General features: G+C 67.0%; 181 protein-coding genes, 2 tRNA genes, 1 rRNA gene, 2 pseudogenes and 1 riboswitch (1 of these 187 cut by a window edge). Of the genes and pseudogenes, 108 read left to right on the forward strand and 78 right to left on the reverse strand.

All coding sequences use genetic code 11. The features are described 5' to 3' along the window. The first annotated feature begins 250 nt into the window (after positions 1-250). Positions 251-367: ribosomal RNA gene (gene rrf, locus RCH15_RS02540) — 5S ribosomal RNA — on the forward strand. A 75-nt stretch (positions 368-442) separates the two neighbouring features. Here rrf and RCH15_RS02545 read toward each other — a convergent pair. After that, positions 443-724 (reverse strand): annotated as a pseudogene (locus RCH15_RS02545) (hypothetical protein); the annotation flags it as partial. Positions 725-832: 108 nt separating this feature from the next. Between RCH15_RS02545 and RCH15_RS02550 the strand changes: the two are divergent. Then, positions 833-1,681, forward strand: coding sequence for an SDR family NAD(P)-dependent oxidoreductase (locus tag RCH15_RS02550; RefSeq protein ID WP_326957738.1), 849 nt, complete (start codon positions 833-835; stop codon positions 1,679-1,681). Between the two features lie 121 nt (positions 1,682-1,802). Next, entirely contained in the window at positions 1,803-2,102 is a 300-nt protein-coding gene (locus tag RCH15_RS02555) for an excalibur calcium-binding domain-containing protein (RefSeq protein WP_326957740.1), read from the forward strand. A gap of 84 nt (positions 2,103-2,186) precedes the next feature. Here RCH15_RS02555 and RCH15_RS02560 read toward each other — a convergent pair whose 3' ends face one another. From RCH15_RS02560 to RCH15_RS02590, 7 genes are all read right to left on the reverse strand, one after another. Continuing rightward, complete coding sequence (locus tag RCH15_RS02560) at positions 2,187-4,070, reverse strand: sensor domain-containing protein (RefSeq protein WP_326957742.1); 1,884 nt, start codon at positions 4,068-4,070, stop codon at positions 2,187-2,189. Between the two features lie 149 nt (positions 4,071-4,219). Then, the gene (locus RCH15_RS02565; protein WP_326957743.1) at positions 4,220-6,322 is read right to left on the reverse strand and encodes a putative bifunctional diguanylate cyclase/phosphodiesterase; all 2,103 of its coding nucleotides are present in this window, start codon (positions 6,320-6,322) and stop codon (positions 4,220-4,222) included. A 157-nt stretch (positions 6,323-6,479) separates the two neighbouring features. After that, positions 6,480-8,723 carry a sensor domain-containing protein gene (locus tag RCH15_RS02570; RefSeq protein ID WP_326957745.1) on the reverse strand — a complete coding sequence of 748 codons (2,244 nt, stop codon included), beginning with the start codon at positions 8,721-8,723 and terminating at the stop codon, positions 6,480-6,482. 8 nt (positions 8,724-8,731) lie between these two features. Next, positions 8,732-10,147, reverse strand: a complete 1,416-nt coding sequence (locus RCH15_RS02575; RefSeq protein WP_326957747.1) for a UDP-glucose dehydrogenase family protein — start codon at positions 10,145-10,147, stop codon at positions 8,732-8,734. Continuing rightward, the gene (locus tag RCH15_RS02580) at positions 10,144-11,319 is read right to left on the reverse strand and encodes a glycosyltransferase family 4 protein (protein ID WP_326957749.1); all 1,176 of its coding nucleotides are present in this window, start codon (positions 11,317-11,319) and stop codon (positions 10,144-10,146) included. Before RCH15_RS02580 ends, RCH15_RS02575 begins: the two co-directional genes overlap by 4 nt. 88 nt (positions 11,320-11,407) lie before the next feature. Then, complete coding sequence (locus RCH15_RS02585; RefSeq protein WP_326957751.1) at positions 11,408-12,304, reverse strand: HNH endonuclease; 897 nt, start codon at positions 12,302-12,304, stop codon at positions 11,408-11,410. A 421-nt stretch (positions 12,305-12,725) separates the two neighbouring features. Further along, complete coding sequence (locus RCH15_RS02590; RefSeq protein WP_326957753.1) at positions 12,726-13,196, reverse strand: DUF4383 domain-containing protein; 471 nt, start codon at positions 13,194-13,196, stop codon at positions 12,726-12,728. Positions 13,197-13,382: 186 nt separating this feature from the next. On the opposite strand from RCH15_RS02590, the gene RCH15_RS02595 reads away from it, so the two are divergent. Beyond that, positions 13,383-14,699: a cell division protein PerM gene (locus RCH15_RS02595; RefSeq protein WP_326957755.1), complete on the forward strand. Its 1,317-nt coding sequence runs from the start codon at positions 13,383-13,385 to the stop codon at positions 14,697-14,699. A gap of 54 nt (positions 14,700-14,753) precedes the next feature. Here the strand turns inward: RCH15_RS02595 and RCH15_RS02600 are convergent, their stop codons facing one another. Continuing rightward, complete coding sequence (locus RCH15_RS02600) at positions 14,754-15,182, reverse strand: hypothetical protein (RefSeq protein ID WP_326957757.1); 429 nt, start codon at positions 15,180-15,182, stop codon at positions 14,754-14,756. 39 nt (positions 15,183-15,221) lie between these two features. Between RCH15_RS02600 and purN the strand changes: the two genes are divergently transcribed. After that, positions 15,222-15,797 (forward strand): phosphoribosylglycinamide formyltransferase, encoded by a 576-nt coding sequence (gene purN / locus RCH15_RS02605; RefSeq protein ID WP_326957759.1) that lies wholly within the window; start codon positions 15,222-15,224, stop codon positions 15,795-15,797. An 85-nt stretch (positions 15,798-15,882) separates the two neighbouring features. On the opposite strand, the gene RCH15_RS02610 is transcribed toward purN, so the two are convergent. Continuing rightward, entirely contained in the window at positions 15,883-17,235 is a 1,353-nt protein-coding gene (locus RCH15_RS02610; protein WP_326957761.1) for an MFS transporter, read from the reverse strand. Between the two features lie 164 nt (positions 17,236-17,399). Here RCH15_RS02610 and purH point away from each other — a divergent pair, with 164 nt between their 5' ends. Both purH and RCH15_RS02620 read left to right on the forward strand, forming a co-directional pair. Next, positions 17,400-19,100 (forward strand): bifunctional phosphoribosylaminoimidazolecarboxamide formyltransferase/IMP cyclohydrolase, encoded by a 1,701-nt coding sequence (gene purH, locus RCH15_RS02615; protein WP_326957763.1) that lies wholly within the window; start codon positions 17,400-17,402, stop codon positions 19,098-19,100. Positions 19,101-19,396: 296 nt separating this feature from the next. Beyond that, the gene (locus RCH15_RS02620; RefSeq protein WP_326957765.1) at positions 19,397-20,284 is read left to right on the forward strand and encodes an NmrA family NAD(P)-binding protein; all 888 of its coding nucleotides are present in this window, start codon (positions 19,397-19,399) and stop codon (positions 20,282-20,284) included. Positions 20,285-20,443: 159 nt separating this feature from the next. Here RCH15_RS02620 and RCH15_RS02625 read toward each other — a convergent pair whose 3' ends face one another. Then, positions 20,444-21,445 (reverse strand): trypsin-like serine peptidase, encoded by a 1,002-nt coding sequence (locus RCH15_RS02625; RefSeq protein WP_326957767.1) that lies wholly within the window; start codon positions 21,443-21,445, stop codon positions 20,444-20,446. 244 nt (positions 21,446-21,689) lie between these two features. Between RCH15_RS02625 and RCH15_RS02630 the strand changes: the two genes are divergently transcribed. Then, positions 21,690-23,909 (forward strand): NADP-dependent isocitrate dehydrogenase, encoded by a 2,220-nt coding sequence (locus RCH15_RS02630; protein ID WP_326957769.1) that lies wholly within the window; start codon positions 21,690-21,692, stop codon positions 23,907-23,909. Positions 23,910-24,125: 216 nt separating this feature from the next. Beyond that, entirely contained in the window at positions 24,126-26,336 is a 2,211-nt protein-coding gene (locus RCH15_RS02635; RefSeq protein ID WP_326957773.1) for a catalase, read from the forward strand. A gap of 144 nt (positions 26,337-26,480) precedes the next feature. Here RCH15_RS02635 and RCH15_RS02640 read toward each other — a convergent pair whose 3' ends face one another. From RCH15_RS02640 to RCH15_RS02675, 8 genes are all read right to left on the reverse strand, one after another. Then, positions 26,481-27,044, reverse strand: a complete 564-nt coding sequence (locus RCH15_RS02640; RefSeq protein WP_326957775.1) for a mucin-associated surface protein — start codon at positions 27,042-27,044, stop codon at positions 26,481-26,483. Then, positions 27,041-28,213, reverse strand: coding sequence for a serine/threonine-protein kinase (locus RCH15_RS02645; protein ID WP_326957777.1), 1,173 nt, complete (start codon positions 28,211-28,213; stop codon positions 27,041-27,043). Before RCH15_RS02645 ends, RCH15_RS02640 begins: the two co-directional genes overlap by 4 nt. A gap of 563 nt (positions 28,214-28,776) precedes the next feature. After that, positions 28,777-29,556 carry a hypothetical protein gene (locus tag RCH15_RS02650; protein WP_326957779.1) on the reverse strand — a complete coding sequence of 260 codons (780 nt, stop codon included), beginning with the start codon at positions 29,554-29,556 and terminating at the stop codon, positions 28,777-28,779. Positions 29,557-30,292: 736 nt separating this feature from the next. Further along, positions 30,293-31,363, reverse strand: a complete 1,071-nt coding sequence (locus RCH15_RS02655) for a Gfo/Idh/MocA family protein (protein WP_326957781.1) — start codon at positions 31,361-31,363, stop codon at positions 30,293-30,295. A gap of 124 nt (positions 31,364-31,487) precedes the next feature. Next, a complete protein-coding gene (locus RCH15_RS02660) occupies positions 31,488-32,588 on the reverse strand; it encodes a sugar-binding protein (protein WP_326957782.1) in 1,101 nt (366 codons plus the stop codon). A 62-nt stretch (positions 32,589-32,650) separates the two neighbouring features. Beyond that, positions 32,651-33,919 carry a multiple monosaccharide ABC transporter permease gene (gene mmsB / locus RCH15_RS02665; protein ID WP_326957784.1) on the reverse strand — a complete coding sequence of 423 codons (1,269 nt, stop codon included), beginning with the start codon at positions 33,917-33,919 and terminating at the stop codon, positions 32,651-32,653. Positions 33,920-33,994: 75 nt separating this feature from the next. Continuing rightward, positions 33,995-35,551 (reverse strand): multiple monosaccharide ABC transporter ATP-binding protein, encoded by a 1,557-nt coding sequence (gene mmsA / locus RCH15_RS02670; protein WP_326957786.1) that lies wholly within the window; start codon positions 35,549-35,551, stop codon positions 33,995-33,997. A gap of 131 nt (positions 35,552-35,682) precedes the next feature. Continuing rightward, positions 35,683-36,873 carry an ROK family transcriptional regulator gene (locus tag RCH15_RS02675; RefSeq protein ID WP_326957788.1) on the reverse strand — a complete coding sequence of 397 codons (1,191 nt, stop codon included), beginning with the start codon at positions 36,871-36,873 and terminating at the stop codon, positions 35,683-35,685. 254 nt (positions 36,874-37,127) lie between these two features. On the opposite strand from RCH15_RS02675, the gene RCH15_RS02680 reads away from it, so the two are divergent. Further along, positions 37,128-37,916, forward strand: coding sequence for a nitrilase-related carbon-nitrogen hydrolase (locus tag RCH15_RS02680; protein WP_326957791.1), 789 nt, complete (start codon positions 37,128-37,130; stop codon positions 37,914-37,916). On the opposite strand, the gene RCH15_RS02685 is transcribed toward RCH15_RS02680, so the two are convergent. After that, positions 37,895-39,559: a PucR family transcriptional regulator gene (locus RCH15_RS02685; protein ID WP_326957793.1), complete on the reverse strand. Its 1,665-nt coding sequence runs from the start codon at positions 39,557-39,559 to the stop codon at positions 37,895-37,897. The two genes, RCH15_RS02680 and RCH15_RS02685, sit on opposite strands and share 22 nt — an antisense overlap. Positions 39,560-39,709: 150 nt before the next feature. On the opposite strand from RCH15_RS02685, the gene RCH15_RS02690 reads away from it, so the two are divergent. Together RCH15_RS02690 and RCH15_RS02695 are read left to right on the forward strand one after the other, a co-directional pair. After that, positions 39,710-41,251, forward strand: a complete 1,542-nt coding sequence (locus tag RCH15_RS02690; RefSeq protein ID WP_326957795.1) for an amino acid permease — start codon at positions 39,710-39,712, stop codon at positions 41,249-41,251. Then, complete coding sequence (locus tag RCH15_RS02695; protein WP_326957797.1) at positions 41,248-42,942, forward strand: flavin monoamine oxidase family protein; 1,695 nt, start codon at positions 41,248-41,250, stop codon at positions 42,940-42,942. Before RCH15_RS02690 ends, RCH15_RS02695 begins: the two co-directional genes overlap by 4 nt. A 14-nt stretch (positions 42,943-42,956) precedes the next feature. Here the strand turns inward: RCH15_RS02695 and RCH15_RS02700 are convergent, their stop codons facing one another. The 3 genes from RCH15_RS02700 to purU all read right to left on the reverse strand — a co-directional run bounded on the left by RCH15_RS02700 (position 42,957) and on the right by purU (position 44,871). Then, entirely contained in the window at positions 42,957-43,475 is a 519-nt protein-coding gene (locus RCH15_RS02700; protein ID WP_326957799.1) for a gamma carbonic anhydrase family protein, read from the reverse strand. A 121-nt stretch (positions 43,476-43,596) separates the two neighbouring features. Continuing rightward, complete coding sequence (locus RCH15_RS02705; RefSeq protein ID WP_326957801.1) at positions 43,597-43,989, reverse strand: class I SAM-dependent methyltransferase; 393 nt, start codon at positions 43,987-43,989, stop codon at positions 43,597-43,599. A gap of 21 nt (positions 43,990-44,010) precedes the next feature. Beyond that, positions 44,011-44,871 carry a formyltetrahydrofolate deformylase gene (gene purU, locus RCH15_RS02710; RefSeq protein WP_326957803.1) on the reverse strand — a complete coding sequence of 287 codons (861 nt, stop codon included), beginning with the start codon at positions 44,869-44,871 and terminating at the stop codon, positions 44,011-44,013. Between the two features lie 61 nt (positions 44,872-44,932). Further along, positions 44,933-45,018, forward strand: a riboswitch (ZMP/ZTP riboswitch). 167 nt (positions 45,019-45,185) lie between these two features. Here purU and glyA point away from each other — a divergent pair. The 10 genes from glyA (at position 45,186) to RCH15_RS02760 (ending at position 54,583) form a co-directional block, all read left to right on the forward strand. Next, a complete protein-coding gene (glyA, locus tag RCH15_RS02715) occupies positions 45,186-46,487 on the forward strand; it encodes a serine hydroxymethyltransferase (RefSeq protein WP_326957805.1) in 1,302 nt (433 codons plus the stop codon). A gap of 2 nt (positions 46,488-46,489) precedes the next feature. Beyond that, positions 46,490-47,422 carry a bifunctional methylenetetrahydrofolate dehydrogenase/methenyltetrahydrofolate cyclohydrolase gene (locus RCH15_RS02720; protein WP_326957807.1) on the forward strand — a complete coding sequence of 311 codons (933 nt, stop codon included), beginning with the start codon at positions 46,490-46,492 and terminating at the stop codon, positions 47,420-47,422. Positions 47,423-47,610: 188 nt separating this feature from the next. Beyond that, the gene (locus tag RCH15_RS02725) at positions 47,611-48,561 is read left to right on the forward strand and encodes an ABC transporter ATP-binding protein (RefSeq protein ID WP_326958458.1); all 951 of its coding nucleotides are present in this window, start codon (positions 47,611-47,613) and stop codon (positions 48,559-48,561) included. After that, a complete protein-coding gene (locus RCH15_RS02730; RefSeq protein WP_326957809.1) occupies positions 48,554-49,402 on the forward strand; it encodes an ABC transporter permease in 849 nt (282 codons plus the stop codon). The genes RCH15_RS02725 and RCH15_RS02730 overlap by 8 nt, the downstream gene beginning before the upstream one ends. Beyond that, positions 49,399-50,232: an ABC transporter permease gene (locus RCH15_RS02735; RefSeq protein WP_326957813.1), complete on the forward strand. Its 834-nt coding sequence runs from the start codon at positions 49,399-49,401 to the stop codon at positions 50,230-50,232. The genes RCH15_RS02730 and RCH15_RS02735 overlap by 4 nt, the downstream gene beginning before the upstream one ends. A gap of 92 nt (positions 50,233-50,324) precedes the next feature. Then, entirely contained in the window at positions 50,325-50,894 is a 570-nt protein-coding gene (locus RCH15_RS02740) for a hypothetical protein (RefSeq protein ID WP_326957815.1), read from the forward strand. 10 nt (positions 50,895-50,904) lie between these two features. Next, a complete protein-coding gene (locus RCH15_RS02745) occupies positions 50,905-51,738 on the forward strand; it encodes an exodeoxyribonuclease III (RefSeq protein ID WP_326957816.1) in 834 nt (277 codons plus the stop codon). A gap of 20 nt (positions 51,739-51,758) precedes the next feature. Beyond that, positions 51,759-52,802: a tryptophan--tRNA ligase gene (gene trpS / locus RCH15_RS02750; protein WP_326957818.1), complete on the forward strand. Its 1,044-nt coding sequence runs from the start codon at positions 51,759-51,761 to the stop codon at positions 52,800-52,802. A 4-nt stretch (positions 52,803-52,806) separates the two neighbouring features. Then, positions 52,807-53,472, forward strand: coding sequence for a 2'-5' RNA ligase family protein (locus RCH15_RS02755; RefSeq protein ID WP_326957820.1), 666 nt, complete (start codon positions 52,807-52,809; stop codon positions 53,470-53,472). Beyond that, positions 53,417-54,583 (forward strand): YihY/virulence factor BrkB family protein, encoded by a 1,167-nt coding sequence (locus tag RCH15_RS02760; protein WP_409017107.1) that lies wholly within the window; start codon positions 53,417-53,419, stop codon positions 54,581-54,583. The genes RCH15_RS02755 and RCH15_RS02760 overlap by 56 nt, the downstream gene beginning before the upstream one ends. Here RCH15_RS02760 and RCH15_RS02765 read toward each other — a convergent pair. The 5 genes from RCH15_RS02765 to sdhC form a co-directional block, all read right to left on the reverse strand. Then, positions 54,540-55,310 carry an alpha/beta hydrolase family protein gene (locus tag RCH15_RS02765; protein WP_326957823.1) on the reverse strand — a complete coding sequence of 257 codons (771 nt, stop codon included), beginning with the start codon at positions 55,308-55,310 and terminating at the stop codon, positions 54,540-54,542. The two genes, RCH15_RS02760 and RCH15_RS02765, sit on opposite strands and share 44 nt — an antisense overlap. Before the next feature lie 84 nt (positions 55,311-55,394). Then, positions 55,395-56,177, reverse strand: coding sequence for a succinate dehydrogenase iron-sulfur subunit (locus RCH15_RS02770; protein ID WP_326957825.1), 783 nt, complete (start codon positions 56,175-56,177; stop codon positions 55,395-55,397). Position 56,178: 1 nt separating this feature from the next. Continuing rightward, positions 56,179-57,978: a succinate dehydrogenase flavoprotein subunit gene (sdhA, locus tag RCH15_RS02775; RefSeq protein ID WP_326957827.1), complete on the reverse strand. Its 1,800-nt coding sequence runs from the start codon at positions 57,976-57,978 to the stop codon at positions 56,179-56,181. A gap of 126 nt (positions 57,979-58,104) precedes the next feature. Next, complete coding sequence (locus tag RCH15_RS02780; RefSeq protein ID WP_326957829.1) at positions 58,105-58,587, reverse strand: succinate dehydrogenase hydrophobic membrane anchor subunit; 483 nt, start codon at positions 58,585-58,587, stop codon at positions 58,105-58,107. Between the two features lie 2 nt (positions 58,588-58,589). After that, the gene (gene sdhC / locus RCH15_RS02785; RefSeq protein WP_082576094.1) at positions 58,590-58,970 is read right to left on the reverse strand and encodes a succinate dehydrogenase, cytochrome b556 subunit; all 381 of its coding nucleotides are present in this window, start codon (positions 58,968-58,970) and stop codon (positions 58,590-58,592) included. Between the two features lie 287 nt (positions 58,971-59,257). Here sdhC and RCH15_RS02790 point away from each other — a divergent pair, with 287 nt between their 5' ends. From RCH15_RS02790 to RCH15_RS02905, 24 genes are all read left to right on the forward strand, one after another. Beyond that, positions 59,258-60,415: a mannose-1-phosphate guanylyltransferase gene (locus tag RCH15_RS02790; RefSeq protein WP_326957833.1), complete on the forward strand. Its 1,158-nt coding sequence runs from the start codon at positions 59,258-59,260 to the stop codon at positions 60,413-60,415. Positions 60,416-60,514: 99 nt separating this feature from the next. Continuing rightward, positions 60,515-61,714, forward strand: coding sequence for an amidohydrolase (locus RCH15_RS02795; RefSeq protein ID WP_326957835.1), 1,200 nt, complete (start codon positions 60,515-60,517; stop codon positions 61,712-61,714). Positions 61,715-61,932: 218 nt separating this feature from the next. Further along, entirely contained in the window at positions 61,933-62,397 is a 465-nt protein-coding gene (locus tag RCH15_RS02800; protein ID WP_326957837.1) for a MarR family winged helix-turn-helix transcriptional regulator, read from the forward strand. Positions 62,398-62,443: 46 nt separating this feature from the next. Continuing rightward, positions 62,444-62,875 (forward strand): organic hydroperoxide resistance protein, encoded by a 432-nt coding sequence (locus RCH15_RS02805; protein WP_326957839.1) that lies wholly within the window; start codon positions 62,444-62,446, stop codon positions 62,873-62,875. Next, positions 62,872-63,903 (forward strand): NADP-dependent oxidoreductase, encoded by a 1,032-nt coding sequence (locus RCH15_RS02810; RefSeq protein WP_326957841.1) that lies wholly within the window; start codon positions 62,872-62,874, stop codon positions 63,901-63,903. The genes RCH15_RS02805 and RCH15_RS02810 overlap by 4 nt, the downstream gene beginning before the upstream one ends. Before the next feature lie 280 nt (positions 63,904-64,183). Further along, positions 64,184-65,293, forward strand: a complete 1,110-nt coding sequence (locus RCH15_RS02815) for a BMP family lipoprotein (RefSeq protein WP_326957843.1) — start codon at positions 64,184-64,186, stop codon at positions 65,291-65,293. A gap of 166 nt (positions 65,294-65,459) precedes the next feature. Beyond that, the gene (locus RCH15_RS02820; RefSeq protein WP_326957845.1) at positions 65,460-67,103 is read left to right on the forward strand and encodes an ABC transporter ATP-binding protein; all 1,644 of its coding nucleotides are present in this window, start codon (positions 65,460-65,462) and stop codon (positions 67,101-67,103) included. Further along, positions 67,096-68,538, forward strand: coding sequence for an ABC transporter permease (locus tag RCH15_RS02825; RefSeq protein ID WP_326957847.1), 1,443 nt, complete (start codon positions 67,096-67,098; stop codon positions 68,536-68,538). The genes RCH15_RS02820 and RCH15_RS02825 overlap by 8 nt, the downstream gene beginning before the upstream one ends. Beyond that, positions 68,535-69,872: an ABC transporter permease gene (locus RCH15_RS02830; protein WP_326957849.1), complete on the forward strand. Its 1,338-nt coding sequence runs from the start codon at positions 68,535-68,537 to the stop codon at positions 69,870-69,872. Before RCH15_RS02825 ends, RCH15_RS02830 begins: the two co-directional genes overlap by 4 nt. 2 nt (positions 69,873-69,874) lie before the next feature. Next, a complete protein-coding gene (locus RCH15_RS02835) occupies positions 69,875-70,279 on the forward strand; it encodes a cytidine deaminase (RefSeq protein WP_326957851.1) in 405 nt (134 codons plus the stop codon). Further along, complete coding sequence (locus RCH15_RS02840; RefSeq protein WP_326957853.1) at positions 70,276-71,607, forward strand: thymidine phosphorylase; 1,332 nt, start codon at positions 70,276-70,278, stop codon at positions 71,605-71,607. The genes RCH15_RS02835 and RCH15_RS02840 overlap by 4 nt, the downstream gene beginning before the upstream one ends. A gap of 128 nt (positions 71,608-71,735) precedes the next feature. Beyond that, positions 71,736-72,374, forward strand: coding sequence for a DedA family protein (locus RCH15_RS02845; protein ID WP_326957855.1), 639 nt, complete (start codon positions 71,736-71,738; stop codon positions 72,372-72,374). 110 nt (positions 72,375-72,484) lie between these two features. Then, positions 72,485-73,240, forward strand: coding sequence for a DedA family protein (locus RCH15_RS02850; RefSeq protein ID WP_326957857.1), 756 nt, complete (start codon positions 72,485-72,487; stop codon positions 73,238-73,240). Between the two features lie 85 nt (positions 73,241-73,325). Beyond that, positions 73,326-74,495, forward strand: coding sequence for an adenosine deaminase (locus RCH15_RS02855; RefSeq protein ID WP_326957859.1), 1,170 nt, complete (start codon positions 73,326-73,328; stop codon positions 74,493-74,495). 77 nt (positions 74,496-74,572) lie between these two features. Next, positions 74,573-75,175: a MazG nucleotide pyrophosphohydrolase domain-containing protein gene (locus RCH15_RS02860; RefSeq protein ID WP_326958462.1), complete on the forward strand. Its 603-nt coding sequence runs from the start codon at positions 74,573-74,575 to the stop codon at positions 75,173-75,175. A gap of 143 nt (positions 75,176-75,318) precedes the next feature. After that, the gene (gene eno, locus RCH15_RS02865) at positions 75,319-76,602 is read left to right on the forward strand and encodes a phosphopyruvate hydratase (protein ID WP_326957861.1); all 1,284 of its coding nucleotides are present in this window, start codon (positions 75,319-75,321) and stop codon (positions 76,600-76,602) included. 174 nt (positions 76,603-76,776) lie between these two features. Continuing rightward, positions 76,777-77,574 (forward strand): septum formation initiator family protein, encoded by a 798-nt coding sequence (locus tag RCH15_RS02870; protein ID WP_326957862.1) that lies wholly within the window; start codon positions 76,777-76,779, stop codon positions 77,572-77,574. A 62-nt stretch (positions 77,575-77,636) separates the two neighbouring features. After that, positions 77,637-78,443: a DUF501 domain-containing protein gene (locus RCH15_RS02875; RefSeq protein ID WP_326957864.1), complete on the forward strand. Its 807-nt coding sequence runs from the start codon at positions 77,637-77,639 to the stop codon at positions 78,441-78,443. Continuing rightward, positions 78,440-79,393 (forward strand): Ppx/GppA phosphatase family protein, encoded by a 954-nt coding sequence (locus RCH15_RS02880; RefSeq protein WP_326957865.1) that lies wholly within the window; start codon positions 78,440-78,442, stop codon positions 79,391-79,393. Before RCH15_RS02875 ends, RCH15_RS02880 begins: the two co-directional genes overlap by 4 nt. Next, positions 79,390-80,760 (forward strand): S8 family serine peptidase, encoded by a 1,371-nt coding sequence (locus RCH15_RS02885; RefSeq protein ID WP_326957867.1) that lies wholly within the window; start codon positions 79,390-79,392, stop codon positions 80,758-80,760. The genes RCH15_RS02880 and RCH15_RS02885 overlap by 4 nt, the downstream gene beginning before the upstream one ends. A 38-nt stretch (positions 80,761-80,798) precedes the next feature. After that, the gene (locus RCH15_RS02890; protein ID WP_326957870.1) at positions 80,799-82,259 is read left to right on the forward strand and encodes an NAD(P)/FAD-dependent oxidoreductase; all 1,461 of its coding nucleotides are present in this window, start codon (positions 80,799-80,801) and stop codon (positions 82,257-82,259) included. A 156-nt stretch (positions 82,260-82,415) separates the two neighbouring features. After that, complete coding sequence (locus tag RCH15_RS02895) at positions 82,416-83,402, forward strand: N-acetyltransferase (RefSeq protein WP_326957872.1); 987 nt, start codon at positions 82,416-82,418, stop codon at positions 83,400-83,402. Then, a tRNA-Leu gene (locus RCH15_RS02900) sits at positions 83,393-83,466 on the forward strand. The genes RCH15_RS02895 and RCH15_RS02900 overlap by 10 nt, the downstream gene beginning before the upstream one ends. Positions 83,467-83,643: 177 nt before the next feature. Next, complete coding sequence (locus tag RCH15_RS02905) at positions 83,644-84,999, forward strand: ABC transporter substrate-binding protein (RefSeq protein WP_326957874.1); 1,356 nt, start codon at positions 83,644-83,646, stop codon at positions 84,997-84,999. Positions 85,000-85,391: 392 nt separating this feature from the next. On the opposite strand, the gene RCH15_RS02910 is transcribed toward RCH15_RS02905, so the two are convergent. The 4 genes from RCH15_RS02910 to RCH15_RS02925 are packed head-to-tail and all read right to left on the reverse strand — an operon-like array spanning position 85,392 to position 89,514. Beyond that, positions 85,392-86,165, reverse strand: a complete 774-nt coding sequence (locus RCH15_RS02910) for an ABC transporter ATP-binding protein (RefSeq protein WP_326957876.1) — start codon at positions 86,163-86,165, stop codon at positions 85,392-85,394. Next, positions 86,162-87,256: an ABC transporter ATP-binding protein gene (locus RCH15_RS02915; protein WP_326957878.1), complete on the reverse strand. Its 1,095-nt coding sequence runs from the start codon at positions 87,254-87,256 to the stop codon at positions 86,162-86,164. The genes RCH15_RS02910 and RCH15_RS02915 overlap by 4 nt, the downstream gene beginning before the upstream one ends. After that, positions 87,253-88,221: a branched-chain amino acid ABC transporter permease gene (locus RCH15_RS02920; RefSeq protein WP_326957879.1), complete on the reverse strand. Its 969-nt coding sequence runs from the start codon at positions 88,219-88,221 to the stop codon at positions 87,253-87,255. The genes RCH15_RS02915 and RCH15_RS02920 overlap by 4 nt, the downstream gene beginning before the upstream one ends. Positions 88,222-88,230: 9 nt before the next feature. After that, the gene (locus RCH15_RS02925) at positions 88,231-89,514 is read right to left on the reverse strand and encodes a branched-chain amino acid ABC transporter permease (protein WP_326957881.1); all 1,284 of its coding nucleotides are present in this window, start codon (positions 89,512-89,514) and stop codon (positions 88,231-88,233) included. 547 nt (positions 89,515-90,061) lie between these two features. Here RCH15_RS02925 and RCH15_RS02930 point away from each other — a divergent pair. From RCH15_RS02930 to RCH15_RS02950, 5 genes are all read left to right on the forward strand, one after another. Continuing rightward, a complete protein-coding gene (locus tag RCH15_RS02930; protein WP_326957883.1) occupies positions 90,062-90,982 on the forward strand; it encodes a Bax inhibitor-1/YccA family protein in 921 nt (306 codons plus the stop codon). A 223-nt stretch (positions 90,983-91,205) separates the two neighbouring features. Then, positions 91,206-92,210 (forward strand): aldose 1-epimerase family protein, encoded by a 1,005-nt coding sequence (locus tag RCH15_RS02935; protein ID WP_326957884.1) that lies wholly within the window; start codon positions 91,206-91,208, stop codon positions 92,208-92,210. Between the two features lie 57 nt (positions 92,211-92,267). Next, positions 92,268-93,485 carry an AI-2E family transporter gene (locus tag RCH15_RS02940; protein ID WP_326957886.1) on the forward strand — a complete coding sequence of 406 codons (1,218 nt, stop codon included), beginning with the start codon at positions 92,268-92,270 and terminating at the stop codon, positions 93,483-93,485. A gap of 37 nt (positions 93,486-93,522) precedes the next feature. Then, entirely contained in the window at positions 93,523-94,761 is a 1,239-nt protein-coding gene (ilvA, locus tag RCH15_RS02945; RefSeq protein ID WP_326957888.1) for a threonine ammonia-lyase, read from the forward strand. Positions 94,762-94,771: 10 nt separating this feature from the next. Next, positions 94,772-95,395, forward strand: coding sequence for a rhomboid family intramembrane serine protease (locus tag RCH15_RS02950; RefSeq protein ID WP_326957890.1), 624 nt, complete (start codon positions 94,772-94,774; stop codon positions 95,393-95,395). 98 nt (positions 95,396-95,493) lie between these two features. On the opposite strand, the gene greA is transcribed toward RCH15_RS02950, so the two are convergent. Together greA and RCH15_RS02960 are read right to left on the reverse strand one after the other, a co-directional pair. Next, on the reverse strand, positions 95,494-95,988 hold the full coding sequence (greA, locus tag RCH15_RS02955; protein WP_326957892.1) for a transcription elongation factor GreA: 495 nt from the start codon (positions 95,986-95,988) through the stop codon (positions 95,494-95,496). 185 nt (positions 95,989-96,173) lie between these two features. Continuing rightward, positions 96,174-96,632 (reverse strand): DUF4307 domain-containing protein, encoded by a 459-nt coding sequence (locus RCH15_RS02960; RefSeq protein ID WP_326957894.1) that lies wholly within the window; start codon positions 96,630-96,632, stop codon positions 96,174-96,176. 128 nt (positions 96,633-96,760) lie between these two features. Between RCH15_RS02960 and mca the strand changes: the two genes are divergently transcribed. The 3 genes from mca to RCH15_RS02975 all read left to right on the forward strand — a co-directional run bounded on the left by mca (position 96,761) and on the right by RCH15_RS02975 (position 98,521). Next, a complete protein-coding gene (gene mca / locus RCH15_RS02965) occupies positions 96,761-97,666 on the forward strand; it encodes a mycothiol conjugate amidase Mca (protein ID WP_326957896.1) in 906 nt (301 codons plus the stop codon). A 108-nt stretch (positions 97,667-97,774) separates the two neighbouring features. After that, positions 97,775-98,134 carry a hypothetical protein gene (locus RCH15_RS02970; RefSeq protein WP_326957898.1) on the forward strand — a complete coding sequence of 120 codons (360 nt, stop codon included), beginning with the start codon at positions 97,775-97,777 and terminating at the stop codon, positions 98,132-98,134. Between the two features lie 60 nt (positions 98,135-98,194). Continuing rightward, complete coding sequence (locus RCH15_RS02975; RefSeq protein ID WP_326957900.1) at positions 98,195-98,521, forward strand: hypothetical protein; 327 nt, start codon at positions 98,195-98,197, stop codon at positions 98,519-98,521. A gap of 222 nt (positions 98,522-98,743) precedes the next feature. Here RCH15_RS02975 and trhA read toward each other — a convergent pair whose 3' ends face one another. Next, positions 98,744-99,466: a PAQR family membrane homeostasis protein TrhA gene (gene trhA, locus RCH15_RS02980; protein WP_326957902.1), complete on the reverse strand. Its 723-nt coding sequence runs from the start codon at positions 99,464-99,466 to the stop codon at positions 98,744-98,746. 154 nt (positions 99,467-99,620) lie between these two features. On the opposite strand from trhA, the gene RCH15_RS02985 reads away from it, so the two are divergent. After that, on the forward strand, positions 99,621-100,382 hold the full coding sequence (locus RCH15_RS02985) for an isoprenyl transferase (protein WP_326958464.1): 762 nt from the start codon (positions 99,621-99,623) through the stop codon (positions 100,380-100,382). A 252-nt stretch (positions 100,383-100,634) separates the two neighbouring features. After that, positions 100,635-102,083, forward strand: a complete 1,449-nt coding sequence (locus RCH15_RS02990; protein WP_326957904.1) for a PhoH family protein — start codon at positions 100,635-100,637, stop codon at positions 102,081-102,083. 232 nt (positions 102,084-102,315) lie between these two features. On the opposite strand, the gene RCH15_RS02995 is transcribed toward RCH15_RS02990, so the two are convergent. Continuing rightward, positions 102,316-102,975 (reverse strand): GNAT family N-acetyltransferase, encoded by a 660-nt coding sequence (locus RCH15_RS02995; protein ID WP_326957906.1) that lies wholly within the window; start codon positions 102,973-102,975, stop codon positions 102,316-102,318. A gap of 48 nt (positions 102,976-103,023) precedes the next feature. Next, a complete protein-coding gene (locus RCH15_RS03000) occupies positions 103,024-103,845 on the reverse strand; it encodes a hypothetical protein (protein ID WP_326957908.1) in 822 nt (273 codons plus the stop codon). 57 nt (positions 103,846-103,902) lie between these two features. Here RCH15_RS03000 and RCH15_RS03005 point away from each other — a divergent pair, with 57 nt between their 5' ends. Beyond that, the gene (locus RCH15_RS03005) at positions 103,903-104,466 is read left to right on the forward strand and encodes an A24 family peptidase (RefSeq protein WP_326957910.1); all 564 of its coding nucleotides are present in this window, start codon (positions 103,903-103,905) and stop codon (positions 104,464-104,466) included. A 38-nt stretch (positions 104,467-104,504) separates the two neighbouring features. Continuing rightward, a complete protein-coding gene (locus RCH15_RS03010; protein ID WP_326957912.1) occupies positions 104,505-104,975 on the forward strand; it encodes an NUDIX hydrolase in 471 nt (156 codons plus the stop codon). Between the two features lie 5 nt (positions 104,976-104,980). Here the strand turns inward: RCH15_RS03010 and RCH15_RS03015 are convergent, their stop codons facing one another. From RCH15_RS03015 to RCH15_RS03035, 5 genes are all read right to left on the reverse strand, one after another. Further along, positions 104,981-106,615 (reverse strand): MDR family MFS transporter, encoded by a 1,635-nt coding sequence (locus RCH15_RS03015; RefSeq protein WP_326957914.1) that lies wholly within the window; start codon positions 106,613-106,615, stop codon positions 104,981-104,983. Further along, entirely contained in the window at positions 106,612-107,292 is a 681-nt protein-coding gene (locus RCH15_RS03020; RefSeq protein ID WP_409017108.1) for a TetR/AcrR family transcriptional regulator, read from the reverse strand. Before RCH15_RS03020 ends, RCH15_RS03015 begins: the two co-directional genes overlap by 4 nt. Before the next feature lie 145 nt (positions 107,293-107,437). Next, positions 107,438-108,874 (reverse strand): class II fumarate hydratase, encoded by a 1,437-nt coding sequence (locus RCH15_RS03025; RefSeq protein WP_326957918.1) that lies wholly within the window; start codon positions 108,872-108,874, stop codon positions 107,438-107,440. A gap of 72 nt (positions 108,875-108,946) precedes the next feature. After that, positions 108,947-109,561: a carbonic anhydrase gene (locus RCH15_RS03030; RefSeq protein ID WP_326957920.1), complete on the reverse strand. Its 615-nt coding sequence runs from the start codon at positions 109,559-109,561 to the stop codon at positions 108,947-108,949. 9 nt (positions 109,562-109,570) lie between these two features. Then, on the reverse strand, positions 109,571-110,311 hold the full coding sequence (locus tag RCH15_RS03035; RefSeq protein WP_326957922.1) for a DUF4245 domain-containing protein: 741 nt from the start codon (positions 110,309-110,311) through the stop codon (positions 109,571-109,573). 206 nt (positions 110,312-110,517) lie between these two features. Between RCH15_RS03035 and glpX the strand changes: the two genes are divergently transcribed. After that, complete coding sequence (gene glpX, locus RCH15_RS03040) at positions 110,518-111,540, forward strand: class II fructose-bisphosphatase (RefSeq protein ID WP_326958466.1); 1,023 nt, start codon at positions 110,518-110,520, stop codon at positions 111,538-111,540. Between the two features lie 145 nt (positions 111,541-111,685). Beyond that, the gene (gene galE, locus RCH15_RS03045; RefSeq protein ID WP_326957923.1) at positions 111,686-112,660 is read left to right on the forward strand and encodes a UDP-glucose 4-epimerase GalE; all 975 of its coding nucleotides are present in this window, start codon (positions 111,686-111,688) and stop codon (positions 112,658-112,660) included. Positions 112,661-113,045: 385 nt separating this feature from the next. Here galE and RCH15_RS03050 read toward each other — a convergent pair whose 3' ends face one another. The 5 genes from RCH15_RS03050 to RCH15_RS03070 form a co-directional block, all read right to left on the reverse strand. Next, entirely contained in the window at positions 113,046-114,038 is a 993-nt protein-coding gene (locus RCH15_RS03050; protein WP_326957926.1) for a lipid II:glycine glycyltransferase FemX, read from the reverse strand. Between the two features lie 4 nt (positions 114,039-114,042). Continuing rightward, the gene (gene manA / locus RCH15_RS03055; RefSeq protein ID WP_326957928.1) at positions 114,043-115,329 is read right to left on the reverse strand and encodes a mannose-6-phosphate isomerase, class I; all 1,287 of its coding nucleotides are present in this window, start codon (positions 115,327-115,329) and stop codon (positions 114,043-114,045) included. 74 nt (positions 115,330-115,403) lie between these two features. Beyond that, the gene (locus RCH15_RS03060; protein WP_326957930.1) at positions 115,404-117,047 is read right to left on the reverse strand and encodes an LCP family protein; all 1,644 of its coding nucleotides are present in this window, start codon (positions 117,045-117,047) and stop codon (positions 115,404-115,406) included. 10 nt (positions 117,048-117,057) lie between these two features. Next, positions 117,058-117,672 (reverse strand): 5-(carboxyamino)imidazole ribonucleotide mutase, encoded by a 615-nt coding sequence (gene purE / locus RCH15_RS03065; protein ID WP_409017109.1) that lies wholly within the window; start codon positions 117,670-117,672, stop codon positions 117,058-117,060. Beyond that, positions 117,669-118,865, reverse strand: a complete 1,197-nt coding sequence (locus RCH15_RS03070) for a 5-(carboxyamino)imidazole ribonucleotide synthase (protein WP_326957932.1) — start codon at positions 118,863-118,865, stop codon at positions 117,669-117,671. The genes purE and RCH15_RS03070 overlap by 4 nt, the downstream gene beginning before the upstream one ends. A gap of 151 nt (positions 118,866-119,016) precedes the next feature. Here RCH15_RS03070 and RCH15_RS03075 point away from each other — a divergent pair, with 151 nt between their 5' ends. After that, positions 119,017-119,580, forward strand: a complete 564-nt coding sequence (locus RCH15_RS03075) for a GtrA family protein (RefSeq protein ID WP_326957934.1) — start codon at positions 119,017-119,019, stop codon at positions 119,578-119,580. A 9-nt stretch (positions 119,581-119,589) separates the two neighbouring features. Here RCH15_RS03075 and RCH15_RS03080 read toward each other — a convergent pair whose 3' ends face one another. Next, complete coding sequence (locus RCH15_RS03080; protein ID WP_326957936.1) at positions 119,590-120,297, reverse strand: TIGR03089 family protein; 708 nt, start codon at positions 120,295-120,297, stop codon at positions 119,590-119,592. 347 nt (positions 120,298-120,644) lie between these two features. Here RCH15_RS03080 and RCH15_RS03085 point away from each other — a divergent pair, with 347 nt between their 5' ends. Genes RCH15_RS03085 through RCH15_RS03095 form a run of 3 tightly spaced genes read left to right on the forward strand, consistent with a single transcriptional unit; the run spans position 120,645 to position 126,374 of the window. After that, on the forward strand, positions 120,645-121,187 hold the full coding sequence (locus tag RCH15_RS03085) for a WhiB family transcriptional regulator (protein ID WP_326957938.1): 543 nt from the start codon (positions 120,645-120,647) through the stop codon (positions 121,185-121,187). Positions 121,188-121,216: 29 nt separating this feature from the next. Continuing rightward, on the forward strand, positions 121,217-124,666 hold the full coding sequence (locus RCH15_RS03090; RefSeq protein ID WP_326957940.1) for a glycosyltransferase family 2 protein: 3,450 nt from the start codon (positions 121,217-121,219) through the stop codon (positions 124,664-124,666). Then, positions 124,659-126,374 carry a DUF5719 family protein gene (locus RCH15_RS03095; protein WP_326957942.1) on the forward strand — a complete coding sequence of 572 codons (1,716 nt, stop codon included), beginning with the start codon at positions 124,659-124,661 and terminating at the stop codon, positions 126,372-126,374. The genes RCH15_RS03090 and RCH15_RS03095 overlap by 8 nt, the downstream gene beginning before the upstream one ends. Before the next feature lie 15 nt (positions 126,375-126,389). On the opposite strand, the gene RCH15_RS03100 is transcribed toward RCH15_RS03095, so the two are convergent. Next, positions 126,390-126,923 carry a metallopeptidase family protein gene (locus RCH15_RS03100; RefSeq protein WP_326957943.1) on the reverse strand — a complete coding sequence of 178 codons (534 nt, stop codon included), beginning with the start codon at positions 126,921-126,923 and terminating at the stop codon, positions 126,390-126,392. A 106-nt stretch (positions 126,924-127,029) separates the two neighbouring features. Between RCH15_RS03100 and RCH15_RS03105 the strand changes: the two genes are divergently transcribed. The 6 genes from RCH15_RS03105 to RCH15_RS03130 all read left to right on the forward strand — a co-directional run bounded on the left by RCH15_RS03105 (position 127,030) and on the right by RCH15_RS03130 (position 133,581). Next, the gene (locus RCH15_RS03105; protein ID WP_326957946.1) at positions 127,030-127,419 is read left to right on the forward strand and encodes a DUF3499 domain-containing protein; all 390 of its coding nucleotides are present in this window, start codon (positions 127,030-127,032) and stop codon (positions 127,417-127,419) included. A 79-nt stretch (positions 127,420-127,498) separates the two neighbouring features. Then, positions 127,499-127,744, forward strand: coding sequence for a Trm112 family protein (locus tag RCH15_RS03110; RefSeq protein ID WP_326957947.1), 246 nt, complete (start codon positions 127,499-127,501; stop codon positions 127,742-127,744). Positions 127,745-127,864: 120 nt separating this feature from the next. Further along, positions 127,865-129,343 carry an adenosylhomocysteinase gene (gene ahcY, locus RCH15_RS03115; RefSeq protein WP_326957949.1) on the forward strand — a complete coding sequence of 493 codons (1,479 nt, stop codon included), beginning with the start codon at positions 127,865-127,867 and terminating at the stop codon, positions 129,341-129,343. Between the two features lie 131 nt (positions 129,344-129,474). Continuing rightward, entirely contained in the window at positions 129,475-130,701 is a 1,227-nt protein-coding gene (locus tag RCH15_RS03120; RefSeq protein WP_326957951.1) for a L,D-transpeptidase, read from the forward strand. A gap of 67 nt (positions 130,702-130,768) precedes the next feature. Then, a complete protein-coding gene (locus RCH15_RS03125) occupies positions 130,769-132,040 on the forward strand; it encodes a L,D-transpeptidase (protein WP_326958470.1) in 1,272 nt (423 codons plus the stop codon). Positions 132,041-132,183: 143 nt separating this feature from the next. Beyond that, on the forward strand, positions 132,184-133,581 hold the full coding sequence (locus RCH15_RS03130) for a TIGR01906 family membrane protein (protein ID WP_326957953.1): 1,398 nt from the start codon (positions 132,184-132,186) through the stop codon (positions 133,579-133,581). A gap of 118 nt (positions 133,582-133,699) precedes the next feature. Here RCH15_RS03130 and RCH15_RS03135 read toward each other — a convergent pair whose 3' ends face one another. Together RCH15_RS03135 and RCH15_RS03140 are read right to left on the reverse strand one after the other, a co-directional pair. Next, positions 133,700-135,529, reverse strand: coding sequence for an AMP-dependent synthetase/ligase (locus tag RCH15_RS03135; RefSeq protein ID WP_326957955.1), 1,830 nt, complete (start codon positions 135,527-135,529; stop codon positions 133,700-133,702). A gap of 59 nt (positions 135,530-135,588) precedes the next feature. Beyond that, positions 135,589-137,301, reverse strand: coding sequence for a dolichyl-phosphate-mannose--protein mannosyltransferase (locus tag RCH15_RS03140; RefSeq protein WP_326957957.1), 1,713 nt, complete (start codon positions 137,299-137,301; stop codon positions 135,589-135,591). A gap of 235 nt (positions 137,302-137,536) precedes the next feature. On the opposite strand from RCH15_RS03140, the gene rsmI reads away from it, so the two are divergent. Beyond that, positions 137,537-138,358 (forward strand): 16S rRNA (cytidine(1402)-2'-O)-methyltransferase, encoded by an 822-nt coding sequence (gene rsmI, locus RCH15_RS03145; RefSeq protein ID WP_326958472.1) that lies wholly within the window; start codon positions 137,537-137,539, stop codon positions 138,356-138,358. Between the two features lie 188 nt (positions 138,359-138,546). Then, the gene (locus RCH15_RS03150) at positions 138,547-140,043 is read left to right on the forward strand and encodes an NAD-dependent succinate-semialdehyde dehydrogenase (protein ID WP_326957959.1); all 1,497 of its coding nucleotides are present in this window, start codon (positions 138,547-138,549) and stop codon (positions 140,041-140,043) included. A 27-nt stretch (positions 140,044-140,070) separates the two neighbouring features. On the opposite strand, the gene RCH15_RS03155 is transcribed toward RCH15_RS03150, so the two are convergent. The 3 genes from RCH15_RS03155 to RCH15_RS03165 are packed head-to-tail and all read right to left on the reverse strand — an operon-like array spanning position 140,071 to position 145,124. Then, complete coding sequence (locus RCH15_RS03155; protein ID WP_326957960.1) at positions 140,071-142,602, reverse strand: transglutaminase family protein; 2,532 nt, start codon at positions 142,600-142,602, stop codon at positions 140,071-140,073. Continuing rightward, a complete protein-coding gene (locus RCH15_RS03160; protein WP_326957963.1) occupies positions 142,599-144,023 on the reverse strand; it encodes a DUF58 domain-containing protein in 1,425 nt (474 codons plus the stop codon). The genes RCH15_RS03155 and RCH15_RS03160 overlap by 4 nt, the downstream gene beginning before the upstream one ends. A gap of 12 nt (positions 144,024-144,035) precedes the next feature. Next, the gene (locus RCH15_RS03165; protein ID WP_326957965.1) at positions 144,036-145,124 is read right to left on the reverse strand and encodes an AAA family ATPase; all 1,089 of its coding nucleotides are present in this window, start codon (positions 145,122-145,124) and stop codon (positions 144,036-144,038) included. 221 nt (positions 145,125-145,345) lie between these two features. Here RCH15_RS03165 and RCH15_RS03170 point away from each other — a divergent pair, with 221 nt between their 5' ends. The 20 genes from RCH15_RS03170 to RCH15_RS03265 all read left to right on the forward strand — a co-directional run bounded on the left by RCH15_RS03170 (position 145,346) and on the right by RCH15_RS03265 (position 175,404). After that, complete coding sequence (locus RCH15_RS03170) at positions 145,346-146,233, forward strand: TatD family hydrolase (RefSeq protein WP_326957967.1); 888 nt, start codon at positions 145,346-145,348, stop codon at positions 146,231-146,233. A 281-nt stretch (positions 146,234-146,514) separates the two neighbouring features. After that, positions 146,515-147,771: a ubiquitin-like domain-containing protein gene (locus RCH15_RS03175; protein ID WP_326957969.1), complete on the forward strand. Its 1,257-nt coding sequence runs from the start codon at positions 146,515-146,517 to the stop codon at positions 147,769-147,771. Between the two features lie 159 nt (positions 147,772-147,930). Beyond that, entirely contained in the window at positions 147,931-148,830 is a 900-nt protein-coding gene (gene rsmA, locus RCH15_RS03180) for a 16S rRNA (adenine(1518)-N(6)/adenine(1519)-N(6))-dimethyltransferase RsmA (RefSeq protein ID WP_409017111.1), read from the forward strand. A 79-nt stretch (positions 148,831-148,909) separates the two neighbouring features. Beyond that, positions 148,910-149,872, forward strand: coding sequence for a 4-(cytidine 5'-diphospho)-2-C-methyl-D-erythritol kinase (locus tag RCH15_RS03185; protein WP_326957971.1), 963 nt, complete (start codon positions 148,910-148,912; stop codon positions 149,870-149,872). Between the two features lie 102 nt (positions 149,873-149,974). Next, positions 149,975-151,804, forward strand: coding sequence for an ABC-F family ATP-binding cassette domain-containing protein (locus tag RCH15_RS03190; RefSeq protein ID WP_326957973.1), 1,830 nt, complete (start codon positions 149,975-149,977; stop codon positions 151,802-151,804). 647 nt (positions 151,805-152,451) lie between these two features. After that, positions 152,452-152,523, forward strand: a tRNA-Gln gene (locus tag RCH15_RS03195). Between the two features lie 208 nt (positions 152,524-152,731). After that, positions 152,732-154,222 (forward strand): bifunctional UDP-N-acetylglucosamine diphosphorylase/glucosamine-1-phosphate N-acetyltransferase GlmU, encoded by a 1,491-nt coding sequence (glmU, locus tag RCH15_RS03200; RefSeq protein WP_326957975.1) that lies wholly within the window; start codon positions 152,732-152,734, stop codon positions 154,220-154,222. A 5-nt stretch (positions 154,223-154,227) separates the two neighbouring features. Then, complete coding sequence (locus RCH15_RS03205) at positions 154,228-155,208, forward strand: ribose-phosphate diphosphokinase (protein WP_326957977.1); 981 nt, start codon at positions 154,228-154,230, stop codon at positions 155,206-155,208. A 247-nt stretch (positions 155,209-155,455) separates the two neighbouring features. Then, positions 155,456-156,058: a 50S ribosomal protein L25/general stress protein Ctc gene (locus RCH15_RS03210; RefSeq protein ID WP_326957978.1), complete on the forward strand. Its 603-nt coding sequence runs from the start codon at positions 155,456-155,458 to the stop codon at positions 156,056-156,058. A gap of 102 nt (positions 156,059-156,160) precedes the next feature. Beyond that, positions 156,161-156,748 (forward strand): aminoacyl-tRNA hydrolase, encoded by a 588-nt coding sequence (gene pth / locus RCH15_RS03215; RefSeq protein WP_326957980.1) that lies wholly within the window; start codon positions 156,161-156,163, stop codon positions 156,746-156,748. A 186-nt stretch (positions 156,749-156,934) separates the two neighbouring features. Next, positions 156,935-159,676 (forward strand): helix-turn-helix transcriptional regulator, encoded by a 2,742-nt coding sequence (locus RCH15_RS03220; RefSeq protein ID WP_326957982.1) that lies wholly within the window; start codon positions 156,935-156,937, stop codon positions 159,674-159,676. Then, positions 159,663-162,368 carry a LuxR C-terminal-related transcriptional regulator gene (locus RCH15_RS03225; protein WP_326957984.1) on the forward strand — a complete coding sequence of 902 codons (2,706 nt, stop codon included), beginning with the start codon at positions 159,663-159,665 and terminating at the stop codon, positions 162,366-162,368. The genes RCH15_RS03220 and RCH15_RS03225 overlap by 14 nt, the downstream gene beginning before the upstream one ends. A gap of 717 nt (positions 162,369-163,085) precedes the next feature. Further along, positions 163,086-164,624 carry a sugar transferase gene (locus RCH15_RS03230; RefSeq protein WP_326957986.1) on the forward strand — a complete coding sequence of 513 codons (1,539 nt, stop codon included), beginning with the start codon at positions 163,086-163,088 and terminating at the stop codon, positions 164,622-164,624. 57 nt (positions 164,625-164,681) lie between these two features. Beyond that, complete coding sequence (locus tag RCH15_RS03235) at positions 164,682-165,137, forward strand: adenylyltransferase/cytidyltransferase family protein (protein WP_326957988.1); 456 nt, start codon at positions 164,682-164,684, stop codon at positions 165,135-165,137. Positions 165,138-165,174: 37 nt separating this feature from the next. Further along, a complete protein-coding gene (locus tag RCH15_RS03240; protein WP_326957989.1) occupies positions 165,175-165,978 on the forward strand; it encodes a WecB/TagA/CpsF family glycosyltransferase in 804 nt (267 codons plus the stop codon). Between the two features lie 5 nt (positions 165,979-165,983). Continuing rightward, on the forward strand, positions 165,984-167,336 hold the full coding sequence (locus tag RCH15_RS03245) for a hypothetical protein (RefSeq protein ID WP_326957990.1): 1,353 nt from the start codon (positions 165,984-165,986) through the stop codon (positions 167,334-167,336). A 44-nt stretch (positions 167,337-167,380) separates the two neighbouring features. After that, complete coding sequence (locus RCH15_RS03250) at positions 167,381-168,922, forward strand: hypothetical protein (protein WP_326957992.1); 1,542 nt, start codon at positions 167,381-167,383, stop codon at positions 168,920-168,922. A 116-nt stretch (positions 168,923-169,038) separates the two neighbouring features. Next, positions 169,039-170,301 carry an O-antigen ligase family protein gene (locus tag RCH15_RS03255; RefSeq protein ID WP_326957994.1) on the forward strand — a complete coding sequence of 421 codons (1,263 nt, stop codon included), beginning with the start codon at positions 169,039-169,041 and terminating at the stop codon, positions 170,299-170,301. Between the two features lie 12 nt (positions 170,302-170,313). Next, entirely contained in the window at positions 170,314-173,658 is a 3,345-nt protein-coding gene (locus tag RCH15_RS03260; protein WP_326957995.1) for a PKD domain-containing protein, read from the forward strand. A gap of 408 nt (positions 173,659-174,066) precedes the next feature. Then, complete coding sequence (locus RCH15_RS03265) at positions 174,067-175,404, forward strand: glycerophosphodiester phosphodiesterase (protein ID WP_326957997.1); 1,338 nt, start codon at positions 174,067-174,069, stop codon at positions 175,402-175,404. 24 nt (positions 175,405-175,428) lie between these two features. Here the strand turns inward: RCH15_RS03265 and RCH15_RS03270 are convergent, their stop codons facing one another. Further along, entirely contained in the window at positions 175,429-176,559 is a 1,131-nt protein-coding gene (locus tag RCH15_RS03270) for a glycosyltransferase family 4 protein (protein ID WP_326957999.1), read from the reverse strand. Positions 176,560-176,675: 116 nt separating this feature from the next. Between RCH15_RS03270 and RCH15_RS03275 the strand changes: the two genes are divergently transcribed. The 4 genes from RCH15_RS03275 (at position 176,676) to RCH15_RS03290 (ending at position 182,211) form a co-directional block, all read left to right on the forward strand. Further along, a complete protein-coding gene (locus RCH15_RS03275) occupies positions 176,676-178,238 on the forward strand; it encodes a right-handed parallel beta-helix repeat-containing protein (RefSeq protein ID WP_326958000.1) in 1,563 nt (520 codons plus the stop codon). 337 nt (positions 178,239-178,575) lie between these two features. Beyond that, positions 178,576-179,997 (forward strand): right-handed parallel beta-helix repeat-containing protein, encoded by a 1,422-nt coding sequence (locus RCH15_RS03280; protein WP_326958002.1) that lies wholly within the window; start codon positions 178,576-178,578, stop codon positions 179,995-179,997. 215 nt (positions 179,998-180,212) lie between these two features. Continuing rightward, complete coding sequence (gene gmd, locus RCH15_RS03285) at positions 180,213-181,247, forward strand: GDP-mannose 4,6-dehydratase (RefSeq protein WP_326958004.1); 1,035 nt, start codon at positions 180,213-180,215, stop codon at positions 181,245-181,247. Then, positions 181,240-182,211 (forward strand): GDP-L-fucose synthase family protein, encoded by a 972-nt coding sequence (locus tag RCH15_RS03290; protein WP_326958006.1) that lies wholly within the window; start codon positions 181,240-181,242, stop codon positions 182,209-182,211. Before gmd ends, RCH15_RS03290 begins: the two co-directional genes overlap by 8 nt. A 93-nt stretch (positions 182,212-182,304) precedes the next feature. Here RCH15_RS03290 and RCH15_RS03295 read toward each other — a convergent pair whose 3' ends face one another. Next, positions 182,305-183,078 (reverse strand): CDP-alcohol phosphatidyltransferase family protein, encoded by a 774-nt coding sequence (locus RCH15_RS03295; protein ID WP_326958008.1) that lies wholly within the window; start codon positions 183,076-183,078, stop codon positions 182,305-182,307. 1,068 nt (positions 183,079-184,146) lie between these two features. On the opposite strand from RCH15_RS03295, the gene RCH15_RS03300 reads away from it, so the two are divergent. From RCH15_RS03300 to sufU, 4 genes are all read left to right on the forward strand, one after another. Further along, on the forward strand, positions 184,147-186,870 hold the full coding sequence (locus RCH15_RS03300; protein WP_326958010.1) for a LuxR C-terminal-related transcriptional regulator: 2,724 nt from the start codon (positions 184,147-184,149) through the stop codon (positions 186,868-186,870). A gap of 132 nt (positions 186,871-187,002) precedes the next feature. Beyond that, positions 187,003-189,576 carry a helix-turn-helix transcriptional regulator gene (locus RCH15_RS03305; protein ID WP_326958011.1) on the forward strand — a complete coding sequence of 858 codons (2,574 nt, stop codon included), beginning with the start codon at positions 187,003-187,005 and terminating at the stop codon, positions 189,574-189,576. Between the two features lie 102 nt (positions 189,577-189,678). Beyond that, positions 189,679-190,983, forward strand: a complete 1,305-nt coding sequence (locus RCH15_RS03310; protein WP_442784500.1) for a SufS family cysteine desulfurase — start codon at positions 189,679-189,681, stop codon at positions 190,981-190,983. A gap of 12 nt (positions 190,984-190,995) precedes the next feature. Further along, a complete protein-coding gene (sufU, locus tag RCH15_RS03315; protein WP_326958015.1) occupies positions 190,996-191,451 on the forward strand; it encodes a Fe-S cluster assembly sulfur transfer protein SufU in 456 nt (151 codons plus the stop codon). Here the strand turns inward: sufU and RCH15_RS03320 are convergent. Genes RCH15_RS03320 through RCH15_RS03330 form a run of 3 tightly spaced genes read right to left on the reverse strand, consistent with a single transcriptional unit; the run spans position 191,448 to position 193,750 of the window. Beyond that, a complete protein-coding gene (locus RCH15_RS03320) occupies positions 191,448-191,669 on the reverse strand; it encodes an SCO4848 family membrane protein (protein WP_326958017.1) in 222 nt (73 codons plus the stop codon). The genes sufU and RCH15_RS03320 overlap by 4 nt on opposite strands. 2 nt (positions 191,670-191,671) lie before the next feature. Next, the gene (locus RCH15_RS03325) at positions 191,672-192,169 is read right to left on the reverse strand and encodes a DUF2505 domain-containing protein (protein ID WP_326958018.1); all 498 of its coding nucleotides are present in this window, start codon (positions 192,167-192,169) and stop codon (positions 191,672-191,674) included. Positions 192,170-192,214: 45 nt separating this feature from the next. Further along, positions 192,215-193,750, reverse strand: a complete 1,536-nt coding sequence (locus tag RCH15_RS03330; RefSeq protein WP_326958021.1) for an SDR family oxidoreductase — start codon at positions 193,748-193,750, stop codon at positions 192,215-192,217. A 169-nt stretch (positions 193,751-193,919) separates the two neighbouring features. Between RCH15_RS03330 and mfd the strand changes: the two genes are divergently transcribed. Both mfd and RCH15_RS03340 read left to right on the forward strand, forming a co-directional pair. Further along, positions 193,920-197,639 (forward strand): transcription-repair coupling factor, encoded by a 3,720-nt coding sequence (mfd, locus tag RCH15_RS03335; RefSeq protein WP_326958023.1) that lies wholly within the window; start codon positions 193,920-193,922, stop codon positions 197,637-197,639. A gap of 3 nt (positions 197,640-197,642) precedes the next feature. After that, entirely contained in the window at positions 197,643-198,476 is an 834-nt protein-coding gene (locus RCH15_RS03340) for a metal-dependent hydrolase (RefSeq protein ID WP_326958024.1), read from the forward strand. A 105-nt stretch (positions 198,477-198,581) separates the two neighbouring features. Here RCH15_RS03340 and RCH15_RS03345 read toward each other — a convergent pair whose 3' ends face one another. The 6 genes and pseudogenes from RCH15_RS03345 to nirB all read right to left on the reverse strand — a co-directional run bounded on the left by RCH15_RS03345 (position 198,582) and on the right by nirB (position 205,560). After that, positions 198,582-198,815: a hypothetical protein gene (locus tag RCH15_RS03345; RefSeq protein ID WP_326958025.1), complete on the reverse strand. Its 234-nt coding sequence runs from the start codon at positions 198,813-198,815 to the stop codon at positions 198,582-198,584. Positions 198,816-198,868: 53 nt separating this feature from the next. Next, positions 198,869-199,603 (reverse strand): deoxyribose-phosphate aldolase, encoded by a 735-nt coding sequence (gene deoC / locus RCH15_RS03350; protein ID WP_326958027.1) that lies wholly within the window; start codon positions 199,601-199,603, stop codon positions 198,869-198,871. A 122-nt stretch (positions 199,604-199,725) separates the two neighbouring features. Continuing rightward, on the reverse strand, positions 199,726-200,586 hold the full coding sequence (locus tag RCH15_RS03355) for an FAD-dependent oxidoreductase (protein WP_326958029.1): 861 nt from the start codon (positions 200,584-200,586) through the stop codon (positions 199,726-199,728). Positions 200,587-200,734: 148 nt separating this feature from the next. Further along, on the reverse strand, positions 200,735-201,862 hold the full coding sequence (locus RCH15_RS03360; protein WP_409017116.1) for a uroporphyrinogen-III synthase: 1,128 nt from the start codon (positions 201,860-201,862) through the stop codon (positions 200,735-200,737). After that, positions 201,859-202,893, reverse strand: coding sequence for a uroporphyrinogen-III C-methyltransferase (gene cobA, locus RCH15_RS03365; protein WP_326958033.1), 1,035 nt, complete (start codon positions 202,891-202,893; stop codon positions 201,859-201,861). Before cobA ends, RCH15_RS03360 begins: the two co-directional genes overlap by 4 nt. A 2-nt stretch (positions 202,894-202,895) precedes the next feature. Continuing rightward, a pseudogene (gene nirB / locus RCH15_RS03370) lies at positions 202,896-205,560 on the reverse strand (nitrite reductase large subunit NirB). A 263-nt stretch (positions 205,561-205,823) separates the two neighbouring features. Here nirB and nirD point away from each other — a divergent pair. After that, positions 205,824-206,201, forward strand: a complete 378-nt coding sequence (gene nirD, locus RCH15_RS03375; RefSeq protein WP_326958035.1) for a nitrite reductase small subunit NirD — start codon at positions 205,824-205,826, stop codon at positions 206,199-206,201. A 2-nt stretch (positions 206,202-206,203) separates the two neighbouring features. Here nirD and RCH15_RS03380 read toward each other — a convergent pair whose 3' ends face one another. Further along, on the reverse strand, positions 206,204-207,946 hold the full coding sequence (locus RCH15_RS03380) for a phospho-sugar mutase (RefSeq protein WP_326958037.1): 1,743 nt from the start codon (positions 207,944-207,946) through the stop codon (positions 206,204-206,206). 130 nt (positions 207,947-208,076) lie between these two features. On the opposite strand from RCH15_RS03380, the gene RCH15_RS03385 reads away from it, so the two are divergent. After that, a complete protein-coding gene (locus RCH15_RS03385) occupies positions 208,077-208,559 on the forward strand; it encodes an RrF2 family transcriptional regulator (protein WP_326958039.1) in 483 nt (160 codons plus the stop codon). Positions 208,560-208,586: 27 nt separating this feature from the next. Here RCH15_RS03385 and RCH15_RS03390 read toward each other — a convergent pair whose 3' ends face one another. Continuing rightward, positions 208,587-209,405: a purine-nucleoside phosphorylase gene (locus RCH15_RS03390; protein WP_326958041.1), complete on the reverse strand. Its 819-nt coding sequence runs from the start codon at positions 209,403-209,405 to the stop codon at positions 208,587-208,589. A 117-nt stretch (positions 209,406-209,522) separates the two neighbouring features. Between RCH15_RS03390 and RCH15_RS03395 the strand changes: the two genes are divergently transcribed. Next, the gene (locus tag RCH15_RS03395; protein WP_326958043.1) at positions 209,523-210,938 is read left to right on the forward strand and encodes an NAD(P)H-quinone dehydrogenase; all 1,416 of its coding nucleotides are present in this window, start codon (positions 209,523-209,525) and stop codon (positions 210,936-210,938) included. A 95-nt stretch (positions 210,939-211,033) separates the two neighbouring features. On the opposite strand, the gene RCH15_RS03400 is transcribed toward RCH15_RS03395, so the two are convergent. Next, positions 211,034-212,491 (reverse strand): benzaldehyde dehydrogenase, encoded by a 1,458-nt coding sequence (locus RCH15_RS03400; protein ID WP_326958476.1) that lies wholly within the window; start codon positions 212,489-212,491, stop codon positions 211,034-211,036. Positions 212,492-212,534: 43 nt separating this feature from the next. Next, on the reverse strand, positions 212,535-213,650 hold the full coding sequence (locus RCH15_RS03405) for an NAD(P)-dependent alcohol dehydrogenase (protein ID WP_326958045.1): 1,116 nt from the start codon (positions 213,648-213,650) through the stop codon (positions 212,535-212,537). 165 nt (positions 213,651-213,815) lie between these two features. Between RCH15_RS03405 and RCH15_RS03410 the strand changes: the two genes are divergently transcribed. After that, positions 213,816-214,355 carry a flavodoxin domain-containing protein gene (locus tag RCH15_RS03410; RefSeq protein WP_326958047.1) on the forward strand — a complete coding sequence of 180 codons (540 nt, stop codon included), beginning with the start codon at positions 213,816-213,818 and terminating at the stop codon, positions 214,353-214,355. Between the two features lie 27 nt (positions 214,356-214,382). On the opposite strand, the gene RCH15_RS03415 is transcribed toward RCH15_RS03410, so the two are convergent. The 4 genes from RCH15_RS03415 to RCH15_RS03430 all read right to left on the reverse strand — a co-directional run bounded on the left by RCH15_RS03415 (position 214,383) and on the right by RCH15_RS03430 (position 220,289). Further along, positions 214,383-215,075: a hypothetical protein gene (locus RCH15_RS03415; RefSeq protein WP_326958049.1), complete on the reverse strand. Its 693-nt coding sequence runs from the start codon at positions 215,073-215,075 to the stop codon at positions 214,383-214,385. Between the two features lie 72 nt (positions 215,076-215,147). After that, positions 215,148-216,725: an FAD-dependent oxidoreductase gene (locus RCH15_RS03420; RefSeq protein ID WP_326958051.1), complete on the reverse strand. Its 1,578-nt coding sequence runs from the start codon at positions 216,723-216,725 to the stop codon at positions 215,148-215,150. Continuing rightward, a complete protein-coding gene (locus tag RCH15_RS03425) occupies positions 216,722-218,893 on the reverse strand; it encodes a molybdopterin oxidoreductase family protein (protein WP_326958053.1) in 2,172 nt (723 codons plus the stop codon). Before RCH15_RS03425 ends, RCH15_RS03420 begins: the two co-directional genes overlap by 4 nt. A 1-nt stretch (position 218,894) precedes the next feature. After that, entirely contained in the window at positions 218,895-220,289 is a 1,395-nt protein-coding gene (locus RCH15_RS03430) for an MFS transporter (protein ID WP_326958478.1), read from the reverse strand. Between the two features lie 334 nt (positions 220,290-220,623). On the opposite strand from RCH15_RS03430, the gene RCH15_RS03435 reads away from it, so the two are divergent. After that, positions 220,624-222,036, forward strand: coding sequence for an MFS transporter (locus tag RCH15_RS03435; RefSeq protein WP_326958055.1), 1,413 nt, complete (start codon positions 220,624-220,626; stop codon positions 222,034-222,036). 204 nt (positions 222,037-222,240) lie between these two features. Here the strand turns inward: RCH15_RS03435 and RCH15_RS03440 are convergent, their stop codons facing one another. The 3 genes from RCH15_RS03440 to RCH15_RS03450 all read right to left on the reverse strand — a co-directional run bounded on the left by RCH15_RS03440 (position 222,241) and on the right by RCH15_RS03450 (position 225,694). Beyond that, on the reverse strand, positions 222,241-222,972 hold the full coding sequence (locus RCH15_RS03440) for a glutamine amidotransferase (protein ID WP_326958057.1): 732 nt from the start codon (positions 222,970-222,972) through the stop codon (positions 222,241-222,243). 66 nt (positions 222,973-223,038) lie between these two features. Continuing rightward, positions 223,039-224,859: an acetyl/propionyl/methylcrotonyl-CoA carboxylase subunit alpha gene (locus RCH15_RS03445; RefSeq protein WP_326958480.1), complete on the reverse strand. Its 1,821-nt coding sequence runs from the start codon at positions 224,857-224,859 to the stop codon at positions 223,039-223,041. A gap of 157 nt (positions 224,860-225,016) precedes the next feature. Further along, entirely contained in the window at positions 225,017-225,694 is a 678-nt protein-coding gene (locus RCH15_RS03450; protein ID WP_326958059.1) for a Maf family protein, read from the reverse strand. 288 nt (positions 225,695-225,982) lie between these two features. Between RCH15_RS03450 and RCH15_RS03455 the strand changes: the two genes are divergently transcribed. After that, positions 225,983-227,443: an HNH endonuclease gene (locus RCH15_RS03455; RefSeq protein ID WP_326958482.1), complete on the forward strand. Its 1,461-nt coding sequence runs from the start codon at positions 225,983-225,985 to the stop codon at positions 227,441-227,443. Positions 227,444-227,575: 132 nt separating this feature from the next. Here the strand turns inward: RCH15_RS03455 and RCH15_RS03460 are convergent, their stop codons facing one another. Beyond that, entirely contained in the window at positions 227,576-230,116 is a 2,541-nt protein-coding gene (locus RCH15_RS03460; RefSeq protein ID WP_326958061.1) for an MMPL family transporter, read from the reverse strand. Between the two features lies 1 nt (position 230,117). Then, a protein-coding gene (locus RCH15_RS03465) for a TetR/AcrR family transcriptional regulator (RefSeq protein ID WP_326958063.1) crosses the window boundary here: on the reverse strand, positions 230,118-230,686 show its 3' portion. Its footprint extends 169 nt past the window's final position; 569 of the gene's 738 nt are visible here — the last part of the coding sequence; its start codon lies beyond the right edge, outside the window; it ends in the stop codon at positions 230,118-230,120.

A 230,686-nucleotide genomic window follows, 5' to 3' on the forward strand; every position in this document is an offset into this window, starting at 1 on the left:
CTAACGACTCGTGAAGCTGACCGGTACTAATAGGCCGATAACTTACACCACACACCACCCGGGCAAACGATTCAAAAGCGTTTGCACCCACCGGGGGTACAAAGATAACAAGACTGCACGCGTCCACTATGTGGTTCCCAACCAACAAACCCGTTGCTTGCGAACACAACAAAATAACAACACCACAGTTGTAACCAAAAATTTCCCACCACCACCCCCCACGGGCCCTGGCATGGTGCGGAGAAAAAGTTACGGCGGTCATAGCGTGGGGGAAACGCCCGGTCCCATTCCGAACCCGGAAGCTAAGACCCACAGCGCCGATGGTACTGCACCCGGGAGGGTGTGGGAGAGTAGGTCACCGCCGGAACACCATTAAACGGTCGAGAGCCCCTAACCACCAGGTCAGGGGCTCTCCCGCATTTAACCCCCCTTCACGGATCGGTCAACGATCGGTCAACGATCGGTCAACGGCGCACCGATAGCGCAGGTGAAGCACCCGGTTGCCCTGAAGCACCACGTCGGGATCCTCCAACAGGTGCTGTGCGTGGACCGACCCGAAGAAGCGCTTGCCGGACCCGAGGACGTGGTGGCCGGCGATTGTCGCCCCGATCTGATACCAGAACGGCCGGGTGTAGTCGTAGGTCGTTTGCGAAACCTTCACCTCGCCGCTCTCGTCCAACGGCACGTCGTCGGCGCGTCTGTGGCCGGGTAAGGGTCGAGGTCTCCCGGCGCCCTGCCGGAGCTGCGGGAACGTTGGCCATCGGCGGGGCGTTGGGGTTCGGTAGGCTCGATTCCGACAGCCCGACTTCCGCCCCCGCTCGAAGGACTTCCCATGACCGCACGGACCATTGTCATTACCGGAGCAAGCGACGGCATCGGCGCCTCCGCCGCACGGACCCTGAGCAAGCAAGGGCAGCGGATCGTCGTCGTCGGGCGTTCCGCGGAGAAGACGGAGCGGGTCGCAAAGGAGATCGGTGCGGACTTCTTCGTCAGCGACTTCGCAGAACTCGACCAAGTACGCCAGCTCGCCGCGCAGCTGAAGGAACAGTACCCGCGCATCGACGTGCTGGCGAACAACGCCGGCGGCATCATGGGCCGGCGCGAACTCACCGTGGACGGCCACGAAAAGACGTTCCAGATTAACCATCTCTCGCCGTTCCTCCTCACGACCGAGTTGATGGACGTCCTCACCGCCAGCAACGCCACCGTTATCAATACCTCCAGCGCGGCGAATTCGCTGTTCGGCAAGCTGGACATCGACGATCTGGACGCTGCCACAAGCTACTCCACCAACCGGGCCTATGGGAACGCCAAGCTCGCGAATATTCTCTTCACCTCGGAGCTGCACAACCGATACGGCCAGCAGGGCATCTCCACGGCAGCGTTCCATCCGGGCGGCGTGGCCACCAACTTCGCGGCCGACTCCACAAGCCCCATGCGGTTTGCGTACAAGTCGTTCCTCAAGCGCTTCATGCTGACCCCGGACCAGGGCGCGGACACCCTGGTGTGGCTGGCTACAGCCGTTCCGGGACAGGACTGGGTTCCGGGCGCCTACTATGCCAAACGGGCGCTGGCGAAGGCCAACAAGCAGGCGTACAGCCCCGAGCTTGCGCGGGAGCTGTGGGACCGCAGCGCGGCCATGGTGGGCGCTAACCGCGACAAACTCGATTCCCCGGCCTAAAGTCACCTCACCCCTGCCGTAACGCTGGCCGGATCTCCTAAAAAGCGCGGAATCCGGGGTAGCATTCGGAGAGCCTTGCCGATCCGCGGCATGAGCTTTGCTATTGGGGGAATTCCACTACATGCGCATTAAACATGCCTTTGTTGCGTCACTGGCCGCAACCGCCGTCCTTTTGACCCTGTCGGCTGTGCCGGCGAATGCGGCACCGGCACCGCGGTCGTACAAGAACTGCACCGAACTGAACAAGGTATACCCGCACGGCGTCGGGCGGAGCGGCGCACGGGACAAAACCTCCGGTAAGCCCGTTACAACCTTCCGCATGGACAGCAAGTTGTACAGCTACAACGACGGCGCCAACCGCCGGGCCGGTGAATACGATTTGGACCGCGACAACGACGGCATCGCCTGCGAAAAGCGCTGACCGGGCCAAGCTTCGGCACCCCCGGTATCAGGGCTCTTCCATGACGGGGCGGGCCTGGGACCGGGAGGTGCCGGGCCGGCCGGGCTACCGGGCGGCGTCGACCTTGTCGATGGCCGTCAGGGCGCTTTCCATGGTCCCGGCCAGTTCACTGGCCGGGGCCGGCTTGGCGAACAAGTAGCCCTGCAGGGAGTTGCAGCCACGCTCCATCAGGTAGCGGGCCTGCGCCGGAGTCTCAATGCCCTCCGCCGTGACCTTCAGGCCCAAGGCGTGGGCGGCGTCAATCATGGTGGCGAAGAACGGCAGATGTTCCTGCCCGGTCCTGATCATGGCCACGAACGAGCGGTCAATCTTGACTTCATCGAGCGGGAGTTCCTTGAGCCGGCCCAGAGACGCGTAGCCTGTGCCAAAGTCGTCCATGGCAATCCGTACGCCGGCCTCGCGCAGCTGGCGCAACTGCCGGAGCACGTCCGAGTCCGCGTCGAAGAACACGCTTTCGGTAAGTTCCAGCATGAGCTGGCGGGGGTCGACGCCGGTGGCCGCCACGATTCCCAGGATATCCGTGGCGAAGTCCCGGTTTTGGAACTGCAGCCCGGAGACGTTCACCGCGACACTGTACGCGGCGTCGCCGGCCAGCCAGGGCCGGATCTCGGCGCAAGCCCGCCGCATCACCTCATCGCCGATCTCACGAATCAGGCCGCTCTGTTCGGCCACGGGCAGGAACTGGTTGGGCGGGACCAGCCGGCCGTGCCGTTCCCAGCGCGCAAACGCCTCGAACTGAACCACTGAACCGAGACCCGGGGACACCACGGGCTGGTAGTGGACCGAGATCTGCCCCAGCTCCACCGCCTGCCGGAGCCCGGACTGGCCATCTCCGGCGCCCGCCCCGGCGGTCAACATCTCCGGCCGGAACCGCAGCCAGGCGTTCTTGCCCGCCGTCTTCGCCGCGGTCATGGCCGCGTCGGCCTGCCGCAGCAGCTCAGCGCCGTCGAACGTCCCCGCAGATCGTGACGCAAGGCCCATGCTCACCCCGGGCCGGACCAGCGAACCGCCCACGCGCAGCGGCTCGTACAGGGCCTCAGCGATCCGCCTGGCCACCGCCTCCGCATTAAGGCATTCGGTCAGCAGCACCACGAATTCATCGCCGCCGAGCCGGGCCACGGTGTCGTGCGGCCGGACACAGTTGCGCAGCCGGCTCGCGACCTCCACCAGCAGTTCGTCTCCGGCGGACCGGCCCAGCATGTCGTTAAGGTGCTTGAAATCATCAAGGTTCAGCAGCAACACATCCACAGGATCGGGCCGGCGCAGCGCGGCACCGAGCCGATCATTGAAGAGCGTGCCATTGGGCAGCGACGTGAGCGGATCCCGCAGCACCCCGGCCCGCAACTCATCGTCATGGGCAGCAAACGCGGCCGGCACGGCCATGGACGCGGCACGGACACTGCGGCCCGGCGCTCCGGCGCCCCCGGCGGCACCAGCAAAACCGGGCCGGCCTCCGCCAGCGCTGGCCCCGGCAGCCCCGTGACCGGCAGCCCCGTGACCGGTGGCTCCATGGCCGATGCGTAAGTTCCCCGCTGCGCTGCCCGCGCCGGGCGCAGCCGGGCGGTGGCCGGCGCCGCGGACCGAGAGAGCAACAAACCCCGCGGGCGAGCCGGTACCGGCGTCGGACGGCAGCAGCGAACAGGTGATCTCGACCGGGATTTCGGTGCCGTCAGCGCGGCGTCCGGAGCCGGCGAAGGGCTGACCGGAGCGGGGCGTTGAGGCGTGCAGACCGGACAGGACGCCGTGGAAGGGCTCACGCGAACCCTCACCGAGGAGCAGCGACGATTCGGCGCCCAGCAACTGGGCGCGGGTGTAGCCAAAGAGTTCCCCGGCGGCGGCGTTGAGGAAGGTGATGGACCCGTCGGGGGCAATCAGCAGCAACGGGTCCGGGCTGTGCTCCAGCAGTAGTTGTGCGAGTCCTGAATCCATAAATATGTGCTTGCCCCCAGGCGTCGGTTGCGAAGTGGCGCCCGGCCCTGCGGAGGAGAAGACGGGCTGCGCTCACTGAATCATATGCGGTGGGCACCCTCGGAGTGATGCGCGTTCTGTCCTCCCGATCAGTGTGTCTCCCGGAAGGGCTACGCGGGCAGCCGGGCACCACCCAGCGCCGCTATTGCGGCGTCAGCGCTGCGGACGCCGAGCTGCCGGCGGGAAGCGGGCTGCGGGCGGGAGAACAGGAAGCCCTGCAGGCCGTCGCAGCCTTGCCCCAGCAAGTACCGGGCCTGCTCCGGAGTCTCAATGCCCTCCGCTGTGACCTTCAGGCCCAGGCTGCGGGCCATATGGATCATCGAGGTCAGAATCGGCAGCTTTTCCGCGCCGGTGCGCAGCATGGAGACGAAAGACTTGTCGATCTTGACGATGTCCACGGGCAGCTCCTGCAAACGGCCCAGCGAGGAGTATCCGGTGCCGAAATCGTCCAGGGCCACCCGGACTCCGGCGGCGCGCAGGCTTACGAGCTGAGTGATGACCTGGCACTGGGCGTCGAAAAACACGCTCTCTGTCACCTCCAGCACCAGCTGGTGCGGGTCCACGCCGGAGCCTCCCGTGATATCGAGGACGCGCTCGGCGAAGTCCGGGTGCTGCAGCTGTACTCCGGAGACGTTGACCGCAAGCGACCGGGCCGGGTGCTCCGCAAGCCACGGCTGCAGGTCGGTGCAGCTGCGCCGCAGCACCTCGGCCCCGATGTCCCGGATCAGGCCACTGCGCTCCGCGGCCAGGATGAAATCGTCCGGCGGAACGAGCTGCTCTTCCCACTGCCAGCGGGCCAGCGCCTCGAACTGCACCACTTCGCGTCGACTCGCGGAGATCACCGGCTGGTAGTGCACCACGATCTGCTCCAGCTCCACCGCCCGCCGCAGACCTGCCGTCAGCTTGGTGCGCTCGAGCAATGCGGCCAGCATCTCGGGCCGAAAGTGCATGTAACAGTTTTTGCCGGCCTCCTTGGCGGCGTACATGGCCAGATCGGCCCGCCGCAGCAGCTCGGACGAGGTGGTTGCCCCGGAGTCGCGGGAGGCGACCCCCAGGCTCAGGCCCGGCCGCAGGAGCGTGCCCTCGATGTTGACCGGGGCGTTCAAGGCCGCGACGATCCGCTGCGCCACGGCGTCGGAATCGTGGCAGTCCACCAGCAGGACCACGAATTCGTCGCCACCGAGGCGGGCCACCGTGCCGTGCGGCCCGACGCACTTCTGCAGCCGCAGCGAGATCTCCACCAGCATCGCATCCCCGGCGTGGTGGCCCAGGACGTCATTGACTTCCTTGAAATCGTCCAGGTCCAGCAGCAGCACGTGCACCGGTCCGGGGCGGAGCAGCGCCTCGGCAGCCCGTTCGTTGAACAGCATCCGGTTGGCCAGCCCGGTCAAGGAGTCCCGGAAGGCCAGTGCCTTGAGGGTTTCGGCCTGTTCGGCGAGCTCATCCATCGCCTTGCGGGCCTGGTCCTGGGCCCGTTGCCGGGTGGTGATGTCGCGGAAGTTCCAGATCCGGCCCACGATGGAGTCGGCAACTTTCTGGGGGCGGGAATACAGCTCCACTGAGCGTCCGTCCGCGAATTCCAGTACGTCGTGACTGTGCTGGACCCGGTCCTTGTACAGTTCCGCGACCCGTTGGAGGAAGTAGCCCGGATCGACCAGCTGCTGGGAGATGAACCTGACCATCGCCGTCGGGTCCTCCGCCGCGATGACTTCCGGCGGCATGCACAGCAACTTCAGGTATTGGTCGTTTACGCCGGTGATCAGGCCTTCGCTGGAGATCACCAGGATCCCGTCGGCGGTGGTTTCCAGGGTGGCATCCAGCAGCGACACCGCGAGGCGGCGTCCCGAATCCGTGTCCTCCCGGTAGCTGCCGTCCCGGACAGCCACGGCCATGGCCGTGCCGTCGTGGCGTGTCACCAGCGAACAGGTGATCTCCAGCCGGAGTCCGCTGCCGTCCCGACGTCGGCCCGTCCCCGCGAACGGCCGCCGCCCCGCTGTGCTGCCGCGGCCCAACCGGGCGAAGACCCGCAGGAAGCCCCCGCGTTCGTCCTCGGAGAGCAGGACGTTGTGCCCGACGCCGAGCAGCTCCTCGCGCTGATAGCCGAAGAGCTGCTCGGCGGCCGCATTGACGTACACGATCGTTCCGGCGGCGTTCAGCAGCAGGAAGGCATCGGGTCCTTGTTCGAGCAGGCTCTCTTCAGTTCCAGTTTTCACGGCGATACCGGCCCCCCAGGCGACGGATGATGTGTTGATGGCTGTTCTGGGTATCACCCGGACAAAGCGCTTCCTCATCATAGGGTCAGTTGTTGCTGTGTCCAGTACCTCGGGTACCGTACTTCGCCGCGCCACCGCAGTTCCGCGCGCCGCAGGATTACCGGTGCCCGGCGACCCGGCCGTCCTGCAAGGCTGCGTGGGCCCCGGCGGAGCGGGCGATGGCTGCAGGAAGGCCCGACTTGGCTTCGGGGCCGGAGAACAGGAAGCCTTGGAGCGAATCGCACTCCAGGCTCATCAGGTACCTGGCCTGCGCTGCTGTCTCCACGCCTTCGGCTGTGACGGTCAGGCCCAGGCCGTGGGCCATGGCGATCATGGCAGTGAGGATCGGCAAATTCTCGTCCCCGGTGTGAATCATGGACGTGAACGACTGGTCGATTTTCAGGGTGTCCACCGGCAGCTCCTGCAGCCGGCCCAGGGACGAATAGCCGGTGCCAAAATCGTCCAGGGCAACCCGTACGCCGGCGCCGCGCAGAGCCTTGAGTTGCTGAATGACGTGGCAGTCGTCATCGAAGAACACGCTTTCGGTGACCTCGACCACCAACTGGCGCGGATCCACGCCGCTGGACCGGGCAACGGCCAGCAGCAGTTCGGCGAAGTCGCCGTGCTGCAACTGCATCCCGGAGACGTTGACGGCGAGGGCACGTGAGGGGTCCTCGTTGAGCCAGGGGCCCAGTTCCGTGCAGCCCTTGACCAGCACTTCGGTGCCGATCTCAATGATCAGGCCGCTGCGTTCCGCGGCCGGGATGAACTGCTGGGGCGGGATGGTCACGCCGTCGTGCACCCAGCGGGCCAGCGCCTCGACTTTGACCACGACGCCGAGCCGGGACGAGACGATGGGCTGGTAGTGCACCACGATCTCGCCGGTGTCCACGGCTTCGCGCAGGCCGGCCTCCAATTCGGTGCGCTCCACGAGCGACCGCATCATCTCGGGCCGGAACCGCAGGTACCGGTTCTTCCCGGCAGCTTTCGCTGCGTACATCGCGATGTCTGCCCGGCGCAACAGCTCGGAGGCGTCCACGGCCTCTTCGTTCAGGGACGCCAGTCCGAGACTCAGGCTGGGGCGCAGCAGGGTCCCCTCCAACAAGAGCTGCACGCGGAGCGAGTCGACGATCCGCCCGGCGGCGGCCTCCGGGTCCAGCGAGCCGATCATCAATACGACGAACTCATCCCCGCCCAGCCGTGCCACCACGTCGTCCGGGCGCACGCAAGCCCGGAGCCGCCGTCCGATCTCCATCAGCATCTGGTCACCTGCATGGTGGCCGAGGATGTCATTGACTTCTTTAAAGTCATCCAAGTCCAGGAGCAGGACGTCGACGGCGGTTCCGCACGGACCGCTCAGGGCCGCTGCGAGCTGGTCGTTGAAGAACTGGCGGTTGGACAAGCCGGTCAACGGGTCCTGGAACGCGAGGGCCTTGAGCTGCGCGGCCTGCCCGGCAAGTCCGGCCATGGCCTCGGCGATCCGGTTCTGCGCAAGCCGGGCCGGCGTCACATCCCGGAAGCTCCAGACGCGGCCCACCACCCGGTCGGCAACCTTTTGCGGGCGGGAGTAGCGTTCAAACGTCCGGCCGTCGCGGAAGTCCAGCACGTCGTGGCATTCCGCGGTGGGATCGGCGTAAAGCGTCGAAACCTTGTGCAGGAACTGGACCGGCTCCAGGAGCTGTTCCACTACGTAGGCCAGCACCGCGGCGTCGTCCTGGGTGGCCAGGAGTTCCCGCGGGATGCCCCACATGGAGACGAACTGATTGTTGACGCTGGCCACCCGGCCGTCGGCGGCGACCACGAGAATCCCGTCCGCTGTGGATTCCAGTGTGGCGGTCAGGAGGGACATGGCCTCGCGGAGTCCAGCGTCCGCCGCCACGCGGTGGGAGGTGTCGCGGACGGCGGCGACCATGCTGACCGGCGCATCGGCGGTGTCGCCGGCCAGCAGTGCGCAGGCCACCTCACCTTGGAACTCGGTGCCGTCGCGGCGTACACCGAAGGCCTCGACCGGTGCCAGGGTGGTGGCACTGGGATCAGCTTTGCCTGCGGACGCTGTGCCCGGGACGGATCCGGCGTCGGCGTCCTTGCGGAGGGCGAGGAAGATCCGCTGCAGGCCGCTGCGGAAGCCTTCGGCGAGGAGCGTCCGGTGGTCCCGGCCCAGAAGCTCATCGCGGGAGTAGCCGAACATACGTTCCGTGGCGGCGTTGACGAAGCGGATGGTGCCGTCCCCGGTAATCATCAGGACGGCATCGGGGCTGGATTCGAGCACCGCCTCGAAGGAGGGCGCGGGCTGCCCGAAGGTTGTCACGCGGCCCGGAGCGGGCGAATGTGAGACCACTGATCTGCCATTGAAGTCCTCCATTCAGGAAATCATAGGCGCCCCAGCGCCGCTCCGCGTCCATGCAGGCCCCTTGCTTGCTGGCTTGCCGCGGCGGTGCGCCCCAGTCCGCGGACTGTCCAGCCCTCCGATTCCCAGCTTGGCGCGTCCAGTACGTTGCGGGCATCCAGGATCCTGCGGTGCCGGACCAGCGCCCCGGTGTCGACCGGTGAGAGGGCGGCGTAGTCGTCCCACTCCGTGAGCAGCAGCACGAGGTCCGCCCCTTTCAGCGCCAAGGACGTGGACTGTTCGAAGCGCAGCTGCGGGTAGCGGAGCGACGCGTTGTTGATCGCGGCAGGGTCCGTGACCGTGACCTGGGCGCCGGCTGACGCCAGCTGCAGGGCGACGTCCAGGGCAGGGGAATCGCGGATGTCGTCCGTGTCCGGTTTGAAGGCCGCGCCGAGCACCGTGAGGCGACGGCCGCTGAGCCCGCCGCCGCACAGGTCCCGGGCCAGTCCGACCGTGCGGGAGCGCTGGTCGCGGTTGATCGAGTCCACCACGTCCATCCACCGGTCCACGGATGCCACGCCCAGGCCCGCAGCCTGGACCCGGAGGGAGCGGATGTCCTTGGGCAGGCAGCCGCCGCCGAACCCCAGGCCGGAGTGGAGATACCGGCCGCCAATGCGCGGGTCGAGACCCATGGCAACACCCAACTGGTGAACGTCGGCGCCTGTGGCGTCGCAGAGTTCGGCCATGGCATTGATGAAACTCAGCTTCGTGGCGAGGTAGGCGTTCGACGCTGATTTGATCAGTTCCGCCGTGGCAAAGTTGCAGACCAGCCGCGGCACGCCGGCGGCCATCAGGGGAGCGTAGGCGGCGTCGAGGACGGCGGTAATCGCAGCACCTGGACCGGCGGCCAGCACGCCGTCGTCGGGCACGCCGTCGTAGGGAACGCCGTCGCCGGGAACGCCGTAGATGAGGCGGTCCGGAACCAGGGAATCCTTGACCGCGGTGCCCTGGCGCAGGAATTCGGGGTTCCAGCCCAGGAGCACATCCGGGCGCAGGGACAGCACCCCGCTGAGCATGTCCACTGTTCCGACCGGGACGGTGGACTTGCCCACGACGGCGGACCCTGCGGCCAGGTGCGGACGCAGCGCCTCCATGGCAGCGAGGAGGTGGCTGAGGTCGGCGTCGTCGGAGGTCTTGGACTGCGGTGTGCCCACGCAGAGGAAATGCAGTTCGGCGCGGGCGGCGTCGACGAAGTCCGTGGAGAAGCCGAGCCGGCCGGTGCGGACGCCGGCGCGCAGGAGCTCATCCAGCCCCGGCTCGAAAAACGGCGCGGTGCCGCGGCCCAGCTGGTCCACCTTGGCGGCGTCCACGTCGATTCCTATGACGCTGTGGCCCATCGAGGCGAGGGTGGCCGCGTGCACGGCCCCCAGGTAACCGCAGCCAATCACGGAAATTCTCACAGGGCAGCTCCTTCCCAAGTGGTGCTGGTGGTCCGGGCCGTATCGACCGAACCGGGGGTGCCGCCGGCCAGGACCGCCTGGTAGTGCTGGACGAGCTCGGCGCCAAGGGCGGACCACGTCCGTCCCTGCACCGACGCGTGGGCGGCCGCTGCGAACGCACGCCGCTTGGCGTCGTCGCCCATCAGGTCCGCCACGCAGGACCGCAGCCCGGCAAGGTCGCCCGGCTTGTACAGCCAGCCGGTGCGGGAGTTCTCCACGAGGTCCAGCGGCCCGCCGCGGCCCGTGGCGACCACCGGCACGCCCGAGGCCATCGCCTCCTGGATGGTCTGGCAGAAGGTTTCGAACTCGCCCGGATGCACGAAGAGGTCGAAGGACGCCACCGCGCGGGCCAGTTCCTCGCCGCCGAGGAAACCGGTGAAGACCGCATCCGGCAGCGCCTCCTCAAGGGCCGGCCGCTGGGGGCCGTCGCCCACAATCACCAGCCGGGTGCCGGGAACGTCGGCCAGCACAGCAAGGTCCTGCACCTGCTTCTCGACTGCTAGCCGGCCGACGTAACCGATGACGCGCTCGCCGGCCGGGGCGACGGCGGCCCGCCATCCGGCGTCGCGCTTCTCCGGGGAGAACCGCTGGGTATCCACGCCGCGCCGCCACATCTGAACCCGCGGAATGCCGCGGCCGCGGAGCTGGTTGAGCGCGAAGCTGGACGGCGCAAGGGTCCGGGAGGCCAGCAGGTGGATGTTCTCCACCCGGGTCCACGCCCAGTTCTCCAGGAAGGGGACGCCGTACCGGCCGGCGTAGGACGGGACCTCGGTCTGGTAGATGGCGATGGTGGGGATCCCCAGTTGGTGGGCGGCCTGGGCAGCGCGCCAGCCGAGCACGAACGGTGAGGCCAGATGGACGACGTCCGGCGCGTACCCGGCAAGGATTCGCTTGACCCGGGAGACACCGCCCATCGCCACCCGGACATTCGCGTAGCCGGCCAACGGAACAGAGGGCAGCCGGTGGACATGCGCCCCGTAGACCTCGGCGGGGGCCTCGGTGTCCTGCGTGGACGGCGCGATGACCAGCACCTCGTCTCCGCGCTCCTGCAGATATTCAAGGACCCGCAGGATCGAGTGGGTTACCCCATTCATCAGCGGCAGGAATGACTCGGCAACAATTGCGATCCTCACCCCTCCACAGTGCGGGGGCAGTCTTGCGGTGCGGGGTTGGGTGTGTGGCGGGGGAGGGAAGAATGGGTTAACGCCGCTGTGGTGGGAGCTACTGCGGGCCGAGGAGTTCCCGGGCCCGCCGTTGCGCCTCGAGCTGCTCCGGCGTCACGATGGAGCCGCGGAGGTACCCGGCGTCCTCGATGATCCGGCGCAGCTCGGCCACGGTCCGCGGGGTGCCGACCCCCTGATGGGCCATGGCGTGGCAGTTGGCGCAGAGCGGCACCAGATCGGTGAGGGGATCGAGTTCGTAGCTGCTGCCCAGCAGTGCCACGGGGACGACGTGATGCACCGGGACGAAATCCGCGCCGAGCCCACCGTACTTTTGCTCGAACGAGAAACCGCAAGCCGCGCAGCTGGTGCCGTGGTGGGCGATGCAGGCCCGCCGCGCGTCGGGGTCGCTTTCGTACCGGTTCACCGCGGCCCGGGTGAGGGCCATCTGAGGGTAGGTGCCGGGAGCGGGCAGGGTGGGGTCCGGGCCCGCCGGAGGCCCAAAGTCGCGCCACAGTATCCGGATGGTGGCTTCGTCGGCCGGGTCAACGCCGAACTCAAAGTCTTCGGTCCCGTTCCATGGGATTGCTGGCACCGCGTTCTGGAGCACGTCGACGGCGATCGGCTCGCCGGCCGGCAGGAGGGCGTCGAATGCCACCAGCACCACCCTCCGGGTCTGCTCCGGAGCGGCCTCCCCAGGAACGGAGGGGAACGGACTGGATTGGGGTTGCTGCAGAGCATCGTGCTGCGCCACGTCCGAGACCACCACCCCGTGGCCAATGAGGCCCCGGCTGTGGCCGCCCTCCAGGAGCAGCCAGGCGTCCGTGCCCGCTGGAACGGGGTGGCTCACGCGCCAGGGCTGGAGGTACAGTCCGGTCGCAGCGACGCGTCCGCGGACGTCCGAGTAGATCCAGTCATTCCAATGGTCCGGGTTCCAGCCCAGGATGATGGCGGTCATGGGGCCATTCTCGCAGGCGCCGCCGCCCGACCTGGTGCGGGTCGGCAATCAACCGCGAACAGTCCGGCCGCTGATGAGTCATCGGCGTTTCGTGCTCGGACGATACCCGGATCAGCCGGCATGGGTGAAGGGTCCAGCCCCGTCCGGGACTCCGTGCTCGGCGAATCGTCACAAATGGCCGCCCTGCAGGGATTGGTAGCGGCCATTTGTGGCGAGTGGGCGGGGTTTTGCTCCCGCCCGGGGGTGGGTAGCGGCCGTAGGACGCCCGGAATCCGGCCAGCGCCGCCAAGACAAGGGGGCCCGGACAAAAGACTGGTGCAGCCGCTGCGTTTCCGCGAGGCGACTGCACCAGCAGGTAGTACGAATTTTCGGATTGCTATGAAACGGTACTCATTCGCGGCTCCCTCTTCCCGGTTGATTGTTACCGGGTCTTTGCGCCGTCGGCCAGATCCCTCGACATCAGCCAGCCGGCACCAAGCATTACTATGCCCATGATCATGAAGGCCCAGGCATCGATGGTGTTGAGTGACAGGAAATTGGCCGCCGACCCCACTCCGACGATGAGTCCATACACGCTCAAGACGATGTACAGCAGGCCGAAGCCCATGAGGAAGTTCCGGGCACCCATTGGGTTGTTCCGGGACATGGCCAGGCCGGTGGCGCCAATCACCAGCTGAACGATGTTCAGCAGCATCGAAACTTGGAACAGGCCCAGGAACAGAGCCGTGGACCCAGGTCCGAAGAACGCCAGGGAGCCGTACTGCGTGGTGACGCCGGGGATGAACCCCAGAAGCCCCACGACGATGAGGACAATACCCACACCCATGCCCATGTTCTGGACGTCCGTGCGCCCAAAGTGAACGCCGTGTGCATGTGGAGATGCGGTAGTCATTTTCTGCCTCCAACCACTGATTGCGGACATTCCAATTTTACGGCGGCGTACGGGAAAAAGCGCCCGCCGAATGCGCAGCCAAGTTCAGGAAACACGCAGACGAAACGGGACGTTGCACGGGTTAAGTCGGGTCTGTGAGCCTGTCGCACCGGGTGGCCGCCCGCAGACGTGGCACCATTGAACACGATGAAACTGCGCGCTGATCAGACCGGGGAACGTGGACTTCCGATGCCGTTGTGGCTGCAGGGAGCCCTGGAATCTGCGCAGGCAGCCATTATCTCGGCCCTGGTGGTGGCCGCTCCGATTGTTGCCGTATGGGCTACGGCGGGGTTCCAGAACGGAGCCAGCGACGCCCTCGCCCGCCTCGCCGGGCAGGCCTGGCTGCTGATTCACGGCGTTCCGCTGCTGCTGGACACCGTAGGCGTGGGGGCCGCGGCCCAGCCGCAGACCGGCATTTTGTCGCTCGTACCCCTCGGGCTAACGCTGATACCGTTCCTGCTCGCCTGGCGCGCCGGCCGCAGGCTGGCTCGTGCGTCTTACGCGGACCAGCTCTGGCAGGCGCTGCTCGGATTCTGGCTGATGTATGCCGGCTTCGGCCTGGGCACCGGTTTCATCTGCCGCACCGGCGACGTCGGCGTGGGGCTCTGGTCCGCGGCGCTTATCCCGCTGGTCCCGGTGGGGCTGGGGATGGCAATCGGTGTCCGCCGCGAGGCCGGCTCCTGGAGCCGCCTGATCGGCGTCGACGCCGTAGCCTGGCTGTCCCGCACCAGCCAGCATTCGCGCTGGGCCGGGTCCTACCTCGGCTCCGCCATCAAAGCAGGCTATGTGGCGCTGATGGCCAGCCTCGCGATGTCAAGCGTGCTCCTGGCAGCGACCTTGTTTATCCACTGGAACCTCGTCATTGCCGTCTATGAAGCGCTCGACGCCGGGCCGCTGGGCGGCGCGGTGCTCACCGTCGCTCAGCTCGGCTTTCTTCCCAACCTGGCCGTGTTCGCGCTCGCCTGGACCTCCGGCGCCGGCGTCGCGCTCGGTGTCGGCTCCCACGCCGGGGCGCTCGGCACCGCCGTCGGGCCGCTGCCCTCGATCCCGGTGTTCGCGGCGCTGCCGGCCGGATCGCTGGACTACGGGGTGGCCGCCCTGGTGGTGCCGGTCCTCGCCGGAACGCTTGCGGGCTGGTGGTTCCTGCGCGAAGGCGAAAACCACTTCGACGAGTGGCTCTCCATCAAGGTCGATGTCCGCTGGTTCACCGCCGTGGCCTCCACTTTGGTCCTCGGCCTCCTGGTGGGCAGTGTCGCCGGACTCCTCGCGGCGGTCCTGGCCTGGCTGGCCGGGGGATCGGCCGGGATCGGCCGGCTCACCGAGATTGGACCCGACCCGCTGATGACGGCACTGTTTGTGGCCGCTGAAGTGGCCGTCGGCGTCGTGATCGGGTACGCGGCGGGGCCGTGGCTCGAACGCCGGCAGGAGTTGCGCGAAGCGGACCTGGAATCGGCTGTCCACTGACGGACCCGGCTCCGGGCCTTTCGGCTCCAGGCTGTCCAGTTCCGCGCGGAACCCCTAGCGGAACTGCGGCAGCGTCTTCTGCAGCTCGGTCTGGCACATGGAGGCGGCCTGCTGGGTGAGGGCCTGGCGGCTGCACTGCTGATAGTCCCGGACCTGGCTGAAGAACAGCGCCGAGGTCAGCAGCAGGAGCACCTGGACGGCCAGGACCACCATCCCGGAGACTGTCCCGTACAGCACCAGCTTGGATTCCTTGAGTTTGGCGTACCGGACCAGCACCATGATGCCGAGCACGATTGCGATCGCCGTCAGGAGTCCGCTCAGCCAGAGGTAGTTGATGTCCAACTGGTAGACGAAGAACGATCCCAGCACGGCCACGATGAAGCTGCGGAACAGAATGTGGGTCTTCGCCTGCGAGGCTTTGGCGGCGTCGCTGAGCGGGTTCTGGCGGCCCGGGCTGCCGGCGGAGTCGTTCGGGGGATTCATGGTTTCCAGCCTACGCGAGCGGCCCCATAAGCTAGGACCATGCGTATCGTAGTCCTCGTCTCCGGCACCGGCTCCAATCTCCAGGCGGTCATTGACGCCGTCCAGACCGGCGGACTCGACGTCGAGATCGCCGCAGTGGGCGCGGACCGGCCCGGGACTTATGGCGTGGAGCGGTCGGCCGCTGCCGGTATCCCGACGTTCGTGGTGGACTTTAAGGCCTATCCGGACCGGGGCGCCTGGAACGAAGCGCTCACCGGGGCCGTGGCGGCGTACTCGCCTGACGTCGTCGTCTCCTCAGGGTTCATGCGGATTGTCAGCGCGGACTTCATTGACGCGTTCGGCGGCAAATATCTCAACACGCACCCGGCTTTGCTGCCGTCGTTCCCCGGCGCCCACGGGGTCCGGGACGCGCTGGCCTACGGGGTCAAAGTCACCGGCTGTACGGTGCACTGGGCCGACGCCGGCGTGGACACGGGCCCGGTCATCGCGCAGGAAGCCATGGCGGTGGAGGCCGGGGACACGGAAGAGACCCTGCACGAACGGATCAAGGTGGTGGAGCGCCGCCTGCTGGTCTCGACGCTGGCGGCCCTCGCCGCGGCCGCCACACCTGCCTGAACACCCGGATGCGCTATCACTCCTGGTGCTCATCCGGGGCGTAGAAGCACCAAAAGTGATAGCGCATCCAAGGGGGGCGGGCAGCTTAGCTAAGCTGCCGCTGCTTGGTTTCAGGGGCGAAGAACGCCATCCACAACACACTGAGCAGCACCAGCCCGCCGGCGAGGGCGAAGGAGGTGGCCAGGCCCAGCTCGGGCCACAGGAACGCCGCGAACACGAGGGGGCCGAAGCCCGCGCCGAGCCGGGAAAACGTCGACGCCCAGCCGAAGCCGGAGCCGCGCAGCTCCGTCGGGTACAGCTCGGAGACGTAGGCGTAGAGCACCGGGATGGCCACCTGCACCACAAAGCCGAACACCAGCAGCCAGAACACGGCCGCCGTCGGGATGTCCACCACGATCGCCACGATCACCAGGGTCAGCGCGGACAACGGGCCGGTGATCGCCAGGATCCACTTCCGGCCCACCCGCTCCACCAGCAGCGCAGCCACCACCACGCCGAGGAGCCCGACGGCGGCCATGGACGCCGTGGTGAGGAACGCCTTGTATTCCTCGAAGCCGGCGCCGATCAGGATCCGCGGCATCCAGGTCAGCGACAGGTAGTACACCAGCAGGATGCTGAAGAACAGGGACCAGGCCGCGGTGGTGATTTTCCAGTCGTACTGCCAGAGCGCGCGGAGCTGGGTCCAGGCGCTGCCGGCGGAGAGCCGCGGTGCGTCCTGGGGCTCCGGGAGGCTGTAAACGCGGGGCTCGGCGCCGGTGGCGGCGACCAGGTCATCGATCACCCGGGCGGCCTCCTCGCGGCGGCCCTTGCGGATCAGGAACAGCGGGGATTCCGGGACGCTGCGCCGGATCCAGAACACCAGCAGCGCCGGAAGCACCATGACCAGCATGGTCAGCCGCCAGTCCGCGTAGAGGGCCACGAGTCCGGCGGAGACGAAGCCGCACAGCGCCGCCCCGATCGGCCACCAGCCATCCATTGCGGTGAGGACCCGGCCGCGCTGCTTGCGCGGGGTGAACTCACCCACGAGGGCGTAGTCCACCGGGATGCAGCCGCCCAGGCCGAAGCCGGCCAGGAAGCGGAACGCGACAAACCAGAGGAAGTCGGGAGAGAACGCGCCGAGCACAGTGAACACCGAGAAGATCAGCAAGGTGGCGGTGAACGCCTTCTTGCGCCCGATCGTGTCCGCGATGGTGCCCCAGACAAACGCGCCCAACGCCATGCCGATCAGGTTCGAGGCGCCGATCCAGGCAGCCTCGCCCGGGGTGAGGGACCAGTGCCTGGACAGCAGCGGAATGAGGATGCCGTTCAGCGTGACGTCCCAGGCGTCAAACATGAAGCCCAGGCCGCCAATCAGGAAGATCCGGCCCTGCACTTTCCAACGCCACGGCAGTTCCTGGACCACCTGTTCGCCGCTGGGCACAGTGGTGTATGTATTCATCTCTCAGCCTCCAGAGAAAACTTTACGTTGCCGCGGAGCCAGGTGCGCAGCGCTTCACACTCCGGCGCGCGGGCAGGCCCGGGGGGCCAGCGCAGCCGCGACGCGATAAACTGGCCCCATCCCCACCACCCGCGGCGTCGCCGCGATATAAGACGGAGACTTTTGTGAGCTTTACGCCGCTTGACCGGATATCCATCGACCGTGTTCCCATCCGCCGGGCCCTGATTTCGGTCTACGACAAGACCGGTCTGGAGGAACTCGCCAGAGGCCTGCACGACGCCGGCGTCAAGCTTGTCTCCACCGGGTCCACCGCCAAGAGGATCGCCGCCGCCGGCATTCCGGTCCAGGAAGTCGAGGAAGTCACCGGCTCCCCGGAGATGCTGGATGGCCGCGTCAAGACCCTCCACCCGCGCGTCCACGGCGGCATCCTCGCCGACCGCCGCGTCCCGGCCCACATGGACACACTCACGTCCATGGACATCGAACCGTTCGACCTCGTGGTGGTAAACCTCTACCCGTTCGTGGACACGGTGAACTCCGGCGCTGCGCAGGACGACGTCGTCGAGCAGATCGACATTGGTGGCCCCGCGATGGTGCGCTCCGCGGCGAAGAACCACGCCGCCGTCGCCATCGTGGTGGACCCCTCGTCCTATTCCGACGTCGTAGCTGCCGCCGCGTCCGGCGGCTTTGACCTGAAGACCCGCCGCCGGCTGGCCGCCAAGGCCTTCGCGCACACTGCCAGCTATGACAACGCCGTGGCCACCTGGACCGCGAGCCAGTTCCTGGACGAGGACGGCGACGGCGTCATCGACTGGCCCGCGTACGCCGGCCTGGCCCTGGAGCGCTCCGAGGTGCTGCGCTACGGCGAAAACCCGCACCAGCAGGCCGCCCTCTACGTGGACAAGGCCGCCCCGGCCGGCATCGCGCAGGCGGACCAGCTGCACGGCAAGGCCATGAGTTACAACAACTTCGTCGACGCCGACGCTGCCCTGCGCGCCGCGTTCGACTTCGCCGAGCCCGCCGTCGCGGTCATCAAGCACGCCAACCCCTGCGGCGTGGCCGTGGGCTCCGCGTCCGCGGACGACCCGATCGCCGAGGCGCACGCCAAAGCCCACGCCTGCGACCCGGTCTCCGCGTTCGGCGGCGTGATCGCGGCCAACCGCACGGTCACCGCCGGCATGGCCCGGACCGTGGCCGGCATCTTCACCGAGGTTGTCATTGCCCCGGGCTTCGAGGACGAGGCCGTGGAGATCCTGTCCAAGAAGAAGAACATCCGCCTTCTCGCCCTGCCCGAGGGCTACGGCCGTTACCCGACTGAGTTCCGCCAGGTCTCCGGCGGCATGCTGGTCCAGGCCACGGACAAGGTCGACGCCGACGGCGACAACCCGGCCAACTGGACGCTCGCCGCCGGTGACGCCGCCGACGCCGCTACCCTCGCGGACCTGGCCTTCGCCTGGACCGCGTGCCGGGCCGCCAAGTCCAACGCCATCCTGCTGGCAGACGCCGGGGCCGCCGTGGGCATCGGCATGGGCCAGGTCAACCGGCTCGACTCCTGCAAGCTCGCCGTCGAACGCGCCAATACCCTCGGCGTGAGCGTGGACTCCGCGGTCGAGGGCGCCGGCGGCGCCTCGAACGCCGTTCCGGCAGAACCAGGCGGGAGCGGAGCCCCGGAGCGGGCCCGCGGCGCCGTGGCGGCGTCGGACGCGTTCTTCCCGTTCGCCGACGGCCTGCAGATCCTGATCGACGCCGGCGTCCGCGCCGTCGTCCAGCCCGGCGGGTCTGTCCGGGACGAGGACGTCATTGCCGCCGCCAACGCCGCGGGAATCACGATGTACTTCACCGGCGCCCGGCACTTCTTCCACTAGGCCGGACCAACAGGGGGGTGGGATCCGGATGACCAGGCTGACAGGGTTGCGGATCCACCGCGTCCGGGTGCCGCTGGTGGGGCACTTCAGTTGACCGTGGTGGACTGCCTCTTCGTCAGTGTCGCCCGGCTGAGTTACGGATCCACGCTGGAGGCGCTGGAGATCACCCGCGAGGCCGTCCTGGGACGACCCGGGCCGAGGAGGTAAGCGCGTCTTTGCGGCGGGCCGCCGTCGGCGCCGGGATGAACCGACGTTCGTGCCGGTTTCTGTGCAGTTTCACGAAAGGAAATGGCCTGATGGCGGATGAGGTGATCCTGGTGACCGGGGCCACGGGTAATGTCGGGCGGGTCGTGGTGGAACAATTGCTCACCGCCGGCCGGAGCGTCCGTGCGGCCGGCCGCAGTGCCGAGTCGGTGCGCCGGATGTTCGGGCAGCGGGTGGACGCCGTTGCCTTCGATTTCGCGGACGGGAGCACCTGGCCTGGCACGTTCGACGGGGTCCACGGAATGTTTCTGTTGCGTCCGCCGCAGCTGGGCAAGCCAAAGACGCAGATCATTCCTGCCCTGGAGTACGCCCGTGTCTGCGGGGTCGAGCAGATGGTGTTCCTCTCCATCCAGGGTGCGGAGAAGAACAAGGCCGTCCCGCACGCCGCCATCGAAGCATGGCTCCGCGGCTCCGGTGTTGCCTGGACCTTCGTGCGGGCCTCCTTCTTCCATCAAAACCTTGCCACCACCCACGTGAGTGATATCCGCGACCGTGACGAACTCGTGGTTCCCGCGGGCCGGGGCGGCACCGCGTTCGTTGACTGCGAGGACGTCGGCGCCGTCAGCGCCGCAGCACTGCTGAATCCCGCCGCGCACCGCAACGCCGCGTGGACCGTGACCGGGAACGAGGCGCTGACCTACGGGCAGGTTGCCCAAATCCTGGCAGATGAACTTGGCCGGCCCATCCGGTATGCCCGGCCCGGTGTCCTCCGCTACCTCGGGCATGCCCGGCGAACCCTGGGAATGACCTGGGGGATGGCCTTCATCACCGCGGCCATCTACACCTCAGCCCGGCTCGGACTGGCCGACGGCTTGTCCGATTCGGTGCGCCAGGTCCTGGGCCGGGACCCGATCAGTTTCGCCGAATTCGCCCACCGGGAACGGAACGTCTGGCAACCGACTCCGCCTCCGGTGCCCTGATCCCGCCGGGTCCACCCGCCCATCCCGCCCATGCCGGCCCCAGGCCGGCCGGCTCCACCCGGCCCATGCCAGCGCGGGGCCACCCGGACCCATCCCCGCTGCTGGAGATGGACCGCAGGTGACCCCGCGCAAGTGTTCGTGCTGCCGGGTGACTGAAGGCTAGGAAGCGGCCGCCGTGCCGTAGGTCTGCTGGATGACAGAGCCCCAGTACGGGCCGTACATCGTGGTGGAGTTTGTGCCGTAGCCGTAGCTGTTGACCGAGTTCTGGTAGCCGGTGGAGCTGGAACCGATGAACCACGGGCCGCCGGAGGATCCGCCGGTCATGTTGCAGGGGATGCCCTGGGTTTTGAACTGCGGGTTGTAGGAGTCGTCGGTGGCGGTGCCGCTGCAGCTTTTGAGCGACTCACCGTTGAAGGGTGCAGCTGCCGGGTAGCCGTAGGACTTGTAGCTCAGGCCGCGGGCGGCGTTGAACTGCACGCCCGACGCGCCAACCACGTCTGCCAGTTTCTGGCCGTTAAGGGTGTTCAGGACCGCGAAGCCGGTGTCGTAGGTCATGTCGCCGCCGGAGCTCCACTGGGTCGGGGCGTAGAGGGCCCTGGCTGTCCACTTGCCGTAAGGAGCGGCGCCATTGAGGTAGGCCGGGACAAAGGTGAACTTGGTAGCAAAAGCGCCGGGGCCTTCGTTCACGCAGTGGCCCGCCGTGGAGACGGTGCTCTTGTTCGCGGACGAGACGGAGTTCCCTGAGCACACGTAGTTGGCGCCGCCGAGAGTGAAGAAGATCTTGCCGATGTGCTTGACCGGGGTTTCGCTCGCGTTGGCCTTGGTTTGGATTTCCCTGGACTGGACGCTTGGCGCCAGGGCCTCAACGGTGCTCGGCGCACCCACCTCGGCCGGGCGGTTCAGTGCGGCTTTGGCCCTGGCTCCCCGCTGCACTGCCTTGTCGGCCAGCACGTCTCCGGGGATCGCGGTGCGCATCCGCTCTTCGGTCCAGTAGTCGGCAGCGCCGGTCTCGACGACGGCGTGGCTAGTGACGCCCGACGTCTCGGTTGGCGCCGTGCCCGGCACCGGAGCGGCGCTCGCAGCACCCGCCGCGCTCAAGGCCAGCAGCGCCGCCGCGGAGAGGCTGAGGAGGCTGGTGGCCAGAGTCTTTGGAGTTCTCATGGGTGTCCTAACCGGTGGAATGCGGTGCGGCCGCCCGCAGCGGCCGCTGTGATGGAACGAAACTACGGCACTATGACCAGCTTGTAAAGGGCTTGTCAATTTCTGTCATACCGGATTGGTCTCGTCACGGAGGCCGGGCTCCTCGACGCCGGTAGGCGGCAAGCCTGCTCCCTCGGGTAAGTTAGGAACGTTGAAATGGCACAAAATTCCGGAATACCCAGACCTTCAGGGAGACGCCCGAGCAATGGCAAAGATTATCTATACCCACACCGACGAAGCGCCGATGCTGGCAACCTATTCGTTCTTGCCGATTGTTGAAGCCTTCGCTTCGACGGCCGGTGTGGAGGTGGAGACCCGCGACATTTCGCTGGCCGGCCGCATCATCGCCACCTTTGGCGACTACCTCACCGAAGAGCAGCGAGTCAGCGACGCCTTGGCGGAACTTGGCGGCCTCGTCAAGAAGCCCGAAGCCAACATCATCAAGCTGCCCAACATCAGCGCCTCGACGCCGCAGCTGAAGTCCGCCATCGCGGAACTCCAGGGCCAAGGCTACGCCCTGCCGGATTACCCGGACAATCCCTCCTCGGACGAGGAGACGGACATCCGCTCCCGCTACGACAAGATCAAGGGTTCCGCCGTCAACCCCGTGCTGCGCGAAGGTAACTCCGACCGCCGCGCTCCGCTCTCGGTCAAGGCCTACGCCCGGCAGAACCCGCACAGCATGGGCGCCTGGACCGCCGGGTCCAAGACCAACGTCGCCACGATGGCTGCCGATGATTTCCGGTCCAACGAAAAGTCCGTAGTCATCGAGGCAGCCGGAACCATTAAGATCCAGCTGCTCAAGGAGGACGGCACCGTCAAGGTCCTCAAGCGGGCGTTCCCCGTCCTCGCCGGCGAGGTTATCGACGGCACCGTGATGCGTGCAGCCGCCCTGGATACGTTCCTCGCGGCCCAGGTGGCCCGCGCCAAGAATGAGGGCGTGCTGTTCTCCGCACACCTGAAGGCGACCATGATGAAGGTCTCGGACCCGATCATCTTCGGCCACGTCGTCAAGGCTTACTTCGCCGAGCTCTTCGACACCTACGGCGCCCAGATCGCTGCCGCCGGCCTGAGCCCGAACAACGGCCTGGCCTCCATCCTCAACGGCCTCGAGGACCTTCCCGAAGAGATCCGCGCCGACGTCGGGGCGGCCATCCAGAAGGGCCTCAACGAGGGCCCCGAGCTGGCCATGGTCGATTCGGACAAGGGCATCACCAACTTGCATGTCCCGTCGGACGTCATCGTGGACGCCTCCATGCCGGCCATGATCCGCAGCTCCGGCCACATGTGGGGCCGCGACGGCCAGGAGGCCGACACGCTCGCCGTCCTCCCGGACAGCAGCTACGCCGGGATCTACCGGGTGGTTGTCGACGATTGCCGCGCCCACGGCGCCTTCGATCCCACCACCATGGGAACTGTGCCGAACGTGGGCCTGATGGCCCAGGCAGCTGAGGAGTACGGCAGCCACGACAAGACCTTTGAAATCCAGTCTGCCGGCACCGTCCAGGTCGTTGACGACGCCGGTTCCGTGCTGATCGAGCACCAGGTAGCCCCGGGCGATATCTGGCGCGCCTGCCAGACCAAGGATGTGCCGATCCGCGACTGGGTCAAGCTGGCCGTGACCCGCGCCCGCGCTTCCGCCATGCCGGCCGTGTTCTGGCTGGACAAGTCCCGGGCCCACGACGCCCGGATGATCGCCAAGGTCGAGGAATACCTCAAGGGCTACGACACCGATGGCCTGCAGATCGCCATCATGTCCCCGGAGGAGGCCACGGCCTACACCCTCGAACGCATCCGCAAGGGCGAGGACACCATCTCGGTGACGGGCAACGTGCTGCGCGACTACCTGACGGACCTGTTCCCGATCCTGGAACTGGGCACGAGTGCCAAAATGCTCTCCGTGGTTCCGCTGATCAACGGCGGCGGCCTGTTCGAAACCGGCGCCGGCGGCTCTGCGCCGAAGCACGTCCAGCAGTTGCTCAAGGAAAACCACCTCCGCTGGGACAGCCTGGGTGAGTTCCTGGCCCTCGCGGTCAGCTTCGAGCACCTGGCCACCTCCACGGGTAACGCCCGTGCCCAGATCCTGGCTGACACCCTGGACCGTGCCACCGCCACCTTCCTGCTGGAGGACAAGTCCCCGAAGCGCAAGGCCGGCGAACTCGACAACCGCGGGAGCCACTTCTACCTCGCCAAGTTCTGGGCCCAGGAACTGTCACGCCAGAATGACGACGCCGAGCTGGCGGCAGCCTTCGCGAATGTTTCCGGCGCACTGGATTCCGGCGAGGAGACGATCATCAGCGAACTCCTTGCCGTCCAGGGCTCCCCGGTGGATCTCGGCGGCTACTACCACCCGGACGTGGCGAAGATCGAGGCTGCAATGCGGCCCTCGGCGAAGTTCAGCGACGTGCTGTCCATGCTTGGCTAGCAGACCGGGCGGCGTCCCTGCGGACGACAAAGCTTGCCAGACGGTGCACCGGATTTTCCCGGTGCGCCGTTTGGCGTTTCCATGGCCCCGGGCTCCGGACGGCTGTTGCCTGCGCGGGCCCGGTCGCCTAGGGTACTAAGCAAGCTTAGTTTCGGTTGCGGGGCCGCAGGAGTTCCGTCGCCGGGGCGAAGGTCGCCAACCCCGAGGAGACGTCCCATGCCAGCAGAGCCCACCATCCATATCCCCGGCGCGCCGTCCGTGGAACCGCCTGCGGTGGAGGAACCCACCACGCCGCGGGAACCGCTTCCGCCCAAGCCTGACCAGCAGGGACCAGAGGCCGTCTCGCCGACCGGCAGCCCCACCGGCGCGCCGGTGAACTCCCGGGCCCAGTCCGGTGCGTACCTCACCACCGCCCAGGGGCTCCGGCTGTCCGACACGGACCATTCGCTGAAGGCCGGCCGGCGCGGCCCGGTACTGCTCCAGGACCACCACCTGCGCGAGAAGATCACGCATTTCGACCACGAGCGCATTCCCGAGCGTGTGGTCCACGCCCGCGGCGCCGGAGCGCACGGTGTGTTCCGCTCCTACGGGACCGCGACGTATGTCACCCGGGCCGGTTTCCTGGCCAAGGATGTTGAGACTCCGGTGTTCGTCCGTTTCTCCACGGTGCTGGGTTCCCGCGGCTCGGCGGACACGGTTCGTGACACCCGCGGTTTCGCCACCAAGTTCTATACCGACGAAGGCACGTTCGACCTCGTCGGTAACAACATCCCGGTGTTCTTCATCCAGGACGGCATCAAGTTCCCGGATATCGTCCATGCCGCCAAACCCCACCCGGACCGCGAAATCCCGCAGGCCCAGAGCGCCCATGACACGTTCTGGGACTTCGTTTCGCTGCACACCGAGGCGCAGGCCCACACTCTGTGGAACATGTCCGACCGGGCCCTGCCGCGCTCCTACCGCACCATGGAGGGCTTCGGTGTCCACACCTTCCGACTGGTCAATGCCGAGGGCAAGACCAGCCTGGTGAAATTCCACTGGAAACCGAAGCAGGGTGTCCATTCGCTGCTCTGGGAGGAAGCCCAGCTCATCAACGGCATGGACCCGGATTTCCACCGGCGGGACCTGGCGGACGCCATCGAAGCCGGCGCGTTCCCGGAATGGGAACTGGGTCTGCAGGTCTTCCCCGACACGGAAGAAGAGTTTTTCGAGGGCATCGACCTGTTGGACCCGACGAAGTTCATTCCGGAGGAGCTGGCACCCGTGCAGCCGATCGGCGTGATGACCCTGAACGCGAACCCGGTGAACTACTTTGCCGAGACCGAACAGGTCGCCTTCCACCCCGGCCACCTGGTGCCCGGCATTGACGTGACCAACGACCCGCTGCTGCAGGTCCGGTTGTTCTCCTACATCGACACCCAGATCAGCCGGCTGGGCGGTCCCAACTTCAGCCAGCTCCCCATCAACCGTCCGCACGCCCCCGTCAACGACATGCTGCGTGACGGCATGCACCAGACAGCCGTACACGGGGGAGTGGCGCCGTACCACCCGAATTCGCTCGACGGCGGTTGCCCGTTCCTCGCCGGCGCCGACCTCGGCGCTTTGATCGAAGTTCCGGAGCACATCGCCGAAGCGGTCAAGGAACGGAAGTCACCGGCATCCTTCGAGGACCACTACAGCCAGGCGCGGTTGTTCTTCCGCAGCCTGACACCCGTGGAACAGGACCATGTCATCCAGGCTTACACGTTCGAACTGGGCAAGTGCTACGAGGAAACCGTCCGCCAGCGCCAATTGCTGGCCCTGGCGAACATCGACCCGGCATTGTGCGCCGCCGTCGCCGCCGGGCTCGGCATGGCGGCACCGGAAGCCACCGAACAGGTGGAGGACGCAGCCCCAAGTCCGGCCGTCTCGCAGATCGGCGGTTCGTGGCCGGTGAGCGGCCGCGTGGTGGGCATCATCGCCGACGAGGACAGCGACCTGGACTCCGTCCGGGCCGCCCGGACTGCCTTGGACGCTGCCGGTATTGTCCCGCTGGTCATTGCGCCGTCCGGCGGTTTCCTGGGCGGCCCCGGCGGCATCCCGGTCCAGCGGACCTACCTGACGGCCCGTTCCATTGAGTTCGACGCCGTCCTGGTGGCCGCCTCGGGGGCGCCGGCCAAGGACGCCGCGCAGGGCCGGGATGCGAAGGCCGGTGAGCCGGGCGCGTCCCTGGATCCGCGGATCGTGCTGATGCTTTCGGAGGCGTTCCGGCACGCCAAGGCAATTGGCGGCTGGGGGCAGGCCGCTGCCTGTCTTGATGGGGCAGCCATCCCGCGGGGCGCTGCCGGCATTGTTCTGGGCGATGGGGCTGACGATGTCGTGGCCCAGCTCACCGGCCTGCTCGCCGAGCACCGGGCCTGGGATCGGTTCCCGGCTGCCGGGGCCTAGCAAGACGGGGGCCCTTAGGAAGTAGGGCCCCGACGGCAGAGGGACACGGATAGAGACACAAAAGGGAGGAGCCCGCCGGGCTTCTCCCTTTTGTGTCCTCTGGAATTCCGCGGAGCGCCGTGGCTCCGGCGCTGGCCGTTGTTCTCAGCCGTTGCCCTTGCTTTTCCCCTTGGCCTTGCTGTTCTTGCCGCCGTTGTCTTGGCCGCCGCCGCCGGCGTCGTTGCGGGCGGGGGGCGCAGGGGTGGTGGCCGGCGGGGGAGGAGCCGGCGCTGCAGCGGCCACGGCGGCTGCCTGGGCGGCTGCGGCGGCGGCATCGGCCTGCGCCGCCGCCTCCTGTTCGGCAGCAATCCGGGCAGCCTCAGCGGCCGCGACGCGGGCAGCTTCGGCTGCCTGCTGGGCGGTGAGGTCTGCCCGGACGGCGTCGACGGACGCCCTGATGCTCTGGTGGCGTTGAAAGGACACCTCGCCGCGGGCGGCAGCTCCGTCGAGTTGCACCGCCAGGTCATCGAGCTCTTGCAAGGATGCTCCGGCATCGTTGGCGGCGGCGGCCTCGGTCACGGCAAGCACCTGGGATTGCAGCTGCCGTGCGGCGTCGCGGTCCAGTTCCGGAGTTGCGGTGCAGCCCGCGAGCGTACCGGCGGTCATGACGGCGCCGAGGAGGAGGCGGCCGAGGTGGTGCAGGGCGGGGCGCGTGCGGCCAGGGTTCATGGTTCCACGCTCTTTTGCAGCTCTTGGAGGTGTTGGCCCAGGTCCCCGGTCACGTCCGGATAGGAAACCTCCTCGGCCGGTGCAGGCGTTGCAAGGGCCACGGCGGCAGTTCCAGTACCCGCAACGACAGCCAACAGCGCGAGGGTCAGCAGGACCCGGGTGCGACTGCGGACGGCCCGAAATCGCGACGAGGTCCGCGCTCCCAACGACCCGCGGCCTTTCCGCGGAACGGTGAGGGCGTCCGGGTCCAGCCCGTGCGCGCCCGGCTGAGCGGGCAGAACGCGCGTGCGGTCCTCTGGGAGGAGCCCCGGAAGGAGGCCCGGCGAGACCAGGGCACGCCGGAGCGCGACGTCGACGTCCGAGGCGGACGGCCGGTGCTGCGGGTCCAGTGCCGTCATGGCACGGATTAACCCGGCCCATTCGGCGGGCAGGAAATCAGGGATGGCTGGGGCGCGGTGGAGCCTCGCGACGGCGGATTCCACGGCGCTGCCGGGATACTCCACCTCGCCCTTGATGCATTCGAGGAGGACCAGCCCCAGCGAATAGATGTCAGTTGCCGGTCCGAGGTCGGCGCCCCGGGATTGCTCGGGGCTTAAATACGCAGCCGTTCCCACCATGGTGCCGGTGGCAGTCAGTCGGGTTCCGTCCACGATGCGGGCGATCCCGAAGTCGGTGACCTTCGGCCGTAAGGGCTCGCCGGGACGGACCGGGACGAGCAGGATGTTGGCCGGCTTAATGTCCCGGTGAAGGATGCCGAGGGAATGAACATAGGCCAGGGCGGCGGCGGCGCCGGCGCCAATGACGGCGGTCTCGTTCAATGGCAGCGGGCTGTGCCGGATCCGTGCCCGGAGGTCCTGTCCTTTGACCAGTTCCATGGTCAGGAACGGCCGGGGCTCCTCGGGAATCCGGCTGTCCGTGCCCGCGTCGAGAAGCGTCACCAGACCCGGATGGTTCAGGGTGGCGAGGAGTGCAATTTCCGCTTCTTGCCGCCGAAGCTCGTCTGCATCAGCAGATTGCGGGGCAAAAAGCTTTAGTGCCACCTCACGGCCAAGCTTCGCGTCCGTGGCTGCATACACGGACGCCATGCCGCCCCGGCCGATCACTTCCCGCAACCGGTAGCGGCCGCCCAGGAGCTCTTCCGCCGCGTCGCCAGTGGATGAACTGTCCATGTGCGTCCCCATCCCTTTCCTACGGGCGCCGCGGCGGCGCCCTCAAGAATGTTACCGGGACGGTAGCTGCTCCGGTACGGCGGACGTGGACCGACGGCTGCCGTACAGGTGGATGCGGCCGGATTCCGGTGGCCGTTGGGTCCCCCAGCGGACCCAACGACCGTTTGCTGTGCCGGACTCCGGTGGCCGTTGGATCCCCCAGCGGACCCAACGACCGTTTGCTGTGCCGGACACCGGTGGCCGTTGGGTCCCCCAGCGGACCCAACGACATCGCTCCGGCGCTACAAGACCATGCGCGGCCGCCGCGCTCTAGGGCGGGCGGGCCGAGGGGCGCAGCCTGGGCTTACGGCACACGGGCTGCCCTGCAGGCCGGTCCGGGGCCGGGCACTGTGCCGTGGGGACTACGGGCACAGAGACCCATGCAGCGTCGGCGACAGGTGAAAAAGGGGTGCCGGAATACCGGCAGCGGACGGTGGCGTCCATTGGGGATCTCCTGAATGACTGTTGGCGGGCGCGCAAGGCAGCCCGATTGGCCGTGCTCTGTGGAGGGCAGTGACGGCTAACTAGTCAGGAGAGGAGCCGGGGTCCGCGGCGACGGCCGAGTGAACGTGCTGCAGCGGCCCGCTGATCGGGTCTGTGCCGGCGGTGGGAATTACCAAGTAGGGGCTGGGAAGCCAGGCAGCGCCGCTGGCCGGGCCACCGGAGGAAAGGGTGTTTCCGGATCCTGAGCCGGGGGCCGCCGGAAGGGCATCGGGCGCGGGCAGACCTGTCCCGTTGGGCCAGGGGCTGTGGTGGTCTTTGCCGGGGGACGGCACGGAGCCGCCGGGGAGGGAACCCGCCGGGGGAGGATCGGTGGCCGGTGCCGCAGCGTTATCAACGACGGCCCTGTCCAGGGCAGGAAGATATAGGGCACTGCCAAGAAGCCCGATGGCGGGCGCCGCCGTCGCATTCCGTGGAGCCGCAACAGCCGGGTCGATAACAGGGCAGTCCGGTGGAACATTGGAGACGCTTTCAACGCCAGGGACTGCCGGAGCGGGGTCCTGCGAAGGTGGCGCCGCACCAGGCAACGCCGCACCGGGCAGTGTACCGCCGGGCAGTGCAGCGTCGGCGAGCGACAAGTCAGGGGCAGCCGGCTTAACCGGCAGCACAGCATCCTTCACCGGCGGTGTCGTTGGAAGCGGATCGGCAGGGTCAGTGACGGCGGGGTCGGTGACTGCGGGGTCGGTGACTGCCGGGTCGGTGACTGGGGGGTCGGTGACTGGGGGGTCGGTGACTGCGGGGTCGGTGACTGCGGGGTCGGTGACCGCAGGGTCCGTTACAGGCGGGTGGGCGGGTGCTGGCACTGGGCGCACCGGATCGGTGCTTGGCTTCGGGGAATGCTTAACTGGTCCGGTCGCGGGCCGCGTTGGTCTCGGAGTAGCGACCGGCGGGGTGGGAGCGGGGGCCGGGGAGCTCACGTGCGGATCCGGTGAAGGCGGGGTGGACGGCCCACGAACGGGTTCCGGGATGGGCGGGGGAGCGGGCGTGGAAGGGGGAACGGGAGCGGAAGTAGGTGCTTGGCTGGGCGGCGGCGCGGACGGCGCAAGAACGGGTTGCGGTACCGGCAGGGGAGCCGTGACGGATGTGGGTTCCGGGGTGGGGGCAGGCGCCGGAACGGAGGTGGGTGCCGGGGTGGTGGCAGGCGGCGGGACGAGCGAGGGCGCGGGGACGGGTGCGGGAACTACGGGCTGGGCTGGCGGGACCGCGGGCACCGGCAATGAGGGCGGAGGAGTGCTGTCAGAGGGGACCACGATGACCACCACAGCGGTGGCAGTGGGGGTCGGCACGGGAGCGCCGGCGTCGTCCGCGCTGGCGGCGGCGGCAGAGAACGCCAGCCAGGCCAGTCCTGCGGCGCCGCCCAGAATGACTTGCCGGAGACGGCGCGCGCGCCAAGGGAGTGATGCTGGGTCCACGTGCACACCCCACTTCCCCGGAAGCTCGCTGGTTGCCTACAGGGTACGGCCGCGCGCGGGGATGCGTCCAGAGCACATTGGAAAGATGGCAGGAACGGCGGCCCGGTTCCGCGGCCTGGTTCCGCGGTCACCGGACGTCGTTCGGGTATCCCACCCCGAGCTGGGCGCGCACTCCGTCAAACAGCCTCATGGTGTTGAGCGAGTCCTCCAACGGCATCACCGGGCTCTCGGTGAGTCCCTGCTGGATGCAGCGGGTCACCTCCCGCAGTTCATAGCAGTAGCCGCGCCCGGCGACGTCGAAGGATTCAGTGCGGGGTTCATCGGAGCCTACCTGGATGAGGAGTTCTTTGGGATTGTTGATCGACCCGCTGGTCTGCAGGAACCCCAGGCTGCCGGCGACTGTGGCAGTCCGGGGGCCATGCGCCAGCAGCGACGAAGTTAGTTGCGCCTGCGCGCCGTGGTGGTAGCCGAGAGTCAGCGCGTTCTGGGCGTCCACGCCGTCGTCGTTAAGCCAGCCCGTGGCGCTCACCGTCTGCGGGAAGCCCAGGGTGCCGAGGGCCCAGAGCAGCGGGTAGACGGTGAGATCCAGCAGGGCGCCGCCGCCGTCCTTTGGTGCCCAGAGGCGTGACGTGGGCGAATAGGGCGCCGGGAAGCCCAGGTCCGCCGAGACCCACTTGACTTCACCGATTTCACCGGATGCAGCGATCTCGAAGGCCCGCTGCATGCTGGGCAGGAAGCGGCTCCAAACCGCTTCCATCAGGAACAGACCGTTGGACCGTGCCAGGGACACCAGTTCGGCGGCCTCGCGGGCGTTGACGGTCAGTGCCTTTTCGCACAGGACGTGCTTGCCGGCGGTCAGGGCCGCCAGCGCGATGTCGTGGTGCTGGGCGTGCGGGGTAGCAACATAGACGACGTCGACGCCATCGTCCTCAAGCAGGCGCTCGAATCCGGCCCTGCCATCCCCGTTGCCGTAGGCACGGGCGAAGCCGAAGTCGGCCGCGAAGGCGTCGGCTGCAGCCTGGGTGCGGGAACTGACGGCGTAAAGCTCCGCGTCGGCCAGGAGCCCCAGGTCGCGGGTTACTGTTGCCGCGATGCCTCCCGTGGCGATCACTCCCCAGCGCAGTTTGGCGCCGGTGGCGGTGCGGGGATCGGGATCGGGCTGGCCGGCCAGCCAGGGCGCAGCAATGTGGGTGGTCATGGAGCCATCCTCTCACCGGGGCGGGGACCGGCGGGGACTTACGCGGGAGATGTTGCTGCGCAGCAAAAAGCCCCGGTTCCGCCGTGAGGCGGAGCCGGGGCTCTCTGGTGTCAGGAGGAATGAACTACTTCGTGAGCGGTCCGAGTACCGGATCGTTGACGTAGGCAGTCTTGACGTTTTCCTTGGTCACAATGACCGGCTCCAGCAGGTACGCCGGAACAACCTTGACCTTGTTGTTGTAGGACTTGTCGTCGTTGACCTCAGGCTTCTTGCCCGCCTGAAGGTCCTTGACCATGGTGATGGCATGCTCGACGAGCTTGCTGGTGTCTTTGTTGATGGTGGAGTACTGCTCGCCAGCCAGAATCGACTTGACGGACTCAACCTCGGAGTCCTGGCCGGTGATGATGGGGAGCGGCTTGCCGGCGGCCTTGACCGACGTCAGGACTGCGCGGGCCAGGGTGTCGTTCGGGGACAGCACGCCGTCGAGCGTGGCACTGCCGTAGCTGCCGGTCAGCAGGGTGTCGGCGCGACGCTGGGCGTTCTCCGCCTTCCAGCCCTGGGTGACTGCCTGCTCGAAGGACGTCTGGCCGGACAGGACCTTGAGGGTGCCGTCGTCGATCTTCGGCTTCAGGATGCTCATGGCGCCGTCGAAGAAGACCTTCGCGTTGGCGTCATCGGGCGAACCGGCGAACAGTTCGATGTTGTACGGGCCTTCGGGCTTCTTGGCTTTCATGCCGTCCAGCAGGGCCTGGCCCTGGAGTTCGCCGACCTTGAAGTTGTCGTAAGCCACGTAGTAGTCAACGTTGGCGGTGTTCAGGAGCAGACGGTCATAGGCGATGATCGTGGCGCCGGAATCCTTGGCCTGCTGCAGCTGGGTACCCAGCTGCGCACCGTCGATGGCACCGACGATGATGACCTTGGCACCCTTGGTGATCATGGCGCTGATCTGGTTCTGCTGTTCCGAAACGCCGCCGTTGGCGAACTGGACGTCTGACTTGAAGCCGGACGTCTTGAGCCCTTCGTTGAACAGCTTTTCGGCCAGGACCCAGTTTTCGGAGGTCTTCTGCGGAAGTGCGACGCCGATCAGGGAGTCTTTCGGGAACGCCTCGCCGCCGGCGGAGGAACCGCCGGTGGCCGCGGTGTCGCTGCGGCCGCAGGCTGTCAGCGCCAGTGCCGCAATAGCAGCGATTGCTGCTGCCTTTCCTGCTTTACCAATCATTCGCATTGCTTGGTTCACTTTCTTTTGGGGGGTGCGGGGAATCGTGATGGAACGGATCGGGGAGGGCTTCAGGCGCCCTTGGAAATGACTTCTTTGGTGGAGGTGGTCTCGTCGGGCTTCAGCTCGTTGCTGCGGCTGAAGTTCTTGAGCATCAGGCCGATGATCGACTTCTTGCCCTGCGACTTGTTGTAAACGTCGAACGCAACGGCGATCAGAAGCACCAGGCCCTTGATGATCTGGGTGAGGTCGGCACCAACGCCGAGCAGCTGCAGGCCGTTGTTCAGGACAGCCATCACCAGGCCGCCGACAATCGAGCCGATCACAGTACCCACGCCGCCGGTCACCGCGGCGCCGCCGATGAAGACAGCAGCGATGGCATCCAGTTCCCAGCCAACGCCGTCGAACGGGCCTGAAGCCGTGGACCGGCCGACGAAGATCATTCCGGCGAGGCCGGCGAGGACGGACATGTTCATCATGACCAGGAAGTTGACCTTCTTGGACTGGACACCGGAGAGTTCGGCAGCATGGCGGTTTCCGCCGACTGCGTAGATGTGGCGGCCGATGACCGTCCGGGAGGAAACGAAGCCGTAGATGAGCACCAGGGCGGCGAGGATCAGGCCGGGGATGGGGAAGGAGGTTCCCGGCCGGCCGGTGGCGAACAGGTACGTGGCGTAGAGGATGGCGCCGCAGATCAGGATCAGTTTGGTGATGCTGACCCAGGCTTCAGGCACCTCGGCGCCGAGGGCCTTGGCGTTCCGGCGGGAGCGGACCTCACTGAAGACCACGAAGGCGACGCCCAGCAGGCCCAGCAACACGGTGAGGTTGTTATAGCCGGTGCTCGGGCCGACCTCCGGCAGGTAGCCGGAGCCGATCTTCTGGAAGTCGGCGGGTACCGGGATGGTGTTGGACTTGCCCACGTACTGGTTGGCGCCGCGGAAAATCAGCATGCCGGCCAGCGTGACGATGAATGCCGGGATGCCGACGTACGCGACCCAGAACCCTTGCCAGGCGCCGATCAGGACGCCCAGCAGCAGGCCCAGCAGGACACCCAGGTACCAGGGGATGCCCCAGTCCCGGATCATCAGGGCCACGCAGACGCCCACGAAGGCCGCGACCGAACCGACGGAGAGGTCGATGTGTCCGGCAATGATGACCAGAACCATGCCGATGGCGAGGATCAGGATGTAGGAGTTGCCGTTGAAGAGGTTGATGACGTTGCCGGGGGTCAGCGTGTTTCCGCCGGTGGCCACCTGGAAGAAGACGATCAGTGCCACCAGGGCGAAGATCATGCCGAATTGGCGGGTGTTGCCGCCAAAGAGCTTCTTGAGCGCGTTCATTGTTTCAGTCCTTGTTTCCGGAGTGTTCGGAGTGTTCGGATCGTTCGGATCGTTCGGAGCCGGGGCCCCGGCGGGTCAGGCCGACTTGCGGGCGGAGGTCATGAGCTTCATCAGGCTCTCCTGGCTCGCTTCGTCCTTGTTCAGCACGCCGGTAATGGCGCCTTCGAAGATGGTGTAGATGCGGTCCGAGAGGCCCAGCAGCTCGGGCAGCTCCGAGGAGATCACGATGACGCCCTTTCCCTGGTTGGCCAGCTGCTGGATGATGCCGTAAATCTCGTACTTGGCGCCGACGTCGATCCCACGGGTGGGTTCGTCCAGGATCAGCAGCTCGGGGTCGGTGAACATCCACTTCGCCAAAACCACTTTTTGCTGGTTGCCGCCGGAGAGTTTGGCGACACCTTCCTCCACCGAGGGGGCTTTGGTCCGCAGCGATTTGCGGTACTGCTCGGCGACGGTAAAGACCTTGTTGGTGTCAATGACGTTGTGCCTGCTGACTTCGCGCAGGTTAGCCGAGACCGTGGTGGCCTTGATGTCATCGAGCAGGTTCAGTCCCAGGGACTTGCGGTCCTCGGTGACGTATCCCAGGCCGGCGTCGATAGCCTGCTTGACGTTCTTAAGCTCGATCTCCTTGCCGTTCAGGTAAACCCCGCCGGAGAGGAACCGGCCGTAGGAGCGGCCAAAGACCGAGCGGGCCAGCTCGGTCCGTCCCGCGCCCATCAGCCCGGCGAAACCGACGATTTCCCCGCGCCGGACGAAGAAATTGGAGTTCTTGCAGACCAGGCGGTCCTGGATCTGGGGGTGCCCCACGTTCCAGTTCTTGACCTCGAAGAAGACCTCGCCGATCTTCGGTTCATGGTCGGGGAAGCGGGATTCCAGGGTGCGGCCCACCATGCCCTTGATGATGCGGTCCTCGTCGACGCCGTCGGCCTTGACGTCCAGCGTCTCAATCGATTTGCCGTCGCGGATGATGGTGATGGAGTCCGCGATCTGTTCGATCTCATTGAGCTTGTGCGAAATGATGATGGAGGTGATGCCGCGGCCCTTCAGGCCGAGCATCAGGTCCAGCAGGTGCTGGGAATCGGATTCGTTCAGGGCGGCCGTGGGCTCGTCGAGAATGAGCAGCTTCACCGACTTGTTCAGGGCCTTGGCGATTTCAACAAGTTGCTGCTTGCCGACGCCGATTTCCTTGATCGGGGTTTCGGGTTCTTCCCGCAGCCCCACCCGGGCCAGCAGTTCGGTGGTCCGGGTCCGGGCCTCGGCCCAATTGATCACACCGCGCTTGGTGGGCTCATTGCCCAGGAAGATGTTCTCCATGATGGACAGTTCGGGGATTAGCGCGAGTTCCTGGTGGATGATCACGATGCCGGCGTGCTCGCTGGCCCGGATGTCCTTGAACTGCTGGACTTCGCTCTGATAGACGATGTCGCCGGTGTAGGTGCCGAACGGGTAGACCCCGGAGAGCACTTTCATGAGCGTTGATTTGCCGGCGCCGTTTTCGCCGCAGATCGCGTGGATCTCGCCGGCTTTCACCCGCAGATTCACCTCGGCCAATGCTTTAACGCCGGGGAACTCTTTGGTGATGGAGCGCATCTCGAGAATTACCGGATCGCTGTGCGTGTTGAGGGACGTCATCTGCCCTTACGCCTCCAATGCATGACTTCGTTGTCCGCCCCTGCAAACCGCAGGGCCGTCTGATGGAAAAGTAAACTGGATCACAGGCCTTGTCGTCAAGTCTTTAACGCAACGGCCCGATAACAAAAAGCTCAGTTCCGCCGGATTCCGGCGTGCTGGAAGACCAGGGAGGTGGCCCCGAGGGCCTCTGCGCGGTCGCCCAGCGACGACATGGTCAACGTTGTGGTCTCGCCGATCACGGGCACTGCGTGCCGGACCAGGCCCCGCCGGATCGGATCCAGCAGCAGCTCCCCGAGGCCCGCCAGCGGTCCGCCCACCACGATCACCTCGGGGTTGATCAGGTTCGCCACATTGCCCAGCGCCCGGCCGGCGGCGAGGCCGGCGTCATCCACCACCCGCAGGGTGGCGGAGTCCCGGGCGAGAGCCTTGCGGACAATGTCCTCCGGGGTGACCGGCTTGTCCTCGCCGCGGCCCAGGAGTTCGATCATGGTGGTGGTGGAGGCGATGGTTTCCAGGCATCCGCGGTTACCGCAGCGGCAGACCAGCCCGTGCTCGTGGATGGTCGCATGGCCGATCTCGCCGGTGATCCCCACGTTGCCGTAATAGGGCATGCCGTTCAGGATCAGGCCGGCGCCAATGCCGGAGCCGATCTTGAGGAACATCAGGTTGCTGGTGCCGGTGTGGGGCCCCCAGGTGACCTCCGACAGCGCGCCGAGGTTGGCGTCGTTGTCCACGAAGACCGGGAGGTCCAGGGCTTCCTCGAGCCGGTGCAGGATGTTGATCCCCACCCATTCGGGCAGGATGGCCCCCTGTGCCACCGTCCCCGTGCGGCGGTCGATGGGCCCCGGAATGCCGACCCCGGCGCCCACCACCGCACTGCGTTCCACGCCGCTGCCGGCCAGGAGCCGGTCCAACACTCCGACGGCGGCTTCGATGCCCTCCTCGGCGTGGTGGCCCAGGGGGAGGAGGACCGATTCCTCGGCGATCACGTGGTAGCTCAGGGAGGCCAGAACCACGCGGAGGTGCCGGCGGCCAAAATCGATGCCAACGGCGACGGCCCCGTTGCTGTTGAGCCGGACGTTCAGGGCGCGCCGGCCGGAGCTGGTGATCGGTTCGGTGGAGGCCAGTCCGGCATCCTGCATGATCTTGACAATGTTCGAGACCGTCGCCGTGGAGAGGCCGGTCTGCCGTGCGAGTTCCGCCTGCGTCGAGGGACCGGCGAGAAGGCACTCAATGATCCGCTGCTGGTTCAAATGCCGGAGTGCGGATTGCGATCCGGGGTTTTTGGTGCGGCTCCTCGTTGAGCGCGTTGATGAGGGCATGCAAAGAAGAGTGCCCCATTCCCGTCTTGTAGTCAAGAAGTTAACGCATGGACCGGCGCGGTACGCCGGGATAGCAGTGCGGCCCGATCCGGCGCCGGCGGGTCCGGACCTCCGCCCGGCCGGGCCGGGCATTCCACCCTGCTGCCACTCCGGCCGGGCGGAAATGCACCGCGACTTTCACGACGCCACGCGGCTACGCTGGAAAGACGAGAGTCCGCCGACGAGGGCGGACCCCGGATGCTGAGGTGGTAACGGTGCTCCTGGCCCTGATGCAGGCGAATGCCGCCGTGCTGGATATCGAAGCCAACTGCGGCGCTATCGACGCGGCCGCTGCCACGGCGGCCGCCGCAGGCGCCCGCCTGCTGCTCACCCCCGAGCTTTTTCCGGTGGGGTATGCCCCCTTGCGGCTTCGGGCCGACCTTGATCCGGCGGTACTGGCCCCCCTCCGGCGGACCCTGGCGGAAATCGCCCGCAGGAACGGCGTCGCGCTGGTGTACTCCCTCCCCGCCGTCGGCGCGGCAGGGCAGTGGCAGATCACGGCCACGCTGGTCGACGAGGACGGCACCGAACTCCTCAATTACGCCAAGGTCCATCTTTTCGGCCCGGACGAACGCGAGGCGTTCGTCCCTTCCGAGGCAGGCCCCCGCGTCGTGGACTTCCACGGGGTGAAAACCGCACTGGTCATCTGCTACGACGTGGAGTTTCCGGAATCCGTCCGCGCCGCCGCGGTGGGCGGCGCCGAACTGGTGCTGGTGCCGACGGCTCTCGGCGAGGGCTTCGAGGCAGTGCCGCAGCTGCTGGTCCGGGCCCGGGCGCTGGAGAACCACGTGACGGTGGCCTACGCCAACCACTCCGGCACCGAAGACGGTTGCGCCTTCCTCGGCGGCAGCGTCATCGCGGGCCCCGACGGCGGCCTCCTGGCCGCGGCCGGCACCGGGACGCAGCTGCTGTTCGCCGATGTGCCGGTGCCAGCGCCGTCCGCCCAGGACGTGGCGTACCTGGCTGATCTCCGGCCGGGGACCTACCGGTCGTGGAACGGCTGACCGGGAAGCCCGTCCACGTACTGCAGTGCAATCCAGAGCTCCGCCCGGGCCTGCGCCTGGTTGAGGTCCATCTCCAGCAGCTCCCCGAGGATGCCGATTTGCCGGCGGATGCTGTTGCGGTGAAGGCCCGTGGACTTCGCTGTCGCATCCCAGCTGCCGTTCGCCCCGAGCCATGCGCTGAGGACGCCCAGCAGGGCATCCCGCTTCTGAGGTTCCAGTAGCAGCGCAGGGCCAAGCAGGCGGGTGGCCAGCAGGGCGCCGGCTTCCTTGCCCAGCAGCCCGGTGACGGACCAGGTAACCTCATCGACGCGAACGCTGCGTCCTGACGACGCCACGCGGCCGCGCAGGGACCAGGCATGCTGGTAGGACGCCGGCAGGCCGGAAAGTTCCGCGGTGCTGCCGATGACGAGGCGCCACCCCAGGCGTTCGACGCCGGCCAGCACGGCGTCGTCCACCTTCAGCCGGGTGATTGCGGCAAAGCCGTCCTCGGTGATCTCCACCAGCTTGGTGTCAAACATCCGCCGCCACTCCAGCAGCTCCCGGACCGGACTGTCGCCGGAGCGGCCGGGGCGGCCGGGGGCCGTGCCGCCTGCCGGTCCCTCCATGCCGCGGGCAGCCTCGGGGCGGAGCCCCAGGACAACGCGCAGCGGCCCGGACCGCGTGGAGGAGACGCTTTGCGCCAGCAGATCCTTGAGTCCGTTGACATGGCGCGTCCCGCCGGAGTCCACGCTGTCCGGATGCAGCAACAGTGCGGTGGCGAGCTGGCTCGGGGCCAGCGAACCGCTGGTGCGTTGCCGGACCAACAGTTCCAGCAGCCCGACGGCGGTGGAGACCACGCTGTTTTGTGCCGGGGTCAGCGGGGCGTCGGTGCCGAGAATCAGTGCGCCCAGGGTGGCGTCCCGGGTGCTGCGCAGGGGATATCCGAAGACCAGTGCGGAGCCTGCCGTGGCGAACGAGTCCATCTCCACGCGGGGGCCGCTGCCGGACAGCAGCCTCGCCAGCAGGGGCTGGAGTGTCGGCAGGTCCACGCCCGGGGCGGGACGCCCGCCGGGCGTGCCGGCGGCCCCGCGGGCACGCGGCCGTCCGTCGGCGCCCACGAGCACCGCCCAGACCGGAACCCGCTGGGCGAGGGCGGCCAGGAGCTCATGTTCTGGGCGGGCCGACAGGACGGCGCGCATGAGCTGCCGGTTGGTGTCGGCGAGCTGCCGGAACGTCGTGGCGGTGTCCGATTCCAGCAGCTGGGAAAATTCCAGGCCGACGGCGGCGAAGGGAACGGTTTTCGGGACGGCGACGAGGGTCAGGTTGTGCCGCTGGCAGGCGAGGACCACGGAGCCCGGCACGGTATCGAAGTAGGGTTCCAGGCCGAAGCCCAGCGCAGAGACGCGGGCCTCGACCAGCCGCTGCACATAGGCATCCACGAAGTCCTCCCGGCCGCCCGCGCCCAGGAAAGGCAGGCCGGCGGTGAGCAGGAACTCACCGTCGAGCAGGTAGGGGGTGGGATCCTCCAGTTCGCTTGGCTCCACCCAGCGCAGCCGCTCGTCCCCGTTCCCGCCGTCGTGCAGGAGGGACAGTTCCGGCGGCAACTGGCGCAGAAACTGCGCAAGGGTGACGAATCCCAGCCGCTCGGGATCCTCAGCAGCCACGGCCGCCACTACCGGGCCAAGCGACGGGCTTCAGGGCGATAAGTCTCATGACTGAAGACTACAGGGCGTTTTGCACAACCATGAGAGCTGGCTCACAAGCTTAGGGTGGACCCCGGGGAAAGACCACTACTGCAGATAAGGGCGTCAACGATGACTGTGCCAACTCTCGCCGGGGAACGGCCGCCGGCCACTCCGCAACGTCCCGGCCTGGCGGCGCAACTGCTCCGTCGCAAACCGATCGGACAGCTGGTCCGCGAAGCTGAAACAGGCCACGGCGGCACCGGGCTGGTCCGCAGCTTCGGTGTGCTGCACCTGACGATGATCAGCGTAGGTGCCACCCTCGGCACCGGCATTCTGGTGATCCTCGGCGAATCCGTCCCGCTTGCCGGACCGGCCATCTGGATCTCCTTCGCGATCGCCGGCCTCGCAGCGCTGCTCTCCGCCGTGTCCTACGCCGAAATGGCCGGTCTTGTTCCGGCGGCCGGGTCAAGTTACTCCTACACCTACGCGACCATGGGCGAAGGCATGGCCTGGATCTGCGGCTGGTGCCTCGTGCTCGAATACGCCGTGTCCGTGGCCGCCGTCGCCGTGGGCGCCGGCCAGTACGTCAATGAGGCCCTCAACGTCTTCGGACTGGCACTGCCGGACGCCATCTCGCAGCCCCCCGGAGACGGCGGCGTGCTCAACGCCCCGGCCATGGTCATCGTGGCCCTTGCCATGGCGCTGCTGGTCCGCGGCGCCAAGGAAAGCGCCGGGATCAACACCGCCATTGTGCTGATCAAGGTCGGCATCCTGGTGTTCTTCTGCGCCGTGGCCTTCACCGCCTTCAACGCCGCACACTTTGAGCCGCTGCTGCCAATGGGTGCAGCCGGCGTCTCGGCGGCCGCCTCCCGGGTGTTCTTCTCCTACATCGGATTCGACGCCGCCTCGACAGCCGGTGAGGAAGCCCGCAACCCGAAGCGTGACCTGCCGCGGGCCATCCTGCTCTCGATGCTGATCGTCACCACCATCTACGTGCTCGTCGCGGTCGCGGCTATCGGTGCGCGGCCGTGGGGCTGGTTCGACGGCACGGAAGCGGCGCTCGTGAAAATTCTGGAGGAAACCACAGGGCAGCCCTGGATCGGGCTGGTGTTCGCCGTCGGCGCCGTCCTGGCCATTGCCAGCATCGTGCTCACGGTCCTCTACGGACAAACCCGCATCCTGCTCGCCATGGCCCGGGACGGGATGGTCCCCAAAGTCTTCGGCCGCGTCTCGCCCCGCACCGGCACCCCGGTTGCCGGGACCCTGATCGTGGGGCTCGTCGTCGCCCTCACCGCAGGCCTGGTCCCGCTCGGAGCGCTGGCGGACGCCACCAGCATCGGCACGCTCTTCGCCTTCGCCCTGGTCAACATCGCCGTGATCCACCTCCGGCGCCGCCGGCCGGAACTTCCGCGCAGCTTCCGCGTTCCGCTGTTCCCACTGACCCCGATCCTTGGAGCCGCCATGTGCGGGTATCTCATGCTCAACCTCGGCGCCGAGACCTGGGTGGTCTTTGGCCTGTGGATGCTGGCAGGGCTCGCCGTGTACTTCGGCTACAGCCGCCGGCACTCCCGGGTGGCGGCGCTCAGCGACGAGGAATACGGTGAACTATCCGGCCCAGCCCCTTCCGGCACTCTCTCCAGCACCGAACCGACGAAAGCGCACCGCTCATGACAACCGCCACAGAACTTCCAGCTCCCCGGCCGACGCCGGACGCCGGCGCGCCCATCACCATGCTGAATCCGGATTTCCCGTTCAGCTACGACCACTACCTGGCCCACCCCGACGGACTCGGCTCCATCCCCGAGGAGTTGTACGGCACGGAAGTTGCTGTGGTGGGCGCCGGGCTCTCAGGGCTGGTTGCCGCGTACGAACTGATGAAGCTGGGCCTGCGGCCGGTTCTTTACGAAGCCGACCAGATCGGCGGCCGGCTGCGGACCGCGAGTTTCCCTTCCGCCGCCGGCGTCGTGGCCGACCTCGGCGGGATGCGCTTCCCCGTTTCCGGCAAGGCGTTCTACCACTACGTCGAGCTGCTCGGGCTGCAGACCGCGGAGTTCCCCAACCCGCTGGCTGCCGTGACCTCCAGCACCGTGATCGAACTGGCCGGACAGAAGCACTATGCCCGCACCCCGGCGGACCTCCCGCCGTTCTTCCGGGAAGTCGCCGCGGCCTGGAAAGCCGCCGTCAACGACGGCGCCCAGTTTGTGCAGATGCAGGATGCCATCCGGGCCCGGGACACGGCCCGGATCAAGGAACTGTGGAACGCGCTCCTTCCCCTGCTGGACGAACAGACCTTCTACGGGTTCATCGCCGGCAGCGACTCGTTCAAGCAGGCCGGGTTCGCCCACCGGGAGGCTTTCGGCCAGGTGGGCTTCGGCACCGGCGGCTGGGACACGGACTTCCCCAACTCCATTCTCGAGATCCTGCGCGTGGTGTACACCGACGCCGATGACGCCCACCGCTCGATCGACGGCGGGGCGCAACGGCTCCCGGAAGCGCTCTGGGAGCACGCGCCCTCGGGCATGGCCCACTGGCCCGAGGGGACGTCGCTGGCGTCGCTGCACGCGGGGGCGCCGCGGGGCGCCGTCGACAGGATTGCCCGGGACGGCAGCGGCGACTTCCGCATCCGGGAACGGTGGGGCCGCGAGGCCCCCTATCCGGCCGTCATCACCACGTGCCAGTCGTGGTTGCTCTCAACCCGGATCCACACCGAGGAGACCTTGTTCCCGGCCCAGCTGTGGACGGCGATCGAACGCTCGCACTACATGCAGTCGTCCAAGACGTTCGTGATGGTCGACCGGCCGTTCTGGAAAGACGTTGACCCGGTGACGGGCCGGGAGGTGATGTCCATGACCCTGACGGACCGGCTGAACCGGGCCACCTACCTGCTGGATAACGGGCCGGACCAGCCTGCCGTGATCCTGCTGTCCTACACCTGGAACGATGACGCGCTGAAATGGCTGTCCCTCGACGCGGACCAGCGGGTGGAGCTCATGCTGCACTCCCTCGCGCAGATCTACCCGGACGTGGACATTGCCAGCCACATCGTCGGCCAGCCCATCACCGTCTCCTGGGAAGCGGATCCGAACTTCATGGGGGCTTTCAAAGCCAACCTGCCGGGGCACTACCGCTACCAGCAGCGGCTTTTCAGCCACTTCAAGCAGGACCAGCTGCCGGAGCGGCAGCGCGGCATCTTCCTGGCCGGCGACGACGTCTCCTTCACCGCGGGCTGGGCCGAAGGCGCCGTCACCACCGGGCTGAACGCGGTCTGGGGCGTGGTCAACCACCTGGGCGGGCGCTCTGCGGCCGGGAACCCCGGACCGGGCGATGTGCTGGATGAGCTGGGACCGATCTCCCTGGACTAGGGCCCGGCGCGGGCTCAGCCGTGCAGTTCCTTGTGTGCGCGGGCCAGCTCCTGATAGTGCGCGGCGTTCTGCTGGACGCCGGCGAACTCCGCGTCGCTGAGCTCGCGGCGGACCTTGGCCGGCACGCCGGCGACCAGCGAGCGCGGCGGGATGTGCGTGCCCTCCAGCACCACGGCGCCGGCGGCGATCAGGGAGCCGGCGCCGATGACCGCCCCGTTCAGGATGGTGGCGCTCATGCCGATCAGGCAGTCGTCCTCGACCGTGCAGCCGTGCACGACAGCGCTGTGGCCCACGCTGACCCGGGCCCCCACCGTGCAGGGGAATCCCGGGTCCGCGTGCAGCACCACGTTGTCCTGCAGGTTGGTCCCTGCGCCCACGGTGATCGCGGCGGTGTCTGCCCGGACGGAGACGCCGTAGAAGGCGCTGGAGTTCTCGGCGAGGGCCGCCTTGCCGATTACCGATGCGCTCGGGGCGATGAAGGCGGATTCGTGGACGGCCGGGGTATCGCCGGCGAAAGCATAAAGAGGAGCCATGCGTCCAGCCTAGGTCACAGGCTCCGGCCCCCGGCCCGGCGCCCCCGCATCCGTTGCGCTATCACTTGTGGTCGTTCTCAGCGCTGGGAGCCACCACAAGTGATAGCGCAACGGATGGGGGTCAGGCGGGGGAGCGGAGAACTGTCACGCCCTGGCCGGGAAGAACGACGGCGATCGGCGCGCCGGGCGCGGCGACGCGTTCCAGCTCACGCACGACGCCGTCCCAGTCCTCCGGCGGCAGTCCGGCAAGGGCGTCGACCGCCCAAACCGACGGGAACGCCGAGTCAGCGAACGGCAGGGGCGCCGGACCCGCCACCGAGGCTTCGAGCCCGTGCGCCCGTGCCGCATGGATATTCTCTTCGGACGGGTCCACGCCGGTGAAGTGGATGCCGGACTGGACAAAGCGCAGCCCGTCCGTGCCCCGCCCGCAGGCCAGGCCCAGCACAGCCTTGCGGCCTTCGGCTTTGAGCAGGGCCACGAACTCAGTGAGCGGGTCTTTCGGGGAAAGTGCCATACCCCTATTCAATGACCGGGATCAGTTGAAAACAACCGTCCGGTTCCCGTCCAGCAGGACCCGGTGCTCGGCATGCCACTGCACGGCCTGGGCCAGGGTGCGGCCCTCCACGTCCCGGCCCATTTGGACAAACTGTTCGGCAGTGCGCCGGTGATCCACCCGGATGACTTCCTGCTCGATGATGGGCCCCTCGTCCAGGGCGGCGGTGACGTAGTGGGCGGTGGCTCCGATGAGCTTCACGCCGCGGGCGTGGGCCTGGTGGTAGGGCTTGGCTCCCTTGAAGGAGGGCAGGAAGGAGTGGTGGATGTTGATGGCCTTGCCGGTCAGCTGCTGGCAGAGTTCGTCCGAGATGATCTGCATGTAGCGGGCGAGGACCGTGAGTTCAATATCGTGCTCGGCCATCAGTGCCCGGAGCTGGTCCTCGGCCTGGTCCTTGGCGGACGCCGTGACCGGAATGTGGTGGAACGGGATGCCGTAGAACTCCGCCAGGCCCGCCAGGTCCCGGTGGTTGGACACGATGGCCGGGATCTCGATCGGCAGGGTGCCGGAACGCTGCAGGAACAAGAGGTCATTGAGGCAGTGCGCGGACGTGCTGGCCATCAACAGGGTCCGGATTTTCCGGCCGGCCGGGTTGAGGTTCCATTGCATTCCGAACGCCAGGCCCACGGGTTCCAGCGCCGCCCGCAGTTCCGGCTCCGGGACCGCCGTCGTGGCTTCCACGCGCATAAAGAACGTGCCGGTGCCCTGGCTGCCGTACTGCTGCGAGTCCGTAATATTGCAGCCCGCCACGAGCAGCGCCCCCGCGACGGCGTGCACGATCCCGGGGCGGTCCGGGCAGGAAAGGGTCAGGATATAGGAAGCGGTCAGCTGGGTCTCAGTCACGCAAGACAGCCTACCCGCGCCCGCACGGGGGCCGCGTCCGGGCCGCCGGGCTGGGGTATTCTGGATGGGTCGCAACTGGCGTTGGGTGGTTAACCACCAGGGAGCGGCACACACGAAGACCACGGATCGTACGCCTGGGCCGAGGGTCATGTTTTCCGGTTGGCAGCCCGCCGCTGCCCGCCCGCCGCCGGCATCCCACCAGGATCCGGCCCCTTGCACGGCCCCGTGTCCGGGGCCGTAACCTAGGGGCGCCGCTGCGGGCCAGCCGGTAACCTGACCTTAAGCAGTGCCCGTTGCCTAGCCAGGAGTACCCCGTGACCACGTCTCTTCGCCTTTCGTCCGCCGCCGTGAGCAACCAGCCACTGGCCGACCTTGACCCCGAAATCGCCGCCGTCCTGGCCCAGGAGCTGGGCCGCCAGCGCGGCACCCTGGAAATGATCGCCTCCGAAAACTTCGCTCCGCGCGCGGTCATGGAAGCCCAGGGCTCGGTCCTGACCAACAAGTACGCCGAGGGTTACCCGGGCCGCCGCTACTATGGCGGCTGTGAATACGTCGACATCGCCGAGCAGTTGGCAATCGACCGGGTGAAGGAGCTCTTCGGGGCCGAATTCGCCAACGTCCAGCCGCACTCGGGCGCCCAGGCCAACGCCGCTGCGCTGTCCGCGATGATCACCCCGGGGGACAAGATCCTCGGGCTGTCCCTGGCCCACGGCGGCCATTTGACGCACGGCATGAAGTTGAACTTTTCCGGCAAGCTCTACGAGGTCGCCGCCTACCAGGTCGAGCAAGACACCTTCCGCATCGATATGGACAAGCTCCGCGAACAGGCCATCGCCGAGAAGCCCCAGGTCATCATCGCCGGCTGGTCCGCCTACCCGCGCCAGCTGGACTTCGCGGCCTTCCGTTCGATCGCCGACGAGGTGGGCGCACTGCTCTGGACCGACATGGCGCACTTCGCCGGGCTCGTGGCCGCCGGCCTGCACCCGAGCCCGGTGCCGCACTCCGACGTCGTCACCTCCACCGTGCACAAGACCCTCGCCGGGCCGCGCTCCGGTGTGATCCTGGCCAAGAAGGAGTGGGCCAAGAAGATCAACTCCAACGTCTTCCCGGGCCAGCAGGGCGGGCCGCTCATGCACGTGATCGCGGCCAAGGCAGTGGCCTTCAAGATCGCCGGAACGGAGGAATTCAAAGAACGCCAGGAACGCGTCCTGGAAGGCGCCCGGATCATCGCCGACCGCCTGAACCAGGCCGACGTGTCCATCGCCGGCGTGTCCGTCCTGACCGGCGGCACCGACGTGCACCTCGTCCTGGTGGACCTGCGCAACTCCCGGCTGGACGGCCAGCAGGCCGAAGACCTCCTGCACTCGGTCGGCATCACGGTCAACCGCAACGCCGTGCCGTTCGATCCGCGCCCGCCCATGGTCACATCCGGGCTCCGCATCGGCACCCCGGCCCTGGCCACCCGCGGCTTCGGCGCCGCGGAGTTCACGGAGGTCGCCGAGATCATCGCCACCGCCTTGAAGGCCGGCTCCGCCACCGACGTCGAGGCGCTCCAGTCCCGGGTGGACAAGCTCGCCGCAGACTTCCCGCTGTACCCGCAGCACGAGCAGTGGTAGCCATGACTTCCGCAGAGACCGCAGCGACGGCCAACACCGCGCAGATCCTCGACGGCAAAGCCACCGCCGCCACGATCAAGGCCGAACTGACCGAACGCGTCGCCGTGCTCAAAACCCACGGCATCGTCCCGGGCCTGGGCACCATCCTCGTGGGCTCCGACCCGGGCAGCACCTGGTATGTCGGCGGCAAGCACAAGGACTGCGCCGAGGTGGGCATCACGTCCATCCGGCGTGACCTGCCGGTGGAAACCAGCCAGGACGAGCTCCTGGCGGTGGTCCGGGAGCTGAACGAGACCCCCGAGTGCACGGGTTACATCATCCAGCTCCCGCTGCCCGCGCACATCGACCAGGACGTCATCCTGGAGGCCATGGATCCGGACAAGGACGCCGACGGCCTGCACCCGATGAACCTGGGCCGGCTCGTAGCCAACGTCAGCGGCCCTCTGAAGTCGCCGCTGCCGTGCACCCCCAAGGGCTGCGTGGAGCTCCTGACCCGGCACGGCATTGATCTGAACGGCAAACGGGTGCTGGTGGTGGGCCGGGGCGTCACCATCGGCCGCCCCGTGGGACTGCTGCTGACCCGCAAGGACGTCAACGCCACCGTCATCCTCGCCCACACCGGCACCCGGGACCTGCCCGCCGAACTCCGGCAGGCCGACGTCGTGATCGCTGCCGCCGGGCAGCCGCACATGATCAAGGCGGCGGACCTCAAACCCGGCGCGATCGTGCTCGACGTCGGTGTCAGCCGCGTCGATGACGGCTCCGGCAAGGCCGTGGTGACCGGAGACGTGGAACCCGCGGCTGCCGGCGTGGCTGCCTGGCTGTCCCCGAACCCCGGGGGCGTGGGCCCGATGACCCGCGCCATGCTGCTGGCCAACGTGGTGGAAACCGCGGAACGCCACCTGGCAGAGACGGCCGCCCCGGCCGGCGCCTAAGCTCTCCCCGTCCGGGACGCCCCTCCTTCGGGAGGCGGCGTCCCGACCGCGTTAAGCCGCGGAGGCAGCGGAACCGCCAAACGTCTGGATTTTCTTCCGGGGAGGCCTGTTCCCGCGGGGCCCGATCCATTAGCGTGACTCGGGTGCCTGAACTCGATGCGAAAGAATCCGCCCGCAAGGAAAGCCCCGTGAGCCGCTCCGCCGACGCCGCACCGCCACAGTATGTGATCACGGCCGAGAACCTGACAAAGCGCTATGGCGACGTCGCCGCCGTCGACGGGATCTCCTTCTCCGTACCCGCCGGTGAGGCGTTTGGCCTGCTCGGCCCCAACGGCGCCGGCAAGTCCACCACCATGAAGATGATCGGCGCGGTGTCCCAGCGGACGTCCGGAACCCTGAGCATCATGGGCCTGGACCCGGACCGGAACGGACCGGAAGTGCGGGCGCACCTGGGCGTGGTCCCGCAACAGGACAACCTTGATGAAGAACTCAAGGTCCGGGACAACCTCCTGGTCTATGGCCGCTACTTCGGGCTGCCCATGAGCTACCTCAGGCCCAAAGCCGATGAACTGCTCGAATTCGCACAGCTCACCGACAAAGCCGGCGCCAGGGTCGATGCGCTCTCCGGCGGCATGAAGCGGCGACTTACGATCGCCCGGTCCCTGATCAACGAACCCCGGATCCTGCTCCTGGACGAACCCACCACCGGGCTGGACCCGCAGGCCCGGCACATCCTTTGGGACCGGCTGTTCCGGCTCAAGGAACAGGGCGTCACCCTGATCCTCACCACCCACTACATGGACGAGGCCGAGCAGCTCTGCGACCGCCTGATCGTGGTGGACAAGGGCAGGATCATGGCCGAGGGGTCGCCCGCCAGCCTGATCCGGGACTACTCCACCCGCGAAGTCCTGGAGTTGCGGTTCGGCTCCGAACGCAACCCCACCGTGGGCGCCGAACTTGAGGGAATCGGCGAACGGCTCGAGACACTGCCGGACCGCGTCCTGATCTACGCCCACGACGGCGAGGACGCGCTGGAGCAGGTCACCGCCCGGGGTCTGCGGCCGGTGACCTCGCTGGTGCGCCGTTCCTCGCTGGAGGACGTCTTCCTGCGCCTGACCGGCAGGAGCCTCGTTGAGTAGGCCGGAAGCTGGGCCGCCTGCCCTGCGCGCCCACCCCCCGGAGGTATCGGCCGCCCGTGCCCGGCGCTGGGGTGCCGTCTACTATGCCGAGCACGTCCTCCGGGTAATGAAAACCTACAGCTGGACGATCATCCTGTACGGCGTCGGGCAGCCGGTCGCCTACCTCTTCGCGATGGGCGTGGGTCTGGCGACGCTGGTGGACACCACCTCCGCCGCCGGCTTCGGCGACGTCAGCTACCTCACCTTCATCGCGCCGGCGCTGTTGATCTCGGCCGCGGTAATGACGGCGGCGAACGAGTTCACCTATCCCGTGATGGACGGTTTCAAATGGCGCCGGGTCTACTACGGGCCACACGCCTCCCCGCTGACCCCCGGGCAAATCGCGATGGGTCAGGTTCTCGCCGTCACGGTGCGCCTGGTGCTGCAGTCCGCCATCTACTTCGTGGTGGTGGCGCTGTTCGGCGCCGCACCGGGCGGCTGGGGCTGGGTCTCGATCCCGGCCGCCACCCTCGCCGGGCTGTCCTTCGGACTGCCGCTGATGGCCTACGCCGCTTCGATCACGCAGGACAAAGGCCAGTTCGCCATGGTGATGCGCTTTGTGGTGATGCCCTTGTTCCTGTTCTCCGGAACCTTCTTCCCCCTGGACACCCTGCCGCTCACCGTCCGCTGGATCGGCTGGATTTCCCCGATCTGGCACGGCACCGAACTGGGCCGGGTGGTCAGCTACGGCTACCAGGAGGCTCCGTTGCTGACCCTCACGCACCTGGTCTTCCTGCTGGCTCTCGCGGTGGCCGGCTGGGTCCTGACCAAGCGCCAGTTCGTCAAGAGGATGGCCGGATGAGCGCCGCCACCACCAGCCACGGCGCCGCGGAGGGCGTACGCAACCGGAAGTTCGGGCCGCTGTACTCCCGGAACGTCCGTGCCGTCGTCGCCCGCGGATTGATGGCCACAAAGAGCAGCAACTGGATGCTCATGGTCTCCGGGTTCTTCGAACCTGTGCTGTACCTGATCTCCATGGGGGTGGGCCTGGGCGCGGTCGTCGGGAACGTGGCAGGCCCGGGCGGGGAGCCGATTTCCTACGCCGCGTACATCGCGCCGGCGCTGCTGGCCGTCTCGGCAATGAACGGCGCCGTTTACGATTCCACCTGGAACGTGTTCTTCAAGATGAACTTTGCCAGGCTCTACCAAAGCATGCTCTACACCTCGCTGGGGCCGATCGACGTCGCACTCGGGGAGATCTTCCTGGCGCTGCTGCGCGGCCTTTTGTACGCCACCGGGTTCACCGCGGTGATGGGGGTGATGGGCCTGATCACCACGCCGTGGGCTGTCCTGCTGATACCGGCTGCGGTGCTGATCGCTTTCGGATTCGCAAGCTTCGGCATGGGCATCACGAGCTTCATGAAGACGTTCCAGCAGATGGACTGGATCAATTTCGTGATGCTGCCGATGTTCCTTTTCAGCGCCACCTTCTATCCGCTCAGCGTCTACCCGCAGGCCGTCCAGTGGTTCATCCAGGCGATGCCGCTGTGGCACGGGGTGGAGCTGCTGCGCCAGATCAGCGTGGGCGCCTTCACCCCCGCCACAGCGCTGCATGTGGGCTACTACCTCGCCATGATTGTCCTGGGCCTGACCCTCACCACCGGCCGGCTCCGGGCATTGTTCCTGAAGTAGCCTCGTTCCGGCGCACAACGGATCCGGGCTGTGCCCGTTCGCCCCGGGTGGAAGTGCAGCACCGGGTCCGGACAGTTTGCGATAATTGGCTCATGCAATCTCTGGGCAACCCCGCGTCCTCCAAACCGTCCGCGAACGGCACCGCCAAGTTCTCCATGTTCCGCATCAGCGGACCGGGGATGATGGTGTTCATCATCGCCTTCGTCGTCGCGGTCCTCTTCGCCGCGAACCAGAACGAGGTAGTCGGGTGGATCGTGGCGATCATCGCCGGTTTCTGGCTCGCCCTGGCCGCCTTTGTGGTCTTCAGCATCCAGAAGGCAGCCAAGAAAGCCGGAGCCAAGCTAACGGAAGCACATAACGCCTTCAACGCAGCAGCCGGCCGGTCGCCGTCCTCGGGCAGCGTTGACTCCGGCGGCACCCGGCTGGTGGAGGTCCGCCGCGAGGCGGACGACGTGCGGGACCTCAAGCTCGACCACTCGTTCAAAATCGTGCAGGTGCAGATCCGCGTCGTGGAACAGGAACGGGCAAAAGGCGCCGCCGCGGACCAGGAGACCATCCGCCGGGCGCTCGAGACGATCGAGATCACCGCCACCAATGCCCGGGACATGATCAAGTCCCCGGGCGGCACCGACGAACCCGTATCCGGAACCATTGTCGACTAGAGTGGATCGGGTGATCCCGGCATTGAAGAAGGACGACCTTCGCATCGCGACAGTGAACGTCAATGGCCTCCGGGCCGCCTATCGAAACGGCATGGCAGAGTGGCTGGAGCCTCGCGAAGTAGACATCCTCTGCCTGCAGGAGGTCCGCGCACCTGACGCGATCGTCCACCAGCTGCTCGGCGAGGGCTGGTACATCCTGCACGCGGAAGCCGAGGCCAAAGGCCGCGCCGGCGTCGCCATCGCGTCCCGGCTCGAACCCCTGCAGACGCGCAACGGCATCGGCGATGACTACTTCGCCACCGCGGGCCGCTGGGTCGAAGCCGACTACATTGTCCGCAACGCAGCCGGTGAAGCATCGCAACTCACAGTCGTCAGCGCCTACGTACACTCCGGCGAGGCCGGCACCCCGAAGCAGGACGACAAGTTCCGCTTCCTCGACGCCATGGAAATCCGGCTCCCTGAGCTGACCAAGCACAGCGACCACGCCCTCGTGGTGGGCGATCTCAACGTCGGCCACACCGAACGGGATATCCGCAACTGGAAGGGCAACGTCAAACGTGCTGGCTTTCTCCCGCAGGAGCGGGCATACTTCGACCGGTTCCTCGGCGAGGAGATCGGCTGGAAAGACGTGCACCGGGGCCTGGCGGGCAGCGTCGATGGCCCCTACACCTGGTGGTCGCAACGGGGACAGGCGTTCGACAACGACACGGGCTGGCGCATTGATTACCATCTGGCCACACCCGGTTTCGCTGCTTCGGCTGTGACAGCCGTCGTCGACAGGGCGCCATCCTGGGACACCCGCTTCTCCGACCATGCCCCGCTGGTAGTGGACTACCGGCTCTAAGTCCGAAGGTTTTAATCACCATGACTAGCTCAACCGCTGCCGCACCCAAGAAACGCATCCTTTCCGGAGCCAAGCCCACGGCGGATTCCCTGCACCTGGGGAACTACATCGGTGCCGTGCGCAACTGGGTGGACATGCAGTCCGAATACGACGCAGTGTTCTTCATCCCGGACCTGCACGCCATCACCGTCGATTTCGAACCTGCAGAGCTGGCCAAGCGGACCCGGGTGGTGGCTGCCCAGTACATCGCGGCCGGCATCGATCCGGACAAGTCCATCTTCTTCGTGCAGTCGCACGTTCCCGAACATGCACAGCTGGCCTGGGCGCTGAACTGCATCACCGGGTTTGGCGAAGCATCCCGCATGACGCAGTTCAAGGACAAGACCCAGAAGTCCGGAGCGGAAGCGGCCACGCTGGGCCTGTTCGCGTACCCCACCCTGATGGCCGCCGACATCCTGCTGTACCAGACGGACCTGGTGCCGGTGGGCGAAGACCAGCGCCAGCACCTGGAGCTCACGCGCAACCTGGCGCAGCGCTTCAACACCCGCTTCGGAGAGACGTTCACCGTGCCCGAAGCGACCATCCTGAAGGCCAGCGCCAAGATCTACGACCTCCAGAACCCGGCAGCCAAAATGTCCAAAACGGGCGAGTCGCCCAACGGATCCATCCAGTTGCTCGAAGACCCCAAGGTCGCGGCCAAACGCATCAAATCCGCGGTGACGGATGCAGGAACGGAGATCCGCTTCGACGCGGAGGAGAAGCCTGGCGTGTCAAACCTGCTCACCATCTACTCGACGCTGACCGGCAAAACCGTCCCCGACCTGGAAGCCGAGTACCAGGGCAAGATGTACGGTCACCTGAAAACGGACCTGGCCGGCGTGATGGTGGACTTCATCACCCCGTTGCGGAACCGGACCAACGAACTGATGGCCGATCCCGCAGAGCTGGACAGGCTGCTCGCCCAGGGCGCAGAGCGTGCCCGGGAGATTGCCTCGGTCACGCTGGCCCGCGTCTACGAGAACATGGGTTTCCTGCCGTCGCTCAGCCTGGCCGGGGTCCGCTAGCGCAATGTCCTCCGTCAGCAAAGTCGCCGCCCACACGCCGGAACGCGCCACCGCGCGCACGGGCAGCAGCACCGCACCGGAACGGCGGGACGCCCGGGGCACCGGACAGCGCAGCGACGGCATCAGCATCGGCGTGATCCTGGGGTTCCCCACGGACGTCGCCGAGGAGCTCCAGCGCTGGCGCGCGTCCTTCGGCGACCCCATGGCCGCCATTATCCCCGCCCACATCACCCTGGTGACAACCACCATGACGCAGGACTGGGACGCGACCCGGGACCACGTGCGGACCGTCGCGAGCCGGCAGGCGCCGTTCACGGTGACCATCGCCGGCACCGGCTCCTTCCGCCCGGTCTCCCCGGTGGTGTTCCTGAACGTTGAGGACGGCTTCGATGACTGTGTCAGCCTGCACCGCGAACTCCAGAGCGGGCCCCTGGAACGTGAGCTGCCGTTCGCGTACCACCCGCACGTCACCGTCGCCCACGACGTCGCACCGGAAAGCCTGGATGAAGCCGAAACGGCACTCAAGGATTACAGTGCCACGTTTCCGGTGGCTAGCATGGGACTTTACGAACACGACGACAATGGCATCTGGCAGCTACGGGAAGAACTAGACTTTGGGACCGAACCCGACCACCACCGAGGCGAGGATGGCGCCGCAGGCGCCCGCTAAGCCGCCCCTTCCCACCGATCTGGCCGGGCTCAAGCTGGAAGTCATCCGCAAGAGGCTTGACTGGGGCAAGTCCCGACGCTCCGGCGCCGGGGGAATAGCCGCACTGCTGGCGATGGTGCCGTGGCTCCTTGCCCGGCTCAACACCCTGCGCCCCCTGCGGGCCTTCCAGCACTACAACCTCCAGCGCGGCCCGCTGATGAGCGCCGGGATCGGTTTCCGGATGTTCTTCTCGATCACCGGTCTGCTGGCCACCGGCTTCTCGCTGGCAGGCCTGTTCCTGAGTGGACAGCCGGCGCTGCTGGACCAGATCATCAAAAGCGTGGACACGGCGGCGCCGGGCCTGCTGAAGGTCGACGGCGGTGAGGGCCTGGTCGATCCCTATCAGCTGCTTAACCCCTCCGGCCTGGGCTGGACCGCCGTGATCGCCGCCGCGGTGACGATTTTCACCGCGCTGGGCTGGATCAGCGGCATCCGCGACGGCGTCCGGGGCATGATGCAGCTCGGTCCGCGCGGCATTAATCCGCTGTTGCAGATACTGCGCGACGTCGGCACGCTCCTCCTGCTCGGAGTGGCCCTTGTCATCAGCTCAGGGGCTTCGCTGGTGTTCGGTACCGCCGCCGACTGGGTAGCCGGGCAACTGAACCTCGATCCGCTGATCGCCTGGCCCCTGACGACGTCCGTCACAGTTCTGGTGCCGCTGTTCCTCGGCTGGGGGACCGCCTTGATCATGTTCCGGCTGGCAGCGGGCCTCAAGCTGGCCCGGCGCTCCCTCCTGGAGGGGACCATCCTCGCCGCGGTGGGTACCACCGTGCTGCAGATTTTCAGCACCCAGCTGCTGGCCAGTGCGGGCAGAAATCCCATTCTGGCGCCCTTCGCCATCATCATCGGCCTGTTGATCTGGTTCAACCTGGTCAGCCAGGTCTACCTGGTTTCCGCCTCGTGGGTTGCTATCCGCGAGCGGGACCTCGGCCAGCAGGGCGGCGCACGGAAGACCGGGTGGGGTGCCCGCCGGGTCCAGCCGGGCAAGACGCCCGTGGAGAACGGCGAAAGCCCGCGCCCGGCCGCAGCTACCCGGTGGCGTCGAGGTACTGGTCGGCCCAGGCCGAGATAATCTTTGCAGCGCGAGCCGCCTGGCCCTTGCCGGTCAGGAGGTGGTCGCTGCCCTCCAGTGAGACGAAACTGCGCGGATGGCGGGCGGTCTGGAAGATCGTGCTGGCGTTCTCGATGCCCACCGTGTTGTCCGTGGGGGAGTGCAGCACCAGCAGGGGTTTGTGCAGCTGCCGGATGCAGTCTGTCAGGTCGGCATGTTCCAGATCCTCCACGAAATGCCGGCGGATCTCCACACGCTTGCCGCCCAGGTCCACCTCGGCGCTGCCCTCGCTCAGGATACGGTCCAGGGCGGCGTCAAAGACGTGGGCCACGTGCTTGGGCGAGAACGGGGCGCCCACGGTGGCCACGGCGTCGAGCTCCGGGATATTCCGCGCGGCCGCGAGCACCGCGGCTCCGCCGAAGGAATGCCCCACCAGCAGCGAGACCGGCCGGCCCGAGTCGCGCATGAATTCTGCGGCCTTCACGGTGTCCGCCACCTTGTGGCTGAAGGATCCCTCGGACCACAAACCGGCCGATTCGCCCAGGCCCAGGTTGTCGAAACGGAGCATGCCAACCCCGTTGTCTGCCAGCGCCTTGCATATTCTCGATGCCGAGGGGCTGTCCTTGCCCAGGGTGAAGCCATGCGAGAACACACCCCAGCCTTTGACCTTCCCCTCGGGGAGATCGATCACGCCGGAAAGGATTTCCCCGGTGGAACCCGGGAACGAGACTTTTTCGGAGCGGGACACATGGGCCTTTCAAGAGGGGGATACGACGACGGCGCCCCCACCGTCGGAGGTGGGAGGCGCCGTCGTCGGAGTGCGGACCGCGAGCTAGACTGCGCGGGACAGGATGGCCTGCTTGACCTCTGCGATCGCCTGCGTGACCTGGATGCCGCGCGGGCATGCCTCGGTGCAGTTGAAGGTGGTGCGGCAGCGCCACACGCCTTCCTTGTCGTTGAGGATCTCCAGGCGCATGTCGCCGGCATCATCGCGGGAATCGAAGATGAAGCGGTGCGCGTTGACGATTGCCGCCGGGCCGAAGTACTGCCCGTCGGTCCAGAACACCGGGCACGATGAGGTGCACGCGGCGCACAGGATGCACTTGGTGGTGTCGTCGAACCGCTCGCGGTCCTCGGCGGACTGCAGGCGTTCCTTGGTGGGCTCGTGGCCGCGGTTGATCAGGAACGGCATGACCTCCCGGAATGACTGGAAGAACGGCTCCATGTCCACGATCAGGTCCTTCTCCACGGGGAGGCCCTTGATCGGTTCAACGGTGATGGGCTTGGACGTGTCCAGGTCCTTCAGGAGGGTCTTGCACGCGAGGCGGTTGCGGCCGTTGATGCGCATGGCATCGGAACCACAGACGCCGTGCGCACAGGAACGGCGGAAGGAGACGCTGCCGTCGATCTCCCACTTGATCTTGTGCAGGGCATCCAGCACACGGTCCGTCCCGTACATGGTGACGTTGAAATCATCCCAGGTGGACTCGTCGGAGACCTCCGGGTTGTAACGGCGCACGCGCAGGTGCACATCGAAGGAGGGAATGTCCCCCCCGCCCCCGACGTGGGCGGGCAGTTCGATCTTGGAGGCTGGCTCAGCAAGTTCAGCGGTCATCTTAGTACTTCCTCACCATCGGCTCGTAACGCGTAAAGACCACCGGTTTGGTGGCTAGCCGGATGCCCGCAATCGCCTCAGCGGAACCGTCCGCCGGAGCATGGTCATCCTTGTACGCCATGGAGTGCTTCATGAATTTGTCGTCGTCACGCTCGGGGAAGTCCTCCCGGAAGTGGCCGCCGCGGGATTCCTCCCGGTGCAGGGCCGCCACCGTCATGACCTTGGCCAGCTCCAGCAGGAAGCCCAGCTCCACGGCCTCGAGCAGGTCCAGGTTGAAGCGCTTGCCCTTGTCCTGGACGCTGATGCGCTGGTACCGCTCCTCGAAGGAGGCAATGTCCGTGAGCACCTGGTTCAGGGTGTCCGCGGTGCGGAACACCTGCATGTTGGCGTCCATCGTGTCCTGGAGTTCCTTGCGGATCACAGCGACCTTCTCGGTCCCGTCAGCAGTGCGGACGTGCTCCAGCAGGTCCAGCGTGTAGGCCTCCGGGTCAGCGGGAAGCTCCACGAAGTCCGCGGTCTTGGCGTATTCTGCAGCGGCGATGCCCGCGCGCTTGCCGAAGACGTTGATGTCCAGCAGCGAGTTGGTACCCAGCCGGTTGGAACCGTGCACGGAAACACAGGCGACCTCACCGGCGGCGTACAGGCCCGGGACGACGGTGTCGTTGTCCTGGAGGACCTCGGCGGTGATGTTGGTGGGGATCCCGCCCATGGCGTAGTGCGCCGTCGGGAAGACCGGAACCGGCTCGGTGTACGGCTCGACACCGAGGTAGGTGCGGGCGAACTCGGTGATGTCCGGGAGCTTGGCGTCGATGTGCGCCGGCTCCAGGTGCGTCAGGTCCAGGAGGACATAGTCCTTGTTCGGGCCGCAGCCGCGTCCCTCACGGACTTCGTTGGCCATGGAGCGGGCCACGATGTCGCGGGGGGCGAGGTCCTTGATGGTCGGGGCGTAGCGCTCCATGAAGCGCTCACCCTCGGAGTTGCGCAGGATCGCGCCTTCGCCGCGGGCAGCCTCGGAAAGGAGGATGCCCAGGCCGGCCAGGCCTGTCGGATGGAACTGGTAGAACTCCATGTCTTCCAGGGGGATGCCGCGGCGGAAGGCAATGCCCATGCCGTCACCGGTGAGGGTGTGGGCGTTGGACGTGGTCTTGAAGACCTTGCCGGCGCCGCCAGTGGCGAACACCACGGACTTGGCCTGGAAGATGTGCAGTTCCCCGGAAGCGAGGTCGTAGGACACGACGCCGGCCACGCGCTTTTGCTTGTAGGGGGTGCCGTCCTCGCGGACAGCGTCTTCCTCGACCGTGAGCAGGTCAAGGACGTAGTACTCGTTGTAGAACTCCACGTTGTGCTTGACGCAGTTTTGGTACAGCGTCTGCAGAATCATGTGGCCGGTGCGGTCGGCGGCGTAGCACGCACGGCGGACCGGGGCCTTGCCGTGATCGCGGGTGTGGCCGCCGAAGCGGCGCTGGTCAATCCGGCCCTCGGGCGTGCGGTTGAACGGCAGGCCCATCTTTTCCAGGTCCAGGACGGCGTCGATCGCTTCCTTCGCCATGACCTCGGCCGCGTCCTGGTCAACCAGGTAGTCGCCGCCCTTGATCGTGTCGAACGTGTGCCACTCCCAGTTGTCTTCCTCGACGTTGGCCAGGGCCGCACACATGCCGCCCTGGGCCGCACCGGTGTGGGAGCGGGTGGGGTACAGCTTGGTCAGGACCGCTGTTCGGGCGCGCTGACCTGATTCGATCGCCGCGCGCATCCCGGCGCCACCGGCACCGACGATGACGACGTCGTACTTATGGACCTGCATACCAGACGCTCTTTCTCTCAAAATTCTCTAAACAACACCGGCCGGCGGAGCCGGGCCAGTGACATCTCGTGGAGATCCGTGCCTGCACCGGGCAGGCACGGATCGGTTGCCGCTGGGGCTGCGCCGCTACGGTGCGGGGCAGAAGCCGCCCGGCAGCTGGACGCCGTTGACCACGGGGCACGGGTCAAACGTGAAGATGACCAGGGTGCCCAGGATGACGATGGCGGAGGCTGCGGCGAACAGCACAATCTTCAGCCACAGGCGCGTGGCGTCCTTTTCGGCGTAGTCGTTGATGATGGTGCGCACACCGTTCGTGCCGTGGAGCATGGCAAGCCAGAGCATGGCCAGGTCCCAGATCTGCCAGAACGGGTCGGCCCACTTGCCGGCGACAAAGCCGAAGTCGATGGCGTGGATGCCCTCGCCCACCATGAGGTTCACGAACAGGTGGCCGAAGATGAGAACCACCAGGACCACGCCGGAGAGCCGCATGAAGAGCCATGCCAGCATCTCGAAGTTGCCCTTGGAGGAACCGCTGCGGTTGTACTGCGGGGCGATGCGGCCTGCGCCGACCTTCGCCGCACGCGGGGTCTGGATCTGCGTTGCTTCCATGGCTAGTGACCTCCGAGAGCGAGGGAAAGGTGGCGGATGGAGAAGCCGACCATGACGACGACCCAGAGGGCCAGGACCGTCCACAACATCTGGCGCTGGTACTTCGCGCCCTTCTTCCAGAAGTCGACGGCGATGATCCGCAGGCCGTTGAAGGCGTGGAACACGATCGCTGCGACAAGGCCCGTTTCACCCAGGGCCATCAAGGGGTTCTTGTAGGCACCGATCACGGCGGTGTAAGCCTCCGGGGAGACACGCACCAATGAGGTGTCCAGCACATGGACCAACAAGAAGAAAAAGATCACTACACCGGTAATGCGGTGTCCAACCCAGGACCACATGCCTTCACGGCCGCGGTACAAGGTGCCAGCTGGTTTTGTCGGCACTGAATAAACCTCCCTGCAACACAGCGGCGCTGGCATGGGATCCACGCGGGGGGAACGCCTGCTGCGAGAGCACTCGTAAGCTCAAGCCTAAATCTAGGCTTCGCTACCAGCTTATTCAATTCAACCACCCATTGGTGACGGCGCTTGGCGGGTTTTTGCTGGCTTTTGAGACGAACGCCACATCCGCAGCCCCCGCCGCCGGTCCGGAAGCCGCCCGGGGGACGTGCCGTGTCAGCTTTGGCGGCGAATCCGGGGCCCGCTGGGCACGGTCAGCTAAAGTAGCCGTGATGACTACTAACAAGGCGACAAGCCAGGACGCGCAGCAGGGACCGGCGCAGGGTTCAGCCCTGGACCGGTTCATTGCCGTGATTCCCGCAGGCGGGGTGGGGACCCGCCTTTGGCCCCTGTCGCGAGCAGCAGCCCCCAAGTTCCTTCATGACCTCACGGGCTCGGGCAGCACGCTGCTCAGATCTACCTACGACAGGCTCGAGCCTCTCGCCGGCAAGCACATGCTCGTGGTGACCGGCATGGCCCACCGCGATGCTGTCTGCCGCCAGCTCCCCGAAATCGAGGACGCAGACCTGGTGCTGGAGAGCGAGCCGAAAGACTCCGGCGCCGCTATTGGCCTTGCCGCCGCCATCCTGCACGAGCGCGATCCGGACACCATCATGGGCTCCTTCGCCGCCGACCAGGTCATCAGCCCCGACGGGCTCTTCCATGAGGCAGTCCGGGAAGCCATCCATGCCGCCGCGGCCGGCAAGATCGTCACCATCGGCATCAAGCCCACCCACCCCTCCACCGGCTTCGGCTACATCCGGGCCGGGAAGAACCTCGGGGTCGAGGGCGCGCCCAGCGCCCAGGCCGTCGTCGAGTTCGTGGAGAAGCCAAGCGAAGAGGTCGCCCAGGAGTACCTGGACAGCGGCGAGTACGTGTGGAATGCCGGCATGTTCGTAGCTCCCGTCGCGCTGATGCTCAAGCACCTCGAGGCCAACCAGCCGGTGCTGTTCGCCGGGGTCCAGGAAATTGCCCGGGCCTGGGACACTCCGCTGCGTGACGAGGTCAAGGCCCGCATATGGCCCACCCTGCCCAAGATCGCCATCGACTACGCGGTGGCGGAGCCGGCGGCAGCCGCCGGCGACGTCGCGGTCGTACCCGGCACCTTCCGCTGGGACGACGTCGGTGATTTCGCCTCGGTGGGCCGTCTGAACAGCGCCAAGGAGGTCAAGGACGTCACCGTCATTGGCGAGGGCGCCCGCGTCTTCACCGAGGACGCCAGCGGCGTGGTGGTCTCCGATACCAAGCGCGTGATCGCGCTGATCGGGATCAAGGACGTGGTGGTGGTGGATACCCCGGATGCCTTGCTCGTGATGCACAAGGAGCATTCGCAGCGTGTGAAGCAGGCGGTTGACGCCCTCAAAGCCAGCGGCGACACCGACGTCCTCTAAGGCCCGAAGCCACTCCACAGAGTGGCTTCGGCGGCACCCCGATTCGTAATGCGCCGTACGCGATGCCGCTATCTGATGTGCGCTCGCTAGAGTTGTTGCGTGCGTAATTACTCTACTGAAGCTGAGCCCACCACGCTGGTGGGGCCGTGGCTCGAGCCCCTCCTGCCGGAGTTGATCGCGTTCCGGCGGGATCTGCATGCGCACCCGGAGCTCTCCTTCAAGGAGTACCGCACCACGGACAAGATTGCCCAGCGCCTCGAGGACGCGGGTCTCAAGCCCCGTCGGCTCGAGGGAACAGGCCTGACGGTGGACGTCGGGGACGGCCCCATCGCAACCGCCCTCCGCGGCGACATCGACGCCCTGCCCATCATCGAAGAGACCGGGCTTGCGTTCGCGTCGAAAAACCACGGCGTGACCCACGCCTGCGGCCACGACGTCCACACCGCCACGATGCTCGGCGCGGCCTTGGTGCTGCAGCGGATGCACGAGAAGTCACCCCTGCGCGGGTCCGTGCGGATCATCTTCCAGCCGGCCGAAGAGACCATGCCCGGCGGCGCCCAAAGCTGCATCGAACAGGGCGTCCTGGAGGGCGTTCCCCGGATCTTTGCCCTGCACTGCGATCCTCGGATCGAGGTGGGCAAGATCGGCACCCGGATCGGCGCCATCACCTCCGCCTCGGACACCATTAAGATCGAGCTGACCGGTCGTGGAGGCCACACCTCACGCCCGCACCTGACCGAGGAGCTGGTGTTCGCCCTCGCGCAGATCGCCATCAACGTACCGGCCGTGCTGTCCCGCCGGGTGGATGTCCGCAGCGGCGTGTCCGTGGTGTGGGGCCAGATCTCCGCCGGTGCTGCGCCCAACGCGATCCCGGCCAGCGGTTACATGGCTGGCACCATGCGGTGCCTGGACCGCGATGCCTGGCACAGCGCCGGCGAAATCCTCGACGACGTCGTCCAGCAGATCGCGGCCCCCTACGGCGTCGACGTACACCTGGAACACACCCGCGGCGTGCCTCCCGTGGTGAACTCCGAACACGAAACCGCCCTGATCGAAGCCGCGGCCCGCGCCGAGATCGGCGAAGGCGCCGTGGTCCTGACCCCCCAGTCCATGGGCGGGGAGGACTTCGCCTGGTTCCTGGCAGATCTCCCCGGCGCCATGATGCGCCTCGGCACCAAAACGCCGGGCGGTGAGGAGTACGACCTCCACCGCGGCGACTACATCCTGGACGAACGCGCCCTGGGCCTGGGCGTGAAGGTCCTCACTGCCGCAGCCCTGCGCACCCTCCGCGACCTCTAACCAGCCGGCCGGGCCGCTCCGGCCTCCCGACCTGGACGTCCAGCTAGTGCGACTCCGGCGTCCGGCTCGTGCGACTCCGACCTCTACGTCCCGCCGGGTATCCCCGCCTGTGCCGGACGGTCGGCGGAAGTCGCGCCGGAAATTGCGGCGGAGGTTGCCGCAAAAAGGTTGTGCACAACTAAGTTGTGCACAATGGGATTGTGGCGTACGGTGGATTCATGACCACGCCAGAGGGAACCCGCACTGCCGGTTCGGAAGCTCTCCGCCTGAACAGGCAGCTGTGCTTCGCCATGTATTCGGCGTCCCGGGCCGCCACCGCGGCGTACCGGCCGATGCTCCAGGAGCTGGGCCTGACCTACCCGCAGTACCTCGTCATGCTGGTGCTGTGGGAAGAAGACCCCCGCAGTGTCCGTGGACTGGGGGAGGAGCTGGGCCTGGACTCCGGGACGCTCTCCCCGCTGCTGAAACGGCTCGAGTCCCTGGGCTTCGTGGAGCGGCGCCGCTCCGCCGCGGACGAGCGCCGGGTTGAGGTTTTCCTGACCGACGCCGGCTCCGCCCTCAGCGCCCGGGCCGCCGGCATTCCGCAGCAGCTCGCCGACGCCGCCGGCCTTGCCCCCGCCGAGCTGGACCAGCTCCGCGGGACGCTGGGCAAGCTGGCTGCCGCCCTGCACGGCCCGCACTGACTCCCGCCAACTGACTTCCACCCGCCCGCTACAGATTGGATCATCCATGAAGACTCTCTACACAGCCGAGGCCCTGGCCTCGGGCGAAGGCCGTGACGGCACCGCCGTCACCAAGGACGGCAAACTCAGCGTCACCCTGGCCAGCCCGGTGGAACTCGGCGGCAACGGCGAGGGCACCAACCCCGAGCAGCTCTTCGCCGCCGGGTACGCGGCCTGCTTCCACTCCGCGCTGTGCCTCGTCGGACGCCAGCACAAGGCCGACCTGACGGATTCCGCCGTCGCCGCCAAAATCCACCTGGGCGCCCTGGCCGGCGGAGCCGGCTACGGCATCGCCGCTGAACTCGAAATCGCCCTGCCGGCCGTGGACCGCGCAACCGCCGAGACCCTCGTGGCCAAAGCCCACGAGGTATGCCCCTATTCCAATGCCACCCGTGGCAACATCACTGTTGACATCACCCTCCTGGAGGTCGCCGCATGAGCACCCACACCGAAACCACCGCCCTGCCCGCCACCACGCGGGAGATCCAGCTGGCGTCCCGTCCGCACGGCACGCCGGTCCCGGAGAACTTCCGCCTCGCCGAGTCAGCACTTCCCGAACTCCAGGACGGCCAGGTCCTGGTCCGCAACCTCTTCATGTCCGTGGACCCCTACATGCGCGGCCGGATGAACGACGTCAAGTCCTACTCCGCTCCGTTCGCCCTCGACACCGCGCTCGACGGCGGCGCGGTGGGCGAGGTCATCGCGTCCCGTTCCGCTGACCGCCCGGTGGGCGACACCGTCGTCCACTCCCTCGGATGGCGCGAATACGCCGTGCTCGACGCCGGTGCCACCACGCCGGCCCGCACCGATCTGGCCCCCGCTCCGGCGTTCCTCGGCGCCCTGGGCATGACCGGCCTGACGGCCTACGCCGGCCTGCTCAAGGTCGCCGAATTCAAGGCCGGCGAGGTTGTCTTCGTCTCCGGCGCTGCAGGTGCCGTCGGCTCCCTCGTCGGGCAGATTGCCAAGGCCATGGGTGCTTCCCGCGTGATCGGCAGCGCCGGTTCCGCGGACAAGGTGGCGAGGCTGCTGGAGCTCGGCTTCGACGCGGCCTTCAACTACCACGACGGTCCGGTGGCCGAACAGCTGGCCGCCGCCGCGGGCGACCGTGGAATCGACGTGTACTTCGACAACGTCGGCGGAGAACACCTTGAAGCCGCACTGTCGGCGCTGACCGTCGGAGGCCGGGTGGCCATGTGCGGGGCCATCTCGCAGTACAACTCCACCGAACCCACCCCGGCACCCCGGAACCTCATGCTGGCCATCGGCAAGCAGCTGACACTCAAGGGCTTCCTGGTGGGCGGCTACTGGCAGCACATGGCCGAGTTCGTCGAGACCATGTCCGGCTGGCTGGCAGACGGCACCGTCAGCTACGACGAAACGATTGTGGAGGGACTGGAAAACGCCCCGCAGGCCTTCATGGACCTCCTAAACGGCGCTAACACCGGCAAGATGCTGGTCCGGCTCTAACCGCCCCCCGCCTGCCCGCAGGCCGCCAGCCCCGTACCGGGAAGGTCCCGGTACGGGGCTTCCTGCGTCTACCGCTTGGTAACAAGTTCTCAACAATCTGTGGAATCGCTGGGAACTCAGCAACCCGGACGTGTTCCAGGACACTAAAGTTGCTTCCATCAGTGCGCCTCGGCGCAGTGCTGCGAATCCCATCAGTGAAAACAGCGTTTCAGCGGCAACCCCGCCAACAGACACTCATTGAGCTCCGTCGCAGCGCCTACTCTTTCTTCCTGGAGGAAAATTGAAGAACTCTCTGCGTGCAACCTTCAAGCGCGGTTCCGTGGCAGGAGTCGCCACCGCCGGCGCGGCTGCACTATTGCTGTCCGGTTGCGGGGCCGCCCCGACGGCCAGCAGCACCGCCAGCGCCTCGGCCAGCAACTACACCGGCTGCATCGTCTCCGACTCGGGCGGATTCGACGACCAGTCCTTCAACCAGTCCTCCTACGAGGGACTGAAGAAGGCCGAAAAGGACCTCGGCATCAAGGTCAACCAGGCCGAATCCAAAACCAACAACGACTTCGAGCCGAACCTGCGCGCCATGGTCACCGCCGGCTGCGACCTGACCGTCACGGTGGGCTTCCTGCTCGGCGACGCCACCAAGGCCCAGGCCACGGCGAACCCGGACAAGCACTTCGCCATCATCGACTTCGGCTACGAAACCCCGATCAGCAACGTCAAGCCGATCATCTACGACACCGCCCAGGCCGCCTTCCTTGCCGGCTACCTCGCAGCCGGCACCACCAAGACCGGAACGGTCGCCACCTTCGGCGGCATCAAGATCCCCACGGTCACCATCTTCATGGACGGCTACGCCGACGGCGTCAAGTACTACAACGAGAAGAACGGCAAGGACGTCAAGGTCCTCGGCTGGGACAAGGCCAAGCAGGACGGTTCCTTCACCGGCGACTTCGAAAAGCAGGACAAGGGCAAGCAGTTCACCCAGAACTTCCTGGACCAGGGCGCGGACATCGTCATGCCCGTCGCCGGTCCGGTCGGCAAGGGCGCAGGCGCAGCCCTCAAGGAAGCCAAGGCGGCAGGCAAGGACGTCAAGCTCATCTGGGTTGACTCCGACGGCTTCCTCACGGCACCGGATTACAAGGACATCATGCTCTCCTCCGTCATGAAGCAGATGGGCGAGGCCGTCGAGACCGTTGTCTCCGAGGACAAGGACGGCAAGTTCACCAACACGCCGTACGTTGGCACCCTCAAGAACGACGGCGTGCAGCTGGCCCCGTTCCACGACCTGGACTCCGCAGTTCCGGCCGAGCTGAAAACCCAGCTGGAGCAGATCAAGAAGGACATCGCCGACGGCAAGCTGAAGGTTGAATCCGCAGCCAGCCCGAAGGTCTAACTTCCGCCGCCAAGCGCCACGGCCCGTCCGGTCAACCACCGCACGGGCTGTGGCGCTTTTCGTTGAGCGGACAGATTTAGCTTCCGGCTGCAGGCACTAGGCTGTTCCTGCAGCCCCATCATCCGTCCGGCCGAGACTTCCGGACACCTCGAGATTGGTCAGAGTTTTGAAACTTGAACTCAAGGGGATCACCAAACGCTTCGGCTCCCTGGTAGCCAACGACCACATAGATGTGGTGGTTGAACCCGGGCAGATTCATTGTCTGCTCGGCGAAAACGGCGCGGGCAAGTCCACGCTGATGAACGTCCTGTACGGGCTGTACGAACCCACCGAGGGCCAGATCCTGGTCGATGACAAGCCCGTCACCTTCCGCGGCCCGGGCGACGCCATGGCCGCGGGCATCGGCATGGTCCACCAGCACTTCATGCTCGTCCCCGTCTTCACGGTCGCCGAGAACGTCGCTTTGGGAGCGGAAACCACCAAGGCCGGCGGATTCCTGAACCTGGATGATACCCGGCGGAAGATCCAGGAGATCTCCGACCGCTACGGATTCGACGTCGATCCCGATGCGCTGATTGAGGACCTCCCGGTGGGGGTACAGCAGCGCGTCGAAATCATCAAAGCCCTGGTCCGCGACGCCAAGGTGCTCATCCTCGACGAACCCACGGCCGTGCTGACCCCGCAGGACACCGACGAGCTGCTGGACATCATGCGCCAGCTCAAGAGCCACGGCACCTCGATCGTCTTCATTTCGCACAAGCTCCGCGAAGTCAAAGCGGTCTCGGACACCATCACCGTGATCCGGCGGGGCAAGGTGGTCGGTACCGCCGATCCCGGCGCCTCGACGACTGAACTGGCCTCCATGATGGTGGGCCGGGCCGTGAACCTGACCCTGGACAAGGCCCCGGCCAAGCCCCAGGAAACGACGTTCCAGGTCAAGGACCTCACGGTGATCGCGCCCAGCGGCCAGCACGTCGTGGACGGCATCAGCTTCGGCATCGCGCGCGGTGAGATCCTCGCCGTCGCCGGCGTCCAGGGCAACGGGCAAACGGAACTGACCGAAGCCATCCTGGGCCTTCAGGACCGCGTGCACGGATCCATCCTGCTCGACGGCGACGAACTCGTCGGCCGCAGCGTCAAGGACGTCCTCAACGCCGGCGTCGGGTTCGTCCCGGAAGACCGCTCCGTTGACGGCCTGATCGGCTCCTTCTCGATCGCCGAGAACCTGATTCTTGACCGCTACGACCAGGCCCCGTTCGCCAAGGGCATCAGCATGAGCCCGGCCAAGGTCCTGGAGAACGCCAAGACCCGGATCGATGAATTCGACGTGCGCACCCCCTCGGGCTCGCTCGCGGCCGGCACCCTCTCCGGCGGCAACCAGCAAAAGGTTGTCATGGCCCGGGAACTGTCCAGGCCGCTGCGGCTCTTCATCGCCTCCCAGCCCACCCGCGGAGTGGACGTCGGCTCCATCGAGTTCCTGCATAAGCGCATTGTGGCTGAGCGGGACCACGGCACCCCCGTGATGATCGTCTCCACCGAGCTGGACGAAGTGATTGAACTCGCCGACCGGATCGCCGTCCTGTACAAGGGCAAACTGGTCGGGATTGTCCCGGCCGGCACCGGACGCGACGTGCTCGGCCTGATGATGGCCGGGCTGTCCCCGCAGGACGCCCACGCCGATAGCGCGAGCAAACACGCAGTCCTCAGCCCGGCGGACCACCCCGCCGCGCCCCCCGCAACGAACCAGGCGACCGCCGCCCAGCCCGTGCAGGAGTCCCGCTCCGGCGCCGTAGGAGAAGACCATGAGTGAGAACAACGAGCCGGGACGCCCGGCTGGACCGGACCCGCACCGGAGTCCGGACGCGCTGCCTGCGGCTGCCCCGGCCGCCCCCACAACACAGGCAACGCAGGCGCCCGCACCCGAGGCCGGTGCGCCGGTCAAGGACGCCGGCCTTGCCGTGTCGCTGGACACCGCCGGCGGGGCCATGCGGCCATCGGCGGTTCCCCTGTCCGCCCAGAGCGGCTCCCTTCCCGGGGACGAGGACGCTGACTCGGTGCTGCGCCAGATCTTCACCGGCAACGGCATTGTGACCATCCTGGCCGTGCTGCTCGCCCTGATCCTTGGCGGGCTGCTCATTGCCAGCACGGACAAGCAGGTCGCGGCGACGGCGGGCTACTTCTTCGCCCGGCCCGCCGACTTCCTCGCCGCCGTCTGGTCAGCAGCGACCAGCTCCTACGTCGCGCTGTTCCAGGGCTCCGTCTTCAACCCCCGGGGGACCGGCGTGGGCGGACAGCTCGCCCCGCTCATGGAAACCCTCACCATCGCCACCCCGCTGATCACCGCGGGCCTCGGCGTGGCACTGGCGTTCCGCGCCGGCCTGTTCAACATTGGCGCCCAGGGCCAGATCATCATGGCCGGCATCCTGGCGGCCTGGGTGGGGTTCGCGCTGGAGCTCCCCATGGGGCTGCACCTGCTGCTCGTCCTGATCGCCGGCATCATCGGCGGAGCCGTCTGGGGCGGCCTGGTAGGCGTCCTCAAGGCCAGAACCGGAGCCCATGAGGTCATCGTGACCATCATGTTCAACTACATCGCCCTCTATCTGGTGCGGTACCTCCTGGACACTCCGGCATTCCAGCGGCCGGGGGAGACCACCCCGATCTCACCGATCCTGGACGCGTCCGCCGTGTATCCGCAGATCTTCGGCAGCCAGTACAGGCTGCACATCGGCTTCCTGCTGGCCATCGCGGCCACGGTCCTCGTCTCCTGGCTGCTGAACCGCTCCACCATCGGCTTCGAATTCCGCGCAGTGGGAGCCAACCCCAAGGCGGCCCTCACCGCCGGCATCAACGTTCCCCGCGCCACCATCCTCGTGATGGCCATCGCGGGTGCCCTGGCCGGCATGTCCGGCGTCGCCCAGGTGGCCGGAACCGAAAAGGTGCTCACCGACGGCGTCGCGGCAACGTACGGCTTTGACGCCATCACCGTCGCGCTGCTGGGACGCTCGACGCCGTGGGGCACCTTCGCCGCCGGCCTCCTGTTTGGTGCCTTCCGCGCCGGCGCCGTCCAGATGCAAATCCAGACCGGAACGCCCATCGACATCGTGTTGGTGGTCCAGTCGCTCATCGTGCTGTTCATCGCGGCACCCCCGCTGGTCCGGGCCGTCTTCGGGCTCAATCCGCGCAAGAAAAAAGCCGCAACCGCCGGCAAGTCCCAGAAGGCAGCAGCCACCGGAGGTGCAGCATGAGCACAACAGTAACCTCGCCCGTCCCCGGAGGGTCCGGAAAGCCACAACAGGGGCCGGCGAAATCGGACAGGAACCGCAAACCGACGGTATCCGCCAAGCCCGTGACCTGGAAGCTGCCGGTCACACTGCTGGTGCTGGCCGTCGTCGCGTTCGTCTTCTTCGGCCTGCTGGGCCCGCACGCGACCGCCAAGTTCGGCATTTCCTCCGGCGGTGACTTCTTCCAGCTCCCCGCGATCGAGGTGCCGGCCTTCCTGGCCGGGATCGTGCTCTCGGTGATCATGCTCGGCCTCGCCGGCTATGCCATGTTCCTGAAAACCAAGAACGCCCGGCCCCCGCGCTGGTTGCCCGCGCTGTTCACGGTGCTGTTCGTGGTGGCGTTCCTGATCTGGGTGGTCGGTGGCGCACGGACCCCCAGCATCTCGCTTGCTGGCCTCATCGCCGGGTCCGTGACCCTCGCCGTGCCGATCGTCTTTGGCTCCCTCTCCGGTGTCCTCTGCGAACGCTCCGGCGTGGTGAACATCGCCATCGAAGGCCAGCTCCTGGGTGGCGCCTTCACGGCCGCCATCATCGCCAGCATCACCAACAACCCCTACCTGGGCCTGTTGGCGGCAGCCGTCGCCGGCGCCCTCGTCTCGATGGTGCTGGCCGTCTTCAGCATCAAATACGTGGTCAACCAGATCATTGTCGGCGTGGTCCTCAACGTCCTGATCTCAGGCCTCACGGGCTTCCTCTTCAGCACTGTCATGCAGGCGGACAAGGAAATGTTCAACTCCCCGGGCCGGCTGCCCATCATCGACATCCCGGTGTTGTCCAGCATCCCGGTTCTCGGGCCCATCCTGTTCAAGCAGTCCGTCGTGGGCTACCTGATGTACGTGGCCGTGATCGTGGTGTGGATCGGGCTGTTCAAAACGAAGTGGGGCCTGCGGGTCCGCTCTGTCGGCGAACACCCGCAGGCAGCCGACACCCTCGGCATCAAGGTCAACGCGACCCGTTTCTGGAATGTCACTCTCGGCGGCGCTGTCGCCGGCATTGGTGGATCCTTCTTCACCCTCGTCGCGATCGACAGCTTCACCAAGGAAATCTCCGGCGGCCGCGGCTTCATCGCCCTGGCCGCGATGATCCTGGGACGCTGGAACCCGATCGGGGCGTTCTTCGCCGCGCTGCTGTTCGGTTTCGCTGACAACCTGCAAAGCATCGTGACCATCATTGGCACCCCGGTGCCGAGCCAGTTTATGGCCATGCTGCCCTACCTCGTGACCGTGTTCGCCGTAGCCGGCCTCGTCGGCCGTTCCCGGCCCCCGGCCGCCAGCGGCATACCGTACGTGAAGGGTTGACCGTGGACAGCAACGACGTCGACTGGGCCGCCCTCGAAGCCGCCGCGGTGGAGGCCATGGGGAACGCCTATGCGCCATATTCGAAGTTCGCGGTGGGGGCGGCAGCCCTCACCGCGGACGGCCGGATAGTGAGCGGCTGCAATGTCGAGAACGCCAGCTACGGGCTGACTCTTTGCGCCGAGTGCGCCCTCGTCGGCAATCTGCACATGACCGGCGGCGGCCTGCTCCGGGCGTTCTACTGCGTGGACGCCGCCGGTACCATCCTCATGCCGTGCGGGCGCTGCCGGCAACTGCTGTACGAATTCCGGGCTCCGGACATGGAGCTCATGACCACCCAGGGAATCAAGACCATGGACCAGGTCCTTCCCGACGCCTTTGGCCCCCAACACCTGGAGCAAACCCGATGACCTTTGCGAGCCGATCCACCACCACGACCGAATCGTTCGACGCAGTCGACATCATCCGCATCAAACGCGACAAGGGCGTGCTGAGCCCCGCCCAGATCGACTGGACCATCGATGCGTACACCCGCGGGGCGATCGCCGACGAGCAAATGGCAGCCCTGAACATGGCGATTCTGCTCAACGGCATGGACCGGGGCGAGATCTCGCGCTGGACAGCGGCGATGATCGCCTCCGGGGAACGGATGAACTTCTCCAGCCTTCGCCGCCCCGACGGCAGCGTCAAGCCCACGTCCGACAAGCACTCCACCGGCGGCGTCGGGGACAAGATCACTCTGCCGCTGGCACCCCTGGTGGCGGTCTTCGGCGTAGCCGTGCCGCAGCTCTCCGGCCGCGGCCTGGGCCACACCGGCGGCACCCTGGACAAGCTCGAAGCGATCCCCGGCTGGCGCGCCGCGCTGAGCAACGAGGAGATGCTGGCCCAGCTCCAGGACGTCGGAGCCGTCATCTGCGCAGCCGGCGCCGGGCTGGCCCCCGCCGACAAGAAGCTCTACGCCCTGCGCGATGTCACGGGCACCGTTGAGGCCATCCCGCTGATCGCGTCCTCGATCATGAGCAAGAAGATCGCCGAAGGCACGGGCTCGCTGGTGCTGGACGTCAAGGTGGGCAGCGGGGCGTTCATGAAAGACGAGGCCCGCGCCCGCGAACTCGCCGAAACCATGGTGGCCCTGGGTAAGGACGCCGGGGTCAATACGGTTGCCCTGCTGACCAACATGAACACCCCCCTGGGCCTCACCGCCGGAAACGCGATTGAGGTCCAGGAGTCGGTGGAGGTGCTGGCCGGCGGCGGTCCGGAGGACGTCGTCGAACTGACCGTGCGGCTGGCCGAGGAGATGCTCTCCTGCGCAGGTGTCCACGACGCCGATCCCCTGGCCGCGCTGCGCGACGGCCGGGCGATGGACGTCTGGAACCGCATGATCGAGGCGCAGGGCGGTGACCCGCGGGCCACCCTCCCGGTGGCCAGGGAGTCCGAGGTGATCTACGCCCCGGCCGACGGTGTGCTGGTGGAACTCGACGCGATGGCCGTCGGCGTCGCAGCCTGGCGTCTCGGCGCGGGACGGGCGCGCAAGGAAGACCAGGTCCAGGCCGGCGCCGGGGTGCGGATGCACGCCAAGCCCGGCGCCACGGTCAAAGCCGGCGAACCGCTCATGACGCTCCTGACGGACACCCCGGAGAAGTTCGACCGGGCTAAAGAGGCCCTGGCGCACGCTGTCGTCATTGCCCCCGAAGGCTCCCGGCCGGCGCAGCAGCTCATCATCGACCGCATCGCCTGAGTACCCCGCTTGCCCTATCACCTGGAGTCCGCAAACCCCTGGTTTAACCACTGCAAGTGGTAGGGCAACGAAGAGGGGCCGGAAGTACACTGGCACCACAACTGCGCCCCGTTGATTGGTAGGAAACCGTGCAGGCAATCAACGACTTCATCCTGGCCGCCGCAGGGCAACCGTGGGTACTTATCCTCGTGTTCGCTTGTTGCGTGATTGACGGCTTCTTCCCGCCGATTCCCAGCGAGTCCGTGGTGGTGGGACTCGCCGCAGTGGCCGCCGGCGCCGGAGTTCCCAATGTGGCGCTGCTGGCGGCGGCGGCCGCCGCGGGCGCGTTCCTCGGCGACAACATCGCCTACCTGCTCGGCCGCAACACCGGAACCCGGCGCTGGGCATGGATGCGCGGGAACCGCATGCAGCGGGCGTTCCGCTGGGCCGGCGCCGAGCTGCGGAAACGGCCCGCCTCCCTGATCCTCGTTGCACGGTTCGTGCCGATCGGCCGGGTGGCGGTCAACCTGACCGCCGGGGCCACCGGATTTCCGCGGCCCCGCTTCGTCGCGCTGACGGTGCTTTCCGCGGTGCTGTGGGCCGCCTATTCGGTCGCCATTGGATTGTTCTTTGGCCAATGGTTCGCGGAGAACCACCTGCTCGCGGTCGTCGCCGCCGTCATCTGCGCCATTGGACTGGGCGTCCTGCTGGACGTCGTCATCGGCAAGCTCCGCGGAACACGGCCCGAGGACGCCGAACAGCCGTCCCCGCCCGCCGAAACCTCCTGAGAGGGAACCCTCAGTTACCCGAGATTAGTCGCAGGCGAACGTAGCGCATCCCGGTCCGTCATGGGACACTGAAGAGCGCTTTCCATCACTTTCCTAGGAGCAACGCCCGCGTGGAATTCATCAATGAGGCTATTCTTCACGCCGCGGGACAATGGTGGATTTATCCGATTCTCACGATCTTCTGCTTCATCGACGGCTTCATTCCGATTTTGCCCAGTGAAACTCTGATTGTCGCCTTGGGTGCCCTGTCCGTGACGTCGGGCGAACCCAACATGTGGTTCGTCATGGCGGCGGCAGCCCTGGGAGCCATTGCCGGGGACAACATGGCCTACCTGCTGGGCCGGCACGTCGGGGTCGAGCGCTTCCGCTGGATGCGCAAACCCAAAGTCCAACGCGCACTGAACTGGGCTCGTTATGAACTGGACAAGCGCGGCGCCATGCTGATCTTCACGGCCCGCTACATCCCGGTCGGCCGGGTCGCCGTCAACTGGATCGCCGGCACCACCGCCTACCCGCGCCGCCGCTTCGTCATCCTGGACATCATCGCCTCCATCACCTGGGTGGCTTACTCCGCCGGAGTCGGCATCATCGCCGGCAACTGGGTCCATGACCACCCGCTGCTCGGCGTGGGGATCGCCATCGCCTTCGCCATAGTGCTCGGCATCGTGATCGATCATCTGCTGACCTGGCTGCACCGCTGGCGCGACACCCGGGGCGCAACGTCCTCCGCCGGCCGGGCCGCGTCCCGGCCGGCCGAAGCCAAGAGTTCCCACCCCGGAACCGGCGGACCGCCGGCAAGCACCCGGGACTCCGGACCCGCGCCGGGGTCACCGCAGCTCGCAGCACCGGCCGACGTCGAGGCCTGATCCCGTCGCCCCGCCGCACCGGCCAGCGCGGCCGCGGGCGGCTGACCGGCTGGTACTTCAGCGCTCCCAACCCTAAGGTGGGAACGTGACTGAGATAATTCTTGACGCTGCCCCTGACCTCGACTTCGACCTGAAGGGCCTTCCCAAGGTTTCCCTTCACGACCACCTGGACGGCGGACTCCGCCCGGCCACCATCATTGAACTTGCCGAAGCCGTGGGACACACCCTGCCCTCCACTGATCCGGTCGCCCTGGGGGAGTGGTTCCGCGAATCCGCCAACTCGGGCTCGCTGGTCCGCTACCTCGAGACCTTCGATCACACCATCGCCGTGATGCAGACCAAGGACGGCCTTTTCCGCGTCGCCAAAGAGTTCGTTGAAGACCTTGCCGAGGACGGCGTCGTCTACGGCGAGGTGCGCTGGGCCCCCGAGCAGCACCTCCAGCAGGGCCTGAGCCTGGACGACGTCGTCGACGCCGTGCAGGCGGGCCTGGACGCCGGCGTCGACGCCGTGGCCGAAACCGGCCGAGACATCCAGGTGGGCCAGCTCATCACGGCCATGCGCCATGCCGACCGCGGCCAGGAGATCGCGGAGCTGGCCGTCCGGCACCGCAACAACGGCGCCGTGGGCTTCGACATCGCCGGTGCCGAGGACGGCTTCCTGCCGTCCCGGTTCAAGGACGCCTTCACCTACCTCGCCCAGCACAACTTCCCGGCCACGGTCCACGCCGGAGAAGCTGCCGGACTTGAGAGCATCCAGTCCGCCCTGGTGGACGGCCGGGCCCTGCGCCTGGGCCACGGCGTACGGATCGCCGAAGACGTCACCGTGGAGTTCGACGACGCGGAAGACGGCGCCGGCGAATTCAATGACAGCAGTGACGAGGCCGACGACAACATCGGCATGGTCACGCTGGGCGAGCTCGCCAGCTGGGTCCGCGACCGCGGCATCGCCCTGGAAATCTGCCCCTCCTCCAACCTGCAGACCGGCGCTGTGGCAGGCTTCGGCGAGGGCATCGAAAGCCACCCGCTGGACATGCTCTACCAGCTCGGCTTCAACGTCACCATCAACACGGACAACCGGCTCATGAGCGGCGTGACCCTCACGGACGAATTCGAGCTGCTGGTCGAGACGTTCGACTACGACCTCGATGACCTGCTGGAGCTGACGCTGAACGCTGCGGAGGCTGCCTTCCTGCCGCTTGAGGAAAAGGAAGCCCTCGTCGAATACATCAACGAGGCCTACGCCGACCTTGGCTAAGAACCTTGGCTAAGAAGGACAACGCCGTGGGCGCGCTGGTCGGTATCCTCGCCGAACTGCGCGCCCACTGCCCCTGGATGGCAGCCCTCACGCATGAATCCCTCGTGGAGTACCTCCTCGAGGAGGCATTCGAGGTCGCCGAAACCATTGAAACGACAGGCGGCGACGCCGACCTGCAGGCCGAACTGGGCGACGTCCTGCTTCAGGTGGTCCTTCATGCCCGGCTTGCGCAGGAACGCGGCGCCTTCGACCTCGACGACGTCGCCCGCGGCCTGTCCGCCAAAATGATCCGGCGCAACCCGCACGTGTTCCGCCCGGACGGTTCACTGCAGGAGACCTTCCCGGCGACGGTGGAGGAGATCGTCCGGACCTGGGACGCGGTAAAACGCTCCGAACAGGTCCTGCACTCCAGCAGCTCCGATCCGGGCGCCAAGGGTCCCCTCGATGGTGTTCCCGCCGCCCTGCCGGCGCTAGCCCGGGCGCAGAAACTCCAGGACCGCGCCGAGCGGGCGGGCGTCCCGGCCCCCACGGTCCCGGTGGAGATCCCGGCGTCCGAAGAGGACCTCGGAGACCTGCTCTTTGCCATCGCCGCGGCCGCCCGGGACCAGGGCCACGATGCCGAGCGTGCCCTGCGCGGCGCCAACCGTCGTTTCCAGGCCGGCCGGCCGCCGTCCGCGTGACTGCCCGTAAGGCGTCCGGGTGTTGGATGGGTTTTACGTAACCTATCCCACTCTCGACTAGGCTAGGTACCGACGAGGACGTCCGTTTTTGAGCTTGATTCCCATCAGTTTCCAGCAGATCGCTTCACCAAAGGAGCCTATCCATGGCGCTTATCGATGCCATCCACGCCCGCGAGATCCTCGATTCCCGCGGCAACCCCACCGTAGAAGTTGAAGTCCTGCTCTCGGACGGCCAGATCGGCCGCGCAGCAGTTCCCTCCGGAGCCTCCACCGGCGAGCACGAAGCCGTTGAACTCCGTGACGGCGACAAGGGCCGCTACCTCGGCAAGGGCGTCCAGAAAGCCGTTGACGCGGTCATCGACCAGATCGCCCCGGCCCTGATCGGGTTTGACGCCACGGACCAGCGCAGCATCGACCAGTCGATGATCGACCTCGACGGCACCGCCAACAAGAGCAAGCTCGGCGCCAACGCCATTCTCGGCGTCTCCCTGGCTGTGGCCAACGCCGCCGCGGCGTCCGCTGACCTGCCGCTCTACAAGTACCTCGGCGGACCGAACGCCCACATCCTGCCCGTGCCGCTGATGAACATCCTCAACGGCGGCTCGCACGCGGACTCCGACGTCGACATCCAGGAATTCATGGTTGTTCCGCTCGGCGCCGAAACCTTCTCCGAAGGCCTCCGCTGGGGCGTAGAGGTCTACCACGCACTCAAGGCCGTCCTGCAGGCCAAGGGCCTGTCCACCGGCCTCGGCGACGAAGGCGGCTTCGCGCCGAACCTGCCGTCCAACCGCGCAGCCCTGGACCTCATCCAGGAAGCCATCCGCAACGCCGGTTACACCCCGGGACAGGACATTGCCCTGGCCTTGGACGTCGCTTCCTCCGAGTTCTTCAAGGACGGCGCCTACCAGTTCGAAGGCAAGTCGCTGAGCTCCGCGGAGATGAGCGCCTACTACGCCGAGCTCGTCGCCGACTACCCGCTGGTGTCCATCGAGGACCCGCTGGATGAGAACGACTGGGACGGCTGGAAGACCCTCACCGACGCCATCGGTGACAAGGTCCAGATCGTCGGTGACGACCTCTTCGTCACGAACCCGGAGCGCCTGCAGACCGGCATCGACTCCCGGACCGCCAACTCGCTGCTGGTGAAGGTCAACCAGATCGGGTCCCTGACCGAGACCCTTGATGCCGTGTCCCTAGCCCAGCGCGCCGGGTACACCACCATCACCTCGCACCGCTCCGGCGAGACCGAGGACACCACGATCGCCGACATCGCCGTTGCCACCAACGCGGGCCAGATTAAGACCGGCGCCCCGGCCCGTTCCGAGCGTGTCGCCAAGTACAACCAGCTCCTGCGCATCGAAGAGGAACTCGACGACGCCGCACGTTACGCCGGCCGCAGCGCCTTCCCGCGTTTCAAGAGCCAGTAGCAGCAGGAACCACGAACCGGTGGCTATGGTTGAAAGACCATGGCCACCGGTTCCTTTGTGCGTTCCTTAGGGCTCCGTACCGCCGGATCCACGCCGGTGCCGGGCCCCGGCCACGGGGATCAGTACTGAACGCAGCAAGCCAGCCGGGGGAGAACCTGGCATTACAGGAGTGACATGGTTACCCGCCGACCCAAGGTTCCCCGGGCCACGCCTGCGGCCCCCAAGTCTCCGGACACGGTCGACGGCGGGGACGTCATCCAGGCTGATTTTGGCAGTTCCCGTGCAGCCCACGCCCACCAAGGCACCACCGCACCAGCCAGGTCCGCCGTGCCGCGGCCCGGCGCGGACCCGCGGGAGCCTGCCCGGCAGGACCACTCGCCGATCAACGCCGCCCCGGCCCGCACGGTGCCAAAAAACACCACCGCCAAGAACACATCCGCCAAGAACACCGGTGCCGCCGGTCCCGCACCCGAGGGCCCAGGCACCCAGCGAGCCGCCAGGCCCGGCACCCAGCGGGCCGCCAGGCCCGGCACGGCCAAACCATCCAAGGACGGCGCCGTAACGGGGGAGCACCTCAACCCCGTGCCCGCGAAGGCATTCTCCGGCCGCATGCTGGCGCTGTTCGTCGTCATGATTGCCATCACCATCATGCTGGCTCCCACCGTCAAAATCTACTTCGAAAAGCGCGCCGAAATCGCGGCCCTCGAGGCCGACATCTCCGCCAAACAGTCCCAGCAGGCCGAGCTCAAGCGCCAAGTCTCCCGGTGGCAGGATCCGAACTACGTGAAGCAGCAGGCCCGCGACCGCATTAACATGGTTATGCCCGGCGAGACGGGCTACTGGGTTTTCGGCAGTGATCTTCCTGCCGGAACCCCCAGTGGCGCGGCCGCAACAGGGTCCCAACCGGACCCGGCCGACCTGCCCTGGGTGGACTCCCTGTGGGATTCCATCCGGCGCTCGGCAACAGACTAAGAAGCGGCGCCCGCCGCAGGATTGTCCGCCGGACAAACCAGACAGGGCAGGAAGGCCCGCCCATGGAGGAGAACCGAGTGGACGAGAACCCGACAGCAGGAAATCCGGAGACCCCGGAGGCCGCCCGTTCCGCGGCGGAATTCCGCAGGCCCTCGCCCCGCGACCTCGACGTCCTGAGCCGGCAACTGGGACGGCCGGTGCGCGACGTCGTGGAAATTCCGGCCCGCTGCATCTGCGGCAATCCGCTGGTGGCGGCGACGTCCCCGCGGCTGAGCAACGGCACGCCGTTCCCCACGACCTTCTACCTCACCCACCCGGTCATCACGGCCGCGGTGTCGCGGCTGGAAGCGGCGGGCCTGATGAACGACATGAACACCAGGCTCGGCGGCGATGAATCACTGGCAGCCCGCTACCGCGCCGCCCACGAGGCCTACCTGGCGTCCCGCACCGACATCGGCGAGAGGTCCGGGATCGGCGCTGTGCCTGAGATTGACGGCATCTCCGCCGGCGGCATGCCCACCCGGGTGAAATGCCTGCATGTCCTGGCCGGCCATTCGCTCGCGGCAGGTCCCGGCGTGAATCCGCTCGGCGATGAAGCCATCGACGCCATCGCCGAATGGTGGACGAAGGACCGCTGCTACTGCGGCGGGGCCTGGGACACCGGCGGTGAGGCCCCGTCGCGGGACCTGAGCAGGCACGGCCCACAAGGGCTTCCCGGAATGGTGGGCCGCCCGGCACCGGTCCGCAAGACCCGCGAGGACGCGGGCGGCACGTCCACCACCGGCGCCCCCGGTACCCCCGAAACGTCCGGCACTCCCGGAACCCCCAGTACCCCTGACAACGCCGGCATCAACGGGGCCCGCACGTGACCCGCGTCGCCGCCATCGACTGCGGCACCAACTCGATCCGGCTGCTCATAGCCGACGTGGAAACGGTCGGCGGAGCCCCGCGCCTGGACGACGTCGTCCGCGAAATGCGCGTCGTTCGGCTCGGCCAGGGCGTGGACGCCACCGGCGAACTCGCCCAGGAGGCATTGGACCGGACCTTTGCCGCCGCCTCGGACTACGCCGATCAGATCCGCCGGCACGGCGCCGCCCGGGTGCGTTTCGTCGCGACGTCCGCCACCCGGGATGCCCGCAACCGGGGGGTCTTCGTCGACGGCATCCGCGGCATTCTCGGCGTTGAACCCGAAGTCATCACCGGAGACAGCGAGGCCGCGCTGTCCTTCGCCGGGGCCAGCAGCGTTTTGCCCAGCCGCGGGCAGGACCCCGTTTTGGTGGTGGACCTCGGCGGCGGCAGCACCGAGTTCGTCCTGGGCAACGCCGACGGTGTGATTGCCGCCAGAAGCGTCGACATTGGGTGCGTCCGGATGACCGAACGCCACCTGCGCAGCGACCCGCCCACTGCCGCCGAGATCGCCGCCGCGGAGGCCGACGTCGACGCAGCCATCGATGAGGCGGCCTGGACCGTTCAGCTGGACCGCAGTACCGCCGTCGTCGGGGTGGCCGGTTCCATCACCACCATCACGGCCCACGCCCTCAACCTGCCGGAGTACGACCCCGCAGCCATTCACGGCACTGAACTCTCACTCGATGATGTGCGCCGGGCCTGCACCGAACTGTTGGCAATGTCCGCCGCGCAAAGGGCTGCGCTGCCGTACATGCACCCGGGCCGCGTGGATGTCATCGGTGCCGGCGCCCTTCTCTGGCGGCGTATTCTGGAGCGTCTGGCCGACGTGACGGAGAACCGGGTAGCGACGGCCATTACCAGCGAACACGACATCCTCGACGGCATTGCCTTGAGCGCAGGACCCGAATGACCGGAGCACTAGGCCGGCTCCGCCGGACCGGCTCCGCGCTGTTGGTCCTGGCCCTGGCGGGAAGCGCGTTCGCCGCCGCCATGACCGCTGCCTCCGCCGCCCACGCCGACACGTGGCGGGACGAGGAATACTGGCTCGCCGAATCCGGCATCACGAAGGCCTGGGAGGTGTCCAAGGGCGCCAACGTCAAGGTCGCCGTGATCGACAGCGGCGTGGACGGCCGGCACCCGGACCTCGCCGGCGTCCTGGCAGGCGGCGTCGACATCTCCGGTGCCGGTGCTCCGGACGGCCAACGGAGCATCGGGGCCAAGCCCGAACACGGAACGCTCGTCGCCACGCTGCTGGCCGGCCGCGGCCACCAGCCCGCCGATGCAACGGCCTCGCCCAGCGCCGGCCCGTCGATCGCTCCGGATGGCATCGTGGGGGTGGCCCCCGAGGCGCAGTTGCTGTCCGTATCCACCTGGCTTGGTTCGGCAAACCCGGGCGGCAAGACCGATCAGGACCAGATCCCGCAGGCCGTCCGCTGGGCGGTCGATAACGGTGCCCAGGTCATCAACATCTCCCTGGGGAGCACCTCGCCGGTGTGGCCGCAAAGCTGGGACGCAGCCTTCCTCTACGCCGAGCAGAAGGACGTGGTGATTGTCGCCGCCGCAGGCAACCGCGGCGGTGGCAACGTCCAGGTCGGCGCCCCCGCCACCATCCCGGGCGTCCTGACCGTCGCGGGACTGGACCGCAAGGGCATTGCCAGCATCGACGCCTCATCCCAGGGCATCAGCATCGGCGTCGCGGCCCCGGCAGAGAACCTGATTGGAGGCCTGCCCGGCGGCGGATACGCGGAATGGGCGGGCACCTCCGCTGCCACCCCCATCGTCGCCGGCGTCGCGGCCCTGATCCGCTCCAAGTGGCCGGACATGACAGCCAGCCAGGTCATCAACCGCATCGTCACCACCGCGAAGGACACCGGCGCGCCCGGCAAGGACCCGCTGTATGGTTTCGGGGTTCTCGACGCCGAGGCGGCGCTTAAGGCCAACGTCCCCGAAACCCGGCGCAATCCGCTGGGATCGATAGCGGACTGGATCCGGGTCAACCGGCGGGGCAACCCGGCCACCTCGCCCGCCCCCGCCCCGCCGGCACCCTCCAGCGCGGCCCCCACCCTTCCGGAGGCCACCGTCCCGGCAGCGCAGCCGCCGTCCGAGCTGGACACCGCTGTTCCGGCGATGGTGGTGCTGGGCTTCGGCGGGCTGTTCCTCTGCATCGTGGGGGCGGGCGCCTTCCAGCTCCGCCGCACGGCACGGGGCGGCGCCGACGGGCAGGAAAACCCGGACACCGGCGTGCTCGATGCGGTGGATTCCACCGGTCGACCGTAGTTAGTGAAGGTTTTCACAAACTACGGTATTCTTGGGGAATGGCATTCTCTCCCCAGCTCCAGGACCGTCCCAGGGTACTCGTCGTCGGCGGCGGGTACGTCGGCCTGTACGTAGCCCTCAAACTGCAGAAGAAGATCGCGAATGCCGGTGGCATCGTTACCGTCGTGGATCCCCTGCCCTACATGACCTACCAGCCGTTCCTTCCCGAGGTTGCCGGCGGCAACATCGAGGCACGCCACGCCGTGGTCTCGCACCGCCAGCACCTCAAGCAGACCGAGCTCATCCAGGGCCGCGTCCTCTCGATCGACCACGAGAACCGCACTGCCGTCGTGGCCCCGACGGACGGCGGCGAGAACTTCGAGGTTCCTTACTTCGACGTCGTCGTGGCCGCGGGCGCGATCACCCGCACCTTCCCGATCAAGGGACTCGCGGACAAGGGCATCGGCCTGAAGACCATTGAAGAAGCAGTCGCCCTGCGCAACAAGGTCCTGGACCGGATCGAAGCCGGCTCGCTGATGACCGATCCCGCAGAACGCGCCAGCGCCCTGACCTTCGTGGTCGTCGGCGGCGGTTTCGCCGGCATCGAGTGCATCACCGAAATGGAAGACCTCGCCCGCGCAGCGGTCAAGAACAACCACCGCCTCAAGCAGGAGGAGGTCCGCTTCGTCCTCGTTGAAGCCATGGGCCGCATCATGCCCGAGGTCACGGCCAAGCAGGCCGAGTGGGTTGTGGAGCACTTGCGCAGCCGCGGCATCGAAGTCCTGCTCAACACCTCGCTGGACAGCGCCGAAAGCACCCTGAAACTCATCAACCTCCCGGACAAGACGCCCGCCCAGGAGTTCCAGTCCGACACCCTCGTCTGGACCGCCGGCGTTCAGGCCAACCCCATGGTCCGCTCCACGGACTTCCCGCTGGAGCCGCGCGGCCGCGTCCGTGTCCTCCCGGACCTTCGCATCGCCGGCGACGACGGCATCATCGAGAACGCCTGGGCTGCCGGCGACGTCGCTGCTGTGCCGGACCTGACCGGCAGTGGCCTTCCGGACGGCACCTGCGTCCCCAACGCCCAGCACGCGCTGCGGCAGGCCAAGCGCCTGGCCAAGAACCTCTGGGCCTCCCGCTGGGACAAAGAGCTCACGGATTACAAGCACAAGAACCTGGGCGCCGTCGCCGGCTTCGGCCAGTGGAAGGGTGTCGCCAACATCAACCTCCTGGGCCGCATTGGGCTCAAGGGCCCGCTGGCGTGGCTGGCGCACCGCGGCTACCACGGCCTGGCCATGCCCACCGTGGAGCGCAAGATCCGGGTGATCTCCGGCTGGTTCTGGACTCTCTTCCTGGGCCGCGACACCACCCAGCTCGCTGACCTGGACAACCCGCGCGGTGCCTTCGTCGCCGCAGCGACGCCGGCGCCCAAGCCGGCCGCCGCACCTGCTGCTGAGAAGCCGGCAGTGGACGGCACCAAGGCTGCAAGCCAGGAAGCCGTTCCGGCCCACTCCAAGTAGCCAGCGCCAGCAGTCGACGGCGGCCGTTCCCCGGTGGGGAGCGGCCGCCGCGGCTGTTAACCCGGCGTGGTTAAATCGTCGCTGACGGCGGGGAAATCCCGGTTGCCGCAGCCGGCGGCACCCGGGCCGGTCATCGGCCGCGCCTAGACTGGCTCCATGACAGCTGTAAAGGACCTCTCCACCCTGTTGGCCACCATGCACCCGGAACGCCGTGCCGGTGAATTCGTGTATGTCCTCTGGCCCGACGGCGTGCCCCTCGCCGGGACAGCCGCTGCCGCGGTCCGCGAAGCGGAAGGACTGACGGTGGTCCTGCCGCGCGCCGACGCGGACAACCAGGGCTTGGACTATGATTTCGTCGGCGCCTGGATCACTCTTCAAGTGCACTCCTCGCTGGACGCCATTGGCCTGACGGCAGCCGTCAGCACCGCCTTGACCGAGGCGAAAATCAGCTGCAACGTTCTGGCCGGCTTCCACCACGACCATCTCCTGGTGCCGGTAGCGGACGCCGACCGGGCTCTGGAGGTGCTGCACGAACTTGTTGCTGCCAGCGGCGAACACCCGCCCGCCCCGGAGCTGGTCCTGCGCAGCGAACAACCCGCGGACCGTCCCGCCATTCTGGAACTGACGGCCGCAGCCTTTGCCATCTCCCCGGTCACCGGGCTGCCGGTGGACGGTGAGCCGGTGGAGGTGGAACTCCTGCGCCGCCTCTTCGACTGCGAGGAGTACCTGCCCGCATTCAGCATCGTCGCGGAGCTCGACGGCGGGATCGTCGGCCACGTCATCAGCACCCGGGGCTGGACGGGCGAGCTGGAGCTCCTGGGCCTGGGGCCGATAGGCGTGGTGCCGCGGCTGCAGCGCCACGGGATCGGCAGTGCGCTGATGAAGGAATCGATCGCGCGGGCCAACGCCGCGGGGGAGCGCGGCATTGCCCTGCTCGGCGACCCGGAGTACTACTCGCGCTTCGGTTTCGTCACTTCGACGTCCCTCGGCGTGCAGGGCTCCGATCCGGCCTGGGGCGCGCACTTCCAGGTGCTTCCGCTGGCTGTCTGGCCGGGCGGCGTGAACGGCACTTTCCGCTTTGCCGCGCCGTTCGGCGTCGCTGGGTCCGCCGGACGGGATAGCATGGACCGGTCGCCCCAGTAGCCCAATTGGCAGAGGCAGCGGACTTAAAATCCGCGTGTTGTGGGTTCGAGTCCCACCTGGGGCACCCGTCGCGGTGCCCGCGAAACGTTTGGCCGGATTTCCTCTATGCAACGAGTGTTATAAGGATGTGACCGTAGTCACTTTGGATCGGGCGCGAAGTGCACTAGCTTGAAGTTAAATCAGGAACACCTGATCTTTCGCATCAAAGGCCGTTCGCACCTTTAGATCGAGGAGATTGTAAATGACTTCACTCCCCCAGGTGGCGCCCCGCGTAGCTAAGCTCACCGCGCTTAGCATCGGCGTCGCCCTTCTGGCTACGGCTTGTGGTGGCTCGTCCACCCCGACGTCGACGAGCTCCGGAAGCGCCTCGGCAAACGCCGCCGGCATCGCTTGCCCGGCGCCCAGCGCGACTGCCGGTGCCAGCAGCGCCGCGGCGGCCGGCGGCTCCGTCCCTGCCGCCACCACCACCACCGATACTGCCCTCAAGATTGGTTCGCTCCTGCCGACGACGGGGTCGCTGGCGTTCCTCGGCCCGCCCGAAATTGCGGGTGTCAACCTTGGCATCAAGGAAATCAATGACGCCGGCGGCGTCCTGGGCAAGCCCGTTGAGGTAATCCACCGCGACTCCGGCGACACCAAGACCGATATCGCCACGCAGTCCACCAGCGCACTTCTGGGCCAGGGTGTCAGCGCAATCGTCGGAGCCGCATCCTCCGGCGTTTCGAAGACCGTCATCAACCAGATCACCGGCGCCGGCGTCATCCAGTTCTCCCCGGCCAACACGTCCCCGGACTTCACCACCTGGGACGACAAGGGCCTGTACTGGCGTACCGCACCCTCGGACGTCCTTCAGGGCAAGGTCCTCGGCAACTACATGGCCACCTGTGGTGCCCAGACCGTTGGCATGATTGTTTTGAACGACGCGTACGGCACCGGCCTTGCCAAGAACGTGCAGGCCGCGTTCGAGGCAGCCGGCGGCAAGGTTGTTGCGCAGGAACTCTTCAACGAAGGTGATTCCCAGTTCAGCAGCCAGGTTGACAAGGTCCTCGCGGCCAAGCCCGATGCCATCGCCCTGATCACCTTCGACCAGGCCAAAAGCATCGTCCCGCTCATGACGGGCAAGGGCGTCAAGCCCAGCCAGCTCTTCATGGTGGACGGCAACATGTCCGACTACAGCAAGGACTTCCAGGCAGGCACCCTGAAGGGCGCCCAGGGCACCATCCCGGGCACCTTCGCCAAGGATGACTTCAAGAAGAAGCTCCTGGGCATCGATCCGGCACTGAAGGATTACAGCTACGCAGGCGAGTCCTACGACGCCGTGAACCTGATCGCGCTGGCCTCCGAGGCGGCCAAGACCACCAAGGGCACCGACATCGCCGCGCAGCTCAAGGCAGTCTCCGAGACTGGCGAGAAGTGCAACGATTTCCCCTCCTGTGTCACCCTGCTCCGTGAAGGCAAGGACATCGACTACGACGGCCAGTCCGGCCCCGTAACGTTCTCCGACGCCGGTGACCCCACTGAGGCGTACATTGGCATCTACGAGTTCCAGGATGACAACACGTACAAGCCGGTGAAGGAAGAATTCGGCAAGCTGTAATCTCGCCCTTCCTTAGCTAGCAAAGACCCCCGTCCACCGGACGGGGGTCTTTTGCGTGGGGGACAGGAACAGGAACAGGAACAGGGACAGGGTAGGGACAGGGTAGGGACAGGGACAGGGACAGGGACAGGGTAGGGACGGGGACAGGGACAGGGACAGGGTAGGGACGGGGACAGGGACAGGGACAGGGTAGGGACGGGGACAGGGACAGGGACAGGGACGTCCCGGCAGCGCCCCGCTCCGCTCCGTTTCGACGGTTCCGTGCCCACGCCGACGCCTGCGTGCATCGAACGGGCAGGGAACCGTCGAAACGGGCGGACAGGGCCCGGGCGCGCAGAAGGGCCGCCACCGGCTGGTGACGGCCCTCCTGGCGCTTCTGGTGGCGCGGTGTGTTACTCGACGGTGTCCGCGAGTGTGCCCAGGTAAAGCTGGATGACCTTGGGATCCTTCATGAGCTCCCGCCCGGTCCCGGTGTACGCGTCCTTGCCCTGGTCCAGGACATAGCCGCGGTCACAGATCTGCAGGCAGCGCCGGGCGTTCTGCTCAACCATGATGACCGAGACGCCTGCACGGTTGATCTCGTGCACCCGAAGGAACGTCTCGTCCTGCTTGACAGGGGAGAGGCCAGCGGAGGGCTCGTCCAGCAGCAGCACCGCCGGATCCATCATCAGGGCCCGTCCCATCGCCACCATCTGGCGTTCACCGCCGGAGAGCGATCCGGCGCGCTGGGCCCGCCGCTTGCCGAGTTCCGGAAACAATCCGGTGACGAAGTCGAAGCGCTCGGAGAAGTCCTTGGGCCGCTGGAACATGCCCATCTGGAGATTCTCTTCGATGGTCAGTGCCGCGAACACGTTGTTGTTCTGCGGCACAAAGCCGATGCCCCGGCTGACGAGCTTATTGGCCTTGAGCCCGGTAATGTCCTGGCCGCGGACCACCACAGAACCGGAGTGGACCTTGACCAGGCCGAACATCGCCTTCAGGAGCGTGGACTTGCCGGCTCCATTGGGGCCGATGATACCGATGAGCTCACCCTTGCGGGCCTCGATGCTGCAGCCGTTGAGGATGTTGACGCCCGGGATGTAGCCCGCAATCAGGTCGGTGACCTTAACGACGGAATCCTCATCGTGCACGGGCTTGGCGGCGGGGGCCGCGCTGGTGGCGCTCATTCTGTGTCCTTCGCTGTGCTGTGCGGCTGCTGGCCAGGGGGCGGCTCCTCGGCGCTGCGCCGGCCGCGCGCCGGTCCGCTGCCGGCCGGACCGTCCGTTTCCTTCGCGACAACGTCGAGCGAGATGATGCCCGCGTTTTCGGTGCCGACAATCGATTCCTCGTCGGCCACCAGTTCGGCCGCGAGCTCTTTGATGCCTTCCGAGTCGCCCAGGTCGACATCGTGGTGGGCGCCCAGGTAGGCGTCAATCACGGCCGGGTTCTTCATGACATCGGCAGGCGGGCCTTCGGCCACGATCTTGCCCTCGGCCATCACCACCACCCAGTCGGCAATGTGCCGGACCATGTGCATGTCGTGTTCGACGAACAACACGGTCATGCCCTCGGCTTTGAGGTTCTTGATGTGGTCCAGCAGCGACTGGGTCAGGGCGGGATTAACACCGGCCATCGGCTCATCAAGCATCACGAGCTTGGGCCGCACCATGAGGGAGCGCGCCATCTCCAGGAGCTTGCGCTGGCCGCCGGAGAGGGACGCCGCGTAGTCGTCCTTCTTGGCATCCAGCTTGAACTTCTCCAGAAGCACGTCGGCGTCTGCGGTGATTTTCTTTTCCTGGCCGCCCCAGAAGCCTTTGAACAGGGCCCGTGAGAGCCGCTCGCCAGCCTGGTTGGACGCCCCAAGGCGCATATTCTCCATCACGGTCAGCTTGCCCATGACCTTGGTCAACTGGAAGGTGCGGACCATGCCCATGCGGGCCACCTTGTAGGAGGAGACGCCGGCCAGGCTGTTGCCTTCGAACTGCCACTTGCCCGTGTTGGGTGTGTCAAAACCCGTGAGCAGGTTGAACAAGGTGGTCTTGCCGGCACCGTTGGGACCAATCAGGGCCGTGATCTTGTGCCGCGGGATCTCGAGGTACTCGACGTCGACGGCGTTGATGCCGCCGAAGCTGCGGGTGACGTTTTCCGCGACGACGATCGGGTCACGCTTCTTGCAGCCGGGGGCAGTCTCCCCGGCGGCGATGGGACGCGTGTCCGTCATGTAGTCGATGGTGTCCGAGTCTTCGGACGGCAGGGGTATTTCGCTTTGCGTGCTCATGCGAACGCCAGCTCCTTCTTGTTGCCGAGGACACCTTGGGGCCTGAAGATCATCAGCAGCATCAGTGCCACACCCACCAGGATGTAACGCAGCTGCCCGGCCTGGACGGTGTTAAGCCAGGTGACGGCGCCGGATTCAATCAGGCCATAGAGGATGCCTTGTGTAAGGGACAGCACCACCCAGAAGATCATGGCGCCGATGACCGGCCCCAGCACCGTGCCGAGGCCACCGAGCAGCAGGCAGGTGTAGAGGAAGAATGTCAGCTCGGTACCGTAGTTGGCCGGCTGCACCGCGCCACGGGGGAGGGTGAAGATCATTCCAGCGAGGGCGCCGAGGACGCCGCCGATGATCAGGGCCTGCATCTTGTAGGCGTACACGTTCTTGCCCAGCGAGCGGACGGCGTTTTCGTCCTCGCGGATGCCCTTCAGGACACGACCCCACGGGCTGCGCATCAGCAGCCACACCAGGAGGCAGAGCACCGCGACGACGGCCCAGGCAACGATCCGGATGAAAAAGTCCCTGTTGTTCATTCCCATGTAGGAACCTGGCGGGAACGGGTTCATGGAGTAGAAGTCGCCTTCGAAGGCGGCGAGGCCGTTGGCCGATCCGGTGACGGCGGTCAGCTGGTTGGTGGTAACGATGTAGCGCACAATTTCCGCCGCCGCAATGGTCACAATGGCCAGGTAATCGGCCCGCAAACGGAGGGTAGGGATGCCCAGGAGCAGAGCGAAGATGGCGGCGCAGACCACTGCGATGAGCAGTCCGACGAAGAACGGAACGCCGAACGACAGAGTCGAGATGGCGAAGCCGTAGGCGCCTACTGCCATGAAGCCGGCCTGGCCGAAGTTGAGCAGGCCCGAGTAGCCGAAGTGAACTGCGAGGCCGAGGGTGGCGAGTGCATAGGCCGCCGTCGTCGGGCTGAACAGTTCTCCGGCAGCACTGGAAAGAATGAATCCAAAGTCCATGGCTGTCTCCTAACCCACGCGCTCGCGCCGGCCCAAGATGCCTTGGGGCCGGATCAGAAGGACAATAATCATGATGAACAGTGCTCCCACGTATTTGAGGTCGGCGGCGAGGCCGAACACGGTGGTCAGCTCCACGAAGATACCGACGATGATGGATCCGATCAGGGCACCCCACACGGTGCCGAGACCGCCCAGGGTGACGCCGGCGAAGATGAGCAGCAGGATCTGCGACCCCATGTCGAAGGTCACGCCGGGCCGGTAGTAGGCCCACAGGATTCCGCCGAGCGAGGCCAGCATGCCGCCGGTGACCCAGACGATCCGGATGACGGAGTCGACGTCAATGCCCGACGCCGCTGCCAGCGCCGGGTTGTCGGCGACGGCGCGGGTTGCTTTTCCGAGCCGGGTCTTGAGCAGGATGACGCCGAGGAGGGCAATGACAACCGCGCTGATGACCAGCGACCAGAGGTTGTTGGGGGAAATGGAGACCGGGCCGAGCTGGATTTCCGCGCTTTGGGCGAACGGCAGCTGCTGGGTGGCGCCGCCGAAGAAGAACTGGATGACGTAGCGGACGGCCAGGGCGAGGCCGATGCTGACGATCATCATCGGCACGAGCCCGGTTCCGCGTCGCCGCAGCGGCTTCCACAGCCCGGCGTCCTGGACGTAGCCGAATAGACCGCCGCCGAGCAGCGCGAGGATGATGGCCAGCCAGAACGGGAGATGCATCGCGTTGAAGGCGAACACCAGGACGGCGCCGAGGGTGACCATCTCACCGTGTGCGAAGTTGGTCAGCCCCGTGGTGCCGAAGATCAAAGACAGGCCCACCGAAGCCAGGGCCAGCAGCAGGCCGAAGCTCAGACCGGCGACGAGCCGGTTGATCAGGTTCTGGCCGAAGTCCTGTTGCTGCACGACGATGCCCTTGCCGAAGGCGAAGATCACCGAGAGGTTTGAGGTCTGGCTGAAGGTGACTTGACGGGGGTTTTCCTGGCCGTCGGCGAGCTTGATGCCCTCCGGGAGTGTGGATTCGTCGAGCCGGATTTCGTAGGTGCCCTGGGTGGGCACCCCGATGGTCCAGGAACCATTGGCGGTCGATTTGGCTGTTCCGGTGAAGTCGCCGCTCTTGGCGGTGATGGTGACGTCAGCAATCGGCGCCCGGTCATCTCCGCGCAGGAATCCGCTGATGCTGTTTTGGAACGTGGTTGCCGACGGGGATGGTGCCGGCGAGGGGCTCGTGGCCTGTGATGCGGGCGCGACGATCAGGAGTAGCGCGGCCACGGCGGCAAAAACAGCCCCCACAGCTTTCAGCAGTCTGCCGCGCCGTCTTTGCGACAGGCCTCTCGGTGTGCTTCTCAAAATGAAAACCTCCACATGGGGGTGGTGTGGGTTGCGCCATTGCAACCGCTGCGAACAGTCAGGGTGACGAGGTGTAGTACCTCTTGCGATGCGGTAGAGACGTACGATGCGGACTAAATAACAAAACATAACGCTTGTGATGTCCGTCACCCTATGCGGCCATGTTACAGCCCGTAGGGAGCATTGAATGCCGCCGGGAGCAGGCAAAACATCGCGATCGGATAACAACCGTGAAGCACGGTCGGTTGAGTGATTTACCGCTACTAAAGAAAACTTTTGTTGTTTCCCAGTGCGCCTAAACAGTCCCCGGGCCCGTTGCGGGGTGGTCCGCAGGGACGGGGCGGAGAGGTCACGGTTGGGTTGCGGCCCGGCCGTCGCGGGAACTAACCCTGCCCGTTGACTGTTGGAATTGGTAGCGTGGTGTAACAAGGCACGAAACTTTTCACCACCGGACCATCAACCACCCCCTTTTATATGGAGGACACCCGCAATGGCACATGGCGGAAACCCAGTCTTCAACGGAAAGAACTTCCGTGGAGCAATCCAGGCACCGCCTGCCCCGCAGGCGTACGGGCAGACCCCCGGCCAGAACCAGTACGGCCAGAACCAGTTCGGCCAGGCCCCGTATGGCCAGACTCAGACCGGCTGGAACGCTGCCCAGCAGGGCATGACCCAGGACCAGCTCCAGGACATGTACAACCGGCCCGCCGCCGGACCCGCCGACACGGGCCGCATGACCTATGACGACGTCATCATGAAGACCGCGGCCTGCCTTGCCGCCGTCATCGCCGGTGCAGCCGTCACCCTCCTGGTGGCGCCGGGGCTGGCAAACCTCCTGATGATCGTCGGTGCGCTGGGCGGCTTCGTTCTGGCACTTGTCAACACGTTCAAAAAGCAGCCTTCACCGGCGCTGATTCTGGCCTACGCCGCACTCGAGGGCCTTTTTCTCGGCGGATTGACGCGCCTCCTCGACGGCCTGTACCCGGGCGTCGGCCTGCAGGCCGTGATTGGCACCCTGTCTGTCTTCGCCGTGACGCTGGTGCTTTTCAGGAGCGGCAAGGTCCGCGCCACCCCGAAGGCCATGCGCTTCTTCATGATCGCCATGATCGGCTATGCCGTCTTCGCGCTCATCAACATGGTCATGGTCTGGACAGGTGCCGTGCAGGAGCCGTTCGGCCTGCGCACCTCGGTGGAAATCTTCGGTATCCCGCTGGGCGTCTTCATCGGTGTCCTGGCTATCGGACTGGCCGCGTTCTCCCTGATCATGGACTTCACCAGTATCGAAGCCGGCGTCCGCAGCGGCGCCCCGCAGCGCTTCTCCTGGACCGCAGCCTTTGGCCTCACGGTGACTCTGGTCTGGCTGTACGTGGAGATCATCCGCCTCCTGGCCATACTTCGCGGCAACGACTAAGTGCAAGCGGCGGCCACGCCGCTGGAGCCTAACCAAAAGGGGCCCTGCCACCAGCGGGCCCCTTTTGCGAACCCGGGCTTAGCGCCCCGGGGGTGGCGCCAGCGGGTGGCCAAGCCAGGCCGGGGCGTCATGCCAGGCCGGCGGCGGGTGGCCGGCCCGAATAATGGCGGGTCATTGGCCCCACGGTATACGGCGCATCGTGCGGCTGGGTACGGTGGTGACCATGAACCTGCTGCCTCCTGCCCCCTCCGACTCGCCCCAGCCCGACGGCACCGACTCGCCCCAGTTCGACGGCACCGACGGCCCCGGCCCGGAGACATCGGCCCGGCGTTATGCTTCCGGCCGTCAGTACGAACTGCGCCGCGGTGATGCGCTCGCCGTCGTCACCGAACTGGCGGCCGGGCTGCGGCTCTACAGCCGTGGCGGGATGCAGTTGACGGAAAGTTACGGGGACGGGGAAATTTCGCCCGGCGCGTCCGGCATCACGCTGGCGCCCTGGGCGAACCGGGTGGAAGACGGCGTCTGGTACCTCAACGGCAAGAGACAGCAGCTGGACATCACGGAAGTGTCCCGCAACAACGCCAGCCACGGGCTGCTGCGCAACGCCGCCTACGAGCTCGTCGACGAAGCCGAATTTTCCGTCACCCTCGAAGCTGCCGTGTTCCCCCAGCACGGCTATCCGTTCCTGCTGCGCCATCGGGTGCAGTACGAACTGGCCGAGGACCTGGGCCTCGTGGTCCGGCAGCAGCTGACCAACGACGCAGAGCAACCCGCGCCCTTCGTCCTGGGCGCCCACCCCTACCTCCGGCTGGGGGACGTGCCCAGCGAGGAGCTGACCATCACCGTCCGTGCCGCCACACGACTGGTCACGGACGAGCGTTTGATTCCGCGCTCGGCGGAAGCGGTCGACGGCACTTTCGACCTCCGCGCCGGGAAGCCCGTGGGCGCCCTGGATCTCGATTCCGCGTACACCGATCTGGAGTTCGACGACGGCGTTGCCCGCCACACGCTGGCCGCGCCGGACGGCCGCAGTGTGAGCCTCTGGCAGGACACGAACTGTGCTTACACCCACGTTTTTGTCACTACCGAGTTTCCTGGCCGGACCAAGGCGGTGGCGATCGAACCGATGACGGGTCCGGCCAACGCCTTCAACAGCGGTGATGGTCTCCGCTGGCTGGCCCCGGGGGAGCGGTTCGCCATGACCTGGGGTATCAGCGCCACCCTTTAGCGGTGAGCGGGCAGGGCGGGGTTTCACATCCGGGCCGGGCTGGGGAATCATGGGGCTATGACGCCTGCTGACGACGCCGCCCCGCGGAACCCCCCGCCCGCCGCCATACCCGCTACTGCACCGGCCAACGCAGTCCCTGCACCGGCGCGCCCGGTCACCGACCGGGAAATCGACCAGGACATCCCCTACGGCGTGCGGATCGCCGCATCCTGGTCCTGGCGCCTCGGACTCATCATCCTCGTGGCGGGCGCCCTGGTATGGCTGCTTAGCAGAGTCAGCTTCCTCCTGATCCCGGTGATGGTGGCTGCCCTGCTGGCCGGTCTGCTGGCACCGGTGAAAAGGTCCTTGCGGCGGAACCGTGTCCCCAACGGGCTGGCCGTCGCCATCACCATCCTGGGCTTTATCGGCCTGATCGGCGGGGCCCTTGCCCTCGTGGGACGGCAGCTCGTTTCCGGCTTCTCCGAGCTCTGGAGCCAGGCGCTGACAGGCATCCAGAAGATCCAGACCTGGCTTGCCGACGGTCCCCTGCACCTGACCGCAGCCCAAATCGACCAGTACCTCAAAGACGCCACCGACGCGCTGCAGAACAACAGCAGCAGTATCCTCAGCGGAGCGCTTTCCTTTGGCAGCACCGCGGGGCATTTCGCCGCGGGACTGGTCCTGGCGCTGTTCATCCTCATTTTCTTCCTGCTGGAAGGGGACCGCATCTGGGCGTTCCTCGTGCGGCTGCTGCCACGGAAGGCCCGCGCCGCAACGGACGGCGCCGGTCGGGTGGGCTGGTCCTCGATGGTGAGCTACGCCCGGATCCAGATGTTCGTAGCGTTCGTGGACGCGGTCGGAATCGGCGTCGGCGCGGCCATCATTGGCGTACCCCTCGCGCTGCCGCTGGGTGTTCTGGTGTTCCTGGGCTCCTTCATCCCGATTGTCGGCGCCCTCGTGACCGGCTCCGTCGCGGTGCTGCTGGCCCTCGTCGCCAACGGGTGGGTCAACGCCCTGATCATGTTGGGCATCGTTTTGCTGGTCCAGCAGCTGGAGAGCCACATCCTCCAGCCGCTGGTCATGGGCAAGGCCGTCTCGCTGCATCCCGTGTCCGTCATTCTGGCTGTCGCCGCCGGTTCCTACCTCGCCGGCATCCCCGGCGCCCTGTTCTCCGTTCCCATCCTCGCCGTAGCAAACTCGTCGATTCGCTACATTGCCGGGAGAACGTGGGAACATGAAAGTGCGCCGGCTCCAGCTACGATCCCAGGAACGAAGCCTGAGCCTGACAACGCCTGAGCCTGACAACGCCTGAGCCGTAGAAGGAGACTAGTTCGTGAACACCCTTGAGAGCCTGCCTGTCACGCTGGACGATGTCCTGGAGGCGCAGAAGCTGCTCGACGGGATCATTACGCGGACGCCGGTTGAATCCTCCCGCGCCCTGGGCAGCATGGTGGGCGGCGAGGTGGTCCTCAAGTGCGAGAACCTGCAGCGGGCCGGCTCCTTCAAAGTCCGAGGCGCCTATGTCCGGATGGCCAAGCTTTCCCCGGCCGAGAAACAGCGCGGTGTGGTGGCGGCGTCAGCCGGCAATCACGCCCAGGGAGTGGCCGTTGCGGCCAAAAGCCTGGGCATCAAGGCCCGCATCTACATGCCGCTCGGCGTCGCCCTGCCCAAACTTGCCGCGACCCGCAGCCACGGGGCCGAAGTGGTCCTGCACGGCCACAACGTTGACGAGGCCCTCGCCGAGGCGAAGCGCTACGCCGACGAGACCGGCGCCGTCTTCGTCCACCCCTTTGACGACGTCGACGTCGTCGCCGGGCAGGGCACCGTAGGACTGGAAATCCTGGAACAGATCCCGTATGTGGACACCATCCTGATGGGCGTCGGCGGCGGCGGACTGCTGGCCGGCGTGGCCGTCGCCGTGAAGGCCCGGGCCAAGGAGCTGGGCCGGGAGATCCGTATCATCGGCGTCCAGGCCGAAAACGCGGCCGCCTACCCGCCCTCGCTCGCCGCGGATGCCCTGGTGCCGCTCAAACGCGTCTCCACCATGGCCGACGGCATCGCCGTCGGCCGGCCCGGCCAGTTGCCGTTCAGCATCATCCGGGAACTCGTCGACGACGTCGTCACCGTCAGCGAGGACGCTCTGGCAAGGGCTCTGATCTTCCTGCTGGAACGGGCCAAGATGGTGGTCGAACCAGCCGGGGCCGTGGGCGTCGCGGCACTCATGGAAGGCAAGATCGAGAACCCCGGAACTGTGGCCGTGGTGCTCTCCGGCGGCAACATCGACCCGATGCTGATGCTGAAAGTCATCCAGCGCGGTCTCTCCGCCGCGGGCCGGTACATGACAGTGCGCATGATGCTGGATGACCGCCCCGGATCGCTGGCCACCATCGCCCGGATCATCGCCGAGAACGACGCCAACGTCACTGGCCTGGACCACACCCGCGTGGGCGGTTCGATCAGCATGGGCGATGTGTCCATCACCGTTAACCTGGAGACCAAGGGCCACGAACACTGCGAGCAGGTCCTCGCGGCGCTTCGGGCCGAGGGCTTCCAGCCGATCGTGGTGCACTAGGGCGCCGGCGATGCTGGAATCACTTCCCAACGGCGACCCCCGGGCCGGCGACACTCCCGCACGGCGGGCACGCACGGGTCTGCTGCTGGTCGGCGGGTTTGTGCTGGTCCTGTACGTCATTGAGTTCATCAACGCCCTCCTGCTCCATTCCTTGAACGGCGTCTTCGGACTGCGCCCCCGCCGCCTGGACGGGATCCTGGACATCCTGACGTTCCCGCTGCTGCATGCCAACCTGGGGCACCTGCTCTCCAACACGCTGCCGCTGATTATCTTCGGGTTCCTGGTGCTGCTCTCCGGGGTCCGGGTGTTCCTGACCACCCTGGCGCTGAGCTGGCTGGCCTCCGGAGTGGTGGTATGGCTCATTGGCGGGTTCAACGTCACCGTCGGGTCGTCCGGCCTGGTCTTCGGCCTTTTCGCGTTCCTGCTGGTCCGGGGCTTTGTTAACCGCAGCTGGTGGCAGATTCTGCTGTCCGTGGTGCTGTTCCTGAGCTACGGCGGGATACTTTTCGGCGTGCTGCCCACGCTGGTGGGCTACGTGTCGTGGCAGGCCCACCTCGGCGGCGCCCTCGGCGGAGTGCTCGCCGCGCTGCTCCTCAGCGTGCCCCGGACGGGAGCCCGGCTCCGGCGGCAATAGCCGCGGGCACCAAATGACCGGAGGCACGAAGGGCCGGATAACGCAGAAAGTCCCCGCCGTGGCGGGGACTTTCCGGTGGACAGGCGTGGGCCCAGTGGTCAGCCGACGTAAGGCTTGGCGGAGATGATCTCCACCGGGATGTCCTTGCCGTTCGGGGCGGTGTAGCTGAGCTTGTCGCCCTCCTTGTGGCCGACGATGGCCGCGCCCAGGGGCGACTTTTCGCTGAAGACGTCCAGATCCGAGTCGCCGGCGATTTCCCGTGAGCCGAGGAGGAAGGTTTCCTCGTCGCCGGCGATCTTGGCAACGACGATCATGCCGGGCTCGACGATTCCGTCATCGGCCGGGGATTCGCCCACGTGGGCGTCCCGGAGCAATGCGGTCAGCTGGCGGATGCGGGCTTCAATCTTGCCCTGCTCCTCTTTGGCCGCGTGGTAGCCGCCGTTTTCCTTGAGGTCGCCTTCCTGGCGCGCGGCCTCGATCTTCTGGACAATTTCTGCCCGGCCGGGGCCGGAGAGGTGGTCCAGCTCTGCCTTCAGGCGGTCAAAAGCTTCCTGGGTAAGCCAAGCTGCAGTTGCGCTGTTGGTGGTAGACACGGACTTCTCCTTTATGGTCAAACAAGCAAAGACCCCGCCACGGTGGCCACTTTTGGAACTCAGTAACCAGCTCAGCGGGGCAAAGGTATTGATCCATTGTAGTCAATCCCGTGGATATACCAAAGATGGCTGCGGCGTGCATCACATAGTGTTGCACCGGTTCCATCCGGCTGCAGGCCGGGCGGCTATCTCTTTGCGTCGGGGATCCAGCAACTGTCGACGACGCCGGAGACGGCCTGGGACTCGGTGCGCAGCGTCGCCCGGTGGGCCGTGGTGCGTCCGCCGTCGGTGCCGGCGTCCGCGGCATTGGGAGCGATGTCCACGACTTTCCAGCCGACGACGGCGAACTTGGCGTCCATTGCCTTCACCGAACATGTGGCAGCCGTGGCCGGTTCCTTGGTGACCTGGAAATCGACCTCCACGAGGGTGGCGTCAGGCGTGCTGTAGCCGATGTCCTTGAAGGTGACGCTTTCCGTCGCATTGGACGTTGAGATCCAGGCCATGAAGGCTATCCCGGCCGCAATGGCAAGGACCAGGACGATGCGCTTGGCCCTGCCGCTGAGCGTCCGCTTTTGACCGCCGTAACGATTGGCTAGGCTGGGAGATGCCGGCGCGGGCGCGGCAGGCTGATCCTTGGAAGTCACCAGTCCAGTTTAGTGTGGATTGGAGCGGGTCTTCGCCGCGTCCTCCATCCGGCGGTTGCACCGCTACTTCCGTGTCTGTAGATCAAACCCGTCGATGAAACCTGTAACGAAAGAGGAACCGTCCCACGATGACAGCGTCCACCAGCCCGTCAGCGCCGCTTCGGCTGTTGGCTGTCCATGCTCATCCCGACGACGAATCCAGCAAGGGCGCTGCCACGATGGCCATGTATGCCGCGGCCGGCGTCGACGTCCTGGTGGCCACCTGCACGGACGGCTCGCGCGGAGACATCCAGAACCCTGCGATGGAGGGCGTGCCGCACCCCAGGCGCGACATGGCCGGAGCGCGCCGGCTGGAGATGGAACACGCTGCCTCGGTCCTGGGTGTCCGGCAGCGCTGGCTGGGCTTCGTTGATTCCGGGTTGCCGGAGGGCGATCCGCTGCCGCCCCTGCCGGCGGGATCCTTCGCGACACTGCCGCTGGAACGGGCGGCCGCTCCGCTGGTCCGGCTGGTCCGCCGTTTCAAGCCGCAGGTCATCCTGAGCTACGACGAAAACGGCGGTTACCCGCACCCGGACCACATCATGGCGCACCGCGTTGCCGTGGAGGCCTTCGAGGCCGCGGGGGACCCTGCCCGGTATCCGGGAACCGGGGAGGCCTGGGCGCCCAGCAAGCTCTACTACGATCGCGCCTTCAGTCCTGAGCGTTTCCGCGCCCTGCATTTTGCGCTGGAGAATGCCGGACTGCAGTCGCCGTACGCCGAACGTCTGGCCGCCTGGCTGGAAGCGGACGCCGAAGGCCACACCCCGCCTGCGCCGACGCACGCCACGACCACCCAGATCGAGTGCGGGGATTACTTCGAAGCGCGCGATGACGCACTGCGCGCCCACCGCACCCAGGTGGACCCGGAGGGATTCTTCTTCGCCGTCTCGCCGGCCATGCAGCGCCGCGTCTGGCCGTGGGAGGACTACTCCCTGATCCAGTCGCGGGTCTCCGCGGAACAGCCGGAGAAGGACTTCTTCGCCGGGCTAAGATAGTTGCACAGGCCATTTCTATGACGCGTAGAAGACGTTGTGGAAACACTTCCCACGCAGCCCGCGGTTCGTCCTCCCGGGCCGCCGCCAGCCCCACAGAAGGTCCTTACCGTGCACTCCTTGCTCATCGCCCTGGCCACCTCCCCGGCTCCCGCACCCTCGCCGTCGCTGCGCGAGGGGCTGACCCAGGACCAGGTGACGCCCGGGTTGCTGGGCTTCCTCCTGACCGCCTTCATCGTGGTGCTTACGGCCCTTTTGATTGTGGACATGGTCCGCCGCGTCCGCCGGGTCCGGTACCGCGCCCAGGTGGAGGAGGAGCGCATGGCCGCCGCCGGGAATGAGTTCGAGAACACCGCCGCGGACCCTGCCGCCACGAAGTCCGCTCCGGAACGTGGGCCGGCACCGGATTCCGCCGGCCGGCCGGGCCCCCGCCCGGACGCCGACGGAGGTCCGGGGTCCGCTGGTCGCTGACGGCAGCACGCCCGGGTGCGGCCGGGCGCCTGGAGGGAAGTGCCTGGTCACGATAGGCCCATGACTGGGCACTCCTTCGAACTTGTGGTTTTCGACTGCGACGGCCTCCTGGTCGACTCTGAGGTGATCGCCGTCCGGGTGGACCAGCGGGTCCTCGCCGACCTCGGCTGGGAGCTGAAGCTGGAGGAGATCGTGGATCGTTTCGTCGGCAGGAGCGAAGCCGACTTCACCGCCGCACTAGAGGCGCAGGCCGCCCGGTCGGCCGGAATGCACGCCTTCGCGTATGCCGGAGGTGTAACACCGGCGGAACGTTTGGCCGGCCCCGGAATCACAGTGTTCTCCGACCTGCGGGACTTGCCCGAGCTCATTGCGTCCGGACGGCCCTGACACGCGGCCTTTGACGCCGAATGCCCCACCTTTGCCGCCTGCGCCCGGTGTGTCGGGCAGAAGAGCCGGTGAATCGCGGCAATTTTGCCTCAAAGGTGGGGAGAATCCGGGAGCAGGGAGCAGGGGAGCAGGCACGCCCGGAGGCAGGGGGCGGGCAGGCAGGGTAGCGGCCGGCCCTGGCGGAGCAGCGGTCCCCCGGCATCGCGGGGCTGGGCCCGGCAATCAGCCGAGGACGGCGATGGCAATCGCGAGATAGTGCGCAGCGAAGGCGAAGACCGTGAGGGCATGGAAGAGTTCGTGGAACCCGAAGTGCTCATAGCTGAAGTTCGGTTTCTTCAGTGCGTAAAAGACCGCGCCGGTGATGTAGAGAGCGCCGCCGACGCAGATGAGAACGGCGGAGGCCACGTTGGCGGCGAAGAAATCGGGCAGATAGAACAGTGCCCCGCAGCCCAGCGCGATGTAGATCGGCACGTACAGCCAGCGCGGCGCGTCCGTCCACAGCAGCCGGAACAGCACCCCCAAGATGGCTCCGGTCCAGATCACCCACAGCAGGAGCTCTGCCTTGGGCCGGTCCAACAGAGCCCACGCCAGCGGCGTGTAACTGCCGGCGATCACCAACATGATGTTCGTGTGGTCCAGGCGTTTCAGGACGATCTTGACCCGCGGGGACCAGTTCCCGCGGTGGTAGACGGCGCTGACGCCGAACAGCAGTACCCCGGTGAAGGCGTAGACAGCACAGGCAACCGTCAGATCCGGCGTCGGGGCCAGAATAACCAGGACCAGGCCCGCGGCCAGCGCGAGCGGAGCCGTGACGGTGTGGATCCAGCCGCGCCACTTGGGCTTGACCATCAGGAGTTCGGCCAGCCGGACCGCGGCATCGTCAAGGGGGCCTGTTCCACGGTCCGCGTGGGGCTCCGGCCCAGGCTCAGGGGTGTTGCTTTCCATGCCGCAATAATAAACTACGGCCCGGTAAGTTACCGGCGAGTAGCCCGAGGTGGGGGACGAACCGGAACTCCACGTGCGCCACAGCCCGCACTCCGGCGGGTAGCCTAGGATGTGCACAACGGTCGTACTTCAAGGAAGCCAGGTGAATCTGCGGATGGAAATGCCCGGGTTCCTCTATGGCTTCTACGAGCGCAAACTCCAGCGCTCGATGGACCCCGAGCGCATCCCACGGCACATCGGCGTCATGGTGGACGGCAACCGGCGCTGGGCCCGGCAGTTCAACGCCCCGACCAGCCAGGGCCACCAGGCCGGGGCTGACAAGATCCACGAGTTCCTCGGCTGGTGCCAGGAACTGGGCGTCAAAGTGGTCACGCTCTACATGCTCTCGACGGACAACATGAACCGCTCGGGCGAAGAACTTGACCTGCTCATGGGGATCATCGCCAACACGCTGGACCGGCTGGACGAAGACGCCGAGATTTCAGTCCATGCCATGGGCGCGCCGGAACTGCTGCCTGACTACCTTGCCGCCCGGCTCAACCGGCTCACCGCCCGCACCCCCGCCCGCGAGAAGCTCCACGTCAATGTTGCGGTCGGCTACGGCGGCCGACGGGAAATCGTGGACGCTGTCCGCGAACTGCTGCACGACGCCGTCGGACGGGGAGCGGACATCGGGAAACTCGCCGATGAACTGTCCGTTGATGACATCTCCCGTTTTCTCTACACCCGCGGGCAGCCCGATCCGGACCTGGTGATCCGTACCTCCGGGGAGCAGCGGCTCTCTGGTTTCCTGATGTGGCAAAGCGCGTACAGCGAATTTTATTTCTGCGAGGCCCTGTGGCCCGCGTTCCGGAAAGTGGATTTTCTTCGGGCCCTGCGCGACTACGCGGGCCGGCAGCGCCGCTTCGGTTCCTGACGTATCCTGCGGTTCCGGGCGCGTCCATCGAGTGTTCATCCGGCGGGAACGGGAATCGCCGGAGAATTGGCGCCAAACACTCCACGGTGGGCGTAGGTTGATCCCATCAGCAGGCAAACTGCCCGCTGATCGGGGAGGCCGATACATGGAGCGGATGTCCGCACCGGGTGTAGGGGAGGCCGCGTCCGGCCTCTCGGCCGAGCCGCCTCACCACTAACAAATCCGGGCACGCGCCCCGGGGCTGGAGTTGATGTGGCTACTTCTGAACAACTGCCCGGCGTTCTCACCCACGAGGATCAGAACGCCTCTCGCGCCCGGCGAGCCACCCCCCAGGCCTGTACCGCGGAGAATTCCGCCGGAGCCGGTCTTGCTGTTTCCGGGGAAGGGACAGCACTTGGGGAAGCTGGGGAACCTGCCCGGAGCTTCGTGATCGATACCTCGGTGCTGCTCTCGGACCCGCTGGCCCTGCTGCGCTTCGCGGAGCATGAGGTGATCCTGCCGATCGTCGTCATCAGCGAACTCGAAGGCAAGCGCCACGATCCCGAGCTCGGCTATTTCGCCCGCAAGGCGCTGCGGCTCCTCGATGACCTGCGGGTGGAACACGGCGGACTCGACCGCCCCATCCCGCTGGGGCACGACGGCGGCACCCTCATGGTGGAGCTCAACCACATCTCCGCCGAGGTGCTCCCCGCCGGCTTCCGCGGCGGGGACAACGACAGCCGGATCCTCGCCGTCGCCAAGAACCTCGCCAACGAAGGCCGGGACGTCACGGTGGTGTCCAAGGACCTCCCGATGCGCGTCAAGGCTTCAGCCATGGGTCTGCAAGCGGACGAGTACCGCAACGAACTCGTCAAGGACTCCGGGTGGACCGGCGTCGCGGAAATCGACGCCGGCGAGGAGGACATCTCCACGCTCTACGGCCACGAGCCGGTCTTCATCCCGGAAGCGGCCGAGATGCCGACGAATACCGGCCTGGTCATCCACTCCCAGCGGGGCTCTGCGCTCGGCCGGGTGGGCGCCGACAAGCAGGTCCGGCTGGTCAAGGGCGACCGTGAAGTGTTCGGGTTGCACGGACGCTCGGCCGAACAGCGGCTCGCGCTCGACCTGCTCATGGATCCTTCGGTCGGTATCGTGTCCCTCGGCGGCCGCGCCGGCACGGGAAAGTCCGCACTTGCCCTCTGCGCGGGCCTTGAAGCCGTCCTGGAGCGCCGGGAACACCGCAAGGTGATTGTCTTCCGGCCGCTCTACGCGGTGGGCGGACAGGAGCTTGGCTACCTGCCCGGGTCGGAGGCGGAAAAAATGAACCCGTGGGCGCAGGCTGTTTTCGACACCCTCGGGGCACTGGTCAGCCCGGAAGTGGTGGAGGAGGTGATGGACCGCGGCATGCTTGAGGTGATGCCGCTGACCCACATCCGCGGCCGGTCACTGAACGACGCCTTCGTGATCGTGGATGAGGCGCAGTCGCTGGAAAAGAACGTCCTGCTGACGGTCATGAGCCGGATCGGGCAGAATTCCAAGATTGTCCTGACCCACGACGTCGCGCAGCGTGACAACCTGCTGGTGGGCCGGCACGACGGCGTCGCCGCCGTCGTCGAGACGCTCAAGGGGCATCCGCTCTTCGGCCACGTCACCCTCACCCGCTCCGAGCGATCGCCGATCGCTGCCCTCGTGACGGATTTACTCGAGGGGGCTGAGATCTAAGCGCCTTCAGCCGGGGCCGCGGTCCGTTTCGCCGGGCCAGGGCCCGGTGCGGCCGGAGGGTCACCTCTCGCGCGGAGGCGGTGCCCCGCCGTTGTGCAATAGACACCTCCCGCCGCTGCGCTGGGGTCGCCCGGCGACCTCCGCTTCGCTTTGGTCGGCGATGCGCTCCTCGGCGGGACATCGCCGCCATGCTTGCGGTCTGCCTACGCTGCGGTAGCCCTGTGCGTGATTGTCACCTTTCCCGCAGCGGGATTGCCAGGTATTCGGCCGTGGCCTCGTGGCCGTGCACTTGGAGGTGCCAGTCGGGGCGGATGAAGGTGGCGGGGGTGAGGCGGACTCTTTGGGCTTCCTGTCGCTGGCCGCCCCAGGACACGCGGGTGATGCCGTTGAGTTCGTAACCGAGGGAACGGGAAACGCCGAGGGACTGCTGGTTCCAGACGGCGGCCTCGGACTCGGCGACGTCGGCGCCGAGCCAGTCGAAGGCGTAGAGGGCAACGGCGGCCCGCATCTCCTTGCCGAAGCCGCGGCCATGCGCGCTTTGTTTCAGCCAGGAACCGGTGCTGACCGTCTTAAGGGTGGCGAAGTTCTTGGCCTCGATGTCCTGGCAGCCGAGGAATTCGCCCTCGTGCCAGATACCCAGGAGCAGGGTCCATTCCGGGGGCGACGTGGAGGCGCGGCACTGCCAGTACCATTGCGCCATGTTGCGGCGGAGCTCCTCCGGCGGGGCCTCGGCCCAGGGCCGGCTGAAGGGGCTGCGGCCCGGTTCGTGGATGCCGCTCAGCGCCGCGTCTGCCGCCGCCGGGATTTCCTCGTCGCGGATGGGACGCAACTCAAGGCGGGGCGTGGTCAAGGTGAGGCCGAAGGGCGGCCAGTAGCGGGCGAGTTCAGTCATCCGGGAAGCCTAACCGGGCAGCCGGTGCCCGGCCAGTTCCCCGCGCCGTCAGCCCGCCGGAAGCTCCCAGCTGATGTGCCCGCGGACGTCCGTCAGATTCATGGACTCGGCGAGGAACAAGTCATCGAGCATGTATTCCTCCACCGCCAGGATCCGAAGCCAGTGCCCGTAGCCGGGTTGGTCCTCGTCCGGCCCGCCATCCAACCAGCGGCTCGCGACGCATACGCCGGTGCCGGCGTCGATCCTGACCAGCGTCCGGCCCGGCCGGCACAGCGGCGCTCCCGGGTCGGTCGGACGGTAGCCGGGATTCGGCGTCACAGTGGTTTCGAGGGCAGGCCGGCCTTCGTGCATCACCTCGGTGATGGTGTCCAGTTCCACGGCATTCGAACGAGGAAATTCCAGCGGCACAGGGGCATTGCCGGCCAGTTCCACCGGGTCCAGCGCCGCCGCGAACCGGCCGTTGCCGAAGCCGGGTTCACCGTAGGCGGCCTCCGGGCGGCGCCGGACCAGGCCACGGTCATCGTAGACCGGGGTGACGAGGTGGGGCGGCAACAGCCAGGTCTTTCGAGTGGAGCGGACGTAGAACACATCGCGGGAGTCGTTGATGCCCGTGGTGCTGTGCAGGACCAGGCCGTCCGCTGATTCCAACCTCAGGGCCCCGGGGCGGCGGAGCCATGCACGGACCAGATCCGGTGATGAGGCAGCGTCCGCAACATCGGCGCCGGCGAGGGGCCGGTCCAGGTACTCAAAGCGCAGCGACTGCCATTTCCACGGTGATGAGCGGCAGAGGTTCCGGAAGGCGGCCGCCTCCTCCGCGGAATCTCCGGGGGTGCGCGCCCCGCGCGCGTTCACGTAGTCCCAAGCGGCCATATCCACAGCTTACGCGGGCACTGCCCCGGCAGCCGGAAACTCCCGTAGCATCCGAGGGTGATACAACGGCTCGATGAACTGGATGGGGCGACGCCGCTGGCCTTCTGGCTGGTGCTGCTGGCGTGCGCCTACCTTGCCGTCACAGCCGTGCGCCTCACGCTCATCGATGTTCGGCACCATCTGCTGCCGAACAGGATCGTTTTTCCGGCGTACGCCGTTGCCGGGGTGCTCCTGCTGGGCGCCGCGGTGCTCTCCGCGGCCTCCGGTGCGCCGGCCATGGCCGCCGTGCCCGACGCCGGTGCGGGCCTCTTCGGAGTACCCGGGCTCCGTGTGGTGGCCGGGGGAGCGGCGTTGTGGCTCTTCTACTTCCTGTTGCGCGCCTTGTATCCGCCGGGGATGGGGTTCGGCGACGTCAAGCTGGCGGGCGTGCTGGGAATGTATCTGGGGTTCCTCGGCTGGCCGCACGTGCTGGCGGGCACCCTGGCCGCATTCCTGTTTGGCGGGCTGTGGAGTCTGGCCCTGCTGGTTTCGCGGCGCGGCACCCTGAAGTCGAGTATCCCCTTCGGTCCGTTCATGCTGGCCGGCGCGGCAGTCGCCATGGTCTTTCTCCCCGCGGCATGAATCGGAAGACCCCGGGCCGATGTGACTAGGCTGGCGGCATGGCAACCCCCGACTTCATCCTCAACCTTCGCGCCAGCATCGGCCATGGGACGCTCTGGATTCCCGGAGTCCGGGCTGTCGTGTTCGACGACGCCGGCCGGGTCCTGCTTGGCCAGCGGGCCGATAACGGCCGGTGGGGACTGATCACCGGGATTCTGGAGCCAGGCGAAGAACCGGCAGCGGGTCTGCTCCGGGAGGTCCTGGAGGAGACCGGCGTCGTCGCTGTGGCCGAACGGCTGGTCTCAGTCGACGCCGTCGGGCCCACCGTTTATCCCAACGGCGACGTCTGCCACTTCCTGACGCTGGACTTCCGGTGCCGCTATGTCGCCGGGGAGGCGAGGGTCAACGACGACGAATCCCTGGCCGTGGGCTGGTTCCTGCCGCAGGAGTTCCCCGAGCTGATGCCTGGGCACCTGGAGAGCATTGACCGTGCGGGGCAGGCGGACGGGGCGGCCCACTTCCAGCCCTGAGGGCCCTACCGCACGCCGGCGGGAGTCACCGGGCCGGCGTGCCGTTCGGCCTCGAGGCGTTCTGCCTCTTCTCCGCCGACAGCCTCGCCGCGGGCCACCATGCCGGCGGTGTCCGAGAGGGGGATCTGCCGCAAGGTCAGCGCGAGCACCAGGGCCACCGCGAGGAACGGCAGCAGATACCAGAACACCGGCGCCAGCGAGTCGGCGTAGGCGTTGACGATCGCGTCCTTGAGCTGGGCCGGAAGCTGGCTGAGTGCCTGCGGATCCAGAGTGCGGGTGGACTGCGAGGCCTGTTCCGCCGAGGCTCCCGCACCGGTGAACGCCTGCGCCAGGGAATCGGAAAGCCGGGCAGTGAAGATCGAACCGAAGACCGCTACACCGAGGGAGGCGCCCACTTCCCGGAAATAGTTGTTGGTGCTCGTCGCGGTGCCGATCTGCTCGGCGGGGACGGAGTTCTGCACCACCAGCACGATCACTTGCATGATCGAGCCCAGGCCCGCGCCGAAGATGAAGAGCTGGACGCAGATGATCCAGATGGGGGTGGCGGCAGTGAGGGTGGTCAGCCACAGCATTGCTGCGATGGTGAGGGCGGCCCCGAGGATCGGGAACATCTTGTACTTGCCGGTCTTGGAGATCCGGATCCCCGAGAAAATGGCCATGCCCATCAGCCCCACCATCATGGGCAGCATCAGGAGGCCGGATTCGGCTGCGGAGGTCCCGGAGGACATCTGCAGGAACGTGGGGATGAAGGCGATGGCGGCGAACATGCCCAGTCCCAGGGTGAAGCCGATCGCCGTGGAGTTTACGAAGATCCGGTTCCTGAACAGGCCCAGCGGGATGATGGGGTCCTCGGCACGCCGCTCCACGAGGACGAAAGCGACGGCGGCCAGGACCATGCCGGCGCCGAAGGCCCAGGTCAGAGGCGAGTCCCAGCCTTCGTCCTTCTTACCGCCGAAGTCGGTAAAGAAGATCAGGCAGGTGGTGGCCGCGGACAGCAGGAGCACACCCAGGATGTCGATCCGTTTCCCGGCCTTCTTGTTGGGCAGGGTCAGAGTGAACCACGCGATGGCGAACGCCGCGATGCCAATGGGGATGTTGATGTAGAACGCCCATTCCCACGTCAGGTGGTCCACGAAGTAGCCGCCCAGGAGCGGTCCGGCGACGGCGGACAGGCCGAAGATGGCACCGAGCGGGCCCATGTACTTGCCGCGGTCCTTGGCCGGAACGATGTCGGCGATGATGGCCTGGGAGAGGATCATGAGCCCGCCGCCGCCCAGTCCCTGGATGGCGCGGAAGACCACGAAGCCCCAGAAGTCGGTGGCGAACGCGCAGCCAAGGGAGGCCAGCGTAAACAAGGCGATCGCTATCAGGAACAGGTTCCGCCGGCCCAGGATGTCGCCGAACTTGCCGTAGATCGGCATCACAATAGTGGTGGCCAGCAGGTAGGCGGTGGTGATCCAGGCCTGGTGTTCCACGCCGCCGAGTTTGCCGACGATGGTGGGCATGGCGGTGGAGACGATCGTCTGGTCCAGGCTCGAGAGCAGCATGCCCGCGATCAGGGCGGAGAAGATGATCCAGATCCGTTTCTGGGTCAGCAGCAGCGGTCCGGCTGCTGGCGGGGTGCTGACGGCGGTGCTCATTGGAGTCCTTCGGTGGAGACGGGCGGGGTGGTGTCCAGCGGCTGGCAGAAGAGGGTGCGGGCGGCCGCGACGTTTTCGAGCAGCATGTCCCGGTAGGGCCGGGTGTTGTCCTCGGAGAAGTACGCGGCGCCCGTTTTGCGCGCGATGCTACCCAGGAGGAGCACTGCCATGCGGACTACGGGATGGTCTTTGGGAACGTGTTCCCGCTCGGCCAGCATCTGCGCGAATTGAGCGTCCCGTTGCTCCGAGGCGCCGATGATCCGCAGCATCAGCTGGGGTTCCTTCTCGATGACAGCAATTAGCTGGCGGGTTTCGGCCTCGCTGGCCTTCGTCTGTTCGGACAGGTCGAGGGAAAGTTGCACGAGGTCAGAGAGCAGGCTGGGGGAGATCGCGCCACGGGGAGAGCCGGCCCCGCCTGCGATGAAGCGGCCCGCCGCCGCGGCCGGAAGGTCATCGTCGACGTGTCCGATGATGGCGTCTTCTTTAGCCGGAAAGTAGTTGAAGAACGTCCGGCGGGAGATTCCGGTCTGTTCACAGACCTGTTCCACCGTGTAGCCGTTCAGGCCATGTTCTGCGGTCAGGGACCGGGCAGCGGCGGTGATCGCCGCACGGGTCGCCGCGCGCTTGCGCTCGCGGAGTCCGCCCTCGATATTTACACTATGATTCACAAAGTACATATTTGCATTGTGCGCAAGAGAGTGCAAATTATGCATCGGGGCGGCGTGGTTCCGCAGCCGGGGACGACGCCGGCCGGCACCTTTGTGCAAAGGTGCCGGCCGGCGTCGGACGGTCTGGCGGGAGTGGGCGTTCCGCCCGGGGGCGCTAGGCCTTGTGCGGCGGGCGCGTCATGGACATGACGTCCAGGGCGGTGTCCAGCTGTTCCTCGGTCAGTTCCCCGCGCTCCAGGAACCCCATCGCCACGACGGTTTCGCGGATGGTCAGGCCTTCGGCGACGGACTTCTTGGCGATTTTGGCGGCGTTTTCGTAGCCGATGAACTTGTTCAGCGGCGTCACGATGGACGGCGAGGCCTCGGCCAGGAAGCGGGCCCGTTCGACGTTGGCCGTGATGCCGTCGATCATCTTGTCGGCCATGACGCGGCTGGTGTTGGCCAGCAACCGGATGGACTCGAGCAGGTTGGCGGCCATGACGGGAATGCCGACGTTGAGTTCGAAGGCGCCGTTGGTACCGGACCAGGCGATGGTGGTGTCGTTGCCGATCACCTGGGCGCACACCATGATGGAGGCCTCGCAGATCACCGGGTTGACCTTGCCCGGCATGATCGAAGAGCCCGGCTGCAGGTCCGGGATCGCGATTTCGCCGAGGCCGGTGTTGGGGCCGGAGCCCATCCAGCGAAGGTCGTTGTTGATCTTCATGTAGGAAATCGCAATGTTGCGCAGCTGGCTGGAGGCCTCAATCAGGCCGTCGCGGTTGGCCTGGGCCTCGAAGTGGTCCCGCGCCTCGGTCAGCGGAAGCCCGGTGTCCGCGGACAGCAGTTCGATGACCCGCTCCGGGAAACCGGCGGGCGTGTTGATCCCGGTGCCGACGGCGGTGCCGCCGAGCGGAACCTCGGCCACGCGCGGGAGTGAGGCGTTGATGCGCTCGACGCCGTAGCGGACCTGTGCGGCGTAACCGCCGAACTCCTGGCCCAGGGTCACCGGGGTGGCGTCCATGAGGTGCGTGCGGCCCGACTTGACGACATCCTTGAACTCGACGGCTTTGCGCTCCAGGGACTCGGCGAGGTAGCCCAGGGCCGGGATCAGGTCGTTGATCAGGGCGGACGTGGCGGCCACGTGGACCGAGGTGGGGAAGACGTCGTTGGAGGATTGCGAGGCGTTGACGTGGTCATTCGGGTGGACCACTTTGTCGCTTCCGGCGGCTTTAAGGGCCCGGGTGGCCAGCTCGGCGAGGACCTCGTTGGTGTTCATGTTCGAGGAGGTGCCGGAACCGGTCTGGAACACGTCGATGGGGAAATCGCCGTCGTACCCACCGGCGGCCACCTCATCGGCGGCATCCGCGATCGCCTGGGCAAGCTCGCCGTCGAGCACTCCCAGTTCCGCGTTGGCCTGCGCCGCGGCCTTCTTGACGCGGGCCAACGCTTCGATGTGGGCGCGCTCAAGAGTTTTGCCGGAGATGGGAAAGTTTTCGACGGCGCGCTGTGTCTGGGCGCGGTACAAGGCGTTCACGGGGACGCGGACTTCGCCCATCGTGTCGTGTTCAATGCGGAACTCTTCGGTGTTCAACTCTTCTGTGGAAGTCATGGGGCTAGCTTATTGGGCGGAGGGGTCCCATCGAAAACCGGAAAGGGCCCGCCGCCCGGCCGCCGGAGGACCCTAGAGCTCGCCGATGCCGGAAACGAGGTCCGCCCGGCCGTCGGCCAGGGAATAGGCGAGCCCGATCACGGCGGACCGTCCGCTCCCGACAGCCTCGGAAATCACTCGCGAGCTGTCCACGAGCCGCTGTGACGTCTGCTTGACGTTTTCCACGACCATGTCGTTGACGTTGTGCTGGTCATTGCGCAGCGAGGTCAGCACCGCCGGGGTGATGCGCTCGACGAGGCTGCGCATGAAGCCGACGGGCATCTGGCCGGTCTCCATGGCGTTCTTAGTCGCCGTGACCGCGCCGCAGCTGTCATGCCCGAGGACCACGATCAGCGGCACTGAGAGGACGCTGACGCTGTACTCGAGCGAACCGAGGACGGCGTCGTCGATCACATGGCCTGCGGTGCGGACCACAAAGGCATCGCCGAGGCCCAGGTCGAAAATGATTTCAGCGGCCAGCCGGGAATCCGAGCAGCCGAAGATCACCGCGAAAGGGTGCTGGTTCTCCACGAGGGAGGAGCGGCGGGACGCGTCCTGGTTGGGATGGGAGGAGTTGCCGGAGACGAAGCGCTCGTTGCCTTCGCGGAGGCGGCGCCAGGCAAGTGCGGGAGTGAGATAGGTAGCCACGGGCCTACTTTACGGCGAAGCGGCGGAAGACGGTGAAACTGTTGCTTGGGTGTTTCCGGTCGACGCGGCGGGATTCCCCTGCAGGGACGTGACGACGGCGGCCGCCAGCTTGGTGAACTCATCGAGTTGGGCCTCGCCGGTCAGGATGACGGTGGTGCCGCCGGCGTCCGCGAGCACCATGCTCTTCTCGCCCTTGCCGGTGTCGCGGAGCTCCCAGTCGCGGCCACCGGCACTGCGGGTGCCGGTCACGGGCGCGTTCTTCACCTGCTGCAACAGCCAGGTGGGGTTGGGTTGCCGCGTCTGCACGAGGGCTATGAAGGATTCCTTGGGGGTGAGGTAGCCCACCTCCCACGTCGGGACGCCGCTGCCCGTTCCGGACTCCCAGCGGGCATAGTTGGCGCGGAAGGTGTCGCCGGCAACCGGCGCTGCGGGGGTGAATCCTGCCACACCGGCGGCGTTGCCCGCGGCGGCGCTGACGTCGATGTTGGGCCGGTAGCCGTCGGTCTTGGGCGAGGGGTTCATCAGGACGATGGGCAGGAACGCGGCAATGCTGAGGGCCAGCGCGATGATCATGCCGATCACTGAGGCGTTGGCGCGCTTCGCCGCGCCGGCGCTGAGAACGGGTTTGGCGGGCGGCGGGCCGGATGCGCCGGGCGTTTCCGCGCCGGCGGTGCCGGCGGTGCCGGTGGGGGACCCGGGGGCTGCGGGGGGCGTTTCCTGCAATTCACTCACCCCTCTATAGTCGCCCATTTCGGTCCGATCTCACATTCGGGAGCAGAACCGGCCGGGGCGCGTGCCGTTCACGGAATGGTCATTCCACGACGCAGCTTTCCGCCACGACTATGATCAGGTACAGACGAGATCATAAAGAAACGAATCACCGCCGCGGATCGATCCTGTCCGTGCGGCTTCACTGATCGCCACTCGAAGAAGAGGTTCACGTGACACCAGCGCCAATGACCCAGAAGTACTCCACGCTCTCCCCGTCGCTCGCCGTCGGCATCGACGAGCCGGACCGCAACCTTGCTCTGGAACTGGTCCGCGTCACCGAGGCCGCCGCGATCGCCGGAGGCCACTGGGTGGGCTTCGGAGACAAGAACAAGGCCGATGGCGCCGCCGTCGACGCCATGCGTTCCTTCCTCCAGACCGTCCACTTCAATGGCGTTGTGGTAATCGGCGAGGGCGAGAAAGACGAAGCCCCGATGCTCTTCAACGGTGAGAACGTCGGCGACGGTACCGGCGCCGAATGCGACGTCGCCGTCGATCCGATCGACGGGACCCGCCTGGCGGCCCTCGGCATCAACAACGCCCTGGCGGTCCTGGCCGTCGCCGAGCGCGGTTCCATGTTCGACCCCTCCGCCGTGTTTTACATGGAAAAGCTGGTCACCGGCCCTGAAGCCGCCGACATGGTGGACCTCCGGTTGCCGGTCAAGCAGAACCTGCACCTGATCGCCAAGGCCAAGGGCGTCAAGGTCAACCAGCTCAACGTCATGATCCTGGACCGGGACCGCCACCGTGGGCTCGTTGAGGAAATCCGCGAAGCCGGGGCCCGGACCAAGTTCATCATGGACGGCGACGTCGCCGGTGCTATCGCCGCGGCCCGCTCCGGCACCGGAGTGGATGCCCTGATGGGCATCGGCGGAACGCCCGAAGGCATCGTCACCGCCTGCGCCATCAAGTCCCTCGGCGGCGTCATCCAGGGCCGGCTGTGGCCCACCAGCGATGACGAAAAGCAGAAGGCAATCGACGCCGGCCACGACCTCGACCGTGTGCTGTCGACCAACGACCTCGTCTCCAGCGACAACTGCTACTTCGCCGCCACCGGCATCACCGACGGTGACCTGCTCAAGGGTGTGCGTTACTCCAAGGACAAGGTCCTGACCCAGTCCATCGTGATGCGCTCCAAGTCCGGGACCATCCGCTTCGTTGATGGCGAGCACCAGGCAAGCAAATGGGAAGGCTACGCGCGCAAGAACTAGCGCCGCCGCACCAGTTGGGACACCCGGATCCCGGGGCGCACGTCGCGTCCCGGGATCCGCTGTATCCAAACCTTGCTGGTTCCCGTGCCGGACGGTCCGGCCGCAGATCCCCGGACGGCCCGGCCGCATTGGGTAGGGTGGGACCATGACATGGCTCGTAACAGGTGGCGCAGGATATATCGGTTCACACGTGGTCTCCGCTTTGCGCGGAGCCGGCATCCCGGCAGTGGTGATCGACTCGCTCTCCAGCGGGCACCGCGAGTTCGTTCCGGAGGACGTGCCTTTCGTGCACGGCACCATCCTCGACTCGGAGCTCGTGGTCCGCACCATGCTGGACCACGGCGTCACCGGCGTCATCCACCTCGCCGGCTTCAAATACGCCGGCGTTTCCGTGCAGGAGCCGCTGCTGACCTACGAGCAGAACGTCACCGGCACAGCAGAACTGCTGAAGGCCATGGAACTCGCCGGGGTGGACAAACTGGTCTTCTCCTCCTCTGCTGCAACCTATGGCACCCCCACCGGGGACATCGTCACCGAAGCTACCCCCACGCTGCCGGAATCCCCGTACGGGGAAAGCAAGCTGATCGGCGAATGGCTGATCCGTGACCAGGGCGTGGCCCGCGGCCTCAAGCACACCTCGCTGCGCTACTTCAACGTCGTCGGCTCCGGCTCGCCCGAACTTTATGACACCAGCCCGCACAACCTGTTCCCGATCGTGCTCCGGGCACTGACCGCCGGCAAGACCCCCCGCATCAACGGCACCGATTACAACACTGCAGACGGCACCTGTGTGCGCGATTACGTTCACGTCGCCGACCTTGCCACCTCGCACGTCGCCGCTGCCCAGGCCCTCGCTGCCGGCACGCCGCTGGAACGCGTCTACAATCTGGGCTCCGGCGATGGACTGTCCGTCCGGGAAATCATGACGGCTATGGCCAAGGTCACCGGCCTCGACTTCGAACCCGAAATCGGCCCGCGCCGTGCGGGGGACCCTGACCGGATCGTAGCCGACGGCACGCTGGCGGCACGCGACCTGGACTGGAAGATGCGCCACTCCGTCGAAGACATGGTCGCCAGCGCGTACGAAGCGCAAAAGAAAGCTGCTTCCGCCGGAAACTAACGCTTGTCCGCCGCCGAGCAACGGACATGCCCAGTTTCGGGCCCCAGGAGTGCTCGCGCCGTCGGGCATGTCCAGTGTGCAGGCCCCAGGAGTGCTCGCGCCGTCGGGCATGTCCAGAGTGCAGGCCCGGGAGTGGACATAGTGGGTTTATGTCCATCCGTGTGCGCTCAGGGTGGGCATGTCCGGTGTTGAAGCCTCGGGATGTGCTGTCTCGGGGGACATGTCCATTGCTCGCTGGCGGAGAGGTCGCGGCGCCGTCGGGCATGTCCCATGTGCAGGCCCGGGAGTGGACATAGTGGTTTTATGTCCATCCGTGTGGGCTCAGGATGGGCATGTCCGGTGGCGGGCTCCGCGGAAAGTGCGGCCAGCCCTGCCCGGATGGGGTCTAGCGGCGAACCGCAGCGCGGAGCCTGACGGGCACTCCCCGCGCTGCGGTGAGGCCCCTGCGGGCGGACTGTGCACCCTTCCGGGCGAGCTGGTAGCCGGTGTAGCGCAGCCTCCGCACCGGGAGGTCCCAGGTTCCGGGGTAGGCCGCCTCGCGGCCGCCGAAGGATTTCTTGAACGCCGTGAAGCCGGCCCACTTATGGTCCGGCTGGTCCGCGGGCGCCACTCCCCAAAGGTCCACGTGCTTCAGGCCGCGGTCCTTCGCGTCGGCCATCAGCGTGACCAGCAGTGGAATCCCGGCGCTGAGTTTGCGGTGCGTGTCATCGAGTGCGGCGTGGGCATAGGTGCGGGTGTCCACGGAATCGTAAGCCAGGGCGGCGGCGATCGGCTCGCCCTCAAGTTCGGCGATGAACAGCGTCGCGGCACCGGCCGGCATCAGGGAGCGGGCCACCTGGGTGAGGTATTCATCACTCTGCGGTTTGAAGCCGCTGCGCACAGCCGTCAGGTGCAGGAACCTCAACAGGACGGAGATCTCAGCCGGGTCCTGGCTGGCGCGGAACGTCACGCCCTTCTTATGGATGTTCCGGTACAGGTTTCTATTCACCGGCTTCATGTCCGCGAGAACGTCCTTGAACTCCCGGTCCAGGTCAACGATCCAGGTGAGTTCGGGCTGCTGGTTCGCCGGCGCACGCCGGAGGCCGCGCCTACGCAGGGCAGCGTCGGTGCCGGCGGCCGGCAGACCGGCGTCGACCGGTTCAACCCGCACGAACACGGCTCCGCAGCTGCGCGCCAGCGCGGTCAGGGCAGCCAGGGCGGCATCGAACCCGGCCAGCGACGCGGCCACCGGCCCGTAAGGGACGTAGAGGAGTTTCCCGGCCGGGTTGCTTTCCTCGACGGCCAGGAAACTCCACCCCGGGCCGGAGCGCTGGTGCACGGTCCGGCCCAGGCTGCGCTGGAAGTCAGCCCACGCCGGGCTCTGCAGAAACAGGTCCATGGGTTCAGGCTCCCAGCGCTGTGGTGACGGCGAAGGCCAGGGCGGTCCCGGCGGCACCGGACGCGGCGTGCGCATTGACCGGGGCCTCGGCTGCCGGCAGGAACGCGCTCGCGCCCCGCTCCAGGCGCAGCTCGCCCTTGGGGGAGTCCAGGAGAAGGGAACCAGCCACCACAATGATGACCGCCGCTCCCGACTGCGCCACCGGGACAGGCCCGGCGCCGGGTTCCAGCACGATGCGCTGCAGCTGGAACTCCCGGAACGGCGGCCGGAAAACTTCCTGTCCCAGCATGGTGGTTTCGGGCTCAAGCTTTGGTACGCCGGCAGCCTCAAAGGAGACAGTCCGGAGCAGTTCGGGGATGTCCACGAACTTCGGAGTCAGGCCGCCGCGCAACACGTTGTCCGAGGACGCCATAACCTCGACGCCGAGGCCGTGCAGGTAGGCGTGGACGTTGCCGGCCGGGAGGTACACAGCCTCTCCGGGCTTCAGCGAGATCCGGTTCAGCAGCAGCGAAATCAACACACCGGGGTCCCCCGGGTACTGCGCGTTAAGGGCCGCCACTGTGGAGAGCTCCGCCTGGAAGGGCGCCGTCGGGGCACCGGAGATGAGGACGGCCGCAATGGCCGACGTCGCCTCGGCCACCTCGCTCCCACCGTCGATCAGCCGCTCGAAGGCCGAGCGCAACGCCGTGCCTTCCTCGGGGTGCGCCAAGTCCTCCAGCAGCAGCTTGACGAGCGGCGGAAGCTCAAGGCCGGCCAGCTCAAAGTCCGCCACGAGCACCTCGAATGCGGCGCGGGCCTCCGCTGCCGGTTTGAAACCGCACAGCGCCTCGAACGGCGTCAGCGCGAGAATCATCTCCGGCTTGTGGAACGCGTCCTTGTAATTGCGCTCCGCGGCGGCACGGTCGACGCCGGCGGCCTCTTCGCGGGCGTACCCCGCCCGGGCCTGCTCCAGCGTGGGGTGGACCTGCAGGGACAGGGGACTGTCGGCGGCCAGGATCTTCAGCAGGAAGGGGAGCCGCGGACCAAACGCGGCCACGCTGTCGCTGCCCAGGTGGTGGCCCGGATCCTCCACGATCAGCGCGTCCAAAGCCCTGCGCCCGGGCTCGTCCGGCGTGCCGGCGCGTGCCGGCGCCGCACGGGCGGGGCTGAGCGCCACCGAGGGGGAGTCCGGATGCGCGCCGATCCACAGCTCCGCTTCAGGGCCGCCGGAGGCAGTCCGGCCGAGGAGACCGGCGATGGCTGTGGTGGAGCCCCAGGCGTAGGGCCGGAGGACATTCTCAAGTTCGTACACTGCCGGGGTGTCCCTATCTGTTGTGGAGGCCTGTGTCTGTTGGAGGCCTGTGGCGGACATTCGGGTCGGCCGGGCTAGAGCGGTGCGCACTGGCCGTTGGTGGCGACCAGATTGCGGATGGACTGTTCGTCACCGTCGAGCTTGAACTGGTTCAGCATCTCCTCGGTGATCGGCTCGCCGTCCGGGGTGGTGGTCACCGGGGTGAAATCCGACGACGGCGCGGGCTGCGTTCCGGGGACGGCTGCCGGCAACCCCCCGGCTGCCGACAGGGGACCGGGCGCCGGGTCCTGCGGGCGGATGGTGTCCTCCGCCGGTCCGGCCGCGGGGGCGGGGCCGAGGAGGGCATCGACCTTCCGGTGGATCAGTGTGAAGTCCGGGACGGTTGAGAAGGAAGCGTCAAAGTCGGGCGGGCCGATGGTCAGCCGCTTCGCTTCCTGGCCCTTGGCTTTCATGGCCAGGTCCACGAAACTGCCCAGCTGGTCCGCGGAAATGTTGGAGTCGACCACCTTGGTGCCGGCCTTGGCGATGTCCTCGAACTTGGTCAGGAGCGTTGCCGGATCCAACTGCTTGAGCATGGCCTGCTGGACGCACTGCTGGCGGGCGATGCGGGCGTAGTCGTCGACGAATTCACGCGAGCGGCCGTACCAGAGGGCGTGGTAGCCGTCCAGCGTGTTGTCGCCGGCCGGAATCCAGCCCAGCGGCATGCCGTGGATTCCGTTGGCTTCGTCGATGGTTTCGCCGCTGATGGGGACCCAGCCGCCGGCCTTGATCCTGATGCCGCCCATGGCATCGATGAGCTTGGCAAAGCCGTCCATGTCCACGAGGACATAGGCCTGGACCTTGATGCCCAGGGTTCCGGACACGGCCTCCAGGGTGGCCTGCGCACCAGGGTCCTCTACTCCGGGGTAGAGGTCGGTGTGCTCGTTGGTAACCTCGGTGTTGATGGCGTTGATGAGGCATTCATCGCCGCAGTCGTAGCCGTCGGGGTAGATCTTGCGCATCGGTGAGCCCTTGCTGAACTGCGCGTTCTGCAGGTTGCGGGGCACCGAAATGATGGCCGTCTGGCCCGTTTTGGCGTCCACACTGATCACCGAGAGGCTGTCCGGGCGGCGTCCGGTGCGGTCCGCACCGGCGTCCCCGCCCATCATCAGGAAGTTGTACCGGCCCTCCGAGGGTTCCATCGCGGGTCCGGAGGAAAAGATGTTGCCGATGGCGTCGCGGCTGACGTTCAGCAGATAGGCCGCATAGCCCAGGGAACCGCTGCTGAGGATCATCGCCAACACCAGCGCAAGCACGACGGCGGGGCGCACGCCGGGTGCCAGCAGCACCGGCCGGATCAGCCGCAGAGTGTTCAGGAAGAGGCCGGCCCAGCCGATGGCCAGCGCCACGAGTCCGATGACCAGCAGCAGCGCGGAATACCGGTTGGTCAACGCCGTGATCAGTGTCGACCGGGACCAGACCAAAAGCACCAGCGCAAGGATGGCGAGCAGCCAGACGGTGAGAGTGACACGCAGCGCCGTCCGTCCGAGCCTCCTGTTGCCGGCGACAATTTGAGCACTCCCGGGCACCAGCAGTGTCATCAGGACCAGCAGGAAAGCACGTTTGGTCAGGACCGGCGCCGCCGCCCCCGCGGGGTGGCGGACGGGATCGGTGCGGGACCCGAAGGTTGCCGCGTTCCGCGGCGTCCTCTGACGGGACGAGGCGTAGCTGTTGGTCATAGAAAAATCCTTAGCGGCCGCCCCGGCTGACGACGTTTGCGTCGGCGAACACTTCGCTCACCTTCTGCCGCAGGGTCGCGCCTTTCCGGGTAGCGACGATGTTGAGCTCCTGCGCGAATTCCAGCAGTTCGGCGCGGAGCCGGGATGCCAACGGGTCTGTGCCGGCGGCCAACATCCGCACCGCCAGGAGGCCGGCGTTCCGGGCTCCGCCGATGGAAACGGTCGCGACCGGTACCCCGGCGGGCATCTGGACGATGGAAAGCAGGGAGTCCATCCCGTCGAGCGTCTTCAGCGGCACCGGGACGCCGATGACCGGCAGCGGCGTGACGGAGGCGAGCATGCCCGGCAGGTGGGCGGCGCCGCCGGCGCCGGCGATCACAACGCGCAGGCCGCGTTCATGCGCGCTCTGGCCGTACCGGATCATTTCCAGCGGCATCCGGTGGGCGGAGACGACGTCGGCCTCGAAGGGGATGCCGAACTCGGCAAGGGCCTCGGCTGCGGCCTCCATCACCGGCCAGTCCGAGTCAGAGCCCATCACGAGTCCGACGAGGGGGGTCGCGGCGCCGGAGTCTACCGCTGCCGGAAACGGGCCGTCCAGGGGCGCGGGTGTGCTTCGGGTGCTCATGCGTTCTCCTCGTGGACTCCTGCAGCGGCGCGGGACTGGACCGTTCCGTTGCGGATGATGTTGGCGACCGTCGCGGCGCGTTCACGCACGTCGCCGACGTCGGCGACAGATCCGCCGACGAGGTTGACGTGGCCGATTTTGCGGCCCGGACGGACCGCCTTGCCGTAGCAGTGGACCTTCGCCGCGGGTTCGCTGGCGAGGGCCGCCGGGTAAGCGGAAAAGAGGTTCTGGTTGGACCCGCCCAGGAAGTTCTTCATCACGACGACGGGCGCCAGCAGGTCGGTGGCGCCCAGCGGCAGGTTGAGGACCGCCCGAAGATGCTGTTCGAACTGGCTGGTCACCGATCCGTCCTGGGTCCAGTGGCCGGTGTTGTGCGGCCGCATGGCCAGTTCATTGATCAGGAATCCGGCGCCGACGCCGGGGGTCTCGAAGAGCTCCACCGCCATGACGCCGGTAACGCCGAGTTCGCCCGCGATCCGCAGGGCGGCGTTCTCCGCGGCAGCGGCGACCTCCAGCGGAATGTCCAACGCCGGGGCGATGACTTCGTCACAGACACCGTCGACCTGGATCGTGTGCACCACGGGCCATGCCCGGGCCTCACCATCCGGCGTCCGGGCGACCAGCGCCGAAAGTTCGCGGCTGAATTCAACCTTGGCCTCCGCGAGCAGCGGCGACATCGTTTCGAACCAGTCCGCCGTGCGGGCGGCGTCGGCCGCGGAGTCCACGATCCGCACGCCCTTGCCGTCGTAGCCGCCGCGCGGGGTTTTCAAGACGACGGGCCACCCGGTGTCGTCGCCGAACGCGATCAGCGCGGCGACGTCGTCGACGGCGGCCCAGCGCGGATTGGGCAGTTCCAGCCTGTCGATGGCGGCCCGCATCACCAGCTTGTCCTGGGCGTTGACCAGCGCGTCGGGCCCCGGGTGGACGTTGACGCCGGCCCGCTGCAGCGCCCGGAGGTGTTCCGTGGGCACGTGCTCGTGGTCAAAGGTCAGGACATCCAGGCCGCGGGAGAACTCCAGAAGATGGTCCAGATCGGTGTAATCACCGACCGGTGCGTGGGCCACGGCGGACACCGCTGAGACGTCCTCACCTTCGGCAAGAACGCGCAGCTCAAAGCCCAGGGCAGTGGCTGCGGGGGCCATCATTCGGGCGAGTTGGCCGCCGCCAACCACGCCGATCACAGGAAAAGTCACATGTCCCAGCCTACCGAAAACCTCGCCATAACCGGGCTTTTGGCCGTCCGGGTGCGGGTTCCGGGCGGCCCGCCGGGTGTTCTCCCGGCAATCGGCGCTAAAATGGGCCGTTGGCCCACTGGCCGAAAGTTCGAGACGGCCACGGAGGGTCATGATTACTACACTTACCGAGCGCTTGCGCGGGCTGGCCTCGCTTTTCTGGCGCGAAGTGGCCAAATTCGGAGCGGTGGGCGGTGTCGCGTTCATCATTGACAACGGACTCACGTACTACCTCATGCACGGGCCGATGACCGACAGTGAGGCCAAAGCCCGCTTCGTCGGCGCCACCGTGGCCACCATCTTCTCCTGGATTGCCAACCGCTTCTGGACGTTCCGCCACCGCCGCCAGGACAACGTGCTCCGCGAATTCGGGATGTTCATCCTGATCAACGGCATCGGCATCGGCATCTCCACCGGGTTCACCGCGCTGGCCAAGTACAGCTTCGGTGTGACGGACAAGAACATGCTGTTCGCCGCCGGAATCGTCGGCATCCTTGTCGCCACAGTGGTACGTTTCTTCGCTTACCGCTTCCTGGTTTTCAACAAGGAACTCGACGAAGAGCCGGAGTTTTCCCACGACCACGAGATCATCGACCGGCACCCGCAGTCCCACCAGGGCCCCGTCGTCGCAAGCCGCGCCGGCCAGGAATCGGAGCGGCCCGGCCCGCCGGCCTGACCGCGGGGTTCAGCTGGCGCTGACGCGCTCGTCGGTGAGCAGCTTCTCTGTCACCGCCACCTCTGGGTGCACAAGCACCACAGACCCGTCGGTCTTCCAGGCGCCCAGCGCCTGGGCCAGGGCGGATTCAAGGCCGTTCCCGGCGGGTACCAGCAGCCGCACGCCGTCCTCATGGTCGGCCGCGAAGCCATCGAGCAGCCGGCCGTGGGTGAAGTCCGATCCTCCGGCCGCGTGGACGGCGCGCCGGGACGCCTCCGGGTCGACGTGCGGCATGAAGACGTCGCCGTGGGAGCGCACTTCAGCCGCGTAATCCACGACGCCGGTGGGCAGCCCGCCCGGCCACCGCATCGCCAGCGCCGGCAGCGCCACTGCCACGACGGCCTCGAACGCTCCCAGCGCCGCTGCGGGGCCGGGGTCTGCGGTAGCCAGCAGATCGGCGTCGGCGGCGTCCTCAAAGACGACCTCCATGCCGAGCTGCCAGGCGGCGAGGGCGAGGATGACCGACTTCCAGTGTGCCGGCAGATCCAGCCGCAACCGCGTCCCGGGTCCGGCGTCGAGTTCGTCCTGCAGCAGGTTGCTGGTCTTCGCCACCCAGTTGTCCAGGACCCGGCCGGAGAGTTCAACCCGCTCGGCGTCAGGGCCGTACCAGGTGAGCCGGGGGGAGGTCGACTGGCCGGACCGCAGGGCTGTCATCAGTTCGAATGCCGGAATGTTCATGCGTTCATCCTGCCACGGCCACTGCCGTGTGATCTCCGTCATAGCGCCCCCGGCGGGCGGACCTCCGGCTCTTTGCCGCGACGGAAACTTCCCCGGAATATCAACAAAAATTTCTTCAGATGCTCAGCATCCTGATTTTTCCGCCCATTTTCCGGAGTGTCGCAGGAAATTCCCGGGCGTGGCGTGCCCGACTTTGAGTCCGCCAGTGATTAGTATCCCCACCGCGGCTTGACTCACAGATACTTACACGAGTGTAATTAGGCACCTAAGGTCAATGCGCGGAGACCGGCACTCAACCGAGTGTCCCGGGTCAGGCAAGGGCTGCAAAAAATCAGGGAGGAACGCCAATGGGGCTAGCAGAGCGTATCCATGAAGAGGCCGTCGTTGCTGGACAGGCCACGGCCAAGTACCGTTCACGCGGAGTACCGAGCGACTGGTATGTCGATCCGGCAGATCCGGGCGCAGCGGACCGCTACAACGAACACACCAAGGACTCACTGCAGGACCAGGCAACCGCCTTCCTCGCCGCTCACGACGAACTTCTGTCCGGACCGGACCAGGACAACGATCCCAGCGATCCGCCCATGGAGCTCCAGACCCTCCATGCCGGCACCACCGCGCAGCCGGTGTGGATCGGATTGCCATCCCAGCAGGACTTCGATGACGAAGGCGAGCTCGGCTGGCAGACGGATGCGCTGTGCGCACAGACCGACCCCGAGGCTTTCTTTCCGGAAAAGGGCGGGTCAACGCGCGACGCCAAGAAAGTCTGCGGGGCGTGCAACGTCCGCTCCCAGTGCCTTGAATACGCCTTGTCCAACGACGAGCGTTTTGGCATCTGGGGTGGCCTCTCCGAGCGCGAGCGGCGCCGGCTTAGGAAGCGAGCGATCTAATTCTTCAGGTAGTACAAGTCACCGCCGTCGTGGTCTCACACGACGGCGGTGACTTTCTCCCCAGGACCCTCGCGGCGCTGGCGGCTCAAACCCGCCCAGCTGAGAACTGCATCGGGGTTGACACCGGTTCCCGTGACCATTCCGTGGCCCTTCTTGAACAGGCGTTCGGTACAGCCAACGTCACCGTTTTCGACCAGGCCCGCAGCGGCATGGGCGGCGCCGTACAGGCAGGCCTCAACGCGCTCGCCGCCCGCAACGGCGGCTCATCCGGCGGCGGACCGCCCGGCGGCGACTCATCCGACGACACGGCCGCAGGTGACTCCGGCGAGTGGATCTGGCTGCTGCACGACGACGCGGCTCCGGCTCCCGAAGCCCTCGCCGAACTGCTCCGGGCAGTGGAACGTGCACCTTCTGTCACGGTAGCCGGCTGCAAACAACTGGACTGGCACTCCGAGCGCCGCCTGATCGACGTCGGGCTTTCCACGAGCCGCTGGGCCGAACGGCTGACCCTGATCGAGGCTGACGAACTCGACCAGGGACAATACGACGGCCGCAGCGACACCTTCGCCGTCAACTCCGCCGGCATGCTGGTCCGCCGGGACGTCTGGGATGCCCTGCGCGGCTTCGACCCGGCCCTGCCCGGAAGCGGCGACGACGTCGACTTCTGCTGGCGCAACCGGCTCGCCGGACACCGGGTGGTGGTGGTCCCCAACGCCAGGATGTTCCACGTCTCGCGCCGCCCGCACGCCCTCGGGAACGCAACAGCGGCCCGCAAGGCGCAGGTGTACCTGCGGCTCAAGCACGCCCCCTTGTGGAAAGTTCCGCTGCATGCTGCCGGCGCCTTGCTGGGCAGTATCTTCAAACTGGTCCTCAGTATCGCCGTCAAGGACCCGGGCCATGGGTTCTCGCAACTGCTGGCGACTTTTGCCGCCCTTGGGCGCCCTGCCGCCGTCATCCGGGGGCGGCGGAACGCGGCCCGGACGCGCCGCATCCGACGATCCGTCATCAAGGGCCTGCAGACCCCGCGGCGTGAGGTCTGGGCACACCGCCGCTCCCTGATGGAAGCTCTCGGGGCGGACGATCCGGACGAGGCCCTGACCGGGAACGATCCCTTGGCTGAACAGCCCACCGGCGACGCGGCCGACGACTTTGCCACGCTCACCACCTCCGAACGCGGCTGGGTGGGCAACGGCGCCCTGCTGGCCTTGCTCATCACCGCGGCCGCCTCCCTGATCGGGCTGCTTAACCTCTTCCGGGCCGACGCCGTCTCCGGCGGAGCGGGGCTTCCTGTCTCACTGCACCCGAGCGAGATTTGGAACCATGCTTCCGGCTGGTGGATAACCCTCGGCGCCGGGCTGCCCGGCCGGGGCGACCCCTTCGGCTACCTCCTGTGGGTCCTTGGCATGCTCGGTGCCGGCAACGCCAACAGCGCGCTGGTCTGGCTGCTCATGATCGCGATGCCCCTCTCTGCCCTCGGCGCCTGGTTCGCCGCCGGTGCACTGACCCAGCGCCGCCGCCTGCGCCTGGCAGCGGCGCTCGTCTGGGCCGGTGCCCCGGCCCTGCAGGTGGCGCTCAACCAGGGCCGCATCGGAGCCCTGGTGGTCCATGTCGTCATGCCGCTGCTGGTGCTCGCCCTGCTGCGGGCCACCGGCACCGCCGCGGGACGCGGCCGCTTCGCCGTTCCGGCGCCCGGGGACCGCCGGTACACCGAGCTTCCCCCCGCCAAACCCGGTGTCAACGGCACACCGTCCTGGACCGCAGCCGCGGCCGCCGGCCTGGCCCTGGCGGTCGTTACCGCAGCCGCGCCCTCGCTGCTGATCCCCGGCGTGCTGCTCGTCGCACTCTGCGGGACGCTTCTGGGCCGCCGCGGACGGACCGTCTGGTGGGCGCTGTTGCCCAGCCTGGCCTTGTTTGTGCCGTTCCTTCTCTCCACCCTTGACCGGCCACGGGCCCTGCTCGGGGACCCGGGGCTGCCTCTGGGCTTCGACGCCGCTCCGCTGTGGCAGCAGGTTCTCGGCCAGCCCTTGCGGTTCGCTGCCGACGGCGGCCTCACCGGCCTCTCCCTGTTCAGCGCGGGCTCCGCTGTTCCCTGGGCGCTCCTGCTTGCACTGCTGATCGGCCTGCCCGTGTTGTTCCTGGCCGCGGGCGCGCTGTTCCGCTCCGGCCATCCGGCCCGGATCGCCCGCGCCCTCTGGGCCGCGGCACTGCTGATACTGGCCGGCGGTTGGCTCAGCAGCCAGGTGGCCACCGGAGCAAGTGCCACCGACCTGGTGACGCCCTTTACCGGTCCTGCCGTGTCCGCCGCCGCGTTCGCCCTCCTGGCAGCGTCACTGACCGGTGCCACGGGCCTGCTGGACGCCGCCGACCGCGCCTCCTCGGCGACGCTGGGCCGCAAGGTTCTGGTCCGCGCCACCGCCGTAACGGCCATGATTTTCCTGCTGGCAGGCCCGGTGGCCGGCCTCACGGTCTGGGCCGCGCAAAACGTCCAGCCGCAATCGGAGCAGATGCTCCCCGGAACTGCCGCTGCAGCACCGGCTGCGGATCCGGCGGCCGCCGCCGGCGCCGACACTGCGGGCGCCGACACGCTAGGTGCCGGCACGGGGTCCCTGGGCGCCCGGCGTCTGGTGCAGCCCGCCGGCACCCGGTCCCTGCCAGCCACGGCCATCGACCGCGGTGAAGGACCGGAACAGGCCCGCACCCTGATAATCTCCACTCGCGAGGACGGCACGTTCGACGCCGCGCTGATGCGGGGCGCCGGAACAACCCTTGATGCACTGTCCACCATCGCCGCCGCCCGCCCCATTATCGGGGTGCCGGGCCAGGAGACTGTCCGGGACGACGATCCCGTCGTCGCCTCCGTCCGCAGCGTTGTCGCCACGATCGTGGCTGGCCAGGGCGTCGATCCACGCCAGGAGCTTGAGCGGCTTGGCGTCGGCTTCGTGGTCCTTCGGGCCGCCGATTCCGCGGCACAGTTGACTGCCAGCAGGATGGACGCCGTTCCTGGCCTCGTCGCCGTGGGCAAGACCGACGTCGGCTGGCTCTGGCGGATCAGCCCGCTCAACCAGCCGGTCATTCAGGCGGCCGACGTGGCGCACCGCGTGCGGATCGTCGACGGGGCGGGTGCCACCCTCGGGTTGATTCCGTCCGGGGCGGTGTCAACAGACGCCGCGGTGCCCTCCGGACCGGAGGGACGGCTGGTGGTGCTGGCGGAACGCGCCGATCCGGGCTGGAGCGCCTGGCTCGAGGGCCGGCGCCTCACCTCCACCACGTCCGGCTGGGCGCAGGCTTTCACTGTGCCCGCGCAGGGCGGCCAGCTCACCATCAGGTACGAGGCCCATTGGGCCCTTTGGATCGGTGTTGCCCAGGCCGTCATCATTGGCCTGACCGTCCTGCTTGCCCTCCCCATGCCTGCCCGCCGGCCGAACTCCGGCCTGTCGAGGGACGAAGGCTCCCTGCGTAAGGAACACTCTGATGCCTAGGGACCACAACCCCGCAAATTCCACCCGGGACGCCGCGGAGGGTCCCTTGGACGACGCCGGCAGCGCTCCCCGGCCCGGGCGCGCTGCGCGCGCGCCGTTCCGGTCCCGCTGGAGCACGACGCGGCGTGCGCAGCGCCTGGGCGGGGTGCTATCAGCAGTCGCCCTTCTGGCGGCCGGCGGCGGACTCGTCTCCGCTGCCGCGCTCAGCCCGCAAGGTCCCGGCAGCAGCAGAGCCCTCGCCGCCCCGCTCGCGGCGGTTCCGGCCGGCAGCAGTGTGGGTATCTGCCCCGGACCGGCGCGGCTCCTCGATGGAGCAGCCGCCGGCACCGATCCACAGTTCAGCGCCGAGTCCGCCAGTGCCAGGACCAGCGTCGATGCCCTGGTACTGGCCTCCGCCGCCGGGACCGTGCCCGGCAGCCGGCTCGCCTCACTGTCCGGCAGCACCGTGGTTGAACTGGCTAAAGCCGCGACCGCGTCAGGGACCCCGATGCCGGCGGCACCCACGCCGGCAAGCGCCGTGCAGCTTGCCGGGGTCCTTCCCCAGCGCAGTGTCGACGCCGCCAGCGTCCTGAGTGCCGACGCCCAGGGCGGACGGCAGCCTTCCGCGGGAGCCGTTTTGCGCTACACCGCCGAGGACGGGGATCTCCGGGGCGCCGCGGCCGCCGCCTGCCAGCAGCCGGCGAATGACCTTTGGCTTGTGGGGGCCGCTACGGCGCTGGGCCGGACAGCGGTGCTGAGCCTCAGCAACGCCTCCAGCAGTCCGGCCACCGTCAGCCTCGACCTTTTCGGAGCCAAGGGCACCATTCAGGCCCCGGGCAGCCGTGGGCTCCTCGTCGCCCCGGGCACCACCCGCTCCATCATTCTGGCCGGCCTCGCCCCCGGCGAAGAACGGCTGAGCGTGCGGGTGCGCAGCGCAGGCGGTCCGGTCGCTGCGCTCATCCAGCAAAGTGTGCTGCGCGGGTTGACGGCCGGCGGCGTGGAGTTCATCACCCCTGCCGCCGCTCCGGCGCTGCGCCAGGTGGTTCCCGGCGTCGACATCCAGGACGGTGCCGGAGTGGCCGCCCTCACGGGAACGTCCGGCTTCGCAGATGCCGGACCGGCACTGCAGATCACGGTCCCGGGGTCAGCGGACGCCGTCGTGGCGATCAAGCTGTTTGGACGGGACGGCCAGAAGGTGCTGCCCGCCGGCGGGGTCGTGACAGCAAAAGCTGGATCCGTCACCCAGGTCCCGCTCACCGGCGTGCCGGCCGGGCCGTACACGGTGGCCATCAGCTCGGACGTTTCGTTCACGGCGGCGGCCCGCGCCACCCGCGGCCTCAAGGCCGAGGACCCCACCGATTTCGCCTGGTCCACGGCCGCGGCAAGGCTCGGAAGCGACCACGTCGTTCCGGTGCCGGGCGGGGGTGACCGCTTCCTGGTTTTCGGTGCTCCCGAGGGGCGGGCCACGATCTCCTACGCGCCGGTCACAGCAGACGGCAAGATCCGCACGGCCGCGTCCGCCGACATCGCCGGCGGAACCACCGCGTCCGTGAAAGTTCCCGCCGAGGTCGAAGGCTCCCGGCTCGTCGGCTACGTGGTGTCCGCCGCCGGTGATCCCGCGTACGGCGCGGTGCTCCTGCAACAGGACGGCAGGCAGGACATCTCAACAATTGCCATCGCCCCCGGCGCAGCCGGACAGGAACAGGTCCCGGTCACACTCGGCTACTGACCGGGCCGCGGCGTACTAGTAGCGGCGGCGGTATACCGGGTCGAGGGACTCCGGCGGAACACCGAGCATCTCGGCGGTGTACTCCACCACAACATCATGGACCAGGTCCTGGAGTTCGTCGCGGCCCCCGCAGGCCTGTTCAACGACCCGGCGGTAGAGGGTGATCACCGGGCCCTCGTCCGCGGTGGCGGGGGAGTAGGAGCCCATCGGGGCGTGGATGCGGTCTGCCACAAGCTGCTCCAGCCCCGGCGGAATCTCATCCACCGCGAAGCGGACACCGTCCAGCGGTTTGCCCCAAATATCGTGCAGCCGCTCGGCGGAATCGAGGACGAAGTCATCGAAGCGGTCCGAGCGGGTGCGGTAACCGGGCAGTGTCGGCAACATGATCTCGCCGCGGAGCCCGCGGCCGTGCCGGTTCCTCCGCCGCTGGCGGAAGCCCCGGGCGCCGGCATGCGCCGAACCGGCCGCTGGGGACCCGGCGGCGGGACCTTCGGCGCCGCTTTCAGCCAAACGGACCGAAAATCCCGGAGCTTGGTGCGATGACTGCATATCTCGACTCTAAACCCGGCGAATGGTTTACGCGATACAGGCCGCCCGACCCGCCGCCAGCGTGCCGGGCCGCTTCCGGGGACGCGGGGGAGTAGTCTGTGATCTCGTGGGAGCTATTCGTCTTTGTTCAAGGTCAGCCTGCCGCAACTCAGCGGTGGCAACGTTGACGTACGTTTATGCCGACTCCACCGCCGTCCTGGGGCCGCTGGCAACCTACGCCGAGCCGCACTGCTACGACCTGTGCGAACAGCATGCCGGATCCCTGACAGTGCCCCGCGGCTGGGAAGTGCTGCGGCTGGCGGTGCCGGCCAGCACCACAGGCCCGGGCCCCGATGACCTCCTCGCCCTTGCCGACGCCGTCCGGGAGGCAGCACACCGGCCCGGCGCGCCGGAAGCCGGACCGGGCCGGCGCAGCGTCCACCCCGCCCTGGAGGCTCCGGCCGGGGCCGAGGGCGCCCGCCGGGGGCACCTGCGGGTCCTGCGCGAACCGTCGTAGGCACCAACTGGCGGTAGGCTGGGAACTGAAATCCGTAAGCCACCGGCGCCTGCTGCGGCGTCCACCAGGAGCGTTCACCATGCCGAAGATCAGTCCCGAACTGTTGTCTGTCCTGAGATGCCCGGTGACCGGGTCCCCGCTGGTACTGGATGGCGAGGACCTTCTCACCACCGCGGCCGGTCCCTCCGGAGAGAAACTGCGCTACCCGATCGAGGACGGCATCCCCCTGCTGCTGCCACCGGAACTGCTTCCCGCCGCTGCCGCAGCGTCCTCCTCCCAGCACGACGGCGGCCGGCCGGACGGCAGCGCGCCCGCCGGTAGTTAAGCCCGGCCCATCGTTTCGCCGTTCGGCACCGAAGTACTTTTCAGCCCCGCCCAGCACGTCTTCCGATGACACAGGCGACCAGGTCCGCGATCTGGCCGCCGGCCACAACAAAGGATTTATATGACCTTCGACTACAAGATTGCGGACATCTCCCTCGCCGAGGCAGGCCGACACCAGATCCGCCTCGCGGAGCATGAAATGCCCGGCCTGATGTCCCTGCGCGAGGAGTTCGGCGCCAGCCAGCCCCTCAAGGGTGCCCGGATCGCCGGGTCCCTGCACATGACAGTGCAGACCGCCGTCCTGATCGAGACGCTCACCGCACTCGGCGCTGAGGTCCGCTGGGCCTCCTGCAACATCTTCTCCACCCAGGACGAGGCCGCCGCCGCAATGGTGGTCGGCACTGGAACGGCCGAGGACCCGCAGGGTGTGCCCGTCTTTGCCTGGAAGGGCGAGACGCTGGAGGAGTACTGGTGGACGGCCGAGCAGATCCTCACCTGGCCGGGGGCGGACAGCAACCCGGATCTGGGCCCGAACATGATCCTCGACGACGGCGGCGACGCCACCATGCTGGTCCACAAGGGTGCCGATTTCGAGGCCCTGGGCGCCGTCCCGGCCACCACCGACGACGAATCGGAGGAAGGCCGGGTCTTCCTCGAGGTGCTGCGCGCCTCGCTGAAGGCGGACCCGACAAAGTGGACCCGGATCGGCTCGCGCCTGCTGGGCGTCACGGAGGAAACCACCACCGGTGTGCACCGCCTCTACCAGCTCGCGGAACAGGGCAAGCTGCTGTTCCCCGCCATCAACGTCAACGACTCCGTCACCAAGAGCAAGTTCGACAATAAGTACGGCATCCGCCACTCGCTGCCCGATGGCATCAACCGCGCCACCGATGTCCTGATGGGCGGCAAAGTTGCCGTTGTCTGCGGCTACGGCGACGTCGGCAAGGGCGCGGCCGAGGCTTTCCGCGGCCAGGGCTCCCGCGTCATCGTCACCGAAATTGATCCCATCTGCGCGCTTCAGGCAGCAATGGATGGCTACCAGGTGGCCAAGCTCGAATCCGTCCTGGCCGAGGGCCACATCTTCATCACCACGACGGGCAACAAGGACGTCATCATGGCCGAGCACATGGCCGGGATGCGGGACAAGGCGATTGTGGGCAATATCGGCCACTTCGACAATGAGATCGACATGGCCGGCCTGGCCAGAATCCCGGGCATCAAGAAGGTCGAGATCAAGCCCCAGGTGCACGAGTGGGTCCTGGATGCCGGGACCGCAGAAGAGCGTTCCATCATCGTCCTGTCCGAAGGCCGGCTGCTGAACCTCGGCAACGCCACCGGACACCCCTCGTTCGTCATGAGCAATTCCTTCGCGAACCAGACGATTGCGCAGATTGAGCTTTTCACCAAGCGCGACCAGCCCGAAGGTGCGCGGGAATACGGCAAGCAGGTATACGTGCTGCCCAAGGTTCTCGACGAGAAGGTCGCCAGGCTTCACCTCGACGCCCTCGGCGTCGAGCTGACCGAGCTCTCAAAGGAGCAGGCCGTCTACCTGGACCTGGAGGTATCCGGCCCCTACAAGCCGGACCACTACCGCTACTAGGCAACTGCCAAGAGGGCTTCGGACGTCCGTCCGGAGCCCTCTGCCTGCCCGGTTCGTGGCGCAGCCGACCGCCCGCCCCGACGGGAAGTCACTTATGCTGTCAAAGTAACGTCTGGAAGGACCTGAGTGTTGTGAAGACCCCAATAAGCCGGAGCACCGGACGCAAGCTCGCCGTGCTGGGAGCGGTCTGCGCCCTCGCCGCGGCCGGCGGGGTGTTCGCAGCGGGCTCCGGGTTGGCCCCTGCCTCCTTCGCATCCGAGGCCGCCTCCCCGGAACGCTCGACGCCGGGACTTGCTTTTCCGGTCGTTGCCCCGGCGCAGCTGGACGCCACACCGGCCAACGAGGCCAAGCAGGTCAACCCGGCCGCGCCCGTGACGCTGAAGGTCAAGGACGGCCGGATCGACCGGGTGTCGCTGACGAGTGCTTCCGGTGACGCCGTCGATGGAACGCTCAGCGCCGACGGCTCCAGCTGGACGGCGGGTGCACCGCTGAAGTTCAACACCCGCTACAGCTACACCTACTCCGTGCTGGACGCGGCAGGCCGCAAGGACAACACGACGCAGACGTTCACCACAGTGTCCGCTGCCAACGAAGCCGATGCCGCCATCTACCCCCTGGACGGCATGAAGGTGGGAGTGGCGCAACCGCTTCAAATCACTTTCAGCGAGCCGGTCCTGAACCGGGACGCCGTCGAAAAGGCCATCAGGATCAGCTCCACATCGGGGCAGGCAGGTGCCTTCCACTGGTTCAGCAACACCATGGTCCGGTACCGGCCAGAGAGCTTCTGGGCGGCCAACAGCACCATCACCATGGACCTGCAGCTTTTCGGAGTGGACCTCGGCAACGGCCAGATCGGCAACTTCAATAAGAAGGTCACCGTCCACATCGGTGACAAGAAGGTCGGTATTGCGGATGCTACGGCGCATACTTTCACGGCCAGCATCAATGACCAGAAGGCCGGCCAGTGGCCCGCGACCATGGGGGACACCCGGTTCCCCTCCGCCCGCGGGTATCTGGTGTTCATGGAGAAGTACCGGGTGGAGCACATGGATGCATCCACGATCGGTCTCAAACCGGGCGACCCGGCCTATTACGGGCAGCTGGACGTCAACTACGCCACGCGGTTGACCCCGAGCGGTGAGTTCATCCACCAGGCCACGGACTCCGCCATGCCTTATCTCGGCGCCGCCAATCTTTCCCACGGCTGCATCGGCCTGGGCCCGGACGGGGCGAAGTGGGTCTTTGAGAACATGACCACCGGTGACGTGGTCCAGGTGGTCAACACCGACGGTGACTTCGCCGCCGTCGACGACGGTTACGGGGACTGGAACATCCCGTGGGCGCAGTACGCCAATTAAGCTCCGGTTCGCGGAGGACTCTGCGGACGGCTGACGGTATTTCCTTGGGGGACAGGTTATGGACCAGATGACAACGGGCCCGGGCGGGCCGCCACGAGGCGGCGAACGTCCAGGCCGCGGCAGCAGGCGCAGCGGAAAAATGCTGGCCGTGCTGGCCGTCTGCGCCGTCGTCGGTGCCGGCGGCATCGGCGTCGCGACGGCGCCCGCCCCGGCCGAAGCGGAGATGCCGTCAGAGTCGGCCTCCCCGATGCGGAACGTGACCGGCCTCGCGGCTCCGGTGGTAAAAGCCGTCGAACTCGGAGTGACTCCCATGGACGGGGCGAAGGCGGTCAACCCCGCAGCTCTGCCATCAGTCAAGGCAGTGAACGGCACCGTGAAGGACGTCGCACTGGAGCGGGCCTCCGGCGGCGGCCGCATCCCGGGGACCACCAGCCCGGACGGCTCCACCTGGACCGCCGGGGAACCCCTCGAATTCGCTACTGAATACACGTATGGTTTCTCGGTTGTTGACCAGGCCGGCCGGGAGACAAAGACGACCCAGGCCTTCGCCACCGTCGCCAAAGCCAACGAGGCCGACGCGGCCGTGTACCCCGTCAACGGGAGCACCATGGGTGCCGGCCAGCCCATCGAGATCGTGTTCAGCGAACCGGTGCTGAACAAGGAAGCTCTGGAGAAAGCCGTCACCGTCACGGCGTCCTCCGGCCAGGCCGTCGCGTGGCGCTGGTATTCGGACCGGCGCGTCCGGATCCGGCCCGAGGCCTTCTGGGCTTCAAACAGCACCATCACCCTTGACCTTAAGCTCTTCGGTGTCGACTTCGGCAACAAGATGATCGGTAACTCCGACACCAAGGCGTCCTTCAGCGTCGGGCCGCAGCGACTCGCGGTGGTCGATGACGTCACCAAGACGATGAACGTGTATTTCGACGGCCAGCTGGTCAAAACCGCGCCGGTCACCCTCGGAGACGCTGACTGGCTCTCACCAACCGGCTTTGCCGTCATCATGGAGCAGGAACGCCACTCCAAGTTCAACGCCGGCAGCATCGGCCTGGAACCCGGCGACAAGGGCTACTATCCGCCGCTGACAGTGGAGTACGCCAACCGGCTCACCAGCTCCGGCGTCTACGTCCACCAGGCGCTCGAATCAGCCTGGGGTGCGGTGGGCAGGTCCAACGTGTCTCACGGCTGCGTGGGGCTGCTCCCGGCGGACGCGGCCTGGTTCTTCAGCAACATGAAAACCGGTGACGTCGTCCAGACCCTCAACACGGGAGCCCCCGCCGTCGAGCCGCTTGAAGGCTTCGGGGACTGGAACATCCCCTGGGCCCAATACGCCAAACGCTAAGGGGAGCGGGGTGCATAAACCCCGTTTCGTTACGGGGTGGCATCTCGCCCGCTTTGCGGCTCGGGCGGTAGGCTCGAAGGCAGATAAGGAGCGTCGCCAGGTAAGGCCCGGCGGCGCGGACGCCTACGGAAGTGAAGCTGCAAGTGACTGACTCAAGTCCCACCCCTCCGAACCGGCAGGATCCGCAGCTGGATCCGGCCGATGACGCTGACGAACCCGCGTTCGACTGGATGAAGCCGAACTCCGCGGAGAAGCGTCCTGCCGACTCCGGCCGTCCGGCCGGCGCGTCCGCGGCTGTGCCCGCAACACCGCACCAGGGTCAGGTGTCGTCGGGCGCTGTTTCGTCGGGGACCACGACGCCGGGGACAGTCTCGTCGGGGACCACGACGTCGGGGGCTGCCGGCCAGGGAACGGAAACGCAGGCCTTGCGCCAGGTCGGCAGCCGTGCCGACCGCAAGGCCGCCGAAGCCGTCGAGCCGGCTTCCACAGGCGGCAGCGGCCGCTTCAGCGGGCCGCTGCCGACGTCCGCGCTTCCCGTCCGGCCCCCGGAGGACGAGGTGCAGCGCCGCAACGCCGAGCGGGAGCACGCAGCCAACGCCAAGCCCGTCGCCCCGCGGGTGATGCAGGTCCTCCTGGCACTCTGCTTTCCCGTCATCCTGCTGGTGCTGGCCGTCCGGGCCGTCGCCAGCCCGTTGTTCCTCTGGGTGGAGTACAACCGGCCAGGCTTCCCGGGGGACGGCTACGGTTTCAGCACCGATGACCGCATGACCTACGGCTCCTACGCCGTGGACTACCTCAGCAACTGGGCCGGGCCGCGGTACCTGGGTGAGCTCGTCCAACGCGGGGGCGAAAAGCTGTTCAAGGACGGCGAGGTCAGCCACATGGCCGACGTCAAAGTGGTCATCCTGTCCGCCTTCGGCGCCGGAGCGGTCCTGCTGCTGCTGAGCCTGATCGCGGTCGTCTACTTGCGACGCCGCAGCCGCGGCGGCGTGCGCCGCGGCCTGTTTGCAGGTGCCCTCATTGCCCTGGTCATCATTCTCAGCCTCGGCGTGCTCGGTGTGCTGGGCTGGGAACAGTTCTTTACCCAGTTCCACAGCGTTTTCTTCGCCAGCGGCACCTGGACGTTCTCCTTGCAGGACACCCTGATCCGGCTTTTCCCGGCGCAGTTCTGGGTGGACGGCGGCATCGTGATCGCCGGCCTGGTGCTGATCGTCTCGCTCCTGACCCTGATCCTCACCTGGCCGACGCGCAAGCGCCGCGGGCTGCCCAAACGCGGTGCCGCCCCGCAGGACCCTGCCGGCGAGGAAACCGCGGCAGCAGCCTCCACCGGTTCTGCTGCGGACGGCGCCGCCCCGGCCAAACGGTCACTCTTCCGCCGCAGCAAGGCTGACGCGCCCGCCGGGCTATCGCCCGCGGCAAGCGAGGGCCCTGCGACGGACTCAGCCGCGGGACCTGCGAACGCCCCGGAGACAACGACCACCGGCACCGCCGCCACCGGCTCCCGGGACACCCCCACCCGGGGGCAGTCCAGCTCCGTCTAGCAGCTCCGTACCGTCGAACAGGAAGCGGCCGGCACCATCGGTGCCGGCCGCTTCCTGTTCTTTGGGTGTGCCTCCGCGAGTGCAACCGCGGGTGTCTCCGCGAGTGCAGCCGCGGCTGTCAGCCGTAGATGCGGTCAATCTCAGCTCCGAAGTCACGAACGACGGCGGCGCGCTTAAGTTTCAGGGACGGCGTCAAGTGACCGGACTCCACCGTGAAGTCGGCGTCGAGGACGACGAAGCTGCGGATGGACTCGGCCTTCGACACCAGGGCATTCGCGTTGTCCACTGCCCGCTGCAGGGCGCCGCGCACGAGTTCACTGCTGCGGGCTTCGGCGGGGCTCAACGGTTCAAGCCGGCGCACGGCGCACCAGTTCTCCAGGCCTTCCGGGTCCAGGTTGATCAGCGCCGACACAAACGGTCTGCCATCGCCGATCACCACGGCCTGAAGGACCAGTTCGTGCTCGCGGATCTTTTCCTCCAACGGGCCGGGTGCGACGTTTTTGCCGCCCGCGGTGACCAGCAGGTCCTTCTTCCGGCCGGTGACTGTCAGGAATCCGTCCGCATCAAGGGACCCGAGGTCGCCCGTGCGGAAAAACCCGTCCACGAACGCTTCCGCATCGGCCTCGGCGTTGTTGTGATACCCCTTGAAGACGCCGATGCCCTTGACTAAAATCTCGCCGTCCCCGGCGACCCGGATGGTGGTTCCCGGCACGGGGATGCCGACCGTTCCCACTTTGGTCCGAGTCGGGGTGTTGGCCGTGCACGGTGCCGTGGTTTCGGTGAGGCCGTAGCCTTCCAGGACCGGGACGCCGGCGCCGCGGAAAAAATGGGCATCGTGGGCACTGAGCGGGCTGGCGCCCGAGACGGTGTAGCCCAGCCGGCCGCCGAAGGCCTGCCGGAGTTTGGGGTAAAGCACCCGGTCGAAGAGGGCGTGCTTGGCGCGGGTCATCCATCCGGGGCCGGTCCCGTTCCCCCTGGCAGCGGCGTCGAGAGCCGTGGAGTAGTCGATCGCGACGGCAGCGGCTGCCCCGAACAGGCGGTCCTTGCCCGCGAGGGCCGCCTTGTGGGCGGCGCCGGCGTAGACCCTCTCGAAGATCCGCGGCACGACGAGCAGGAACGTGGGCTGGAAGCTGGCCAGGTCCGCCAGGAGTTCCTTGGCACTGGCGGTGTGTCCGACGGTGGTCCCGGCGGCCAGGCAGATCACCTGGACGGCGCGGGCGAGGACATGGGCCAGCGGGAGGAACATCAGGGTCCGGGTGCGGGGCTGCATCAGGATTTCGGGCAGGAACGGGACGATGTTCCTGGCGACCAGCGCGAAGTTTCCGTGCGTGATTTCGCAGCCCTTGGCCCGGCCGGTGGTGCCGGAGGTGTACACCAAGGAGGCGACGTCCGCGAGGCCTGCTGCCGAGCGGTGCCGCTCGAGCTCGGCGTCGCTGACTCCGCCGCCTGCCGCGGCCAGGCTGGCGAGGTTGGGGGCGGCGCCGTCGTAGTCCATCCGGACCACCGGGAGCACGCTGTCGCCAAGCACGCCGGAGTTGTCCAGAACCTGCCGGACCAGGCCGGTTTTGGCCTCGTTTTCCGCGAAGATCCGTCGGGCGCCCGAATCGTTGAGAATCCACTCAATCTGGCTGGCAGAGGACGTCTCGTAAATGGGTACGGGCACGCCGCCGGCGAACCAAATGGCGAAGTCCACCACGGTCCATTCGTAACGGGTGCCGGACAGCACCGCCACCGTGTCCCCGGGAGTGATGCCGCCGGCGATCAGGCCCTTGGCCAGCGCCCGGACGTGGTCCAGGAACTGCTGGGCGGAAACGTCGGCCCAGCCGGCCGGGCCTTTGCGTGCGTACAGCGCGCGGACCGGATCCTTGGCGTGCTGCTCCAGCAGAAGGTCGGTCACGTTGCTGCCCGGATCCAGTTCGACGAGCAGTCCGGTGCTTGCTTCTCTCACAACCGTTTCTTTCGTTCCGGGTCCGCCGGGTGCCGGGGGACGTCCCTTGCCATCCTGCCCTAGATCCAGGACGGCATCCACATCCGGAACCGCCAATCCTGGTAGGTGATGGTTTCGGCGGTCCACACCGGATAGAAGAAGGCGGAGACGATGACGGCCGTAACCACAAAGAGGGCCACGACGTAGAGCCCGGAACGGCGCCGCCACAGCGGGTCCGTGCGGCGGCCCAGGACCAGGCCCATGCAGTAGGCGAGGGCCAACACCAGGAAGGGCTCGAAGGACACCGCGTAGAAATAGAACATGGTGCGTTCCGGGTAAAGGAACCAGGGGAGGTAGCCGGCCGCCACGGCCGCGAGAATCGCCCCGGCCCGCCAGTCCCGGCGCCCGGCCCACCAAAAGAGCAGCACTCCCAGGCAAGCGGCGGCACCCCACCAGATCACCGGGTTGCCCACGGACAGGATCGCCGTGGTGCAGGTGGCGGTGTCGCACCCCGGGCTGCCCTGCTTGGGGGACTCATAGAAGAAGGATGTGGGCCGTCCGAGCACCAGCCAGCTCCAGGCACTGGCCTCATAGGGGTGGTCCGAGCTGAGCCCTTGATGGAATTTGTAGGCCTCCAGGTGATAGTGCGCCAGGGACCGGACGGCGTTGGGCAGCCAGCCCCACTCCGCTGAGGGGACCGTCCCGGCCCAGTTCCGGAAGTACGCGTCCTTGGAACGGAACCAGCCGGTCCAGGTGGCGGCGTATACCAGCGCGGCCACCGGCACGATGCTGAGGAAGGCCGGGATCCCGTCCTTGAGAATCCCACCGCTGATCCAGCCGTGGATTCCCGCGATCCGGCGCGCGCTCAGGTCCCAGAACACCGTCAGGAGCCCGAAGCCGGCCAGGAAGAACAGCGCAGACCACTTGGTGCCGACGGCCAGTCCCAGGCAGATCCCGGCCGCGAGCCGCCACCAGCGCACTCCCAGCCAGGGTCCCGACGCCAGTTGCAGCAGGCTGGGCCGGCCGTCCGGCCGGTCAGCCCCGTGCCGGCCCAGCCGGTCGGCAAGCCGGCGGCGGCCATCGTCGCGGTCCAGGAGCAGAGCACCGAAGGCGGCAAGAATCCAAAACATCAGGAAGATGTCCAGCAACGAGGTCCGGGACATCACCAGGTGGTGTCCATCCACCGCCAGCAGCACCCCGGCCACGGCCCCGAGGGTCAGGGAGGAGAACAGTTTCTGGGCGATGAGGGCCACCAGGAAAATGGACAGCGTGCCGGTCAGGGCTGCTCCGAACCGCCAGCCGAAGGGGTTGTCCGCGCCGAAGAGCCACATCCCGGCGGCGATCATCCACTTTCCGACCGGCGGGTGGACGACGTACTCGGGGGTATCCAGGAGCACCCCGGGGTTGCCGGCGATAAAGGAATCGTTTGCTTTCTCCGGCCACGCCCGTTCGTAGCCGGATACCAGCAGGGAATAGGCGTCCTTGACGTAGTAGGTCTCGTCGAAGACCAGGTTGCGCGGCGAGTCCAGCCGAACGAAGCGCAGTATGCCGCCGAGGACCGCGGTGATAAGGGGTATGAGCCAGAACCACAGCCGGAGCGAGGGCGGGTAATCCCGCCAGCTTCGGATGCCGCCGATCAGGCGGTCCTTGAGGGCTTCGGGAGTGAACGCCTCCGCCGGGCGGCTGATCCAGCGGTGCCCTTCCAGGTTGCGTCCGGTGCTGGGGGCTGGGGGCGCCGAACCGGTGGAGCCGGCATCGACAGGCCGCGTGGGGGTCTGCGTCACGCTGCCCATGCTACCTTTTGCGGCCGGGCCTACGGCCGGCTGCCGGGCCGTTTCGCGGGTCCGGCAGGTCCGGCCCCGCCCCTGCCAGCAGTAGGCTGGTCGTGTGGATCCTCAACTCAGCACTTCCCCGACCCTTTCCGGCGACAGCGTGGTCCCTGCGGACCACGCCGGGGACGGCCCCGGTCCCGGGACAGGAGAAGATCCCGCAACGGCGCCCGTTCCGCTTACCGGCGGGCCAGGCCGGATCGTGCTGGCGGCAACCCCGATCGGCAACGCCGGGGACGCGACCTACCGGCTCGTCGAGCTGCTGACGACGGCGGATATCGTTGCCGCCGAGGACACCCGTCGGCTGCACCGGCTGGTCCAGAACCTGGGCATCACCGTGGCCGGCCGGATCATCAGCTACCACGAGCACAACGAGGCCGCCAAGACCGGTGAACTCCTGGAACAGGTGCGGGCCGGGAAGACCCTCGTCATGGTGACCGATGCCGGCATGCCCTCCGTCTCGGACCCCGGCTTCCGTCTGGTCGAAGGGGCGGTGGCCGCCGGGCTGACCGTTACCGCCGCGCCCGGGCCGTCCGCGGTGCTCACCGCGCTGGCGCTCTCGGGCCTGCCGACGGACCGGTTCTGCTTTGAGGGGTTCCTGCCCCGCAAGGCGGGGGAGCGGTCCTCGCGGCTCGCGGATCTCGACGCGGAACGGCGCACCATGGTCTTTTTCGAGGCGCCGCACCGCCTGGAGCCCATGCTCCGGGCGCTGCGGGAGCGGTTCGGGGCGGACCGGCGCGCCGCCATCTGCCGGGAACTGACCAAGACCTATGAGGAGGTCATCCGCGGCACCCTGCGCGAACTGCTTGAGTGGGCCGAGTCCAACGAGGTGCGGGGTGAGATCGCCGTCGTCGTAGGCGGTGCCCCGGCGCGGGAGCCGGGCAAACCGGAGGACCACGTGGCCGACGTGAACGCGCTGATGGCGCAGGGTATCCGGCTCAAGGAAGCCGTCGCGGCCGTGGCGGAGGACGCCAAGGTCAGCAAGCGTGAACTTTATTCCGCCGTGCTAGCCGCCCGGTAGCGCGAGCCCGGCCGGGCGGCCATTCGCTGTGCAGCTGCACAGCGAATCCCGGTGAGTGTGGTGCGGCCATGCGTAGACAGGTACGAGAACGCGGCAGTACCGTGGCAGTAATCCAGCGCCCCGAGGATGTTCCGAGCGGCGCTGAACCCGAACCCATCCACCCCGAATCGCTGACGAGGGAGTCAACCGTGACTGCAATTGCCCAGCCCATTACCGCGGAGCGCGAAAGCGCCCTGCTGGCTTCTGTTCCCACCGGTCTGTTGATCGGCGGCCAGTGGCGTCCGGCCGCTTCCGGCAAGACCTTCGACGTGGAGGATCCCTCGACGGGCAAGGTCCTGCTGAGCATTGCCGACGCCGGACCCGAGGACGGGGCCGCGGCCCTGGACGCGGCGGCCGCCGCACAGGAGTCCTGGGCCAAGGTTCCGGCCCGTGAGCGCGGGGAAATCCTGCGTCGGGCGTTCGACATGGTCACCGCCCGGGCAGAGGATTTCGCGTTGCTGATGACGCTGGAGATGGGCAAACCGCTCGCCGAGGCCCGCGGCGAGGTCACGTACGGCTCGGAGTTCCTGCGCTGGTTCTCCGAGGAAGCCGTCCGTGCCTTCGGCCGCTACTCCGTCTCCCCGGACGGGAAGTCCCGCCTGCTGGTGACGAAGAAGCCGGTAGGCCCCTGCCTGCTGATCACGCCGTGGAACTTCCCGCTGGCGATGGCGACACGCAAGGTGGCCCCGGCCGTTGCCGCCGGCTGCACCATGGTGCTGAAGTCCGCGAACCTGACGCCGCTGACCTCGCAGCTCTTCGCCGCCGTGATGATGGAGGCCGGGTTGCCGGCCGGGGTCCTGAACGTGATCCCCACCTCCACAGCCGGGGCGACGACGGGTCCGCTGATCAAGGACGCCCGGCTCCGGAAGCTTTCCTTCACCGGCTCCACCGAGGTGGGCCGCCGGCTGCTCGCCGACGCCTCCGAAAACGTGCTGCGCACCTCGATGGAACTCGGCGGCAACGCCCCGTTCGTCGTCTTCGCTGACGCCGACATCGACGCCGCCGTGACCGGGGCGATGCTGGCGAAGCTGCGGAACATGGGCGAGGCCTGCACGGCCGCAAACCGGTTCATCGTGCATGAGTCCGTCGCCGACGAGTTCGCGGAGAAGTTCGCCGCGAAGATGGCGGACATGACCACCGCCCGGGGCACCGAAGCGGAGTCCAAAGTAGGCCCGCTGATCGATGCGAAGAGCCGGGACAAGGTCCACGAACTCGTCTCCGACGCCGTGTCCGCCGGTGCGGTCGCGGTGATCGGCGGCGCCGCAGTCGAGGGCCCGGGCTACTTCTACCAGCCCACCATCCTCAAGGGCGTCACCGAGGGCACCCGGATCCTGGCCGAGGAAATCTTCGGCCCCGTCGCCCCGATCATCACCTTCGACACCGAGGACGAGGCCGTCAGGCTGGCCAACAACACCGAGTACGGCCTGGTCGCCTACGTCTTCACGAAGGACCTCAACAGGGGCATCCGGATGGGCGAACGCCTCGAGACCGGCATGCTGGGCCTGAACGCCGGCGTAGTCTCCAACGCCGCCGCGCCCTTCGGCGGCGTCAAGCAGTCCGGACTGGGCCGCGAAGGCGGCCTGGAAGGCATCGAGGAATACCTCTACACGCAGTACATCGGCATCGCCGACCCCTACGCCGGCTAGGCGCACCCCCGGCCCGCCGGGGGAGCCTCAGCTCCGACGCAGCCAGCGCACCCGTCGCAGCGCTACGCGGGCCCTTGACCAGGCCTGCGCCAGCCCCCGCCGGGTGCGTTGTGCTGTGCGCCGCACGACGCGGAAGGGGGCCGATGCGCCATACCGCCACGCCGCAAGGATGGAGGGCGGCAGCCAGGCTGCTCGGAAGCGCACAAGCCGGCCGGCGTTCCCGTCCAGCGAGGCGCGGACAGCCGCAATCAGCGCGCCGGCAGCTCCGGTGCCGGCTGTTCCTTCCCCGGGCCTGCCGTATTCACGGCGTTCAAAGTCGGCCGTCAGGGACCGGACGGCCTGGTGGCCATCCGCATCCAGGCCCTGGGGTTCGCCCAGCGCACCTGAGGAGCGCAGCCTGTCGGAGAAGTGCCGCGGAGTCTCGCTGATCCGCGGCGCTACGCCGTAATCCTTGGACAGGTCGCGCAGTTCCGCCCACGCCAGCAGCGCCGTGGCGTCGGCACCCGCGGAACCCGTCAGGCCGGACGCGCTAAGCCGGCGGCGGCGCACCGCACCGCGCGCCAGATGCGGGGATGCCAGCAGCAGGCCCAGGAGCAGCAGCGCCGCGGTGCCGTAGAGCGCCGGCAGCAGCGCGCCGGCAGCATCGGGCCGGGCTGCTGCCCCCGGCAACGGCACCGGCGCCACACTGGGCACGGGCGACGGGACGGGGCCGCGGTCCGGAAGCAGACCGTCGTTCGTCTCGTTCGTACTGGCACCGCTCGGCACCGCGGCGTCCGAGGCATAAGCCGGGACCACGCCCCGCGAGGGGGTGGGCTCGAAGGGAACCCAACCGAGCCCTTGGAAGTACAGCTCCGGCCACGCGTGCGCGTCGCGGGCGTCCACCTCGTACTCCGGCAGGGCTCCCTGGCCTCCGATCGATACTGTGGAGCCGGTGGGACGGCCGGGGGCGTAGCCGACGGCAATACGGCTGGGGATCCCTTCCAGCCTCGCCATCACGGCCATGGCCGAGGCGAAGTGGATGCAATAGCCGCTCTTCTCGGTGAGGAAATCCGCCAGTACGGACAACCCGTTGCCGTCATAGCCGCCCTGCACCGGGGATTGCAGCGAGTAGGTGAAATTGACCGAGCGCAGGTACCGCTGAAGGGCCATGGCCCGGGCGTAGGGGGTGGCGCTTCCCGCGGTCACGGTCTCGGCGGTCGTGCGCACAATTTCCGGGACGTTGTCCGGCGTGCGGATGAACTCCTCGGAGACGCCCTGCACCGGCCCCGTGGCCTGTGCCAGCAGGTCCGCGGTGAGCTGGGGTGCCACCGAGAGTGCCACATACTGCTGGTCGCGGGAGTTGGTGTCCACACCCTTGATGCTGAGCGTCGCGGGATCCCAGCTCCACCGGCCCGTGAGGCCGTTGACCGCCTCCGGGGCATACGGTACCGGCAGATAGGGGCTGGTGAACTGGCCGGTATTGACCGCTGTGACCACCCGGACTTCCGTGGCTGCCGGCTCCAGGCCTGAATCCAGCCGTCCTGTGCCCAGGCGGCGCGTTTCGTCGCGATCATCCGGCGCCCAGTTATCGCCGTTAAAGCTGTCCACGGTCACTGAGCGCAGGTAGGGAGTGCTGGGAGCATTGGTGGCATACGTGATCCGTCCGTCACCGGAGGGGCTGCGCAGGCTGTTGCCCAGGCTGATCATGGGGTTGAGGCCCGAGGCCGGCCCGAACGGATTCAACCGCGAGCCCTGCGGGAAGGATCCCTGGTCAAAACCCGGCGTCACCAGCTGGAGCACAAGCGTTGCGGCCAGCGCCGCGGCGCCGGTCAGGGCGCCCCGACGGAACTGGCCCGGGTTCCGTACGGCCTCCGCGCCGGTCCGTGCGTCGGGCGCGAACCAGTGGCTGCAGCCGAGGATCAGCAGGTAGCCGCAGGCGGCCGCGGCGAAGGCCAGCACGCCGACGCTCTGGGGCTTGATCATGGCCGGAACGATCAGGACGGCCAGGATCCCGAGGCCGCTCAAAGCCGGCAGGGCCAGGGGATACGCAAGGGCGTCGACCAGAATCACCGTCAGCCCGAGGGCGGCGCAAACCAACAGGACAATCCCCGCATTGGGGGCCACCGGCGCGCTCTCCGCGAGGATGGTCTCGCTGGCCCGGCGCACATACCGGCCCAGCTGGGTCATGGTGGCGCCGGAGGGAATTAACCCTGCAGTGCTCTGCGGGCGGAAGAAAGTGAAGGTCAGGATCAGCACCAGCGAAGTCAACGCACCGGCCGTCACCAGGAGGCTGCGCCAGCGCAGGGCACGGAGCCCGGCCATCGTGAAGGCCACTGTCAGGACCGTCGAAAGCGCGGGGGAGTACCACGCCCAGCCCCGCAGCACTCCATTGAGGCTCAGCGCCGCGCCAGCGACGGCGACGGACACTGCCAGGGCCATCAGCCACGGCTGCGGGCCCACCTTCGTCCGCGCCCGGGCCTTCCCGGGGACGACTCCCCGGCCGGCGGGTTCAGCGCCGCGCCCCGCAGCCGCGCCGGACGGGCCGGCAGGTGCATCGCTGCGCTGTGGGGTCATGGTCATCGCCGGGCCCCCGTCCCCCGCCGAACGTCCGCGGCGGCCGCCAGCGGCGCCGTGCCGCCGTCGTCGAACGCCGCCCATGCGGCCGTCAACGGCGTCGAGGGGATCACGGCTACGGCCCGCCAGCCGCCGAGCCTGAGGATCTCGAGCACTTCCATCGGCTGCGCGGACCGCTCCGTGATGACCAGCGCAAAGGCGTTGGCCGCAAATCCCGCCGCCGCGGACAGCGTCCGGGCCTCGGCCGGCGTGATCTCACCCAGGATTGCCAGCACCGGCCCGCGCATGCGGTGGGCTGCCAGCTTGTCCATAAGCCGGTCATCGAACGGCTGCGGCCCGGCCTCTGCGCCTGCGGGGTGCCGGTGACCGGCCGTCCGGGGTCCGGCGGCCCCCGCCCCGTCCCTGCGGCTGGCATGTGGCCCGGTGAGCTGGATGGCGGCCAGGCTCTCGGCGATTGATTGCAGCCCCGTCGCGCCGAGGTACTCTTCCGACTCCGGCTCGGGAGCGGACGGCGAATGGCGGAACGCCGGTTCGCCGGCGGCGTCCAGGAAACGCAAAGCATAGTTGCGCTCGGCGAGGTGGGCGCCAACGGACACCGCAGCCGTCACGGCCCACTCGAAGGCGTCGCTGGTCACGGGCTCGTGGCCGTCCGCGCCGGCGGTGCCCCGGGTAAAAGCGGAGCGCCGCTGGTCCAGGATGATGGTCGCCTCCGGGGTGGTGACGGACTCCTCCTGGCGGACCATCAGTTCCCCGTGCCGCGCCGTCGCCGCCCAGTGGACGCGGCGCATTGGATCACCATGGCGGTATTCCCGGGTCATGACGTCGTCGTCGCTCGGGTTGGCCCGGATGCGTGTGGCCGTCACGCCGTCATGGCCCCTGGCGCCGGCGAGGCCGGTGGCCGGGAGTTCGACGGCGGCCGGTGTCACGGTGAGGATGTCCCCGTCGTCGATGGCGTGCCGCTGGAGGGAGAGCCCGAAAGGGTCGCTGAACTCGGCCGTGACCGGCCCGATGCGGAACTGGCCGCGTTTGCCGGAGCGCACATGGTATTCATAACGGCTGGTGGCGCCTGTGGCCGACCGGGCCGGGAACCGGAAGGCAGGAGACTCCCCGAACCGCGCGGGCAGGTGCTCCTCCATGAGCGCATGACCTGAACCCGCGCCGGTCCTGGCCACGGCCAGCAGCACGGTCGCCGTGGCCGCCGTTTCGACGCTGGCCGGTGTGAACTCCCGGAAAACACTGAAGTTGGGCTTGAGCAGGCGGGTTCCGGCCAGCGAGAACAACGGCAGCACGACGAGCAGGATGGCCAGTGCCAGGAGGTCCCGGCGCCCCATTGTCTGGGCCGCCAGGAGGAACACCCCGCCTGTGGCCAGCAATCCCCAGCCCCGGGTCGTGAATATGTCTTTCGGGAACCGGTCCGTCAGTGCCACGTCAGTGCCACCCTAGCGGCGGTTCGGCAGCGTAGCGCCGGGGGCGGCGGCCAGATCCGGGCTGACCGGGATCTTCGCCAGCACGGCACGGATGACACCCGGGGCGGTCTCGCCCGCGCCTGCGGCCTTACGGTCCAGGATGATCCGATGTGCCAGCACGGCCTCCGCCACGCTCACGACGTCGTCCGGCAGCACAAAGTCCCGGCCCTCCAGCGCTGCGGTGGCCTTGGCCGCGCGCAGCAGTTGCAGCATGGACCGGGGGCTGGCGCCAAGCCGGAGCAGAGGGCTTTCCCGCGTGGCGCGCCCCAGTGACACGGTGTAGTCCTTGATCGCCTGCGAGACGTACACCTGCCGCACCGTTGCGATCATCGAGGCAACCTCGGCGGCAGTGACGACGGCGGTGACCTTTGCCAGGGGGGAGGTGGCTTGATGCGTTTCCAGCATCTCCATCTCGGCGTCCTTGTCCGGATAGCCCATGGATATCCGTGCCATAAAGCGGTCCCGCTGCGCTTCCGGAAGCGGATAGGTCCCTTCCATCTCGATCGGGTTTTGCGTGGCCACCACCATGAAGGGTTCATCGAGGGTGTACGACGTGCCGTCGACGGTGACCTGGTGTTCCTCCATGCATTCCAGCAGCGCCGACTGGGTCTTGGCTGAGGCGCGGTTAATTTCGTCGCCAATGACAATATTGGCGAACACGGCACCGGGCCGGAACTCGAACGACCTGGAGGCCTGGTTGTAAATGGACACGCCGGTGACATCGGACGGGAGCAGATCCGGGGTGAACTGGATGCGGCTGACCGAGCAGTCGATGGTGCGGGCCAGGGTCTTGGCGAGCAGGGTCTTGCCGACCCCCGGAACGTCTTCGAGGAGCAGGTGGCCTTGGGCGAGGAGGACGGTCAGCGCCAGTTTGGCTGCCTCGGCCTTCCCGTCAATCACGGTATTGATGGCCGTCAGGACGCGCCCGCTCGCGGCCCGGAACGCCCCGGCGTCCATCGCGGCAGGCGGCTGGGCGGGCCGCAGCCCCGCCAGCGCGGAGTCGTCCCCGACGTTCCGTTCCTCAGGGAGTACTTCGTCTAAAGAGATGCGGTGGTAGTCCATCGGCAGCCTTTCAGCCCTGGTGGTTCCCGGGAAGGACCGGCATGGTGCCTGGGACCGGTCTTTAGAACAGAGTACTAACACAACTGCCGGGCCTGACAGAGAGTTCCGCGGAAATCTGCAGGCACCTTCCCGGTGGACATAGCACGGTCAGGTTAATTCGCGGCCGGTCCGGGTCATGGGTCCGGTTCATGCGTCCGGGGGAGCGCCGATAAGGTGGACGGATGATCACCGCCCTCACTCCCGTCCCGTTCCGCGCGCCCGGCAGCGACGGCGCCGGCAGGCGGGGATACCCGCCTGCCCCCGAACCGCTTCCGGTGCCCGTCATGGATAACCACACCCACCTGGACTTCCCGCACAACGAGCTGAAGGTCAGTGTCGCCGCTGCCTTGGACGCGGCCGAGGCAGTCGGGGTGCAGGGTGCCGTGCAGGTCGGATGCGACCTTGAATCGTCGAGGTTCACCGTTCAAGCGGTTCAGCTGGATCCGCGGCTGCTCGGTGCAGTTGCCCTCCACCCCAATGACGCGCCGGAGTACGCCGGCCGCGGGGAGTTGGAGGAGGCCCTGGCCGAGATTGAGGACCTCGCGGCGCACCCGCGGATCCGGGCCATCGGCGAAACCGGCCTGGACTTCTTCCGCACCGAGGGTGACGGGCTGGCCGCCCAGCGCTACTCCTTCCGCCGCCACATTGACATCGCCAAACGCCTCGGCCTGACGCTGCAGATCCACGACCGGGACGCCCACGACGACGTGGTGCAGGTGCTGCGGGAGGAGGGCGCCCCCGAACGGGTGGTTTTCCACTGCTTCTCCGGCGGGGAGGACCTCGCCCGGACCTGCAACAGCGAGGGCTGGTACATGTCCTTCGCCGGTACGGTGACTTTCAAGAACGCCGCCAACCTCCGGGCCGCCCTGTCCATAGCGGAGCCCGGGCGGATCCTGGTTGAAACGGACGCCCCCTTCCTCACCCCGCACCCCCATCGGGGCCGCCCCAATGCTAGCTATCTAATCCCTTACACCGTGCGGGCCATGGCTGGCGTGACTGGATGGGAACTCTCGGAACTCTGTGCCCGGATTGTCCAAAATACGGTGCAGGCCTACGGATCCTGGGACTGATTCCAGCAGAACCGCGCCGCTTATATGGATACGTAGTATGCACAATTTGTTGGTTGCTTTATAACGCTCCGGTTACAGTGAGAACCATTAGCCGGGGTCGGGGAAGGCCTTCGGACAATTTCACTCCTGCAGGGCGCGCATCGTGGCCAAGAATCCATGGGCGCGCTCTCGTTTGCGAGTGCGGCAGTGCACGCAGCTGCCGCGGACACGATGCACCGGTTTCGGTGCTGCCCCCGGGCCGTCCGCGGCGGATTGAACTGTGCACTTTTCCCCGTGCCCGGATGGTCCAAAAGATACGGGCAATCGTGGTCAAGTTCTTCACATCGGATGGCAAGTTCAGCTACGTCAAAGTCGGCACGCAGCTCGTGGTGCTCGTGGCACTCGTTCTTGGGCTCGTCGCTTTCGTCGGCAACAACAAAACAGTAACCCTCAACGTCGACGGCAGAGTCAGCTCCGTCCAGACGTTCGGCGGCACCGTCGGCCAAGTGGTCAAGGGCGCCAGCGTCGAACTCCAGCCGCCCGACCGGATCACGCCAGCGGCTGACTCCCACGTGCAGGACGGCTCCGTCATTAAGGTCAACCTCGCCAAGGCTGTCAAGGTCAACCTGGACGGCGCCGAGCGGACCATCAGAACGACCGCTCCCACCGTCGAAGGCCTTGTAAGCGAACTTGGTGTCGCGGGTTCCTCCGATGTGTCCGCTCCGAAAGATGCGCAGCTCACCGTCTCCGGTTCCTTCGTATCCATTTCGACGCCGAAGTCCGTGAGCATCGTCGCCGACGGCAAGGCCGCCACGACCTCCACGACGGCAGCCAACGTCTCCCAGCTCCTCGCCGACGCCGGCATCACACTGGCTGCCGCAGACCGGACCTCGCAGCCGGGCAACGCGCCGGTGGTCAATGACATGGTGATCAAGGTCTCCCGCGTGGACGCCGGCAAGACCGAAGATGCCACCGAGGCCGTACCGTTCGAAACCGTCACCACCGAGGATCCGGCGATGACCAAGGGCGAGAAGAAGGTCACCCAGGCAGGCGTCGCCGGCACCCGCAGCAAGAGCTTCAAGCTGGTCCTGGTGGACGGCCGCGAAGCGTCCCGCACCCTCGTTTCCGAGACCGTCAGCACACCGCCGGTCACGGAGCAGATCAGCGTCGGCACCAAGGAGAAGCCCAAGCCGGCAGCCCAGGCCGCCGCGGCCAGCCCCAGCGTCGCCGCCAGCCCCAGCGTCGCCGCCAGCCCCGGTGCGGCAGCCAGCCCCCGTGCGGCAGCCAACACCGGCGCCGCAGCACCGGCCATGATGAACGAAGCCATGTGGGACAAGGTCGCGAAGTGCGAGTCCGGCGGCAACTGGTCCATCAGCTCCGGCAACGGTTACTACGGCGGACTGCAGTTCGACGTCCGGACCTGGCTGGGCTCCGGCGGCGGCGCCTACGCCCCGACCGCAGCAGGAGCCAGCAAGGCCCAGCAGATCGACATCGCCAACCGCGTCTACGCACAGCGCGGCCTGCAGCCCTGGGGCTGCGGCTGGGCAGCTTCACGCTAAAGCAGGCACGGCCCGTATCGGCTCCGGCCGGCGGGCAACCGATGTGGAACGGGATCCGCGGTGGCTGACCACCACTGCGGCCCCCTGCGCAGGCCGGGTCCGGGTTCCCGGGCCCGGCCTGCGCCATGTCCGGGCCGGGCCGGGGGATAGGATACCAAGGTGACTGAACCGACCCCCTCCGCGCCAGGTACTGCGCCAAAGAGCGCGCCAGCCCCCCTCATGGGAGCCTCCGATATCCGCAGACTGGCTGAGGAAATCGGCGTCCGGCCCACCAAGACCCTCGGTCAGAACTTCGTCATCGACGGCAACACCATCCGCCGGATCGTGGCCGCTGCGGACATCCATCCGGATGAGACCGTCCTGGAGGTCGGTCCCGGGCTGGGATCCCTCACGCTGGGCCTGCTGGACGCGGCCCGCTCCGTCGTCGCCGTGGAGATCGATCCGGTCCTCGCCGGAAAGCTTCCCGCCACCGTCGCGCAGTGGCGCCCGGACGCCGTCGAGAACTTTCACCTGGTCCTTGCCGACGCGATGCGGGTCACCGAGCTCCCCGTGGAGCCGACCGCTCTCGTGGCGAATCTGCCCTACAACGTCGCCGTTCCGGTGGTCCTGCATTTACTCCAGCATTTTCCGGGCCTGCGGCACGGCCTGGTCATGGTCCAGGACGAGGTCGCCGACAGGCTGGCCGCCGGCCCCGGGTCCAAGACCTACGGTGTCCCCTCGGTCAAATCCGCCTGGTACTCCAGCATGCGCAAGGCCGGGGTCATCGGCATGAACGTCTTCTGGCCGGCACCCAAGATCCACTCCGGTCTCGTCGCCTTCACCCGGCGGGAACCCCCGGTCACCACGGCCACCCGGGAACAGGTGTTTGCTGTCATCGATGCTGCCTTCGCCCAGCGCCGCAAGACCCTGCGGGCCGCACTGGCCGGATGGGCCGGCAGTGCAGCGGAGGCAGAACGGTGCCTGCGCGCTGCCGGCGTGGACCCCACCGCCCGCGGCGAGGTCATCGACATCGCGGCGTTTTCCCGGATCGCCGAAGCGCACGCCCGCCCGGCCCAGTGACACCCGCGGCCGCGCCGGGAAGGTGACACCGGCGCGGACTGTGCTTGGACCCTGCCCCGCCATGCCATAGCGTGGAGCCATGAACGCAGTGAGAGGGCGCTTTGCAGCGAGGACCGTCCGGGTCAAGGCTCCCGGCAAAGTAAACGTCTCACTGGATGTGGGGCCCCTCCGGGCTGATGGCTACCACTCGGTGGCCAGCGTTTATCTGGCGGTATCCCTTTATGAGGAAGTTGCCGCCACCAGCACCGACACCGGCGACATTACGGTCAGCATCAGCCCCGCCAGCACCCTGGACCTCGACGGCGTTGACATTCCCCTCGACGAGCGGAACCTGGCCTATAAAGCCGCTGCCATCATGGCTGATGTCTCGGAGCACTCCACCGGCGTTCACCTTGAAATCACCAAGCGGGTGCCCGTAGCCGGCGGCATGGGCGGCGGTTCAGCCGACGCCGCTGCCACCCTGCTAGCGTGTGACGCGCTCTGGAACAGCGGACTGTCGCGGGACGAACTCGCCCATCTGGCCGCCGAACTCGGCGCCGACGTGCCGTTCTCCCTCCTCGGGGGAACCGCCGTCGGGCTGGGGCTCGGCGACGAACTCTCGCCCGCGCTGGTTAAGGCACAGACGGACTGGGTCCTTGTGGCCGCAGACTTTGGCCTGCCCACCCCGGAGGTCTACCGGACCCTGGACCGGTTGCGCGCGGCCGAAGACGCGGCCACCGAGGAACCGACCGCGGTGGACCCCCTGATCCTCCAGGCACTGCGGGCCGGCGACGCCGACGCGTTGTCCCGGGTTTTGGTCAACGATCTGCAACGCGCTTCCATTGAGCTGGCGCCCGGCCTCCGGGACACTTTGGGATTAGGCGAATCCCTGGGGGCGATCGCCGGTATTGTCTCCGGTTCCGGCCCCACGGTGGCGCTGCTGGCCCACAGTCCGGCCGCGGCGGAGGGACTCGCCGATGACCTCCGGCACCACGGCCTCGATGCCATCGCGGTGCACGGCCCGGTTCACGGCGCGCGCATCATCTCCGATACGCTCCTTTAATAGGATCACCGCCGTCATCAGCGCGGCGCACCGGCCCGGCTCCATCGGGTCTGGCCTAAAAACTTTGCTCGACATTATTTACCTCTAGGAAAGCAGTTCCCCGTGGCACACCTGCTCGGCGGCGAAAACCTCACGGTCTCGTACGCAACCCGCACCGTCCTCGACGGCATTACCCTCGGCCTGGAAGAGGGCGACCGGATTGGGATGGTGGGCCGCAACGGCGACGGCAAGTCGACCCTCATGCGGTTGCTGGCGATGCGCTCCACCCCCGACACCGGCCGCGTGACGAAACGCAGCGAGGTCAACATCGGCTACCTGGACCAGAGCGACGTGCTCGACGGTGACCTCACCGTCGGCGCCGCGATCGTCGGTGACCAGGCCGATTATGAATGGGCCCGCAATCCGCAGATCCGCGAGGTCATGGGCGGACTCGTGTCCGACGTCGACTGGCACGCCAACGTCCATGCCCTCTCCGGCGGGCAGAAGCGGCGCGTGGCGCTGGCGAAGCTGCTCATCGAGGACCACGACGTCATCATGCTGGACGAGCCGACCAACCACCTCGACGTCGAAGGCGTTGCGTGGCTGTCCCGGCACCTGAAAACCCGCTGGCGGCCCAACCAGGGTGCTTTCCTCGTGGTCACCCACGACCGGTGGTTCCTCGATGAGGTCTGTACCAAGACCTGGGAAATCCACGACGGCATCATGGACCCGTTCGACGGCGGCTACGCGGCCTACGTGCTGGCCCGGGCCGAACGCGACCGCTCCGCGTCCGTGGTCGAAAGCAAGCGCCAGCAGCTCGTGAAGAAGGAGCTCGCATGGCTCCGGCGCGGCGCCCCCGCCCGCACCGCGAAGCCGAAGTTCCGGATCGAGGCGGCCAACGCCCTGATCGCGGACGTCCCCGAACCGCGTGACTCGACGGCACTGAGCAAGATGGCCACGGCCCGGCTCGGCAAGGACGTGCTGGACCTTGAAAACGTCTCGCTCGACTTCCTGGGCGGCGACCCGGGACAGAAACTCTTCGACAACATCACGCTGCGGCTCGCCCCCGGTGAACGTCTGGGTCTCGTCGGCGTCAACGGCGCCGGCAAGACCACACTCCTGAAGCTCCTCAACGGCGAAATCCAGCCCTCCGCGGGAACTGTGAAGCGCGGCAAGACGGTGGTCACCGCGGTGCTGACCCAGGAGGTCAAGGAACTCGACGACGTCTCGGACCTGCGGGTCATCGAAGTCATCGAACGTGAGAAGCGCTCGTTCAACGTCGGCGGCAAGGAATTCACCGCCGGCCAGCTCGTGGAGCAGCTGGGGTTCACCAACGAAAAGCAGTGGACCCCGGTCAAGGACCTCTCCGGCGGGGAACGCCGCCGACTCCAGCTCCTGCGCCTGCTCGTGGGAGAGCCCAACGTGCTGATGCTCGATGAGCCCACCAACGACCTCGACACCGACACCCTGGCCGCCGTCGAAGACGTGCTCGACGGCTGGCCGGGCACCCTCGTCGTCGTCAGTCACGACCGCTACCTGCTCGAACGCGTCACGGACCACCAGATGGCCCTCCTGGGCGACGGCAAGATCCGGGCCCTGCCCCGCGGCGTCGACCAATACCTGGAATTGCGCGAAGGGGCTCTGGCCGGTTCCACCATCACCGGCGGCGGCAACCCCGTCACCGCTGCCAGCGGCACCTCGGCCCCCGCAGCAGACGGACCGTCGGAGGCCGAGAAGCGGGACGCCCGCAAGGCCAAGAACAGGATCGACCGCCAGCTGGGCAAGCTCAAGCAGCAGGAAGACAAGATCCACGCCCAGATGACCGCGACGGCCGCCGACGCCTCCGCCGTGGGCGATCTCGCCGGGCTCAATAAAAAGCTCAAGGACCTCGCAGCCGAGCGCGAAGGCCTCGAACTTGAATGGCTGGGAGCGCTCGAGGTCCTCGGGGAGTAAGCCCGCCCTGCTCCGGGGGACCTGCCCACTCGCAGGCCGCCGCGTCGGACATGCCCATCTGTGCAGGTGCTCAGCGGATACGTCCCTTGGGCGCCGCAGATCCCACCGGACATGCTCAGTGGTGCGCGCCAGCAACGGGTTTGTCCCTTGGGCGCCGCAGATCCCACCGGACATGCTCAGTGGTGCGCGCCAGCAGTGGACATAGTGGGTCTATGTCCCTTGCTCGCGGCCTGAAGGGGGCATGTCCCGCGGTGCTTGGGGCTTAGTCCGCTGCCGCCAAAGGACGTCGGTAACTGAGGCGGTCCCGGCGGTGGGCATGTCCGGTGTGCCAGGTAAATCCCACCGGACATGCTCAGTGGTGCGCGCCAGCAGTGGACATAGGGGGTTTATGTCCATTGCTCGCGGCCTGAAGAGGGCATGTCCCGCGGTGCCTTGGGCAGCAGGCACCCGCCCAGGCACCCGCGATAAGCATCCACCGCCGAGCACCCACGGCAGCCCTCCACGGCAGGCCGTTACTGCAGCGGATGCGCCGCGGAGCGGCTGCCGGCGGGGACACTGCCAAGGCCGCCGACGTGGCGCCCGCACGGACGGGCAACGCAGTGTGGCAGAATTGATTCTCGTGCCGCAGGCTCAGCGCCTTGGCACGGTCCGCCCTGGTGTAATGGCAGCACCCCGGCCTTTGGAGCCGTGGAGTATAGGTTCGAGTCCTATGGGCGGAACAGTGGTGGGTCGGGTTGCCCGGCGGGGCCCCGGAGGCCGGGGCCCCGCGGGAGTCCCGTAAGATGAATCTGGCGCCGCGACCGGATTCTGGTCCGGCCCGGCCGCGCGGATCCGGCACCCGGATTCACTTCCGGGCCCCAGCCGCGGGGCGCCCAGATCCACCACAGAGTGGCATGAGCTAAGCCATTGAGCAAGGAGAGCCCGTACGTGAGCCCCGAGAACACCGGCCCAGCCGCCGTCATCGTCCTAGCTGCAGGTGCCGGTACCCGGATGAAATCCCGTACCCCTAAAATCCTCCACGAAATCGGCGGTCGGTCCCTCGTCGGCCACGCACTCCATGCCGCCCGCACCATCCGTCCGCAGGAGCTGGCTCTGGTCGTCCGGCACGAACGTGACCTCGTGGCCGCCCACATCGGCGCCATCGACCCGGCGGCCCTGATCGTCGACCAGGACGAGGTCCCCGGCACCGGCCGTGCCGTCGAAGCCGCCCTCGCGGCCCTCGACGCGCTGCACCCCGACAGCCGGCTCAGCGGAACTGTCGTGGTCACCTACGGCGATGTCCCCCTGCTGACCGGCGGGCTGCTGGCCGAACTCGTCGCCAGCCACGAGACTGGCCCCAACGCCGTCACCGTCCTCACCGCCGTCCTCGATGACGCCACCGGTTACGGCCGCATCCTGCGCGCCGCCGACGGAACCGTCACCGGGATCCGGGAGCACAAAGACGCCACGGACGCGGAGCGTGAAATCCGCGAAATCAACTCCGGCATTTATGCCTTCGACGCCGCCGTGCTCCGTGATGCACTGGCCCACGTCACCACCGACAACGCCCAGGGTGAGATGTACCTCACGGATGTACTGGGCCTTGCCCGGGCAGCGGGAGGCCGCGTCGCCGCCGTCGTGACCGAAGACCGCTGGCAGGTCGAAGGTGCCAACGACAGGGTCCAGCTCTCTGCCCTCGGCGCCGAACTCAACCGGCGCACCGTCGAGGCCTGGATGCGCGCCGGTGTCAGCGTCGTTGACCCCGCCACCACCTGGATCGATGCGACCGTCACCCTTGACGAGGATGTCCGGCTGCTGCCCAACATCCAGCTCCACGGCAGCACCACTGTGGCGCGCGACGCCGTCGTCGGACCCGACACGACCCTCACCGATGTGCAGGTGGGTGAAGGCGCCACCGTAATCCGCACCCACGGTTCCGGCTCGACCATCGGCGCCCGCGCGAGCGTTGGGCCCTTCACCTATCTGCGCCCCGGCACGGTGCTGGGTGAGACCGGCAAGATTGGCGCTTTCTATGAAACCAAGAACGTCACCATCGGCCGCGGTTCCAAGCTCTCCCACCTCGGCTACGCCGGCGACGCCGAGATCGGCGAGGACACCAACATCGGCTGCGGCAACATCACCGCGAACTACGACGGCGAGAAGAAGCACCGCACGGTCATCGGCTCGGGCGTGCGCACCGGATCCAACACCGTCTTTGTAGCGCCCGTCCAGGTCGGCGACGGCGCCTACAGCGGCGCCGGCGCGGTGATCCGCCGCGACGTGCCGCCCGGCGCCCTGGTCCTGTCCCTGGCGAAGCAGCAAAACGCCGAGCACTGGGTCCTCGAGAACCGCCCGGGATCGGTGTCCGCGTCCCTGGCCGAGGCCGCCGGCGCCACCACAACTTCCTCCAGTACTCCGGCATCTACAGAAGAGGGCTAGCAATAATGAGCGAAATTACGGCACGCGGCGAGAAGAAGCTGGTGCTTGCCGCTGGGCGCGCGCATCCTGAGCTGGCGAAGGAGATCGCCAAAGAGCTCGGAACCGAGCTGCTGCCCCTGGATGCCTACGACTTCGCCAACGGTGAGATCTACGTCCGGGCCGGCGAAAGCGTCCGGGGCACCGATGCCTTCGTCATCCAGGCCCACCCGGCCCCGTTGAACAACTGGCTGATGGAACAGCTCATCATGATCGATTCGCTCAAGCGGGCCTCCGCTAAACGCATCACCGTGGTGTCGCCGTTCTACCCGTACGCCCGCCAGGACAAGAAGGGACGCGGCCGCGAGCCCATCTCCGCGCGCCTGATCGCTGACCTGTACAAGACCGCCGGTGCCGACCGCATCATGAGCGTGGACCTGCACACCTCGCAGATCCAGGGCTTCTTCGACGGCCCGGTGGACCACCTCATGGCCATCCCGCTGCTCGCGGACTACATCCGCACCCGCGTCGGCGCTGACGACGTCACGGTGGTGTCCCCGGACACCGGCCGCGTCCGGGTCGCCGAACAGTGGGCCGAGCGCCTGGGCGGCGCGCCGCTGGCGTTCGTGCACAAGAGCCGCGACCTCACCGTTCCGAACCAGGCCGTGTCCAAGACCGTCGTGGGCCAGGTCGAGGGCCGGACCTGCGTCCTGATCGATGACATGATCGACACCGGCGGCACCATTTCCGGTGCCGTCCAGGTTCTCAAGAACGCCGGCGCCAAGGATGTCATCATCGCGGCGACGCATGCCGTCTTCTCCGACCCCGCAGCCCAGCGGCTCTCCGAGTCCGGCGCCCGCGAGGTTGTGGTCACCAACACCCTGCCGATTGAAGCCAGCAAGCGCTTCCCGCAGCTCACGGTGCTCTCCATCGCCCCGCTGATCGCCCGCGCCATCCGCGAAGTGTTCGACGACGGTTCGGTCACCAGTTTGTTCGACGGCAACGCCTAGCCAGGCCCCGTGCGGGCACGTTTTTACGAATCCGTGCCCGCGCTGGTAGCCTTGTAGCGAAACCTTGGCGAGGGAGAGCGCCGGTAATCCGTACCTACGGATCCCGGAACCGTCCGTTATCGACTGGGTCTGAATCTCCTTCTGAAGCTCAGCTGCACGGCAGCCGGCGTTGAAGGTCGTAAACAGACCTCCGCCCTTGCTGATTACCGTCCAGTCCCACCGCTTGAAATCCCACCAGGAGATATCCATGTCTGAGCAGAAGCTCGCAGCAGAAGTACGCACCGAATTCGGCAAGGGCTTCGCCCGCCGCGCCCGCATGGCCAACCTGATCCCGGCCGTCATCTACGGCCACGGCGCCGAGCCGATCCACATCACCCTTCCGGCCAAGGCCACCACGCTGGCCGTCCGTGTTGCCAACGCCCTGCTCACCCTGGACATCAACGGCGAGAAGCACCTGGCCCTGGTCAAAGACATCCAGCGCGACCCGATCAAGCAGATCATCGAGCACCTCGACCTCTTGACCGTCCGCACCGGCGAAAAGGTCACCGTTGACGTTCCCGTTCACGTGACCGGCGAGCTGGCTCCGGGCAACGTGTTCAACCAGGAAATGACCGTCGTGTCCCTCGAGGCCGAGGCAACCCACCTGCCCACCGGCATCGAGGTCAGCATCGAAGGCCGTACCGCCGGCGAGCACATCCACGCCGCGGACCTGGTCCTGCCGACGGGTTCGGTCCTGCTGGCCGACGCCGAGGCCCTCGTCGTGCACATCTCCGAGGCCACAGAGGTCTCCGAGGACGAAGCATCCGCTGATGTCACCGCAGGTTCTTCGGTCTCGGACGCAGCCGAGTAGTTCCGGCGCTTTTCCGGTGGCCGGGTCCCTTTGGGGCCCGGCCACCGTCGTTTCCCCAGGCAACGCCACCCCGCTACGGCCCGCTTACCGAAGGACTGACCCATGACAGAGACTTGGCTGATCGCCGGCCTTGGCAACCCGGGGGCAGAGTATGCCCACAACCGGCACAATGTCGGACAAATGGTTCTCGACGAGCTCGCTTCACGGATGGGCGGCGGCTTCAAGTCGCACAAGTCCCGTGCCCAGGTCCTGGAAGGGCGGCTGGGCATTGGCGGCCCGCGGGTAGTGCTGGCAAAACCGCTGAGCTATATGAATGTCTCCGGCGGCCCGGTCTCGGCGCTTGCCAGGTTCTACGATATCGAGCCGGACCGGGTCATCGCCGTGCACGACGAAATCGACATTCCTTTTAATACAGTGAAACTGAAACTGGGGGGCGGCGAAGGTGGACACAACGGGTTGCGGGACATCTCCAAGGCCCTTGCCACGAAGGATTATCTGCGGGTCCGGGTCGGCGTCGGACGGCCGCCGGGAAGGATGGACACAGCGGATTTTGTGTTGAAGGATTTCTCCGGCACCGAGAAAAAGGAGCTGCCCTTCCTGATCGACGCCGCCGCCGACGCCGTGGAGGCCCTGGTCCGCAATGGTCTCCAGACGGCGCAGCAGCAGTTCCACCCGGCGAAAGCCCCATAGCCGGAGCGCCCGCGGACCTCCTCCGGAGCTTGCCAGGGAGCCCAGCGCGCCGACTCCGGAATTACTTCCACGCCTCCTGAATTGCGGATATGATCGCCCTACTCTCATGTCGGGGGATAGGGATACGCTACTTCTAAGCGGACGATGTCAGATTTGCTGTCCGCAAAGCGGTACGAAGGAAACTAGATGTCGAGGGAATCGCTGGGCTGGGGGAATGTTTCCACTACATTGGCACCCGCCGAACAAGAACCTGTAACCGGTCTTTTGGACCGGCACAGGTGGTCAGGTCTCGCGCGCAATGCCGACGCCGACCGCGTCCGAGGTGCCCTGCTCGCCGACGAGCATGTGGGTGTTGTCATCACCGGCGACCGCGGGGTGGGCAAAACGCAGGTGGGCCGCGCCGTCATCGCGGGCCTCGGACCCGACGTCTATACCCTCCAGTTGCGCAGCGCGGGACCGGGTTCAGCCACCCCCTACGGCTGCCTGGCGTTCACTCTTGCCCGCCTGCCGCAGAGTTCCCTCGGCTCGCCGACGGCCATTCTGCAAGGCATCACCTCTCTGATCCGCGATGACGCCGCCGGACGAAAGTGCGTCATCTTTTTGGACAACGCGGGGACACTGGACGAGCTCAGCACCGGCGTCCTGCTGAACCTTGTGCAAACCCGGACCGCGCGGCTTGTTGCCACCGTCCCGCGGACCACGGACCTGCCGCCTGATTTCTATTGGCTCATCACCGCCGGTCAGCTGGCCGAGGTCCGGCTCGCCAACCTCACGGAGGTGGAAACCCTGGACGTGCTCCAGGCGGCACTTGGCCACAGGGTGTCCAGTGCCCTTGCCAGCCAATTGCACCATCTGGTCGGCGGCAGCCCCACACTGCTGCAGGCTGTGGTCTCGGAACAAATCGAACGCGGCAACCTCGTGCTGTCCGGCTCTGTCTGGACCTTGATCGACGAAGTGGTCCTTGACGGGCGAACTGCCCTGGAGGACATCGTCCGGGCGCGTTACGCCCGGGAGACACCCGTGGCACGTGAACTCATCGAGGTGCTGTCCTGTGCCCGCACCCTGCCGTTGGCCCGGCTCGCGCGGATGTACAGCCCCGGCGTCATTGCGGATATGGAAGATGCAGGCCAGATCGTCATTGACCGGACTGACCGGCACCTGGTGTCGCTCGGTGACCGTTATCTGGGGGACATCGTCCGCAACTGGCTCAGCGTGGAGCGCCGGCTGGAGTTGCGGGACAAGGTCCCCGGCCACCAGCAGGACGAGCTGAACGAGTTGACCGTCGAGGACCTGCTGGCCTACGCAGCTTGGACCCACGACTGCGGTGCGCCCCTGTCGCCCGCCCACGCCGTGGCAGGTGCCGCCGCCGCCGTCCGGCTCTTCGACCCGAAGTTTGCGCTTAGATGCGCCGGAAACCTGAGCCCGCAGGATCCCGAATGGGCCGGGGGGCAGCTGCAGAAGTCCGCTGCTTACCTGCAGCTGGGACAGCCTCTGCAGGCGATGGCTGCCCTGGATGACGTCTCCGACGCCCAGCTCAGTGCACTGGGCGCCGAAGCGTACGCAGAGCTGATCGCCGCCAAAGTGGACTGTATGTCCTGGCTTTCCGACCGGACAGGTCAGGTCCCTGCCCTGATCAAGCGGGCCCGGGCGCGTCTCGAGGAGCCCGGGGTCCGGTCGCTGACGCCGCCGGAGGAACTCACCCGTTCCCGGCTGTCCCTGGACCTCTGCGAATTCAACTACCTCTCCTTCGTCGGCAACTACGCGGCGATGATGGACCGGCTGACCGCGGCGGCGTCTTCGGACCTGGACGAGGTCAATCCGGTGCACCGGCTCAGATCCGGCATCATCCTGATGGAAGCCCTGTGCATGACCGGAAAGGAAAGCGAGGCCCGCAAGCTGCTCCGCGAGATCGGCGGTCAGCTGGGGGAGTGGTCCAATGTTCCGCGGATCCGGGAAAACTATGCCTGGCGGTCATTCAACGTACTGCTGCTCTCCGGACTCTGGCGCCAGAGCATCGACATGCTCAAGGATGCCAGCGGCCGGGCCGGGCACGGACTCCATTCCGGCAGTGCGTCCACTGACCTCGCCGTTGGACTCGCCTACGTCTACGCGGGCCGTGGTTATATGGCCCTCGGCCCGCTCCTTGCAGCCATCGCGCAGCTTGAGGTCAGGCCGAGCCTGCATTCGTTGCGTCAGGCCTACGCGGCGACCGCCTTCGCCTACGCACAGACCGGAAATTCCGTTCAGGCCACGGTCTATCTGGACCGGGCACGCTCAGCCGACGGCCCCGCGAGGTTCGCGATCCGCAGCTCAGCAGACTTCTGCATGGACATGGCCTCGCGGTGGCTGGGCGATCCGGCGGCGAAGGCCAGGCTGGTGGCGGCGGCCGAGGAACACTTCCAGGAGCACCGGTACACCCTGGCCGGCATCTTCATGCTCGGGGCCACCGTCAGCGGCAACACCAAGGACTTTGAATTCCTGGAGGAAATCGCGGCGCTGCGGCAGGGTCCCCTCGCAGAGCTGTCCCGGACCGTTGCCGTGGGCAGCCGCAAAAAGGACGCCGCCATCATGCTGGAAGCCGCGGCCCAGGCCGCGGTCCTGGAACTTGACGCCGTCCAGGCGCGCTGCGCGGCCCTCGCTTTCGACTTTGCCAAGGCGGCCGGGCTCAGCGGCAAGGCCAGTGCCGCGCACATCATGTTGGAAAGCCTCGCCGAACGCTTACCGGCACTGCCGATCACGCCCAGGAACAAGGGGCCGCTGCTTACTGACAGGGAACGGCAGATCGCCACCCTCGCCGGCAACGGCGTCACCAACAAGGACATAGCCCTGGCCATCGGCATATCCGTTCGCACCGTGGAAGGGCACCTTTACCAAGTGTTCACCAAGCTCGGAGTTTCCTCGCGAAGTGATCTGCTTGGACTCATTTAGACAACACGCCGCCACTCCCGACGCAAGGGAAGAATCCACGGTCCTCACCGGGCGGTCGGAGGACCTTCGTTCGGCGGTGGAGGCCATCCAGGGATCCACCCACGTTGCTGTCCTCCTGCTCGGGGACAGTGGCATCGGCAAATCCACCCTCCTGGAAGCCGTCGCGGTTGAACTGCAGAGCTCGGTGACGCCGGTCCGGATCCATGGCAGCCCGTCGCTGGCGAATGTGCCGTATGGTGTGCTGGGTCCGTTCCTCGTCGGGCTGCCCGTGCAGGAGGCCACCTCCCAACTCGCGGTACTCAGGACCTTCTGGGCCCGTCTGGAGGAGGAACGCCAGATTGCGGAAAAACCGTTGCTGCTCATCGTCGACGACGCCCACGATCTCGACGAGTCGACCGCCGGCATTCTGGTGGAACTCGCCGCCGCCGGTTGGGCGAAACTCCTCGTGGCTTCCGCTACCAGGCCCGGTTTGCCTGAACCGCTGCTCCAGCTGTGGTTTGAGGGCCTGGCGGAACGCCTGGATCTCCGCCCCCTGACCAGTCAGCATACGAACGACATTCTGCTTCGCGCGCTGGGACCGCAGGTGCTGCCCGGCGTCGCCGACACCCTTTGGGAGGCTTCCGAAGGCAACCCCTTGCTGCTTAACGGACTCATCGACGACGCGAAAAGTGACGGGACTCTGCGCAGACACAACGGGGTATGGCTGCTGACGCGTCCGCTTGAAAGCCACGGTGATCGGCTGACCGATGTGGTGCGCCGGCAGTTGCTCCGGCGCTCGCCGGCAGAGCGCCAGGCCCTGAACCTGATCGCCTTGTCCGAACCGGTGTCCCGGGAACTCATTGAGTCCACCGTGGGGGAAGACCCCGTAGCGGCACTCCTGGAGCATGAAATGATCCGCGTCACGCCCTCACCGCATCCGCAGTTGCGCCTGTGGCACCCGGTCTACGGCGACGCGCTGCGCAACCTCATTTCTCCGGCCCGCAGCCTGCAGCTGCGCCAGAGCCTCCTGCGGCGGATGGACAGCGAACCGACGTCGGCCGAGGGCCTGCTGCGCCAAGTCAGCTGGTCGATTGAATGCGGCGCCGACATTGAGGACCGGCAGTTGCTGCGGGCAGCCGTTCTGGCCAGCCGGCTGCACCAGGACGAGCTGGCCCGCAGGGCAGCCGCCCTGATCAAGGACCCCGAATTGCAGGTCGCCGCCCGGGCCGTGACAGCACGGACCTACTTCAACACCTCGGACTACGCTGCGGCCCGCGACATCCTGGAAAGTGACTTTGCCCAGGGGCTGAGCGTGGCTGTTCTCCTGACAGGAACACTGATGTGGGCGGCCGTGCAGGCCGCACTTGGCCACGCGCCTGCGGACATCATGGCCCGCGCCCGGGCCCTCCTGGAAGCGGGGGAAGAGCTGGCCGGAAAGAACCCGGAAGATGCCGAGGGCATTCTTTCGGCCACCAGGGAACGTTTTGCCACCATGCATGCGATGGTTTACGCGCTGGCGGGGGAGTACCCGGAGGATTCCGGCGCGGAAGGTAAGGACGGGGCAGGCCCGCCGGCCAACGCCTTCGAAGCCGCTTTCAGGCTGGCGCTGACGTCGGAGCAGCTTCTGGTGCAGGGCAAGTCAGTCCAGTCTTTCGCCGCGGTCTCCGAGGCCCTGGACACCGCTGGCTCCGGCCACGACGAACTCTATTTCCTCGCGGAATTTCTCGTGGCGCGGGCAGCAGCTGCTGTCATCCACGGCGGCGACTGGCAGGGCGCCGAAGCTCTTCTGTCCGGGGTGGCCGCCGGCCAGGCGCCCCACCAGATCTCATTCGGCGGGGGCGTCCACGCGGCGAACGGCATCATCCAGCTGTACCAGGGCAAAACCGGCCAGGCGTTGGGCACCCTCAGCGCCGCCCTCGAGTCACTGCGGCTCGCGGACCCCCAACAGCTCTTCGCCCTGACCGCGTCCATGGCTTTCGCTGCCGCCGCTGATGCCGGCGCCAAGGACAGGGCGGCAGTTTTCCTGGCCGACTACGAAACCGCGCCGCGGGCGGTGTCACGCTACCTGCGCGTCCTCTCGCAGATGGCAGTCGTCTACGGAAAGGCGCGTCTTGGCCATTACCCCGGCGCCGTGACCGAGCTCCGCGCGCTGGGCCGGCCGCACGGTGACGGGTCTACCCCGGGCCTGGAATTCGACGCGCTGGTGTTCTGCCTTGCCTTGGGAGACGGGGATGCCGCCGGCAGACTGCTGGAGCTGCAGCCCCAGCTGGAGGGCCCCAGGGCCGCCGCTATCTGTTCCTACGCATTCGCCGTCGACACCGACCAGGCTGCTGACCACCTGGAAGCCGGCAAGAGCTGCGAAGCCGCCGAACTGTGGGGCTTTGCGGCCCTCGCCTATGATGCCGCCGCGAACGGATACAAGGCGGCCGGTGACACCTTGCGCGAGCGCATGGCACTGTCCCAGCGGAAGCGCTGCCTGGCCAGGGCAGACAGCGTCACCGGCCTGGAGCCGGAACCGGAGACCGACGCGCTTGGCCTGCTGACCCGGCGTGAGCGCGACATCGTAGCGCTGGCGGTCCGCGGCCTCAGCGACCGCCAGATCGCCGCCGAGCTGCAGGTGTCCATCCGGACTGTTGAAGGGCACCTTTACCGAAGCTACGCCAAGCTCAACGTTAAAGGCCGGGACCAGCTGCCCGGAATCGCCGGCAGCTGATCCGCACCCAGCCGGGTAGCCCGGCAAACCGCAAGCTTGGAAAAACAGGTAGCCGCGGAACGGCGGGTTCCGGAAAACGGGTAGCCGCGGACCTCGGTGGACCGGGCGGCAACGGGTGCCGGCACCCGCTGATGAGCGCCGGCGCTGCCACAGGACGTGGATCGAGGCCCTGCCTGGGCCAGTCGGCGGGCGTCGCCGGCACGCCGCCACGGGCAGTGATGCTCGGGACGGGTGCCGGCGTGGTTCCGGCCCGTGGGCGCCGGCCGGTGCGGTTCAGCCCCTGTCTGCAAGGAATTCCGGCAGTTTTCGAGGCCTGCCAGCAACCCCTGACCCTGGCGGAAACCGTAAGGATGCCGGCACGTGCAGTCACCGAGGACAGGCCCGTTGTCGGCTAAAGCCCGCCCTGATGCGTGGAGGTGCGCCTTCCCCAAACGGGGCTATGCAAGGTCATTTGCGGGTAGTCCGGCGGAAGCGGCACGTAGCGGCCACGCACAGGAGGCAAGTCCGGCGGGTAGTCCACCCCGCCAAACACCATAACGGGGCCGGGAAGATAGGTGGAATGTACTCGTGTGCCCCTCGGGCCCGGCCCATAGGTTTGCGATAGCAATCAGTCAGTAATCGCTACGGCCACGAATTGGGTCTCGAAATGCGCACGTCTCTTCCTTCAGCTTTGCCTTCTTCCGGGGACGGCGTTTCCGCCCGCACCTGGGTGCGCCCGTGACCGCCGTTCGTGACTCCGCCGCGGGTCCTGTCCTAGCCGCAGGCGCAATCGGCTTCCCCCGGGTTGCAGCCTCACGGCCGCTGCAACACCGGGCACGTGTCGTCGGGGAGGGAACGCGTTGGAGTAACAAGTACCGCCGTGTGCTGGTCATCAACGATGTGTGCGTCATTTTCTCGGTCACCCTGACGGCCCAGGTAGCGAGGTTCGGGCTCGATGACGTCCAAGTGGCGGTGGGCAGGTTCAGCCTCGGCTACTTCCAGGTCTCCCTCCTGGTAGCGGTGGCATGGATGGCGGCGCTCGGGACATACCGGACCCGCGACGCCCGAATCGTCGGAATCGGCGTTGACGAGTACAAACGGGTGGTGAGTGCCACCGTGGCACTGCTGGGCGTCCTGGCCATGCTGTGCCTCTTGTTCCAGGTGGACATCGCCCGTAGTTACTTTGCCTTGGCCTTCCCCTTCGGAATGGCGGGCCTCATTGCCTCCCGATGGGCGCTTCGCCGCTGGCTCAGCCGACAGCGCACCAAGGGGCACTACCTCTCGCAGGTTTTGGTGCTCGGAAAGCCCAAAGACGTGAGCTACGTCGTCAACCAGATTGAGAAAAAGTCCGGTGCCGCCTATCGCGTCGTCGGTGTCTGCTTGACCGGAAACCCCGGGATGAAATGGCTGAGCCTTGGGCGGCGCGCAGTTCCCGTTGTGCAGGAATCCGGGTCAATTGTGGACGCGGTCCGCGAGCTCGGCGCTGATGCAGTGATCGTGGCCGGCCCAGGCAAAGGCGGTGGCAAGTACATCCAGGAACTTGGCTGGCAATTGGAGGAGTCATCCACCGAACTGATCCTCACCACCGGGCTGACCAACGTGGCGGGCCCCCGGATCCATGCACGTCCGGTCGAGGGCTTGCCACTCATGCACGTCGAACTTCCGCAGTACACCGGGGCCCGCCACACCCTGAAACGCATCCTTGACGTCGTGGCTTCCGCCTGCGCCCTGCTCATCCTGCTTCCGGTCTTCCTGCTGCTGGCCATCCTGATCAAGCGCGACAGCCCCGGCAAGGTTTTGTTCCGCCAGGAGCGGGTCGGCAAGGCCGGCAAGAAGTTCCTGATGGTCAAGTTCCGGTCCATGGTGGAATCCGCCGAGGACGATCTCGCCGGGCTGCTGGATCAAAACGAGGGATCCGGGGTGCTCTTCAAAATGCAGCACGACCCCCGGGTGACAGAGGTTGGCCGCTGGATGCGCAAATACTCCCTGGATGAGCTCCCGCAGTTTTGGAACATTCTCAAGGGGGATATGAGCCTGGTCGGGCCCCGGCCACCGCTTCAGCGCGAGGTCGATGGCTACAAGAACCGGGCGCACCGCCGCCTCTACATCAAGCCCGGACTCACGGGAATGTGGCAGACAAACGGCCGGTCGGAACTGAACTGGCAGGACAGCATTCGGCTGGACCTGTACTACGTGGAGAACTGGTCACTGGCCGGGGACCTCATCATCATCTGGCGCACCGCGCTGCAGATGATCAAGCCCGTCGGCGCTTACTGAACGGCCGGCACCGGCGCAAGATCCCCACCGACAGCCCCAGGTACTAAGGACACCCCATTGAACACTCGCATTGGCTACGCAGCCGGAGCTTTCGACCTCTTCCACGTCGGGCACCTGAATCTTCTGGCCCAGGCCCGGCAACACTGCGACCACCTCATCGCCGGCGTGGTGTCGGATGAGCTGCTGCTAGCGACAAAAGGCCGGGCGCCCGTTGTACCGCTGGCTGAACGGCTCGAAATCGTTCGGAACATCCGGTACGTGGACGAAGCGGTGGCCGAGGTCCATCCCAGCCGTATCGACACCTGGCGGGACACCCCCTTTGACGTTTTCTTTAAGGGCGACGACTGGCGGGGCACGGAGAAAGGGATCTCGCTCGAGCAACAACTATCGAGTATCGGAGTGGAAGTCGTCTACTTCCCCTACACGATGCATACCTCCAGCACGGTTTTGCGCCGCGCGCTGGCACAGATTTTGGAGTCCGAACAAGGAAACACGACAGCAAACTTCGCTTAGCTGCCTGGTTGCACATTTTCCGAGGGGGAAAATTTACATGGTCTCAACTTCACATTCCGGGCAGGGCGGGGGTCTCCTGTCATCAACCCTGCGGGTGGACATCCTGGGCGTCCGCATAAGCGCGGTGAATATGCCGCAGGCCCTGGACCGCCTGATTCGCCACATCGACGACGGGCGCCGGGGCTACGTCTGCGTCACGGACGTCAACGCGTTGCTCCACGCACGCCGCGACCCGGAACTCCGCCGGATCTTCAACGCGTCCACGATGACTGTTCCGGACGGTGTGCCCCTGGTGTGGGCCGGCAAGAGCGCAGGTGCTGACTGGATGGGCCGGGTGTGCGGGCCCGACCTGATGCCGGCGCTCCTGAAGGCCGCCGCCGAGCGCGGATGGTCGTCGTACTTTTTGGGCGGTGCGCCACACGTCGCGGAAGAAATGATCGAAAATTTCAGCCGGACCATCCCCGGGCTCCAGGTGGCCGGATGCCAGTCCCCTCCCTTCCGCGAGCTCACGCCGGACGAGGAAACGGCTTTGACCCAGGAAATCAACGATTCGGGCGCCAAGATCGTCTGGGTCGGCCTGGGTGCACCCAAGCAGGAGAGCTGGATGGACCACTACCGCGGCCGCCTCAACGCGCCGCTGTTAATCGGCGTCGGTGGCGCCTTTGATATGCACGCCGGGCGAGTCAGCCGGGCGCCTCTTTGGATGCAGCGGAACGGCCTCGAATGGGCATACCGCTTTGCGCAGGAACCCGGCCGCTTGTGGAGGCGCTACACCCGCAACGTCCCCGTCTTTGCTTTGGCCCTGTGCCGCAGTGCTCCGAAGCTCGTGGAATCCACGTGAGAGTCATGACAAGAGCCGATGCTGCGCCCGGCCCGGTCAGAGGGCGCCGCGCCCGGTCGGGGCACGCCGGGGCGGTGAAACGAGTCGGCTGGGGGCTCGGAGACCAGGCCCTCAGCAGCCTGACCAACTTCGCCGTTGGAATCCTCGTGGCCAGGTCCGTCAGCGTTTCGGATTTCGGCGCCTATGCACTGGCCTTCTCCGCCTACTGCTTCATCCTGGGGATCTCCAGGGCTCTTGCAACGGAACCCTTCGCCGTCAGGTTCGTCATAGGCGAGCCGGAGGACCTTCACCGGGCCCGGGCCGCTGTCACCGGAGTGGCGCTCCTGACCGGGGTTGCCTTTCTAGCAATGGCATTGGTGCTCAGCCAGATGCTGCCGGAGGAATACCGGTCACTGGCCGTCTGCTTGGGTGTCAGCCTCCCGGGGCTGCTGGTTCAGGACAGCGTCCGCCAGATCCTCTTCGGGGCGGGGCGCGGACGGTCCGCCTTCAATAACGATCTGCTGTGGGCCGCACTCATGGCACCGGCCTTCGCTGGCGTCATCCTCTCCGGCAATGCCAACTCAGCCACGCTAATTCTTGCCTGGGGCGCCGCGGCTACCGTGTCTGCCGTCGTCGGATGTTTCCAGTGCCGGGTCGTACCGGGAATCCGCCTGATCAATACCTGGCTGAACTCCCAACGTGGGCTCTGGGCCCCCTTCCTCGTTGAAGGCGTAGCCATCAATGGGGCCCAACAGATCGTATTCTTCGCGATTGGCGGCTTTGTCGGGCTCTCGGCGGTGGGCGAGATGAAATTGGCTCTTGTTCTGCTGGGACCGGTCAACGTGTTGGTCCAGGGACTTGGTGTCGTCGCGGTACCAGAGGCCGCCCGAGCCCTCGCCTCCGGACGCTCGCGATTTTTGCGCGTCACATCAGGGTTTTCCCTGGTCGTGGCGGTCGGGGCTCTCCTCTGGGGGCTCACCGTCATGCTCCTGCCGGCATCCTGGGGTGCCGAGCTCGTCGGGCGCGGCTGGTTGACAGCTTCAGCACTGGTGCTTCCTATGGTCCTCGTCCAGGTGTTCAACGGAGCAAAGACGGGCGCGGCTGTTGGTTTGCGCGGCATGGGAGCCGCCAAAAGAAGCATGTGGACCCGGATGGCGACTTCATCACTCGTTGTCATCCTCTCGGTCGCGGGGGCGGCCGCCGCGGGAGTTCAGGGGGCAGCCTGGGGGCTCGCCCTGGCTGCCGCTTTCAACGCGGTGCTCTGGTACCTGCAGTTCAGGAACGTCATGGCGCAGTATCCATTCAAAACTGCGAAGTCTGACTTTGCCCGCCGCACGGCGGGACGGTCTCAAGCCGGAGAGGTTGGGGGTCCCCGATGAACGAATCGTGGTCCGTTTGGCATGGAGCCAAGCAACTGCTCAGAATGCACTGGCAAATCATCGTTGCCTTCACACTGATCGGTGGACTTGCCGGTGCAGGAATAGCACTGCGCAACCCCGTCACCTACACTGCGCGTGCAGAGCTGGTCACCGGAAACTACTCGCTCCCGGTGGAAGTTGCATCGCAACCGGCAATCGCCAAGGCGGGTGCACTTGGCTTGGAGCTGCCTGCTGAAACGCAGGCGCGCATCATAGCGAGCCCGACCGTTGTGGACGTGGCCGCTCAAGCCCTACGCCTTGATGAGCGGGATTCGTTTGCGCTCCGGTCCAGTGTCAAGGCAACAGCAACAACAGATAATTCCTTCGCGGTCTCTGCGGTCGGGTCGACCCCGCAAGAAGCGTCGGAGAACGTCAATGCTGTCGCCGCCGCATTCCTGCAATACCGGGCCGACATCGGCCGTGCCGACATGAGCATCCTGGCGGAGCGGGCTCACACAGCCGCCAAGGACGCCCTCGCCTCGGCGGCTTCGCTCGCCGATCCTCTTGCCAGCGCCCAGGCATCCAACGCCGGCTTCGCCGCGAGCATCCTCACCAAAAAGGAAGGATTCGAACACGCAGCGATCAGTGCGGAATCGACAGCGGCTGCACTCGATGACGCTGTCAAGAACTTCAACGGCGGCGGTTCAGTGCTTCGCCCCGGCAGCTCAGCGACCGTGGACGCGTCACCCTCGATGCTGATGTTCATCCTCCTGGGGCTCGCCGTAGGCCTGCTGGGCGGCGTGGCTCTTGCTGTCGGTCGCCGGCAAATCAGCGACCGGATCATGGACCGGCGGGACATCGTGCGGGCCACCGGGCTCACTGAAATCTTCGAGCTGGGCGGTCAACAGCGCAGCGGCGCCGGTGAGTTGGTGTTCCGTTCCGTGCAGAAGTCGAGCACGATGCTCGGAATGTCCTCGGAGCAGGTGGCAGTCAGGCCGCTGACGCCCACTACGCTCGGCGCAGCCGTGCTGCTGGACTTGGCAGCAGGCGGGCATGCGAGCCTGGGTTCCGTGGCGGTCGCCGCCCTCTCCAAGGAAACCGGGGCCGATATCGCCCATCTCCTTGGCACGAGGGAGAGTTACACACCTTTGTGTGCGCTGTCCGGTCGCGAGCTCGCAAGTGTCAACAGTGACATCGGATGTGAAGCGTCAGCCGTTTTCGGCACCACCCCGTCGCCAACCGGAACATACGATCTGTTGCTGCTGGCAACCGGTCCGCACCTCGAGGCCGGCGGAACCCACAACGGCCTGCCGGCGGGTTTCTCCGGTCCCACCGTCCTGATGGTGCACTTGGGGAAGGACCGGGTCCAGAATCTGGAACGGGCCGTAGCTGAACTCAACGCGGCCAATCTGCCAGTTGTGGCAATCCTCGTCGCCGATCAGGCCAAGGGTGGAGGACGACAGCACCGTTCCGGCACCCGGGCAGGGGCCCTGAAAGCACGGAAAGCCGGCACCGAGCGGACCGGTTCCAGCCGGGCCCTGCGCTCCGAGATGCCGACCGCCGAAACGGACCCTAAGTTGCCCACGACGGCGGGTACAAAGTCATGAGTACGCTCCGGGCCGCAACCGGTCCAAGCCGAATTTTTGGAGGGAGCCTCCCGGACGCTCCAGCACCTGAACCATGGGCCAGGGCCGGCCGGCTCACTAACGGGACAGCCCTTGTCGTGCTCGGCCTCGTCTTGGGACTGCTGCTGCTCACAGTGCAGCCCTGGTCCAGGGTGGACCCCGCTGTGGGGGGAGACAGCAGCAGCAGCAGCGCCCTCAAGGGGGCCGCGCTGATGCTGTGTGTCGTTGCCCTCCTTCTGGTGCTGCCGCCGCGGGCAGCACTGCGGGTCCCGGCACCCCTGGCACTGTATCTGCTTTACGGCATGTACGTGGTGATCTCTTCAGCCTTCCAGCCGGACGCACTGCAGGCCATGCTGCGCGGCACCCGGCTCGTTCTGGCTCTGATAGTGCCGGTTTTGCTCTGGTCAGTTGTGCGCGGGCGTTTCCAGCTCATTGTTTACGCCAACACGGCGGCCTACGCCGGCCTGGCACTGACAGTTGTTGCCGGAGTTGTCCTTTCGCCGCAGTTGGCCTGGCAGGAGGGAAAGCCCTTCCAATCGGCCCGGCTGGTGGGGGCTTTCCTGCCAATGATGGCTCCCCGGGTCGGGGAAATAGGCGCCGTGCTGGTGGGCTTGACGGCGATCCTGTGGGCGCAGCGGAAGATTGGCCTCCCCGCCCTGGTCCCCGCCCTCGTGGTCGGAACTGCCCTCGTCGTCTTTAGCCACACGCGCACGGCGGCGCTCGCCTTGGTGCTGGGGCTCCTCGTCGCTTTCGGAGCTGCGCTGAAGTCAGCGGCCGGACGCCGCGGCCTCGCCTTAGTGGGGGGATTCCTCGCCCTGGCCCTGCCCTTCCTTCCCGGCATCATTGACTGGGCGATGCGGGGCCAGGACAGCGAGCAGCTACAGAAGCTGAGCGGCCGCACCGCAGCGTGGGATTTCATCCTCAGCCGACCCTACGATCCACAGTTGTTCTGGTTTGGTCACGGTTTGGGGGACAAACGCATCCTCCTCCGCCGGGGACAGGGCGATATCAACGTGGTGCCGATTGACAACAGTTGGCTCGACAGTTTCTGGGAGACCGGGGCGGTGGGGGCGGCGCTCGTTGCGCTGGCTGTCCTAGCAGCGTCGGTATACGCCCTCAGAACGCCCGGATATTCCGCACGGTCGTTCGCCGGGTTCCTCATGACGTACGTTCTGGTTGCCTCCGTCAACGAGAGCGGTCTCTGCGACTTCTCCTCGATGACGCTCCTGGTTCTCGTTGCAGTCCTGATCAGTGCAGTGGACAGGGCTGATAAGCGGGACAAATCTGCGGCCCGACAGGTCCGGCAGCGTCAAATTAGCCATCGGTTGCGTCGGTCTTCCACGCAACCAGAGACCATCTAAGAGAGGTACGCGATGTACACCAGACACGTATTGCGCCCCGCCGGAGTTGTGGCAGCCTTGCTGCTGCTGCTGGGAGGACTTGTTTCGCCTGCTTTCGCACGGGAGACGGCGCTGTCAGCCACCAGCTCACCCATGTGGCAGACCAACAACACCGTCCGGGCTCTGGCCTACGCCAAGGGCAAAGTCTTTATCGGCGGCGAGTTCACCGCAGTACGGCCGCCGGGTGCAGCCGCGGGGACCCAGGAAACCTCCCGGACCTATCTGGCTGTCGTTGATGCCGTGTCCGGAAACCTGCTGTCCTTTGCGCCACAGCCCAACGGTAAGGTCTGGTCCCTGGCGGCGTCGGAGGACCAAAGCCGTGTTTACGTCGGCGGCGACTTTACCCAGATCGCGGGGCAGGCGCGGCAACGGATCGCCGCCATTGACACCAACACCCTGACTCTGGTGTCGAACTTCCGGCCCAACGTGAGCTACCGCGTGGCTACGATCGCCGCGCAGGGCACAAAAGTCTTCTTTGGCGGGTCGTTCGGAGCCGTTTCAGGCGCCGTCCGGAACCGGCTGGCTGCTGTGCAGGCCAGCGACGGGGCCCTTCTGCCCTGGAACCCGAACGCAAACTTCGACGTCAAGGTGGTGCGCCCTGCGCCCGACGGAAGCAAGGTCTACGTGGGCGGTGCCTTCGACACACTTGGTGGACTTCCCTCCTGGGCCGTCGGCCTTGTAGACAGCGCGGAGGGTGTACTGCTGCCTTTCCCGGCAGCGACGGCGGTTCCGCCCAAGAGCGCCGGGTGCGTCTCGATTGTGCGTGACATCATCACGGACCAAAACACCGTCTACTTTGCCAACTCCGGCGACGGTGGAGGCTGCTTTGACGGCACATGGGCCGCGGACCTCACCAGCGGCGCGCTGAAGTGGAAGAACAACTGCCTCGGCGCCACGGAAGCTATCGCCCTCGTGGGTGGCTGGCTCTACAAGGGCTCGCATGCCCACGACTGCAGCAGCGAGGGAGACTTCCCCCAGGTTGGCAACCGCTACTTGCTGGTACAGCGCCCCGACAACGGAAAGCTGGCTGGCTGGTACCCGCAGACAAATGCGGCGGGAGTGACCAAGGTTGGTCCTTTCGCCATGGCCACCGATGGCAAACAGCTCTGGGTTGGTGGAGATTTCACCACGGTCAACGGGGCCGTCCAGCAGGGCGTGACGAGGTTCCAGGCAGATCCGGAAACAGCCCCGACGCGACCCTTGACTCCGTCGGCCTCGAGCACCCGCCCTGGCCAAGTCAAGGTCACCTTCAAGGCTACGACCGACAAGGACGATGAAAACCTGACCTACAACCTGTACCGGGCAGGGAGCACTCAGCCGATCCTGACGCAGGTCATCCGGTCCCGGTTCTGGGACATCCCGACGCTGACATTCATTGACAAGAATCTCACCCCGGGTACACAAGCGGCCTACCGGATCGAAGCATCCGACGGTACAGTCGCGGTCCAGTCCTACTGGACCCCGTATGTCACTGTTGCCTCAATGTCCGCAAACTATCAGGACACCGTGAAGGGCGACGGCGCCGGCAGCTTCTGGCGCTTTGAGGAGACCAGCGGTACGGTTGCGGCGGACTCCGCCGGCAGTAATACCGGCACCTACCAATCCGTAAACCTCGGCGGGGCCGGAATCCTGGCCGGCACCACGTCTGCTGATTTGACCGACAGCAACAGCAACATGGCGAGCGGCCTGTCACAGGCCGGTCCGCAGACCTTCTCCCTGGAATCCTGGATCAAGACCACCACTACTTCCGGGGGACGGATTGTCGGCTTCGGCAGCAGCCAGGCGAACCAGAGCGGCAGTTACGACCGCCACGTTTTCATGCAAAACGACGGCAAGGTGGTTTTCGGCGTGTGGACCGGCTCAGCCACGACGGTAACCAGTGGCGCCGCGCTCAATGACGGGAAATGGCATCACGTCGTCGCTACGATGGTGCCGGGCCGTTCCGAACTGTTCGTGGATGGTGTCAGCCAGGGCACCAACACTCCCACGGCGGCGCAGGGATACGCCGGTTACTGGAGAGTAGGAGCAGATAACCTCAACGGCTGGCCGAATCAGCCAACATCGCGGGCCATGGTGGGCAGCGTCGACGAAGTGGCCGTCTACCCGATCCAGCTGACCTCCTCGGACGTCCAGTGGCACTACAACCTCGGCAGCGCCAACCAGGCGCCGGTTGCTTCCTTCAGCCAAGCATGCACGGGGCTAAGCTGTGGGTTCGATGCCTCCGCCTCATCTGATTCCGACGGCACTGTTTCGGAAATGGCATGGGACTTCGGCGACGGCCAGACCGACGTCGGCACCACGCCGTCGCACGCGTACTCAGCAGCCGGGACTTTTCAGGTACGGCTGACGGTGACTGATAACCTCGGGTCGAGCACCAGCGTCACGCAACCGGTCACCGTCACGGCTCCGAACAAGGCGCCGGTGGCTGCGCTGACTGCCGCGTGCGATGCACTCAGCTGCGCCTTTGACGCTTCGACCTCATCGGATGCGGACGGAAGTGTCATCTCCTGGCAGTGGGACTTCGGCGACGGGGCGACGGGCACCGGCAAAACTGTGACCCATGCCTACACCACGGCTGGAAGCTATGACGTCAAGCTCTCGGTAACCGATGACAAGGGCGCTACAGCCGAAGCAACCCGGGCCGTCACACCGAAGGCCGCGCCAGCTGGCTCGGTGCTCGCCAAGGACACCTTCGCCCGCGTCGTTGCCTCAGGGTTGGGTACGGCCGATGTCGGGGGAGCCTGGACAGTGCTTGGGTCGACCAGCCGGTACTCGGTTTCCGGCGGCGTTGGCAATTGGATCATGCTTGGGGCGGGGAACGCGCCGGGCGCCTATTTGAAAAATGTAACAGCAGCCGACACTGACCTCTCCTTCCAGGTATCTCTCGATAAGCCGGCCACCGGCGGCGGGGTATATCTGGCTGCCGTGGGACGTTCGGTTGCCAACCAGGGCGAGTACCGGGCCAAAGTCCGGTTCACCTCGGCCGGCAAGATGTCCCTGGCCATAGTCCGGACCACCGCTGCCGGTGTCGAGACTTACCTTGCGCCGGAAACCGTGATCGCAGGACTAACCGGCACGAACAGCCAGCAGCTAGGGGTCCGCATCCAGGTCACAGGGCAGGGAAGCACCGACATCAAGGCCAAACTGTGGGCAACCAGCGGGGCGGAACCGGATGCGTGGCAGCTGCAGGCTACTGATACCACGGCCGGACTTCAGGCGCCCGGCTACACTGGCGTCCTGTTGCAACTGTCGGGATCAGCAATTAATGCTCCCGTCACTGCCCGGTTGTCCGAATACTCCCTGACCACTCCGCGTTGAGAAAGGACCGGACCGTGCAAGCTTCCATTGATGCCCGCGGAGCCGGCGCCAACGGTTGGCGTCCGGTGCCGAGTAGTGCGAACGCGCGCGGTCCGGTGACGGGTGCGGGGCCCGGCGGCCGGCCGGCAATGTTCCCGGCTGGCCGCCGACCCGGCAGGTATTTGGCCCGAACCAGGGGTCGTTTTGAGGCCCTTGGGCGACCGACGACGACGAGCGGGCGCCCCGGTAACCCCGAACGCGCGCCCTACAGAGGGGAGGGACGCCTTGTTCCCTAGCAAACTACCTCAGAACGTGCCCCCGAGCCGGGCTCTGTCACGGCGCCAGCTGCTGACGGCCCTGGGAAGCGGGGCGCTGCTCACTGCCTGTGGCGGAGCTGAACTGCCGAACAGCGGAGGGGCCCGTGCCGGCGTGTCACAGCCGGCAGCGCAGGTGCACACACTGACGGAGCTCATGTCCACGACGCCGTTCTACATCGCCCACCGCGGGTCGGGTGACAATTGGACCGAACACACAGCCGAGGCCTATTCACATGCCCTTCAATACGGTGCGAAGGCAATTGAGGTCTCCGTCTCCGCCACGAGTGACGGAGTCCTCGTCTGCCATCACGACCTCAGTACCGAACGGATGACGGGCCGGAACCTGCAGATCAGCGAGGTGACTTTTGAGGAACTAGAAACCTTGCGCAATGACTCGCGGTCCTGGATCGGGCCGAAGGCGCCGCTCGCGACCATTCCACGACTCAAGGATGTGCTGGATGCGCACGCAGCCACCAGCGTCATTTTCCTTGAGGACAAGCAAGGTACGAATACCACTGCCCTCTTGGATCTTATGGACAGCTATCCAAATTCCAGAGAGCACTTTGTGTGGAAGCAGACTGCGGCCGCCAAACACCTCGCGGAGGCCAAAGCGCGGGGATATAAGGCGTGGGGCTACTTTGTTGACAACGTCCAGATCCGGTTTGCGGACTTCGCGGCGGGCTTTGATTTTCTGGGCATCTACCACGGCGCCTCCGACGAGGAGATCAAGGCCCTCGTTGGCTATGGCAAGCCGGTGATCTGCTGGGAGATCCATACCCGGTGGATGCGGGAACGGGTGAGCGCGCTGGGCGTCACGGGGCTTATGTGTTCGAACTTTCCCTACGCCTCCGGCAGCAACCCAACCAACACGCGGGACGAATTTGCATCCGGTGTGCGGGCCGCCGGGGATTTGCCCTGGATCCTGGCGCCGAGCTACCAGCCTACGCTGCAGCCGGAGTTTTCCTCCGTCAGCCTGAACAATGAGGCCAGCTCCAGCTACACGCTCGGATCCATGTGCCCCGTGACAAAGGACACCTACTCGCTTTCCTTTGACATGAGGTGGCCGATGGCCGTTCCGGATAAGAGCGGCTCCGCCGGAATCGCGTTCGGCCAGGCCGATGATCAGCCGTACCGCCCCACCGTGCCAGCCACGGTGGCCGGCTACCATGTCAGCATTGACAGCGCGGGCACCCTGCGGCTCTTCGCCCGGGAAGCTGGATCGCTGGACGGGGAGCTGCTGGGTGAGGCTCGATCGGATGCGCCCAAGGCAGGTGTGTGGATGCGGTTCCGGGTGGATGTCAGCCCTCGGGAGATCACCTTTGCCCGGCTCGACGGGAAGGAGACCCGCGCAGCAGCGCGCACTGCGTCCTACCGGGGCGGTTACTTCGGGCTCACCAAGAACTATCAAGGAAAGCAGCCGGTAGAGTTCCGGCAGGTCGAGGTCGGCTGACGGGAGCTCCTCGTCCCGGACGTGTCAGCGGCGAGGAGCTCCCTTGCGCGCAACGACATCGCCGTAGATGGCTTCGAGGGCGTTCAAGTTGACCGTCGGAGTGAAGTGGGAGAGGTAGTCCACTCGGGCTGCCGCCCCCAGCCGCGCGGAGACTGCAGGGTCACTGATCTCTTGCAGCGCCCGACGCAAGGACAGCGGATCCCCGGGCTGGAAGGTGAAGCCGTTCTGGCCATGGCGAACCAGTTCCGGAAACACTCCCTGATTTGGCACCACTGCGGGCACGCCATGGGCAAACGCTTCTACTACGCTCAGTCCGAAAGTTTCAAACGCTTTCGACGAACTGACAAGATAGCGGGCATTCAACAGTAATTCCAAAGCCGCTGGGCGGTCCAGCGAACCGAGAAAGCGGACGGAGTTGCCGTGCCCGGCTGCCTGCTCTTCCAGTTTTTGACGCAGCGGCCCGTCACCGGCAATCATCAGGGTCCCAAGCGAGGGGTCCCAGGCCTCGATGAGCGTTGCGACGCCTTTCTCCACGGAGAGCCGTCCGAGGTAGAGCCCATAGGTTCCCTCTCCCTCCCGGACCCGGGAAGGGGTCGGAACGAAATGGGGTTTTATGGTAATTTTTTCGGCTGGTAAACCAGCCTCCGTCATGATCCCTTGAGCAAATTTGCTCATCACGATGAAGCGCTCGACGCCCCGCTGCCAGGTTCCCAGGGCGCGGTGCGCTCCAATCGACAAAGCCAGCGGAGCGGTGGCAACGCGACTATCGCGGTAACACGCATGTGTGATCGCAGGCAACGGGGAGCCGTGGAGGCACTCGAAACAGGGACCGCCGTCGCGCAACAGCGTTCCGGCAGCGCACACAAGGCGGTAGTTGTGGAGCGTCGCTACGACTGGAACACGAGATTGGCGGGCGGCCGCCAGAATAGACGGACTGATCAGCGGAAACGAATTATGCAGATGGATCACGTCGAAATCTTGCCGCCGCAGTTCATTCATCATCGCTATTTGATCCTGCAGTGACCACGTGACCCGCAGCGGCAACTCTGCTTTACGGGCGACCGACATGCCGGAAATGTCGTCGCTGCGGCGGATATATTCGGCCACCTCATGCCCGCCATCCTTAAGCAGTTTGCGCTCCTGCTCTACTACCATGTCCTCTCCGCTAGGATGATCCGAACGGTAGCGGTTGTGGACCAATAAGACGCGCAAATGGTTCCGTTCGTTAGGCGGGCTGAATTAGCTCGCATGCTACCGGATCCGATCGGTTCTTGCTAGAGAAGGATGTCGACGTGATCCGTGGTGAATTCGGATTTCCGATTGCTTTGCTGCTCGCCGTTTCATTAGTACTAAGCGGCTGCAGCGGGGCCAATTCGACGAGTCCGCCGGAAGCCTCTGCAGCAACCACTCCGGTGGTGACCAATGCAGGACCACAGGCCACCGAGGCCGGCAGTACTCCGGCAGCACCCTGCACAGTTACAGTGGAACCCGGAGCAGATCTGGATGCTGCGGTGAATGATCAACCGGAGGGGGCTGTGATCTGCCTGGCCCCTGGGCTCTTTAGAGTGGCCCGGACCGTAAGGCCCAAAGCCTCGCAGACCCTCCGAGGCAGTGAGAACACAGTGCTGAGCGGAGACATCCCGGTAGAGCGCTGGAAACCGGACGGGGCGATGTGGTCCGCCCGAGGCTATCTCCCGCCGGATTATGAGAAGACCGGACAGTGTGAGGACACCGAAGCCAATCCGTGCCAGGTCGCCGAGGACCTCTTTTTGGATGGAAAACCGGTACGGCGCGTCATGAAGAAAAGCGCCGTCGACGCCACGACCTTTTATGCGGACTACGCTGCCGATGTCATTTACCTCGGCCAAAATCCGGCGGACCGGGCTGTGACGCTGGCCCGCACCAGAACGGCAGTCACCTCCAGTGCGCCCGGAGTGGTCATTGAGCACCTGACCATTCGGGGATTTGCCAATCTGCCCCAGCAGGGTGCGTTAGTGATCGCAGGCAAGGATTGGACCGTCCGCGATTCCACCATCACGTCAAATCACGGGGTGGGGATCATGATCGCGCAAGCAGACAATGCGCGTATCACGGGCAACGATATTAGAGAAAACGGGCAGTTGGGTTTAGGTCAATACCGCTCTCATAATGGCCGCATTGACAACAACAGGATTCGCAGCAACAACACTGCAGAATTTTGGCGTGCCGATTGGGAAGCGGGAGGTATTAAGGTCACCAGATCGTCCTCAACCATCAGCAACAATGACGTTTCCGACAACCTTGGCGTCGGCATCTGGATTGACCTGGCAGGTGACCGCGTGGCCATTACTGACAACACCATAGGGGGAAACGCGGCTTGTGGCGTCCGTTACGAGATCAGCCGCAACGGGCGCATTGCCGGCAACACCGTCACCGGCAACGGACTCGCCCTCAAACGTGGCGCTGGTACCGGCCTGCTCACCGGGGCGGGCATCACCGTGAACACCAGCAGTGCTGTAACCGTCGAGCACAATGACGTCGCAGGGAATCTCAACGGAATCGGGATCCAAGCCCGCCCGAGGGGTGACGGTCCGTGGGGTGAATACGTCCTAGAAAACGTGATGGTCGCGGACAATCTCGTTGACCTGCGGGGCCCGGACACCGCGACTACCGGCTATGTTGAGTCCGGATCGCCAACGCTTCCACCGGACTCCGGCAGCGTCAAATTTCAGAACAATCGTTACGTCCTTCCGGACACCGCAGCACCCAAATTCAGTTTCAAGGGTGATTCCCTGACTTTTGAAGGTTGGCAGGGGGCCGGCAATGACACCGTGGGGGCGGTCAACCCGGCTTGATGGAACACCCCGTGCCGCGACCGCTCTAATACAGTAGTCAGAGGGTGATGTCAACGACCGTTGGGTGCTGTTGTGCAACGATTTTGCGCTAGAGTGTCCAACCGTACTGCCGTTCGTGTGCTTGAGGCGCGGTTTTCGCTGGGGGAGTCGCGCCCGAGCCCGAAGTTCGGACTCGCCAACAGGAAGAAAACTTCTTATGAAGGTCCCCCCTCCTATGTTCATGTTTAACCACAAATCTCCTCGTCCCCGACCCAAACTCCGCGCTCTTGCCGTGGCATCGGTTGCAGCTGTGTTCAGCCTCGGATTTATTGCCCCGTCCACCGCGGCCACCCCCGTCGTGGACGCCACAGTCGCCGCCGGCGCCTCGATTCAGGCGGTTATTAACGGCGCGCCGGAAGGCGCCCGCATCGGGCTGTCGGCTGGCACATACCGGCTTAGCAGCCCCATCAGTCCCAAACGAGGTCAGAAACTGCTCGCACTCGGCGGCGCAGGGACCGCTGTCATCAAGGGCTCGAATGTTGTGACCGGATGGCTTAAAGATGGCTCTAATGCCCGCTGGTACAAGAACGGGCTGCTGCCGGCAGCCTATTCGGACCCGGGCCAGTGCGAAGTGAACAGCGGCACGGCTGCCAATCCGTGCCAGAAGCGGGAGCAGGTGTACCGGAACGGTGTTGCGTTGACCCGTGCAATGCAACTCTCCGACCTCCGCGCGAACGGCTTCTACCAGGACTACCAGAGCAATCGAACCTGGCTGGGCAGCGATCCCGCCAATACGACCACCGAGATTGCACGGACACCTCACGCCATCAACTCCGGGGCCTACGGGGTCACCTTGAGTGGCCTGACATTCACCAACTTTGCCACCCCGTCCCAAAAAGGGGCCGTAATGGCCGGCGGCGCCAACTGGGTCATCGAAAGCTGCATCTTCAAGCGGAACCACGGTATCGGGCTGCAACTCTCCAACGCGGACAGGGCTGTCGTCCGGAACAACACTATGATTGAAAATGGCCAGCTTGGTATGGCACATTACTCCTCCGACAACACCGTAGTGGAAAACAATGAAATTGCCCGGAACAATACCGGCGGTTACTGGGGGGCCGACTGGGAAGCCGGAGGATTCAAGAGCACCTATTCCAACGGTGTGATGCTTCGCGGCAACAACGTCCACGACAATCGGGGTACAGGTGTTTGGTTTGATATCAGCAATATCAATGTCAACATTCTCGGGAATTCCATCAACACCAATTACGCAGATGGAATCCGTTATGAGATCAGTTACAAGGCGCTCATCAGCGACAACAGACTGACTGGCAACGGATACGGGTTGGCGACCGGCGGAGGACGTGGAATGGACTACTCGCTCTACGCCGTAGCCGCCATCAACGTCAACTCCTCACCCGATGTTGAGATCCGGCAGAACGTCCTCGGAAAAAACCAGAACGGCATCACCGCACAGATGCGAAGCCGGGGCAGCGGTACCTATGGCGCCTACGACCTGCACAACCTTTACGTCCACCACAACGACGTAACCCTCGCCACGGGAAGCCGGACAGGCGAAGGCGTTCAGGGACTGGGCACCTTGTCTCCGATCTCGCCCACAACGTACTACACCGCCAAGAACAACCGCTTCGACTACAACACCTACCGGATGGACTCCACAAGCGCCAAGCGCTTCTCGTGGAACAAGCTGTACATCACGTTCGCCTCCCTCCAGGCCGCCGGCCAGGAGCGCAACGGGCGGGTGGTTCCAGTCGCCTAACTGGCTGCTGGCCTCTGCGGCGGGAGCGCTATCGCACCCGCCGCAGAAGCCGTGGCGGGGGTGGGTAATCCTGCATATCTTGCATCTTGCGTGCCGAGAAACGCTCGCAAGTGTGACCTGCGTCATCTATCATGACAGCACAGATCGTGTGGAGCCCTTAGGACCGGGGTCCGGACATTTGCCGTTCATCATCGTTCGAGACTTCGGGGGACCTTGTGGTTAAACGCGCGCTCATTACCGGTATTACGGGCCAGGATGGTTCGTATTTGGCCGAACTCCTCCTCATGAAGGGCTACGAGGTCCACGGCCTTATTCGGAGGGCGTCCACCTTTAACACGGTACGGATAGAGCACCTGTACGTTGATCCGCACGAGCCGGATGCGAGGCTCTTCCTCCACTACGGCGATCTGAGTGACGGAGCCCGGCTTGTCACGCTGATCGCGAAAATCAAACCCGACGAGGTATACAACCTGGCAGCCCAATCGCACGTCCGGGTCTCTTTTGACGAACCGGAACACACGGCTGACACCACCGGCGTCGGCTCCGTGCGCATGCTCGAAGCTGTGCGCCTGGCGGGAATTGAAACCCGCTATTACCAGGCATCCTCGTCGGAGATGTTCGGCGCTACGCCGCCGCCACAAAGCGAGGACACACCGTTCTACCCGCGCTCCCCGTACGGAGCTGCAAAGGTCTACAGCTACTGGATGACCAGGAATTATCGGGAAGCCTACGGTATGTACGCCGTCAACGGCGTGCTGTTTAACCACGAGTCACCCCGACGCGGTGAAACCTTCGTTACGCGCAAAATTACCAGGGCCGTGGCAGCCATCAGCGCCGGACTTCAAGACACTCTTTACATGGGCAATCTCGACGCGGTCCGAGACTGGGGATACGCAGCCGAATACGTCGAAGGCATGTGGAGAATGCTGCAGGCCGAGGAACCTGACGACTTCGTCCTCGCGACGGGTGCCGCCTACACGGTTCGTGATTTCCTGGAGATTTCCTTTACCCACGCCGGCCTCAACTGGGAAGACCACGTCGAGTTCGACGAGCGCTATCTCCGTCCTACGGAAGTGGACGCGCTCGTGGGCGATGCGTCCAAGGCACGGGAGAAGCTCGGGTGGAAGGCCACAGTGGAGACTCCTGAGCTGGCCCGCCTGATGGTGGATGCCGACATGGAGGCTTTGAAGCATCCCGGCGGTTGGATCGACACGGTGGACCTGGGCAGCTGGGGCAGCAGGGATGCCTGAAGCTCCCTCTTTTATCCCCGGCCCCCTTGACCGCGGTGCATCCTTCTACATCGCCGGCCACCGCGGCCTGGCCGGATCAGCGCTGTGGCGCACTCTGACAAGGAAAGGGTTCACGAACCTGGTCGGCCGCACGTCGCATGAACTGGACTTGAAAGACCGACACGCGACGTTCGAGTTCTTTCGTCAAGCGAAGCCGCGGTATGTGGTCCTGGCGGCCGCCAAAGTCGGCGGGATTATGGCCAACAACGACTATCCCGCAGATTTTCTCAGTGAGAACCTCCAAATCCAGGTCAATGTGCTCGATGCAGCCCAGCAGGCAGGAGTTGAACGGCTCCTGTTCCTCGGGTCGTCCTGTATCTACCCCAAGCTGGCAGCTCAGCCGATCAAGGAGGAATACCTCCTCACGGGGCATCTCGAACCGACCAACGACGCCTATGCCATCGCGAAAATCGCCGGTATTCTTCAGGTCCAAGCGGTCCGGCGCCAGCATCAACGGGCCTGGATCTCGGCCATGCCGACTAACTTGTACGGCCCGGGAGACAATTTCTCGCCCCAAGGCTCGCACGTGCTCCCGGCGCTGATCCGCCGCTACACGGAGGCCGTGGCCGCCGGCTTGGATTCGGTGACAAACTGGGGCACCGGTTCGCCGCGCCGAGAGTTCTTGCATGTCGATGACATGGCTGAGGCGTGCCTGCACTTGATGGAACATTACGACGGCCCCGAGCAGGTCAATGTCGGCACAGGGACCGATGTCAGCATCGCCGAAGTTGCCAGGCTGGTGGCGGATGCTGTCGGTTTCGCCGGATCGACCGACTGGGACGCGTCCAAACCCGACGGGACACCGCAGAAGCTGCTCGACGTCTCCAAACTTGCGGACGCGGGCTGGAAGTACCGCATTCCCTTAGAGAAGGGCATCGCGGAGACAGTGGAGTGGTACCGGCTGCAGGAGTCGGTCCGGCAATAGCGTCAAGAAACATCTGGTAAATGGAAAAGCCCGCAGCCGGCGGCGGTCCGCTTCAGGCTTTTCCTGCCTCCGCAGTTTCGTAAGGGGTGTTTCCTAGGCTTTGTCGGCTGCGCCGTAACTGCGCATTTCGCGGTACCAGCGGGGCAACGCCAGCAGGAGGAAGCACGCGTTGACTCCAAAGAAGACCGCATAGACCACCGAAAATACCGGCGGGATAAACCACAGGAGAAATGCCAGGCACAGCACCCCATATTCGGTGGGCAGCACGGCCAGGGAGTAAAGAACTGATGAGCTGCCCTCGCCGGCCAGACGGGTAGCGGTGGAACCGCGGTGCGCCCGCCGCATCTGGTCGGTCAGGATGATCGCGAAAAACAGCACGACGGCAAGGAGCTGGTACAGCAAGGGAACGGCCAGCCATGCGCTGCTTTCGGCGTATCCCTGGTACCACGCCACGAGCACAGCCAGGTGGAGGGACGCCATCTTGACCGCGTCGACGACGTGGTCCAGCCACTCACCTGCAAAGCTTCCGCCGCCGCGCAGCCTGGCCAGCTGCCCGTCCGCCGAGTCCAGGGCGTAGCCAAGAACGAGCAGGAGGGCGATCACTACACTGACGACCGGCGTTGCCGGAGCAAACGCAATCAGCCCAATACCGGCGAAGCTGCAGAGGGCGCTGACCGCTGTTACTCCGTTGGGCGTCATATGCAACCGGTAAGCCAGCGCGGCAAAATGCCGGCCCGCAGGACGGTTTAAGTACCGTGCGTAGGCGGACGCGCCCTTGGACGTTTTTTGCTTTGACCGGAGGGCTTGAACCAGTTGGTGATGGGAGGACGAGGGGGCCAGCGGCGGCTCGGTCTGCTCTACCTGCACGGCGACACCTCGGTTGCGGCCAGTTTCCGAAGCCTGCACGCTGACTTTTTCCATTGCATGCAGTCATCGTAGCGGCACTGGCCTGCGGGAACGACTAATTTCCCGGGCCTTTATTCCTCCCGCGCGTCAGCGCAGCTATGGCTGTCCAACCCGGGTGACGTCCCTCGTGGTGCCGCTTCCGGACAGCGTCCCAGCGGCGATCAGGCAGTTACGTCCTTGCCTCCAAAGTGGCAACCGGTGGGCACTATGGAGGCAACGTTCAGCTGCATTCGGGTAACTACGCAGGCCCGGCAAGTAGGGACCACACTTCCTGGGTATGGGGACCGCGTAGCCTGACCGTGCCCCATCCCATGGCCGGGTGACGTGGCAAGTACCCTCGATCCCGGTTCCTTCGCAGCCTGCCCGCGAATTCGAGTACGGACTACCGGTGCGCGGGTGGCGTCCGGTTCGCTAAATTGTAGTCAGCACCAGAAACCACCGGACAAAGAATCCTGACAAAGAATCCTGACGAGGGATCCCGACCAAGGATCCCCAAGGAACTTCGAACGGTGGAGCCATGTCAGCGACAGCGGCCCGGTACCCGATGAAGCTACCGGGGCCACCAGCGCGTGGACAATGGTCGGCCCTGGTGCAGCTAACAATAGATCCCTTCCGAAACGGTCTCCCTGAATGGTTCCCGCCGTGTGCGTGAACCCCCTAGACGGAGCCGACGGCGTCGGAACCTTCTGAGACCGAGGTTCCTCCCCCCAGCCGCCGTCGGCTCCCCAAGCTTCCAGTGGCCCCAGTCCTGGCTCGGCCGCCCGATAACCGGGCGGCCGTGCCAGCACTGTGATGGCCCGCAGCCGAGTCTGCATGGACTGCGTTCCCGCGTTGGGCACCCCGTCGCGGCTTGGCAGCCCGCACTACTTGGTTTGAAGCGTGCGGCGGCCGGCGCCTACTGAGTACAACCACGTAGCCGGGAGGCTGCCGCTACACGGGTATTCGAGTAGCTCTTACGCATCCGGTAAATTACCGGCATCAATATGTTGGACCTATCGGTAGTCAAACTTGATTGCGAAGGTCTCTCACATGTTTCAGCAAGAATCCGCCGTGCCTGCGGGCAGCGGCAGAACAGATACGATTTCAGCCGTCCAACGCCAGGGGAGGCGGCTCGAGAAGCAGTACACGCGCCACCAGACCGTCGGGGAAGTGGTTACGGCGCTGACGTCCGGATTAGGCTGCGGGGCCGTGATCGTCGGGGAACACGGGGCAGGAAAGTCCTTTATTGCCCAACGGGCGCTTGAGCAGCTCGGCGAGGACTACCTGGTGGTCCATGTCCGGGGCAGCTCGATTTCCTCCAAGCTGCCGTACGGTGCCCTCAGTGTCCTGCTCAATGAGCTCGACGCCTCCCACCTTGAGCATCCGCTGATGGTGCTCCGTGGCTTGACCCAGTTGCTTGCCACCCGGGCACAGGGCAGGAGCGTTGTGCTGTTCGTCGACAATGCCCACGACCTCGATGAACTGTCCACGATGATGGTTGCCCAGCTCTGCGCCGGGGGACACGTCCTACTGCTGGCGGCCTGCGTTGACCTGCCCAACCTGGGCACCGACATTATGGGGCTCTGGAAGGACGATCTCCTGCGCAGGGTGGACCTGGCGCCCTTCGATTTCAGCGAAACAGCTGACAGCCTCGCCCGGGAGTACGGTGGCCATTTCTCGCACACAGCGGCTCGGGCGCTATGGAATGCAAGCGGCGGCAACGCGCTTTTCCTGCATTCCCTGGCGCGGGAACAGATCAAAGTCGGCACCATCGTCCGCCGCGGGGATTCCTGGGTACTGGGTGATAAGCCGGTGGCATTGGCCGGTGAGATCCGGGATGTGCTTAAAGCCCGTCTGAACCGGCTTACCCCCGGCCAGCGCGATGTTTTTGAACTCTTGTCGCTCGCCGGCGCTTTGCCTCTGCAAACCGTGATGAGCGTGTCCAAAGCGCTGGATATCGACACACTGCAGGAACGGGCGCTGATTGCCGTCAGCCATGACCACCCGCCCATGGTGAGCATCGCCAACCCGGTCACAGCAGGAATTGTCGCCAGTGTGGTGCCGCCTGGCCGTAGCGCGGAACTGCGCCGCCGTTTGGGGGTGGTGCTCCAGGACCAGGACCTCGACGAATTTACGGGTTCCACCGCGGTCGCGTGGGCACTGGACTGCGGAGAACAAGTGGAACCCGGCCTGGCCCTCGCGGCGGCCCGTCTGGCGAACAAGGTATCCGACCCGCAGTCCGCGCTGAGGTTTGCCCGGGAAATTGCGGGCAAGGAGAAGCTGGCCGACGTGGCAGTGGAATCCGCCAGGGCGCTGGTGTCCCTGGGCAATGCTGAAGCGGCCCGGCGGGTCCTGGCAGATGCTGAATTGCGGATCGGTGACGGATTGGCGCTGGAAGAGTGGGCGTCGCTCCAGCTGCTGTGGGCCGAGTTGGACCGGCGCAGCCCGGCCACGACGGCGAGCGCTCTGGCCAGGCTGCAGGAGGTCGAACGGCGGCTCAAGGACGCGGGTGCTGAGGGCACCCCGGTCGCCGGGCGGGTGCGCCTGGCCTACGCCGAACTGGCCGCCTTCGAGGGCCGGTTCGCTGATGTCCTGCTGCTTCTCCAGAGCTTGGACTCCACTGACCTGGGCAGCGAAACGAAGCTTGTGGCCGCGAGCCTGCTGAGCGAGGCCAAAGCGGTCACCGGGGACGTTCTGGGCGCTGTTGGGCTGGGCAGGCAGGTGATCCTCGCCGCTGGCGGCCTCGACTTGTCCGATGGCACGATCCGGCAAGTCCGCGGACGGTTCCTGTTACTCCTGCTGATGGCCGCTAAGTTTCGGGAAGCCGCGGATTTCCTGGCCGCCACCTCCGAATCCCGCGACGAGCAGGCCCGGTTGGGCGGAATGTTTGAGATCGGGCAGGGAATCGTGGACCTCCACCGCGGCCAGCTCACGCGGGCGCTTCAGCGTCTGCAGTCCGGAGTCTGGCAGCTGCGCGTGCAGGATCCGGACGCAGTGGCCGGACTCGCCGCCGCCGCTTGCGCCTTTGCTTTCGCACTTCAGGGCGATGAGGACAACGCCGGCGCCATGTTGTTGGACGCTGAAAAGCCGTTGCCCCGGGCATCATGGCTGGTGAACCGTGTTACCCGGTACTTCGAGCTCTCCGCCAAGGCGGAAATCGGCCAGAAGACCGAGGCCCTGCGGGCCATGAAGCTGGAAGCAGACCTGGATATGGACGCCTCAGCTCTTACTACCGGCTTGCAGTTCCTCTCGGCCGTGGCCCGGCTGGGAGATCGGCAGGCGAGCCAGAAACTCAACGACCTCGCCGGCCAGGTCACCGGGCACTTCGCCGGCCTGTGCGTGCGGCTTGCCGACGGGCTGAAGGAGTCCGACAGCGAGGAGCTGTTGGCAACATCCAAGGACGCCGACGCGGCCGGCAACGCCATCTTCGCCCGGGATGTGACCAGGAAAGCGGTTACGTGCGCCAATGACGCGGGCAACCGCATCTCCCTCAGGCTGGCCCAGCGCACCCAGCAATCCCTGGAAGACCGGTTCGGCAACCCCCGGAACGGTGTGCTCTCGCTGCTGAGCTCGACGTTGACAGCCCGGGAATCCGAGGTTGCCGTGCGGGCGGCCGCGGGTACATCCAACCGTAAAATCGCGGACGAGATGCACGTTTCTGTCCGGACAGTTGAGGGACACCTCTATCAGGTCTACGCAAAGCTCCATGTCGCAAGCAGGGCGGAACTCAAAGATGTCATCACCGGACCCGTGGAACACGCCCGCATCGGCTGAAGGACCCGGACCCCGATCCATGGACCCCCGCTCCATCGCCGCCCGACCCGGTTGGGCCCCCCGATCCGTCCGACGGTCCGGTGCGGGCCGGGCGGGCCGGGATCCGCTGCGGACCGGCGGGAGGGGCAGCGGGTGGAAAGCCTGACTGAATCTGCCACGCTGGTGGGCCGGTCCGGCGTCGTCAAAGACATTGTTAAGTGCCTGCGCGACGGCGTGCTGTCCGGTGCCCTCATTGTCGGCAACCCGGGCACAGGGAAGACGGCCGTGTTGAGGGCCGTGATCCGCGAACTCCATCCGCAGACAGCCGTGATTCGCCTCTCGGCAACGCCGGCGCTGTCGGCAGTACCATTCGGCGCGTTGGCGCCCTATCTGGACCGGCTGCCCGCCCCTGATCTGGATTCGTTCTCCGCCGTCGTCACGGCCGTGACGGACAACATCAAGGCCGAGACCAGCAAGCCGCTCTTTGTGATCGACGACGCCCAATGCCTGGACCGCGGGACAACAGAGCTCATCGCGCAAGCAGTCGCCACCGGCGCTGCCATCATCCTGGCCACCTGCCGGCCAGGGTTGCTGATCCCCGAGGAATTCCTGGCCCTTTGGGACGACGGAATCCTGGCCAAATTTGATCTGGAGCCGCTCACCCGGCCCGAGGTGCACCAGCTATGCGAGCAAGTGCTCCGCGCCGATGTCTCGCCGTGGGCCAGTGCGGTGTTGGCGGATGCCTCCGCCGGGAACCCGTTGATGTTGCTGTCCTTAGTGGAGCACGCCCGCAGCACGGGGGCCCTCGGACTGCGCCGGGGCATCTGGTTCCTGCTCTCGCCCCCGGTCCTGGCCGATATCCCGGTTGCCGACCTGATCGGTCACGAGTTGCGGTCCATGTCAGCGGAGGAACGGACAGCGGCTGCGATAGTTGCGCTGGCAGGACCGCTTCCGCTCGGCCAGCTCCTGGGCTTCGGCGGCCCGAAGGCTGTCGACGCTTTGGAACGGGCCGGGATCATTACCGTATCGAGGGGCGCCGCCAGGACGGTCCAGCCCGCGAGCCCGCTTATTGGTGCGATCATCCGCCGCTGGGTTCCTGCCGGCCGCAGCGCCAGCTTGCGGGCCAGCTTTGTGGCACTGCCTCCGGGGGCACCAGTTCCGCCGGAAGCATTCCTCAACCGGGTGCTGTGGGCTTTGGATTGCGGTGCGGCGGTGCCAGCGGACAGTCTCCTCGAAGCGGCCTGCCTTGCCAATGTCGGGCTCGACGCGCAGACGGCGATGAGGGCCGCACATGCGGTGTCCGATGCTGCCAAGCTCCCGCTGGCCTGCCTGCAGCTTGCCTACGGGCACTATTTGGACGGTGACCGCCAGCAGTCCTCGGCCGTCCTGCAGCTTGCGGATCCCGTTCCGACCGGGGAATCCGGCTACCTGGCCGCCTTGTTGTCCGCCCGGCTCCAGGGGCCTGCCTGGCTGGACCTGGCGGCCGTCGCCACGGTGGAGGGCGTCGGGGACCGTCCGCCGGCCCTCGAACCGGAGGACCGTGAAACTGGTCTGCACCGGCTGATCGTGGCGGCGGGCGGGCGGCCGGGTTTGAAGATTCCGGCGGAGTCACTGCTGGCTGAATTGCTCTGTGCCAAGGGCAGGGTGGCAGAAGGCCTGGGGCTGGCCCGCGAAGCCTGGCACGGGGCGCGCAGTGCAAGCCGCGCGTTGCCGCTGGTTTACGAAGACCTCCTGGTGCGCTACAGCCTGAGCCTGATCTGGGCAGGGGAGTGGGAGGCCCTCGGTTCGGCGCTGGATGGGTACGAGGCCGCTTACCCCTCGAGGCTGCTGCTCAGCGGCGGCATCCTGCATCTCATGCGCGGCCTCGCCCGCGTCCGCCAAGGGCGGATGCCGGAGGGCATCGCCGAGTTGGTTTTGGGGGTCGAAGAACTCACCATCGCTGATCCCTGGGACCTGTTGCCCTTTGCCCATTCAGTCGCGGCGTACGCCAACTTCGTCGTGGGCCACACGGGCGAGGCCGAGGACCACGCGGACGCGTTCCGGCTGTCCCGGTACCGCGGGCAGGGGGCGCTGCCGCTGCTCGCCGACGCTTATTCCACCGCGGCCAGCGAGGCTCCGGGCGGGGCAGGCGGCGTGAACGGGATCCTGGCAGGCCTGGCCGGAGAGGCCGGCCGGCAGGGCTTGCGGGGGATTGAGACGGACATCAGACGGCTGGCGGTGCGCCGCGGGGACACTGCGGCGGCGGACGGACTCGCCCGCAGCAGCCTGGCCGTGGAAGGCCGGGAGGCCGGGATGCTGCACGACTACGCGCTCGCGGTGCTGCAGGGGGACGACGCCGAACTTGTCCGGATCAGTGACAAGGCACTGCGCGCCGGTTTCGTGTTGCTGGCCCTCGAAGCCGCCCAGCAGGCCGAACGATGCCTGGCCGAGACCACAGACAAGCGCAAGCTGCTGGCCGTCCAGCGCAAGATCCAAAACCGGATGACAGCTGCCGGGATGGCCGCCCACATCGACCTCGTCCGTCCCGAGCAGGACGCGGAACTCACCGCCCGGGAAACCGAAATCCTGGACCTGGTGTCCGGCGGAGCGACCAACGCCGAGATCGCCAGCCGGCTCTGTGTATCCCAGCGCACCGTGGAGGGACACCTTTACCGTGTCTTCGCCAAACTCGGCGTCAGCCGGCGGATCGACCTCATTGACACGGGCGGCGATTCGCGCCGGCCCTGAAGCCCGCCTCCCCAGATGGTCCCGCCCGGAGAGGGGTGCCGTTCCGTGGGAAGATGGACACCAGTCCACCAGATCCGATCCGAGGAGGCCAGCGTGGTTTTTGTGCCCACGTCCGAGTCCCAGGCGCTGCCCGCGCCTGCACTGACCGACGATGAGGTGTTGCGGATCCGCAATGACTTCCCCATTCTCTCCAGGGCCATGGGCGGTGAACCCTTGATCTATCTGGATTCCGGGGCAACGTCGCAAAATCCGCTGAGCGTCATCGAGGCCGAGCAGGAATTCTATGAGCAGCGCAACGCCGCCGTGCACCGCGGCGCCCACCTCCTGGCCGTCGAGGCCACGGACTCCTTCGAGGATGCCCGCGAAACACTCGCTGCCTTCCTGGGCGCAGCGGCCGATGAGATCATCTGGACCTCGAACGCCACCGAGGGCCTGAACCTGCTCAGTTACGCGTTCCTGAATTCCTCCCTGCCTGGCGCCGCTGCGCCGGCAGCACGGTTCGCGCTGGGCGCCGGCGACGAGATTGTGGTCACGGAGATGGAACACCACGCCAACCTCATTCCGTGGCAGCAGCTTGCTGAGCGGACCGGCGCCACGCTCCGGTTCATCCCCGTCGACGACGCCGGAGCACTTGACCTCGATGCTGCTGAAGGCATCATCGGCCCGGCCACCAGGATCCTCGCCTTCAGCCACGCCTCCAACGTTTTGGGCACCATCAACCCGGTCAAGACCCTGGTGGCGATGGCTGGCAAGGCCGGCGCCCTGACAGTGCTCGACGCCTGCCAGTCCGCGCCGCATCTGCCGCTGGACGTGAAGGACCTCGGTGTCGACTTCGCGGTCCTCTCCGGACACAAAATGCTCGGGCCCACCGGAATCGGCGTGCTGTACGGCCGGTCGGAGTTGCTGAACGCGTTGCCGCCGTTCCTCACCGGCGGATCGATGATCACCACTGTAACGATGGAGCGTGCCGCATTCCTGCCGGCGCCGCAGCGCTTCGAAGCCGGAACCCAGAAAGTGTCCCAGGCCATCGCGCTCGCCGCGGCGGCCAACTACCTCACGGAAACAGGAATGGGCCGCATCCACGCCTGGGAGTCCCTGCTGGGCCAACGCCTCGTCGAGGGGCTCACCTCCATTCCCGGCGTCCGGGTCCTCGGGCCCGCTCCGGGAGAGGAACGGATCGGCCTCGCCTCGTTCGACGTCGCCGGAGTGCACGCGCACGACGTCGGGCAGTTCCTGGACAGCAAAGGCATCGCCGTCCGGGTGGGCCACCACTGCGCGCAGCCCCTGCACCGCCGCCTGGGACTGACGGCCAGCACCCGGGCGAGCACCTACTTGTACAACACGACGTCGGACGTGGACGCGTTCCTCGCGGCAGTCGCCGGGGTCCGCACCTACTTCCGAGCCTAAGGAAACTTCCCCATGAGCCTTGAACAGCTGTACCAGCAGATCATCCTGGAGCACGCGAAGCTGCGCACCGGCAGCGGACTGGCGGCGGCGCCCGTTCCCGCGGACGCGGCCACCGGGCAGTCCCACCAGCTCAATCCCGTCTGCGGCGACGAGATCACCGTCCGGGTGGCAGTGTCCGACGGCAAGGTAGCCCAGCTGCGGTGGGACGGGGCGGGATGTTCGATCTCCATGGCTTCGGCCTCGGTGCTCGCCGAACTTGCCGAGGGCATGGACGTGGACAGCTTCACGGCAGTGATCGGTAATTTCCGTGAGGTCCTGCGATCCCGGGGAAAAGTGGCCGCGGACCCGGAGATCCTCGGCGACGCGTCAGCCTTCGAAGGCGTCGCGAAGTACGCTGCCAGGGTCAAGTGCGCCATGATTTCCTGGGTTGCGGCCGAGGACGCCCTGGCCCAGGCGCTGACACCCTAGCTGAGCAGGCCGGCGATCCCGATGGCCGCCGTCGCCGCCCCGAGCAGCATCGAAATGCTGACCAGGACAATGTGCACGGTGAGGAAGCGGGTCGCTTTGCCGTTGGCGTCCCGGGCCCTGGGATCCTTCCGGACCCGGCGCAGGAACTGCGGCCAGACGGCCAGAGACCACACGCCCGCCACAATCAGGACGACGGCCAGGAGTGCCGGCAACTCCACCGCTAGTGGCTTTCGAGCCAGGCCTGGGCCTGGGTGGACTGGAGCTTCAGGGCCTTGCCCACCATCGGCTCCGCCGCATCGGCGATCTTGCCGCCCAGGAACGGCACCGAGGACGTGACCGTGCCCTCAAGCTCGATCCGGGTGCCGCCGCCGTCGGTGACGAGGCGTTGGACCGCGTTGACGTCCAGGGGCGCGCCGGAGACCTTCAGGGTGATGGTGCTTTGCCGCGAGCCGTCAGTCGCGGGGGCATCCCACTTCTCCAGCTGCGTCACCTTCAGGCTTTCACCCACGAACTTGCGGGCCATGTCCGGCATCCGGTCGGTCGGGATGGTGCGCACCGTGGTGGTGCTGAAGGCGCCGGCGGGATCGCCGTCCACCGCGAAAGACTCCAGGGTTCCGCCGACGAGCGCACTCGTGTGACGCAGGAAGTCCTCGTTGACGAAGACCGCCGTGACGCGGTCAACGCTGTGGGGAAGGTGGGTGGATGCGCTTAATGCCATGGGGGGTCCTCCGGGTGGAACGGGTCTTTTCGGGCTTTTGACATCCTACGCGGTGTGCCCGGCCGGCTCCGATTCCGCGTCCTGGAGGGCCTTCGCCGCGGCGGTGATATTCCGCGACATCGCCGGGAAGATCAGGCTGTGGAACGGCAGCACCGCCAGCCAGTACAGGCGCCCGCTGAGGCCCTTCGGGAAGAAGATTGCCCGCTGCCGGTACCGGCTGCCACTTCCCTCCGGCTCCACCGAGAGCTCCAGCCAGGCCCGGCCGGGCGCCCGCATCTCGGCGCGCAACCGCAGGAGCCGGCCGCGGTCGATCCGCTCCGCCCGCCACCAGTCCACCACTTCCCCTTCGGCCAGCTGGTGCGGGTGGCGGCGGCCGCGCAGCAGCCCGGCACCGCCGGTGACCTTGTCCAGCAGGCCGCGGACGCGCCAGGCCAGAGGCATGGAGTACCAGCCGTTCTGCCCGCCGATCCCTTCGATGATGGTCCAGATGTGCTTCGGGTCCACGTCGCTGGAGTAGCTGCGTTCATCCAAGTACACGCGGTGGCCGGCCCACTCGGGGTCGGACGGCAGCGGATCGGCGTCGGCGCCCGCGCTGGCCCAGGTGGTGGCCACCTGGCCGTCGCGCTCCTTGCCCAGGGCGAGCGCCACTGCCCGGCGGTAGGGGGTGAGGCCGCCTTCCGGCGCGGGGATGTACGCGTCGATGTCGCGTTCCCGGGTGACGGCGTCGTGCTGGAGGGATTCCACAAGCGGCAGGGACATTGACAGCGGAATGGGTGTGGTCAGTGCCACCCACATGCCCGCAAGTTTGGGCGCGGGAATGGGGAGCGCCAGCACCACGCGGTGGGGGAGTCCGGCCTCTGCGGCGTATTCCTGCATCATGCCCGCGTAACTGAGGACCTGGCGGCAGCCGATGTCGAAGGTACGGTTGATGGGGCCGTCCAGCGCCGCCGCCCCGACGAGGTAGTGCAGGACGTCGCGGACCGCGATCGCCTCAATCTTATTGCGCACCCAGCTGGGTGCCGGCATCAGAGGCAGGGTCTCGGACAGGTGCCGGATCATCTCGAACGACGCCGAACCGGAACCGATCACCACGCCTGCCTGGAAGACGACGGCGTCCACCGGGCTGTCGAGGAAAACCCTGCCCACGGCCTCGCGGGACCTCATATGGGTGGACAATTCGGAGTCGGCCGGGTGCAGGCCGCCCAGGTAGACGATCCTGTCCACACCGGCGTCTGTTGCCGCCTTCGCCGCGGTCTGGGCCATCGCCTTTTCCTTGGATTCGAAGCCCGACCCGGCCGCCATGGAATGGACCAGGTAATAGAGCACGTCCACGCCGTCCAGCGCCGCCCGGAGCGCCCCGCCATCGTCGAGGCTGCTTTGGACCACCTCGACGTCGGCGAGCCACGGGACCCCGGCGATCTTGGCCGGCGTCCGGACCAGGACCTTCACGGTGTGCCCGGCCTCCAGCAGCCTGGGCACCAGCCGGCCGCCGATGTAGCCGGTGGCGCCGGTGACGAGCACCGTCCTGGGCGGAACGGTCTGCGAGGATGCGGTCTGGGGGGTTTCGGGGGTGCCGGTCATGATGACTCCTTGTCGTCTGGAAGGCATTCGGAGCGCCCGGCCGTTTGGACGGCCGCGTATCCTGCCAGCCTAGTCCCGGGCGGGCGGTAGGCTGGAGGGACCCGGGATCTCGCGAATTCCGGCTATTCGTGTTGCCTGCATTCCCGTGATCCCTTCAGGAGTTACAGCTATGAGCCCCAACGGCCCCTCTCTCACCGGTCTGCGCCGTGTACTTGCCGAGGACCGGAACTACGCCCGCGTCCGTGCCGAGGCGGCCCGCGGATTCGCGGCCCGCAGCGAGGATTACCAGATCAGCGCCCCCGCCGGCCTGCGCTCGGCGCTGCTGGCGGAAATGGCGGATGGACTGACCGCCCTGGCGGACAACACAGCTCATAACGCAGCGGACAACGCAGCAGCCACCGCGGCCAACGCGTCTGTGGACGGGGCAGCGGACGGCCGCCTGGCGCCGGTAGTGCTGGCCATCACCGCGACCGGCCGTGAAGCTGAAGACCTCACGGAGGCGTTGCGCGCGTTCCTGCCGGCCGACGCCGTCGCCGAATTCCCCAGCTGGGAAACCCTCCCGCACGAGCGGCTCTCGCCGCGCTCGGACACCGTGGGCCGGCGCCTGTCGGTGTTGCGCCGGCTCGCCCACCCCGAACTGTCCGCGGCCGGTACCTTGCGCGTTGTGGTGGCCCCGGTCCGTGCCGTGGTCCAGCCGATCGTGGCGGGTCTCGGGGAACTGGTTCCCGTCATGCTGAAAGTGGGCCAGGAGGTTCCGTTCAGCGACGTCGTCCGGAACCTCGCCGACGCCGCTTACGCCCGGGTGGACATGGTGACCCGGCGCGGCGAGTTCGCCGTCCGCGGCGGCATGCTGGATGTCTTCCCGCCCACGGAGGACCACCCCATCCGGGTGGAGTTCTTCGGCGACGAAGTGGACCAGATGCGCTGGTTCGCGGTCGCCGACCAGCGCTCGTTGAGCGCACCCGGGGTGCACCACCCCACAGAGCTGCACGCTCCGCCGTGCCGGGAAATCCTCATCACGCCCTCCGTCATGTCCCGCGCCGCGACGCTGAAGTCCCAGCTGCCGGCCGCCGCGGACATGCTGGAAAAGATCGCCGGCGGCATCGCCGTCGAGGGTATGGAGTCGCTGGCTCCGGTGCTGGTGGATGCCATGGTGCCGTTCCTGGACCAGTTCCCGGCCGGTTCGATGGCGGTGGTCATTGAGCCCGAGAAGGTCCGGACCCGCGCCCACGACCTCGCTGCCACCAACGAGGAATTCCTCGAGGCGGCCTGGTCGACGGCCTCCGACGGCGGCACGGCACCCCTGGATTTGAGTTCCGCGGCGTCGGCGGCCCTGCATTCGGCGAGTTTCCGGTCCCTGACCGAAACCCGTTCCGCGGCCCTCGAGCACGAGGTGTCCTGGTGGTCCATCACCTCGCTGGCCACCGACGAGGAGCTGCTGCCCGACGTCGACGTCCTGAACCTGCACGCCCGCGAACCCCGCGGCTACCAGGGCGACGTCGCTGAAATGATGGCGTTCATCGGCTCCCGGGTGCGGGAGCAGTGGCGGATCGTGGTCGTCACCGAAGGCCCCGGCCCCGCCCAGCGCCTGGCGGAACTGCTCCATGACCACGACATCCCGTGCGCCCGCGTCGATTCCCTGGACGGGGACCCCCAGCCCGGGTTGATCGAACTGACCACCGCCGCCCTCGGCCGCGGGTTTGTGCTGGATCCGCTGAAGCTTGCGCTCCTGACCGAGGCTGACCTGCTGGGCCGGACGTCCGCCGGTTCCACCAAGGACATGCGCCGGATGCCGTCCAAGCGGCGCAACGCCGTGGACCCCCTGCAGCTGGTGGCCGGAGACTCCGTGGTGCACGAACAGCACGGCATCGGCCGGTTCGTGGAGCTGATCCAGCGCAAGGTCGCGGGTGGCGGTGACGGCATGCGCGAATACCTCGTCCTCGAATACGCGCCGTCCAAGCGCGGCGCTCCGGGTGACCGGCTTTTCGTGCCCACCGACCAGCTGGACCAGGTCACCCGCTACGTCGGCGGGGATACCCCGGGGCTGAGCAAGATGGGCGGCGCGGACTGGGCCAGCACCAAGTCCAAGGCCCGCAAGGCGGTCAAGGAAATTGCCGGCGAACTGATCCGTCTCTACTCGGCCCGGATGGCGTCCCGTGGTTACGCTTTCGGCCCCGACACCCCGTGGCAGCGCGAGCTCGAGGAAGCCTTCCCGTATGTGGAAACCCCGGACCAGCTGACCACCATCAACGAGGTCAAGGCCGACATGGAGCGGGAGATCCCCATGGACCGGTTGATCTCCGGCGATGTGGGCTACGGAAAGACCGAGATTGCCGTGCGGGCGGCGTTCAAGGCCGTCCAGGACGGCAAACAGGTGGCCGTGCTGGTACCCACCACCCTGCTCGCCCAGCAGCACTATGAAACCTTCACGGAGAGGTTTTCGGGCTTCCCGCTGGTGGTCAAGCCACTGTCCCGCTTTCAGAGCGGCAAGGAAGCGAAAGAGACAGCCGAAGGCGTGAAGGGCGGTTCCGTGGACGTCGTCATCGGCACCCACCGGCTCCTGTCCAAGGACTTCGCGTTCAAGGATCTGGGCCTGGTGATCGTGGACGAGGAGCAGCGCTTCGGCGTCGAGCACAAGGAGGCGCTCAAGAAGATGCGCACCAACGTCGACGTCCTGGCGATGAGTGCCACCCCGATTCCCCGCACCCTGGAAATGTCGCTGACCGGCATCCGTGAGACGTCCACCCTGGCCACCCCGCCGGAGGAACGCCACCCGGTCCTGACCTACGTCGGCCCCTACACGGACAAGCAGACGTCCGCCGCGATCCGCCGCGAACTCATGCGCGAAGGCCAGGTGTTTTTCGTGCACAACCGGGTCTCCACCATTGACCGCACCGCGGCGAAGATCCGCGAGCTGATCCCGGAAGCCCGGGTGGAGGTGGCGCACGGGCAGATGTCCGAGAGCCGGCTGGAACAAATCATCGTGGATTTCTGGGAGAAGCGCTTCGACGTGCTGGTCTGCACCACCATCATCGAGACCGGCCTGGACATCTCCAACGCAAACACGCTGATCGTGGACGGTGCCGATAAATACGGCCTGTCCCAGCTGCACCAGCTGCGCGGCCGGGTGGGCCGCGGGCGGGAACGCGCCTACGCCTACTTCCTGTACCCGTCGGAGAAACCGCTGGGCGAGGTGGCGCTGGAGCGGCTCAAAGCCGTCGCCACGCACAACGAGCTCGGCGCCGGTATGCAGCTGGCCATGAAGGACCTTGAGATCCGCGGTGCCGGCAACCTCCTGGGCGGGGAGCAGTCCGGGCACATCCAGGGCGTCGGATTCGATCTCTACATCCGGCTGGTCGGCGAGGCCGTGGCGGAATACCGGGGCGAGGCCGAGGAGAAGGCCGCGGAGATGAAGATCGAGCTGCCGGTCAACGCCCACCTGCCGCACGACTACGTGCCGGGTGAACGGCTGCGCCTGGAGGCCTACCGCAAGCTCGCCGGCGCCATCACCTACGAGGCGATCGACGAGGTGCTCGCCGAGCTCGTGGACCGCTACGGGGAGCTGCCGCTGCCCGCAAAGAACCTGATCGACGTCGCCCGCTTCCGGGTGGGCGCCCGCAAGGCCGGACTCAGCGACGTAGCGCTGCAGGGCAACTTCATCAAGTTCTCCCCGGCGCAGCTGCCCGAGTCCAAGCTCATGCGGCTCACCCGGATGTACCCCGGCGCACAGTCCAAGCCGACCCTGGACGCGGTGCTCGTACCGAAGCCCAAGACCGCCCGGATTGGCGGCCGGGACCTCCAGGATGCCGAAATTCTCGAGTGGGCCAACGGCGTCATCCGCAACATCTTCTCCGACGCGCCGCTGGCCGTCTCACCGGCGGTGAAATAACGCATGATGGGAGGACACCACGCCGCATCGGGAGCCGCGGCGTGGGTGGCTGTCGCGTCGACAGGTCCGTACGCGCTGGGCTGGTATCCGCTGGACGCCACCGGGATTGTGATCGGCGGGATGGCGACGGCGGGAACAGCCCTGGTCTGCGACTGGGACCACCGCTCCAGCACGGTGGCGCACGCGCTTCCGCCGCTGTCCAACGTGATCGCGGTGGGCATCGAGAACGCGTCCGGCGGCCACCGGCAGGGCACGCATTCCCTGCTCGGTGCGGCGTTCTTTGTGCTGCTTGCAGCGTTGGCGGGGCAGCTGCAGCTGCAGACCGACTGGGGCCTGCTCTCCGTGGGCGCCGGGCTGCTCTGCATGTTCATGATCAACATCGCCGCCAAGGCGCTGAAGCTCTTTCCGAAGTACGGCTGGATCAGCAACTGGATCTTCGCCCTGACCATGGCCGGGCTGGTCACCTGGTTTGCCCCGCACCAGTGGATCTGGCTTCCGGTCTCGATGCTGACCGGAGTGCTGGTGCACATCGTCGGGGACATGATCACCACCGGGGGAGTGCCGCTGCTCTGGCCGGTGGTGATCAAGCCGCCGAAAGTCCTGCGGAAGCTGCCGCTGCTCAAGAATGTGTGGCGTGCCAACGGGGCGTTCTCGATTCCCCTGCTGGGCCGTGCCGGTTCACGGCGGGAATGGTTCGTGCTGATCCCGGTCAGTGCCTACGCCATGATCGGCATGTTCGGCGCTGCCCTGGACCTGGCCCAGCTGCACTGGCCGGCCGCCGTCGCGCTCGGAACGGGGCTCGTCAGGAGTTTGTACGGGCTGCTTGCCGCAGCATAGTGCCGGGCCGGGGACTCATCGCAACGTCCGTGCCCGGCGGCCCTGGTTAAAGGACTGAAGCTCCGGGAGAACCCGGAGCTTCAGTCGGTGGCGTCTTAGGGTGTTTCAGATTTCGCCCGCGGAATCCGAGCGGCCCAGAAGGGTCTGCGGCACCCAGAACGCCGCGGCGAACAGGGCGAGGCAGACGGCCATCGGCCACGGGTTGTCCAGCGTCAGGAAGCTCAACGAGTAGAGGGCCCCGCCGAAGAGGACCATCATCAGGACGAACAAGATAATGCTGGAGCCAAGGCTGTTCTCGTTCTGCGGCGTCTGCTCGGTCTGCGCGGTGTTGCTGGACATTCGTTCCTCCTCGGCCCCGTGGGGCTCAAAACTGTGGCGGTGGCCGGAGCGGATCAGTACGCGGACGAACCCTGTTCGCCCTTGACGATCGCGATGCCGGAGCTGGCGCCAATACGTGTTGCACCAGCAGCAATCATAGCCTGTGCGTCGGCGAGCGAGCGCACCCCGCCGGAAGCTTTGACGCCGAGTCCGGGACCAACCGCGCGGCGCATCAGCGCGACATCCGCAGCCGTGGCGCCGCCGCCGTTGAAGCCGGTGGAGGTTTTCACGAAATCGGCGCCCGCCTCGACGGCCGCCTCGCAGGCGAGCACCTTCTGGGCATCGTCCAGGAACGCGGTTTCGATGATGACCTTCAGGATCGCACCGCCCTCGTGCACGGCATCGGCGACGGCACGAATGTCATCGGCCAGGGCGCCCTTGTCGTTGGCACGGGCAGCGGCAATGTTGATCACCATGTCCACTTCCTCGGCACCGTCCAGCACCGCGCCGCGGGCCTCAAAGGCTTTGACGTCGCTCGGGGTGGCGCCGAGCGGAAAGCCGACGACGGAGCACGTCAGCACACCTGTTCCCTTGAGGGCCGTCTTGACGGTCTTGACCCAGACCGGGTTGACGCACACGGATTTGAACCGGTACTCGGCGGCTTCGGCACAGACCGTGAGGATCTCGGTCTCACTCGCTTCCGGCTTGAGCAGCGTGTGGTCGATGTAGGAGGCAATATTCCCGGCGGTACCGGCGTCCCGGGCGGCTGGCGCGGCGCCTTCGGCAGCAGTGGCGGCTTCGTTGCTCATGGTGGTCCCTTCGTGGCTTCTCAGGTGTCCATCTTGCCATAGCGGCCCTTCGCCGAGGTCATCCGCGCAGGGCACCGGCGCAGTGCCCGGGCCAGGGTTCAGGTGACTGGTCAGCCGGCAATTCAGGCGGCCTCGGCGAGGGGTTCCGCCAGTCCGGCCCGGAGCAACTGGGCGGCGCAAACGGAGGCAGCGGAGGAGGCTGCCACGAGCAGTCCCAGGCGGACGCCGTCGAACACGGCCGCGTCCCCGATGGCCCAGATCCCCGGGACGGACGTGCGGAAGTCACGGCCAATGACGATTCCGCCCTGCCGGGCTGTCGTCAGGCCGGCGCTGACGGCCAGCGCGTCGCGGGCAACCGGCTCCTCGGCCAGGACCACGAGGTCCCCGGCCATGCTGGAGCCATCTTCGAACACGATCCCGGCGGCCGGGAGCGTGGACCCGGCCAGGGTGGGAACCACGGACGCCGGCCGCCGCGAGGTCCGGACGGGCCGGACGCCGCGGGCGCGCAACACCGCCTCGGCCTGGCCCGCGGCGGTCCCGGTGCCGATCAGGATGCCCAACGGCCGCCGGCCCAGTACCCGGGTGACGTCCTTGACGGCCTCGCCCAGCCGGGCGGCGTCGTCGATGGTGGAGTAGCTCAGGCACCGGCCTTCCCCTGCCAGCGGCGGGCCGGCCGGGGAGGACCCGGTGGCGATGACCAGCTGGTCGTAGCTGAATTCCAGGCCGTCCGAGGTGGTGACATAACGGCTGTCCGGGTCGATGTAACTGGCGGGCTGGCCGAAACGCACGGACACCTGCGGGAGGGCCGCGAGTTCGATGAGCTCGTCGGACGCGTCGTCCCGGTTGCTCAGCACAGTGATTCCGCCGGCGAACGGCGCCCGGGTGAGCTGGCGGACCAGGGCCTGCGCGGCCGGACCGGCCCCGGCGATGACGATCCGGGGGCGGGTCTGCGAATCGGTGGAATCGGTGGTGGTGGCGGACATGGTGGGTCCCTTTCGCTGGTGGCCCGTGGTGCGGCCTGCGTGCTTGATGGACCCAGCGTAGGCGGGTGATCTTTCCAGCGTGTTTCCCCGGTGTTGCCGGATTTCCGGCGCCCGTTCGCCAATGTTTACCGGCCGGTAATGGCGTGGGTCACACCCGGATCCGGTAACCGCGCTTCACCACGGTTTCCACGAGCCTGCCATCCGGCAGGGCGGTGCGCAGCCGGCTGACTGTCATATCCAGGGCATGCACCGAACCGCGGAGTTCCAGCAGCTCGGAGAGGGAGTCGCGGGACAGCACCGCGCCGCCGGCGCCCAGCAACGCCCGCAGCAGCAGCAGCGGGGCCGGAGCCAGCTCGACGGGTTTGCCGTCAATCCGCAGTGAGCGGCCGCGCAGTTCCAGCAGGCCCGAGCCGGTGTCCAGGCGGCGGACGTGGTTGAGGGCGAGGTGTTCCACCACGAGCCGGATCAGGGCGCCCATGCGGAACCGGTCCGGCACCAGCGGCCGCACGCCGGCATCGATGAGCGGTTGCGCCGTGACCGGCCCGACGACGGCGGTGGTGACGGTGCTCTTAAGGCTCGCCACGAGCTGGTTGTACAGGCCCATCTCGTGCGCGGTGCTCCACATGGCGTCCACCGCAGGGGCGCTCGTGAAGGTCAGCACGTCCAGGTTGCCGCTGCAGGCGGCCTCGATCAACCGTGGCAGCCGGTCCGCGCCGTCGGGCTTGACCCAGCGGTACGGCGTCACGGTCAGGACCGTGGCGCCGGACAGCCGCAGACGTTCGAGCTGGCGGACGTCGGTGTAGCCGTGCAATTGCACGGCGACGGTCTTGCCGCGCACTCCCTCGGCCAGGAGCATGTCCACCAGTGTGGCGGTGGTTTCGTCGCTGCTGATCCCGACGTCGGCCAGCCCGGCCGCGCGGACGGCGCCGCGCGCCTTGGGTCCGCGGACGAACATCCGGGTGGCACCGAGGGTCTCCAGCAGCTGCTCACCAACCCCGTACGTGTCCGCGGCCTCGCACCAGCGGCGCATCCCGTAGGCGGTGGTGGCGATGCACACCTCGGGGCGCGCGGCGATGATGGTCCGGGTGTCCTCGATCAGGCGCATGTCCTCCTGCGCCGGGGCGATCTGCAGGGCCGGCGCATGCAGCACCTGGGCGCCACGCCGTTCCAGGGCCTCGATCAGGTCCTGGGAGCGCCGGTGCGAGGTCACCCCGATCCGGAAGCCTTCCAGGGGCAGTTCAAGCGGCAGCACCGCCGGTGCGCTCACGGCTCTCACGCTCCCATCAGGGACGCGGCGAGCCGGTCCAGTTCGGCTCGGGCTTCCGCGCAGCCGCGGTTGGCCTCGGCCACCCGGACGACGTCGCCAATGACCAGTACGGCCGGATTGCTGCAATCCGCTGCCGCGGCGGCGACGGTGCCGAGTTCGGCGACGGTGGTCCGCTGGCCGGGGCGGTATCCGCGTTCGACGACGGCTACCGGCATGTCGCGGCGCATTCCCGCCCGGCGGAGCCCGGCGGCGAGGTGGTGCAGGGTGCCAATGCCCATCAGCACCACAATGGTTCCGCCCAGCCCGGCCAAATGGGTGTGTTCCTTTTCGGTCAGCGGTGCGTGGCCGGAAACCACGGTGAACATGTGGCTGACCCCGCGGTGCGTGACCGGGATCCCGGCCGCCGCGGGGACGGAGATGGCGCTCGTCACGCCGGAGATCACCCGGACGGGGACGCCGGCGTTGACACAGGCGGCCACTTCCTCGCCGCCACGGCCGAACACGTACGGGTCGCCGCCCTTGAGCCGCACCACGTTTTTCCCCGCCAGCGCCGCCGCCACCAGCAGTTCCTCGATGCCGGCCTGGCTCACCGGGTGGTGGCCGGGCCGCTTGCCCACATCCACCAGTTCGGCCGTGGCCAGGGCGGGGAGGTCCTGGGTCGGAGCCAGCCGGTCGTAGAACACGACGTCGGCGTCCCGCAGTGCCTGCACGGCCGCCACTGTCAGCAGTTCGGTGGTGCCGGGCCCGCCGCCGACCAGGGTGACGTGGCCGGCGGAACCGGCCGGGGGTTCCACCGCGACGGGGATGCCGGTGTCCCGGCAGCGGCCCAGCAGCCCCTCCCAGCCGGGCTGGCCGTCGTCGACCGCGGCGACGAGGAAGGGACGCTCCGGCAGGGGCCCGTCGTGGCGGGAACCGCAGGGGCTGCTCAGCCGCGAGACGATTGCGCCGGCCGCCCGGTAGCGGCGGACCGCTTGGCGGGCGGCCGTGTCCGTACCGGTGACAAGGACCTCGCGTCCGGTCAAATCTATGGTGAGCTGCATGGCTATGCCTCGTTCTCGTCGCGTGCACGGACCGGGATGGACGAACCGATCAGGACCGGCTGGTTACCGGCCAAGGCCTTCTCCTCCGCCGTGGCGGGCCGCAGCTGGCCACGCTCGTCGGGCACAAAGGTGATGGAATCGTCCACCTGGTCCGGGGCGTTGACGAACGAGCGGAAGCGGCGCAGCCGCTCGGGGTCCCTGAGGGTCTCGGCCCACTCGTCCTGGTAGGTGTCCACATGCCTGGCCATGGCGGCCTCAAGGTCCGCGGCGATACCGAGCGAATTCCGCACAACCACGTCCATGACGTGGTTGAGGCCGCCGTCGAGCTCCTCCTGCCAGCGCGCGGTGCGCTGCAACCGGTCCGCGGTGCGGATGTAGTACATCAGGTAGCGGTCGATGTATGTCAGCAGAGTCTCATCGTCCAGGTCCTGGGCGAGGAGCTGGGCGTGGGCGGGCTGAAAGCCGCCGTTGCCGCCGACATAGAGGTTCCAGCCCTTGTCCGTGGCGATGACGCCCACGTCCTTGCCGCGGGCTTCGGCGCATTCCCGGGCGCAGCCCGAGACGCCCATCTTGATTTTGTGCGGGCTGCGCAGGCCGCGGTAACGCAGTTCCAGGTTGATTGCCATGGCGACGGCATCCTGGATTCCGAAGCGGCACCAAGTGGAGCCGACGCAGGACTTAACAGTCCGCAGGGACTTGCCGTACGCCTGGCCGGATTCGAAGCCGGCGTCCACCAGTTCCTTCCAGATCTCCGGGAGCTGCTCCAGCCTGGCGCCGAACATGTCGATCCGCTGGCCGCCAGTGATCTTGGTGTAGAGGCTGTACTTTTCGGCGACGGCGGCAATCACGCCGAGCTTCTTCGGTGTGATTTCGCCGCCCGCGATCCGCGGGACCACCGAATAGGTGCCGTCCTTTTGCATGTTGGCCAGGGCGCGGTCGTTGGTGTCCTGCAGGGTGCCGCGGCCGGCGTCGAGCACGTAGGCGCTGTTCTGGCTGGCCAGGATGTTCGCGATGGTGGGCTTGCAGATGTCGCAGCCGGTCCCGGTCCATGTCCTCGAAGGAGGACAGGTCCAAAACACGGATGGCGTCGAAGAGTTCCTGGCGGGAGAGGTCAAAGTGTTCGCAGAGTGACTTGGAGACGGCGACCCCGGATTTGGTCAATTCGCCTTCAAGCAGCTTCTTCAGCATCGGAACGCAGGAGCCGCACTGGGTGCCGGCCCGGGTGCAGGCCTTGAGCTCACCAAGGTCCCGGACCGGGGTGTTGCCCGCACAGGCACCGCAGCCGTTGACGGCATCGCGGATGCTGCCGGCGGCCACGTTGTTGCAGGAACACAGGACGGCGTCGTCCGGGAGGTCCGTATCCGGGGCGTCTCCGCCGGCCGCGGTGAGGTAGGCGCCGGGTTCGGCGGCGAGTGGGCGGCCCAGCAGCGGGCGGAGGGAGGTGTAGGGGGTGGCGTCGCCGACGAATATGCCGCCCAGCAGGGTTTTCGCGTCGTCGGTGGTGACGATCTTTTGATAGACGCCGCGGGCGGGGTCGGCGTAGACGATTTCCAGCGCGTGCTCTGTTGCGGCGAAGGCGTCGCCGAAGCTGGCGACGTCCACGCCGGAGAGCTTGAGCTTGGTGGCGGTGTCGAAGCCCGGGAACCTCGCCCCGCCGCCGTGCAGCCGGTCCGCGACAATCTCGGCCATGGTGTTGGCCGGGGCCACGAGGCCCAGGCACATGCCGTCAAAGTTGGCTACTTCTCCGATCGCCCAAACGCCGGGGACCTGCGTTTGGCAGTCCTCGGAGATCACCACTCCGCCGCGCGGGCCCAGCGGGAACGGCTGGTCGTCGTTCGGCCCGGCCGCGTCGTTGGCGGCGTGGAACAACTCGTCGCGGGGCCTCACCCCGATGGCGACAATCACCAGGTCGGCGGCGATGACACGCCCGTCGGCCATCAGGACGCCGGTGACCTGGCCGTCGCCGTTGGACAGGATTTCGGACGGGCGCACACCGGTGTGCACGGTGAAGCCCCTGGCCCGGATCAGGCGCCCCAGGGCTTGCCCGGCGCCCTCGTCCAGCTGGGTGTTCATGAGCCAGGGGGAGCCGTTGATGACGATGGGAGCGGCGCCAAGCTGCTCGGTGCCGGCGGCCGCTTCCAGACCGAGCAGCCCGCCACCGATGGTGACGGCGTTGACTGTGCGGCCCAGGGTCTGTGTCAGTTCCCTGATGGCGAGGTTGATGGCACGGACATCTTCGAGAGTGCGGTAGACGTGGGTGTGTTCGGCGCCCGGGATAGGAAGCCGGATTGCGGCGGAGCCGGTGGCGACCACCAGGTCGTCATACGGGTAGCGCGTGCCCGCCGCGGTGGTGACGGTCTTGGCCGCGATGTCGATGCCGGTGACGCGCTCGCCGGTCTGCAACGTGAGGAACTCGTGGTCCCACAGGGAAGCGCCCAGGGTGAGGTCGACGGCGGCATCGGTGAAGGCCTTGCTCAGCGCAACGCGGTCATAGGGAGGGTGCGCTTCCTCGGTCAGGACGGTGACATCCCAGCCCTCGAGGCCCCGGGCGTGCATGGCGTCCGCGAACCGGTGGGCGGCCGGTCCGCCGCCGGCAACCACGATCCGGTGCGGTGCTGCAGCGGGTTCTGCGCCCTGATGGTGGGGGCTTGACGTCTGTTCGGTCACGGTGGGCCTTTCGCGTGGACCGCAGTCGGTACTCTGCGGCCGTCTCAGTCGAGGTGTCCGTTCAGACTAGGCAGCCGCAGTTTCGCTTGAGTTTCCCCGATGTTTCGGAGTCTTAACTTCTGCATCACGGAGGCGTTTAGGCGGGGTGAGGGCTCTTTTACCCGCCGGACACATGGTCTGTACGCAGCCGAAACGCCCCGGAACTACCTTGGGTGGTACGCCGCAGCAGCGGCTCAGCCCGAACGGAGCAGAGGATGGCCGCAATGACTGCCGTACTTGAGAGCGCAGCACGAAGCTTTGTTGAACGTTGCGGCGATGGAGCCGGCTGGCACCGCGTGTGCGCTGTGGCTGATTTGGAGCCGGCCTGGGGTGAGGCCGCGCTGATCGCCGGGCGCCAGGTGGCCGTGTTCCGGATGGTTTCCGGTGAGGTCTTCGCCGTCGGGCAGGAGGATCCCGCCACCGGGGCGCACGTGATGGCCCGCGGCATCACCGGTTCCCGAGGCGCGCGCCCCACGCTCGCCTCGCCGCTGCACAAAGAGGTTTACGACCTCCGAACAGGGGAGTGCCTGGGCACGCCCGGTCTTAGGCTCCCGACCTTCGGTACCCGGATTGTGGGCGGGTACATTGAGGTCGAGCTCTAACGTTACAGCCCGAGCGCCTCGCGGACGTCCGCGAGGACGGCGTCGAGCGCGGCCCGGGCCTCGAGCCGGGCGGCGGGCAGTTCCGCGGCTGATCCGACGCTTTTGATGACCTCCAGGTAGCACTTGAGCTTCGGCTCGGTGCCGCTGGGGCGGATGATGATCCGGCTCAGATCCCGGGTCAGGTACAGCAGGCCGTCGGTGGGCGGCAGCTGGGCGCTGCCGTCGGCGAGATCGGTGACAGTTTCGACTGCGGAGCCCCCGAAGGATTCCGGCGGACTGACGCGGAGCCGGTTCATCATCGCGTCCAGCAGGCCCAGGTCCGCGACGCGGATGCTGAGCTGGTCGCTCGTGTGCAGTCCATGGACCAGATACAGCTCATCGAGCGTGTCGAAGATGGTCCTGCCGCCGGCCTTGGCAGTTGCCGCGAACTCCGCGATCAGCACCGCCGCGGAGATGCCGTCCTTGTCCCGGACCTGGGTGGGGGCGACGCAATACCCCAGCGCTTCCTCGTAGCCGTACAGCAGCCCGGGAACACGGGCGATCCATTTGAAGCCGGTGAGGGTTTCCTCGTGCGCGTAGCCTGCCGAGGCAGCGATGCGTGCCAGCAGCCGGGACGACACGATTGAATTCGCGAACACCCCGGCTGGAGTCTCTTGCCCGCCGGCCGCCAGCCGGGCCACGATGTGCGCGCCCAACAGGGCGCCTACCTCGTCGCCGCGCAGCATCCGCCAGGACCCGGTGTCCGGGTCCTTGGCGGCGACGGCGGCCCGGTCCGCGTCCGGGTCGTTGGCGATCACAATATCCGCCGCCACCCTGGCAGCGGTTTTGAGGGCCAGGTCCAGGGCGCCGGGCTCCTCGGGATTGGGGAAATTCACGGTGGGGAAGTCGGGGTCGGGTTCGGCCTGCTCGGCCACCAGGGTGACGTCGGCAAAGCCGGCCGCGTGCAGCACCGACACGGCAGTCTCGCCGCCCACCCCGTGCATGGGGGTCAGGACGATTTTGAGGTCGCGGGCCGGGAAATGCCTTGTGTCGGCCAGGGCGGCGGTGGCGGCCTCGTACCCGGCGGCGATGGACGGATCCAGCACGGTCCAGCCTTCCGCGGCCAACGGAATTCCGGACAGCTCGCCGACAGCGTCGATCTCCGCCGCGATCAGGGCATCGTACGGCGCCACGATCTGCGCGCCGCGCCCGCTCTCCTCGACCGCGTGCCGGCCCAGGTAGACCTTGTAACCGTTGTCCTGGGGCGGGTTGTGGCTGGCGGTCACCATCACGCCGCCGTCGCATTCCAGCGCCCGCACCGCATACGCGAGCAGTGGAGTGGGCAAGGCAGAGGGCATGAGGAACGTCTCGACGCCGGCTGCGGTAAGGATCGCGGCCGTTTCCGCAGCGAAAATGTCCGAGTTGTAACGGGCGTCGTAGCCGACGACGGCGCGCGGCCGGGTTCCGGGCGCGGCCTGGGCGACCGTGCCTTTGAGGAACGCCGTAAATCCAGCGGCGGCGCGGCGCACCACCACGCGGTTCATCCGGTTCGGGCCGGGGCCGAGGGACGCGCGCAAGCCTGCGGTGCCGAACTGCAGGGTGCCGCTGAAACTGTCCGCGAGTTCCTGCTGCGCCGCGGCAGCGCCCTCATCAGCGAGGCGGATCAGCTCCGTCAGGGTGGCGGCGGTGGCGGGATCCGGATCCTGGGCAGCCCAGGTCCGGGCATCGCTCAGCAGGCGGGCGGGATCGGCAACAGAAGACGTCATAGGAACCAAACTAGTGCCATTCGCCGCGGATGCCGTGCCGACAAGCGAGAGGCGGCCATTCGGACCGATCCCGCCGTGCTGCGTCCTCAACCCTTGACAGCCGATTTTCCGGACACGTAACGTCTGGAATATGAGGCTGGGCCGAGGGGTGGAATGGGCTGTGCACAGTTGCGTCAATATGGCGTGGACGCCGGCCGGGGAGGCAGTCAACAGCGCCCGGCTGGCTGAGTACTACCAACTCCCCGGCGCCTATCTGAACAAGCAGCTCCAGGCCCTGGTCCGCGCCGGGATTTTGGGCTCCGTCTCCGGTCCGCGCGGCGGATTCTATCTGGCGCGCAGGCCGGAAAACGTCACGGTCCTGGACATTGTCCTGGCGCTGGAAGGCCCCGATCCGGTGTTCCGCTGCGAAGGCATCATGGGCAAGGTCCCGGATGCCGAAACCGGACAGAACTTCGTCCGGAGCTGTCTGATTTCCCAGACCATGAGGCAGGCCGAACTCGCCTGGCGGCAGGCGCTGGCCCGGCAGACCGTCGCCGGGATCGCGGACTCCATGGAGCGGCGGTTTCCGCAGGACGCAGAAAAGGCAGTGCGCTACCTCGCGCCCGGCAGCTGAGCCCGGCTGCCGGGCGGGCTGGGCCGCTTAGAGTTTGGCGATGATTTCGGCGAGCAGCTTGGAGATCCGCGGTCCCGCTGCCTGGCCGGCTTCGAGGACCTCCCCGTGGCTCAGGGGCACCGGGCTGATGCCCGCGGCGAGATTGGTCACGAGGGAAATGCCAAAGACCTCCATGCCCGCGTGGCGGCCGGCAATGGCCTCGAGAGCGGTGGACATGCCCACCAGGTCCGCGCCGATCCGCTTGGCGTACTGCACTTCCGCAGGGGTTTCGTAGTGCGGGCCGGTGAACTGGGCGTAAACGCCTTCGTCGAGTGTGGAATCGACCTCGCGGGCCAGGCCGCGGATCCGGGCGGAGTACAGGTCAGTGAGGTCCACGAAAGTGGCGCCTTCGAGCGGGGAGGTGGCGGTGAGGTTGATGTGGTCGCTGATCAGCACGGGGGTGCCCGGCGTCCAGTCCTCGTTGAGGCCGCCGCAGCCGTTGGTCAGGACCAGGGTCTCGCAGCCGGCTGCCGCAGCGGTGCGGACGCCGTGGACAACGGCGCGAACGCCCTTGCCCTCGTAGTAGTGCGTGCGGGCGCCCAAAACCAGGGCGCGCTTGCCCTCCCGGGTCAGCACCGAGCGGATGGTCCCGACGTGGCCCACCACCGAGGGGGAGGAGAAGCCCGGGACCTCGTCCGCGGAGAGGGTGGCGGTGGTTTGGCCGATCAATTCAGCGGCGTCGCCCCAGCCCGAACCAAGCACCAGGGCGACGTCATGCTTGTCGATGCCCGTCTCTTCGGCGATGTAGTCGGCGGCGGCGCGGGCGGCGTCGAAGGGGTCCGTGGTCAGGAATTCTGTTGTACTCACCGGTACAAGTTATCCTGCCGCGGGCGTGCTGCCCAGCCCATCCGCCGGGTCTGTGCCGGTGCGGTGCGGGCGGTGTTTCTTGGTGGTGCAGGTCCGGATGGTGGACAATGGCTGATTGTGACTACGCATCCCGATTTCAGCTCACCCCGCATCGCAATCCTGGGCGGAGGGCCCGGTGGCTACGAAGCTGCCATGGTCGCCGCCTCCCTTGGCGCGAAGGTCACCATCATCGAGCGGGCGGGGCTCGGCGGCTCCGCGGTGCTGACCGACGTCGTACCGTCCAAGACCCTGATCGCGACGGCGGACCTGATGACCCGCGTCGGTGAGGCCGGCGAGCTCGGTGTCAAGTTCGACCTCGACGGCGGCGACTGCACCCCGACGATGCGAGCGGATCTCAAGCACATCAACGACCGTCTGCTGGGCCTGGCCCGGCAACAGTCAACCGACATTCAGAAGGGTTTGGAAGGCCAGGGCGTGCGGATCCTGCTCGGCTCCGGAAAGCTCCTGGACAGCCACACCATCGAGGTCCTCACCGCCGACGGCACGGAAACCATCGAGGCGGACGCGATCCTGCTGGCCGTCGGTGCCCACCCGCGCGAGCTGCCCACCGCCCGCCCGGACGGTGTCCGGATCCTGAACTGGGCGCAGATCTACAACATGGACGAGCTCCCGGAGCACCTGATTGTGGTTGGTTCCGGTGTGACCGGCGCCGAGTTTGCCTCCGCCTACAACGGCCTTGGGTCCAAGGTCACCCTGATTTCCAGCCGCGACCGCGTGCTGCCCGGCTCCGACGCGGACGCCGCCGAGGTCCTGGAAGGCGTCTTTGAACGCCGCGGCGTTAAAGTCCTGTCCCGTGCACGCGCAGAGACTGTGGAGCGCACTGACGACGGCGTCATCGTCACCCTCGGTGACGGCAGCCAAGTCACCGGCAGCCACTGCCTGGTGGCCGTGGGCTCCATCCCCAACACCGCCGGGATCGGCCTGGAGGAGGCCGGGGTGGCGCTCAGCGAGAGCGGCCACATCAGTGTCGACGGCGTCTCCCGCACCACCGCGCCCAACATCTACGCCGCCGGTGACTGCACCGGAGTGCTGGCGCTCGCCTCGGTGGCCGCGATGCAGGGCCGGATCGCGATCGCCCACTTCCTCGGCGACAGCGTGATGCCGCTCAAGCTGCACCAGGTGGCCTCCAACATCTTTACCTCACCGGAGATCGCCAATGTGGGCGTCTCCGAGGCGGACATCGAATCCGGCAAGTACCAGGCCGACGTCGTGAAGCTTTCGTTGCGCAGCAACGCCCGCGCCAAGATGCGCAACCACAAGGACGGCTTCATCAAGATATTTGCCCGCAAAGGCTCCGGCACTGTGATCGGTGGGGTGGTGGTGGGGCCGAACGCCTCCGAACTGATCTTCGCCATCTCCCTCGCGGTCACCCAGAAACTGCACGTCGATGACGTGGCCAGCACTTTCACCGTGTACCCGTCACTGAGCGGCTCGATCTCCGAAGCAGCCCGGCGCCTGCACGTCCACATGTAACCAACGACGGCGTGGGCACATCGGGCGGACAGGCTCGGCGGCTTCTGGATCCCGCACCCGGGCCCCTTCATGAGTGGCTCGTCGGCGTTCGAACCTTAGAACGGGTACGGGGCGATCTCCGGTCGGACCGTTAGCCACTGGATTTCGGTGAAGGACTCCATGTTGGCGTGGTGGCCGCCGATCCGTGAGCCGTTGCCGGAGTTCTTCATGCCGCCGAAGGGTGAGTTCGCCTCGTCCGAGACCGTCTGTTCGTTGATGTGGACCTTGCCCGAGTCCAGTTGGTCCGCGATGGTCATGGCCATGCCGACGTCTCCGAGGATGCCGATGGACAGGCCGTATTCGTTGCCGTTGGCCAGCGCCACGGCCTCCTCTACGGTGGAGAACTTCATCACCGGGGCCACCGGGCCGAAGATTTCGTCCTTCCACGCCGGACTGGCTTGTTCCAGGTCCACCAGCACGGTGGGCCGGTAAAAGCGGCCGTCGTGCGTCCCGCCGGCGGCCAGCCGTGCACCGGCCTGCACTGCGTCCTGGACGATCCCGTCCACCCGCTGCAGCTGTTTCTCGTCAATGATCGGGCCCAGGGCCACCGTGCCGCTCTTAGGATCACCCACCGGCAGATGCCCTGCCTTCTCGGCGAGCGCGGCGACGTAGTCGTCGTACATGTCCTCATGGACGAGGTGCCGTCCGGCGGCCATGCAGATCTGGCCCTGGTGCATAAAGGACCCGAACGCCGCAGCCGAGGCGGCCTTCGCCAGATCCGCGCCCGGCAACACGATCAGCGCGTTGTTCCCGCCCAGTTCCAGGTGCGCCCGTTTGAGAAGACGGCCGGCCGTTTCGCCGATCTTGCGTCCCGCCGCCGTCGAGCCGGTAAAGGCGATCACCCGGACCTCGGGCGCCTCCACGACGGCGGCGCCGATCTCCGCGCCGCCGGGGAGCAGCGAAAGCAGTCCGGGCGGGAGCCCGGCCTCCTCGAAGATCCGCACCAGGGTCACGCCGCCGCAGACCGCGGTCCGCGGGTCCGGCTTGAGCAGCACGGCGTTGCCGAGGGCCAGTGCCGGGGCGACGGCGCGGATGGAGAGGATCAGTGGAAAGTTGAATGGCGCGATCACGGACACGACGCCGACGGGCCGCCGTCGGGCGAAGGACCACCGGTTCTCGTTGGAGGTGAGCACGTCGCCGGCCGGGAGCGAGGGCAGCGCCGAGGCGTCGTAGCATTCGTTGGCCGCGATGTGCGTTTCCAATGCGGCCTTGGGCGGGATGCCGCCGGACTGGCGCACAATCCAGTCCTGGACTTCGGCCGCGTGCTCCTCCCAGAGCAGCCCGGCGCGGCGCAGCACCGCAGCGCGGTCCTCCGGGTTGAGTTTCGCCCAGCCCTTCTGCGCCTTGGCGGCGACGGTGGCGGCCTCCCGGACGTCCTCCACCGCGGCGACGCCGTAGCTGCCCAGCGTTTCGCCCGTGGCGGGTTCGACGGCGCTGGCCGACCCACCGCCGCCCGGACGCCAGCCGTTGAGGTAGATCTTGCCCTCCCAGAGGGAGGAGTCGAGCAGGGACATGTCCTGTCCTTTCATGGTGGGGTGCTGTCGGTGGGCTTCTTTGCTACCCGCCGATGCGGAGCACGGGCTTGATGGTACTGCCGGACTTGCTGTCCGCCATGGCCTGGTCGATCTGGTCCAGCGGATAGAACTTGACCAGCCGGTCGAACGGGAAACGGCCCTGCCGGTACAGGCTGATCAGTGCCGGGATGAGTTGCGCTGAGGTGGCGGACCCGCCCAGGGTTCCGACGATCCGCTTCCCCCAGAGCGTCCGCAAATGGTCCAGCGAAAAACGGGCGCCGGCCGGGGCGCCGCCAATCAGAATCAGGGTGCCCAGCATGCCGACCGCCTCCGCAGCCTCTTCCAGCACGCGGATGGACCCGGTACATTCCAGGACGTAGTCGGCGGGGCCGCCGCAGATCCGCAGGATTTCCTCCACCACGCCGGGGGTTCCGGCGTTGATCGTGTGCGTGGCGCCGAGTTCGCGGGCAAGCTCCAGCCGGGAGTCGTGCAGGTCGATGGCGACGATGGTGGCGGCGGGCGTGTTCCTGGCTGCCATCACGGCCGCAAGCCCGACCGCGCCGGCTCCGTAAATAACGAGGGACTCACCTGGCCCCGGCTTCGCGGTGTTGAAGACTGCGCCGGCTCCGGTGCCGATGCCGCAGGCCAAAGGACCGAGCAGTTCCAGCGGAAGATCCCGGTCCACCTTCACCACGGAAGAGGCCAGGGCCAGGGAATAGTCAGCGAAGGAGGACTGTCCAAAGAAGTGGCCGGACACCGGCGTGCCGTCCGCCCGGCTGTAGGCACTGGTTCCGGCCGCGCTCCCGGCGAGACGGTGGCCACTGACCAGGGCCGCACCCAGCCGTGCGCAGTAGCGGTGCTCGCCGCGCAGGCAGTTCCGGCATTCTCCGCAATACGGCCAGCCCAGGACCACGTGGTCGCCCGGAACTACGGTGGTCACGCCCGCGCCCACCGCCGCTATCACGCCGGAGCCTTCGTGGCCAAGCACTCCTGGCAAGGGCAGCGGCATATCGCCGGCCTGCGTATTGGCATCTGTGTGGCAGACCCCTGTGGCCGTGATCCGCACCAGCACCTCACCCGGTCCCGGGGCGTCCAGGTCGAGTTCCTCGCGGACGAACGGAGCGTTCTTTTCCGCCACGACCAGTGCGGTGATTTTCATTGCGGACCCCTTGATCTGCGCTTTGGTGGTGTGCTGATGCTATCGGTGACGGTCAAGTGCCTGGATTTCGGAGCAGAGTCGGTTCCGGGCCGGCTGCCGCGGTACCCTCCGGCGCCGGGACGTTCGGCCCTTGCCCGGCGCCGCGGGCCGCGGGCACCGTGGACCATGGCCAACATTTACATTCCGTTCGGGACGGTCGAGGGCCAGACCGCCCGGATCGCCGAGTACATCGCCTACGTCGTCCGCGAGCACGGCCACGAGGCCCGGACGGCCGATCTGCAGACCTCCGGTGATGCGCTCCCGCAGGAGTGTGACGGCGTCATCGTCGGTGCCTCCGTCCACATGGGCAAGCACGAGGAGTTCGTGACCGACTTCGTCCGCGTGAACAAAGCGGCGCTGGAACGGCTGCCCTCGGCTTTGTTCTCGGTCAGCCTCGCCGCGCACGGGGACGGGGAAAACGCGGAAGGTTATGTGCAGAAGTTTGAGCAGGAGACCGGCTGGCGCCCGGCCCACGTCGGCCTGTTCGGCGGGGCGCTGCTCTACACCCAGTACGGCTTCCTCAAGCGGCACATGATGAAAAAGATCACCAAGGACAAGGGGTCCGCGGACCTGGACATCTCACGCGACTACGTCTACACGGAGTGGGACGGCGTCAAGCACTTCACGGAGGATTTCCTGGCGGGACTGCCCGCGCCGGCACACTAGGGCCGTTGGAAAAGCCCGGGGCCGGGCTCAGCCGCAGGCGTAGGGCGGAACCGTGTTCCAGGCGTTGTAGGGCGTGAACCAGTGTTCGAAGCCCCGTTTGTCGGCGTCGTCGTCAAGGATATCGAGGGCATCTGAATAGAGGGCCGCGCTGTCTGCGTCCGCGAGGAGGACGTCCTCGACCTGGGCCCGCCAGTCCTCCGGGAGGTCGAGGTCGTAGATGTCCTCGGTGATTTCCGCCTGATCGAGCAAACAGCGGACGGCGAGTTCGGCGGCGAGGCAGCCGGGGGCGGTCCACCCGCGGACCAGGCACGCCGTGAGGTCGGCGGCTACAACAATGAACCTTTGGGTGAATTTCGCGTCGTAGCTGGACGCAAACTGCGGCGGCAGTGAGGTCAGCACCGAGGTTCCGGCGATGTCCGGCCCGGTGACGGCGTCCAGGTTGCTGAGGGTGACCAGATCCCGGAAAAGCTGGTCAAGGAGGATGCCGGATGAGTTCCACAGCAGGCCGGCCAGAAGGCGGGTCCGGCGGACGGCTGGCTGCCGGTCTTCCGGCGGGACGGCGGCCATTTCGGCCAGATCCTCCGGATCGAACAGGAGCCGCTGCTCCGGTGTCATGTCGTCCGGGTGCGGGTCCAGGCCCAGCAGTTCAAGGCTCAGTCCCGTCAGTTTGACGGCGTCGGCCAGGAGTTCTTCGGTGATGTCGTCATCGTCGGCGCTCATGATCGAAGATGCTACCCTTCCTCCGCTCCTTGTGTGTCACCTCCGGAGCCCCGGGCACCCACGGGCCGGCTGCTAAACAGTCCCTGCGGCACTTCCGCTCCCGGCCACCGCAGCCTGGAAGTGTTTCTCGATAATTCCCCTCATCTCGCCATGGCAGCCCCCGCAGCCCGTCCCGGCGCGCGTGGCGGCCGAGACCTGGGCCACCGTCCCGCACCCGGCGGCGACCGCAGCTCCAATCGCGTGTCCGTTAATCCCGGCACACCGGCATACCGTCCGCCCGGGGTCTGAGGCAACAGCCGCCTGGTCCGGGCCGTCGAGGCGCAGCAGCAGGGACCGGTCCGCCGGGAGTTCGGCCCCGCGCTCGAACAGCTGCACCAGCTCCGCCGCGGTGCGCGGCATGCCCACCGCCACGAGGCCCTCGAGCACCCCGGCCCGGGTGGTCATCTTCACGTAGCGTCCGTGCTCGGGATCGGCCCACTGGGCGACCTGCAGCGCGGCCCGGCCGGCCACGGCACCGGCGGTCAACGCTTCCGCGTCCCACGGCTCGGCGGCATTGTCCCCGGCGACGGCCAGGTTCATGCCGCGGGCCTTGAGGATTATGACGCCCGGCAGCTCGGCGGGCAACGGAGGCAGCAGGTCGGCTTCCGGGGTCCCGGAGGCCAGCAGCGTCAGGTACCCGGCGAGCCACTCGGCCTGCCGCCAGCCCGGACCCACCAGCCCTGACGGTCCGCGTGCGGTCCTGCATTCGGAACAGTCCGGCGCAGTGCAGCGGACCTCGGCGCAATCGCCGACTGCAAAGATGTGCTGCTCGTGGTGTGCCCGGAGTCGGTGGTCCACCAGGATCCCGGCGCCGGTGGCGAGCCCGCAGCCCTCGGCGAGTTCGGTCCGCGGCCGGACGCCGCAGGAGAGTACCAGCAGGTCGCCGTCGATCGCGGACCCGTCATGGAGCAGCAGGGCAGAGAAGCCGCCGCCGGGCGCTTTGCGTTCGACGGCGGTGGAGCGGGCGTTGCCGGCCACCCGCACGCCGCAGGCCCGCAGCGAAGCGGCGAGCACCGCGCCGCCGCCGCGGTCGATGGTGCGGCCCAGCGGATGCGGGCCGGTGTGCACCACGGTCACCGTGGCGCCTTCCTCGGCCGCGGCGAGGGCCGTCTCCAACCCCAGTATGCCGCCGCCCAGCACCACCACATGTTTGCCACCGGCGACGGCCACCTGCAGCACTGAGGCATCGCGCAGGTCCCGGAGTGCAGTGACGCCGGCCGGCAGCACCGGCGCGGCCGGATCAGGGTTGAGTCCGGTGAGGTTGGGGATCACCGGGCGGGAGCCGGTGGCGAAGACCAGCCGGTCGTAGCCGGGGGAGGTGCCGTCGCTGAGGCTCAGCTGCTTCCGGGCGCGGTCCACGCGGCGGACCCGGACGCCGAGCCGGACATCCACCCCGTCGGCCATCAGCGTGGCGGCGTCTGAGAGTGCCAGGGCCGACGCCGTGGTCCGGCCCACCCCGAGATCCGCCACGAGGACGCGGTTGTAGGCCGGCTCGGCCTCCGCACCAATCACTGTCAGGTGCGCGAGTCCGCTGCGCACCGCCGGCAGCAGTTCGTCGACCAGCCGCCCGGCCACCGGACCGAAGCCCACCACAACAATGCGCTCGGTCATGACGCATGTCCCTTCTGCAGTTCATGGGCGCGGAGGCCGGCGGCACCGGGCCGGACCCAGACCTGGCTGTTTTTGAACTCCGGCATCCCGGAGACCGGATCCGTGGCCGCCTCCGTGAGACGGTTGGCGCTTTGCAGCTCCGGGAAGTGGAAGGGCAAAAACACCGTTTCGGGACGGATGTCCGGGCTTAACGTGGCGCGGCAGAAAATCTCCCCGCGCCGGTTGGAAATGGAGACGATGCTGCCCTCGGCGATGCCCTGCGCGGCAGCGGCCGCCGGATGGATCTGAAGCCGGGCCTCCGGCTGGGCCGCTGCCAGCGCGGCCACCCGCCGGGTCTGCGCACCGGACTGGTAGTGCTCCATCAGCCGCCCGGTGATCAGGGTCATCGGTTTGGCGCCGCGGTCCGCCGCGGCCGGGGCGGCAAGAGATGCCCGACGGCGGGGCGTCACTGGGGTGAACAGCGCCCGACCGTCCTGATGGGCAAACGCGTCGAGGAACAGCCGGGGGGTGCCGGTACTGCCGGTGGGGTAGGGCCAGTAGGCGGGCTCGCCGCGGTCCAGCATGGCGTAATCGATCCCGGAGTAGTCGGCCAGGCCGCCGGAGGACGCGAGCCGAAGCTCCTCAAACACCGTCTCCGGGTCCTCGCTGAACGTCGAAGGCGCCTCCAGGGCATCAGCCAGCCGGGCCAGAATCCACAATTCACTGCGCACCCCGGGCGGGGGAGCCAGGGCGCGCCGGCGGCGGAGGACCCGGCCTTCAAGGTTGGTCAGGGTGCCCTCCTCCTCGGCCCACTGGGTGACCGGCAGGATCAGGTCCGCCTCGGCGGCGGTTTCGGAAACGAAGAAGTCGCAGACCACCAAAAAGTCCAGGCTCCGCAGGCCGGCGATCACGGCGTTGGCGTCCGGCGCGGACACCGCCACGTTGGCGCCGTGCACGAGGAGGCACCGGACGCCGTCGGGCCGTCCCAAAGAGGCGAGAAGCTCGACGGCGGGCACGCCGGGACCCGGGATGGAGGCCTCGGGCACTCCCCAGACGGCCGCCATGTGGGCGCGGGCGGCGGGGTCGGTGATCTTGCGGTAACCGGGGAGCTGGTCCGCCTTCTGGCCGTGTTCGCGGCCGCCCTGGCCGTTGCCCTGGCCGGTCAGGGTGCCGTACCCGCTGCGCGCCGAACCGGGGAGGCCCAGCAGCAGTGCGAGGTTGATGGCGGCGGTGGCGGTGTCCGTGCCGTCCACGTGCTGTTCCACGCCGCGGCCGGTGAGGATGTAGCTGCCGCCCCGGCGTGCGCCGTCGGCGAGGCGGCGGGCGGTGTCGCGGATCAGTCCGGCGGGGACGCCGGTCAGGGACTGCGCGCGCTCGGGCCAGTAAGGGGCGACGCTGCGGACCAAGGCGGCGTAACCGGCGGTGCGGGCCGCGATGTAACCGGCGTCGGCAAGGCTCTCGTGGATCACGACGTGGGAGAGGCCCAGCAGCAGGGCGAGGTCGGTGCCGGGCAGGGGCTGCAGGTGCAGGCCGCCGCCGTCGGAGGTGAACGCCGCGGTGGCGGAGCGGCGGGGGTCGACCACCACCAGCCCGCCGGCGTCGCGCGCCCCCTGAAGGTGCTGGACAAAGGGCGGCATGGTCTCGGCGGCGTTCGAACCCAGCAGCAGGATGGTGCTGGCCGAATCAAGATCCGCCAGCGGGAACGGCAGGCCGCGGTCCAGGCCGAACGCGCGCATCCCGGCGGCGGCAGCGGAGGACATGCAAAACCGGCCGTTGTAGTCGATCCGCGAGGTGCCCAGGGCCAACCGGGCGAACTTCCCCAGCTGGTACGCCTTCTCGTTGGTGAGCCCGCCCCCGCCGAAGACTCCGACGGCGTCCGCGCCGTGGCGGGCGCGGGTCGCCTGCACTGCGGCGGTCACCAGCGCCAGGGCCTCGTCCCAGCCGATGGGACGGTGCACGCCGTCGGCTCCCTTGAGCAGCGGCTCGGTGACGCGGCCAGGGTGGTTCAGCAGCGCCGGCGATGTCCAGCCCTTGCGGCAGAGCCCGCCGCGGTTGGTGGGGAAGTCCCGGCGAGACACGGTCAGGGGACCGTCAGGAGCCGGTGCGTGCGTGGCCGCTGGGGAGGGCGTAAGCGTCATCGCGCACTGCAGCGCGCAGTACGGGCAGTGGGTGTCGGCGCCGTCGGTCATGTCAGATGTGTCCGTTGCGGCCGGCGTTGCGGATATAGCAGAACCAGCACACGGCCAGCATCAGGACGTAGGCCCCGACGAACCCGTAAAACGCGGAGGTGTAGGAGCCGCTGGCGGCGTTGGAGGCGTTGAGGACCTGCGGGATAACGAACCCGCCATAGGCGCCGATGGCCGAGATCAGGCCGAGGGCTGCGGAGGCGAGGCGTTGCGTCGCGGCCGTGCTGGCTCCCGCGCGGGCGGCCCGGCTGGCGGTAGCGAAGATGACGGGGATCATCCGGTACGTGGCGCCGTTTCCGAAGCCGCTGGCCGTGAACAGGAACAGGAACAGGACCAGAAAGAGCCAAAAGTTCTTCAGCGGCAGCGTCCACACCAGGGTGAGCGTGATGACGGCCATCGCCGCGAACGCTGCCACCGTCATCCGGGCACCGCCCCTGCGGTCCGCCCAGCGTCCGCCGTAGGGGCGGGCCAGCGAGCCGACCAGCGGGCCGAGGAACGCGAGGGACAGGGCCACGGTGCCGACGCCGATCGAGGAGAACGCCGGGAAGTAGTCCTTGATGAGTTTCGGGAACACGCCGGCGAAGCCGATGAACGAACCGAAGGTGCCGATGTACAGCAGCGCCATGATCCACAGGTGTGGTTCCTTGAGCGCGGCCAGCGAACCCGCGGCGTCGCCCCTGGCGCTGGTGAGGTTGTTCATATACTTCCAGGCGCCGAAGGCGGCGAGCAGGATGAACGGGACCCACATCCAGCCGGCCATGGGCAGGTTCACGGTGCCGGCGGCCAGCAGGGTGATGGCAATCGGGACGGCAAGCTGTGCGACGGCGGCGCCGAGGTTTCCGCCGGCGGCGTTCAATCCCAGCGCCCAGCCCTTCTCGCGGGCCGGGTAGAAGAAGGTGATGTTGGCCATCGAGCTGGCGAAGTTGCCGCCGCCGAAGCCGGCCAGCGCGGCCACGAACAGCATGGTGCCGAACGGGGTATCCGGGTTGGCGACGCACAGGGCCAGACCGGTCGAGGGGATCAGCAACAGCAGGGCCGAGACGATGGTCCAGTTGCGGCCGCCGAAGCGGGGGACCATAAAGGTGTACGGGATCCGGAGGGTGGCGCCGACCAGGCTGGGCATGGAGATCAGCCAGAAGATTTCCGAGGTGGTGAAGGTGAAGCCGGCCGCGGGCAGCTGGACCACCACGATCGACCAGAGCTGCCAGACGACGAAGCCGAGAAACTCGGCAAAGATGGACCAGTTCAGATTGCGGCGGGCAATGGAGCGTCCCTGGGCCTGCCACTGTTCCTTGTTCTCGGCATCCCAGTTGGCAATCCAGCGGCCGCCACGGAACTCCAGGGCGGAGCCGCCGACGGCAGTGCCGGCGTCGAGCGCCAATGAAGTGGCGGGTGCCATGCCGGGCGAAACGCCGGGCGGGGCAGCTACGGTGCGTTCAGCAGTCACAGGGACCTCCTTGGGAATGTTGTTCCTCAAAGCTAGGGAGGCCGCATTTCCGGGAGCCGCGCCGGACGTTAACGTGCTGTGACGTTTAGCTATCGGCGCGTTGGAACCACTGTTAGGGCAAGAGCGGGGCGTAGTGTGATGACCACCACGTGAGACGAATCCGGGTGTCCAAATAATGGAACATTTGTCCATCCAATGGACGTCGGAACTTATTATGTAATCATACGAATCCCTTTCCGGGCAGCCCCGAGCAACACCAGTCCGGTCTTCATGAAAGCGCTACTACATGTCATCCACTGCCACTTCCGCGGAGCATGGGTCCGCCAAACCGGTGAACTCGCGCGGCCGCGTCATCGTCGCCAGCCTCATCGGCACCACCGTTGAGTTCTACGACTTCTACGTGTACGCCACCGCCGCTGTGCTCGTCTTCCCGTCGTTGTTCTTTCCCAATCAGAACGAGACCACCCAGCTGCTGAGCTCGTTCGCCGTGTTCGGCGTCGCGTTCATCGCCCGGCCGCTGGGCTCCATCGTCTTCGGCCACTTCGGTGACAAGTTCGGCCGCAAGGGCACCCTGGTGGCCTCATTGCTGACCATGGGTATTGCCACGTTCCTGATCGGCTGCTTGCCGACGGCGAAGGTGGAAGGCTGGGAATTCTGGGCCCCGGCCCTCCTGGTTGTCCTGCGCTTCGCCCAGGGCCTCGCCCTCGGCGGCGAGTGGAGCGGTGCGGCCCTGCTGGCCACCGAAAACGCCCCTGCGAACAAGCGCGCCATCTACGGCACGTTCCCGCAGCTGGGCGCGCCGATCGGCTTCATCATCGCCAACGTGATCTTCCTGGTGTTCAGCTACACCCTGACGCCGCAGGCGTTCATGGACTGGGGCTGGCGTGTGCCGTTCCTGCTCAGCGCCATCATGGTCATTATCGGCCTCTACGTGCGGCTCAAGCTGATCGAGACCCCGGCCTTCACCAAGGTGCTGGAATCGAACGAGGTTGCCAAGCTGCCGCTGGCCCGGGTCTTCAAGACCAGCTGGCGCCAGCTGATCCTGGGCACGTTCATCATGCTCGCCACGTACGTGCTGTTCTACCTGATGACCACGTTCACCCTGACCTACGGCACCCGTGCTTCCAGCCTGGATGCGGCCAGGGCCGCGGCCGAGAAGGCCGGCAAACCGATGACCGAGGCCGCCGCTGCCGCGTTCGTCCCCGGCCTGGGCTACACCCGGAATGACTTCCTCTGGATGCTGATTGCCGGCGTCGTCTTCTTCGGCATCTTCACCCTGGTTTCCGGACCGCTGGCTGAGAAGTACGGCCGCCGCAAGATGCTGATCGCCGTGACCCTGGGCATCTTCGCCTTCGGTCTGCTCTTCGTTCCGCTGTTCAGTGCCGGCTTCGTGGGCACCATGGCGCTGCTGATCATCGGCTTCTCCCTGATGGGGCTGACCTTCGGGCCCATGGGGGCGCTGTTGCCGGAGCTGTTCCCCACGAACGTCCGATACACCGGCTCGGCCATCAGCTACAACTTCTCCAGCATCCTCGGTGCCGCGGTGGCCCCATTCATTGCCGTCTGGCTGTGGGAGATGGGGAAGGGCAGCCCCGTGCTGGTGGGAATCTACCTCGCGTCCATGGCCGTCCTGACGTTGATCGCACTGTTCGTCAGCAAGGAGACTCGGGACCTGGAGTACACCAACAACGTGGCCTGATGCATCAGCCCTGGCTGCGCTGACGCCCCCGCCCGGTTGCTTCCCGGAAGGCCCGGCGTGTTCACTGAACACGCCGGGCCTTTTTGGATCGGCACCCGAAGCCGGGAGGGCAACTGGGCACGATGGCGGGCGCCGGAGCGGCCACGGGCCCTGCCGGGCTCTGCCGGGCCCCGCGGGGAGCGCCGAGCCCGCACGCAGGCATCCCTAGTTTGCGTACTGTTCCACGAAGTTCCGCAGGATCTTCATCGGTTCCGGCGCGGAGAACCGCCGGGCGTCCGTGATCAACTCCTCGGCCGCTTCGGGCGGGAAGTACCCGGCATGCCGGTAGATGTCGATCCGGGTGGCCAAGCCGTCCGCATCGAGTTCGGGGTGGAACTGGGTGGCGTACAGGTTGGTTTTAATCCGGAACATATGCACCGGGCAGGCGGCGGAGCTGGCCAGAAGCACCGCGTGGGGAGGCAGGAGGGTGCAGGCTTCCTTGTGGCCGGTGAAGGCCGTGAAGCTCTCCGGCAGACCCCGCAGCAGGGGATCCACCAGACCTTCCGCACTCAGCTTGATGGTCACACCGCCCAGCCCCTCGCCGTAAGTGCGGTCAATCACGGCGCCCTGGTGCCGGCCAAGGGTACCCACGCCGTAACAGGCGCCGAGGAACGGGAAATCCAAAGGCACGATCCGGTCGAGCAGGGCCGCGAGCTCACGCTCCACCCGGTGCTGGACGTCGCTTTTTTGCCCGGCAGGATCACTGGAGGTGAACGGACTCCCGCCGACAATCACCCCCGAGTATCCGGAAAGATCCAACGGGGGTAACGGCGCGGCTTCCATCCTGACGCGCCTCAGCTGGGCCGGTTCAAGCCCGCCATAGCGGAGGTAGGCTTCGTATTCGTCCTCGGCGGCGGCGTCCTCGGCCCGGGAGGCGAGGAGCAGGAATGGTTTCACAGACCCAGTCTGCATGGGCAGGATGCAGTGACGCCAGAGGCGCGCCCGCACCCCGCCGTCGGGCAGTTACCCGGCAGCCGCATCCTCGATCAAGGCGATGATGGCGCCGGCGGAGACCGTCTCGCCCGCCGCGGCGGTCAGGCCGATGACGATTCCGGCGCGGTGCGCGGTAAGCGGCTGCTCCATCTTCATCGCCTCGAGCACCACCACGAGGTCGCCCTCGGCAACGAGGTCACCCTCCAGGACAGCCACCTTCACGATGGTGCCCTGCATGGGTGAAGTCAAGGCGTTGCCGCTGGCGGCCGCCGCAGCGCCACTGCCGCGGGAACGCTTCTTCGCCTTCGCCGGCTTGGCGGGCCCGGCACCACCGCCGGAACCCAGCGACGCCGGCAGGACCACCTCCAGGCGCTTCCCTCCGACCTCAACGACGACGCGCTGGCGTTCGCCGGCGTCGGGCGTTTCAGCGTCGGTGCCGGTGGGGGTCCAGGCGGGGATGTCATTGACGAACGCCGTCTCGATCCAGCGGGTGTGGACCTTGAACGGTCCCTCGTCAGGAGCGAAGTCGGGATTGGTGACGACGGCGAGGTCGAACGGGATGACGGTGGGGATGCCCTCCACCACCATTTCCTCGAGGGCGCGGCGGGCGCGCTGCAAGGCCTGCGGGCGGGTGGCTCCGGTGACGATGAGTTTGGAGAGCATCGAGTCGAAATTCCCGCTGATGATGTCACCCTGCTCCACGCCGGAGTCGATCCGCACGCCGGGCCCGGTGGGGTTCTTCAACAGGGTGATGGTTCCGGGGGCGGGCATGAAGTTTCGGCCCGGGTCTTCGCCGGTGATGCGGAACTCGATCGAGTGGCCCCGGACCTCGGGGTCGCCGTAGCCAAGTTCCTCGCCGCGGGCCAGCCGGAACTGCTCGCGGACCAGGTCGATTCCGGTGACCTCCTCGGAGACGCAGTGCTCCACCTGGAGGCGGGTGTTGACCTCAAGGAAGGAAATGGTGCCGTCCTGACCCACCAGGAACTCGCAGGTGCCGGCGCCGAGGTAACCGGCCTCCTTGAGGATGGCTTTGGAGGACTCATAGAGCCGGCGGTTCTGTTCCTCGGTGAGGAAGGGTGCCGGTGCTTCTTCGACGAGCTTCTGGTTGCGGCGCTGCAATGAGCAGTCGCGGGTGGAAACCACCACGACGTTGCCGTACGCATCGGCGAGGCACTGGGTCTCGACGTGGCGTGGGGCGTCCAGGAAGCGTTCGATGAAGCACTCGCCGCGGCCGAAGGCGGCGACGGCCTCGCGGACGGCCGATTCGAACAGTTCGGGGATTTCCTCCCGGGTCCGGGCTACCTTAATGCCGCGTCCGCCGCCGCCGAAGGCCGCTTTGATGGCGACCGGCAGGCCGAACTTGTCGACGAACTCGAGGATCTCCTCGGCAGACTCCACCGGGTCGGCGGTTCCGGGAACCTGCGGGGCACCGACCTTTTCGGCGATGTGCCGGGCCTGGACTTTGTCTCCCAGGGCGGAGATGGCGGCAGGGGAGGGCCCGATCCAGGTGATGCCGGCGTCGATCACCTTCGCGGCAAACTCAGCATTCTCAGCGAGGAAGCCGTAGCCGGGGTGGATGGCGTCGGCACCGGAGCGGTGGGCCACCTCGATCAGCTTGTCCATGACGAGATAGGACTCGGCTGCGGTGTTGCCGCCCAGTGCGTAGGCTTCGTCAGCGAGCTTGACGTGCAGGGCGTCCCGGTCCGGGTATGCGTAGACCGCAACCGAGGCGATGCCTTCATCGCGTGCGGCCCGGATGATGCGCACCGCGATCTCGCCGCGGTTGGCGATCAGCACCTTGCTCAGCCGGTGACTTGCTGCGGCAGGGCCCGCCGGGGCGGATCGCTGCACGGGATTTGCGGACTGCTCCGAATTTGCTGACAAGGCGTCTCCTTCTTTCCTTCAGGGAGCCTAGCGCGGTTTTGGAGGTTCCGCCGATATTACTTGCGGATTCCGCGGGTAGAGGCCCGTACCTTTGTAGGTTTGCTACAAAGGTACGGGAATTAGCTCACTCTGCCCGGAGCAATGCGGGATCCGCGGCGCCGGCGGTCCACAGCTCCGTGATGCCCACCTGGGCTTGCTGCAGCAGCCCGCGGAGGGTTGAAATGGAGAGCCCGACGACGGCGTGCGGGTCGCCGTCGACCTTGCGGATAAAGGCCCCGCCGTAGCCGTCGATCGTGAAGGAGCCGGCGCACTGCAGCGGCTCGCCGGTGGCGATGTACGCGTCGATTTCCTCGGGACTCAGGTCCATGAAGTGGACTTCGGCGGAGGTGACATGCCCGAGGGTTGCGCCGGTGCCGGCCGCCCCGGTCTCCTCGGATTCCTCGGCGTCGCGGCAGTCGACCAGCCAGTGGCCGGTGTGCAGCACACCTTTGCTGCCGCTCATCCGGAGCATGCGGGCTTTGGCGACGTCGGCTGTATACGGCTTGCCGTGCGCCTCGCCGTCGAACTCAAACACCGAATCGCAGCCGATCACCAGCGCGCCGTCGGCTTCGGGCAGGGAGGCAACGGCCTCGGCCTTGGCCCGGGCGAGCAGCAACGCGGTGTCGTGCGGGTCCGTGACGCCGTAGCGGGCCTGCACGGCGTCTTCGTCGACGTCCGAGACGAGGATTTCGTGCCGGATCCCGGCGTCGGTCAGCAGCTTGGTGCGGGCGGGGGACTGGGAGGCAAGAATGAGTCGGGTCACCGCTCCAGCCTAGTTCCTCGGGATCGTCGCCGCCGTGCCCTTTTTGTCAGGGGTCGAAGGGAGAGTCGGTTCATGGACGGGAACGAAGGACCGGACGACAAGCTCCGCAGTGTACTAGCGATGGGTGGCCGCGCGGTTGACCGGCTTCTGGTGGCCGTCAATAATGTCGTAGCCCTCCGGGACACTTGAGTCATGGACGGTACTCAGTCAGCGGCGGCAGCTCTGGCAGCCGTGGGGTGCAACTGCTCGTTCGGCTCCGGGAAGAGGCCGGCCGCCGAAGATGCAGGCATGGGCCTGTCCGGCGGCGTGCCTGAGCCGGATGGTGCGCGCCTGATTGCTGAAATCCGCAGCCTGGAAGATCGAAAGTCTGCTTTGGCTGCCCGACAGGCCCGTCTGTCCGTCGCCTTCGATCTGCTCCAGCGCCGTGAACAGGGTACCGGGATGCCTCCGGCCGGGATTGGTGCCGGTGTTGGCGCGCAGATCGCCCTGGCCCGGCGGGAATCCCCAGCCAAGGGCGGACGGCTCCTGGGCTTGGCGAAGGCGTTGGTCACCGAGATGCCCCACACCCTCTCGGCTCTGGAAGCCGGTCAGCTCAACGAATGGCGTGCCACCCTCTTAGTGCGGGAAACCGCCTGCCTCTCCGCAGAGGAACGGGCCGCCGTCGACGAAGAGCTCGCCGCCGACGCCGGCACCTTCGAGGGAGCCGGGGACCGGAAGATCATTGCCGCCGCCCGGACCGCCGCCTACCGCCGCGATCCACGCTCCGTCACCCAGCGAGCCAGCCACGCCGCGACCGAACGGCACGTCAGCCTCCGTCCGGCCCCGGACACAATGTGCTATCTCACCGCGCTACTCCCCGTGGCTCAAGGTGTGGCCTTGTACGCCGGCCTCACCCGGCATGCCGACACCCTCCGCGGGTCCGGTGATCCCCGGACCCGCGGGCAGCTTATGGCCGATGCGCTGGTTGAACGCACCACGGGAAGAACCGGCGGGATCAGCGGGGTCGAGATCCAGCTCGTCATGACTGACCGCAGCCTCTTCCAGGGCGACAGCGAACCCGCGCGGCTCCCCGGCTACGGCATCGTCCCCGCCGGCTGGGCCCGCGACATCATTGCCAAACCCGGATCAGACGCGGGAGGGGGTGTGGCGGGGGATAGTCCGGGCGGCATTGCCCAGGGCCAGGGCCAGGGCAAGGGCAAGGGCAAGGGCAAGGGCATGGCTGTCTGGCTGCGCCGGCTTTATACTGCCCCGGGCGCCGGCACCCTCACCGCGATGGACTCCCGCGCCCGGCTCTTTCCGCCCGGGCTCCGCCGCTTCCTCACCGCCCGCGACGACACCTGCCGCACACCCTACTGCGATGCCCCCATCCGCCACGTTGACCACATCATTCCCTGGCACTCTGACGGACCGACGACCCACGCTAACGGGGCCGGGCTCTGCGAAGCCTGCAACCACATCAAGGAAACCCCTGGTTGGTCCTCCCGGCCACGCCCCGGCCCCCGACACACCATCGACGTCACCACCCCCACAGGCCACGTCTACCAGTCCACCGCACCGCCACTACCGGGAACCGGTGCCCGTCGTGCCGGGCCGGAGCTGGCCGTAGCCAGGAGCCGAGCCGGCCCCGACACCGCCGCTGGAGAGCGAGAGGCCTTTCCCGCGCCCGACGGCAAAGCCACGTCGCGGCCTGATCAAGTAACCGGCAGCCTGAACACCAACCCGCAGCCTGAACACCAACCCGCAGCCTGAACACCAACCCGCAGCCTGAACACCAACCCGCAGCCTGAACACCAACGGTGCCGCCGTCGCCCCCACAACAAAGCCGCCCGCCGATCGACACGATCAGCGGGCGGCTGGGGTAGTTGGTCGGAGCCGGAAGAACTAGCGGGTGGCTGCCCCGGCGGTTTCCGGAAGAGTCTCGGGAGCGTCGGCGACGGGCTTGCGCAGCTTGGCGCCTTCGACGTCCACATCTGGCAGGATCTTGTCCAACCAGCGGGGAAGCCACCAGGCCTTCTCGCCGAGCAGGTACATGACGGCCGGGACGATCGTCATGCGGACCACGAAAGCGTCAATCAGCACACCGAAGGCCATCGCAAAGCCGAGCGGCCGGACCATGTTCAGGTGGGAAAAAATGAAGCCTGAGAACACACTGACCATGATGATCGCGGCCGCGGTGACCACGGCGGCGGCGTGGCTGAAGCCGGAGCGGACCGCGCGTTTGGCCGGTTCGCCGTGCATGTAGGACTCGCGCATGCCGGAGGCGATGAACACCTGGTAGTCCATGGCCAGGCCGAACAAAACACCGATCAGGATGATGGGCAGGAAGCTCAGGACAGCGCCCGGATTCTCGACGCCGAAGATGCCCCCAAGCCAGCCCCACTGGTAGACCGCGACGACGGCGCCGAACGCGGCGGCCAGCGAGAGCAGGAATCCGCCAGTGGCCAGCAGCGGCACCCAGATGGAGCGGAACACCAGCAGCAGCAGGATCAACGAGAGGCCCACCACGATGGCCAGGTACGGAGGCAGGGCGTCGCCGAGTTTGGTGGAGACATCGACGTTGCCTGCAGTCTGCCCGGTGAGCCCGATGCTGACGCCGGTGGAGTCCTTGATCTGGGCCTTTTCGGCGCGGAGCTCGGAGACAACCCGGACGGTGCTGGCGCTGGCCGGGCCCTCCTTCGGAATGACCTGGAAGACGGCAGTGCGGCGGTCCTCACTCAGCGCCAGGGGCACGGCGGCGCTGACATTGTCCGTGCCGCGCAGGATGTCCGCGACGTCGAACTGCTTGGCCTGGGCGTCGGTTTCGCTGAGGCCCTCGGGGAAGTCGCCCACCACGATGATCGGGCCGGTCATCCCCTCGCCGAAGCTGCGTTTGGTGACGTCATAGGCCTGGAAGGCCTGCGAGGCAACCGGCTCGGAGCTGGCATCCGGCAGGGCCAGCCGCAGCTGGCTCGCGGGAAGCGCCACCACCCCAAGGAGCACGACGCCGGCCAGCAACGCCAGCCATGGGTGGTTGGTGACGACGCCGCCCCAGCCGTGGCTGCTGCGGTATTCGTCCCGTGCGCGGTCCTCGGTTTCATGCCCGGCTGCGGCGTTGTGCTGTTCGGCCTTGGCCCAGGCCCGCTTGGAGATCAGTTTCCGGCCTACGAGGGACAGGATAGCCGGGGTGAGAGTCAGGGCGACGACGACGGCGACGGCCACAGTCGCCGCGGCCGACAAGCCCATGACTGCCAGGAACGGAAGCCCCGGGACCACCAGGGCTGCGAGGGCGATGATGACCGTGAGGCCGGCGAACAGCACGGCATTACCGGAGGTCCCGGTGGCCAGTGCCACTGATTCTTCCGCGTCCATCCCGGCGAGCAGCTGGCCGCGGTGCCGGTTGACGATAAACAGGGAGTAGTCGATTCCGACGGCAAGGCCGAGCATCAGCGCCAGCATGGGGGAGATGGAGCTCATGTCCATGGTGCCGCTGAGGGCAAAGGTGCCGCCGACGCCGACGGCGACACCCACGATGGCCATCAGCAGCGGAAGACCGGCGGCGATCAGAGTTCCGAGCATGATGATCAGAACCAGGGCCGCCACGGCGATGCCGATGATCTCGGCGGTCCCGAAGAGCTCGGAGATGTCCTCGCTTATTTCCTTGCTGGGCAGGGCGGTCACATTGGCGGCGGACACTTCTTTGACGATGTCCTGGACTTCCTCCCGGACCTCGGGCTTGAGGCCGTTGATGGAGGTCTTGAACTGGACCTGGGCGATCGCGGCCTTGCCGTCCTCAGAGACGAACCGCAGGCCCTTGGAGGCCTCAAGTTGCCGTGCACCGAGCGCCAGCTTCGCCTCGCCGGCGGCCAGTTCCTTGGTGCCGGCGTCGAGCTTCGCCTGACCGTCGGCCAGGGCCGCCTTTTGCTGGCCCAGCTGGGCCTCGACCGCGGCCGCCGGCATGCCGGCGGCCGTCATCTGCTGTTCGGCGGCGTCCAGCTTGGCCTTTCCTGCGGCGAGTTCGGCCGCTGACTGGTCCAGCTGTGCCTTGCCGGCTGCTGATTTGTCCTTGCCGGCGGCGAGGTCGGTTGCCGCCTGGTCCAGCTGCGCCTGGGTGGCGAACGGGTCAACAGTGCCTTGGACCTCGGGGAGGGTCTTGAGCTTGGTCAGTGCCGCCGTGACGGCGTCCTTCCCGGCCTGGCTGAACTGTGGATCGTTGGCTTCGAACACCACGGTCGCGGAGCCGCCGGATGAGGAAGGCAGCTCACTTTTGAGCTTGTCAGCCATCTGCTGGGTCTCGGTGCCGGGGATCTGAAAATTGTTGGACAGGGTGCCGTGGAACGCGGCTGCTGCGCCACCGACGGCCACCATCACGGCAAGCCAGACGGAAATGACAAGCCAGCGGTGCCGGTAGGAGAACTTGCCGAGGCGGTAGAGCAAAAGTGCCATGTCAGTGCCGATCTGGGAAAGGGTTGGCGGTGGAGTGGTGGGCCCCGGGTGTGCCGGGACCGTCGGGGCGGGCGAATCCGGAGCCCAGCAGGCCCATGGAATCGATCAGGAGCTGCCGGAGGGTGGAAAGGGACTTAGGGGTGAGGGAACCACCGCAACGCAGGAACCAGACGTCCATGGCTGCTTTGCCGCAGGAAATGACGGACCCGGCCAGGGCACGCAGGTACAACTCGTCGAGTTCGACGCCGTCACTCTGGTGCACGCGCTCCCGGGCCGCGGCGATGATCTGGGCGGTGCAGTGGTCCCAGGCCTCCAGCTCGGACCGGCTGAGCTGCGGATTGGCCTGGCCGAGGCTGTAGAGCTCCGCCAGCGGAGCCACCGTCATCGGGTCCGCGAGTTCCACCAGGGTGGCCCGGGCCGACTCCAGGAAGGGCTCGCCGGCCGGGCGCAGCCGGAACTGCTGAAGCAGGTTGTCCAGGAAACCGAAGGTGACGGCGGCAATGGCGGCTTCGGTGCTGCCGAAATAGTTAAAGAAGGTCCGGCGGGAGATTCCGGCGGCATCAGCAATAT

Source organism: Arthrobacter sp. MP_M4 (assembly GCF_035984855.1).
GTDB lineage: Bacteria > Actinomycetota > Actinomycetes > Actinomycetales > Micrococcaceae > Arthrobacter.

What these genes read in the sequence shown, in the direction of transcription:
- RCH15_RS02550 (WP_326957738.1), top strand. Translation starts at nt 833, where the DNA reads ATGACCGCACGGACCATTGTCATTACCGGAGCAAGCGACGGCATCGGC.
- RCH15_RS02555 (WP_326957740.1), top strand. Translation starts at nt 1,803, where the DNA reads ATGCGCATTAAACATGCCTTTGTTGCGTCACTGGCCGCAACCGCCGTC.
- RCH15_RS02560 (WP_326957742.1), bottom strand. Translation starts at nt 4,070, where the DNA reads ATGGATTCAGGACTCGCACAACTACTGCTGGAGCACAGCCCGGACCCG.
- RCH15_RS02570 (WP_326957745.1), bottom strand. Translation starts at nt 8,723, where the DNA reads ATGGAGGACTTCAATGGCAGATCAGTGGTCTCACATTCGCCCGCTCCG.
- RCH15_RS02585 (WP_326957751.1), bottom strand. Translation starts at nt 12,304, where the DNA reads ATGACCGCCATCATCCTGGGCTGGAACCCGGACCATTGGAATGACTGG.
- RCH15_RS02590 (WP_326957753.1), bottom strand. Translation starts at nt 13,196, where the DNA reads ATGACTACCGCATCTCCACATGCACACGGCGTTCACTTTGGGCGCACG.
- RCH15_RS02595 (WP_326957755.1), top strand. Translation starts at nt 13,383, where the DNA reads ATGAAACTGCGCGCTGATCAGACCGGGGAACGTGGACTTCCGATGCCG.
- RCH15_RS02600 (WP_326957757.1), bottom strand. Translation starts at nt 15,182, where the DNA reads ATGAATCCCCCGAACGACTCCGCCGGCAGCCCGGGCCGCCAGAACCCG.
- purN (WP_326957759.1), top strand. Translation starts at nt 15,222, where the DNA reads ATGCGTATCGTAGTCCTCGTCTCCGGCACCGGCTCCAATCTCCAGGCG.
- RCH15_RS02610 (WP_326957761.1), bottom strand. Translation starts at nt 17,235, where the DNA reads ATGAATACATACACCACTGTGCCCAGCGGCGAACAGGTGGTCCAGGAA.
- RCH15_RS02620 (WP_326957765.1), top strand. Translation starts at nt 19,397, where the DNA reads ATGGCGGATGAGGTGATCCTGGTGACCGGGGCCACGGGTAATGTCGGG.
- RCH15_RS02625 (WP_326957767.1), bottom strand. Translation starts at nt 21,445, where the DNA reads ATGAGAACTCCAAAGACTCTGGCCACCAGCCTCCTCAGCCTCTCCGCG.
- RCH15_RS02630 (WP_326957769.1), top strand. Translation starts at nt 21,690, where the DNA reads ATGGCAAAGATTATCTATACCCACACCGACGAAGCGCCGATGCTGGCA.
- RCH15_RS02635 (WP_326957773.1), top strand. Translation starts at nt 24,126, where the DNA reads ATGCCAGCAGAGCCCACCATCCATATCCCCGGCGCGCCGTCCGTGGAA.
- RCH15_RS02640 (WP_326957775.1), bottom strand. Translation starts at nt 27,044, where the DNA reads ATGAACCCTGGCCGCACGCGCCCCGCCCTGCACCACCTCGGCCGCCTC.
- RCH15_RS02645 (WP_326957777.1), bottom strand. Translation starts at nt 28,213, where the DNA reads ATGGACAGTTCATCCACTGGCGACGCGGCGGAAGAGCTCCTGGGCGGC.
- RCH15_RS02655 (WP_326957781.1), bottom strand. Translation starts at nt 31,363, where the DNA reads ATGACCACCCACATTGCTGCGCCCTGGCTGGCCGGCCAGCCCGATCCC.
- RCH15_RS02660 (WP_326957782.1), bottom strand. Translation starts at nt 32,588, where the DNA reads ATGCGAATGATTGGTAAAGCAGGAAAGGCAGCAGCAATCGCTGCTATT.
- mmsB (WP_326957784.1), bottom strand. Translation starts at nt 33,919, where the DNA reads ATGAACGCGCTCAAGAAGCTCTTTGGCGGCAACACCCGCCAATTCGGC.
- mmsA (WP_326957786.1), bottom strand. Translation starts at nt 35,551, where the DNA reads ATGACGTCCCTCAACACGCACAGCGATCCGGTAATTCTCGAGATGCGC.
- RCH15_RS02675 (WP_326957788.1), bottom strand. Translation starts at nt 36,873, where the DNA reads ATGCCCTCATCAACGCGCTCAACGAGGAGCCGCACCAAAAACCCCGGA.
- RCH15_RS02690 (WP_326957795.1), top strand. Translation starts at nt 39,710, where the DNA reads ATGACTGTGCCAACTCTCGCCGGGGAACGGCCGCCGGCCACTCCGCAA.
- RCH15_RS02695 (WP_326957797.1), top strand. Translation starts at nt 41,248, where the DNA reads ATGACAACCGCCACAGAACTTCCAGCTCCCCGGCCGACGCCGGACGCC.
- RCH15_RS02700 (WP_326957799.1), bottom strand. Translation starts at nt 43,475, where the DNA reads ATGGCTCCTCTTTATGCTTTCGCCGGCGATACCCCGGCCGTCCACGAA.
- RCH15_RS02705 (WP_326957801.1), bottom strand. Translation starts at nt 43,989, where the DNA reads ATGGCACTTTCCCCGAAAGACCCGCTCACTGAGTTCGTGGCCCTGCTC.
- RCH15_RS02720 (WP_326957807.1), top strand. Translation starts at nt 46,490, where the DNA reads ATGACTTCCGCAGAGACCGCAGCGACGGCCAACACCGCGCAGATCCTC.
- RCH15_RS02735 (WP_326957813.1), top strand. Translation starts at nt 49,399, where the DNA reads ATGAGCGCCGCCACCACCAGCCACGGCGCCGCGGAGGGCGTACGCAAC.
- RCH15_RS02740 (WP_326957815.1), top strand. Translation starts at nt 50,325, where the DNA reads ATGCAATCTCTGGGCAACCCCGCGTCCTCCAAACCGTCCGCGAACGGC.
- trpS (WP_326957818.1), top strand. Translation starts at nt 51,759, where the DNA reads ATGACTAGCTCAACCGCTGCCGCACCCAAGAAACGCATCCTTTCCGGA.
- RCH15_RS02755 (WP_326957820.1), top strand. Translation starts at nt 52,807, where the DNA reads ATGTCCTCCGTCAGCAAAGTCGCCGCCCACACGCCGGAACGCGCCACC.
- RCH15_RS02770 (WP_326957825.1), bottom strand. Translation starts at nt 56,177, where the DNA reads ATGACCGCTGAACTTGCTGAGCCAGCCTCCAAGATCGAACTGCCCGCC.
- sdhA (WP_326957827.1), bottom strand. Translation starts at nt 57,978, where the DNA reads ATGCAGGTCCATAAGTACGACGTCGTCATCGTCGGTGCCGGTGGCGCC.
- RCH15_RS02780 (WP_326957829.1), bottom strand. Translation starts at nt 58,587, where the DNA reads ATGGAAGCAACGCAGATCCAGACCCCGCGTGCGGCGAAGGTCGGCGCA.
- RCH15_RS02790 (WP_326957833.1), top strand. Translation starts at nt 59,258, where the DNA reads ATGACTACTAACAAGGCGACAAGCCAGGACGCGCAGCAGGGACCGGCG.
- RCH15_RS02800 (WP_326957837.1), top strand. Translation starts at nt 61,933, where the DNA reads ATGACCACGCCAGAGGGAACCCGCACTGCCGGTTCGGAAGCTCTCCGC.
- RCH15_RS02805 (WP_326957839.1), top strand. Translation starts at nt 62,444, where the DNA reads ATGAAGACTCTCTACACAGCCGAGGCCCTGGCCTCGGGCGAAGGCCGT.
- RCH15_RS02810 (WP_326957841.1), top strand. Translation starts at nt 62,872, where the DNA reads ATGAGCACCCACACCGAAACCACCGCCCTGCCCGCCACCACGCGGGAG.
- RCH15_RS02825 (WP_326957847.1), top strand. Translation starts at nt 67,096, where the DNA reads ATGAGTGAGAACAACGAGCCGGGACGCCCGGCTGGACCGGACCCGCAC.
- RCH15_RS02830 (WP_326957849.1), top strand. Translation starts at nt 68,535, where the DNA reads ATGAGCACAACAGTAACCTCGCCCGTCCCCGGAGGGTCCGGAAAGCCA.
- RCH15_RS02840 (WP_326957853.1), top strand. Translation starts at nt 70,276, where the DNA reads ATGACCTTTGCGAGCCGATCCACCACCACGACCGAATCGTTCGACGCA.
- RCH15_RS02860 (WP_326958462.1), top strand. Translation starts at nt 74,573, where the DNA reads ATGGCAGCCCTCACGCATGAATCCCTCGTGGAGTACCTCCTCGAGGAG.
- eno (WP_326957861.1), top strand. Translation starts at nt 75,319, where the DNA reads ATGGCGCTTATCGATGCCATCCACGCCCGCGAGATCCTCGATTCCCGC.
- RCH15_RS02870 (WP_326957862.1), top strand. Translation starts at nt 76,777, where the DNA reads ATGGTTACCCGCCGACCCAAGGTTCCCCGGGCCACGCCTGCGGCCCCC.
- RCH15_RS02875 (WP_326957864.1), top strand. Translation starts at nt 77,637, where the DNA reads ATGGAGGAGAACCGAGTGGACGAGAACCCGACAGCAGGAAATCCGGAG.
- RCH15_RS02885 (WP_326957867.1), top strand. Translation starts at nt 79,390, where the DNA reads ATGACCGGAGCACTAGGCCGGCTCCGCCGGACCGGCTCCGCGCTGTTG.
- RCH15_RS02890 (WP_326957870.1), top strand. Translation starts at nt 80,799, where the DNA reads ATGGCATTCTCTCCCCAGCTCCAGGACCGTCCCAGGGTACTCGTCGTC.
- RCH15_RS02895 (WP_326957872.1), top strand. Translation starts at nt 82,416, where the DNA reads ATGACAGCTGTAAAGGACCTCTCCACCCTGTTGGCCACCATGCACCCG.
- RCH15_RS02905 (WP_326957874.1), top strand. Translation starts at nt 83,644, where the DNA reads ATGACTTCACTCCCCCAGGTGGCGCCCCGCGTAGCTAAGCTCACCGCG.
- RCH15_RS02910 (WP_326957876.1), bottom strand. Translation starts at nt 86,165, where the DNA reads ATGAGCGCCACCAGCGCGGCCCCCGCCGCCAAGCCCGTGCACGATGAG.
- RCH15_RS02915 (WP_326957878.1), bottom strand. Translation starts at nt 87,256, where the DNA reads ATGAGCACGCAAAGCGAAATACCCCTGCCGTCCGAAGACTCGGACACC.
- RCH15_RS02920 (WP_326957879.1), bottom strand. Translation starts at nt 88,221, where the DNA reads ATGGACTTTGGATTCATTCTTTCCAGTGCTGCCGGAGAACTGTTCAGC.
- RCH15_RS02930 (WP_326957883.1), top strand. Translation starts at nt 90,062, where the DNA reads ATGGCACATGGCGGAAACCCAGTCTTCAACGGAAAGAACTTCCGTGGA.
- RCH15_RS02935 (WP_326957884.1), top strand. Translation starts at nt 91,206, where the DNA reads ATGAACCTGCTGCCTCCTGCCCCCTCCGACTCGCCCCAGCCCGACGGC.
- RCH15_RS02940 (WP_326957886.1), top strand. Translation starts at nt 92,268, where the DNA reads ATGACGCCTGCTGACGACGCCGCCCCGCGGAACCCCCCGCCCGCCGCC.
- RCH15_RS02950 (WP_326957890.1), top strand. Translation starts at nt 94,772, where the DNA reads ATGCTGGAATCACTTCCCAACGGCGACCCCCGGGCCGGCGACACTCCC.
- mca (WP_326957896.1), top strand. Translation starts at nt 96,761, where the DNA reads ATGACAGCGTCCACCAGCCCGTCAGCGCCGCTTCGGCTGTTGGCTGTC.
- RCH15_RS02975 (WP_326957900.1), top strand. Translation starts at nt 98,195, where the DNA reads ATGACTGGGCACTCCTTCGAACTTGTGGTTTTCGACTGCGACGGCCTC.
- trhA (WP_326957902.1), bottom strand. Translation starts at nt 99,466, where the DNA reads ATGGAAAGCAACACCCCTGAGCCTGGGCCGGAGCCCCACGCGGACCGT.
- RCH15_RS02985 (WP_326958464.1), top strand. Translation starts at nt 99,621, where the DNA reads ATGGAAATGCCCGGGTTCCTCTATGGCTTCTACGAGCGCAAACTCCAG.
- RCH15_RS02995 (WP_326957906.1), bottom strand. Translation starts at nt 102,975, where the DNA reads ATGACTGAACTCGCCCGCTACTGGCCGCCCTTCGGCCTCACCTTGACC.
- RCH15_RS03000 (WP_326957908.1), bottom strand. Translation starts at nt 103,845, where the DNA reads ATGGCCGCTTGGGACTACGTGAACGCGCGCGGGGCGCGCACCCCCGGA.
- RCH15_RS03010 (WP_326957912.1), top strand. Translation starts at nt 104,505, where the DNA reads ATGGCAACCCCCGACTTCATCCTCAACCTTCGCGCCAGCATCGGCCAT.
- RCH15_RS03015 (WP_326957914.1), bottom strand. Translation starts at nt 106,615, where the DNA reads ATGAGCACCGCCGTCAGCACCCCGCCAGCAGCCGGACCGCTGCTGCTG.
- RCH15_RS03020 (WP_409017108.1), bottom strand. Translation starts at nt 107,292, where the DNA reads ATGTACTTTGTGAATCATAGTGTAAATATCGAGGGCGGACTCCGCGAG.
- RCH15_RS03025 (WP_326957918.1), bottom strand. Translation starts at nt 108,874, where the DNA reads ATGACTTCCACAGAAGAGTTGAACACCGAAGAGTTCCGCATTGAACAC.
- RCH15_RS03035 (WP_326957922.1), bottom strand. Translation starts at nt 110,311, where the DNA reads ATGGGCGACTATAGAGGGGTGAGTGAATTGCAGGAAACGCCCCCCGCA.
- glpX (WP_326958466.1), top strand. Translation starts at nt 110,518, where the DNA reads ATGACCCAGAAGTACTCCACGCTCTCCCCGTCGCTCGCCGTCGGCATC.
- galE (WP_326957923.1), top strand. Translation starts at nt 111,686, where the DNA reads ATGACATGGCTCGTAACAGGTGGCGCAGGATATATCGGTTCACACGTG.
- RCH15_RS03050 (WP_326957926.1), bottom strand. Translation starts at nt 114,038, where the DNA reads ATGGACCTGTTTCTGCAGAGCCCGGCGTGGGCTGACTTCCAGCGCAGC.
- RCH15_RS03060 (WP_326957930.1), bottom strand. Translation starts at nt 117,047, where the DNA reads ATGACCAACAGCTACGCCTCGTCCCGTCAGAGGACGCCGCGGAACGCG.
- purE (WP_409017109.1), bottom strand. Translation starts at nt 117,672, where the DNA reads ATGAGCACCCGAAGCACACCCGCGCCCCTGGACGGCCCGTTTCCGGCA.
- RCH15_RS03075 (WP_326957934.1), top strand. Translation starts at nt 119,017, where the DNA reads ATGATTACTACACTTACCGAGCGCTTGCGCGGGCTGGCCTCGCTTTTC.
- RCH15_RS03080 (WP_326957936.1), bottom strand. Translation starts at nt 120,297, where the DNA reads ATGAACATTCCGGCATTCGAACTGATGACAGCCCTGCGGTCCGGCCAG.
- RCH15_RS03085 (WP_326957938.1), top strand. Translation starts at nt 120,645, where the DNA reads ATGGGGCTAGCAGAGCGTATCCATGAAGAGGCCGTCGTTGCTGGACAG.
- RCH15_RS03095 (WP_326957942.1), top strand. Translation starts at nt 124,659, where the DNA reads ATGCCTAGGGACCACAACCCCGCAAATTCCACCCGGGACGCCGCGGAG.
- RCH15_RS03100 (WP_326957943.1), bottom strand. Translation starts at nt 126,923, where the DNA reads ATGCAGTCATCGCACCAAGCTCCGGGATTTTCGGTCCGTTTGGCTGAA.
- RCH15_RS03110 (WP_326957947.1), top strand. Translation starts at nt 127,499, where the DNA reads ATGCCGAAGATCAGTCCCGAACTGTTGTCTGTCCTGAGATGCCCGGTG.
- ahcY (WP_326957949.1), top strand. Translation starts at nt 127,865, where the DNA reads ATGACCTTCGACTACAAGATTGCGGACATCTCCCTCGCCGAGGCAGGC.
- RCH15_RS03125 (WP_326958470.1), top strand. Translation starts at nt 130,769, where the DNA reads ATGACAACGGGCCCGGGCGGGCCGCCACGAGGCGGCGAACGTCCAGGC.
- RCH15_RS03140 (WP_326957957.1), bottom strand. Translation starts at nt 137,301, where the DNA reads ATGGGCAGCGTGACGCAGACCCCCACGCGGCCTGTCGATGCCGGCTCC.
- RCH15_RS03155 (WP_326957960.1), bottom strand. Translation starts at nt 142,602, where the DNA reads ATGACCATGACCCCACAGCGCAGCGATGCACCTGCCGGCCCGTCCGGC.
- RCH15_RS03165 (WP_326957965.1), bottom strand. Translation starts at nt 145,124, where the DNA reads ATGGACTACCACCGCATCTCTTTAGACGAAGTACTCCCTGAGGAACGG.
- RCH15_RS03170 (WP_326957967.1), top strand. Translation starts at nt 145,346, where the DNA reads ATGATCACCGCCCTCACTCCCGTCCCGTTCCGCGCGCCCGGCAGCGAC.
- RCH15_RS03175 (WP_326957969.1), top strand. Translation starts at nt 146,515, where the DNA reads ATGGTCCAAAAGATACGGGCAATCGTGGTCAAGTTCTTCACATCGGAT.
- RCH15_RS03185 (WP_326957971.1), top strand. Translation starts at nt 148,910, where the DNA reads ATGAACGCAGTGAGAGGGCGCTTTGCAGCGAGGACCGTCCGGGTCAAG.
- RCH15_RS03205 (WP_326957977.1), top strand. Translation starts at nt 154,228, where the DNA reads ATGAGCGAAATTACGGCACGCGGCGAGAAGAAGCTGGTGCTTGCCGCT.
- RCH15_RS03210 (WP_326957978.1), top strand. Translation starts at nt 155,456, where the DNA reads ATGTCTGAGCAGAAGCTCGCAGCAGAAGTACGCACCGAATTCGGCAAG.
- pth (WP_326957980.1), top strand. Translation starts at nt 156,161, where the DNA reads ATGACAGAGACTTGGCTGATCGCCGGCCTTGGCAACCCGGGGGCAGAG.
- RCH15_RS03220 (WP_326957982.1), top strand. Translation starts at nt 156,935, where the DNA reads ATGTCGAGGGAATCGCTGGGCTGGGGGAATGTTTCCACTACATTGGCA.
- RCH15_RS03240 (WP_326957989.1), top strand. Translation starts at nt 165,175, where the DNA reads ATGGTCTCAACTTCACATTCCGGGCAGGGCGGGGGTCTCCTGTCATCA.
- RCH15_RS03245 (WP_326957990.1), top strand. Translation starts at nt 165,984, where the DNA reads ATGACAAGAGCCGATGCTGCGCCCGGCCCGGTCAGAGGGCGCCGCGCC.
- RCH15_RS03250 (WP_326957992.1), top strand. Translation starts at nt 167,381, where the DNA reads ATGCACTGGCAAATCATCGTTGCCTTCACACTGATCGGTGGACTTGCC.
- RCH15_RS03260 (WP_326957995.1), top strand. Translation starts at nt 170,314, where the DNA reads ATGTACACCAGACACGTATTGCGCCCCGCCGGAGTTGTGGCAGCCTTG.
- RCH15_RS03270 (WP_326957999.1), bottom strand. Translation starts at nt 176,559, where the DNA reads ATGGTAGTAGAGCAGGAGCGCAAACTGCTTAAGGATGGCGGGCATGAG.
- RCH15_RS03290 (WP_326958006.1), top strand. Translation starts at nt 181,240, where the DNA reads ATGCCTGAAGCTCCCTCTTTTATCCCCGGCCCCCTTGACCGCGGTGCA.
- RCH15_RS03300 (WP_326958010.1), top strand. Translation starts at nt 184,147, where the DNA reads ATGTTTCAGCAAGAATCCGCCGTGCCTGCGGGCAGCGGCAGAACAGAT.
- sufU (WP_326958015.1), top strand. Translation starts at nt 190,996, where the DNA reads ATGAGCCTTGAACAGCTGTACCAGCAGATCATCCTGGAGCACGCGAAG.
- RCH15_RS03325 (WP_326958018.1), bottom strand. Translation starts at nt 192,169, where the DNA reads ATGGCATTAAGCGCATCCACCCACCTTCCCCACAGCGTTGACCGCGTC.
- RCH15_RS03330 (WP_326958021.1), bottom strand. Translation starts at nt 193,750, where the DNA reads ATGACCGGCACCCCCGAAACCCCCCAGACCGCATCCTCGCAGACCGTT.
- mfd (WP_326958023.1), top strand. Translation starts at nt 193,920, where the DNA reads ATGAGCCCCAACGGCCCCTCTCTCACCGGTCTGCGCCGTGTACTTGCC.
- RCH15_RS03340 (WP_326958024.1), top strand. Translation starts at nt 197,643, where the DNA reads ATGATGGGAGGACACCACGCCGCATCGGGAGCCGCGGCGTGGGTGGCT.
- RCH15_RS03345 (WP_326958025.1), bottom strand. Translation starts at nt 198,815, where the DNA reads ATGTCCAGCAACACCGCGCAGACCGAGCAGACGCCGCAGAACGAGAAC.
- deoC (WP_326958027.1), bottom strand. Translation starts at nt 199,603, where the DNA reads ATGAGCAACGAAGCCGCCACTGCTGCCGAAGGCGCCGCGCCAGCCGCC.
- RCH15_RS03355 (WP_326958029.1), bottom strand. Translation starts at nt 200,586, where the DNA reads ATGTCCGCCACCACCACCGATTCCACCGATTCGCAGACCCGCCCCCGG.
- cobA (WP_326958033.1), bottom strand. Translation starts at nt 202,893, where the DNA reads ATGCAGCTCACCATAGATTTGACCGGACGCGAGGTCCTTGTCACCGGT.
- nirD (WP_326958035.1), top strand. Translation starts at nt 205,824, where the DNA reads ATGACTGCCGTACTTGAGAGCGCAGCACGAAGCTTTGTTGAACGTTGC.
- RCH15_RS03380 (WP_326958037.1), bottom strand. Translation starts at nt 207,946, where the DNA reads ATGACGTCTTCTGTTGCCGATCCCGCCCGCCTGCTGAGCGATGCCCGG.
- RCH15_RS03385 (WP_326958039.1), top strand. Translation starts at nt 208,077, where the DNA reads ATGAGGCTGGGCCGAGGGGTGGAATGGGCTGTGCACAGTTGCGTCAAT.
- RCH15_RS03400 (WP_326958476.1), bottom strand. Translation starts at nt 212,491, where the DNA reads ATGTCCCTGCTCGACTCCTCCCTCTGGGAGGGCAAGATCTACCTCAAC.
- RCH15_RS03405 (WP_326958045.1), bottom strand. Translation starts at nt 213,650, where the DNA reads ATGAAAATCACCGCACTGGTCGTGGCGGAAAAGAACGCTCCGTTCGTC.
- RCH15_RS03410 (WP_326958047.1), top strand. Translation starts at nt 213,816, where the DNA reads ATGGCCAACATTTACATTCCGTTCGGGACGGTCGAGGGCCAGACCGCC.
- RCH15_RS03415 (WP_326958049.1), bottom strand. Translation starts at nt 215,075, where the DNA reads ATGAGCGCCGACGATGACGACATCACCGAAGAACTCCTGGCCGACGCC.
- RCH15_RS03420 (WP_326958051.1), bottom strand. Translation starts at nt 216,725, where the DNA reads ATGACCGAGCGCATTGTTGTGGTGGGCTTCGGTCCGGTGGCCGGGCGG.
- RCH15_RS03425 (WP_326958053.1), bottom strand. Translation starts at nt 218,893, where the DNA reads ATGACCGACGGCGCCGACACCCACTGCCCGTACTGCGCGCTGCAGTGC.
- RCH15_RS03430 (WP_326958478.1), bottom strand. Translation starts at nt 220,289, where the DNA reads ATGGCACCCGCCACTTCATTGGCGCTCGACGCCGGCACTGCCGTCGGC.
- RCH15_RS03435 (WP_326958055.1), top strand. Translation starts at nt 220,624, where the DNA reads ATGTCATCCACTGCCACTTCCGCGGAGCATGGGTCCGCCAAACCGGTG.
- RCH15_RS03455 (WP_326958482.1), top strand. Translation starts at nt 225,983, where the DNA reads ATGGGCCTGTCCGGCGGCGTGCCTGAGCCGGATGGTGCGCGCCTGATT.
- RCH15_RS03460 (WP_326958061.1), bottom strand. Translation starts at nt 230,116, where the DNA reads ATGGCACTTTTGCTCTACCGCCTCGGCAAGTTCTCCTACCGGCACCGC.